Here is a 177,235-nt window from a genome sequence, read left to right as displayed (position 1 = left end):
CCCCCGACATCTTCCCCGTGGCGCGCGATCACAACGCCGACAATTGACCGCAGATCCTGAATTCAGCAGCCTTCAATACCCCCAGCCATGGGAATGAATCGGGCGCAACTGTCCGTTGCTGAAAACACGTTTTCAACGATGATCTCTATTTTCAAATTAGGCTTCGTTATGGCAATCACAGCCACCAGCCGAGCCTCCTTAGTAAGCGCCTCTGTGTGAGTCGATCAAGGGCGGCGCTGTAAAAAAAATGAAATATATCGATTGACAGCGACAAGCCGTGGATTTTGCTAAATATCTTTTTAAGCTGCTGAAATGTAAGCAATATATGCTGTGGATAATGATGTATAACTCGCGAATCGCGGAGTCAGCTAGGGTTCTGGTTAATGGGGAAATGATCATAGAAAATCGGCATAGAAAACCTGCCTCAGCGCATCTTGTCAGCAAAGGGACGCAAATAGGCTTGCCAAAGGCGCTGCGATTTGGCAATGGCGCTCGCCTGACCTCGACGATGCCGATATGCATCTTGTCATGGGGGCGATTAGCTCAGTTGGTAGAGCGCTTCGTTTACACCGAAGATGTCGGCGGTTCGAGCCCGTCATCGCCCACCACCACCCCGACATCGGATCGGGGATGGTTCGCTAGGGCGAATCGCTTCAGCCGAAATTCAATAACGCGATAACGCAGGCCAGTGACAAGACAGCTGCGCCTGTCATTGGAAAGAATCGCATTCGATTTTCGGGCAGCGTTGTGGCGGCAAAGTCATCGCGGGACCGGTGACCCGTGATCATCGGTCCGACGAGATTCGCCTTCAGGAGAAAATGATAGACAGCGATCGCCGTGATATGGAGTCCGATCAGCGCCGCCAGCAGGTTGAAGTTGAATTCGTGGACCTCGGCCAACTGTCTGCCGGTATCGAAGGAAACCAGCACGGCAAGTGGCCCTGATTCGAGGCCATCGACATCCACGGAAAATAATCCGGTCCCAATCTGGGTGACAAGCGCCAGCAGCAAGGCGAAGACGCCGAACACGGCCAAAGGGCTGTGGCCAAAGCTTGCGCTATATTCCCGGTTGCGCAATTTTCGGACATAGGATTTTAGAAAGCCGATTCGTCGCACCATGGGGGCAAAGCGTGCCGTCCATGTCCCGATCAATCCCCATATCAGCCGAAAAAGGACCAGACCGAACATGGTCAGGCCGAGGGTTCTGTGCCAGTCCATATAGCCCTCTTCTGCGGTCCACCAGAGGAGGGGGACAAGAACCACCATCAGCCAGTGAACCAGCCGGACGGCCCAGTCCCAGACCAAGATAGGCGCCGGATCGGTATTCATGGCGCGCTAGTCGTCCAGACGATATTTGTCATGACAGGATTTGCACGTGCCGCCCGTGGTCTTGAACGCAGTCGCGATTGCTGCGACATCGCCGCCCTGAGCAGTAGCGTCGAGATCTGCGGCGGCCTCCTGCATCGCAGCGACCTTCTCGTTAAAATCCTCTGTTTCTTCCCAAATAATCGGCAGGGCTTCAGTTTCTACGCCTGATTCGGGGCCGGTGCCCGCAGGAAACCAGTCGACCATGCCAGCGGCCTCTTTCGGTACAACCGCAGTAGCGGCCTGAATTTTGGCAACATCAGGGCTGTCGGCTTTCAACTGGTCACTAATCGCCTTGAATGCCTTGCCGATATTCTTGAGTTGCGCCTGTCGTGCTTCGATCTGTGCTTTGACGGTCATTCCATTGGCCAGCACGACATTGGCTGTTTCCGAAGCAGCGTCTGTTTCGCCAGTGTCTCCGCAGGCGGAAAGCAGGGTCAGTCCGGCAAGAACCGGTACTATCAATTGAATTTTTCTGCGTTTCATCACATTCTCCATCAAGCCAAAGATGCTTCAGACTAACGGAACTGGACATAAACGCAATCGGCGGCGTCTCTCGAAAGTAACGATTTTCCCGAAAGCCGTTGTCGGCTCGTAGTCTGATCGAAGGCGCAATCAATCTTCGGCCAGCGTTTCTTCCAGCAATGCAGCGGCCTTCGCACCATCCCAATCCATGGCTCCTATAACCCGCCACACTTCCTTGCCCTGCGCGTCGTAGAGGACGGTGGTCGGCATAACGCCAGATCCGAAACCGAAACTCAGGCCATTTTCGGGGTCGACATAGGGTTCCAGTTCTTCAAATTCGCTTCGCTCGAAAAACGGGATCACTTTTTCCGCGCCCTGAATGTCCTGCGAGACAACCAGAACCTTAAGCCGGCTTTTCTCGTGCGCAGCCAGATTATCCAGCATCGGCATTTCTACGATGCACGGTCCGCACCAGGTCGCCCAAATGTTGACGAGTAGCGGCTTGCCGATAAAATCGCTCAATTGCACGGTGCTTCCATCGGGTGCTTGGAAAGACGTGCCCACCATGGCTGTCCCTCGCTGGGAAATGTCGAGCTTGCCGACCATGGCCTTGCCGCTCTCGATGACCTTTCCCGCTTCTTCGGCATTGGTGCCAGCAAATTCTTGCCCCGCTTCGCTCGAGTCTCTATCGCAAGCCGTTAGGTTCAACCCCAAGATCATGAACAGGACGGTTCGCATCACAAAAGGCACAAAAAATTCCAATATCATGTGGGGCGGCAGGTTTGCCGATGGCCCTTCTTCAATCATGCGGGAGATAAACGCGTCAATCCCGTTCGACAAGAAATTATGGCGACATGATATTCGCGCCAGTCTGGCGCATGTTGCCATGTTGGCGGAACAGGACATCGTCGAAGCGGCGGACGCGACGCAAATCATAAACGGCCTGAACCAGATTGCCCAGGAATATGAAACAGACGGCGTGACCGAAGATCTCGACCTCGAAGATATTCATATGCACGTCGAGGCCCGGCTCTCCGAAATCATCGGTCCGGTAGCGGGCCGTCTGCATACTGCCCGTTCGCGGAACGACCAGGTCGCGACCGATTTCCGGCTTTGGGTGCGCGATGCGATGGACATGGTCGATGACGCCTTGGGGAGTTTGCAGACGGCTCTGGTAGTTCGCGCTGAAGAACATGCCGATACGATCATGCCGGGTTTTACCCATTTGCAATCGGCTCAGCCAGTGAGCCTTGGCCATCATATGATGGCCTATTACGAGATGATCCGGCGGGACCGCTCGCGTTTCGCCGATGCGCGCAAGCGGATGAACGAATCCCCGCTCGGCGCTGCCGCGCTGGCCGGAACCGGCTTTCCAATTAATCGTGAGAAAACGGCGTCGATGCTGGGCTTTGATGGCCCTACCGGGAATAGTCTCGATTCGGTCTCCGACCGGGATTTCGCGCTCGACTATCTGATGGCGGCGACCCAGTGCAGCTTGCATCTCTCGCGACTGGCAGAAGAGTTCGTGATCTGGGCGAGCCAGCCTTTCGGTTTCATCAAACTGCCGGACAGTTTTTCAACCGGTTCATCAATCATGCCGCAGAAGCGCAATCCCGATGCCGCGGAACTGGTGCGCGGCCATTGCGGGCGAATTGCCGGTGCGATGAACGCGCTGGTGATCACGATGAAGGGCCTGCCACTCGCCTATTCGAAAGACATGCAGGACGACAAACCGCCGGTGTTCGAAGCCCATGACCTGCTCGGCCTGTCGATCGCCGCGATGACCGGCATGATTGCCGAAGTGGAATTCAGCGGCAGCCGGATGCGTGCTCTGGCCGAATCGGGTTTTTCGACTGCGACCGATTTCGCCGACTGGCTGGTACGGGAAGCCAAGCTGCCGTTCCGCGAAGCGCATCACGTCACCGGAGCGGTGGTATCTCTCGCTGAAGAGCAGGGCTGTGGTTTGGCCGATCTGACGCTCGAACAGTTTCAGGCCATTGATGGTCGGATCAATGCCGATGTGTTCAGCGTGTTAAGCGTCGATGCTTCTGTGGCCAGCCGATCCAGCTATGGCGGGACTGCGCCTGATCAAGTACGGGTTCAGGTTGCAAAGGCCAAAAAAGCATTGGGGCCGGAGAGCTAAAATGAACAAAATCCATTCGATCCTGTTGCTGACCGGCGCGACCATGATACTGGCCGCGTGCGGCAACCGTGGCGCATTACAGCCAGCGAAAGGTGAGGCTCTGCCGCCTCCTGTCTATGGTGAAATGACAACACCCAGCGGAGAAGACCTGCTGGTCCCGTCGAGCCAGGCCATGCCGGAGCGTAGCGATGAACTGCTCCGCCGGTCGGAAAAACGGCAGGATGACGAATTCGATCTGCCACCTCCCGGTTAACTCCCATTCCACACGTTTGAAAGTATAAGATATTGGACCATTTCCAGCTCAAAAATGGTAAATTGCACGCGGAAGATATTCCGTTGTCACAAATTGCGGAAGAGGTCGGGACACCGGTCTATGTCTATTCGCGCGCGACGCTTGAACGCCATGCGCGGGTATTTCGCGAAGGGCTCAAAGATGCCGGTAAAATCCATCTTGCCTTTGCGGTAAAAGCAAATCCCAATCTGGCGGTTCTCCGGATATTGGCAAATCAGGGCTATGGCGCGGACGTCGTTTCCGGTGGCGAATTGCAACGTGCTCTGGCGGCCGGCATGAAAGCGGAGGACATTGTCTTCTCCGGAGTTGGCAAAAGCCGAGAAGAGCTGACCCTTGGTCTCGAAAAAGGCATCGGCCAGTTTAATTTGGAATCGGAAGAGGAAGGCCAGATGCTGGCGGAAATCGCGGCGGCCCGCGGCGAGAAAGCTTCCGCAACACTGCGCGTGAATCCGGATGTCGATGCTGGCACCCATGCCAAGATTTCGACTGGCAAGAAAGAAAATAAATTCGGGGTCGGTATAGATGTCGCGCCTGATATTTACGCGCGGCTGACCAAACTCGACGGATTGAACCTGCGCGGAGTCGCCGTGCACATTGGCAGCCAGTTGCAGAGCCTCGATCCGCTGGAAAAATGCTATGCGAGAATGGGCGAACTGGTCGCACAATTGCGGAGTGCCGGTCACGTCATCACCAATGTCGATCTGGGCGGCGGTCTGGGTGTGCCTTATAAGCCCGAAGACAATCCGCCGAGCCCGGCTGAATATGGCGCCATGGTCGCGCGAGTGACCAAGGGCTGGGATGTTACGCTGATGTTTGAACCCGGCCGTGTGATCGCCGGAAATAGCGGCGTCATGATCACCAAGGTAATCCGGATCAAGCCGGGCGTGAATAGTGACTTTGTCATTGTCGACGCGGCGATGAATGATCTTATGCGGCCTGCCATCTATGACGCCTGGCATGATTTTGAAGCGGTAGAACCAAGTGGTGAGACGATGGTTGCTTCGATTGTTGGTCCGATCTGCGAAAGCAGCGACATTTTTGCCAAGGAACGGACCGTCGATCGGGTCGAAACTGATGATCTGGGGATTTTCCGGACGGCGGGGGCCTATGGCGCGACTATGGCCAATACTTATAACAGCCGGCCTTTAGTGCCGGAAGTGCTGGTCGATGGTGATCGCTATGCTGTGGTTGCCGAGCGAATCGAACCGGCGACGATCATGGCGGCGGAGCATGTACCCGACTGGCTGAAATAATGCGTCACGCCCGCGCCCGCCGGGGGTGACCAACTATATTAGGTGAATGCTATGAACCAGTTGCCTATTTTCGTTAATTTGCAGGGTCGCAAGATTCTTCTCTTGGGACGTGGCGAAATGGCGGACGCCAAAAGGCGGCTCTATGAGCGTGCCGGAGCGGTAATCACCGATGATGAAAATGCCGATGGCCTGACGCTGGCTGTGGTCGCGCTGGAAAATGACGATGAGGCGATCGCGGCGGTCGCGCGTCTGAAAGCCAGAGGTCTGCTGGTCAACGCCGTCGACCGGTCGGCGCTGTGCGACTATACCACTCCCGCCATCATCCACCGCGATCCGGTGCTGCTTGCCATTGGTACGGGCGGAGCCTCGGCAGGGCTGGCAAAGGCGCTGCGGCAGCGGCTGGAGCAATTGCTGCCAGCTAGCCTTGGGACACTGGCAACCGCCTTGCACGATGCGCGAGAACGGATACAGCAGACGTGGCCGGATGGCGCAGTACGCCGAAAAGCCATTGATGCAGTGCTTGACCCTGGCGGCCCGCTGGACGTGCTGGTCGATCATGAATTGGAAGATTTGGAGGCATGGCTGGACCAGCCGCATGGCGAGTCCCGTTCGCAAGTCATCGATCTGGAACTGGCGAGCGCGGATCCCGATGACCTAACCTTGCGTCAGGCGCGCTGGCTGGGGCAGGCGGACCAGATTTTTGCAAGTGACGATGTGCCGGAAGCAGTGCTCTCTCGAGCGCGTGCCGATGCACAGCGTTTCGTTCTGACATTATGGGACGAGCGACCTACGGATGGTTTGACCTTGCGGATACGGATGAAAGCATGAACGGATTTTCCCAAATTGCCGGTGCCGATATCGTCACGGTGCTGCAAACGGCCCTGGCTCCCGCATTTCTGCTGGTCGGCATCGGAGCCATGCTCAATCTGTTCGCTGGCCGTCTGGCGAGGATCATAGACCGGTCACGCGACCTGCAGGAGCTTTTCAAGTCCACCAGCGGAAAGGACCATGAGCTTGTCGTTGCGGAACTGGGAGACCTTCAGGTGCGTCTTAAGGTGGTCAATAGCGCCATATTCCTGAGCGTTATCAGTGCTATAACCGCCTGTGGGCTGATCGGCATATTGTTCATCATGGAATTGACCGGCCTCGATCTTTCCGTGGCCATCGGGAGCGCATTCGTTGTTGCGATAAGCCTGCTTTCGATCGCTCTGATCCAGTTCTTGCGGGAAGTACGGATCGGCGTTCGCGATTTCATGATCCGTGAAGAATATCTTGAAAAATCGGATAGCGCGCAATGAAAAGAGGCTGCCGATCCATCTGGACCAACAGCCTCTGAACATGGGTCAGCGGTAGGAAGTGCCGCTGCCGGGTTGCCTGATCGCTAGATCAGATTTGCCCCCCGAACGGAATTTTCCGACCCCTGTGCTGAACCATGAGACATCGGACCACCTCCTTTCGCTTGTAAATGTAATACGAACTGTTGCATTGAAACTTCTCCGCTGTTCGACGCTGTGAATGTGAATCAACGCCTGTTTCCGAACAAGTCTTGAATTTTTTTATTTTGCTGTCACAATTGCGCGTTCCGGCCTGACATCCTGCTGATCAGCTCCGGCAATCTTCCACCACACGACTGAACTCGGGCCAAACCGGAATTGCGAGTGATTGCAGTCCGCTGGTTTCGACAGCAAAACGGCCGCGACTATAGGCTATGCGATCCATCATGACATCGCCGGGCGATATTGAAATTGCCGTATAAGACGGCTTTCCACCGCTATTGCTTGCCGGGTAGGATTGCGTGCCGGCGCTGGCGCGCAGGACCATTTTGGCGCCTTCACCGACCTTGCCGGAGCGCGACAGGAATAACTGCCGGCGCGATTGATCGCAGCGGATGATGAAAATTGCGTCTTTGTCAGCCTGACCGAATAGCGCCAGCGAGCCGCGGCCATCCTTTCGATAGACCCAGTCGCCTGCGGTGATCGGCCAGTCAATCCATTCGCCTTGCGGCTGGGCCGGCGCCGGGGACGGCGTTGCGATCGGCTTGGCGGGTTGCGGGGCAGGCGCCGGCTCGGGTGGCGCGGTCGAGCAGGCCGCAAGCGCTAGCGCGACCAGAGGAAAGACGAATGGGGAATATATGTTTCTCATGGCAAAGGAATATGGCCAAAAGCGCGGCGCTAGGCTAGTCCTGATTTTCCATGACCCAGTCCGAACCCAAAGCCGCCAAACAGCGCATTGACCAGATATTGGCGGATCGCGGCCTCGCCGACAGCCGGGCCAAGGCGCAAGCCTATATAATGGCTGGTCTGGTGACCGTGGCGGGCAAGAAGGTCGATAAGCCCGGGCACAAGATAGCGAGCGATGCAGCGATCGAGCTGAAGGGCAAAGACCATCCGTGGGTCTCCCGCGGCGGCATCAAGCTTGATCATGCATTGCGATATTTTGACATTGATGTCACCGGAATGACCGCCATGGATGTAGGCAGCAGCACCGGCGGCTTTACCGATGTGCTGCTGACCGGAGGAGCCGAAAAAGTTTACGCTGTGGATAGCGGCACCAACCAGCTTGCCTGGAAATTGCGGCAGGATGACCGGGTGGTGGTGCACGAGCAGACCAGTGCCCGGATTCTTACCGATCAGCATGTACCGGAGAAAGTCGATATCATCGTTTGTGATGCCAGTTTTATTTCTTTGGTTAAAGTACTCGAACGTCCGATAGAGTTTGCCAAGGATCAGGCTATATTGGTCGCGCTGGTGAAACCGCAATTTGAAGCCGAGCGTTGTGACGTTGGCAAAGGAGGCGTGGTTCGCGACGAGGCGGTGCGCCGTGCGGCTTGTGAAAAAGTGCAAGATTGGCTGGTGGGTTGCGGCTGGGAAATTTCGGGAATAACCGAAAGTCCGATTACCGGACCGAAAGGAAATGTGGAGTTTCTTGTTGGGGCTAAAAAGCCCTGAAAACGCCTCGCTTGCGAGTGCGTGTTTCATCCCATGGCTTGTTATTTTTACCACATCTCCCTAGCTGAAGTTCTATGACCAAAACAACACCAACCCCCAGTGTAACAACTATGCCGGATATCGGCGAGACCATCCAGCGTGTGATTGTGGACGGATCAAGCTGGCTGACCAATCATTATGTTGAAATGATTTTCGCGCTGATAATCGGCGCCGGAATATTTTTTCTGCTCGGAGCGATAAAGCGTCTTGCCGTGCGCTATGTGCGCCACAACCATGGGTTAACCGGTTATCGAACGATTATCGGAACGGCAATTTCCCGAACCAGCAAGTTTTTCATGTTGATGGTATCGGCCGAACTGGTTGTGAATTTTTCCAGCACGCCTTCCAGCATCGACCGGGTGGTGCATGTATTATTCACGATCTCTGCCGTTCTGCAAGTTGCTATCTGGCTCCGAGAGATCATTCTCGGTTTGATCATTCGCAAGACCTCACAGGACCCAGACCAGCATGAGACGCTGGAAAATGCGATGACCTTGATCCGTTTGCTGGTAACCTTTGTTCTCTTTGCAATCGCGGCGATCATGATCCTCGACAATCTGGGTGTGGATGTAACCGGTCTCATTGCCGGCCTCGGCGTCGGTGGCATCGCTATCGGTCTCGCTGCTCAGGGCATTTTCTCCGATCTGTTCGCGGCTCTGTCGATTATTTTCGACAAGCCGTTTCGCCGGGGTGAAACAATCACCTATGACAATACCATCGGAACAATCGAGAAGATTGGACTGAAAAGCACGCGGCTACGAGCGGTCACCGGGGAAGAGATCATCATCTCCAACACCAATTTGCTGGACAAGGAAATCGTCAACATGACCCGCCTGGCGAGGCGTCGGACGCGCTTTGGCATCGGTGTGATTTACCAGACCAAACCGGATGAGGCGCGACGGATTCCAGGCCTGTTGAAAAAAATTGTGGAGGATAATGACGCGGTTTTCATTCGCTCCGGCTTTGTCGGTTTTGGCGATAGCTCGATTAATTTCGAGCTCGATTTCGATATCATGAGCAGCGAATATGACGTGGTTTATGAAGGCCGCCACACAATCGGTCTGGCCATATTGCAGACATTCAACGAACAGGGGCTGGAATTTGCATATCCGACGCAAACAACCTTCACCGCTGCGCCGGATGGCGAAATGATCCTGCCCTATCCGGAGGGAGGCTATCCTGTCCCGCTTAGCAACGACTAGGGTTCCGTAACGGCAGAGCGCCGCAGAAAAAATCCCTTGTTAATTGACCGATTAACGAGGACAATAGGCTCAAAATCCGACTCCGGTTTTTAACTATAAAGGAATTGCACAATGCGTGACGCAGTCATCGTTTCAACCGCCCGTACCCCCATCGGGCGCGCCTATAAGGGCGCTTTCAACACCACAACCGGTGCCACCCTTGGTCATTATTCCGCAAAAGCGGCTGTCGAAAGAGCCGGCATCGACCCGGGCACGATCGACGATGTTGTATGGGGTAGCGCTTTGCAGCAGGGATCCCAGGGCGGCAATCTTGCCCGTCAGGTTGCACTGCGCGCAGGCTTCCCGATCGAAGTGCCCGGTATGACTATCGATCGTCAATGTTCCTCCGGTCTGATGGCGATTGCAACGGCATCCAAACAGGTCACGCTGGACATGATGGATGTGGTTGTTGGCGGCGGACAGGATTCGATCTCTACCGTCCAGACCCCGGAAATGCGGGTTCAGCCGGATCGCGAGCTGATGAAGATGCATGAAGATATCTACATGCCGATGCTGCAGACCGCTGAAGTGGTTGGCAAACGCTATAATATCAGCCGGGACGCTTGCGACGAATATGCTTATCAGTCGCAAATGCGCACCGCAGCAGCTCAGGAAGCTGGCCGTTTTGACGCTGAAATCGTCGAAGTGACCACCACCATGGGTGTGCAGGACAAGGAAACCAAAGAAATTTCCCATGTCGAAGTCACGATCAACAAGGACGAAGGCAACCGGCCCTCGACGACGCTTGAAGGTCTTCAAGGTCTGAAGCCGGTTCTCGGCCCCGGCAATATTGTCACTGCCGGTAACGCATCGCAGCTTTCCGACGGTTCTTCTGCCAGCGTGATTATGGAAGCAAAAGCGGCCGAGAAAGCCGGGCTCAACCCGCTGGGCCGCTATGTCGGTATGGCTGTTGCCGGTACCAAGCCTGATGAAATGGGCATTGGTCCGGTTTTCGCGATCCCCAAGTTGCTTGAACGCTTTAACGTCAAGATGGATGACATCGGCCTTTGGGAGCTCAATGAAGCTTTCGCTGTGCAGGTGCTCTATTGCCAGCAGAAGCTGGGTATTCCTGACGAGCTTCTGAACGTCAACGGCGGCTCGATCTCGATTGGTCACCCCTATGGTATGACCGGCGCACGTTGCACCGGCCATGCGCTGATCGAAGGCAAACGTCGCGGCGCGAAATATGCCGTGGTCACCATGTGCATCGGTGGCGGACAGGGTGCAGCCGGACTGTTCGAAATTTTCTAGAAATCAAAATTCAGTGGGCCGGCGGGAAATCGCCGGCCCTTTTTCTATCAGGGAGAGAATATCATGACAGCAGTAGGCGTCATCGCAACATTGACCGTGGCCGAAGGCAAGAATGCCGATTTTGAAGCCGCTTTTTCCGAGTTGATGGCTGCAGTTCGTGCAAACGAACCGGGCAATGAATTTTATTCGGTCTTCCAGAGCAAGGAAAACCCCCAAGAATATAAAGTTCTCGAGCGCTATGTCGATCAGGCGGCTCTGGATGCGCATGGAAAATCCGATCATTTCCGCGCCAGTGGCCCCAAGCTGGCACCATGTATGGCGGCTGCTCCCGTAATCGAACGTCTCGACGGTATCTAGTCCGTTTAGTGGGCGGGAAATATTTTCCCGCCTTTAAACCGGAAACCATCGATCCGGTCTTCCGCCAGCAATAGTGGCCCATCGAGATCGACCCAATGCGCAAGCTGTGCGAGCGCGAATGCTGGCCTTATACCCAATGATGTCGAGAGCATGCAGCCGACCATGATTTTCATGTCTGTGGCTTGCGCTGCATGGGCGATCGCCATTGCTTCGGTCAATCCGCCAGCCTTGTCGAGTTTGATATTCACCGCATCATAATAAGATGCAATCCTCTCGACGTCGGCGCTGGTATGGCAGCTTTCGTCGGCGCAAAGCGGAATAGGTGATTTCACCCCGCTGAGCAGATGATCGTGTCCGGCGCTGACCGGTTGTTCGATCAATTCGACCGAATATTGCGCCAGCCGCTCGGCTTCGGCGGCAATGTCGAGATTGTTCCAGCTTTCGTTGGCATCGACAATCAGCCGGGCACCGGGCGCGCCTCGGTGGACGGCGGCGACACGCTCGCTGTCGTCCTGACCCGATAGCTTGAGTTTCAGCAGGCCATGCCCGATAGCTGCGGCCCGACGGGCGTGCGCTTCCATGATCTCCGGCTGACCAAGCGATATCGTAAAAGCTGTGGTCAGCGGGGCAGGTTCGGGCAATCCGGCCACTTGCCACAGGGCTTTATTGCTTTTCCGGCATTCCAGATTCCAGAGCGCGCAATCGAGGGCGTTGCGGGCGGCGCCACGCGCCATGTTCTGGAGCAGCACAGAGCGATCAAGATCCGGATGCCGGGCGGCGAATCGCGTGATTTCTTCGACACATTGCTCGGCGCTTTCGCCTTCGTAATAGATCGGAGTTGCCTCCGCTGCGCCGCTATGGGTGCCATCGGAAATTTCGCACAGCACCACATCGACATGATTTTTCGCTCCCCGGCTGATGATGAATTCACCCGCGACAGGCCATCTTTCGACGGTGGCAGAAACAGTGAGCGTCATGCGCCGATCCTACAGCCCGGGCGCGCAGCCGTCACTCAATTAGTGAAGGGGCGCCGCGGTTGCGACAAGGTCTTTGGTTTTGCCGCACCGGTCACTTGCCTGGCGAGCGGCAGCTGCTGGGCCTCTGCCGATCGACGTGCCATATAGGTGTCGAGCCCGATTTGCAGAGCAACCAGCATATAGACAAAAGGCTGGTAAGCGATGCCCACAAACAAGGCTCCAACGAGGAAAATTATATGGCCGTGCTGCAAGGCAGTGGCGAGGGGAGCCACCCATTGCTCGCTTTCCTTCTTCGATTTGGTATATTTTCGTCGCAGCATCTCCATCCGCCACAGGCCGCCGACATGGATGATCAGCCACAATATCAGCCCGGGATAGCCCTGTTCGCCGAGCATCTCGAAATAGCTGCTATGAAACGCACGCGACTCGTCTTCGATAAGTCTGGCGTCGACATCGTCCGGATCAATGTCCCACTGCTCATATTGCTCGATGTCCACTTCCGAAAGTTCATAGGTCAGCTTGTTGATCCGGTAGACGTCAAAGCCTCCGCCGAACGGGTGCTGTTTCACATAATCCAATGTCCATCGCCAGACCGCGAGCCGGGTCGATGCCGACTGGTCGGCTTCGTAATTCTCGATCGTGGCCATTCTTTCGGTGAAACTTTGCGGCAGAAACGGAATCGCCATGACACCGAGCGCCAGAGCAAGACCTCCGTAGAGCAGCCGGTAACGGGCGAAACGCAGTTGCAGCACTGCCAATACCCCGATGCACACCAGACCTGTTCGGGCCTGTGTGCCGATGGGAATGAGTAGAGCGGCAAAGATCAGGCAATAGGAGAAGATTTTTACGCGCCAGTCGGGTGGGAAAATCGTGCCGTAATGCGCCAGCCAGAGAATCAGCGGAATGATACAGATCGCGACCGTCGAGATGATCGACCCTTCGTACAGGCCGCTATTATTGTCGACCAGCAGCACCAGCACGCCATAGCCGCCGCCAGAGGCCAATGTCTTGATTCCGCCGGTAATGATCAATGTACCGGCGCACAACACCATGAACAGCGCCAGTGCTTCCAGTCGCAATTTGGTCCGGAGGGTGAGCGGCAGGAATATCGCGAAGACCAGCGCCTTCCATACCCAGTCCCATTTTTCCAGTGCCGCGTCCGGCACTTCCGCCTGCAACGTGGTATATCCACAATAAGCCAGCAACAGGATCATCATCGCTTGCCGGAAAGAGAAGCGGCTGTCCTGCTTATTGTCGGCAAACATATAGCCGAACAAGGCCAGGGCGAAGACGATCAGTGACAATGGCACAGAGTTGAGCATGAAATAGCTCAGCCGCTGCGGGGCAACGATGTCGATATAGGCATAGATCAGGGTGAACAGAAAGGGCCGTTTGAAGGCGAGAAACAGCAGCGCCACCAGATATCCGACAAAGACGAGATCACGCATCGGGCCGTGATCCATTGTCACTGGATTGCTTCGAAAAACCACCCGGTGCTTCGTCGGGTTCCGGCGGTGCTTCGACATCGAGATCGTCACGATGCACCAGACGCCAAGCGGCGATGAGCAACAGTCCATGCGTCAAAGCGATAGAAAAATTGTCTATCATCTACCCAATATATCCCGGCACGAGCGGCGAAAACACGCTCTTCTGTCATTGCGCGATACAGCTATTGGGTTGACGGGACGTTAATCCTTTTTTGGCAGAGCTTTTCGCCATGACGCGGATATTGCACATATTGGATCACAGCCTGCCGCTGCACAGTGGCTATTGCTTTCGCACACGGGCGATCATGAAAGCGCAAATTGCCAGTGGTCTGACCGTAGCCGGTGTCACCGGTGTCCGGCAGAACCAGCATGGCTATGTAGCGGAGCAGCCGCTGGAAGAATTTGATGATCTGCAGTTCTTCCGAACATTGGCCGAGGTTCAGGGACCATCTCCGATACGCGAATGGCGCGAAGTTGCGGTCCTGGCGGAGCGGATCGAACAGGTCGTCCACGAGTGGCAGCCGGATGTCCTGCATGCCCATTCTCCCGCGCTCAACGGACTGGCCGCTTTGCGTGTCGCCGAGAAAACGGGTCTGCCGCTGGTCTATGAAATCCGGGCTTTCTGGGAAGATGCAGCGGTCGGCAATGGGACCGGCAAGGAACACAGCCCGCGCTACTGGCTGACGCGGCAACTGGAGAACCATGTTGTCAACGGCGCCGATGCCGTTGCAGTGATCTGCGAAGGCTTGCGGTCCGATCTGATCGGACGCGGCGTGAAGCCCGAAAAAATAACCGTGTCGCCCAATGGCGTCGATCTGGAGCTGTTCGGGGAGCCACCGGCGCGCGATGATTCGCTTCTCGCCGAACTGGGTTTGACCGGCAAACCGGTGCTGGGCTTCATCGGCAGTTTTTACGATTATGAGGGGATCGACGATCTGATCGACGCCTTGCCGATTCTTCAGGCCTTCCATCCGGATGTGCATCTGCTGCTCGTCGGCGGTGGTCCGATGGAAGAGGTTCTGAAGAAACAGGTCGAGCGGCTGGGAATCGGGTCTGCAGTGACCTTCACCGGCCGAGTTCCGCATGAGCAAGTAGAGCGTTTCTATGGCCTGATGGATATCATGGTCTACCCGCGCAAGGCGATGCGGCTTACCGAACTGGTCACGCCGCTCAAGCCGCTGGAAGCGATGGCGCAAGGCCGACTCGTGGCGGCGTCGGATGTCGGTGGGCATCAGGAACTGATTGAAGACGGCATCACGGGGACACTTTTCCCGGCGGGTGATCCGGAAAAAATAGCGAAAAAACTGGGCGCCTTGCTCGATAATAGCGCATCATGGCCGCAAGTCATTGAGGCGGCACGGAAATTTGTTGAGGCGGATCGTAACTGGTCGTCAAACATTTTGCGTTACACCCCTGTTTACCAAAGGTTGATAGAGCGCAAATCTTTCGAGCGCGCGGCCTGATGTGGTGGAGAATGATGTGGACCAGATAGAGCAGGATTTCGCTCGGTTTAAACAACCCGCAATGGCCCTCACGGGCGGTATTGCGGCAGCGCTGGTGATCGCCACCTTGCCGCATGTTTATCTTGAGAATATCGTCGGAGCGACCGGACTTTCGAAATTCATCCCCGCCGCTGCACCGCCGCTAGGGAATACTGCGCGCGGTCTGATCGCTGTCGTGGCGGGCCTGATATCCGCATCTGCTCTGTATCTCTTTTTGACCCACAAGACGAAATCATATGAAGGAGGCTCCGATATGAGCTTGGCACTACGCAAAAACCTGACGAGTGAGCCGGTGGCCGAAGAACGGGAAAGCAAATCGCGCTTTTCAGTGCCCAAGCTGAACCTGTCGGCTAAGTCGCTGACCAAATTTCTCAAGAAGCCGAAGAAATCGCCGGGACAGGTGACCGAGCTGAAGGATCTGCCAAACGTCAGAGCGGCTGACCGTCATCCGGATGCACCGGTTCGTCAGCCGATTTTTGCATCTTCCGATCTGGGTGCGCCGCTTGCCGAATCAATCAAGCGGTTTGACCAGTCCGGGGCCGGGAAAGAAGTCGCAGAGCCGGTAAAACAATCTGTGTCGCCGATCGCAAAACCCGATCCGTTTGCAGCTGAAAAAGTTCTGAATCCGGTGGTCGAAGAGACGCCTGAGCCGAATCAGACCGAAAATCACGCTCAGCCAAAAGCATCGAGCGCACCCCGCGAGGATTTGTCCACACTGTCATTGGCGCAGCTGGCGGACCGTCTGGAAGCCGGTCTCCGTCGTCTCGACATATTGGAAATGCGCGAGCGGATTGTTCCGCCGCAAGGGTCTTCCCAAACTGCACCGAAGCCCGAGAATACGGATTCATCAGCAGAGGTTTCCGAAGAGCCGGCTCCGGTCGCCATTCCACCGCTGCGGTCGGTCGAATCTGTCGCAATCGATGCTCAGGCCGGCCGACAAGCGGATATGGATGCGGCATTGAAGGCTGCACTGGGCACTTTGGAGAAGATGACGGCCCATCGCTGAATGCGATTAGTCCCGAGCGTTCTCGGCGGGATCGATGATCGACAGGGCATCGACCAGCAATCGCGTCTCCGATTGATCCATAACCACCATATCTGCGACAAAATGGCCCGGGATTGAAAATTCATGGTCCGGCAGGGCCTCGGCCAGTTTTTGTATCTCGTCCGGGTCGACGGCCCCCTCCCAGTCAATTGCGAAGCTGTGCCGCGTGCCGGCGAAGGTGATGCTTGCCCAAGGGCGTTCCCGTTTTAACATGACGCGAGCGTGACCGTCCGCCAGCGTCTCTATCTGACGGGTAAGCGACGAGCCCGGGTCGCGAGGACAGGCTTTCAGGCGCACTGGCTTAACCGGCATGTTCGGCCCGCCACAAATGCATGAAATTTTCTGCCCGCTCCGAAATGGTTCTGCCGGGCTGGCGTCCGTTGCGCAGATCCTGAACAAAGCGCGGATCGCGAACCGACAATCGCCCGAATTTTGTCCAGGACATGTCAGTTTCACGTAAAAATATTTCGATTTTTCGCAATAATGGCACCGGTAATCTCCTTCTCGCTCTTGGCCGCTCGATCCGGCGACTCGTTGAATAGGGAAATTCCTATTTGAAATGTGATTTCCTACATGTCTAGGAAAAATCCTATTGCCAATTTCGGCCAGCGCCTATATGGTGTTGCGATCATGTCCGAAGATCCACGCGCCAATCTCGAAGAGCTGATCCATAACAACGGCTATGATTTCGCTGCTATCTCGAAGATGCTCGGCAAAAATCCCGCCTATATCCAGCAATATCTCCGCCGCGGATCGCCGAAAAAGCTGGATGAGGAAGACCGGCGCAGATTGGCGGAGTTTTTCGGCGTGGAAGAACGGTTGCTTGGAGCTCCTGCTGTGCGCGAATCCCGCCGGGCCGGTTGGGTCACGCCGGATGGACTGCTTCGAATCAGACAATTGCAGGTGGGCGCATCGGCAGGCCCCGGATCTTTGGCGGATGATGAATATGCTGAATCGATGGGCTTCGGGCCCAAATGGCTCCGGCGACTGGGCATAGATCCCGCTCATCTATCGCTGATCGCCGTTGATGGCGATTCGATGGACCCGACCCTGGGCGATGGCGATGACATCATGGTTGACCATAGCGCTGCCTCCCGGCCCTTGCGCGATGGCATATATGTGCTGCGCATGGATGATGTGCTTCTGGTCAAGCGTGTCGCCATGGGACCTTCGGGAAAACTGTCGATCCGCAGCGACAATCCGCAATATCCGGATTGGGAAGATGTCAGCGCGGAAAGCGTCAATATCATTGGCAAAGTTGTCTGGACCGGACGGCGGCTATAGCGACTCTCCATTTTGGGGCCTTGCAACTTGCGCATCGCGCCGCCAAATAGCCTCTCATGACAGATGCACCCCTCAAGGCCGTGATTATTCCGGTCACTCCGCTCCAGCAGAATTGCACACTCCTCTGGTGTACCAAGACCAACAAGGCCGCATTGAGCGACCCTGGCGGCGATTTGAACAGGCTGAAAGCGGCAGTCGAGGAGCATGGCGTTGATCTTGAAAAGATCATCCTGACTCACGGCCATCTCGACCATTGCGGTCAGGCAGGCATGCTCGCCGAAGAACTGGGCATACCGATTGAAGGCCCGCACGAAGACGACCGGTTCTGGATCGATCAACTGGAAGGCGATGGCGCGAAATACGGGATGCAGGCAAAAAGCTTCGAGCCGGATCGCTGGCTGAAGGACGGCGACCAGGTTACCGTCGGTGATCTGGTGCTTGATGTCATCCATTGCCCCGGCCACACGCCGGGTCATGTGATTTTCTACCATCAGCCTTCAAAGCTGGCGGTGGTGGGCGATGTGCTGTTTCAGGGCTCGATCGGTCGTACCGATTTTCCGCGCGGCAACCATCAGGACCTGATCGATGCGATCACGCAAAAGCTTTGGCCTTTAGGCGACGATGTCACCTTCATTCCAGGCCATGGGCCAACCAGCCAGTTTGGCTATGAGCGCAAAACCAATGCGTTTGTTGCCGATGATGTGCTTGCGGCGCGTTAAGGGTTCAAGACCGCTTCACTCGCTATAACGGGGTTTAATCCGAGTCATCCGAGAAGCGCGAAATGGTAAACTTGACTGCTGACAGATTTAGCAAGGCCGTAGTTTCGTAACCGACTGCATAGCCCTCCAGCAGATCCAGATATCCGTCTTTCATGAACAGCACAAACCCCAGCCCATATGCTAGCCCTTCTACGTCTGCATATATTTCGGGACCAAATGTGCGAGGACATGATAGTGGCTGAGACGCCGTGGCGACGGAAATCCTGGTGAAAAATCCGCCGCCGGTATTCTCTCTTTCTGCAACAGAAGCGCCCGCAAGCTGCGCCACTAGTCCCTCTTCATATTGAGACGTCTCAATAAAGATAGAACGTAAGGCGGCGAGCTCTAGCTTGGTGAAATCTGGCATGATGTTTTGCTATACATTATTGGCCGGCATTCCTTCTCGGGCATAGTTGCCGGCCGGGTTTGCGCTATCCTCCCCAATAAGGGATGGTGATGGCGTAGATTCCCAGTCCCAGGAGTGTCAGCATGGTCACAAGCGTGCCAACCATCCGGCCTTTGCCGAATTTGCCATCATCCATGCCGATGCCATGCGCGACGCGTCCGAGCAGATAGAGACCGCTTACGATCCACAGCCATGTGGGTGAGGTTGCGCTGGCAAGCTCGATGGCCGCTACCAGAAGCATAACGAAGGGAGCGCTTTCTATATAGTTGCTGTGCGCGCGCATGCGGCGGAGGACTTTCTCGTTGCCGCCGTCACCAACGCTGACTTTCTCGCTGGTTCTGACTTGCCCGACGCGGATCATAAGCCAGATATTTATCAGCGCTGCTGCGCCCGCCACGGTCAATGTTATCGGTAAAATCATCTTGTCCCCCAAATATGTGAAAATTATAGGCCGTCTATAGAAGCAGAATGCTTGCAACGCACAGGAATTTCATTATACGCGCCAATTCGCGTGCAATCTGCTGAACCTCAACCAGGTGATTCTCCAAAAATACGGAGACTGGATTGTTTGGCTTGGATGCAGGCATTTGATTTTAAATTTAGAGAACAGGCTTAGCAATGGCTGTACCAAAAAGAAAAACTACACCGTCGAAGCGCGGTATGCGCCGGTCTCATGATGCTTTGAAAGTCGAAGCCTATCAGGAATGCCCGAACTGCGGTGAATTGAAGCGTCCGCACCACATGTGCGGAAGCTGCGGCCATTATAATGGTCGTGAAGTCTTGGCCGCTGATCTTTAATCAGCTAGTCTGTCGACTTCTGACGCGCAATCAAGGGGAATAACTGGTGGGAATGAGGCCGCGAATCGCGATTGATGCGATGGGCGGAGATGAAGGCCCACGCATCATGGTTGCAGGTGCCGCGCTCGCGCGTCACCGCCATGCAGGCTTTCAGTTCCTTTTCGTCGGCGATGAAGCGCAGATTCGCGAAGCGCTCAAGGACCATCCGAACCTCAGTGCAGCATCCGATATTTTGCATGCACCTGACGTCGTGTCCGGTGACGACAAGCCATCGCAGGCGCTGCGCGGTTCCAAAACAACATCGATGGGCATGGCTGTCAATGCCGTGAAAACCGGAGAAGTCAGTGCTGCTGTCAGTGCTGGCAATACGGGCGCCCTGATGGCGATCGCCAAACTGGCGTTACGCACCATGCCGGGTATTGACCGGCCAGCATTGTCGGCGCTGCTTCCGACGATGAAAGAAACCGACGTTGTGATGCTCGATCTGGGCGCCAATACAGAGTGCAATAGTCGCAACCTCGTACAATTTGCCGTGATGGGTGCAGCATATAGCCGCATCATGCACGGGTTTGATCGTCCCAAGGTGAAGCTGCTGAACATCGGTACCGAAGAGGCCAAAGGTACCGGCACGATTCAGGAAGCTGCTGCGACGCTGAAAGGCGCCGCGGGCCTGCATATGAATTTTCTCGGATTTACCGAGGCGGACAAGATATCCACTGGGGAGGTCGATGTGATTGTGACCGACGGATTTTCCGGCAATGTGGCTCTCAAGGCGCTGGAAGGAACCGCGCGGTTTGTCACCGACCTGCTGAAGCAAAGCTTCCTGAGCAGTCTGCGTTCCAAAATCGGGTTTCTGATTTCCCGGCCGGCGACTGAAATGCTGCGCGACCAACTGGACCCCAATAATCATAACGGCGCTGTGTTTCTGGGTCTGAATGGTGTTGTGGTAAAAAGTCACGGCAGCGCAGATGCCAAAGGCGTCGCCAACGCCGTCGAAGTGGCTGCCCGGCTGGTCGAGGACAGTATTCTCGAACGGATCAGTGAAGACCTGACAAAAATTAGCGAAGCCGCTCCAGTGGCTGAGGTGGCGAAATGAGTGCTGCTACAAGACGTTCTGTGATTAAGGGAACCGGTTCGGCTTTGCCGCGCACCCGCGTTTCGAATGCCGAACTCGCCCAGCGCGTGGATACAACCGACGAGTGGATCGTCGAGCGTACCGGCATAAAATTCCGTCATATTGCCGAGGATGACGAGACCACATCCAGTCTTGCCATAGAGGCGGCAGGCAAAGCGATGAAAGCCGCTGGACTCAGCGGCTCGGATATTGACCTGATCATCGTTGCAACGGCAACGCCCGACCAGACATTTCCGGCAACCGCCACCATCGTTCAGGACGCACTGGACTGTAATGGCTGCGTTGCTTTCGACGTCGCTGCGGTCTGCTCGGGCTTTCTATATGCGCTTTCGGTAGCGGACAGCATGATCCGGGTCGGCAGTGCGCAAAATGCACTGGTTATCGGTGCCGAAACATTCAGCCGCATACTCGACTGGGAAGATCGCGGGACCTGTGTTCTCTTTGGCGACGGAGCAGGAGCGATTGTGCTGGCAGCCGAGCAGGGTGAAAAAGGTGTCCTCGCCACCCGTCTGCACGCCGATGGCGCGCATAATCAGCTATTATATGTCGATGGCGGTGCCGGTACCACGGGGACGGTCGGCAAGCTGCGCATGAAGGGCCGTGAGGTTTTTCGCCACGCTGTCGTCAATCTCGCCTCGGTTTTGAAAGAGGTATTGGAAGAAGCAGGCGAATCGATCGACAATGTTGATTGGGTCGTCCCGCACCAGGCCAATGCCCGCATATTGGATGCTACCGCTAAAAAGCTCAACCTTGCTCCCGAGAAGGTGATCAAGACCGTTGATATTCACGCCAATACTTCAGCGGCATCGGTCCCGCTGGCTCTGGATACCGCTGTGCGAGATGGTCGAATCAAGCCCGGAGACCTGCTGGTTCTGGAAGCCATGGGCGGCGGATTTACCTGGGGCGCGTCGGTCATTCGATACTGAACACGCTGCTTTTGTTCGCGAATTAATTATAATTTACATTTTCGTCGCTAAATTTACATCCTTGTCGAAAGCCAGTTGAGCGGAATGCATTTCCGCTCCTAGCTTGGGACCATGGAATATCCGGCATCCACAAGTTTGAAGATCGCGGCTCCGTTTCTTTATCGTGCCTATCTCAGCTGTCATGCTCTTCAGGCCCGCAAGCCACAGCTTTTGAGCGCACTGCAATGTTCCGAATCGGAATTACGGGATCCCGGCTATCAACTGGGTGACGAATCGGTCGCCAGTCTCTGTGCCGCGGCTCAGGAAGAACTCAACTGTACGGACATTCACTCGGAGATCGGCAACAAGATGGTGCCACGGGGCTTTTCCGATCTTGGCTTTTCCGCATTTTTTCAGCCCAGCTTTGGTGAGGCGTTGCTCGATCTTGTTGCAGAACAACGGTTGGGCGGCGACAAGCCTGTCGTAAAACTCTTGCCGCTCTCTTCCGGTGACCGGTTGGTGTGGAATGAGGACAAGGTGGTTTCGCCCGATCTGGTTCACATCATATTTGCACTGGTCCATCAATGCGGAGAGTTGCTGGCCGATGGGCGCTTCAAAACCGTGAAGGCCGCACATTTTTCCCACCGCCGACCCGACGGGTTCAGGGGCTTCCCCGCCGAAAATTCAAGCAGCGCGCCGATTCCCTGCCATTTCAACCGACCATCCACCTATCTTGAATATCATCACATGGCGATGACCATGCCGATACAGCGTCACAATCCCGCGATTGTCTCCGCTGTCAGGCGGCAGGAGGCGTTTTTCGCGCGGGCCAGATTCGAGCGGCAGAATCTCGCGAAACTGACCTATGAATATCTTTTATATCTGCTCGACAAATCCGGTCTGAGCCTCGACGCGGCTGCCATAACATTCGGCATGGCGGAGCGGACCTTACGACGTAAACTGGTCGCCGAAGGCATGTCCTATCGTCAGCTACTGGAGCAGGTCCGGAGGGACACCTGCCATCTCTACTTTCTCGAAGGCACGCGCAATCTCTCCGAAATAGCCGCGAAGCTCGGCTATAGCGAATTGAGCGCGTTCACTCGCGCCTATACGAGCTGGTATGGCCATCCACCGAGCCAGGACACCGGCAGCGCGATCGCTCTCGCTGCCTGAATATCAAATTGTCTGAAAAATGGTGGGCGTAGAGAGAGTTGAACTCCCGACCCCTTCGATGTCAACGAAGTGCTCTACCACTGAGCTATACGCCCACGCTGGAGGCCGTCTAGCCAGCCGCTTCGGCTGGCGCAAGGCTTAATTCAAGTCGCTCATACTGTCTGGCTCAAACAACCGGTCAACCTCCAGAACCAGATCGCGCAAATGAAAGGGCTTGGACAATATTTTGGCCTTCGGAACAGACTGTCCGGCGCGCAATGTTACGCCGGAAAAGCCGGTGATAAACATCACCTGGGTCTCGGGGCAGACAGCGGCGCAATGCTGGGCCAGTTCAATTCCGTCCATTTCCGGCATGACAATATCCGTCAAAAGCAGATCGAATTTCTGCTTGTCGAGCAGCGGTACTGCAGCAGTTCCGCGGTCTACAGCGACAACTTCATAGTTGGCTTTCTCCAGTGCCCGTGTAAGATGCTCACGCATCGCCTGTTCATCTTCCGCGAGGAGAATCCGAATCATTTTGTCACGCCTTCCTGAATATGCCTGAATACAGGCCCGCCTATATGCCGAGGCCGGTATATAAGTGCAAATCGGTTAATTTTTTTCCGAAGATGGCGATTATTTCGGCGATGGAAGCCGATTTTTTCGGGGGTAAATATGGCTAATTCGATTCCCGGCAAAACATTATCCCCGGTACCGGCTTATTCGCTCTCCAATGTCACTACGCTTGGCTTCCCGGTTCTGGTCAGCGTGCCTCACTCCGGTCGGGAATATCCGCCCGAACTTCTCGACAATCTGAATGTCCCGGCTTCTCATTTGCTGCGGCTGGAAGATCGCTATTCGGACCGGCTGGCGGCATCAGCCATTGGCTCGGGATTTCCCTCGATCATCGCCCGAAAACCGAGAGCATGGGTCGATCTCAATCGCAATCGCACGGAAATCGACCCGGACATGGTGATCGGGATGGATCCGTCGCAGACAGCCCAGAAGAGCAAGAAGGTGAGAGGGGGCCTGGGCTTGTTGCCGCGCAGACTGCACGGTGCGGGGAATTTGTGGCGAAATAAATGGCCGTATCAGGATGTGATTGACCGGATCGAACAGGATCACGAGCCCTATCACGCGATGGTGGCGAATCTTCTCGACCAGATACGGTCCGTTTTTGGATGTGCGCTCCTCCTGGACTTGCACAGCATGCCATCGATATTCGACGAGAATCAGAACAAAGTAGGGTTTGTTCTAGGGGACCGCTTCGGGCGGAGCTGCGAATCGCGCTATGTCGAACTGGCGGCAGGCCATTTCCGGATGCACGGTCATCTTGTTCAGACGAACCATCCCTATTCGGGCAGCTATATTCTGGAGCGGCACGGCAGCCCCTCGCGCAATATCCATGCATTTCAGCTTGAAGTGGATCGATCGCTATATCTTGATCAGAATATGCGCGAGCCGACAGCGGCCGCCCGGTCGATCGCGGAATTGATCCGTAACTGCTGCGTAATGCTCGCCGAGCAATTGTCAGGCCACCATCGGATCGAAGCAGCAGAATGAGGGATTTTCAATAAAAAACCACCTCGCCGGTTCGGCGAGGTGGCCAAGGTTCAGGGAGGTGGCATTCCGAAGGAATGCCTGTACCGATCCGATCGGGGGATGCGAACCGATACACCGTTAATGTGGGCCTTGTTGTATTGAGTTGCAAGACCCCAGAAGCGGAAAATTACCGACAGCATTTACCTGCTTCGACCAAATCGGGCGAAGCAGGCTAGCTTGAATGGTTAAACCTTTACGGAAGGTGCTTCGGTCACTTGTGGCATTTTGCCGGCTTCAACCTGTTTGGCGAACACTTCGCGCATGATCTGCAGCGAGAAGAGATGTGCGTAGATCAACGGCAATATTCCGTTTTGGTTGATCTTGCGCAATTCATCGCCGCGCAGATCGCGCAGTTTGGCTTCGTCGACCATCTTGAATCCGCGATAGATAAAAGGCTTTTCAACGCCGGTTTGTTGAATGGAAACTTCACCATCCATCAACAATCCCATCTTTTCCAGTTCCTGGACGAACTGACCGGTCCGTTGGCCAGCTTGTTCGAACTGTTCGCAGAAATTGAGAATATTCTTGGTGGTTTCGCTTGGCTGATCGTCGTCGAACAGCGAGTCGCCTTCTTTAAAGTCGCCAACCGCATTGGCAGTCGGATCAAAGCATAGCGAGAGCTCTTCAGCTTCTGGACGCAATTTCGCGAGCATGAAGGGATAGCGGCGGACATAGGCAGGAACATAAGCAGGTTCACGAAATTGACCTTCGTCATTCATGAACGTGTTCACGCCCTCGTTCAGACCCATGAGAATCAGTGGCACGCTATTGTCGCCGACCGAAAATACAATCGGATAGTTGCGCGCTGCATTGATGAATTCATCGGTGGTAATCGGAATGGCGTGCTGCGACTGCATGAAGGATGCGTTGTCGAGCCCCTTGATTTTCCATTTGGCGTGCTCGTTGGAATTGAGCGGAACCAGATCATTATAGAACATTGGTAGGGCTTGTGCTTGCGGCGTGCTCGCCATAGTCATATTCTCCGAAAATTACTGTTGAAACCGAATAGTTGTCTTGCGCTTTAAGAGCCTGACTGATCGGACGCAAGGGGAACGAGTTTGCCCGGGTTCATAATGTTCTTGGGATCGATCGCTGTTTTTATCGCGCGCAGCATGGAGAGGCGCGCATCGGAGGACAGTCGCTCCAGTTCCGCGCGCTTATTCTGCCCGATTCCATGCTCTGCCGAAATCGAACCTCCCGCAGCGATGACGAGGTCATGGACCAATGGCGTTATCTGCGTCGCATAGTCCCGCATCCATTCTTGTGGCTGCACACCCGCTGGTGCTTTGACGTGGAAGTGGACGTTGCCGTCTCCCATATGGCCGAATGCAGCGACTTTCGTGCCGGGAAATCTCGCCTCGATGACCGGTGATGCCTCGCTGATGAACCGGGCCATGCCTGGCACCGGTACGCTGATGTCGTGTTGCAGAGCCGGGCCGTTGGCGCGCTCGGCTTCGGAAATCGAATCACGGATTTTCCAGAAATCCTCAGCCTGCTGTTCGCTGGCCGCGAGCGTTGCATCCTCAATCAAGTCCCGTTCTATTGCTTCTGCCAGCAGCTTCTCGGTAACGGATCTGGGATCCTGCGCATCCGGTTGATCGCGCACGATTTCGATCAGTACATGCCAACGATGGTTGCTCTCCAGTGGCGAGCGGGTGCCGGGAATGTGGCGCAATACCGAATTCAGGCATGTCTCCGGAATGATCTCAAAGCCTTCCAGTGATTGCGGTGTCCGTTTGTTGAGAAACCGGAATAGCTGATAGGCGGCGTCGGTGCTGTCGACCGCGGCCCAGGATACGCAGCGATCCACCAGAGCGGGGACCGTTTTCAAGGTCGCCGCGGTGACAACGCCCAGGGTGCCTTCCCCGCCCACGAATAACTGCTTCAGATCATAACCGCGATTGTCTTTTTTCAGTGCCGCAAGCCCTTCGAAAATACTGCCGTCGGGCAAGATGGCTTCGATTCCAGCGACCAGCGAGCGCATGGTTCCGTGGCGCAGCACCTGGGTGCCGCCGGCATTCGTCGAAACAAGGCCTCCGACTGTGGCGGAGCCTTTGCCGCCCAGGGTTAGCGGGAATCTCTGCTCGTCGGCCGCGAGCGCTTCGTGCAGATTCTGGAGAATCACACCGGCTTCGCAGACCACCAGTTGGTCGTCCGGCGCTGTTCTGCGAATCCGGTTCATGCGGCGTAACGACAGGAGGATCGACTGACCCCCGATATCAGGGGTCGCCCCTCCGACCATGCCGCTGTTGCCACCTTGCGGCACGATAGCCACACTGTGTTCGTTCGCGATTCTCAGTATTTCTGCGGTCTCTTGCGTGGTCGCCGGGGAGACCATGGCTTGTGCCGCACCGGTATATCGGCCGCGCCAGTCGGTGAGCCAGGGCGCCATCTCATCACCCGCGCGGGTAAATCCTTTAGCGCCGACGGCGGCCTGCATCTGTTCCAGCCATTCTGCCCTTTTTGGCATATTCATGTTCCTCTGCGGTCGTGCCATCTGTCCGCCATCAGGGTGCAGCCTTAACAGGGGGATTGCACGAGGATGATGATAGATGGCAAATTCTCAGTTCATGCAATATTCAATCACTGCTGATATAGGCAAGGCAAGGGTTAGTTAAGGGATTATGGTGAGCCTGTCACTTACAGCGATATTGCTGCTCTCTGTGCCAGATGTGCGCGAGATGCAGCCGATAGACATTCCGTCGGCAGACGCAGCTATGGTCCATGTGGCGGAGCGGCCGCTGCTCTTTGCGCAGGTCCGAATCGAAAAGCGGGTGATCATCCGCGTTCCTCGCCGTCGACCCACGCCCCTGGCGCCCACGGCGGATTTTTCACGCGAGACCGTGGAAAAGACCTATCGCGAAAAGAAAATGGGTAAATGCCTGCCGATGAACAATATTCTCGGCGTGCAGATGTTTGCGGATCGCTACCTCGACCTGATCACCAAAGACCGAAAGAGAATCAGGGCCCAGCTCGAGGATAAATGCCAGGCGCGCAGTTTCTATTCGGGTTTCTATGTCGAGAAAACGGAGGACGGCAAAATATGCGCGGGTCGCGATATCCTCCACTCGCGAACCGGAGCCAAATGCGAGATTGATCGGTTCCGCGAACTGGTCCCGGCCCCCTAGACCAAGCGAGAAAGCTTGACAAATCCCGGATATGCGATCATTGCCCGGCACAGCCCGAGAGGCTAAGACAGGGTGCAAGGTTGCATCCTATATTTTTCCGGAACCACTATGAAATTTGCCGATATCGGCCTGTCTGAAGAACTGCTGAAATCCGTAGCCGAAGCTGGCTATGACGAACCGACGCCGATTCAGGCGCAAGCCATCCCTTCCGTCCTGATGATGAAAGATATCATCGGCATTGCCCAGACGGGCACTGGTAAAACGGCGAGCTTCGTGCTGCCGATGATCGACATCCTGGCCCATGGCCGCTCGCGTGCGCGTATGCCGCGGTCTTTGATCCTCGAGCCGACCCGCGAACTGGCGGCGCAGGTCGCCGAGAATTTCGAGAAATACGGCAAGAACCATAATCTCAGCATGGCGCTGCTAATCGGCGGTGTGTCGATGGGTGACCAGATCAAGGCGCTGGAAAAAGGCGTTGATGTTTTGATCGCGACGCCCGGACGCTTGATGGACCTGTTCGATCGCGGACGGATATTGATGTCGGGCTGCGAATTGCTGGTCATCGATGAAGCGGACCGGATGCTCGACATGGGCTTCATTCCTGATATCGAATCGATCTGCTCGAAACTGCCGGCGACCCGTCAGACGATGCTGTTTTCGGCGACAATGCCGCCGCCGATCAAGAGATTGTCCGACCAGTTTCTCAACAATCCGAAATATATCGAGGTTTCGCGCCCGGCAACGGCCAATACTTCGATTGATCAATCGCTGATAGAAGTTGCTCCGAAAGCCAAGCGCAAGTTGATCGTTGATCTGCTGGACAATGAAGGCGTCGAAACCGCTATCATCTTCTGCAATCGCAAGACCGAAGTTCGCGACCTTTGCCAGAGCCTGCGCAAGGACGGCTTTGATGCCGGACAGATCCACGGCGATATGGACCAGAGTTCGCGTCTGGCGGAGCTGGACCGGTTCAAGTCGGGTGAAATCAACATTTTATGCGCGTCCGATGTGGCCGCGCGTGGTCTGGACATCAAGGGTGTCAGCCATGTCATCAATTATGATATTCCTTGGCATCCCGATGACTATATTCACCGAATTGGCCGTACCGGCCGCGCTGGCGCAACCGGCGTTGCGATAACCTTCATCACCCGCAGCGATGCCGAGCATGTCGAAAGCATCGAAAAACTGACCGGCATGAAAATTCCGGTTCGCAAAGAGCGCAAGGCCAAATCTGGCGGAAAACCGGCCGAGAAGGTCGCCGAGAAACCGGATCGGGCAGAACCGGCAAAGGCGAAAGCGCCGCGACGGGACGACGCGCCGAAGAAGGCGCGGCAGGATGATCGGCCGAAGAAGCCGCGGCAAAACGATGCTCCGAAAAAACCGGCGCCTGCTGCTAAAGTCCAGGAGAAAAAGCCACCTGTGGTGCAGGACAGCAATGAAGCCGATGACGGCTGGAATGGCCCGATGCCCAGCTTTCTGGATGCCAAGCTCAACCGCTAGGCTGTCGTCAAATCAGCGTTAATAATTAGCGCTATTGCAGCGTCAAGCTATCCAATATTGCCGAGGCCAGCGGGTCTGTCGACTTGGCCTGATCCGCGGCATAGGTGATTTCGGCCTGGACCATCGTGCCGTCGGGCTTGCGGAGCAGCCGCTGGCTGGATTTCAGGCCGTTGGTCAAGATGCCGGAAGCGCGATATTCATTCTTGCCTACGGCGCCGCCTTCCATGGTCTCGTTACCATCCTCGACGGCTTCAACAGCCTTGCTCCAGGCCGCGTCTTCGCGATTTTCAACCCAGCTAACTGCCAGTTTTGTGCCGCTCGTCGTTTCGGTGAACACACGGCCATTGTCGTCGCTGGCTGCCGTATCAACGGTCCAGCCGGCAGGCACCATGATCGTGAAGCCGCGCAAGGCGTTGGCGTAGCTTTCCATGCTGGCGAGGTCGACTGCCGCTTTCGCGCCATCGCCTTCTGCAGCAGCCGCCTCGTCGCGGATCGCCTGGCTTGCGGCATCCGCTTGCTGCGCCAGTTCTTCGCTCGACGGAACATCACCGACCGCTTCCTGTTTTCCGCAGGCCGAAAGGAGCAGTGCTAGCGTCAGAGCGGCACCGCATGGAAGAATTGGAAGCATGTTTTTCATATCAGCCAGACTTAAGACCAGCGAGGGCAAACATCAATGGCGATGTTGGATTCCGGTCGAATTTCGCGCCGGACTCGCCGCTGTTGGAAATGGCCGAAAATGTCAAATTCCAACAGGATGCGGCGAAATTATGCTGCGTTATCAATGCCCAAATCAGCCAGCTTGCGATAGAGAGTCGAGCGGCCGATGCCCAGACGCCGCGCGACTTCGGTCATCCTGCCGCGATAATGGCCGATGGCGAGGCGGATTACATCGGCCTCGATTTCTTCCAGCGGCCGCAAATTGCCGTCTTCGCAATAGAGTGTGATGCCAATGCCTTCCGGACTGTTCATCAGATGCGGTTCGGCATCGCCGGATTCGGCGACAAACGAGGCGATCTGCGGAAATTCCTCGCAGCTCAGCGCATTATGGTCGCACATGACTGCGGCGCGAAAGAGTACGCTCTGCAGCTGGCGAACGTTGCCGGGCCAGCGATAGCTGCGCAGCAGATTGAGCGCTTCGTCGGTAATGCCAAGGCTGCGCAGGCCGGGCTGGAGCGCGAGGCGGGCCAGGAAATGCCGCGCCAGTGCAGGAATATCGCCGGTCCGGTCGCGGAGCGGCGGAATGGTCAACTGGACGACGTTCATCTGATAATAGAGATCTTCGCGGAAATTGTCTTTTTCTACTTCCCGTTCCAGTTTGCGATTGGTCGCGGCGATAACCCTGACGTCGAGCTGGAAACTGTTCGGGCTGCCGAGCGGCTGGATATCCGAATGTTTCAGGAAGCGGAGCAGGCGGACCTGCGTTTCCGGCGGAATACGGTCGACTTCATCGAGGAAGATCGTGCCGCCTTCGGCCTGCTGGAGCAGACCGATCTTGCGGTCAAAAGCACCGGTAAAAGCGCCCTTTTCATGACCAAAAAGGATCGAATCGAGCAGATTTCCGGTGATTGCGCCGCAATTCAGCTTCAACATCGGCAATTTTGAACGCGGACTGGCGGCGTGAATGGCATCGGCAATGACTTCCTTGCCAACCCCGCCTTCGCCTTCGATCAGCACCGGCACCCGGGCGCGGGCGGCCTTGGCGGCAATCGCCAGCGCGGCGCGGAAGGCAGGGGCCGCCCCGACAATTTCTTCAAACTCGAGCGGCACCGAGATTTTCTCGGTGAGCGGGCGCAATTCACCGGCACCCTTGGATGATTCGACCGCAGCATCGAGCGCCTGCAGCATCAGTTCGGGGGCAACCGGCTTGATCAGATAATCGGTGGCACCAGCGCGCACGGCGTCGACGGCTTCCGCAATCGACCCGACGGCGGTCAGCATCAGGATTGGCAGGGCAGGGCGGCGGGCTTTCAGTTCGATAATCAGTTCCGTGGCTTCGGAACCGGGTACCCAATGGTCGAGGATGATAGCGTCCAGCATCATCCCGTCCTGCGTGCCGAGCGTGGCAATCGCCGTTTCCGCGTCGCGCGCATAGATCGTGCGAAATCCAGCCCGCGAGGCCAATGCCGAAATCAACCGGCATTGCGCCGGCTCATCGTCGATAAGCAGCAGTAACTTTGTGCCGTTTTGTGCCATTTTTTTCCCGATTGTCCCACAATGAAGCATTTTCATAGCGGCAACCGGTAAAGAGCCGATTAAAGGATGGATAAATATTCTATCCAAAATGACGGTGGGTAGGACTTGAGCCCTTGCCCATATAGGGTTACACCTCGCGCCAGTTTGGAACGAAAATATTGGGGAAATCATGACATCGAATAATAATCTGGGCGCAGCCGAACAAACATATAGCGGCTTTTTGTCACTGCTGAAGATCGGAACGATCGCTTCCATCGTGGTGGTCACTCTGGTCGTTGTACTTATATCCTAACTGATTGGAATCTTCTGTGAAAATCGCGGTTTTAAAGGAACTCGCCGATGGCGAGAAGCGCGTTAGCGCGTCGCCAGAAACGGTCAAAAAGTTTATCGCTCTCGGCGCTTCCCTAACCGTCGAAAAGGGAGCGGGCGTGTCTGCGTCAGTTTCCGATCAGGATTATAAGGATATGGGGGCGACGATCGGAACGCGCGCCGCCGTGCTGAAAGATGCCGACATTGTTTTGGCAGTGCAGGGGCCAGCCCCTGAAAGCCTGAAGGGTATCAAGAAGGGCGCGTGGCTGGTTGCCAGCCTCAATCCTTTTGGCGAGCGCGAGCGGGTTGATGCTTATGCGAAGCTGGGCATTGATGCGCTGGCGATGGAATTCATGCCGCGGATCACCCGTGCACAATCGATGGATATCCTGTCGTCGCAATCGAACCTGTCCGGATATAAGTCCGTGCTGCTGGCCGCGAACGAATATGGCCGCGTCTTCCCGATGATGATGACCGCAGCTGGCACGGTTTCCGCCGCGCGCTGTTTTGTCATGGGCGTCGGCGTTGCCGGATTGCAGGCAATTGCCACCGCCCGGCGTCTCGGCGCGCAGGTCAGCGCAACCGACGTGCGCAGCGCCACCAAGGAGCAGATCCAGTCGCTCGGCGCGAAGCCGATTTTTGTCGAATCCGTCGAAGGCATCGAGGGCGAAGGCTCGGGCGGCTATGCCACCGAAATGAGCGAGGAATATCAGAAGGCCCAGGCCGAACTGGTGTCTTCCCATATTGCCAAGCAGGATATCGTCATCACCACCGCGCTGATTCCCGGTCGCGCCGCGCCGCGCCTGATTTCGGACGCGCAGATTGCGACGATGCGGACCGGTAGCGTGATTGTCGATCTTGCCGCCGAGCAAGGCGGCAATGTCGAAGGCGCTGTCGCTGGCAAAGTTGTCGAGAAACATGGCGTCAAGATTATCGGCGCAAGCAATATTCCGGCGATGATGGCGGCCGACAGCTCGGCGCTCTTCTCGCGCAATCTTTATAATTTCCTCAGCGCTTATTGGGACGAAGAGGCCAAGCGGCCGGTGCTGCCCGATGACGACGAGGTAACAATTGGCATACGGCTTACCAAAGATGGCAAGGTTGTGAACGAGCGCCTTCTGGCGAACTAGGGGGTTAGCAATGGATTTTATTTCAATTCTTTCAATTTTCGTGATGGCCTGTTTTGTCGGCTATTATGTCGTCTGGTCGGTGACACCGGCCTTGCACACGCCGCTGATGGCGGTAACCAACGCGATCTCCTCGGTGATCATTGTCGGGGCGCTGATTGCGGCGGCGGCAGGATCGCAGGCGGATGGCGGCCAGACTGCCAAATGGCTGGGTCTGGTCGGCGTGGTGCTGGCGAGCGTGAATATTTTTGGCGGCTTTGCCGTGACCGAGCGCATGCTCGCGATGTACAAGAAAAAGGAGCGCAAATAATGCGATACGCATTGATTGGCGCCTCCGCGCTTCTCTTCTCGACCCCGGCGCTGGCCTCTTCCGGTGAACCGGTAAACCCTTGGGTTGCAGCCGCTTACCTGATTGCCGGTGTGCTTTTCATTCTCGCTCTGCGTGGCCTGTCGTCGCCCGAATCGAGCCGTACGGGCAACCGTTTCGGCATGGCCGGGATGCTGATTGCCGTGGTCACGACCTTGTGGACACACAGCATTGCCAGCCTGCCGGAAATCGCCGGTGCCATCGCCATTGGTGGCGCGATCGGTTTCTTTACCGCGCGCCGTATCGCCATGACCGATATGCCGCAGCTGGTTGCCGCTTTCCACAGCCTCGTCGGTCTGGCCGCCGTGCTTGTGGGTATCGCCGCCTATCTCAATCCCGGTGCCTTTGGCATATTGGATGCGACGGGTGAAATATTGACGGTCAGCCGCGTCGAGCTGGGCCTTGGCGTTGCCATTGGTGCGATCACCTTCTCCGGTTCGGTTATCGCTTTCCTGAAACTCAACGGCAATATGTCGGGCGCGCCGATCATGCTGCCGCTGCGTCATGTCATCAATCTCGGCGTATTGGGCGCGATCATCGGACTGACCGCCTATTTCGCGATTGCGCCGACCGTTGGCACGGGCGCGATATTCTGGACCATCGTGGGCTTGAGCTTCCTGATCGGCTTCCTGCTGATCATTCCGATCGGCGGCGCGGATATGCCGGTCGTCGTGTCGATGCTGAACAGCTATTCCGGCTGGGCGGCAGCGGCGATGGGCTTTACCCTCGGCAACACCGCGATGATCATTACCGGCGCGCTGGTCGGTTCGTCCGGTGCGATCCTGTCCTACATCATGTGCAAGGCGATGAACCGCAGCTTCATCAGCGTGATTGCCGGCGGCTTTGGCGCAGAGGCCGTGAGCAGCGACGGCGCAGCGAAAATCGACCGCCCGTGGAAACGCGGTTCGGCCGAGGATGCCGCCTATATGATGAAACAGGCCGAGAGCGTGATCATCATTCCAGGGTACGGCATGGCCGTGGCGCAGGCCCAGCACGCCTTGCGTGAAATGGGCGATATGCTGAAAGAACAGGGCGTCAGCGTCAAATATGCGATCCACCCCGTTGCGGGCCGTATGCCCGGCCATATGAACGTGTTGCTGGCTGAAGCCAACGTGCCTTATGACGAGGTATTCGAGCTGGAAGATATCAACAGCGAATTTGCCCAGGCCGATGTGGCCTTCATTATCGGCGCGAATGACGTGGTCAATCCGGCGGCGAAAACCGACAAGGGATCGCCGATTTACGGCATGCCGGTGTTCGATGTCGAGAAAGCCAAGACGATATTCTTCGTCAAACGTTCGATGGGCGGTGTCGGCTATGCCGGGGTCGATAACGAGGTCTTTTATATGGACCAGACCATGATGTTACTTTCCGATGCGAAGAAAATGTGCGAAGAAATTGTAAAGGCGCTCTAGACGCCGACTTCGGATTTTTCAGGGAATGTAATTTCAATGCGTAAAATTGGCCTGATTGGCGGGATGAGCTGGGTATCAACCGCCAGCTACTACACGCGGATCAACAGGATCGTGCAAAAGCGGCTGGGCGGCTTTGCCAGCCCGCATATGCTGATCGAGAGCGTCAATTTCAGCGACTATGCCCGGCTGCAGTCGGACGATGACTGGGAAGCTGCGGCGGGTCTGATGACCCGGTCGGCCAAGCGGCTGGAAAATGCCGGGGCGACCGCGATATTGATCTGTTCCAACGCGATGCACAAAATCTATGATCAGGTGCAACCGGAAGTCGGTGTGCCGATCATTCACATTGCCGATTGCGTGGGCGACAAGATGGTTGCCGATGGCATAAAGATGGCGACTTTGATCGGTTCGCGCAATGTGATGACCGAGGGCTTTTATCGCAAACGTCTGGTTGGCAAGGGGATAGTCCTGTCCCCGCCGGACGAAGAACGGGTCGAGGAGATCGACCGGATCATCTACGAAGAACTGATGTTCAATGAGGCCAAGCGCGAGTCCGAGCGGACGATGAAAACCTATATCACCAATATCGCCAAGGGCGATGTCGAGGCGGTGGTGCTGGGCTCTACGGAACTGGACCTGATCATCGATACCAAGGCCAATATCCTGCCGATTTACGACAGCACCGAAATTCATGCCGACGCGGCGATCGAATGGATTCTCGCCGAGGGCTAGGCCCTGCCACTAGTCCGGCTTTCCCAATTTAACTGACATTCATGTCAATGCTCTTGGCATCGACCGGATTTTGCGGCATCATGTCTCGTTCTTGGAGGAGAGAGATATGATACGCAGTCTAATGGTTGCCACCGCGCTTTGCCTGAGCGCCCCGACACTCGCGAAAAACGTCACCGTCGAGCCCGGCGCAGATGCCCAGGAACGGCTTCAGGAAGCCCTGATCCTCGCCGAACCGGGCGATGTAGTCGAACTGGGCGCAGGCCGCTTTGATCTGGTCGACGGCCTGTCGCTCGATGTCGACAATGTCACCATCCGTGGCGCCGGCATGGACCAGAGCGTGCTCAACTTTGCCGGACAGCTCGGCGCGGGCGAAGGCCTGCTGGTGACATCCGACCATGTGGTGCTGCGCGATTTCGCGATCGAGGACAGCAAGGGCGACGGGATCAAGTCGAAGGGCGCGGACAATATTGTCTATTATAAAGTCCGGGTGGAATGGACCCGCGGGCCGCATAAGGAAAACGGTGCCTATGCGATCTATCCGGTCGAGAGCAGCAATGTGCTGGTCGACAGCGTGGTCACGATCGGCTCTTCCGATGCCGGGATTTACGTCGGCCAGTCGGAGAATATCATCGTCCGCAACAGCGTGGCGAAGTTCAACGTCGCCGGCATCGAGATCGAAAACAGCGTCGGCGCGGATGTTTATAACAACGTCGCGGTCAACAATACCGGCGGCATCCTGGTCTTCGATCTGCCCAATATTCCCAAGCAGGGTGGCCGGAATGTCCGGGTGTTCGACAATATCGTGGTCGATAATAACACACCGAATTTCGCGCCCGAAGGCAATATTGTCGCCGAGGTTCCCGCCGGCATGGGGGTCATGGTGATGTCGCACTATGAGGTGGAGGTGTTCGAAAACCGCTTCGCCGAGAACGGCACCGGCAATATCCTGATCGTTTCCTACAGCAAGGAGCAGAAGGACCCCAATTATAACCCCAAGCCGATCGGCGTGCGGGTGTTTGAGAATGATCATGGTCGCGCCGGCTACAATCCGGTCTTCACTGGCGGCGCGCAGTTGAAGGCCGCCTTTGGCGGCGCTATTCCGCCGATTATCGTGGATGGCACGGGGGAGAATATCCTGATCGGCGATGATGTCGCGGTCCTGACGCTGGGCCTGACCACGCCCGGCCAGTCGCTCGCCGAAGCCAAGCCTGCTCTCGTCGCGGGAGCCAGCGAGCCCTTTGACGGCCGGCAACTGAAGCCGATCACCTTGCCGCAGGCGATGGAAGACGCGATCAAATAATGCGTTTGCTGGCTTCTGCGTGCGCGATCGTGGCGCTGACATTCTCGGTAGGGGCCCGTGAACCTGCGGGAGTCGCGGACGGGGTGATCCTGTCCGACGGCTTGCCGCGGGTGCTATCGGACTATCGGTTTTTCAAGGATGCAGCCGGCTGGCAGCCCAATGACCGGGTGACGCCTTATACGCTCAACACGCCGCTGTTCACCGACTATGCGGAAAAATACCGGTTCATCTATGTGCCGGAGGGACAGCAGGCGAAGGCGGAGGGCGACGGGTTGCTCGACTTTCCGGTGGGATCGGCATTGATCAAGAGCTTCGGCTACGAGATTGATGGCGAGCACCGGCTGCTCGAGACGAGGGTGCTGCTGCACCGCGCCGACGGCTGGCTGGCGCTGTCTTATGTCTGGAATGAAGAGCAGACCGAGGCGAAGCTGAAAGTCGCGGGCGCGCGCATTCCCGTCACGTTCACCGATCCGTCGGGCCGGGAGCGTTCAACCAGCTATGCCGTTCCCAACAAGAACCAGTGCAAGGAATGTCACGCCTTGTCGGAAGCGGTTACACCGATCGGCCCCAAGGCGCGTAATTTGACCCATGACGGACAGCTGTCGGACTTCGTCAGGCTCGGCCTGATCGACCGGACGCCCAAGGTCGAATATCGCGTGCCGGTCTGGGGCGAGACCAGCGCGCCTCTGAACGACCGCGCGCGCGGCTATCTCGACGTCAATTGCGCCCATTGTCACAATATCAATGGCTCGGCGAGCAACTCCGGACTGTTCCTGACCTATGAAGAAGACATGCCGGTTCGCATCGGGATACTGAAACGGCCGGTTGCGGCGGGGCGGGGCAGCGGCACCCATGATTTTGACATCGCGCCCGGCGACCCGGACGGCAGCATCATGATCTACCGCCTGAACAGTCTGGAAGCGGGAATCTCGATGCCGGAAGTGGGCCGCTCGATCGTCCATGACGAGGGCGTGGCGCTGCTGAGCCAGTGGATCGCGGAGATGGAATAGGGACTAATAATGACCAGCAGGATCGCTGGTTGGAAGGGCGCGGTGGCGCAAAGCCGGCGAGTGATCGGGAGCCGGTAGTTCCCCGGCGAAGGCCGGGGTCCATCTCCGAATATTTCCGAATTAATCAAGAGAACTGATGATCGCTGACCGCGCCGATTGCGCGTTCTACAGCATTGCCTGTAAGCCGAAAGGGCACGAGATGGGCCCCGGCCTTCGCCGGGGAACAGGATATTGCGTCACGCACTCTTACTTCGCCCGGGTCCAGTTCTGGCCCTGACAGAAAAATGCGACACAGCCCTTCATCTTGAGACTGTTGGCCGAATTCAGGCTGACTTCCGAACGATAGGTTTTTCCCGACTTCGGATCATAGACCTTGCCCCGCCAGATATCGCCATCGGGCTTGAATCCCGTCAGTATCGCCATACCCAGCAAAGTGCGATTGCGCAGTTTCTTGTCGGGATTGTTGATGTCCTTCTGGCCGACGCCATTGGGCGGGGTGACCAGATATTTATAGATGCGGCCACAGACGCTCGTCCCGCATTTGGAGATTTTGACGATGGCATCGCGGTCCTGGGTGATCCAGTCGCCGTTGATTGAATCCGCTGCCAGCGCCGGGCTGGCAAAGGCCATGGCGGCGGGGATCAGGCTAGCCGTTAATTTTCCAGGGGTAAAAATGGACATTGTCTTATTCCCTCTGCCGATGATGGGTAGGTCAGGACCGAGGCAATAGATCCTTGGCGGTTACGCCAGTCTGAACACGCCGGAACAATTTGCCCTTTTCGGCCCAGAAGATAAACGCCAGGGATGCCACGCCGCAGACCAGAAAGCCGGTGGCGAGCGGCAATATCGTGCCGTCAAATTGCAGTCCGATCGCTGCGCCGATCATTGCCGACAGACCGGAGCGGGTAAAATTCTGGAAGGAGGAGGCAACGCCGGCGGTCTTGCCAAACGGCTGCATCGCTATGGAACTGAAATTGGCTCCGGTGAACCCGACCATTCCCATCGAGGGGACGAGCAACGCCATGAAGACCCAGAGATTGACCACACCGGCCTCGGCGAGGGCAAAATGGACGATCGATACCAGGATGAAAAAGATCAGTGCGGATTGGGAAACCCGGCGCGCGCCGAAGCGCATGACGATCCGCGAATTGGTGAAACTGGCGACAGACATTGCCCCTGCATTCAATGCAAAAATATAGACAAAAATGTCACCAGCATCGAATATATCGAAGAATATCTGCTGGGCCGATGCGATATAAGCGAAGAGAGGAGCCATCATCAGGCCGCTGGCGATGACATGGCCAAAGCTGTTGCGATTGAAGATAACGCCATACCATGCCGCGCCGATTGATCTGGCCTTGATCGGGGTCTTGTGGTCAGGATGCAGAGTCTCTGGCAGTCGGGTGCTTACCCAAAGAAATGTCCCTAGCCCGGCGGTGGACAATACCAGAAATATTGCCTTCCACGGCGCGACATGGAGAACCATCTGGCCGAGCAGGGGGGCTGTAATGGGAACAATCATGAACACCATCATGATGGTCGACATCGAGCGGGCCATTGCATCGCCTTCGTAGCGATCCCGGATGATGCTGTTCGCCAACACGCCCATGGCCGAGGCGGCGAGCCCCTGGATGAAGCGACCAATCAGAAGCAATTGGTAATCCCATGCGAGAGCGCATAAAATGCCGAAGACCGTATATATGCCAATGGTCACCAGCAGGACCGGCTTGCGGCCATAACGATCCGCGAGCGAACCGTATAAAATCGAGCCTATCGCCATGCCGTAAATATAGGAGGTGATGGTCCATTGCCGGTCATTGACATTGGGCAAGGCAAAATCGTCGGAGATCAGGCCGAGCGCAGGCAACATGATGTCGATCGCCAGAGCGTTCAGCGACATCAGGCTCGCCATCATGATGATGAGTTCTTTACGGCCTATGGGAAATGGGAGAGCTTTGCGTTGCACCGGTGGCCTATGGCAAGATCGCGTGGATGTGGCTATAGCAGAAATGATAATCCGGATGCAATTACGGGCCGGAAAGCGGAGAAAATTGCATGAAGAGCGGAACGTTCCTGCGACTGGTATTGATGGGGGTAGCGCTGGGGGGCGCGAGCGCAGCCAGCGCTGAAGCGGCAGAGCCGCGAGCAGAATCTGGTTGCCGGTCCGCCTTTGGCGATATCTGGGCCGAGGACTTTACCGATGTGCCTCACCGCGAGATCGATGGTGCGTCGATAAAGACCGTCTCGGATTTCATGCGGATGACCGGCACGCGGGAAGCGGGTCTGAGAATCATCAGCGGCGGCGATTTTTCGAGCTGGGATTTTTCTGAAATCCCGCTTGCCAATATCTGCTTTGACAGTAGCAAACTGACCAATGCGAATTTTTCCAATACGCAAGCAGGAGGCATAGGCTTCATCAAATCGGATCTGACTGGGTCGAATTTGCGCGGTGCCCAAATGCCCGGAATAATGTTTCGCAATGCAAATCTTGCCGAGGTCTCTGCGCAAGATGCGGATTTCAGCGGCGGCCATTTTGATGGCGGCTGGTTCGAGGGCAGTGTCGAGGGCTGGAATATCGACGGTGCGAATATGAGCGGTTTCGTCTTTGAATGCGGGATCACAGTGCCCGATGGCTGTCCGGTTTATCAGGGCGGGGTCAAGATGAGCGCGCAGGGAACGGATTTCTCCGGAGCCACGCTGCACAGTTTTGGTCTGTATGACGTCGACCTGACCGGTGCGGTTCTCGATCAGACGATCATCGCGCCAAGGCAATTGTCCTATTTGGCGGAGGCCGAATTCCGCGGTGCTGTTATCCTGCGCGGCGGTGGCAGCGATGTGCAGGTTGCCGCTGACGAGGCGCGGTCTCTGTTGGCTGAGACCGCCAGGCAGAAAGCTGTGGAAGGGCGGCCGTCTTTTGATTGTGCCAAGGGAAGCACCAAGGTCGAACGGGAAATTTGCGGCGAATATGCCAGTGATTTGCGCGCGGCGGACCGCGAAATCGCTAGTTTATACCGGCTAGCGAAAGAGAAAGATGGCGGCGTGAGGGCAAGCCAGCGAACATGGTTGAAACAGCGCAACCTGTGTGGCGTCGCGGAATATCCCGCGGATTGCATCCGTGAAAGCTATAGCGCGCGCAAGGGGCAGTTGCTTGCCCTATTGGGCGAGAGCCAATGGCTGGCCCGCGGTGAGGCTGCGTTGTTCATCGATGATCTGTTGCCGCTTCCTGTCGCGGTTGTCGGGTCCGAACTTTTCGCCCGAATCGCGCCCGTGTTGGTCGGTGCTTCGATGAGCGAGATCCTGGTCGAACGCGGGGATGACGGGCTTTACACGATCAGGGGCAGCGCGGTCGGGGCAAACGCCCATTTGTGCAGCATCTACGCCTCGCATCTCTATTTCGACAATGCCTCCGGCTGGTATATCCCGGTATCCGAAGGAGCGGCTATCCCGATCTTCCGGATATGGGACGGCCGGCTGGAGATATTTGCCGATGGTCGCCCGGATTATAAATTATATCCCGAGGCGGGCGATTTCATGAGCTGTGGCATGCGTGCGAGCCTGAGCGAGACGATCCGTGTCGATGTTAGCGATGAGATAATTGACGCCTATCGAAAATCGCTGAGCGAAGAAATGTAGTTGCTCCCCAAGCGGGGCAACAGGCGCTAGACTGACGCGATGTCCGACTCCGCTCCCGATCTGCTCCAGCGCAAGATCATCCATATCGATATGGATGCTTTTTTTGCGAGCGTCGAGCAGCGGGACTTTCCTGAATTGCGTGGCAAGCCGGTGGCGGTGGGCGGCTCGTCCAAGCGCGGCGTTGTCGCGGCGGCTTCTTATGAAGCGCGCGTGTTCGGCGTGCGTTCGGCTATGGCTTCGGTGACTGCCAAGCGCCGCTGTCCCGACCTGATTTTCGTCAAGCACCGGTTCGAGGTCTATCGCGAAGTGTCGCAGCAGATCCGGGCGATATTCCGCATGCACAGCGATCTCGTCGAACCGCTGTCGCTGGATGAAGCCTATATCGATGTTACCGAGGACAAGATGGGAATTGGCAATGCGACAAGGATTGCCGAGATGATCCGCGCCGAGATCAGGAAGCAGACCGGTCTCACCGCCAGCGCCGGGGTCAGCTATAATAAATTCATCGCCAAGATTGCCTCGGACCAGAACAAGCCGGATGGCATCTGCGTGATCAAGCCGCATCAGGGGGCGGATTTTGTCGCCGGGCTGCCGGTGCGGCGTTTCTATGGCGTCGGCCCGAAGACGGCGGAGCGGATGGCGAAACTGGATATCCACACCGGCGCCGATCTGCGCGCACAATCGCAGGCTTTCCTGAGCCAGCATTTCGGCAAGTCGGCGGGCTATCTGTTCCGGGCCTCGCGCGGCGTCGACCATCGCGAAGTACGGTCCAACCGGATTCGCAAATCGGTCGGCGGCGAGCGGACCTATGGCGACGATCTGGTCAGCGACAGCGATATGCACGACGCGTTCGAGCATATTATCGATATCGTCTGGAACAGTATCGAGAAATGCGAAGCACGCGGGCGGACGGTGACGCTGAAGGCGAAATATGCGGACTTCCGGCAAGTGACGCGGTCCCATTCGGTGGATCATTATGTCGCGGACAAGAATGAATTTGCGGCGATCGGCCGGGACTTGCTGGCGAGTATAATGCCGGTGGAAAATGGTGTGCGCTTGTTGGGGTTGACGCTTGCCAATCTGGAAGGAGCGGAAGCAGCGGCTGTGCCGGATGAAAGCGACGATCAGCCTGCGTTCGAATTTTAGCGGAGCGGCAACGTACCAATTTTAGCCTTGCTATAGACTATACCTTGCAATACATAGTAACAATGTTAAGCAAGGCACCATGATGGAATCGCAAAAGAATATTGAGTCCAAATGGGACGCCCAGCTGCGCAAGGGAACGCTGGAACTGGTCATATTGGCGGTATTGAAAGAGCGGCGGCTATATGGCCTTGAGCTGCTCGGCCAGCTGCAATCCCTCGAGACGACGGCGATAACAGAGGGGACTTTATATCCCCTGCTGGACCGGCTGAAACGGGATGGCCTAGTTGACGCCCATTGGCAGCAAGAGGGCGAAACAAGGCCTCGCAAATATTACCGGCTCACCATGAAGGGTGAGGAGAAGCTGGCCGATCTGACGGTCCGCTGGCGCAAATCCATCGAGGATATTGAAACCTTATTGAACAATCCCGGGCCGGGACCGATCCGCCCGAAAGGAGACTGATATGTCAGATCGCGAGATGATCCATAATTACCTGCAATCGCTGATGCGGTTTTTGTCGCGCCTCGACCAGGAAGATGCCGATGACGTGCTGCGCGAGATCGAGAGCCACATCTATGATGTGATGGAAATGCGCGAAGGGACCGGTCAGATGATCGATGCTTCGGCTATCCTGGAAGGCTTCGGCCAGCCGCGCGATCTGGCCGGACAATATGTCGACCATATCCTGAAGGGTGCTCCGCCACCCAGAGGGTTCCGGGCTATTCAGAAAGTGAAAAGGGGTGCGACCACTGGGCTCCGTTGGGCCACAGGCCTAATGGGCTACAGCCTGTCCGCCACCTTGCTGGCGATCGGCATGTATAAACTGTTCGATCCGGATGCTGTCGGTTTCTGGGCCGATGAATCGGGGATGACGGTTGTGATTGGTGCGTTGTCGGAAGTTCCTGCAGGCACGCATGAACTCATGGGCTGGTGGATGACACCGGTCGCGATTGGATTGGGCATCGCTGCTGCCTATTTGGCGACCCGGCTGCTCAGGGTCCTAAAGCTGAAAAGCTAAACTCTGCTGGCAGCCAGTGATCAGAAACTCATTTCGTCATAGATCCGGCTGACATCGCCGTTCCATTCGCCGTGATAGCGTTCGAGCAGTTGCGCCGCCGGTGACTTACCCTTGGCGACCACTTCGCGGAGCGGGTCGAGAAAGCCGCTTTCATTGTCGCCGCTGGTGTTCAGGCGGTTGCGCGCGGTGAGGCCGGCGGACGATATGTCGAGAATTTCTACTGCGAGGTCTTTCAATGTCTGGCCATTGGGGATCGGTGTGTCGAGGCCCAGCTTTGGAACGCCGTTGCGCAGCGCTTCGCGTTCTTCCATGCTCCAGCCCTTGACCCGGTCCCATGCGGCATCGAGCGCGGTCTGGTCATAGAGCAGGCCGACCCAGAATGCGGGCAGGGCGCAGATGCGATTCCATGGACCGCCGTCGGCACCGCGCATCTCTAGGAAGCTTTTCAGGCGCACTTCGGGGAAGGCCGTCGAGAGATGGTCCGTCCAGTCCGACATGGTCGGCTTTTCGCCCGGCAGGACTGACAGATTGCCCTTGAGAAAATCGCGGAAGCTGAGGCCGGCTGCGTCGATATATTTGCCGTCGCGGAAGACGAAATACATCGGCACGTCGAGCATATATTCAGCATAGCGTTCGTAGCCGAAGCCTTCCTCGAACACGAACGGCAGCATGCCGGTGCGGTGCGGATCGGTATCGGACCAGATATGGCTGCGGAAGCTTTGATAGCCGTTGGGCTTGCCCTCGGTGAAGGGCGAATTGGCAAATAGGGCGGTCGCTAGCGGTTGCAGCGCCAGGCCGACGCGGAATTTCTGTGCCATATCGGCTTCGCTGGCATAGTCGAGATTGACCTGGATCGTGCAGGTGCGCAGCATCATGTCGAGGCCGAGATTACCGACGCGCGGCATATGGTCGAGCATGATCTGGTAGCGACCCTTGGGCATGATCGGCAATTCGGCGCGGGTCTTGTCCGGCCACATGCCCATGCCGAGGAAACCGGTGCCGGTTTTCTCGCCAATCGCCTTCACCTGTTGCAGGTGCCGGCCGGTTTCGTTGCAGGTCTCGTGCAGATTTTCCAGCGGCGCGCCGGAAAGTTCGAGCTGACCGGCGGGCTCGAGGCTGATCGCGCCATCACTGCCCGACATGGCAATCACCTTGTCGCCCTCTTCGACCGGCTTCCAGCCGAATTCCTGCATGGCGAGCAGCAGGTCTTTTATGCCGCCGGGCTCGTCATAGCTGGGGGCGTGATGGTCGGTGGTGGAATAGACGAATTTCTCGTGCTCGGTACCGATCCGCCAGCGGTCCTTGGGCTTTTCGCCCTGGGCCATGGGTTCGATCAACTGGTCGATATTCTCGATCACGGGATCGTCGCTGCTGGAAACCTGTCTTGTGCTCATCTTCCGGCTTTAGGAAATCATCGGTGGCTAGGCCACAGAAAAAAATACTGTTGCGCTAAAAGCTATTGTTGCTTGTCAGAGCAACCAGCTCACGGCTGCAAAGCCGCCGACGAAGAGAATGCCGACGGCGGTGGTGGCGAGGGCAAAGTTCCTGTCGATCCAATCCTTCATCGGCGGGCCGAAATAGCGGAGCAGGGCGGCGACCAGAAAGAAGCGCGCGGAACGGGCGACAATGGCGGCACCGATGAGGATATGCAGTGGCATCGCGGTGCTGCCGGCGGCGATCGTGATCACCTTGAACGGCAGCGGGGTGAACCCGGCCAGCAGGACAACGACCCAGCCCTGTTCATTGAAATTCTGGGCAAAAACATCGAACTTTTCGAGGACGCCGTAGAATTCGAGGATTGGCATCCCGACGGTTTCAAAGACAAAATAGCCGATGGCATAGCCGAGCAGCGAGCCGAGCACGGAAGCGATGGTGCAGATCAGGGCGTACCAATAGGCACGTTTTGGTCTTGCCAGGCACATGGGTGCCAGCATGACGTCGGGCGGGATCGGAAAGAAGCTGGATTCGGCAAAGCTGATGCCCGCGAGCCATTTCGGGGCCTGTCGATGCGCGGCCTTGTCGAGCATCCATTCGTAGAGTTTTTTCAGCATTTTTTAAACCTCAAGCGCCGGGCGGGCGCATCCGCGCGCTTGGCTTTCCTCGCATAAGCTCGCGCGCGCGGTCGCGCTTGCCTCGCTTCGCGTCGGTTCGACTCTCTCACTCATGATTGGATTCTAACCGAGCGAAACGAGGCAAGGCCGCCACATAAAACGGATGGCGTCCGCCGCGCCTTATTGGCGCGATAGCCAAGGGCGCGGATGCGCCCGCCCGGCGCCTGATGTCCAAAGAAGATTCCATCTAGTGCCCCGGTGCGCCGGTAATCTCTTCCAGCAATTCCTTGGGCGTTTCGCGGCCATGGTCGGTGCCGGCGGCGCGATTGCCCTTGGCCAGAGCGAAGACGACACCGGAGAGCGCCAGCAGAGCTACGATATTGGGCAGGGTCATCACGGCATTGGAAATGTCGCCCATACGCCAGATCAGTTCCAGCGGTGCGAAAGAGCCGACGAAGATTACCAGGCACCATAAGATCCGCCATGTGAAGTGGAGCCGGTTTTCACCCTTCAGCGTCGATCCGGGGGTCAGGTCATAGAGATAGGTGATCGCTCGCTCGCCATAATAGCTCCAGGTCAGCAGAGTCGTGAAAACGAAGAGGATCAGCGCCACCGAGGCAACCAGTGTGCCGACCGGAATCCCGAAGATTGGGAAAGGGAAGGCCGCTGCATAGGCGCCGGAGGTCATGGCAAAGCCGTTCAGATCCGATTGCCAAGCGTGTTCGACCACCTGTTTGACACCATCGGCATCGGTAAAGGTGAAATTACCGGCAACCGTGAGCATCACCAATGCGGTCATCGTGCAGATCACGACGGTATCGATAAAGGTGCCCATCATCGCGAAGCGTCCCTGCGCCGCCGGGTCATTGGTTTGTGCCACAGCGTGAGCGATCGGGGTTGAACCCTGACCGGCTTCATTGGAGAACAGGCCGCGCGCGACACCGGCGCGAATGGCGATAATAATCGCTGCGCCGAGAAAACCGCCGCTCGCCGATTGCGCGTTGAAGGCGCCTCCGAAAATCCGTCCGAAGGTTTCCGGCAGGTCGGGCAGGTTGATGATGAGCGCGATCAAGGCCATCAGCAGATAGGCTCCCGCCATCCACGGAACGATGGTTTCGGCCACGCGGCCAATCGATTTGATCCCGCCGATGATGACGACAAAGACCGCAACCGCTGCGACCGCGCCGCCGACCCATTCTTCGACACCGAATAATTCATTGGCGCTGTCGCCGAGGCTGTTGGCCTGAATGCCGTTGCCCGTCACGAGGGCTGAAAAGAGCGTACCGAGGCAGAAGAGAATCGCCAGCCATGTCCATTTCGGGCCTAGGCCGATGGTGATATAAGTCATCGGTCCGCCGCGATAGGTGCCGTCTTCGGCTTGCGAGCGGAACCGCACCGCAAGCGAGCCTTCGGCAAAGGCGAGCGCCATGCCGAACAATGCGGTCACCCACATCCAGAAAATTGCGCCGGGCCCGCCAAGCGTAATCGCGGTGGCGACGCCGGCTAGATTGCCGGTACCAACCTGGCCGGACAAGGCTGTTGAAAGCGCTGCGAAAGGAGAAATCTCGCCTGCACCCTTGGTGGACGATTTTTTGAACAGTCCGGCGAGAGACGGAAACAGGCGGCGAAGCGGATAGCCGCGCAGGCCGACCATGAAATATATGCCCGCACCGAGCAGTATCACGACCATCGGCGGTATCGGGAGTATTTCTGCTCCTTCCCATGTACCAGCCCAGATAAAGTCCGAAACATTGGTTACGGGCACTATCGCCGCTTCAAATCCTGAAACCGGTGCTGCACTCACAAAAATTCTCCCCCATGGCGCGCGGACGCGCAAATTCTATGCTAGCGGGCAGGATTAGCAGGCGGACGGTTTTTGGCAAATGCTTTTGCCAAATGGGCGTGAGCCCTTATGCTGTTCCGGAACCGGAAAATCGGATGGAGTCTGAATAATGCAAAGCCTGTGGGTAAAGAAAAACGAACTCGCGCAATCGCAATGGCATGAAAGCGATATGCCGTCCCTGGCCGATGGCCAGATATTGCTGGCCGTCGAGAAATATGCCCTGACGGCCAATAACATCACCTACGCTGTGGTTGGTGACGGCTTTGGCTACTGGAATTTCTTTCCGACCGGCGATGCCGAATGGGGCATTGTTCCGGTCTGGGGCTTTGCCAAGGTCGTGGCGTCTGAAAATGCCGATATTGCGGTGGGCGAGCGGGTCTATGGCTATTTGCCGATGGCCAGCCATTTGCTGGTCACGCCGACCAATGTGCAGGATGGCGGCTTCGTCGACGGAGCCGCGCACCGGCAGGGGCTGGCGATCATCTACAATCAATATAACCGGCTCGGTACTGACCAGGCTGCACTGGAAACGGAGCGGGCCATTTTCCAGCCTTTGTTCACCACCAGCTTCCTGATCGAACATTTCATGCGCTCGAATGACTGGTTCGGCGCCGAGGCGTTGCTGATGACCAGTGCCTCCTCGAAAACCTCCCTGGGTCTGGCGATGGTTGCCAAAAGCCTGAGCCCATCGATCCGGCGCATTGGCCTGACCTCGGCGGGCAACAAGGCGTTTGTCGAGAAGTCGGGGCTTTATGACGAGGTCGTGACCTACGATAATCTGTCGGCAGCCGACGCGGCCAAGCCCACAGTCTCGGTCGACTTCGCCGGGAGCGGCCAGTTGCTGGGTGCTATCCATGATCATTGGGGCGACAATCTGAAATTCAGTTCCCTGGTCGGCGTGACCCATATTGCGGAGCGTGGCGGAGCCGACGATCTGCCTGGGCCCAAGCCGGAGCTTTTCTTTGCGCCGACAGCCGCTGAAGTCCTGATCAAGGAAATCGGCCCGGCGGCGTTCCGCGCGCGGGTCGACGAACAATTTTCCGCATTCGTGACCGGTGCCAGCGCCTATCTCAAGATCGAGGATCTGGAAGGACGCGATGCGCTGCAATCCGCTTATCTGTCGATGCTGGCAAACGAGGTAGAGCCCAGCCGCGGCCTGATGTGTCATCTGGCATAGACAGTATGACTTGATTGTCGGCCGAATTGGCAGGATAACGGATCGGTTCGGGTCGCACCGATGGGGGAAACAGCGTGGCTGAACCTACAGAACTGCCGGACCTGGGGACCCATGTTCTTTTCAGGGACGTAGCACCGGAGGCGCTGGACGCGCTGGAATCGACTTCGGTGATGAAACGAGTTGCCGGCGGCGAGGCGCTGGTTATTCAGGGAGATGACGCCGACGCGCTCTATTTTGTTGAATCCGGCCGTTTCCGGGTGGTGGTCAACAAGACCCGGATCGTCGCCCATATCGAAACCGGCGAAGCGATCGGCGAACTGGCCTTTTTTGCTGGTGGCAAGCGTACTGCCGACGTCATCGCCACCCGCGATTCCAGAGTGCTGGAAGTCTCGCGCCGGGCCTTTGACGACATTGCCCGTCAGCATCCCGAACTATATGCCGCGATGCTGAAGCTGGTTTCCGAACGACTGGCCATAGCGACGGCCCGGACGTCTTCGGTAACATCAAAAAATCCGCGGGTTATTGCCATGCTGCCCGCCGGGAACAGCCAGATGCCGGATGGATTTCTGGCGCGGATGGCAGAGGCCTTCGAAGCGGTGGTCCGGCCGGATACGCCGGTGATACCGATCGACCGGTCGACGAGCGAGGCAGCGGATGCGCACGAATATCAGTCCTGGCTGGCGGAGCAGGAAGCCAAAGGCGCTTATGTCCTGATCGACGGCAGTGGATCGGACGACTGGGGGCAGATGGTCTGTCGCAATGCCGATGCGCTGGTGATGGTCGGACGACCCGGCCAGGCGGATCCCGAATCCAATGCGATGGAAACAGCGGCGATGGGCTGGATTGCGGAACCGCAGCGCACGCTGCTGTTGCTCCGGTCAAACGCCGGCAAGACAATCAGCCACAGCGGTGACTGGATCGATCCGCGCGCTCCCAAATTGCACCACCATGTTGCGCTCGACACTGGTGCGGATTTTATCAAGGTCGCCCGTTTCCTGACCGGTCGGGCAGTGGGCGTGGTGCTGGCCGGTGGCGGCGCCTTGGGTTGTGCCCATCTCGGCGTTATCAAGGCATTGCAGCGGGCCGATATCCCGATCGACTTCATCGGCGGGGCGAGCGCTGGTGCGGCCATGGGCGGCGCGATCGCGCGCGGCATGTCGGTGGATGAAACGCTCGACCAGATGGAGGCGATGTTCATCCACGCCAAGGCGATGCGGCGGCTGACCCTGCCGATTTACTCGCTGCTCGATCCGACCGTGTTCGATAGCGAGCTCAGAACCCGTTACGGCACAAGGGATATTGCCGATCAGCCGATCAATTTTTTCGGCGTCTCGACCAACCTGTCGACCAACGGCCTGCATATCCACCGGCGCGGTCCCTTGTGGGAATGCGTCCGCGCCTCGGGATCGCTGCCGACGATATTGCCGCCATTTATTGACGGGGACGGCAATATATTGGTCGATGGCGGCGTGCTCGACAATGTGCCGGTCAAGGTGATGCACGGGCTGAAGGCCGGGCCGAATATCGTGGTGTCGCTGGGCGACCCGAACGAGGTCTGGCGCACCGATGCGCTTTATAACGATATTCGCGGACGCTGGAGCCTGCTGCGGGACGTGATCCTGCGGCGCAAGCGAGCGAGCGAGTTTCCTTCGATTGTCGAGATCATGTCGCGTTCGATGGTGGTGGCCAGCCGGATGGCGTCGAAGGAAATGCTCGGCGAGCAGGATATATTGGTGAGCCCCCCGATCATTGCCAATATGCAGATTCTGGATTGGCATCTCGGCCGGGAACTGGCGGATATGGCAGCGGATTATATTAGCGAACAGGTCATTCCGACGATCGATCTCGGAGGGTAATTTACCATATAGGTAAAAATATCTTGACATTGTCACGGCAATTATATACTTTACAAACCCGCTAGAAAATGGCATAAACTTCGCAAGGAGTTAAGCAATGTCTGTTCTATCGAAACCATATTTCCACAACGAAGCTGAAGCGTTCACCTATCTGGAACAAATCATCTGGTCGAAGGGTGTTGTTTGCCCTCATTGCGGCGTGGTCGATGGACGAATTTATGATCTGTCGGACGTTCGCGGCAAGCCAAGCAAGAAAAACCCAGAAGGCGCAATTCGTCACGGCCTGAAAAAGTGTGGCGAGTGCCGTAAGCAGTTCACCGTCAAGGTAGGCACTGTCTTTGAACATGCCCGCATCCCTCTCCACAAGATGCTACAGGCCGTCTATTTGATGACCAGCAGCAAGAAGGGCATTTCGGCTCACCATCTGCACCGTGTTCTGGAAATCACCTACAAGTCGGCATGGTTCCTTGCCCACCGTATCCGCGAAGCAATGCGCGATGGCGCTTTGGACATTATGGGCGGCAACGGCGCGGAAGTTATGGCGGACGAGACCTACATCGGTAACAAGCCTGAAATGCGCTATATGAAGCGCACTCGCGGCTCTAGCCACAAAATGCGCGTTGTCAGCCTTCTGGACAAAAGCACCGGCAAAACCCGTTCGATCTATGCGCCGGGTCTGGTCAAGGATGAAGTCGCGCAGATCGTGCGTAAAAACATCGACCGTGAAAGCCAGCTAGTGACCGACGAAAGCACCCTCTACAAAGCAGTCGGCAAAGAGTTTATCTCTCACACCAGCGTCCTGCACGGTGCTGGCCAGTATATGAAAGACGGCAAGACCACGAACAACATTGAAGGCTTTTTCAGCATCTTCAAGCGCGGTATGCGCGGTGTCTACCAGCATTGCCAAGAGAAGCATCTGCACCGCTATCTGGCTGAATTTGACTTCCGCTACAGCAACCGTGCGGCACTGGAAATTGACGATAATATGCGGTCTGTAAATGCGCTCAAGGGCATCTCTGGCAAGCGTCTGACTTATGGGGGGTCTAACGGCAAACGTGCAGCCGCGTAAGCCGCATAAAACTAAGAGAGTCCGCTCTCGGTGGAGGACAAAACCACACCGTAACAGACCTTATAAATCTTGACATTTACCAAGCAATGTGCATATTCAAATTCTCCCCCGGTACGAGCCTTCTACCTAGGGTAAAAGGAGCCGCCGACTGGCGGTGGTTGGCAACGCCAGCCTAAGTCCGGGGGACGCTATTTCCGTAATTGTCGATGCCAGATGGTGAATTTTCCACTCATCGATGTGTCCTTTGTTGGATCAACAATCCCCGCGCGGCGAAGGATGTAGCGGGCTAGCCTTACCTTTGCGGGCGAAGCGTTTTCAAGATCGATGTGTCCGTTAACATGATAAGCAATCGCGCCAGCAAATATATCAACCATTTGGAGGGCTGGTGTCGTTTTAGAGTCTCTGAAGTGACTTCGTCTAAAGGGCCATTCACGGCTATCACCAACCTTGCTGCGTCCAAAATTCAGTATTGTCCTTAGATCTTCTGGCCTCTGGCTTGTTTCGCGTTGATCCAAGTATAGGTGAAAAAGGCGGTTTTTATAAAGGCGAGCAAACTTGGATGCGAGCTGGTAGATTTCTTTGTTGAAACCCACTTCACGAGAACCGTCATTAAATGCCCGATGATTAAGGTGATGGGTATCAACAATAATCGAATGAAAATGAACCCCTGAGAATTGAGGCCGGTCGAAAAAGCCGTCAACAATGCGCTTGTAACACAACAATTTAGAGTTGGAGACTTTGTTCCATTTCATTTCCCCGTGGGGCAATTCAGGCAATCTAAGGCGGTTAATTTCAGCCAAAACTTCTGGCACTTTGTTGGTTTGGACGATCATGCCTGCCAGGAGCAGAAAGCGGTGTTTAGTTTGACTGCTTTCGTCTATATATATGTCCGATAACTCTTCAGGATTAGGAGGTTCGCGGCCTGCCCGCGCAATAATTGCCATGACAATGATAAAGCCAGATGTTGATAGTAAGAGTCAATCCGATAAATTCAAAGAAGCCGCCCGCGAACTAGAAGCGGACGAAAACGAACAACGTTGGGAAGAGCGGCTAAAAACGGTCGTTAAACCGAGCCCGAAAGACGACAAGCAGAGTTGACGGTATTATAATACCTGTGGTATATAGATACCCGTAATGAGAATTAAGATATTATCGGCTGTTGCTCGCTTGTTGGGCATCCAATTCAAGATTGGCGGCCAGCCTTATGGATCGCCCACTACCAGTTGCGTGCACTGTCATTCAGCCAGTCCGCGCAATAGTAACCAAGCGAAGCCCATTGCTTAGTGATTTTAACGACAAATATTTTGTCGTTCTCGTCACAAATCGCAATCAAATCATCTCGAATGGCGCTGGGTAAAGTTGTAGTGTCAACCAACCAAACGGACTCCATCCCTTTGCACCAAGTATAGTTTTCCTTGATGTAGTCATAGATAGCTTGGTAATTTTGGCCCGGCGTATTTAAGTCATAAGTTATCATTAGGACTGCCATTTACCCCTCCCCTCAAGCCGGGAGTCTATCAGTCAAAATTGAAAGAGTCTATTTGACCAAACCGGACTCCGCTTTCCTACACGAAACTGCCCCGTTAATTTGGCGCAATGGACCCGCCCGAACCAGAAGAGCTGTTGCTAGGCCTGATCGTGTTTCTGCTGGTCCTGCCAGCGGGGTATTGGTTCATGCGGGGTTTGTTTGCGCTGATTATGGCTTGTGTACTATATTTTTAGCCGCAAGAGACGCTCCGCCATGCAGTTCAAAGGCTACTGGTGTTTCAAATATTTTCAGATCTTGAGCATCAATGCCGCAGCCATTCGCGTATATCGCAGCAACTCCAAAATTGACGAACGCGACATTATGAATAGAGATTGGCACACTAGCCTTTGCTGGGGGTGTGCGTGTTTTTTTTCGAGGTGATTTCATCGGTGTTTTTGACATCGAAGAAGTCATCGGCGCTTGAAGTTGATTCTTCAATACTTATTTTTCCGATGTTGTCTCCTCGAATGAACGCACTTCGCGGTGTCGGTGGATTTACTGGTGTTTCCTTTTTCATCTTCTTCTCCTTCAGAAAAGATATAAAACACCACGTAAGGCCAGCTAGGCTGATGATAACGAGAACCACCCCTACCCAAAAAAACAACGCCTCATTGTTTGGGAATACGGTTGGTGCAAACGCAATCATCGCTGTACCCCCAAGACCGAGTAGGCCAAGAAATATTGCGGCGATAGTATCCTCTTTTGCCATGTTCTTTTCATATCAGTGGTTCGTTTCTCTGGATAGTGGGTTTGTAAGATATATAAACGCCCATTGTCACGCTGTTTGGGTACATATAGGGAACATCGCGAAATTGTGATTCGGGCCAGCCGCCTCTGAATGACCCCGCCGGACAGGCGGGGCCGTTCCGACCGGGAGGCCCTTTTTTATGTCCGGATGATTCACGTCGGGCCGGCACGGAGTATATTATGCCAAAATCAGAAGTCAGGGGATGTTATGACAACAGACGCAAGCTGAAGTTCCTGAAAGAGCTTGCGATAAGCTCGCACGTGGCGAACTCGGCGAAGGCCGCCGGTGTTGCGGTGTCGACTGTTTATAGCTGGCGCGAGCGCGATCCGGAGTTTTTCCGGCAATGGATGCGCTCGCTAGCCGCCGGTTACGAACTGCTCGAAATGGATTTGCTCGACCGCGCACGCAACGGTGTCGACAAGCCCGTATTCCATGAAGGTGAGCAGATCGCGACGGTCACGCAATATAATGACGGCATCGGCGTCAAATTACTGCTGGCGCACAAAGAGATCGTCGCGCTGACTCGCGCGATCGAGGATGATATCAACCCCGATCAAGTGCGTATCGATCTCGACCGCAAACTCGGAGACATGCGCATGGAGCTGCTCCGCCGCCGGGCGCTGGCCGAAGGAGAGGGAAAGCAGCCGACGTCCGATAACGATGAATGATGTCTCCGAGGCGGAGCTTTTTGCCGAATGGACGGCGCGGGAACGCAACGCGTTTTTCTCTTCGTTGAGCCCCCGTGAGCAGCAGGAATTTTTCTACCGCTGGAATTTCTGGGCGCGGCCCGGCCAAAGACCGCCCGCCGGGGACTGGTCGATCTGGCTGATCATGGCGGGGCGCGGATTTGGTAAAACCCGGGCTGGCGCCGAATGGGTGCGCAGCATCGCCGAGGGCGATGGCAGCGCCCGATTTGCTCTGGTCGGGGCCAATTACGCCGAGACCCGCACGGTGATGGTCGAAGGCGAAAGCGGTCTGTTGTCGATCGCGCCGCCGAAACAACGGCCGCTATGGGAGCCGTCGCTGAAGCGGTTGACTTGGGACAATGGCGCGCAGGCGCATCTCTATTCCGCCGCCGAACCGGAGGGCTTGCGCGGGCCGCAACATAGCCACGGCAACGGGGCAGGCGCATAAGGAATTATTTCACAACGAGGCGCTCGCCCGAATCGACTTTTTGCTTCACCCGACCGTGCAGGCGATCGAGAGCGATCCTGCCAATATTGCGCCGGTTCCCGGACAGTCATGGCTTGTCGCACCGGGCGCCACAAATGACTGGCTGGGCCATGATGATCACATCGCCGGCTGGACGGGAAATGGCTGGCTGTTCATCGCGCCGTTGGCGTTGATGCGGGTCTATATCGAATCAACCGACAATTTTGCCGTTTATCGCGATTCCTGGCAATTGGCGGAAACCATCCCAAATCCGGAAGCGGGCAGCGTCGTTGACATCGAGGCGCGCTTGGCTATCGATTCGATTTTGGCCGCTCTTGTGGCGCAAGGAATTCTGGTGTCCGGCCCGTAAAACCGACTTTCCTAACCCGCTGGCAAGCGGATTTCCGCTATCCTACCGAGTTGGCGGCCTATTTTTTGGGGTAAATGGCGAAAATGGCGACATTTTCGCAACAGTTATGCAATTTGGTTGCTTGCACTGGCAAGATCAAGCGGGTAGAAAGCGGCGTGAATTTAGAACCTAATTGAGAAGGGGAATATAAATGCGGAAGCTTGCCTTAGGAATGGCGCTTGCCTCCACAGCGCTCGCAACACCTGCTCTGGCCCGTGATGGCCAGTGGTATGTCGGTGTCGAGGGCGGTGCGATGATTGTCGAAGATGTCGATCTTGATATTGGTGGTATCTCAGATACTGCTAGCATCGATCACGACACAGGATATGATTTTGACGGAATAGTCGGTTATGATTTCGGATCATTCCGCCTCGAAGCTGAAGTCGGTTACAAGCAGGCTAGCGCCAGCGACCTTATTGGTACGACCCCGGTTCTCGGCGGCGCGTTTATTCCTGGTCTCGGAGGTTCCGGAAGTGCCGGATATTTCACGCCGACAAATGGTGATGTCAACGCGCTCAGCTTCATGCTGAACGGCATGGTTGATTTCGGCGATGATGATGGACTTCAGGGCTTTGTTGGCGGCGGCGTTGGTGTTGCTCGTACAGAACTCACCAATATCATTGCTACTCCTTGGCTTGACGATTCCGATACCGGTTTCGCTTGGCAGGCTATCGCTGGCGTTCGCGCTCCAATTAGCGACAGCTGGGATGTTGGACTGAAATATCGCTATTTCAACACAACCGGCGTCGATCTGGTTGACTCCCTCGGTCGTGACGTTTCGACCGATGTGTCGACCCACTCGATTCTGGGTAGCTTGATCTACAACTTCGGCGGCGAACCAGCGGCACCACCGCCACCGCCGCCTCCACCACCGCCACCTCCACCGCCACCACCGCCACCACCGCCACCACCGGCTGTATGTGCACCTGGCCCTTATATTGTGTTCTTTGACTGGGATCAGTCGGATATCACTCCAGAAGCAGCTTCGGTTCTCGACAATGCGGTTACCGCATATGGTGATTGTGGTTCGGCTCAGGTCATGCTGGCTGGTCACGCTGACAAATCTGGTTCCGCCAGCTACAACGTCGGTCTGTCCCAGCGTCGCAACACCGCTGTTCGTGCGTATCTTGAATCGCGCGGCATTGGCGGCGGCGCCATCTCGAGCGAAGCCTTCGGTGAATCGCGTCCTCGCGTTGAAACCGCAGACGGCGTTCGTGAGCCTCAGAACCGTCGTGTTGAAGTTATGTACGGACCTGGTTCCGGTAACTAATACCGACATTACTGCCAATTGTGAAAAGGGCTGGTCTTCGGACCGGCCCTTTTTCGTTTTCGCATCAATGATGTGACAGAGGCCGGCCTTATTGCAGGCAGCCGCGTTCCCAAGATATGGTTCGAAGCCGTCGGGATATATTTCGCATGGAGAATCTGGATTAACATGTCAGGGGCGAGGTCGAGCATCGCTTACGGTGCAGCCGGGCCTATCCGCTCACCATGCGGACGACATCGGTGCCAACCGATTGGCCAAGTCTATGTGCGATATGACTCTACTGCTGCCGCTCAGCGTCGACATCTTCACTGAATATGCGTGGTGCACTCCGAAAGCCGGAAGATATTGAGCAATTGGAGAGGTCGGGGTTGGACGCCGGTAGCGATCGGAACCAACTCGGCGTTAGCTCAGCAAGCTTTCGAATAACGCCAGTCCATCAGTACCGCCGTGCTTTTTGTCGATTGCCCGTTCCGGGTGCGGCATCATCCCCAGGACATTGCCGGCTTCATTGATGATACCGGCTATATTGCGCGAGGAACCGTTGATATCGTTATGGTAGCGGAACACGATCTGATTCTCGCTTTCCAGCCGGTCCAGCGTTTCATCATCGGCAAAGAAATTGCCGTCATGATGGGCCACGGGGATCGTGATGGGTGTATTGCTGTCATAGTCCGACGTAAAAATCGTCCCGGTATTGACGACATCAAGTTCTGCGTCCTTGCAGACAAAATGGATATTGCTGTTCCGCATCAGCGCTCCGGGCAACAGGCCGGTTTCGGTGAGGATTTGAAAGCCGTTGCACACGCCCAATATCTTGACGCCGCGATTGGCGGCTTCGATGACCGGCTTGATGATGTTCGAACGGGAAGCCATGGCGCCCGATCGCAGATAGTCGCCATAGGAAAAGCCGCCCGGTATCGCGATGACATCCAGGCCCGGGGGCAGTTCGCTGTCTCCGTGCCAGACCATATGAGGCTTTTGCCCCGAAACCGTTTCCAGTGCGACGGCCATGTCGCGGTCGCAGTTCGAGCCGGGAAAGACGATCACCGCAGATTGCATCAGGAAATAGTCCCCGGTGCCGCTTCCGGCATCTCGATATCATAATTTTCAATGACGGTGTTTGCGAGCAGCTTGTCGCACATTTTCTCGATTTCTTCGCGGCTGACGGATGCATCAATGTCGAGTTCGATCAGCTTGCCAGCGCGCACATCGTTGACCCCGGAAAAGTCGAGACTTTCCAGCGCGTGATGGATGGCCTTGCCCTGAGGGTCCAATACGCCATCTTTCAGCGTTACAAATATTCTGACTTTCATCCTGCGCCCTCGCGTTTTGCCGTCATCAATAACGCCATGCTATAGCGCCAAGATTAGCCGGGGCAAGAGTTAGAAGGAGAATTGGAAAGGGCGCGCCGCCGATTTTCGCTTTATCGATTCAGAAATAGCGGGCGAATTTAAAGTTCACGCGGTGACGGCTCATTTCATACAGGTCATAATTGCTGTCCACCCGCGAATATACATAGTCGACAGATGGTGAAAATCCGAGAAACTTGATTTTGCGGCTGCCCATATAGGCGCGGGCAAATCCGCGCCAATCCTCGCGTTTTTCCGTGGAATAGAGCAGCAAAGGCGCATCAAATGCGGAGCGGCTGACGCTGGCCGCAACACCGGCATTCAGTCCCATTGGCAATTCTCCGCCTAGGCCCAGATTGACACCATAGTTGAAGCTCGAAAAACCGTCGGCATTGAGGAGATCGCGACGGGCGAAAACACTGGCCGATGCGATCAGCGACTTGCCGACCAGATGCTCGTAAGTGGCGTTCGCGCCTAGTTGCCAGCCGCTATAGGAATTGCTGATCTGGGATTCGGTACGCCGAGCGTCCAGTTCGACGCCTAGTCTCTGTCCTTCGCTAAGCGCCTGCTGATATCCGAACCGGCCACCATATTCACGGGTGGCGAGATTGCCGCCATACCAGCGCTGCAGGCCAACCGCTTGGAGAGAGATGCTGCTGTAGCGTGCAACCCGGAGTTCCGGACCGGCGGCGACCTGGATGACGATATCATCAGCCGCTTTGCCCGTATAATTGACGATCTTGCTGTCAGCATCAAACAGCAAAGCTAGGCGGTCATTGGCCTTTACGCGAATCCCGCCGGAAAAGCCCGCCGTTTGGCCGATGCCCGAACGTTCGCGGGCATTGTCATCAAGTTGCAGGGGGAGTTTTATCGGGCCGAAGTTGATGTCGATGCTTTCGGCATCGGTAGCGCCGTTGATGTTTGTATCCGGCGCGAAGCCGAAGTCGAAACTGAATCGCCAGATCCGCTGGTCGCGCAAAATGCTGCGGGTATTGCGAATGGTTTTGGCGATCTCGTCCGGCAGATTTTCATCATTTTGCGCCAACCGGAAATGATAGTCTGCGCTCGCTTCCTTGCCAGTCAGCAAATAGGCTCTGGCCAATTCCAGCCGTACCCGTGTCTGGCCAGGATTCTCATCCAGAATCGTCCTGAATTTCTTGATCGCGCCTTTGACGTCGCCCGTTTCAATTGCGATATAGCCGGCGAGAAACCGTTGCTGCATTCGCAGTTCCGGGACCTGTCCGAGCGCGTCGACCAGAGGCAGAGCCGCCTGATAATTTTTCTCGTGAATCAGCGCTTCCGCCTTGGCCAATAGCTGCTCCGGCGTGACGCGAAGGTTGCATTGGCCGGCCGTATCGCAGGCAGGTTGCAAATCGGGGGCGATCTCGGCAGCGCCATCGGCCAATATGACCATCGGCCCCGCTGCCTGAGCTTGACCGAATCCCGCGATTGCGACGCAGGATACAGCTACAGCTTTGACGAGAGTGGCAGAATTACGCATCCCCGCCTCTAGGGCTGCTTGCCGACAAAAGTTCCCAGAATGTCGATCCGTTCGTCCGGCGTTCCGCCGACGATGCGATAACCACCCCCCACTTCTTGCGCTTTCGGACCATAAAAGGCACCGTTGATGCTGGATCCGGCGATCACAAGATCGAGCCTCGTATTATCCGGATTGACAAACCAGGCCTCGTTAAACTGGCCAAAGAATCCGCCCGCAGAGACAAGATTTATATCGCCGCCGCCGTTGGCGAAAAATTTCGCTCCCTCCAGCACGCTTTGTTGTCCGCTGGTACCGTCGAACATGGGCGCGCCAACCGAACCATCCAGCGACAGCGAAAATGTGTTGGCTCCGAAATTGACGCTCGTCGATGCGGAGCCGGCGATCCACTGCATATAGGTATCTAAATTGCCTGTGACGTCCGGTTGGTCATTGAAGACCATGGTCGCCAGCATGGTACCGTCAAATGTACCGGTTCCGCTGGTGGGCACTGCATCGTTGGACGTTATTTGACCATATGCAAAGGCGCCTCTCTCGAGCGTACTCACCTGGGTGGTCAGGGCGGTGTCGAAATCATATGATACCGCTGCGGTGTTTCTAAGGTAGCCGGCAAAGGTCACATATTGCGTGTCGGTTCCAGGCAGCTGGTAAAAGAATGTTGTCGCATCGTAGGTGCCGGCTTCGGTCTGATCAATCAGGTTAAAGAGGAACTCGTCGGGACCACCGGCCACAGGCCGCGCCTGGGCCACATTCGATAGAGAACCGGATTCAAGATATTGGACCCCCGGGATTCCCCACATATCCGATGCCAAATCTGGTGTGCCAAACTGAGGTTCAACAGCACCGCCAAAATTTGTACGATGCAGGGGATCCTGAAAACGGCTGGCGCCCGATGTTCCCGCTAGTCCATTGGTGAAGCTGACGTTGAAGATTGCATCCCGTGGATCATAGGCGATCGTCAGATTGGAATTGCGGACCGTGGTGGCATCACCCTGATATATTTGTCCGGTCTGGGTAGTTTGACGCACTGTCCGCTGCTGGCCGTTTCCGCCCGGATCATCAACGGTTGATTGGTAACTGTGCGAAGAGCCAATCGCCGTATAGGTTTTTGCCTCGGTCGGGTCAGCAAATGTGTGGACCGTATCGCTGCCGGTACCGCCGCTCGTGCCTCCGGTTCCGGTAGGAGGCGCGCTACTGCCAGCGGATTGTGGGCCGGCGCCGCCGCAGGCGGCTAGCATCGTTGTACTGGCGAGCAAAATCAAAAGGCGCATCGGAATAATTCCTCACATGGGTTCCACATGAGGTCCGTGCTATCAGTTCAATGGTTAATTTGGCGTAAACCACCACAGGTTTTCGTCGTCATCGCTGATCAATGTGCGGCTTGCCATATTGTTCGGCGAAGCAGGGCGGATCGCTACTTCCCGCGCTTCTTTCGTTCGCTATTGAGGTCAGTCACTTCGCTACCGCCTTCCGGGAACAGTCCGAGCCGCCGGGCAACTTCCTGATAAGCTTCGGCTTCCCCGCCAAGGTCGCGGCGGAACCGGTCCTTGTCGAGCTTCTCGTTGGTCTTTATGTCCCATAGTCGGCAGCCGTCCGGACTGATTTCGTCAGCGAGGATGATCCGCGAAAAATCGCCTTCGAAAATTCTGCCAAACTCGAGCTTGAAATCAACCAGTCTGATACCGATTCCGGCAAACATGCCGGCCATGAAGTCGTTGATCCGGATAGCCATGGCGGAAATGTCCTGCATTTCCTCCTGGCTGGCCCAGCCGAAACAGGCGATATGTTCTTCGGCGACGAGTGGATCGCCGAGCGCGTCATCCTTGTAGCAATATTCCAGCAAGGTGTGCGGCAATGGTGTACCCTCTTCGATGCCGAGGCGCTTGGAAAGAGATCCGGCAGCGACATTGCGGACGATCACCTCGATCGGCACAATTTCGACCTGTTTGACGAGCTGCTCGCGCATATTGAGCCGGCGGATGAAGTGGCTCGGGATGCCGATGTGGCCGAGCAATGTGAAAATATGTTCGCTGATGCGATTGTTGATCACGCCCTTGCCGTTGATCGTGCCTTTTTTCTCGGCATTGAAAGCGGTGGCATCATCCTTGAAATACTGGATGATAGTGCCTGGCTCAGGACCTTCGTAAAGAATCTTGGCCTTACCTTCATAAATCTGGCGACGACGGGACATTGCTTGGTTCCACTTCGCAAAGAGAGCGACAAAAATCATGCCCCGGAAAATCGAATCGTACGACTTCGATTGAACCGGGGCGTTGAACTTTACCTATATGCCAAACTGAATGGCTGCGCAATCAATCGTCAGATGATGCGGCTACTTCGGTCCTCCGTCCCCAGAATGTGCGGTCTGGTGCCTTGAATCTGCGACGCAGGTAAATCCCCAGCCACAAAACCAATATCCAGGGCAGGGTGACGGTCAAAACTCTCATCAGCGCGCCGATTGATGATCCCAGCATGCTCGATATATTATTCCATGCACTGCGAATGGGAGCGGTGAAGCTGCCTGCGCCGGGAGCATTTGATTCATAGTTGACGATGACCTTGCTGAACGCGATCCGCCCCCGCATTTCCGCGAGCCAGCTGCGCGCTTTGTCAATTTCCTCGTTGACTTCGGTGACGGCCCGCTCGGCCTTCACAAGCTCTTCGACACTGCCGTTGCGTGTGCGGAGCAATTCGGTCAAACGTTTCGAAAGCAATTCCCGGCTGCGCAAACGCGCTTCCGTATCGATGATTTGCTTGGACAGATCTTCGCCCTCTATTGCGGTGGAAGCTTCATATCCCCCCGCATCCTCAACGATAGCTGTCAGGCCGGTGCCAAAACTTTTTGCCTTGGGTGCTGCGACCTCGAGATGCAGCATGGCATAAGCATAATTTGCCTCGTCACCGCTGCGCCGCAAATTGATGACGCGGCAGACCGACGGGCCTTGTTTCTCGCAATAGCTCGAATGTTGTTTCTGGACTGTTGAAATCTGCCCGGCAGAAATGCGATAGCCGAATTCATAGCTATAGGCGATTTGCGGACTGGAAATGGGAATATCATTCTCGTTCGCTGCCCCGTCCATCGCTTCAGCCGGACCATCAAGGCCAGACTGAACATGATCCTTCGCGGTGTCGCGCGCAATTTCATCAGCTGAACGTGTCTCCATTGCTTCCATGAAGCCAAATTCGTTTTTCGGAGCCGCCGCACTCGCGTCCGATGCGGTATATTCGGCAGCTTCATACTCCGCTGAATATTCATCGCCGTCGCTGCACGCGCTCAGCGCGCATATGGCCGCGATGCTATATATTGAAAATCGCATTTTTCCTGCTCCTCTCCCCCGAAGGGAAGGGTTGAAGCTAATGTGATAACATTACATCGTCAACGGCAAAACGTGTGTTATGAAAGATGAGCTGATCAGCCCATTGAGTTTATGCTGACAAGAGACTCGAGCTTTCGCCAAACCTGTGTCAAACTCCGAAATAGCGGAGCAGTATAATGACCAAATATGCGACCATCGACGAACTACTGGACACGCTCTACGATTGTATCTCGGGACCGCCGGGCGGGCAGGACTGGGAACGTGATCGCGAAATCTATCATCCGCGTTGCGTGCTGGTCCGCACCCGCATCGAGGATGGAAAACCGGTCGCCTATCCGTTCAGCTATGATGAATTTGTCGCGGCGACGATCCCGCTGCTCGAAGGCAAGTCATTTTACGAGATTGAAATTGGCCGCAAGGTCGACATTTTTGGTCAGGTCGCTCATGTCTTTTCTGCATATGAAGCGCGCGAGAGTCCGGAACATCCCGAAATCCAGTTTCGTGGCGTGAATATGATCCATCTCTGGAATGATGCTATGGGAGAGGACGGGAAACCCAATGGTCGCTGGTGGATTATGGGCATGATTTGGGATAATGAACGGGAAGGTCTGGATTTGCCGGAAAAATGGCTCTCGCTATGACCAGCATCATCGGCAAGCTGGGTATTGCTTTCGCACTGACAACATTGGCCGCGGCCGCGACCATCGTCTTGCTGAACCTGATCGGGCCTGACTGGGCGATCTATCCAGCAGCGACTTGTACGGAAACCAGATGCTTTTGCGAAATCCCGCGGACCGGTGCGCTGCTGTTGCAACCGGCCAACAGTATCTCGTCTTTCGGTTTTGTCTTTGCCGGGTTTCTGATGATCTTGCTGGCCCGGTCCCGTGACTGGATGTCTGCCTTTCCGCCGCTGTCGGCGAGCGTGCTCGGGGTGGCTGCGATCATCGTCGGGATTGGCTCGGTCCTGCTTCACGCGACGCTTACATTATGGGGCCAGTTTTTCGATGTGCTCGGCATGTATCTGGTCAGCGGATTTTTTCTGGTTAGCGCGCTCGCGAAATGGCGGCGCATCCCGGACCGGCGTGCGATGATCTATTACGGGCTGCTTTGTGCAGTGCTTGTCGCGATTCTCTATGCGCTGCCGGAGGTCCGTCGCTGGCTCTTTGCCGTCGTTCTCCTCGCCGCGATCATCCTGGAACTTGTCTTCGCAAGACCGCTGCGCCCGCAGGTCCGGACCGGCTATTATGTCGCCGGCCTCGTCGCCAATATTGTCGCATTCACGATCTGGAACCTCGACCAGCGCGGCCAGCTATGCGCGCCCGAAAGCCTGCTGCAGGGCCATGCCGTCTGGCACCTGCTCGGTGCGGTCGCCTTATGGTTTGCCTTTCTCTATTATCGCAGCGAGCGGCCCGTAAGATAAAATCGTGTCACGAAGACGGGCTCCATCATCAATCGGCCACTTTCCCACTACCAAGCATGAATCCAGCCTGCTATCGCTCCTCGCATGAGTGATGTAACCGCAGCCCCGCCCGAAGAACCCGAAGATGAATTTGATGCGATAGTCGAAGCGCCCTTTGATGCGGCGCTGTCCGAACGCTATCTGATCTATGCGATGTCGACGATCACCGCGCGGTCGTTGCCCGATTTGCGCGATGGGTTGAAGCCGGTGCATCGGCGCCTGTTGTGGGCGATGCGGCTGCTCAAGCTTGATCCGTCACAGGGTTACAAGAAATGTGCCCGTGTGGTCGGTGATGTCATCGGTAAATATCACCCGCATGGTGATCAGTCGGTCTATGACGCGATGGTCCGCCTCGCCCAGACTTTCTCTCTGCGCTATCCGCTGGTCGACGGTCAGGGAAATTTCGGCAATATCGACGGCGATAATGCGGCCGCCTATCGTTATACCGAGGCCCGGCTGACGCGTACGGCGATCGAGCTGATGAGCGGACTGGACGAGAATGCCGCCGATTTGAAGCCTACCTATAATGGCGAGGATGAAGAGCCCGAGGTCATGCCCGGGCTGTTCCCGAATCTGCTGGCCAATGGCGCTAGCGGTATCGCCGTGGGTATGGCGACCAGCATCCCGTCGCATAATGTCCACGAAATTATCGACGCTGCGACGCTATTGATTGATTCGCCCAAGGCGGAGCATGCCGAGATCATGGCGATCATCAAGGGGCCGGATCTGGCGACCGGCGGCACGCTGGTCGATCCCAAATCGGTTATCGACGCCGCCTATGAGAGTGGCCGCGGTGCGATGCGGGTACGCTGCAAATGGGAGAAGGAAGACGCCGAGGGGCGCGGTGCATGGCAGATTGTCGTCACCGAAATTCCCTATCAGGTGCAGAAGGGCAAGCTGATCGAGCAGATCGCGCAGATCATTGCCGACAAGAAACTACCGATTCTCGCTGATATCCGCGATGAATCTGACGAACAGGTCCGGATTGTCCTGGAACCGAAAAGTCGCGCGGTCGATCCCGAGGATCTGATGAACGCATTGTTCCGGATGTCCGATCTCGAAAATCGTTTTTCGCTCAACATGAATGTGCTCGACAAGGACCGGGTGCCCAAGGTGATGGGCATCACCGAAGTGCTGAAACAGTGGATTATCCACCAGATCGAAGTGTTGCTCCGCCGTTCGCAGCACCGGCTCGACAAGATCGATGCCCGGCTGGAGCTGCTCGGCGGCTATATCATTGCCTATCTCAATCTCGACCGGGTGATCGAGATCATCCGCAACCATGACGAACCCAAGCCGATGCTGATGGAAGAATTCGAACTGACCGATCGTCAGGCCGAAGCGATCCTCAACATGCGTCTGCGGTCTTTGCGCAAGCTCGAAGAAATGGAACTGCGGCGCGAGCGCGACAAGCTTCTCGAGGAACGGGAAGGGCTGGAAAAGCTGATCGAAAGTCCGGCGCGGCAAAAGACAAGGCTGAAAAAAGACCTCGCGGACCTGCGCAAACTTTATGCCGAGGACACCGCGCTGGGCGCGCGGCGCACGATGTTGATCGAGGCGGCGCCTGCACGGGAAATTTCACTCGAAGCCTTTATCGAGAAAGAGCCGGTCACCGTGATCATGTCGCAGCGCGGCTGGATCAAGGCCATGAAGGGGCACGCCGACCTCTCCGCCCCGGACAGCTTCAAATTCAAGGAAGGCGATGGCCCCAAATATGCCTTCCACGCGCAGACAACCGACAAGCTACTGATGTGCTGCGACAACGGGCGCTTCTATACGCTCGGCGCGGACAAGCTTCCCGGTGCACGCGGATTTGGCGAACCGGTCGGATCAATGGTCGATCTCGAGGCCGGTGCCGAACCGATTGCGCTGATGGTTGCAGACATGAAGGCCAGGCTGTTGCTGGCTTCGACCTGGGGGCGTGGTTTCGTAGCGAATATCGCCGATGTGGTCGCGGAAACCAAGAAAGGCCGTCAGGTCGTCAACCTGAAGGGCGACGCGCGCCTGATCGTGGTCCGTCCGATTCCCCAAGAAGCCGACCATGTCGCGGCGATCGGCGAGAATCGCAAGCTGGTCGTCTTCTCCCTGGCCGAAATGCCGGAAATGGCCAAGGGACAGGGTGTGATGCTGCAACGCTACAAGGATGGCGGGCTTTCCGATGCAATCGTGTTCAGGCTGGAAGAAGGTCTGAGCTGGGCCATGGGCGGCGATAGTGGCCGGACGCGGACCGAAAATGACCTGACCATGTGGCGGGTCGCGCGCGGCGCGGCCGGCCGCTTGCCGCCAACGGGATTTCCAAAGAGCGGGAAGTTTGATTGATGCGGCTGTCCGAAAGGGATCAATTCCTGCGGATAGCGGATTACAGGAGAGGCTCGGTATCAGCTCTTAAATAGGTATATTTTACGTCAAAATATAAATATTTACATAGGATTTGAAATCTACCATTATCAAATCACCCGATAATAGTCTCGAATATGGGGCAGTTTCCGGTCGTTCATGGGAAATGGTTGACTTGACGGAGCAAAACGAGTCAAACGGTGCCGGTCTGATTTTGGTGCCATAAGAATAACAGGAAAAATTTTTTAAACCGATGAGCACTGAAACTGAGGCCTTGCGTGAATGGATCGATCAGCTCGAGCAGATTCTATCGGAACTTGACACTATTCAGGCAAGTATCGCTGCCATTCATGTCGATATAGCGATCGGAGAACTCTGCCAGATCGCGGAGATCGAACGGGTCAGTGGCGCGATAAAAGCTGCTTAGTGATTAGGGAATAGAGGCGTCAGAAATTGACGAGCTCTGGACCGATTTTCTGCAATATATCCCGGCTCAGCGCGTTGCCGGCTGCGGTTATTTTTAACGGCACCTGCGCCATATCCTCAGCATCGACATGCTTGTCGACCAGCCCTGCATCAATCATGTAATTAACATATCTTAGCATGATGGCGTCCGTCACATTGAGTGTGATCGCCAGGTCCATTGCGGTAACCGGGTTTTTTGTGTCCATTGAAACGATCAGATCCAGCAATATATGCCATGAAATATCGTCGATATGAAGTTTGCTGTCCCGTAATTGTTCCACTGCGACGGCGCGGCTTTTCAACAAGATCGCAGCGGTTCTGGCTGGATCAATATTGCGACTCTTGTCTATCTCGATATTTGAAACCGGTGCTTTAACTTGTTTGAGTGAGCGATCAGTTGGATTGCTATGGTCGGCATTCATAGAAATTATATCTTTGTACTCACGCATATTTACTCCTGTCACATACTCGACTTGCGAGCCCGTATCGACCGATCGGTTGGTAGTCAATCAGGAATAGGGGTTTATCGTTAACATTAATGTCGGATATTCTTAGAATTCATGGCAGGCATAGTGTATTTTACATAGCCTGAGGCTGCTGTTATGGGCGCGGGATGAGTACCAGAATAGCGATCATGGACACCGCCGCCGAGGCAGTTCGCAGGCGAGGATATAATGGCGTTAGTCTGGATCAGATCGCCCGTGACGTCGGGATTCAAAAGTCGAGCATTTATTATCATTTCTCGTCAAAGTCGGAACTGATAGGCGCGATATTCAGGCGTTTTTCTGGTGAGATATTCTCGTTCCTGGACCATACAGCTGGCAATGAAAGCCGCGCAGGCGATCGCTTGATGGCCTATATTATAGAAACGGGTTCCTTGATCGAGGAGGGAGAATCTATTTGTATGTCGATTGCGCTCAATATCGACCGCGAGAGCCTGCAAACAGAAATTGTCGACGATCTGATGACGTTCCATCAAGCAAATCTAGCTTGGCTAACCGATACATTCGAACTTGGCCTCAAGGATGGCAGCATAGCAGATATCGGAAATCCTGGGGAAGAAGCGAACGCGTGCCTTGCTCTCGTCGATGGGGCTCAATTGGTGGCGCGCGCCCATCGCGATTCAAAATTATACGATCAGGCGACTCTGTTGCTGCGATCCAGAATTTCTGTATCCAACCCGGATTAGAGGCCAGGCTGAATATCGGGCGTCAACCATTGCCGAAGGATCAGCGCTTCTTTGCAATTTTCACCTTGTCCAGTTTCGACCGTGTGCGGATCGATTCTTCGCTGCGGGTCAGCGCCTTGGAAATGGCTTTGAGCGTCATGCCTTTTTTCGCAAAAGCGTGAAGCTTCTGGATCTCTTCGCTGGTCCATGCCTGCTTGTGGCGTTCAAAATGTTCTTTCATGCCTTGCGGCTTAACAGATTGTCGCAATTGTGCACCCAAATAGAGCGACGGTCTCGCCGCATATGCGCTCGCGACAGATGATAGCTGCCACAATCATGAGGATCGAGGTTTGCACAGGGGCATTTGTCCGCTAGCCAGCGAGGGATATTTGTAAACGGAGACTCCCATGCAGTTTGACGAAGTTGTCCTCGGCCGCCGCAGCATACGCGGATATAAGCCAGAACCCGTGCCGAAAGAGCTGATCGAAGAGATCCTTGGGCTAGCGATGCGCGCGCCATCGTCGATGAATACGCAGCCTTATAATTTCTACGTCATTAGCGGCGAGCCGCTGGAAAAAATTCGTGCGGGCAATACCGAGCGGATGCTGGCCGGTGTCCCGCAATCGCGCGAGTTTCGTCAAGGTCAGGCTTTCGCGGGCGAACATCGCGAGCGGCAGATTGGCGTGGCGAAGCAGCTATTCTCGGCGATGGGAATCGAGCGCGACGACAAGGATGCCCGGCAGGACTGGGTGATGCGGGGCTTCCGCCAGTTCGACGCGCCTGTATGCGTGATCATCACCTACGATCGGGCAGTGGACGGCAGCGACGATACCCCATTTGACTGCGGCGCCGTGGCGACTGCGCTGGTCAACGCGGCATGGTCGCGCGGCCTCGGCACTGTCATCAACAGCCAGGGCATCATGCAATCGCCCGTGGTCCGCGAGCACGCCGGGATCGCCGATGATCAGGTGATCATGAAAAGCATAGCGCTGGGCTGGCCGGACGAGAGCTTTCCGGCAAACGCCGTGGTATCAACGCGCAAGTCGGTTGACGAAGCTGCTGTTTTTGTCGGCTTTGACGGCTAGCCGAATTCGCGTGCCCCTGCGAAGGCAGGGGCCCGTCTCCCGAATGCGCCAAGCGGAACTGTCTGGAGATGGATAGCTGCCTTCGCAGGTACACGTATTTATCTGTTCAGTCTGCCCTCGACCAGCGCATCGACCACGCTCGGATCGGCCAGCGTCGACGTGTCACCCAGCGCGCCGTGTTCATTCTCGGCGATCTTGCGCAAGATACGCCGCATGATCTTGCCGGACCTGGTTTTGGGCAGGGCGGGGGTCAGATGCAAATGATCGGGTGTGGCGATCGGCCCGATTTCCTTGCGGACGTGCAGCCGCAATTCGGCCACCAGTTCCTCGGATGAGGGCTCGCCTGCATTCAATGTGACATAGCAATAAATGCCCTGTCCCTTGATATCATGCGGATAGCCGACAACCGCTGCCTCGGCGACCTTGGGGTGAGACACCAGAGCGGATTCAACTTCTGCCGTGCCCATCCGGTGGCCCGAGACATTGATCACATCATCGACCCGCCCGGTGATCCAGTAATAGTCATCGGTATCGCGCTTGCAGCCGTCACCGGTGAAATATTTGCCGTTATAGGTGCTGAAATAGGTCTGGATGAACCGTTCATGGTCGCCATAGACGCTGCGCGCCTGTCCCGGCCAGCTCGCCGTGATGCACAGATTGCCGTCGGTCGCGCCGTCGAGAACCTGACCTTCGCCATCGACCAATTGCGGCTGGACGCCGAAAAACGGTTTGCCCGCGCTACCCGGTTTCATGCCATGCGCGCCAGGCAGAGTGGTGATCATGATGCCGCCGGTCTCGGTCTGCCACCAGGTATCGACTATCGGTGACTTGCCTTCGCCGATCACATCATAATACCAGCGCCAGGCTTCCGGATTGATCGGCTCGCCGACCGTGCCGAGGAGCCGGATCGATGACCGGTCATGGGCTTTAACGGGCTCGTCTCCTTCGCGCATCAGCGCGCGGATGGCGGTCGGCGCGGTATAGAAGATATTGACCTTGTGCTTTTCCACCACTTCCCAGAAGCGACCGAAATCGGGGTAGTTGGGTATGCCTTCGAACATGACCTCGGTCGCGCCGTTGATGAGCGGGCCATAAACGATATAGCTGTGCCCGGTGACCCAGCCGATATCGGCCGAGCACCAGAAAACCTCACCGGCTTGATAGTCGAACGTATAATGGAAAGTCGTCGCGACCCAGACCGCATAGCCGCCGGTCGTGTGCAGCACGCCTTTGGGTTTGCCGGTCGAGCCGGAGGTATAGAGAATGAATAGCGGATCTTCTGCGTTCATCGGTTCACAGGGGCAATCCGCAGCGACGTCGGCGGATATTTCATGATACCAGTGATCGCGCCCTGCGGTCATGCCGACATTGCTGTCCGTATGGTTGATCACCAGCACGGCGTCGACCGAAACCTTTTCCAGCGCGGCATCGACATTTGTCTTCAGGGGCACCGTTTTGCCGCCGCGCCGACCCGCATCCGCACAGATCACGAACTTGCTGTCGCAATCCTCTATCCGGCCGGCCAGTGCATCCGGGGAGAAGCCGCCGAATACCACACTGTGGATCGCGCCAATGCGGGCGCAGGCCAGCATGGCGATCGCGCCTTCGGGAATCATCGGCATGTAGATGGTCACCCGGTCGCCCTTTTTGACACCCAGTTTTTTCAGGCAGTTGGCCATTTTGATGACTTCTGCCAGCAGTTCGGTATAAGTGATCGTGCGGCCGGGCGACTTCGGATCATCGGGTTCGAAAATCAGCGCGGTGACATCGCCCTTGCCATCAGCAACATGGCGGTCGACTGCGTTGTGGCAGATGTTCAATACACCATCTTCATACCATTTGATCGAGACCGGATCGAAGGACCAGTCGGCAATTTTGGTTGGGGCTGTCTGCCAGTCGAGGCGCTCTGCCTGACGGGCCCAGAAGCCGTCCGGATCTCTGATACTCTCCTGATAGAGCCGGTCATAGTCTGCCGCCGTGCAATGGGTGGGCGCATCGCTGCGCGGGGAGGGCATCAACCCGACTAGGCCTTTGTTTTCCGCATTGTCCGTCATGGTTCGTCTCTCCTTATCGGCATCTATTCAAGATAGTTTTTTCTGCCGCAAATATCAATTTTGTCACCACCGGTTATTCCGGCTCATGTCAGAAGCGTTACATCCTGATCTTCTAGTAATTTACGGACCCACTGCTCATCCGGAAATCCGTTCGCAATCCACACCGCCTCGATTTTGGCCAGACTCTTTGCGACAATCGGTCCGGGCTTCAGGCCCTGTCCGATCAGGTCACCGCCGGTTAGCGGAAAGACCGGCGGCTGCCAGCCTTCGAGCTGTCCCAGCATTTCGGGCAGGGCACTATCATCCGCGAACAGGAGCGCCACATCGCGGGCTGTGTCTACGCTTGTGCGATAGGCGAAGGCGCGAATGTCCGTCAGACTTGCCGCTTGATCTTCGGTGTTTTCGTTAATTCCGGCAGAAAGTCGTTCGCCAATCGCCCTCTGCTGTTTTTTGGACAGCTTCAAGCTCTTGGCTATTTGACTGGCCCTGTCTTTATCCTTGGGAAGCAGAGCCACCAACCGCCTGATAGCGCTGGGTCCGACATGATGCAGTTGCTCGCGTTTGATGAGTCTGCCGAACAGGTTCTTCGAATCCGGGGCGACCTCCGCGATGATATGCGGAAATATTCCGGCATCCAACATCTGGCTTACCGCAAATCGTGGATCGTCAGTGCCGAGAAGTTTCAAAAGCTCGTCCGCCACTCGCTCGCGGGAAAGTGTCTCGAGCTTCGCTGCTGCGGCGATGCAGGCGTTGAATGCATCATCCTCAACCTGCTGTTGGCCGAAGCGCGCCAGAAACCGAAAGTAGCGCATGATTCTCAGATGATCTTCGGCGATCCGCTCTGCGGCCGAGCCGATGAATCGGATCCGGAGATTTTTCAGATCTTCGAGACCGTCAAAATAGTCGAAAACCTCCAGCGTCTTCGGATCGGCGGAAAGCGCATTAATCGTGAAATCCCTGCGCGCGGCGTCTTCCCGCCAGTCATCGCTGAAGGCGACTGTGGCGCGCCGCCCATCGGTGGAAACATCACGCCGCAACGTAGTGATCTCTACAGGACCGTCCGGCAGGACTGCGGTAATCGTACCGTGCGCGATGCCGGTCGGAACGACCTTGATTGATGCGGCCGTCAGTCGCTCCATCACATCTTCTGGCAGCAGCGATGTGGCGACATCGATATCCTTTGCCGCGAGACCCAATAATGTGTCGCGCACCGCTCCGCCAACAAAACGCGCCTTGCCATCCAGCGCCGAAATCAACTCCGCCAGACCGCGTCTTTCTGTCCATTCTGCCGACGGCATTTTCATGGTCACCAGTCCAGCCTTTTCCCAAGATTGTTCAAAATCCCTGCAGTAATCCCCCAGATACGATAATCCTGCCAGTAGATTTCATAATAATGGCGCTTGCGCCCGTTCCAGGTTCCTTCATGGATGGTGCGGTTTTTGGGATCGAGCAGGAATTCGAGCGGTGCTTCGAACCAGCTTTCGACTTCGCCAGGATCGGCGACAAACGGCAGGTCGGGCGGGATGACGCTCAGCACCGGCTGGATGTTATAACCGCTGCCAGACTGGAAACTGTCGGTCAGGCCGATGATATCGACATGGCTGCGTTCCAGCGCGACTTCCTCGTGCGCCTCGCGCAGCGCCGCGTCGATAGGGTCGATGTCGCCAGGATCAATCTTGCCACCGGGGAAGGCAACCTGCCCGGGATGGTTGCGCATATGCTGGGGTCGCTGGACGAATATCACCCCGGGATCGGGGCGATCGGTTACCGCGATCAGCACCGCCGCGTCGCGCAGGACCTTGAGGTCATCGATATGATCGCGTTCGTTATAGAGCAGATGATCGAGATCATTTTCATTCCCCTTCACTAACGCCTGCTCCAGCCGGTCGCGCAATGTCATGAACCGTTCGCCATCGGGAAAAACACGCCGGCCGACCAGATGCCAAGGGGATGGCTGTTCTCTTCGAGCGCCAGTTCCGCAAGTTCGTAGTAGACCGGCCGCGCCAGCACCGCTTCCAGCCCTCTACGCACCTGCAGATAAGGTTGTGGCTTGTCGGTGCCAAAGCGGAGTGGATGATCCGGCCCCGCGACCACCAGATGGTCAGTGTTGAGGCGGAAGGCGAGCGTGCGATCCGCGCTGCTGCCCTGGCTTTCCAGTTCGACGGCGACAAAGGGCGCATCCTCGACCGCGATGCTCAGCTTCTGATAGGGTGTGACCAGCGCATAGCTGTCATCCGCTTCGCGTCGCAAAATGCTGGAAAAAGCCCGCACCATCGCGGGCCGTTTGATTGGATCGCCCTGATGATACCAGGTGCCGTCCGCCGCAATACGCATCTCGCTGTCGCCGGTCTCCTGTGGATCCCATTGATCGACAGGGGGGAGTTTCTGCGCTTCGGCCAATTCCGCAATTTCGGCGATGGAGAGCGAGGCAAGTTCTGGTGGTGGCGTGTAGGGCATGCAACCGGACTATTGCCCGGCGCCATTTCTGTAAAGGCTTAGACTCGCTATCTTATCCAGGGACCTAGTGTGCCAGTCTTGGGCAATGTCTTTGGCGCGTTGGTGCGGACAAGCAACCGCGAGGGTTCCCATGGCCCCGGCAGCGTCCATCCGCTGGTGCCCTCGGCCGTGAATCCGAAGAAACGCTCATAATATTCGGGGTCGCCGATCATCACCAAAGGCAGCGGATCATTGGGCTGAATTTCCTTCAGCAGGGCCGCCATCATCGCGCGGCCAATGCCCTCGCGCTGAAAATCCGGGTAAACCGCCACCGGACCGACCATGATCATCGGGTGTTTCTTGCCGGTTTCGTCGGTCAGTGCGACGGGCCAGCATTGAATGGATCCGAGCAATTCGTGCTTTTCCTGATCCACCGCGGCAAGCGACAGGCCTTCGAGCATGTCCATGCCGTCGCGCAACTTATAGGCGGTCCGGTCATGCCGGTCCGTGCCAAAGGCGGAGTCTAGCAGGGCCTCGACAAGTTGCGGGTCGATTTCGGCGAGAGGAATGATGCTGGCCAATTCGTGGGTCTCGTCTAACAGGAAAAACGCGCGCTACTCCGCTTTGGGGTAAATGTCGAGCCGCATAGGTTGCAATTGCATGATCGCGAAGCGCCAGCTAAAAGGTTGATCTGTTAAGGGAGTTTGCGCGTGACGGACCAGAACAAGCCAACCGAACCATCGACTGGCGATACGCCACCGGCCGCTGCACCAGCCAAGCCGGTCAAACCGGGTTCGCTGCGCCGCGACCCCAAGGGCTGGCTCATACTGCTACTTGGTCTGGGCGCACCTCTGGCATTTGTCGTTGCCGCTGTTGGCGGAGGCATTGGTCTGTGGGGCTGGCAAGCTGGTCTGGCAGCGATACCATGGATTCTATTGGTAGCCTTGCTCACGCTCATTCTGGCAATTGTCTTTATCGTGCTGAACCGGCGTAAAGGCCGCAAGACGCGCTGGCCCTTATTGGGACTGGGCATGATCGCAACGCTTGGTTTCCTCGGGTTCTGGATACCTTATGTTATGGCGATTGCTACACTCCCCGCCATTCATGATATCACCACCGATCTTGCTGATCCGCCGCAGTTCACCGCTCTGACCCTGCGGGCTGATAATTGGGACAATATCCCTGGTGCGGATGACAGTGACATGCGCGGCATGAACCCGCGCCAGCGCTGGGCAACGGCGCATCAGGATGCCTATCCCGACATCCGCTCGGTCCGTATTGACCAACCGGTTGCCGTGGTGATCGAGAAAGCCAAAAGACTGGCAGAAGATCGCGGCTGGAAGGTGGTCAGCGTCGATCCGGCTGCTGGCAAACTGGAAGCAACCGACACGATCTCGTTGTTCCGGTTCAAGGATGATATCGTCATTCGTGCCCGTTCGGCGGAAAATGGCGCAGCGAGCATCATCGACATGCGCTCGGTCAGCCGCGTCGGCGTGCATGATATTGGCGCCAATGCAAAGCGCGTTCGCCAATTTCTGAGCGACTTGTCGGGAACGACCACCGCCGCCTCGCAATAGGTTTTTTGTAGCGAAGGGCTATTTGGTGGGGGTCAGCTTGAGCATCCGGCCGCCTTCGCCGTCTTCCAGCACGTAGATTGCGCCGTCGGGACCCTGTTCCACTTCGCGAATACGGGCGCCCATCAGAAAGCGCTCGGCCTCCTTGGCGCTATCGCCGTCGAAACTGACACGAATCAGCGCCTGGCTAGCCAGGCCGCCGACAAAGGCGCTGCCCTGCCATGCGGGGAACATCTTGCCTGAATAAAAGATCAATCCGCTTGGTGCGATCGTCGGTACCCAGGCTGTTTTTGGCGCCTCAAATTCGGGACGGGTGTCATGATTGGGGATTTTCTTGCCATCATAATGATCGCCTTCCGAGACGATCGGATAGCCATAATTGGCACCGCGCTGAACCAGATTCAGTTCATCGCCAGCTTTCGGACCCATTTCCTGGTTCCAGAGCCGTCCCTCTTTATCAAAAGCGAGACCCAGAATATTGCGGTGGCCCAGCGACCATATCTCGGGAAGTGCGTCTTCCTGATCGACAAAAGGATTGTCGTTGGGCACGCTGCCGTCCGGATAGAGTCTGACAATCTTGCCGAGATTGGCGGTCATGTCCTGCGCCGGATCAAATTTCTGCCGGTCGCCCGAACCGATGAACAGATATTTGCCATCGGGTGAAAATGCGATGCGGTGGGAATAATGCCCCTTGCCGGTCACTTTCGGCTTTTGAGTCCAGATAGTTTTGAGATTTTTCAACGCCGGTTTTTCGCCAGCCAGCTCCAGCCTGGCGCGACCTACTACGGCACCGCGAGTGTCGTTGTTCCCGGCCTCTACCCAGCTCAAATAGACTATATTGCTGGTAGCGAAATCGGGAGCGAGGACGATATCGCCAAAGCCGCCCTGACCGCCATATGCAACCTCGGGCACACCGCTGACATCGGTTTTCTGCCCCTTGGCATCGACCAACTGCAGCTTGCCCGCTTTTTCGCTGACCAACATCCGGCCATCGGGAAGGAAGGTCATCGCCCATGGCTCATCAAAGCTCGCAATTGCGGTTGTTTCGAAAGGCTTGCGATCTATCGGAGAAATGTCGGCCAGAGCCTGCACGTCTTCAGCCGTGCTGCCCGTTGCCTGTGCGTCATCACCGTTGGTACAAGCAGCCACCAGGATTACCACCGAGAGCGAAAGTCCGATATTCTTCATGCGATTTCCGTATTTTGCCATCAAATTATTTCTATCCACCTTTACAGGGAGATATAGAGGAAGCGCGGCGATTTTGCTAGGCTCATACTGGGATTATTTGGCTGAAATCGTCCCGTTCACCGCTTGCTTACCATTATCGGTTACAGAAGGCGCATGTTCGGACAAAAATTCAGAAGCGATGATCCGCGCCCCTCGTCAGCGGTTTCCAACGGCGTAGGCGTGGCCGGCCTGATCGGACTGGCGTGCTGGGTGCTAATAGCCCGTCAATATGGCCTGGACGGTCCCTATTCCGCACTCGCCGCCTGTCTGGCCTGTGCGATACCGATGGTGATCTGGTCTTTGTTGATGGACAAGGTCCATTTGCGACCGTCGACCGGGATGAACTGGGATAATCCGAAATCGCTGAAAGAGACATTTGACGTCAGTCTGGTGAAGCTCGCTGGCCTCTGGGCCACTTGGGGGATTATCGCGACCATTTACTGTGTCGGACGCTGGTACTGGACCGGCCAATATCAATTTTCCATGGAGATAATGGAAACAGCCGCGCCCTGGTTGTTCGTGCTATCGATCCCCTATGTCCTGTTCATGGACCGTTTTACCATCGAACCGCGCGACGGGGCCTGGCATTTTGGCCAGCTGCTAACCGGCAGGAGAAGTGAATTTGAGTGGGAACAGATCTTCCACCATCTGCGCGCCTGGGCGGTTAAGGGTTTTTTCCTCGCCTTCATGCTCTCGATCGTGCCTGGCGGTTTTGCTGATCTGGTCCGGCTTGATCTCGAGGAACTGGCGGGCAATCCGGTGGCGATCGCCCATTGGCTGATCATCGCGATGTTCGTGGTCGACGTGCAGTTTGCAACGGTTGGCTATCTGCTGACGATGAAACCGCTGGACGCGCATATCCGCACTGCAAATCCCTATATGGCGGGCTGGGTTGCCGCGCTGATCTGTTATCCGCCGTTCATTCTCATGGGCAATGACGGGCCGCTCAACTATCATATCAACACCGCCGATTGGGCCTATTGGTTCGAAGGCCAGACAACCATCCTCTGGATCTGGGGCGGAATACTGGTTTTTCTTACCTCGATTTACGCTTGGGCAACGGTCGCCTTCGGCCTGCGCTTTTCCAACCTGACCCATCGCGGAATCCTGACTCACGGTCCCTATAGCTGGACCAAACATCCCGCCTACGTCGCGAAAAATGCCTATTGGTGGCTGGCGACCATGCCGTTTCTGGTGACTTCGGGCAGTCTCACAGATTTTGTGCGCAATACGGTGCTGATAGCGGCGGTTAGCGGCGTTTATTACTGGCGTGCCAAGACCGAAGAAAAGCATCTGCTGAGCGATCCGGCCTACAGGGAATATGCGGAGTGGATGGATCGCAATGCGCCAATCCCCCGTCTGCTCAACTGGATCAAGCGCCGTATCGGCTGGTGGCCCCCTGACAAGGAGCACATGCCTGAAATTCAGCCTGCCGAATAGAATTGCCGGACGTAGTTCGTGCGGCTAACCCTGTCTCATGACAGTGATCGGGACGGACGGAAAATACCGGTGCTTCGGCGGGCAGCTGGGCAAGGAATTTTACGGCGATTATCACGACCGTGAATGGGGCGTGCCCGTTCACGATGATCGGTTGCTATTTGAAAATCTGATTCTTGAAGGCGCGCAGGCTGGCCTGAGCTGGGAGACGGTGCTGCGCAAACGGGACGGCTATCGCCGCGCCTTTTACGGTTTTGACGTTGGACGTTGCGCTGTAATGGAAGATGACGAACTGGAAGCGCTGCGGGAAGATGCGGGCATCATCCGCAACCGGCTCAAGATCTACTCGGTCCGCAAGAACGCGCTGGTGTATCGTGAAATTCAGGAGGAATTTGGTAGCTTTGATGCCTGGCTCTGGGGCCATCTGGATGACGCACCGCCGGTCAACCGACCCAAATATTTTACCGATATGGCGAGCACGTCGCCGATCAGCGATGCCATATCAAAAACGCTCAAGAAACGCGGCATGAGCTTCGTCGGCAGCACCATCATCTATGCCTATATGCAGGCGATCGGGATGACCGACGACCATCTTTCCGGATGCTGGAAAGCCTGATCAGCCGGGGTTTTTGAGATAGGCGATCACGTCCGCGCGTTTCTGCACGTCCGGCATTCCGGCAAAAATCATTCTGGTCTTCGGGATGACCCGCTGGGGCTTCTCCAGGAACTGGAATAATTTTTCTTCTGTCCAGATGATGCCGCTATTGGCATTGGCTTCGGAATATCGGAAGCCTGCGACCGAACCGGCTTCGCGGCCGACGATATTTGCCAGTGACGGACCGACGCGGTTCATGCCGGGATCGACCACATGGCAGGTGCGGCATTGCATGAAGGCGGATTTGCCAGAGGCGGGATCGCCGGTCAGGCTTGCATAAGCAACGCCGTCCAATGTTGCGACGTCATCAGTACCCGGTGGACCGCTATCGACAGACGGCGCTGCTTCAGAAGCGGCCGTTCCGGTTGTGCCTGATGCTGGGTCACCGGATTCAGAACCACCACCTGAACAGCCTGCCGTTAAAATGGACAAAGCGAGTGCCGCGGTTACCGTTTTCATGCCGACCATATTCTTTCCTGTCGTGTGATGTTTATCGCATAATCAATAGCATCGCTGCCTAATCCGGATCCATAATAAATTAAAGACCTGATCGGTCGTTTTGAATTTTGGTGATCCAGTCTATTGTCCCGGCGTTGCACGAATATGGCAAGCCGCGCTGGCAGGGGTGAGAAAAATCCGCTAACGTTCGATATGTTCAGAATGGGGCTAGGGGCACTGACGGGGAACCGGATATCGCGGGTATCCAAGCCGCACCCCTTTAGCAGATGAGAAAGAGCGGCTCATGATATTGGCGCTGAAGAAATATATGTCGCGGTTGCCGGAAAAGATCTGGTTCCGGGCGATGCTTTTCAGCGTCGGCGCGATTGCCACTGCCGCTGCCGCAGAGTGGGTGGGACCATTGATTCCCTATGAAGCGGACCTCGAGATCGCCAGCGGATCGGTTGGTGATATATTGACGATTCTGGCGTCCAGCATGCTGGCGGTCATCACCTTTTCTGTGTCGATCATGGTTTCGGCTTATGGTTCGGCGACCAGCACCGCGACCCCCAGAACCATCGCTCTCATGCTTGCCGATGATCGGTCACAAAATGCATTGTCGACCTTCCTGGGCACGTTCCTGTTCAGCATCGTGGGCATCATCGGATTGTCCTCAGGCTATTATGACGATCGGGGCCGCATCATCCTGTTTTTTGCCACGATCGCCGTAATTGTGATCATTTCCGGAACCCTGATCAACTGGATACAGCAGCTGTCCACATTCGGGCGGATGAATGATCTTATCGCGAGGGTGGAGCAGGCCACCTCGAAGGCGCTGCGCTGGCATGGCCAGCACCCGTATTTGAACGCACAGCCGCCAGTCGAGATACCGGACGGCGCTCTGCCGATCAGTTGTGACATCGCCAGCGGTGTTGTGACTTCGATTGACATGAGCCGGCTGCAGGAAGCCGCCAAGCAACAAGATGTCACCGTCTACCTGACCATTCATCCAGGCAAGCTGATATATCCGGCTCGCCCGTTGATCTATCTATCTGGTGCAGGCGCGAAGGCAGCTGATCTGCAACCTTTCCGCGATGCCATATTGGTTGAGCATGATCGCAGCTTCGACCAGGACCCCCGGTTCGGACTGGTGGTTCTTTCCGAAATAGCCTCCCGCGCCTTATCGCCTGCGGTTAACGATCCGGGCACCGCCATTTCGGTATTGGATAGCGGCCTGCGTTGCTTCGAAGTCCTGGCAGAGGCAAGCGCGGAGCCTGAAGATGCCAAATATTCAAGAGTTCACGGTCCGGAGATGGAGGTGGAAGACCTGTTCACCGATTTCTTTATCAAGATTGCGCGGGACGGCGCCGCTATGGTGGAGGTTCAGCAGCGTATTCAGCTGTGTTTACTCGCGCTTGCAAAGTCATGGCCGGATTTATTCGCTGTGGCCGCTACAGAAGCGTCCCGAGATGCTCTGGCAAGAGCGCTGGACACTATTGTCCACAAACCGGATATAAAGGATCTGAAAGCCAGGTCGCAAAAGGTTGTCGATAGCTCAGACGGGTAAATTTCCGATATCGAGGCTGCTTAATGAAAGGCCGGATAACGCGACCGACGACATACATTACTCGTCGTGATCGCGTTATCCGGCGCAAACCTTTGGGTCGAAGGTGAATTCGAACATCGCCCATCGATTACAGTATACAACGCGGAGATAATCTGTTGGTTCCACGCCGATCAATTTTGTGTGTGATGCTGTCTTGCGTGCTTGCGTGATGGTCCGATGTCTAGTCCGCTGCAAAAGCGCCAATAATATCCGGGATAGCGGTGGGACTGTCCATTTTCTGCAGGGCCGAGATCGCGTCTTTGACGACCAGATTATATTGAGCCGCAGACCCTTCAAACGCGCAAGGGGTCGCGCCGACAGACCGGATCAGTCCGTAGGCTTTTTTGTTGTCGCGCAGGATATCGATCTGCAATTGGCGCAAGCCTTCGCAATAACAGTCCAGAAAAAGCGCCGTCATCAAGACTCTTGCTACGCCTAATCCGTGATATGGGTCCAGTACCGCAATGGCGAACTCACCTGTGTCGCTGGTTTCCGTCTCTCGAAACACATGCGCCGCGGCAATGGCGGGATGACCTTCTTCGTCCATATTGATCACCCCCCATGCGAGATGGAAGATGCCATCCACGCTCGCCAATCGTTCAACGACCGATGGAGGCATGGTTTTGGAGCCTGTGAAAAAACGCAAATAGCGGCTCTGATCCGACATTTGCCCGATACCCTTCTCGATTTCGGGAAGGTCGGAATGACGCACGCGTCTCAAACAGACATTTGTTCCGTTATCGAGTTTGGTATCCACAGACTGGACCTGATTCTGAAAAGACCACGAACCAGACATCAAATCTCTCCTCGTCGCACCGCCATTATTTGCCGCAGGCTGAATTTCCCCCGGCTCCGGTTGCCCGGCTTGGACTAGCATCAATCTGCTTGCGAGGCCATGGGAACGGCCTCTTTGAAAGTATGGGTGATGTAAGGGAAGGGTATCTCTATATTCGCGTCGTCCAGAGCGCGTTTGACCAGACGGATTACCTGGTCGCGGCTTTCATGCATGTCACGCTGTGCCGAACCTGACCACCACCGCAGCTTGAAATCAACGGAGCTGGAATTGAATTCGCAGGCAAAAATGTCGACCGGTTTCTGGTCGTCGGTGGAATCCGAGGATTTGACTGCAGCGCGAAGTACATCGCGTGCCTTTTCCAGATCGGTATCATAGGAAACGCCAACGATGACTTCATGGCGCCGGCTATTGTGATCGGTCAAAATCTCGACCGGGTTTTTGAACAAAATCGAATTTGGTACGATCGTTAGCTCGTTTGACATCTTCCTGATATGCGTTTCCCGGAGCAAGATTTGCTCTACTTTACCTTCGATGCCTTCGCAGGAAATATAGTCGCCAATCCGCATCTTCTCCCGCAACATGATCAATATGCCGGCGAGAAAATTCTCGAAAATATCCTGAAAGGCGAAGCCGATGGCAACCGTGCCGACGCCGAGGCCGGCAATCAGGCTTCCGGGTGTCAGATCAGGCAACAGGATCGTTAGCGCTATCAGCAAGCCGACCGTCCAGATTGCGATTTTCACCGATGTGTCGACCAGTTCCTGCAAAGATGGTCGCATAGACGTTCTTGTCGTCAGACGGTCTGCGATTGTCGTGGCAAATCTCGCGACAATCCACGTTGAAATTATCAGGAAAATGGCGATAACTAGGTTGGGCAAGAGGCTGACAACGCCTTCCCACATTGAACGCAATTGGGTGGCTAATATCTGGAGGGTATTAAGCGACTGATCTACTTGATTATTCATGCGCTTTAAACGCGCAAGTAACAAAATGGTTGCATATAGTGACCGGCAACCGGGAACTCTATCCTGCTGAAAAGGTTGATCGCCTATGTCGAACATATTCAGGCCGCGGAAAAATTGCTGGCGCGTCGAGCATGCAGATCGCTCTGCAGTTCTCATCGATGGCGAAAACTATTTTCGTGCAGTGCGAAAGTCGCTCGCTCAGGCGAAGCAGCGCATAATGCTGCTGGGCTGGGATTTTGACGAACGGGTGGAGATGCATGACACGGCTGAACAGCCGGAAGGGCCATTGAAGATCGGGGCCTATTTCGACTGGCTGCTCAAGAATAACCGTGATCTTGATATCTACGTGCTGCGCTGGGATACCGGGGCTCTGAAATCCTTTTTTCGCGTAAACGGACTGATGACCCTGATTCGCTGGTATTTTCACCCACGGGTGCATTTCAAGCTCGATTCCCACCACCCCGTGGGGGCAGCCCATCACCAAAAGGTCATCGTTATCGATGAAGATACGGCTTTCTGTAGCGGCATTGATGTCGCGAATAATCGCTGGGATACACGCGCACATGATGACAGCCAGAGCCATCGCCTCCAGCCGGATGGCAATGATGCCGGGCCCTGGCATGATGCGGCGATGGTGGTTCAGGGAGACGTTGCCCGTGCTTTGGCAGAATATGCCGTGCAGCACTGGCGGGCTGCTGGCGGCAAGCCGACCAAAGCGGTCACCGCAACAGCGGACTGCTGGCCTGCGGATCTGGATCCGGATTTCACCGATTGCCCGATCGCCATCGCCCGCACCTTGCCGAAAATGGATGATCAGCAGGGCGTCCACGAAATCGAAAACCTGTATCTCGATCTAGTCGCTGCCGCGAAAGATTTTATCTATGCGGAAAGCCAATATTTTGCTTCTGCCCGAATCGCCGCTGCGATCGCTGCGCGGCTGTCGGAACCGGACGGGCCGGAAGTCGTGATCGTCAATCCGCAAAGCGCGGAAGGCTGGCTTGAATCAGAGATCATGGACTCCACTCGCGCGCGTCTTTTTGAAGCGATAAAAGCGAAGGATAAATATGACCGGTTCCGCATGTTCCACCCGTTCAACGCCGCGGGAACAGCAATCTATGTTCATGCCAAAATATTGATCGTTGATGACCAGTATATTCGAGTCGGGTCGTCTAATTTTAACAATCGTTCGCTCGGTTTTGACAGCGAATGTGATGTCGCTATCGATGCCTCGGAAGTTCGCGATGACAGGGTGCCCAGCCAGATAGCTAGCGTCCGGAACGACCTGCTGGCGGAGCATCTGGGTGTTGATGAAAGTGATGTCCACAGCTCGCTCGAGGAAACGGGCTCGCTAATCGCTACCATCGACACCCTCAAAAAGCCGGGCCGTGAACTCAGGCTTTATCAAACGCCCGATGTCAGCGACGTGGAAGCGTGGCTGGCGGACAATGATATCCTCGACCCGAAACGGGCCGACGATGTGTTCGCGGGTGTCGTTTAAAAGCCAGCCAAGGCTGGCTGGCTGGATCTTTCAGTTATACAGCTGTTTCGCTGGGTTTCGTTTCGCTTTTTTGCTGAATCTTCTTGATGATGATTCGAGCGGCAACCGAAATAGCTCCGGCGGCGATGGTTCTGATAATATAACGCATGTCATTTTCCCTTGTTTGCTGTTCACTCTATCTACGGACGAGCAGCAAATTGGTTGCAGTCTGACGCCAAATCAGCGGCCAAATTTCATTGTCCAAATGGCAACAATCAAAGCAACGGCACCTGACGCCATCAAGCCCGAGACGATACGCATATTGTGAGGTTTTACCGGGGTAGCCTGATGCGAATTGAGGCGGTCCTGCACCGCGCAGCCATTGCGCTGGGCTACCCAGAAAATGAAAATTCCGATGATCATGAACAATGTCGCGATGGCCTTGGGCACCCAAAGCGGTTCGAGTTTCCCGAACAGGGCGTTGAAACCGAGGCCGATCCCGACTGCCGCCAGGCCGGTGCGCATCCAGCCCGCGAAGGTTCGCTCATTGGCCATGATCGTACGATCTTCAGCCCATTCGGTGCGGTCCTCGGCTAGATCCGTTCGCTCGCTCGCTAGATCCGTGCTGGATGTTTCCGTTGCCATGATCGTCTCCTGATAGCTCGCCAGAGCAGCGCGCCTGATTATATACCAAAAGCCCCGCCATCCATCCACAGGGGATGTATGTCGGGGCTTAATGTAAATGTTTAGGGTTTTAGCGTGACTAGATCGCCCGCGCAGAACCTCTTGGGCCAACGAAGAACCACAATATCAGGCCGATAACCGGCAGGATCAATATGATCAGCGACCAGATAATCTTGGCGCCGGTCGAAGAGCCGCTGCCCCAGACGCTGAGCAGTGCCCAGATGTCCAAAGCCAAAATCAGAAGTCCAACAATTCCATATTCCATGATAAATTCCCTTGTTTAAATATTATTGAAAGTGCGTATCCAGCGCGTCTTCAGGACGTCGCGTCTTCGAGATGGTCGATCAGACGACCGTCCGCTCGCAGTTCACCCTGATAGTTGCGCAACAACGTCTTCGCCGAAACCGACAGATCATCCTGCGTGAGCGCCTTTTCCAATTTCTTGCGCAGATATTCCTCGCCCGTCTCGACAGCTTCGATTGCAGCTTCGTCATTATCCTGCACGGCAGCGCTCAAATTCATGAACACGCGATGGGCGGACGCCAGGATCGTGCCGTCGCTTTCCGGCGTACCACCGGATTTCACAATTTCCTCGCGAACAGCTGCAGCCATTGCCCGGCGAGAAGCCGCGCGGCGGGAGAAGAAATTCTTGAACGTGGTCCGGTCCGCAATTTCGGCTGCTTTTTCGTAGCCATGCGTGGAGTCGATCAGAGTTTCCAAAACGTCATTTAAAATGTCCGTGGAAGCGTTATTAGTCATATCATCCTCGTTTTGCGTTGAATATGAACAATCAACATCGAACGTGCCGGTCGGTTCCAAACTAAATTTTTCCCGTCTGCCGGAACTTTTGCTATGCGATGGCGTATGCGAATGTTGCTGATTGGAATATTATGTCCCTATATCGCTGGCTCCTGACCGCCTTATTTCTGGCAATGGCGGTTGCCGCGCCTGTAACCGGCCTTTTTCCAGATTTTGATGCCCGTGCGCAGGTGCAATTGACCGAGCCGGTTGATGATCCGGAACCTGCCATCGATCCCGCGGCAGACAGCAGCGCCGATATCGCTATTGCGGACCGGTTGCGCGGTATTTTCCGGGAAATTGAGGGACTGGACGGTGTCGCGGTTGCGGTTGATGCCGGCGTCGTTCGCCTGTCCGGACCAATAGCCGATAATGCATCAGCGGACCGGGCGAAGGCCATTGCCCAGCGCGTATCAGGTGTGGTCACGGTTGAGTCCCAATTTGAACGTGATTTGTCTGTCGGCAGGAATGTCGAGCCGGTAGTCGATAAATTCAGCGCCAGTTTGCAGAACTTCCTCTCGGCGCTTCCGCTTATCGGGGTCGCGTTTCTTGTCGCCATTTTCGTAGGCCTGTTGGGCCATTTCTTTGCCTCGCGAATGGGGTTCTGGAAACGCGTCACGCCGAATATCTTTCTGGCCGAACTGATTTCCGGCTTCGTCCGCGTCCTTTTCATCATGGTCGGGATATTTATCGGCCTGGATATTCTCAACGCGACGGCATTGCTCGGCGCAGTGCTTGGCGGTGCCGGCGTAATCGGCCTGGCAGTCGGGTTTGCTTTGCGCGATACGGTCGACAATTACATGTCGAGCATCATGCTGAGCATTCGCCAGCCGTTTCGTGCCAATGATCATGTGCGGGTTGGCGAGCAGGAGGGGCGCGTGGTACGGCTGACTTCGCGCGCCACGATTTTGATGACCCTGGATGGTAACCACCTGCGGATTCCCAATGCGACCGTGTTCAAGGCGGAGATATTGAATTTTACCCGCAATCCGCAGCGGCGGTTCAGTTTCGAGCTGGGCGTTGATGCGGATGATGACCCGGCTGCCGCCATCGAAACGGGGCTTCGGGCCATCAACGGGCAGGATTTTGTTCTGGACGATCCCGAAGCCACGGCCGAAATCAGGGAAGTCGGTGATTCGAATATCCTGATTGCTTTTCATGGCTGGATTGACCAGCGGAATAGCGATTTCAACAAAGCTAGAGGTGCAGCGATCCGGGTGACCAAAAATGCTCTGGAAGAATGCGGCTTTGCCCTGCCGGAGCCGATATATCGATTGCGGTTCGACAATGGACCACCACAAATGATGGATGCGGCCAGTAAAGTCGAGCCCGCTAAAAAGGCGAGCAGGGAAAAACCGCCGAGAGTGCTGGCTAAAGATGCTTTTGACGTATCGCCGGAGGATCATGTCGAGAAACTGGTGGAATCAGAGCGATCGGATGATGGTTCTTCCGATCTGCTAGACGATCAGCAACCGGTCGAATGAGGAATAGGTTGCCTAATCTATGTTAAGACAGCGCGAAACAAATGCGCCTAATCTATTTGGTAGCGATAGCTCGGGGTTTGAACAGCGCCGCCAATAGAAAGTCATGTGTGGCCTCCCGTCCGATTACCTCCTACATTTTTGTCAGCACCGTGACGCCCGGCATCGATCAGGGCGATTTTCTGGCGATCAAGAATGATGCTATAGAAAATAGTCGGAATTCTGCAATAACCGGGCTTCTGGCTTGTAATGGGTTAAACTTCATGCAGTGCATAGAAGGGGATCGTGCCGTTCTAAACGTTCTCATGCACCGCATTTGGCAGGACAATCGGCATAACGGAGTAACCATAGTCGATGAGCGTGAGGCGCGAACCAGACAATTTGCGCAACTGCACGTGGTTGGTCGGTTTTGGTCGGCGCAGCAGGGCTTTGAACGGGCCGATCTCTCGGAGATACTAGCTGGCGAAACTGTCTCCAGTGTGGCTCGAACGATGTTTCAGAGCTTTAACTCTCTCGGCATCAAAAAAGACGGATAACAGTTTCGGATCGAGATGAAGCGAACGCAAGGCGTCTTGTTCTGGAGGTTGCCTCTATGTTACCGGGCGGTGGCTGGCTTCAGTCAGAAGTTTTCCCTTTAGCACTGGCTTTTCGAGCTTGTTCCAGATCTTCCGCTTCATCACCCTCCAACGCACGCGCTGCTTCTTTCGCCTTGCTTTCGACGTCGCCGGTCTGTGCAAATTCGTGTTGGGCTGCCTGAAAGCGGCGTGAGCCTTCCCGGCTCCCTTCGCCTTCCATCTTCAGATTTGAATCATTGTCAGCGCTATCGGTCATCATAAGAGTCTCCGGTTGTTGTATCTGTCTTCCATAACTTTAACGCAGGCTCACAGAGATTGTTCCGCGCCAATGGACATTATCCGGAAAAATTTATATGCAACCTTTCAGAACATCGGGTGTTCTGTCTTCGAGCAAGGAAAAAACGAGGCATGATTTGACAAGCCAGGATAAAAATCACGCTGATACATCAGAGTCTTCGGAGTCTAATGGTGCAGGGCAAAAGTCAAAGGATATGCCGGTGAAAAGCAAGGAAGACATGCAAGAGAGATTAGGCCTTGGGCTCAAGGACATGTATTCGAGTGTTCTGGACGAGCCGCTACCCGACGACATGCTGGCGCTTTTGGATCAGCTGGAAGAGAACGACAATAGCGACGTGAACTCCAGCCGGCCGGACGAAAATGAATAAGCCCCAGGCGTTGCCGCCGGCGCAGTTCAAGCAGCAATTGACGGAAGCCATTCCGCATTTACGCGCTTTTGGCAGGAGTCTGTCAGGTGACCGCGATGCGGCCGATGATCTTGTGCAAGATACTCTTCTGAAAGCATGGGCTGCCCGGGACCGCTTCATTGCAGGCACTTCGATGCGTGCCTGGACATTCGTAATTTTGCGGAACACTTTTTTCTCAAGCATGCGGCGAAAGAAATTCACTGCAAATTATGACGAGTTGGTCGCGGAACGGATATTATCGGCACCGGCCCCACAGCAGGAACCGTTGCATCTCGCTGACTTGCAGCGGGGGCTGATGGAATTGTCCGATGACCAGCGAGAGGCGATCATTCTGGTCGGCGCTGGCGGCTATTCTTACGAAGAGGCTGCAGATATTTCCAACTGCGCCGTCGGTACGATGAAAAGCAGGGTTTCGCGGGCGCGCAAGGCGCTGGAAGCCATTCTGGAAGAGGGGCGTTTTACCTCTGCCTCTGATGGTCATGATAATCTCACCGCTACGGCGCTTGAAAATATCATTGGTGCGGTTGAGAAAATAGCACCCTAGCTCGACCGTCTTTTGCCGACAGTCTAACCGGCTGGCGCTCGCAAGCAAAAATTTTCAAAATTCTAATGTAGCTTGCCCGACCCTTTGATCGGGAGCGCTAGTAATTATAGCGCCTCACCGCCGGTTCAGTAGTTTGAACCGGCAGTGAGGCGCGGGGCTTCTTCAATCAAAATTATGACTAAAATCAGGCGTCCTGCTTTGCCGTTGAAAAGAACAGGGCCTGGCTAATCGCAGCGCGAATAGCATTGGGTTGGAATGGCTTGGTGATCAGAAATGTCGGTTCGGGACGTTCCCCCGTAAGCAAACGCTCGGGGAATGCGGTAATGAAGATTACCGGAACCGAAATCTGTTCCAGAATATCCTTCACAGCATCAATGCCTGAGCTTCCGTCCGCCAGCTGGATATCGGCGAGCACAAGGCTCGGCTTTGCTTTTGCAACGGCTTCCAGAGCGCCCTTGTGGGTCGTCGCGGTTCCGCAGACACGGTGTCCCAGCCCCGATACGATCTGCTGCAATTCCATTGAAATAAGAGCCTCGTCCTCGATGATCAGAACATCGGACCTGATTTCCTTGTCAATCTCGGCAATGGCATCGTCAAGCAGGTCATTGATCGAATTTTCGCCAACATCGGCAATTTTTGCGACTTCGCTGACAGAAAAACCTTCCAGCGCGGTCAGCAGCAATACTTGACGGCTGATCGGGGGAATCGCGTTCAAGCGGTTCTGCGCCGTGTTGTCGTCTGGATCGTCCGTTACCCTGACATGCGCGCTTTCCCAGATACTGGCAAAGACGCGGTATAGATGGACCCTTACATCATTATTGTCTGGCATAGGTTCCGGATCGGCAATAATCGCTTCCAGTGTTGCCTTAACAAATGCGTCGCCGCTCTTTTGGCTGCCGGTTAGAGCCCGTGCATAGCGCCGTAGATAGGGAAGATGCGGTTTCAGATTTTGAGCTAGTGACATATTTTATATCTCCGTGATGGGTTCCCAACGCATGATTGGAAATAGGGTTCCATCATAATTTCGTTAGGCAGGTGACATTTAAATTTTTGGCTTGTGGTCTTGATCCGGAACCAATCTGGACGTCGTTCGTTGACTCATCATTAGACAGAATATGGAGAAAAAGAAATGACAGGCAATTATTCGGAAGAAATGGGCGCGGTGAAATCGGATCTGCAAACATTGAAAGATGATCTGGCAACCTTGACTAAGTCCGTCAAGGCCGATGCCCAGGCAAACGCATCAGAGTTGCGCGCCAACGCGAAGACAAAGTTTGACGCCGCGCGCGCCAATGCGGTTGAAGCCGGGACAAAGGGGCGCAAAAAAGCGCAGGCAACGTTCAAGGATAACCCGATCGTCAGCATCGCTGCGGCGGCTGGCATCGGGCTTGTCGTCGGCGCGTTGATGGCCCGCCGCTAGGCTTTCTGGAAGATGGACTTTAAAAGGGCTGCGAGATTTAAATCCCGCAGCCCTTTTTGTGTGACTGTCGACAGGAGGGCGACGCCCGGGGCCAATATCCGGTAACCGGACATTCTGCATATCGTCATAGTTCCTGGTTATCGGCGTGGTGGTGCGGATATTTTCAATCGTTTCATATAATTCTTCACGAGCATCATAATTCATGCAAAAGCCTCCGCTTGGATTAATTCCATCCCTATCGGATTTCGGGGTCAGTTACCGCATGGTTTGCCGCTTTGGTTCCACGGGCATGCAACAAGATCGCAAGTTGATCGTTAGTACCGGAACGGCTTCAGGGTCAGTGACAAAAAGGGGTTAGACATGAAGGCGGGTGACCAGATGACCGAAGAGTTGGAACCGACAATGGAGGCCGAAAGGTTGGCCACACTCGGTAGCTATCAGGTAATGGATAATGCCCGGAAGAACGCTTTCGATCGTATCACGCAGCTGGTCGCCGATATTTTTTCAGCGCCGATAGCGTCAATCTCCCTGATTGATGCAGACCGGGAGTTTTTTAAATCGGCGGTAGGCCTGGCTGAAATCCAGGCGGACCGCGATATATCCTTTTGCGCACAGATGATCGATAGTCACGAGCCCGTGGTCATTGAAGATGCATCGATTGAACCGCAATTCGATCGCAACCCTCTGGTGAGCGGTGATCCCTCTATTCGATTTTACGCCGGTGCGCCGTTGATCGCCCCCAATGGCATGGTTCTGGGAGCCTTGTGGTTCGCGGATACGGTTCCGCGATTCCGGATCACAAAAAACCAACTCAATCAGCTGAAAAACATGGCCGATATCGTGATGAGTGAACTGGAGTTGAGCCGCGAGATCCGTTTGCGTGAACAGGCGCAAAAAAATGCTGCCATCGATCGGTCGAATCTCGACCTCACGCTCGCCCTCAGTGATATCGCCAGCTTTCGGCTCGACCTTGAAACGGGAATGATCGAATGGGGCGGCGCCTATATGAAGATATGGGGAGAAGATGCAGGAGAGGCGCTTACACAAGTGGAAAGCGCTATGGCCCGCATCCATCCGGAGGATCGTGATAGCGTTACCGAAGCAATGAGCGCTGCAGCGGCGCCGGGCGAAAAATATGAAGCGCGTTTTCGTATCATATTGCAGTCGGGTGAAACCCGCTGGGTCGAGGGATATGGCGATTATTTCGAAGCGAACGGCCGGCCGACGCTAACCGGGGTCAATAAAGATATTACCCATTCCGTCGATCAGCAGGAACAGCTGCGGCTTCACACACGCGAACTCCATCACCGGCTCCGCAATCTTTTTGCTACACTGCAATCGATCATGATGCTGACCAAAAATTCGGCGACGTCGATTGATGATTATATCGAACGGATCAAGAATCGCCTGAGCGCGCTGAACCGGGCCCAGCAAATCCTGCTCGATACCAATTTTGTGACAGGATCGTTTGCCGCGCTGGTGAGGGACCTCTGCAAGACCTATCCGAGAGTGCGCTGGTTTGGACCCGATATTATTCTTGAAGAAAACGCGATGGTCTCGATATCGCTCGTGCTTAACGAGCTGGCCACCAACGCAGCCAAATATGGTGCGTTGACCGCGGATACGGGCCTTGTGAAGATCAAATGGACCATCCTTCCTGACGAAGATGGGCAGGATATTGTCGAATTGCGCTGGTCGGAAAGTGGTGGCCCCAAGTCACAGCCCGCTCCGTCCGTATCCGGCTTCGGATCCTCGCTTATCGATCATAGCATCACCCGCAATTTACGCGGAGAGATTGAACGGGATTGGACGGTCGACGGCCTTATCTGCACAATCACATTCCCTGCTCCTGACGAAGCGCGATATCGCTAGTGGCGCAAAAAGCCCTGCTCCGACGCATTTCCTTTTATGCCGATCTGGACGAGACTGATCAGCAGGTCATCATGCAGATCGACGGGCGGGAACGGCATTACGATAAAAATACCGAGATCATTGATGCGGGTCAGGAATTGGATAGCGTTCTGATCGTCAAGGAGGGCTGGGCGATCCGCTACAAGACGCTGGAGGACGGTCGACGTCAGGTATTGAACATATTGTTGCCGGGAGACATGTTCGACCTTCAGGTTCTGGTGGCGGCGGAGGCGGATCATTCTGTCAAAACGGTGACGAGTTTGACCGGCCTGTCGGTCAGGCCATCTGTTTTTCGCCGCCTGTTGACCGAATCCGGGAAGCTGACACTCGCATTTTGGTGGATGCAGGTTCAGGAAGAGGCGTTCCTGCGCGAACAGATTGTCAGAAACGGCAAGCAGACCGCCCGGGAAAGAATAGGGCATTTCCTGCTCGAACTTTATCGGCGGGTGCTGATTACAGGGGCCGGTACAAGCGACGGGTTTCGCGTGCCGCTAACCCAGACCGTTATCGCCGATGCTCTGGGGTTGACACCCATCCACACCAATCGGGTACTGCGGCAATTGGAACGGGATGGTCTGCTGGAGCGGGACAATGGATGGATATTGTTCAAGGATGAGGCTCGGCTCGCCGAGATCAGCCAGTTTGATTCAAGCTATTTTCATCTTGATGCGTTCCGAATGCGACTGGGCCGCGAATAAAATTTTGTTGCCATGGAACCCTGTAAACAACTAGACGTTTAATTATCGAACCATTGAAGGGAGTTCATAATGAAAAAAATTGCAATTGCTGCTGTAATGACCGCAGGACTGGCGCTTTCCGCCTGTGAAGCCAATGTAACCGAAGAAGGCGAAATGCCGACTATGGACGTTGATGTTTCCGGCGATGCGGGCCAGCTGCCTGAGATCGACGTAGAGACTGCCGATGTTGAAGTTGGTACCGAAGAAGTCACCGTTGACGTTCCTGATGTGGACGTGAAAATGCCTTCGGAAAAATAGTTTCTTCAAAACCGATAGACAAGAGTGGCCAGGCATTATGTCCTGGCCATTTTTTTGTTCTGCGCGCGTAAGATGCTCAAGTACAGGTGGTCCCGGCAGAGCCATTTCAGTGTAAAACAATGTGTGAAAAGTGGCTGGGAAATTAGTCCGTTGGTAAACGGGGGGATACGAAGGGCCAAATTTCCCAGCCGGTTTTTGAGGAATGAAATTAACGCCGGGTCATGGGTTAACATCCATTCGATCTTAACAACGGTCGGAATGAACTTTGGTTCCCGACAAATTGCATTTTTATTCAATTGTTGGCTAATTGTCGCTGACGAGCAGCTCTCCTGCCGCTTCTGGCATCCGGGTCAGCTACGAATATTTGGCCTTGTCCTCCATCGACACATTGGTGCGCATCGCCAAGATGCAACCAAATGTCCACCTGCGCGTCTTGTCAGCAGGATATTACCGATGGAGATATTATGACCGATATTTTTACCCGTCTGAAGCAGGATCATGACAAACACCGCGAAATGCTTGACCACGTCGCCGACACAAGCGGTGATACCGAGGAGCGTCGTAAGTCTTTTGAACAGCTGCGAATTGATGTTTCCGCTCACGCCAACGCTGAAGAGCAGTCACTATACGCCGAAATGTTGGCGCGCCCTGACCTGCAAGACAAGGGCCGCCATTCCGTTGCCGAGCATAAGGAAGCGGAAGACTATTTCGAAGACCTGGTCGATATGGATTTCAGCAGCTCCGGATGGCTTACCCGGTTCAAGACTCTCAAGGAGCGGCTTGAACATCACATGGACGAAGAAGAGAATGAAATTTTCGCTGCTGCCAGGAAAGATCTGAGCGACAAGCGAGCGCAAGAGCTCGCCGAGATTTTCGACGAGCGCAAGCCAGTGGAAGAACAGGAAGTCGCCTGATAAGTTGAACTGCACCGGGGGTAATATAGATGTTGAGTGACTGGACGATCACAGGATGGGAACAGGTGGCGCTCATCGCGCTTTCCGCATTCGCGATGTATTTTACCGTGATCATTCTTACCCGACTGGCCGGAGTTCGCAGCTTTTCCAAGATGAGCGGCTTTGATTTCGCTGTCACGGTTGCGATCGGGTCGGTGCTGGGGTCTGTCATTTTGGCCGAAAATCCGCCGATTGCCCACGGTGTCGCTGCGCTCGTTTTCCTGTTCGGTCTTCAGATCGCAATGGCCATATTGAGAAGCCGCTTTCCCGGTCTGCAATTTTTGGCTGATAACCGGCCGCGCCTCATTATGATCGGTGGTGAAATCCAGCATGACCAGCTCAAAAAAGCGAAAATGACAGAGAGTGACTTGTGGGGTAAATTGCGTGAAGCCAATGCCTTTAACTTTTCGCAAGTGCTGGCCGTGATCGCCGAGACCACAGGTGACGTGTCCGTTTTGCACAGCACGGATAGTAATCGTGATATCCAGCCTGAGCTCTTAAAAGGCGTAATCGCAGGTGATCGCTACCAGCATAAAGGACCTCGCTAGCGCCGGTCCTTACTCTCGTGATCCACCAGCAATATTGCCGGTGGATCATGATTCAATATTACTTCTTCGTCCTGAGTATTTCCAGTTCGATAACTAGCGGACGGTGACGGTCACTGCGCGGCGGTTCAGGCCCCATGCCGTTTCATCCGATCCCAGAGCGTCCGGCCGTTCCTTGCCATAGCTGACAACCGATATTCTCGAGAGTTCGACGCCGAGAGTCGACAGATAGTTTTTCGCGGCATTGGCGCGGCGTTCGCCGAGCGCCAGGTTATATTCGCGGGTCCCGCGCTCGTCGCAATGGCCTTCCACACGGATGCGAATACTGGGATTGGCAACCAGCCAAGCAGCCTGGCTGCGCAATATCTGCTGGTCCTCGCTGTCGACATTGCTGCGGTCGGTTTCAAAGAAGATCCTGTCGGCGGCAATATTGGCGAGAAAATCTTCCTGACTGCCCTTGATCGGGCCGCTGGCGGTGCTGTGATAATCCATGTTGTCACCGGGTGCAGGTGGCAGGCCTTCCGGTGCCTTCTTGCTACAGGCCGAGAGGCTGAGGGCCGCAACCAGCAGCGGCATCGAGATCAAGTTCATTGAAACGCGGGATTGGGACATTTGGGAAAACCTTTTGACTGTTACAAGTGCCTTTTAGGTCGCTTTTCCAAAAGCAATTACCACGGATTTTATATGCGGACCCAGCGGTCGGAGGGGCATATAAAATCCATTGTAACAGCAGCATCATGATCGATGTAAAACCGGACCGTCCCCATTAGGGACATCATGAACCAAAAGAAGCCCTCTGTGATGGCGCGGGCACCCGCTCACCCCGACGAAGCCCGCGTCATCCAACCTTCAATGTTCGAAATCAATATCCAGTCGATAGCCAACGCCCGGTTCGGTCAGCAGATATTCCGGCTGCGATGAATCATATTCCAGCTTCTGGCGGATCAGCGCCATATAGCTGCGCAAATATTGGGTATCGACGGTGGGATCATTCCATCCTGCCAGCAGCAGCTGGCGATGGGTCACAACCTGTCCCGCATGGCGCGCCAGCGTTTCCAGCAGATCGAATTCCTTGGGCGAGAATTTGATTTCGTCGCCCATCAGGAAGACCTTCCGCTTGAGAAAGTCGATCCGCAAATGACGCGATTCAAACTCCTGGCTTTTGACCGCCTCATTCTTCCGTCGCCGAACCGCCGCCCGGATTCGCGCCAACAACTCTTCGATATTAAATGGCTTGTTGATGAAATCATCGGCGCCCTGATCCAGCGCGGCGACCTTCTCCGCCTCCTGATGACGGGCAGACAGGATCAGGATCGACAGGGCGTTGAGATCAAGCAGCTTCGCGATGATTTCCTTGCCGTCGGCATCGGGTAGTCCGAGGTCGAGCAGGATGATATCAAACACCGTCTCTTTCGCTTTTTTCAGTGCTTCTGCGGCCGTCCCGGCTGAATCGACGCCATAGCCTTGCGCGATCAATACCGGCTGCAGCGAACGGATGAGGGCGGTCTCGTCATCGACCAGCAATATTTTCACGTTCATTTGCCATTGCTTTCTGAGGGGGAGGCGGACGCCGGAAGCCTGACGGTTATTTTAGTTCCCTTGCCCATTTCCAGCGGGCTGTGCGCGGATATATCGCCCCCGAAAGCCTGGGCGAAGCCGGATGCGATGGACAGGCCAAGGCCGTGGCCTTCCTTGCGTATATTTTCCGCCGAGCGATAAAAGCGGTCGAACACCCGGTTCAGTTCGGAAGCCGGAATACCGAACCCCTGATCCGATATGGCAATCTCGACCCGTCCATCCTGCTTGTGCCCGGTGATCAGGACCGGCGCGCTTTCGGGACTATATTGGATCGCATTTTCCAGAATATTGTAGAATAGCTGTTCCAGCATCACCGGATTGGCGCGCACCGTGCAGTCATCAAAGGGCAGGCTTTTGATGATCTCTCGCCCGCTGTGATGCATTTTCACGGTATTGACCGCCGACCCCAGCATTTCCACCAGATCGAGGCTCTCCAGCTGGTCGGGCGATATGCCGGCTTGCAGCCGGCCCAGATTGAGCAGGTTGGTCGTATAGCGGTTCAGCCTCTCGCACTGATCCTGAATGATCGTCAGCATTTCCATGCGCGAAGATTCCGGCAGCGTGTCGCCATAAGAGGCAAGGCTTGATGCGGATGCGGAGATTGCCGCGAGCGGGGTGCGCATGTCGTGGGATATGGAGGACAGCAGCGCGGTCTTGAATTCCTCGGACCGGCGCATCGCCTCCGCTTCGGATTTCTGGTGGAGCAGGGCAAAGCGGTCGATCGCCATGCTCAGCAAATTGAGCACCGCGTCAAAATCGATCTTGCTCAGCCGCTTGGATTTTTGCGCATCCCGGGTACAGATCAACACACCAACGCGGCGCTGGGATGATGACAGCAGATAGGCAATTTTCTGATCCTGGATTTGCTGAGATTCACCTTGTCCGACGGCCTGCTGGGCCTCCGCCAACCATCGCTTTTTGCACTCGACTGCTATCCAGTCCTCATCGCTGATGGCGTACATCTCAAACTCTTCTGATGAATCGAATATGCCGGTCTGGACGATGGCCCGGTCAATATCCTCGAGATGCACGGCGGTTTGCAGTTGATTGCTGATATCGAGCAGCTGGTTGATTTTCTGCTGGGCAATCTCGGCGGCGCGCGCCCTGTCGTTGATCCGACCGGCCAGCGCGCCGGACAAGAGAGCACTCAGGTTGAAGGCCAGCAGCGGGATATATTCGTCGGAAGTGGTGACGCCGAAATCGAGCAAAGGTTCGCTGAAAAAGAAGTTGTAGAAGAAGGAGGCACCAATGCCGGCCAGTAGTCCGCCACGCAGGCCGTTTACCGCGCCGATAATGGTCACGGCGGACACATAGATCAGTGCGGCGCTGACCGGCCGGTCAGCGCTTTGCGCGACATAGGTGGCCAGGGTCCCGGCGACAAAGACCGCCAGCCCGACGAAGAGCGAGACATAGCTGCGCGAGCTGTCCGAAGACAGTCGTTCCAATATTGTCGACATGTTTTTCAGCATCGGCAGGTCCATTCGGGCGGCATAGCGGAAATTCCGGAAAGCGGCATGCACGGATTTTCTATGCCGGCCTCCAGCAGATTTTAGCCCGGCCAGGAAAAAGACAGGCGGTCTTCCCCGGTTACTTTGGCGGAGTCATCAAAGCGGCGCTCCAGCATCGACCCATTGCCCGCATGATCAATAGCCACAATCGTGCTGCAGCGCGTTCCGTAGACCGGGTTCTGGATGAATATCCCGGAACTGGCTGGCTCCAGCTGCATGGGCGCCTGACCTGCCGCACCGGTTGCCAGCGGATATGTTGATCTGTTGGTCAAAAGATCGAGCAACGCCGCAGGCTCCTCTGCACTGTTCTGTAGCCAGGCTTCCAAAGCCGCATTGAGATGCCTGGCCTTCGCCCAGGGATTTTCCAGGGACCCGTTGGAGAGGCCATGAATCCCGGGCTCAAGACGCCTGCTGACGGAATCTGGTCGGTTAGAATGGACCACGGCTTTATCATTCTCGACGGTGATCAGGTTGAACGGGTTGAAGTCCGAAAGCGGCACTGCCTCAAGATCGGAATAACGACCATCACCCACCAAAAAATCTTTCAACAGATCGCCTCGGGATGCGAGACTTCTGTCCGGCGCTCCATAGCCGCTGAGATTGGTGACCACGGCAAAGCGGCCCTGTTCTGATGCACCCAGCCAGGTGCCGCCGGCTTGAGCGTCTCGTCCGGCTAACAGGTGATCGTGGTTTTTCCAGCGAGCGAGCGGCTCGGCGGGGCGGTCGTGCATCTCGTCGCGGTTGCCGATCGCGACAAGTTTCCAGTGGGGATGGGCCTGCCACGCGAGGGAAATGATACACATCGGGCGGCAATAGCAAAGGCGGGCTTTTTTGCGAATATATTGTCCGGATCAGTCTCCTTTTTTCCCAAAAGATAATATTCAGGGTCACACGGGTCACACCCCCTAAAGCGGAAATAGCTTTGGCCGCAGGCAGGGGCTATTCTGGCGTCGGGTTGGCGGCCTGCCTTCGGATGGAGCAGGGCTGCAGGGGCCGGAAAGCGCGCCGCCGTCGCGCAGCCGTGCAAGATAAAGCAGGTTGCGTTGTGATCATATCATCCTTTTATCACAGTCGGGAGGCTGTAGGAAAGGGGCAGGTTCTTGGCTGAAATGAATGGGCTACCACCATCATTTGTGTACCGGACTCGCACGCCGCGGTATAATTTTTCGCAAATTTTGAATCACAGCGGCAGTTCACTTTTCGCCAGATTAGTGCACAGTCATCGCCATTGAAATCCGAACCACGGCACCAGAGGAAAGAGCGCGCAACCATGAAACTAGGCCACGACCCTGAACTGCAGTCCTTTCGCGAAAAGATCCGGACCTATTTTCAAAAGGACTATCCGCAGGACATATTGGCAAAGACGGCTTCCGGCGCGAGCCTGACCACGGCGGAGGTGCGCCGCGCAGAAATGGCCCTGGGCGAGCGGAGCTGGCTGGCAAGTGCCTGGCCAGAAGAATATGGTGGTCCCGGCTGGTCGATCGAAGAACAATATATTTTTGACGAAGAGTTGGAGAAGGCCGGAGCGCCGACGGTGACGCCGATGGGCGTCATCTATGTCGGTCCGGTGGTTTATACTTTTGGATCCGACGAACAAAAGGCGCAGTGGCTGCCCGGCCTTCGCGACGGTTCGGTGGGCTGGGCGCAGGGCTATAGCGAACCCGAAGCGGGCTCCGATCTCGCTTCGCTGCAATTTTCCGCAGTGCGGGACGGCGACGAATATATTCTCAACGGCACGAAAATCTGGACCTCGGCGGCGCAGCATGCGGACTGGATCTTCCTGCTGACCCGCACCTCGCGCGAAGCCAAAAAGCAGATGGGCATCACCTTCATCTGTTGCAAGCTGGATCAGCCCGGCGTTACCGTGAAGCCGATTATCACCATCGACGGCAAATATTATCTCAGCCAGTGCGATTTTGTCGATGTCCGGGTTCCGGTTACCAACCGCATTGGCGAGGAGGGCAAGGGCTGGTCCTATTCGCAATATCTGCTCGGCAACGAACGGACCTCTTATGCGCGCATCGGCGGCAAGCGAAAGCAGTTGGCCGATATCCGCGCTATCGCATCACAAATCTCCACTGGGGGCAATCAGCGGCTCATCGACGACAGCTTTTTCGCGGGTCGATTGTGCGAGGCGGAAACGCGGCTGGATGCGCTGGAAATCACCGTGCTCAGAGTGCTGACAGCGGTCCGGGATGGCGGGACGCCGGGCGACGAGGCCTCGATCCTGAAGATCATGGCGACCGATCTGGCGCAGGATATCACGACCCTGTTTCTGGAAGCCGCGGCCGAGCATGGCAATCGCAAATTCGAAGACAGCGTCAGCCCCGAGTGGACCGGCGATGCCGCCTTCGCTGCGCCCGGCGTCGCCAATTATTTCGGCACTCGCGCGCAAAGCATCTATGGCGGCACCAACGAAATCCAGCGGAACATTATCGCCAAACGGGTGTTGGGGCTCTAGCCGGGAAGGCCGGGTTGCGGCCTCCGCCACGCTGGTGGAAACGGTCTTGAGCGGCGGGTGGACATTGCCCTGTCTATAGGGAAGGCACCACCCAGCTCCCGCCAACGCAGAGGACATTCTCCATCGCCAGCCATTGGGGAGCGGTCGCTTCGCTAATCCCGCCGGTCGGGCAGAACAGACATTGCCCGAACGGTCCGCTCAGGGCCTTTAACGCCGCTATCCCGCCCGATGCTTCTGCCGGGAAAAATTTGAAATGGGTCAGGCCGAGGTCCAGGCCGCGCATGATGTCGCCAGCGGTGGCGATGCCGGGCAGGAACGGGATATCGGCGGCAATCGCGGCTTGGCCGAGCCGATCGGTCAGGCCCGGGGAGACAATGAACTCGGCCCCTGCGTCGATGGCAGCGGCAAGCTCATCCGGATTCGTGACGGTTCCAGCTCCGACGATGGCACCGGCGACCTTGCGCATTCCGGCGATGACGTCGAGCGCGCAATGCGTCCGCAATGTCACTTCCAGAACCGGATAGCCGCTGGCCACCAGCGCTTCGGCCAATGGCCTCGCGTGCGCAAGATCGTCGATCACCAGCACCGGAATGACCGTGGCACGGCGCATCAGCTGTTCGATCGGCTTGATCTGGTCCGTCATGCGCCATGTTCCTGTATGAAGGCGGCTGCTGCGCCGAGCAGGCCGGGTTCGGGATGGGTGATCAGTTTGACCGGCAGGCTTTCCATCAACCCGCGATAGCGGCCCTTGGAGGTGAAACGGTCGGCAAAGCCGGAAGCGGCGACATGATCCGTCAGTCTGAGACCAAGACCACCGGCCAGCACGACCGCGCTCGCGCCATGGGCCAGCGCGATATCGCCGGCGACAGAACCCAGCGCCAGAAAGAAGCGGTCGAGAGCGGCGATGGCGATACTGTCGTGACCCTCCAATGCCAGTTTCCATAGCAGCTTGTCGTCGCCGGCGGGCATCGGCCGGTTTTCCATTTCTGACAGCACTTCGAATATGGTGCGCAGTCCCGGCCCGGACACGATGCGCTCGACCGACACGCGGCCATGTTTGGCGCGCAGGGTCTGGAGGATGCGGTCTTCGACAGCATCGCGCGGGGCAAAATCGCAATGGCCGGCTTCGGTCGCCAGAACTTGAGTCTCGGCATCCTTGCAGACCAGCGCCGCCACACCCAGACCCGTGCCGGGACCGATCACACTGATTACGCCGGATTGCGCCAGCGGCACCTCCGGTCCGGCGATATGCATGAACTCGTCGGGGCCGACCAAGGCTACGGCATGGGCGACAGCAGCGAAATCATTGACCAGCGTATAGCGGTCGACGGCCAGCTTTTCCCGGATCTGGGGCGGGCGGATGATCCATGGATTGTTGGTCAGGTTGATCAGTTCGTCATTGATCGGAGCGGCGATGGCGATAGCGGCGGCTCCGGGGAGCGCACGGCCGAGAGTTTCGCCGAATATTTCCCAGGCAATCTGGAAGCTCGGATGGTCGGCGGTGGTCAAGGTTGTCGGCGGCGACAGCGATACAATCGCGCCGTTCTCGATTTCCGCGATGGCAAAGCGGGCATGCGTGCCGCCAATATCGGCTACGACAATCTCGGTCATTTTTACAGCCCCGCCTCGGCCAGCATCGCCGAGCCGCCTTTTTCGGCCGGGTCGCTGTGGTGGCGCATCATTGCGAACAGTTCACGGCCGGTTCCCATTGCTGGTGGCGGTGCCGTAGCCTGTTCGCGGGCCTCCCACTCTGCGGGATCGACCAGGGCGGTGAGTTCGCCGTTCGCCGCGCAGACGCGGACGATATCACCGTCTTTGAGTTTCCCCAATGGCCCGCCGTGAAAGGCTTCGGGTGAAATATGGATAGCAGAGGGTATCTTGCCGCTCGCCCCCGACATCCGCCCATCGGTGACAAAGGCGACTTTGAAACCCTTGTCCTGGAGCACCCCGAGCGGCGCGGTGAGCTTGTGCAGTTCCGGCATGCCGTTGGCGGCCGGTCCCTGAAAGCGGACGACGACGATGACGTCTCGGTCCAACTCCCCCGCCTTGAATGCGGTAACCACGTCATTTTGATCATGGAAGATGCGGGCTGGCGCTTCGATCGTCCAGCGTGCCGGATCAACCGCGCTGACCTTCATGGTGGCGCGCCCGAGATTGCCTTGCAGCAGCTTCATGCCGCCGTCGGGCTGAAAGGGATTGTTGACCGGGCGCAGGATGGTGTCGTCGGCGGATTGTTCCAGCGCGTCAACAAATGCCAGTTGATCATCGTTCATGACCGGCTGCTTCGCGCCGTCGGACAGCGAGAGTCCGTAAACGGTCTTAATATCATAATGGGCGAGGCCAGCATCAATCAGCTCGCGGATCACATAAGGCATGCCGCCCGCTGCGGTGAAATGATTCACATCGCCCGAGCCATTGGGATAGACGCTGGCGATTAGCGGCACGGCTGCGGACAGTTCGTCCATATCATCCCAGTCGATCAGGATTCCGGCAGAGCGGGCAATGGCGGGGAGATGGATCACATGATTGGTCGAGCCGCCAGTGGCGAGCAGGCCGACAATGGCGTTCACAATCGCCTTTTCATCGATACAATGGCCCAGAGGACGGTAATTGTCGCCAGCCCAGCCATTGTGCGTCAACTGATGTGTCGCAGCGCGGGTCAGCTCCTGACGAAGCTTGGTGCCCGGATTGACGAACGAGCTGCCCGGCATATGCAGGCCCATCATCTCCATCATCATCTGGTTGCTGTTGGCGGTGCCGAAGAAGGTGCAGGTGCCCGCGCCGTGATAACTGGCGCTCTCCGCTTCGAGCAATTCTTCCCGGCCGACCTTGCCCTGGGCAAACAGCTGGCGCACGCGAACCTTTTCCTTGTTGGCGAGACCCGATGGCATCGGGCCGGCGGGGATCAGGATGGTTGGCAGATGTCCGAAGCGCAGCGCGCCGATCAGCAGGCCGGGTACGATCTTGTCGCAAATGCCGAGTAGGAGCGCGCCTTCGAACATGCCGTGGGACAAGGCGACCGCAGTGCTCATCGCGATCACGTCGCGGCTGAACAGGGACAGTTCCATGCTGTCCTGCCCCTGCGTGACCCCGTCGCACATGGCGGGCACACCGCCGGCGACCTGTGCGGTTGCGCCAGCTTCGCGAGCGAAAATCTTGATCTGCTCGGGGTAGCGACCATAGGGCTGATGCGCCGACAGCATGTCATTATAGGCGGTGACGATGCCGATATTCATCGCCTTGCCCGACCGAATGGTGCTTTTGTCGTCGCCGCTGGCGGCAAAACCATGGGCGAGATTGCCGCAGGACATGGTGGGACGGTGCACGCCCTCGTCGCGGGCGCGGTCGATCAGGTCGAGATAGGCCTTCCGGGCGGATGCCGAACGCGCGACGATCCGCGCGGTGACTTTCTCGACGACAGGATGAAGGCTCATGTTCGGCTCCAGAAAATATTAATCGGGCAGCGGGCAGCGGCAAAAAGTCTGGCGATCGGCAGGTCATTCTCTCCGGCAATTGCTTCGTCGAGCACCCGCTTCTTGTCGCAGCCCCGCACCACGAGCATGATTTCCTTCGCCTGGGTCAGAGCCGCCAGATTAAGCGACAGACGCTCAAACGGCGCTTCGGGTGGCAGCGGGTTGGGGCGCGCACGGATGATAGCGGGTGTGCCTGCTGCATTGGGTTCCATATTGGGAAACAGCGAGGCGATATGGCCATCCGCGCCCATGCCCAGCCAGACCAGATCAAACAGAGGCAGGCACGAGCCTACTTCCAGTTTTGCTACATGGGCGGGCGTCGCATCGAATGCCGCTTCCAGCTTGCCCTGATTGCTCGCCGGGTGGTTTTGCGGAACAATCCGGTCGTCGGTCAGCATCAGCGAGACCATGCCCCAGGGCAGGGTGCGCCTGGACAATATCTCGAAAATCGGCAGCGGCGTCTTGCCGCCGGGAACCGCGAGCCAGTGATTGCCGGGTCGCTTGATGGTCGCACCGACATGGTCCGCTATCGATTCGACATCGGCTTTTGCGGCCCAGCAAATCGGGGCGACGGTATTTTGTGTCTCACTCATGCCAGCTCACCCCGTCGCGTTCGGTCAAGGCAATGGCGGCCGATGGCCCCCAGCTTCCCGCGCCATATGATTTTGGCGTCATGGCATTTTTATTCCATGTTTCGCGGATGGCGTCGACCCAGCGCCACTGCGCTTCCACCTCGTCGCGGCGGACGAACAACGTTGGATCGCCGTCGATCAGATCGAGCAGCAAGCGTTCATAGGCGATGCGCTTGCGCGTCTTCGAGAAAGCCTGCGATAGCGACAGGTCGAGCGGTACTTCGCGCAGAACAACACCGTCCCGGTCCAGACCGGGTTCCTTGGCCATAACCTGCAATCGCACATATTCCTCCGGTTGCAACCTTATGACCAGACGATTGGCATTGAGCTTGCCGCCGCGCTCTGCAAAAATATTATGCGGGACGGATTTGAACTGGATCACGATCTCGCTGCGGCGCTCGGACAGGCGTTTGCCGGTGCGCAGGTAGAATGGCACGCCCTGCCAGCGCCAGTTGTCGATATGCGCCTTGATCGCAACGAAGGTCTCGGTGTCGGATCTGCCACCAAAATCCTCGGCATAGCCGCTTACAGCCCCGCCTTTGACCGCGCCCTCGGCATATTGGCCGCGGACCATTTCTTCCGCTGTCACAGCGCGCAGGCTGCGCAGCACCTTCACTTTCTCGTCCCGAATGGATGTCGCGTCGAGATTGGCGGGCGCCTCCATTGCGGTAAGCGCCAGCAACTGCAGCATATGGTTCTGCACCATATCGCGCAGCGCTCCGGTATCGTCGTAAAAACCATGACGCCCCTCGAGACCGACCGTTTCCGAGACGGTAATCTCGACATGATCAATGCCGTTTGAGTTCCACAATGGCTCGAACAACATATTGGCAAAGCGCAACGCCATCAGATTTTGCACCGTTTCCTTGCCGAGATAATGGTCGATCCGGAAAGTCTGCTGTTCGGAAAAGGCACTGGCGACGGCATCGTTTATCGTTCCCGACGATGCAAGATCATTGCCGAGCGGCTTTTCCAGACCAATGCGGACATTTTCTCCGGTGAGTCCGGCGGCTTTGAGTCCGGCAATGGTCGCCTCGAACAGGGAGGGAGCGGTGGAAAGGAAAATGGACAACCCGCCCGCGATATCACCCAATTTATCCGCCAGCTTGTCAAATCCGGCGGTCTTCGAAGCGTCCAGCGGTTGATAGGACAGGCGCGCCAGAAAAGATTCGAGCTGACCATTGCCCTTGCGATCTTCCGGCAGATATTCTGCCAGGGCTTGGGCCGCCAGTTCCCGATATTCCTCATCCGACATGCTGCTGCGAGCCGTTCCGACTATCCGCAGGTCCGCTGCGATCAGGCCGTCCTCGTGCAGCGCGAACAGCGAAGGCAGAAGCATGCGCTTCGCCAGATCGCCGGTCGCGCCGAACAGCAGCAATCGGGATGATATTCCGTTATTTTCTGCAGCCTGGGTCACAATTTTTTCCCGGATATCAAATGTTGTCAGCGTTATGGGATTTACGGACGAAAATGCCTATTGCGAAATACGCAACTCCTGTTTCCGAGCGGCATAAAGCCCATAGGAGGCGATTACTGCGTAACACATGATGGGAACAATCAGCGCCACCGCCAAGCCGCCAAAATCAGCGACCACACCCGTCAACAGCGGTATGAAGGCGCCGCCGACAATCGCGGTGCAGAGCAGCCCCGACGCTTGCGGCGCTTCGGCATCCAGTCCCTCTGTCGCCAGGCTGAAAATCGTCGGGAACATGATCGAATTGGCCAGGCCAACCGCGATCAACGAATAAGCCGCCAATTCACCGCTCGATAATGCCGATGTCAGGTTGAGCAATATTGCCGCTGCCGCAAAAAGCGCGAGCAACAGACCCGGCTTGGTCAGCCGGAGCAGAAAACCGCCCATCAGGCGTCCGATCAAAGCGCCCAGCCAGTAATAGGACAGCATGATGCCCGCAGATCGGGGATCGAGTGAGAGCGTTCTCGCGTCTCCGAGATAGTTGATCATGATGCTGGCGATTGCGACTTCCGCGCCGACATAAAGGAAGATACAGACGACCCCGAAACGCAGTCGCGCGTTGTTGCGAAGCAGGGCGAAGCTGCCCGTCATCTTCACTTCTTCGACTTCATGGCGCTGGATGAAATTGCGGGCGAACCAGAAAAGAACGGCGATCAAGGCGAGGACGATTGCTAGGCCGATATAGCTGTGGCCGATCACTGTGGTCTCCGCGACGCGATAGGCTTTCAGGGCTTCTCCGGTCAGCGTAGAACCATCAGTCTTCGACGTCTCGCCGAGGATGATTTCGGCCCCGAAACGCACCATCAGGAACACACCGACCGAATTGAAGAACTGGGCAAAGGTCAGGCGACTATGCGCGGTATCCGGGCTGCCCAGCGAGAGGATGAGCGGATTGACCGCGACTTGCAGCAGGGTGATACCGCCGCCGAGCATGAACAAGGCGACGAGAAAGGATCCAAACAGACCGGAATAAGCGGCCGGTAGAAACAACAGGCAGGATACCGCCATGATGCCAAAGCCCAGAACGATACCGCGAAAATAGCCAAGCCGCTTCATCACCAGACCAGCGGGAATGGAGAAAATGGCGTAGCTGGTGAAAAAGGCGAACTGCACGAGCATCGCCTGCGCGTAGTTGAGCGAGAACAGGCCTTTCAGCTTTGGAATCAGGACATCGTTCAGATTGGTTATTCCGCCGAACAGGAAGAAAATTGCCACCACCAATATCAGGACGCCGCGCGTTTCCAGCTTTGAACCATCGGGTGGCCCGGCGCTTTGCGCGCTTGTTGCCTGAACTGTCATTTTCTCTCTCCTGCCTGTCTTTTATTTTTGTTGGTTATATTATTCGCAGTCCAATATCGTGTCGGCCACTGTGCCCATCGCAACCCGGGACAAGCTGAACTTGACCGAACCGGTGGTGGAAATCTGGAAGGGTGCATTCAGCTTGCTGACATCGGCCCCCGCATTGGCGAAGCATTTGAGCGATACGCCCACAGTCTGCCATTCGCCGACATTGAGCGCGTTCAGGCCGCCCGGCGCGATCTCGCCGCCGCAACCGGGGCCGCATCGCATCGAGAATTTGATCGGCGCACTCGCTTTTTCGTCATAGCGCATTGTCACCAGCAACAGCACGTCGCCATTGGTTTCACGGCTGATATCGATCGGCGCGTGAGTCACCAGCTCGATGAGGGCAGGGCCGCTGCCGTCCGATGTGAATTGCCGGGCCCCTTCCTGCGTCAGATGGTCGACTGCGCGGACCTTTACCCGTCCCTGGACGGCCTCTACCGGTGTCGTGGTGACGCGCGTCCGGTCAGACTGGCCATCAGAGACTACGAGCGACCAGGATGCGGTGGGCAGCCCCTTGTCGAAGAATAATCCGGGGCTGGTTTCCTGCGCCGCGACGCCCGAGCTTTCCGGCAAGAGCGGCAAATTGGAATCAGCATCCGTGGTCAGGCCATAGCCCAGATCGAACAGGCGTGGACCAAGAGCGTCGGCGGTCATCGGCCAGGTGAACCCCAGCTTTCCCTGAAATTCATGGGCCAGCTTGCCGTCCTTGTCGCGGAACAGCATGTCGGCGACGCCGCCACCTTCGGAGCCGGGGAGCCAAGCGGTAACAAAGGCATCGGACGCGTTAATCTCCGGGTTTGTCCACAAGGGCCGCCCGGTAACAAAGACTGCAACGACCGGAATGCCCTGGGCTTTCAATTTGCGCATTGTCGCCAGCGGGCCCTGCAATTCGGACTTGAGCTGCAGCGTTTTGAGATCCCCCTGGAATTCGGCATAAGGCGTTTCGCCAAATAGCACGATTGCCGCATCTGGCCTTTCGGTAAAACTGCCATCGGGTGCATGGCTGGCAGTGCCACCTGCTGCTGTGACTGCGTCGTTGATGCCTTGCCAGATCGACGTCGCGCCGGGGAATTTGTCATTGGTAATGCCGGTCCCTTGCCAGGTCAGCGTCCAGCCTCCAGAAGCGCGACCGATATCATCGGCGCCATCCCCCGCGACCAGAATGTGGCTCTTCGGGCTAAGCGGCAGAATCTGGTCATTATTCTTGATCAAAACCAGCGACTTGCGCACCGCTTCCCGTGCCAGCGCGCGATGATCCGCGCTGCCCAGTAACTCATAGCGTCCGGAATAGGGGCGACTCGACGGGCGTCCGGCTTCAAACAGTCCGGCGCGGATCTTGACCCGCAATATATTGGCGACAGCATCATCGAGCCGATCCATCGGCACGGTGCCGTCTTTCGCCTGCTTTACCAGGCTATGATAGAGAGGCTTCCACGTATCCGGGGCCATATACATGTCGAGCCCGGCGTTGATCGCCTGCGGGCAGCTGGCATTGGTGCATCCTTGTATCTGGCCGTGGGCGTTCCAGTCGCTGACAACGAAACCGCCAAAGCGCATGCGCTGTTTGAGGACATCGGTCAGCAGGCCTTTATGGCCGGTGATTTTCTGGCCGTTCCAGCTGGAAAAGCTGGCCATGATGGTCTGCACGCCGGCGTTGATCGCCGGAATATAAGGCGTGCCGTGGACATCCCGCAATTCTATCTCACTGATTCGCGCGTCGCCCTGGTCGCGGCCCTCAAAAGTGCCTCCGTCGGCGAGAAAATGTTTGGTGCTGGCCAATACATGGGGGCCATTCAAAATGGGCTCGTCGCTCGGCGCGCCCTGCAGGCCCTTGATAAAACGCCCGACATAGCTGGCTACCAGCGCCGGGTCCTGGGAATAGCCCTCATAGGCGCGGCCCCAGCGGCCGTCTTGCGGCACGGTGATAGTCGGCGCAAAGGTCCATTCCATTCCGGTGGACCGCAATTCCAGTGCCGTTGCCTCGGCGATTCGTTCCAATAATGCCGGATCGCGCATCGCGCCGAGGCCGACATTATGCGGGAAGAGAGTCGCTCCGACAATATTGCTGTGGCCGTGAACCGCATCCGTGCCCCAGATGATAGGGATAGCCGTACGGCCACCGCTAGAGTCGACGGAGGCGTCATAAAAGGCATCTGCTAGCGCGAGCCATTTCTCCGCCGGCGCAAATTCATCGCCGCCCGGTGCGGAATTGCCGCCATTCAGGATCGAACCGAGATGATAACGTTTCGCCTCTTCCGGCGTTACGCTGGCGATATCGGCCTGGATGACCTGGCCGACTTTTTCTTCGACCGTCATCCGCGTGATGATTGATTCGATGCGAGTCTCGATGGCGGCGTCTTTGGCATAGGGCCAATCCGCCTGCGGCCAGATTTCGGGGTGGACTGTTGCCGATGAATCATCCGGCGTTCCCGCTATATTATCTGCCGGCGGGTGCGTGCTGGCACAAGCCGCGGTTATCGTCAGGGCCAGCAACGAACTGGCGATTCTGTGGCGCGCATTCAAGGTCAATTCCATATCCTCCCACAAGGTTTGTGCTACCTTCAAGTAGTCTTCCAACCGGCCAATACATATTTTTGACAACGTTATCAATAAAATTTGACAACCTTGTCATTTTTGCGTTGACAGCGTTATCAATTTCTTGCAGATCAATATGCGAGATGGACTTATCTGAGTCCATTGGCGCAACTGGGGCGTGCACATAGCCCTTTTACGTATCTGCAAGTCGCAACGGCTGCAGATGATTTAAAATGGATGATTTCGCGGAAAAGCGTTACATTCGGGAGGATGATAGAATGATCGGTACCAGAAATATATCTCGTCGTGGTTTGATGGCTGCTGCTTCCCTATATGCATTGGGAAGCGCGGGCATGGCGATGGCTCAGGACGCTCCAGCCCGGGAAGCGGAAGCGACTGAAGCGGACGAGAATATTATCATCGTCAGCGGCTTCCGCGCTTCGCTGGAAAATGCGCTGGTCGCCAAGCGCGACTCCAATCTGATCATTGAATCGGTGACTGCCGAAGATATCGGTAAATTCCCGGACCAGAATATCGCCGAATCCCTGCAACGGCTTCCCGGTGTCCAGATCGATCGTGAAAATGGTCAGGGAACCAAGGTTCGTATCCGCGGTCTCGACCAGAATCTTACGCTTCTCAATGGCGACCTGTTCGTCAGCGGTCAGGAAACCTTCAAGGTCGGCGAGGGCAATTTTGTCCGCAATGACTCGCTGGAAGGCGTGCCATCGGAACTGATCGGCGGCGTCGAAGTGTTCAAGTCACCCAATGCCTCTCTGATCGAGGGCGGACTTGGCGGTATCGTCAATCTGAAGACGCGCAGTGCGCTGGACATGAAAGACGGTTTCACGATCGCCGGCAACGCCCGGATGAACAAGGGTACGGAAATCAGTGGGTGGGAGCCAACGGGGGCGTTGATCGCGGGCTATAATTTCAACGACGAGCTCGGCATCATTGCGTCTTTCAGCTATGACAAGACGAACGACCATCACAATGTGCTCGGCGGTGAAAATCGCGGTAACTGGGCCTTTGCAGACGGACGCCGGGATACGGCAACCACGCCGACCAACTATTATGCGCCCGAATATCGCTATATAACCGACCGCGATCAATATCGCCGCCGCTGGGGTGCCTCGCTGGGCATTAATTATCGCCCAGTCGACGAGCTGGAACTGAGCGCAACCTATATTCATTCCGATCTGAAAGTGGATACCCGCGAAGCCTCCGCCAAATTCCCGTTCGGACAGGGGGAATTGCTGCAGCTGGGCTCTGACGCTGTGATCGATTCCAACGGCGTTTTGCAAAGCGGCACCGTGCAGGCCAATTCGGCGGAGGTTATCTCGCTGGTCGATGTGACGAACATCAAGTCGGACAATCTGCAATTCGGGATTGACTGGGACAATGGCGATAATTTCCGCGTCAATATCGCGGCCAATTATTCCACCGCGGATCTCAATCGCGAAGTCGCCAATGCCGATGTTCGCTATACCCAATATGGCATTCGCGCGACCGATCCGGGCGGGGCCTTGATTGACGGTGTGCCCGGTAACCCGGCTGCACCTGCGACCTGGGATTTTACCTATGATAATGGTGATTTCCCGACCTTCGGTTTCGGTGCCGGCACGCCTGATGACCTGTTCACAAACCCGGCGAACGGCTATTTCAAATCGCACTGGGCTTTTGGCGACCGTTCGAAAGTCGAAGGCCATTCGATCAAGGCGGATTTCGCCTATGATGTCGACAATAGCGATGACAATACGATAACCCTGAGCGCCGGCTTCCGCTATGGTCAGCGCACCGTCGAATTCGGTTCCGGCCGTTATCTTGCGGACCTGTCCGGCAAGGGTGAACTGGATGCGACGGCAATTCCTGAATCCGAGCGTGAAGCCAATTTCCAGTATAACTGGACGCCTTACGGATATTTCCAGGACGGTGCGATTGGCTTCAAGATCTGCGATCTGCCAGAGTCGAACAAGCCCGCCGCATTTGCCGGGTGCAGCCGCTTTGGCAATTCGCCTGCCGTGAACACGCCGTTCCAGTCCTTCCTGTCCAATCCGGAGCGTGTTGAAATAATCAAGAATTTTGCCGGTGGCGGCAATATTCCGGGCAACAGCATTTCGGTTCAGGACCGGGCCCAGATGACCGATGCACTGGCCTGGATACAGGCGCTATATCCGGACACACCGTTCAGCTATTTTGAAGATCCCTTGCAGGCCTATCTGGTCAAGGAGGAAACAAAATCGGGCTATGTGATGGCTGATATGGGCGGGGCAGATGATCCCTATCATGTCAATGTCGGCCTGCGGATCGTGAACACCAGGTTACGGGTTGACCAGAACCAGCCAGCCAATGCTGATCCCAGCTATTGGGGTACGGATAGCTGGAACGGCGTATTGCGCGATTTCCAGACGGACAGCATCGTTCGCAGCACCACCGATTTCCTGCCGAGCATCAACGCCGTGGTTGATGTCGATGACAGCAAGAAAATCCGTTTCTCTGCGGCGCGTGTGGTCGCCCGGCAACAGCTGGATGATCTTGGTCGCGGCTTCTCGACGCAATTTACGCGGGATTCCACGGTCGGATCGCCAACCGAAAATCTGTTCCTGTTCACCAACGGATCACGCGGTAATGCCGAACTGGAACCGTTCCGCGCCTATCAGTTCGATCTGGCCTATGAAATGTACTTTGGCCGGCAAGGTCTGCTGTCCATTGGTGCATTCTGGAAAGAAGTCGACTCGTTCATCGTTACAGAGACCGTTCCGGTCTTCGTCAATGATCAGGCGGGTGGACGACTGGGACCGGTCAGCCAACCGGCTAACGGTACCGGCGGACGGGTTCGCGGCTTCGAGCTTGCGGGTCAATATGCCTTTGACTTTGGTCTGGGCTTCACCGCAAACTATACATTCTCGGACACGAAAACCGACGGTGCCAATGACTTTGATACCGACCTGCCTTTGCCGGGTGTCTCCAAACATTCGTTCAACACCCAGGTCTATTTCGAAAAAGCGGGATTTGCGGCCCGGGCTTCCTACACGTGGCGCTCGAAACAGTTTGTCGGGAACTTCGGCTTTGGTGATGGCGGCGTGACGCGCACGCTCGGTATCTACCAGCGGTCTTACGGTCAGCTTGATGGACAGATATCCTATGACATCAACGAGAATTTCGGCGTCTTCGTCGAAGGGATCAATCTGACCAAGGCAGACCAGTCCGCCTATCTGCAGTTTCCGGAATTGCCATTCCGCTATGAATCCGGATCTCGCAGAATCTATGTCGGTGGTAAATTCAAGTTCTAGTCTCCCTTGATACGGGCCGGCTTCCCCAATGATGCCGGCCCGTTTTTTTGCCTATTTGTTTGCAGGCCTGACTACTGCTAGGTGACAGTCCGGCCCTTGGGAGTGCGGAAAACTGTCATGACTGAAGCGCAGCCTATCAGGAAAATCGCTATAGTCGGCGGCGGCACAGCCGGTTGGTCGGCCGCCTGTCTGCTTGGTCGTATCTTTGCCCGCAACGGTACCGAGATCACACTGATCGAGTCGTCGGCCATCCCCACCATCGGTGTGGGCGAGGCAACAATCCCCCCGATCTTTGAATTTCTCCAGTTGCTCGAAATCGATCCCGTTGATTTTGTCAAAGAGACCCAGGCCACGTTCAAGCTGGCCATCGAATTCCGCGACTGGCTGAAGGTCGGACACAGCTATTGGCATCCGTTCGGCAATTTCGGCGTTACCATCGATCGTCGGCCCTTTCACCATTACTGGTGGAAAAACGAAGCCGAGGGCCATGATGACACGGTCGCTGATTTCTGCCCGTCGATTGCGCTGGCCGAGCAGAATAAATTCCTCTTCCCGCCCGCTGACGGCCAGTTTCCCGGCGGGGCTCTTTCCTACGCCATGCATTTTGATGCAGGACTCGTCGCCAAATATCTGCGCAAGGTTTCCGAGGGGCTTGGCGTGGTGCGGCTTGATCGCAAAGTGGCGAGCGCGACGCTCAACGATCGCGGCCATATCGACCAGCTGCTTTGCGATGACGGATCGACGGTGTCGGCCGATCTCTACATCGACTGTTCCGGCTTTCGCGGGTTGTTGATCGAACAGAGTCTGAATGCCGGCTATGAGGACTGGACCAACTGGCTGCCCTGCGACCGCGCTGTCGCCGTGCAGAGCGAAGCGGTTGCGCCACGGACGCCCTATACGGTTTCGACCGCCAGAGAGGCGGGCTGGCAATGGCGCATCCCGCTGCAAAACCGGGTCGGGAACGGCTATGTCTATTCCAGTGCTTTCATCAGCGATTCCGATGCGGAGGAACGGCTGCTCGGATCGCTGGACGGAAAGCCACTGGCGGACCCACGGGTGATCGGATTTACCGCTGGCCACCGCAAGAAATTCTGGGACGGCAATTGCGTGTCGATCGGATTATCCGCCGGGTTTCTCGAGCCGCTGGAATCGACCAGCATCCATCTGATCGTGACCGGTCTCAACCGGCTGCTGGACTATTTCCCCGACCGCAATTTTGATCCCTCGCTGCAGGCGGCCTATAATCGGGAGACGCTGACCGAGTATGAGCATATTCGCGACTTTCTGATGCTCCATTATTATCCCAATCAGCGCATCGGTGAGCCCTTCTGGGATCAGGTCCGCGATGCGCTGCTGCCGGAGAGCCTGGCGACGAAGATGGAGATGTTTCGGAAAAACGGCCGGATCATATCGCGCCGGCGCGAACTGTTTCACGATCTCAGCTGGTTTTTTGTCGCACGCGGCATGGGTATGAAGCCCGAAAATTATGACCCGTTGGTAGACATCCCGGATTTTGCGGATGTCCGGGATGTAATGGGGCAGGTGAGCTCTGCCGTGGGTCAACTTGCTACTGCTGCTCCGACGCATGATCAGTTTCTCGAGGCATTGATCACGCCGGGCGACCATCGCCGTCCCGCCTTTCACGCGCCCTCGATATCCGGTTTCGGGCGCTAGGCGGCCTGACCGCTCGCTGGCCGCTCGCTGGTTGGCCGATAGAGGAAAACAGCGACGCAGCAAATTACCGCAGCCAGGATCATTCCCGGCAACACCGCTCCGCCCTTGGCCGTCGCATCTGCGCCCCCGGTCAAGGCCAGACTTAAAGCGATAATCTGCGGCGCTAGGGCTTGGCCGAGCTTGCGGGCAACATTGGACAAGGCATAGACATGGGCCGCGCAGCCGGTTCCGTCAGGCAATGTTTCAAGATCGCGAATGGCGATCGGAACCATGGACCAGAACATGATCGACATACCGCAGGTTGCCGCAATTGCGATGGCCAGAATGACCGTGGCTACTTCCAGGCCATGCGAATAGAATATCGCCAGCATCACCAGGGCGATCAGATGCAACAGGACCGCCCATATCAGGGTGGTCACCAGCCCGATACGAGATGACAGCGCCACCCATAATGGTGCCGTTATCAGTAGCGCGGCGGATGGTAAAAGCGCGGCCCAATATCCCCATTCGGAATTGCCGAGATCGCGGTCGAACAGAAACAGGATCGACTTTGCCGTCACGGTGGTGCTCAATCCGGCAACCACGATTGTCAGTAGCAATCGGCGCAGCGCTTCGTTGCGGCCTATCAATGTGAAATAATGCGAGATTTCCTGTCCCGGAGACAGGGGTGCCGTCGGCGGCGCAGCAACCCGTTCCCTGACGCCAAGCCAGGTAATGATGAAACATGGCTGAGCCAGCACGCCCAGGATCAACGCGCCGATCAGGAACGGCGTGTCGCCTCCGGAAGTCAGTGCATAGATGGTCGCTGCGGTCAGACCGCCCAGCGCAGCTCCCTGCATTCTGAGTCCGGTCAGTTTCAATTGCTCCGATGAATCATCGGTGATCCGCGCGGTCAAAACCGCATAGGGGATGTTCCCGCAGCCATAGGCAAACCGCAATCCGACATGGGTGACGGCGGCATACAGCGCCAGACTATATCCTTCCAGCGGAGGCGATCGAAATGCCAGCCACAAGGCTACGGCAATCAGCGGGCCGCTGAGCAACACCCACAATCGCATCGGATAGCGCTCTGCTTTGCGGTCGGCGACGGCGCCGATGATGGGATCGACCAGCCAGTCGATGACTGCGCCGACGAGAAAAATACCGGCGGCAACCCCGAGCGGCAGGTGCAGAACCTGAATATAGAAAAACAGCAGATACAGCTCTATCGACTGCCAGATCAGGTTGAAGCCGACATCGCCTGCAGCATAGCTCAGACGTTCGCGGCGCTTGATCACGACCGGGCTGCAGGCGGCGCGGTCGATTGCCGGACAATCAGTTCGCAAGCATGGGTTCCCAGCATCTCGAATGGCTTGTCGTCGAGTTTGGCGATGAGTGCGTCGGTCGCATCGCGTGCCATGTCATAAACCGGTTGGTGAACAGTGGTAATGCGGGGCCACACAATCCGGGCGATCGCGCTATCGTCAAATCCGGCAATGGAGACATCATCCGGCACGCTGAGGCCCAGGTCACGCGCGGCCATGATCGCCGCAGCGGCCATGTCGTCATTTTGTGCAAAAATTGCGGTTGGGCGATCGGGGCGATCCAGCAGCTTATGTGCAGCAGCCAGACCGGATTCATAGGTAAAATAACCCTGCTCTATCAGGTCCGTTGAATGGGTAATGCCGGCAGATTTCAAGGCGTCCAGAAATCCGGCGAGCCTGGCACTACTGGAAGGGTGGGTAGGATGGCCCTTGATCACGCCGATGCGTTTATGGCCCAGCCCAAGCAAATAGGCGGTCATCTTCCGCGACGCTTCCACATCGTCGGTGGTCTGGCTGGGACCAGTTTCAAGCGACACGGTCGGGGCAACGCGAGAGAAAGGAAAATTGTGACGGCCCAGCTCGCTGAGGATTTGCGGATGATCGGAGGCGGGAGGAGCCAGGACGACACCGTCGAGCGCGGCGGCCCGCAAGATGCTCATTATCTTTCCTGCCGCTTTATCGACCGATTCTACCGGCAATACCAGCAGACGGTATTTTTCACCATGCAAGCGATCAAGCGCGCCGCGCTGCAATTCCACTACATAGTTGGGGCTGGGATTCTCGTAAATCAGGCCTAACAGGTAAGATCGCCGCCCGACCAGGCCCCGCGCCATTATATTGGGGTGATAATCAAGCTCTTCTGCGGCTTTTAAAACCTTGTCGCGCAGGACTTTCCGGACATGCGGCTCGTCATTGAAAACTCTCGAAACGGTCTTGATCGAAACATCTGCAGCCGTCGCAACATCGACAATCGTAGCCCGCTTTTTCGCATCTGACATTATCCGGATATACTCGTTTTCATGGTAAGAATTTATTCCATCATGCGGCGCTTATAGTCTATTGGTTTCTAGGCTGATTATCGCTGATTTGCAACAGTATCGGCCTTGTTTTACCCTATGAGACAGGTGGGATTGCCGGCCATTTTCAAAGCCCATGCTGGTGCAAGTCGATGAAGCCGAACTTCCCGAGCGTCGCCCGATAGAAAATTGCGGATGCTGGAAACCATAATTCCTGCAAGCAGGCTGTCCGGACCGTGCTAACAGCAAGGGCGCGGTGTGGCGAGGTGTCGCGATCGGGTGATGGAAAATATGCTGTGGAGCTGCGATGTAACGTCTGCGTTGAACAGCTCGAGCGCTGATTTCAAACCACAAACAACTAGTGGTGACCCCTACGGGATTCGAACCCGTATTTCAGCCGTGAAAGGGCCGCGTCCTAACCCTTAGACGAAGGGGCCATACCGTTTGCCGGTCGGCGAGCAACGGCCATTAGGGGTGTGCTCGGCTTTGGTCAACCCTCTTTTCGCCGGAATTTGGGGCCTATTTCCTGACGCTGTCGCAGAGCGCCTGCAGCTTGTTGCTTTCCGCGTCCGGGGCGCTGCTGATCAAGGGGGTGTCATAATAGCCCAGACGATAATGGGGATATAGTCCCGGCGCGTGCTCAACCCCCGCTCAATCGGCCCAGGCAGCATCCTCCAGATGGATTTCCGCCGCCGGCCGGCTGCCCCAGTCATCGATCTTGGCGCGGCCCGCTATCCATAATTTTCGGCCTCGCGGAGCGCTGAGCAATTGCTGGCCGAGATCACTTTCCGCTGCGCGAAAGGCTATTGTTTTGATTGATGCGCCGTCATCACCGCCAACGATCATCCGGACATGGTCGGTTCCGACAATATCGCATTTGATGATTCGCACCGGTCCGGTGGCGATCCGCGGCGCGGGCCAGCCCATGCCATAGGGGCCTGCCCCGTCCATCGCCTCGACCATGGTCGGATTGACACCTTTGGGTGAAAGAACTGCGTCGAGCAGCAAGGCCTTGCCATCCTGCGCCTTGCCGACGCTATCGGCGAGCCGGTCGTTGAGAAATTCCGAGAAGGCGTCGACCTTGTCCGCTGCGATGGTGATGCCCGCGGCCATCGCGTGGCCGCCGCCGGCGATCAGCAAGCCGCTGTCTTTGGCGGCGATGATTGCCGCGCCGAGATCGATGCCGGAAATCGAACGGCCCGATCCTTTGCCGATCCCGTCTTCGTCCAGCGCGATGATGATTGCCGGCCGGTTCAGCTTTTCCTTGATCCGGCCCGCGACAATACCGATCACGCCGGGATGCCAGCCTTTGGCGGAGAGGACCACTACGGCCTGATTCTGCTGTGAAGAACACATGGCGTCCGCTTCTTCCAGCACATGGGCCTCGATCGCGCGGCGTTCCTGATTGAGATGGTCGAGCTCGGCGGCAATGGATTGCGCTTCTTCCGGATCTTGTGTGATCAGCAATCGTACGCCGAGATCGGATTTTCCAACCCGGCCACCGGCATTGATCCGCGGACCGAGAGCAAAGCCGAGGTCCGAGCAGATTGGCGCCCGCTTGAGCCGGCTGGCGTCGATCAGGGCTGACAGGCCTATATTCTGCCGTCCTGCGAGGACCTTGATGCCCTGCGCGACAAAGGCACGGTTCAGGCCGCGCAGCTGGGCGACATCGGCAACGGTACCCAGAGCGACAATATCCAGCAGTTCGAGCAATTTGGGTTCGGGTCGATTCGAAAAATAGCCTTTCTTGCGAAGCGTCCGGACAAGCGCGGCGCCTAGCAGAAAGGCCATGCCCACTGCGGCAAGATGACCGTGTTCCGCGCCCGCATCGCTTTCGTCCAGCCGGTTGGGGTTGACCAGTGCGAGCGCCTTGGGAAGTTCCACCGCACATTTGTGATGGTCCACTACAATCACCTCGACACCGGCCTGATGGGCCATGTCGAGCGCTTCAAAGGCCATGGCCCCGCAATCGACCGTCACCACCAGATTGCTGCCCTGTTCGCCTAGCTTGACTAAGGCCTCGCCCGACGGGCCATAGCCCTCCATCAGCCGGTCGGGTATATAGTAACCCGCTTCCAGCCCGAGGTCCCTCAGCAAGCGAATCAGCAAGGCGGCGCTGGTTGCACCATCGACATCATAGTCGCCGAATATGGTGACCTTCTCCTGATTCTTGATGGCTAGGGCCAGACGATCCGCCGCCTTGTCCATATCCTGAAAAACCGAAGGGTCGGGCATGAAGCCGCGGATCGTCGGATCGCGGTTGACCTCCAGCGTTTCGCGGCTGGCCCCACGGGCGAGCAGGAGTTGGGTGACCAGATCATCGGGCTGGAACCCCGGATCGCGCGCGTCGGCGCTGGTGCTGCGCCAGCGCCAGGTCTGGCCGGACAGGGATTTTTCTACGTTCAATACTGCATTCATGGTCGGCGCTATGCGTGAAAGCTGCAGCGCTGACAATCGGTCTGTTGCTTGCTAGGGGGATGATGATGAAAAAGCTTCTGATCGTTTATTACAGCTATACCGGCGGTACCGCCCAGATGGTCGAGGCTGCCGCCAAGGCCGGGCAGGGCGAGGATGGCACGGATTTGCGCGTCATGCGGGCCGAAGACTGCCAGCCGGAAGACATGCTGTCCGCCGACGGCTATATTTTCGCAACGCCGGAAAATCTGGCAGCGATTGCCGGGGTGATGAAGGCCTTTTTCGATCGCTGTTATTATCCCCTGCTCGGCAAGATCGAGGGCCGGCCCTATGCCGCGATGATTTGCGCCGGATCGGACGGAGGCAATGCGAAGAAACAGGTGGAGCGCATCGCAACTGGCTGGCGGCTCAAGAAAGTGATGGATAGCCTGATCATCTGCACCCATGCGCAGACCGAAGAAGAAATATTGGCCCCGAAAATGATTTCCGAAACCGATCGCCAGCGATGCGCAGAGACCGGTGCCACGTTATCGGCAGGACTGGCCATGGGAGTCTTCTAGACCAGTTCGCGCACACGGTCCTGCAGCACCGGTATCACGTCCGTTTCGAACCATGGGTTGGCCTTGAACCAGCGAATATTGCGCGGGCTGGGGTGAGGCAGGGGCAAGAGATCGGGCCAGAATTCCTGCCAGCGTTTCACGGTTTCCGTGAGGGTTCCGGATTTCCGCTCCCCCAGATGCCAGTTCATGGCATATTGGCCGAGTACCAGCGTCAGCTTTATGTTCGGCAACGCCTGCAACAGCGGCTTGCGCCAGGCCGGAGCGCATTCCGGGCGCGGGGGCATATCGCCACCCTTTCCGGTGCCGGGGAAACAGAAACCCATCGGGATGATGGAAAACAGCCGCGGGTCATAAAATTGCTCTTCGCTCACGCCGAGCCATTCACGTAGCCTTTTGCCGCTGACATCATCGAAGGGACGGCCTTTTTCATGCGTCTTGCTGCCCGGTGCCTGGCTGACCAGCAAAATTTTAGCAGCGCTGTCCGCCTGCAACAGCGGCTTGGGGCCGAGCGGCAGGCCGGTGCAGATCGTGCACGCTCGAATCTCGCCGAGCAGGCTCGCCAGCGGATCGGATGGACGGCGGGTCATTCCTTGCGGCGGCAAATCGCCAGATGATCGGGTTTATCGTCTTTGGCGATCGGGGGCAGGGTGAAGACATGACCGAGATGGGTTGACTGGCGTCCCTCCGGCTTTCTTTCGCCATTGACCACCGCAGCGAAATCCCGACAGGCCGGCGCGCTCTGCAAATAGTTGCTGTGGCCGGTTCTGCCGCGGCTAACAGCGGTGGTATCGATTATGGTCAGAGCCGCCTTGTCGATGACCTCGGTATATTTTGGATGCGCCGCATAGCAGCGTTCGGGAAGATTTCTCGCCTTGAGATCCGCCGCCTTAAAGGGATCGAAACATCTGGGGTAGCCCAAGCGGGGATAGCCGTGGATCCCATCAGACAAGGACAAGGCCCGGTCTTTTATCGAGGCGTAAACCGTGATTCTTCGGTCGTTCCGGACGCGCCGGTCCGAGAGTATCTCTTCGGCAATGTCGCGTTCGAAATCCTGGGTGTCGACATCGGGCGAGACGAGAATGATGTTCGAAATGACGCTCGAATCGCCATTGGAGACGTTGCGATCGACATATTCCACCGATGGCAGAACCAGCCGCGCGCCGAGCGAATGGGAAATGAGGACGATTTCCTTCGTCGTTTCCAGCTGCGCCAATTGCATCAGGAATTTGCGAAAATTGCGTTCGTCCCAATACATATTGGTTTCATCGACCGGATATTTGAACAGGGCGCCCTGCGAGGGCCAGCTATACTGAATGGCGGGACCGGTGAAATTGGCCAGTCGTGCTATCTGGTCTGTATCTCGTGAACTGGTGAAGAATGTTTCGCGATAGCCGTGGACATAGAGCAGCACGCGCCCATCCGCCGCTTTCATGTTGCTGGCAAGATTCGTCCACCATTGTTGCGAATCGGAGAAGGCGAGGGGAATGGCGCGGACAGTCTTGCCCGGTTCCCGCTCGACGTCTCGCGGTCCGGCGAAGCGGCCATAGCGTATTTTGTCTCCGCGATGATTCAGCAGGCTGATATTCTCGGTGAGGCAGTTCGGTAGCCGGCTGGTGACGAAGAATAACGGCTTGTCGTTGCTGTCGACCTGATCGCTCGCCGCCGGATTGCATCGCTCGGGTGCGACATAGGCGGAATGCGGAATTTCTCCATATTCAACCGGTGTCACGCACCCGGCGATCAGCCACGGCAAAGCAAGAATGGTCCATCTGGCCTGTGACGCAACACGCTTTAGCGTCGGAAGGCCTGTGAGGTTCATAGTCAGCTCTGGCGATGTTCGCTCTTCACCCAGCGCACGGTGCCGGAAGAAGCGCGCATGACAACGCTTTCCGTGGTCATCTTGCCGCCGCGCAATTTCTTGACGCCTTCCAGCAGGGAGCCATGGGTAACGCCGGTTGCTGCAAAAATCACATCGCCTTTGGCCAGTTCTTTCAGATCATAGATTTTGTCGAGATCTTCAATGCCCCATTTATAGGCGCGCTGACGTTCGTCATCATTGCGGAACAACAGGCGGCCCTTGAACTGGCCCCCAACGCAGCGCAGTGCGGCTGCCGCGAGCACGCCTTCTGGAGCGCCGCCGCTGCCCATATACATATCGACGGTCGTATCTTCGTCGGTCGTTGCGATTACGCCAGCGACATCGCCGTCCGGGATCAGCATGATTCCGCAGCCGATGCCGCGCAATTCAGCGATGATCTTGTCGTGCCGCGGCCGATCAAGAACGCAGACGATAATTTCGGATGGTTCGACGCCTTTTTCCTTGGCGACAGCGGTCACATTTTCGGTGACCGATTTGTTGAGATCGATAATGTCGGGAGAATAGCCCGGCCCGACGGCCAACTTGTCCATATAGACATCGGGAGCGTTCAGCAGATTGCCCTTTTCCGCGATCGCAAGAACAGCGAGCGCATTGGCGCCTGCCTTGGCCGTGATCGTCGTGCCTTCGAGCGGATCGAGCGCGATATCAATGGCGGGCGAATCGCCCTCGCAGCCGCGTCCGACTTTCTCGCCGATAAACAGCATCGGAGCCTCGTCGCGTTCGCCTTCGCCGATAACCACGGTACCGCATATGTCCAGTTCGTTCAGCGCAGCGCGCATCGCTTCCACGGCAGCAGCGTCGGCTGCTTTCTCGTCGCCGCGGCCGATCAGATTGGCCGCTGAAATGGCTGCCGCTTCGGTAACGCGTACCATTTCCATAACCAGTACGCGGTCCAATATGTCGCTTGCTTGTGGCATATTATCGATTAGTCCTTCTATAAGGTGCAAATTTGGACTCTCGATAGGGGAGCGATATTACAATGTCGAGACAGGTTATTCTTATCCTTTTCCTGATCCCTTCTGCAGCTTACGGTCAAATTGACCTGAATCGAGACCGGACCATCCAGATGATGGAAAATGCGAGGCAAATGGTTGCGGTCGATGCTGATGGCTGCCTTCTCTACCGTTCCAGCGACGAAATTGTCGTTTGCGGCCTTCCCGAGATTGATCGCTTGCAACGGTTGCCGTTTCCCGAATTGGCCGGACCAAATCGAAATGGCGGACCGCAGCGTGGAGAAATTCCAGCGGCTGATTCCTCCCGCGTGGCTTCAGGGAGTTGCGGAGTTTCGCTACAGGATAGCAACTGTTCTATCGAACGGCTAAAATCCGTTGTTGGCAACGGGACGAGCGGCCGTATCCTGGATGGGCTACAAAAGATCGCTGGTATGGAAACGGATGAGGTCCCAACCGAAGATTATCAACAGCAATATCGTGATGGTGTCCTGACCGGAGACTGATCAGTCCTGATCGCTGAGCAAATGCATCACCACCGGAGCGGCCTGCAAACTGGTAGAGCTGGACAGTGCAGCCAGACTCTCTGAAACATTACGCTCACGACTGTCGTGGGTGACCATAGAGATCAGCACGGAACCTTCATCGGTTTTCGCGGTTTGAATCAGGCTTTCGATCGACACATTGGCGTCGCGCATCGCTGCGGTGATTTCCGCCAATACCCCGGGCTTGTCAGCAACGATGAAGCGGACGTAGCTTTTGCCGATCCGGTTGCCGCTCTCGGCGCGTTCGCAGGGTTCCATCTTGCTGGCGGGCGCGGCGAATACCGTGCCGGCATCTCCGCGGGCGATATCGATCAAGTCAGCGACGACTGCAGACGCCGTTGGCCCTTCACCGGCGCCAGCGCCCTGGAACATCAGGCGACCGGAAAAATTGCCTTCGGCGACCACCGCATTGGTGGAGCCTTCGATATGGGCCAGCGGGTGGCTTTCGGGCACCAGATAGGGATTAACCCGCTGGAATAATTTCCCGTCATCGATTCTCGCCATGCCGAGCAGGCGGATGCGATAGCCCAATGCCTTGGCCTGACCGATGTCCGCTGCCATGATGTGGCGAATGCCGTCTATCTCCACGCCGTCGAAGTCGAGCGCTTTGCCGAATGACAGAGCCGCCAATATGGCGAGCTTGTGGGCGGCATCGACACCGTCAATGTCAAAGCTGGGATCAGCCTCGGCATAGCCGATTTCCTGTGCTTCCTTCAGCACATCGTCAAAGGCGTGGCCGTGTTTTTCCATCGCGGTGAGGATATAATTGCAGGTGCCATTTAGAATGCCATAGACGCGCTCGATCCGGTTGGCCGAAGCGCCGTCGCGCAGCCCCTTGATTACCGGGATCCCGCCGGCAACAGCAGCTTCATAACGCAGCGAGAGATTCGCGGTTTCTGCGGCCTTGGCCAGCTCCATGCCGTGATGGGCGATCATCGCCTTGTTGGCGGTGACGAATGACTTGCCAGACGCCAGGCTCTTGCGTGCCAGTTCCAGCGCCGTGCCGTCAGAGCCACCGATCAGTTCGACGACGCAGTCGACATCATTATGCGCCGCGAGATCTTCGGTCTTGTCGCACCATGAGTAGGAGCCCAGATCAATGCCGCGGTCACGATTGCGGTCACGGGCAGAAACGGCGGTGACGACAATAGGCCGACCAGCCCGTTGTGCGATCATCGCGCCATTTTCTTCGATAAGCCGGATAACGCCGGTCCCGACGGTGCCCAGTCCAGCGAGCGCGATGCGTAGCGGAGCAGTCATGGTGATAAGCCTCTTTGCGTTTTGGTGAGATTGTTGGCGCCTTATTAGCGCCGCCTTGGGCGAATACCAGTACTAGTTCTGCGGGTCAGGGCTGACGTGATCTGGGGCAGTTGCCGAGATCGCCCAGCACCATCTGATAATCGCTGCGCGCCTGCTGTGCATTGGCCGGTGAATCGCTGGCCAATGCGCTGGCAGGCAATTGGCGGGGCAGGAAACAGGCCAGGCGGTACCAGAGCAAACTGTTTCTGACGGGCGCGCGCGCCGCCTCGTCGACAATTTCGCCCAGCGAGACGGCCCAGAATTTTTGCTGGCCAGCCCGTTTCAGCACGGTGATCGAAATCGGCGACCCGCTATCCGTTTCCATGAATATCTGGGTTTCGCCCTCGCCAATGATGGTACCGGGCACGTGAAAAGCGCTCGCGATCCGGGAAATAGCAGGCGGTGCATCATAAGCGACCAGTTCGCGAACCAGCGAACGGACGCGCTGTTCGCGGCTTGGTGTCCAGGCGATCTGCGCGTCTTTCGCAACCAGCTGCACATTGTCGCCGCCGCCGGGCGCGCGACGGCCAAATATGATGAATGGCTTTTTCTTTATCTTCGGTGCCCGTCCGCGAGCGTCGAGGGGCAGATCTATTACATAACGAATCGTTTCGCCGACCCCTCCGTCTCCGCGAATCAGAGCGTTGGTCGATGCTATTATATAAAAACGCTGGGTGCCCGCGGGCGCATTTGGCGCGCGTTCAGGGGCAACTTTAATCGCTTTTTTAACCGTTACATGGGCTATAATCGAAGTGTCTGCGCTGAGGTCGGCTATGTCGGCATATTGTAATGTGTCGCCATCCTCGAAAACCTGAGAAAAAGCTGGAACGCCCCCGATTTGAGAGAAAAACAGCGTGAAGGCGAATATCGTTAACAAGCGCATGATTTTCCCTGACTCGGCATTAAAAGGATGGCAGTTTTTAGCCCTTATCTTAGTTCTTTAACAGCTTAATCGACCCTGAACCAACAAAGCGATTGCCTGCGCCGAACTAGCACGTTAAAACAAATTTAAGATGGCTTTCAAGCGAACGAAAAGTTGTCATGGGGAATAATAAGGGTCGCGATGGTTTCCAAGCCTCTCGCTCTTTGTCTGGAACTTCAGCAATGAAGTATACTACCTTGTGATGGGGAAAAAGGAGTTACATTTCTGAATGGCTTATGCTGACCAAGAGATGAGTTCGAACAAGATCATATCGATCGTTCTTGTCGTAATCATTCACCTGTTACTTGGCTATGCGCTGGTCACCGGGCTAGCCTATACCGCCGTCAAGAAGGTTGCATCGCAGCTGGATATGATTGATATTGATGAAGAAGTTCCACCGGAAGAGCCGGAAGAGCTACCGCCGCCACCCGAGCAGCCGATTGAACCACCTCCAGTGGTGACGCCGCCGCCGATCGTGGCGCCCGTGGTTGCTCCCCGGCCGGTGATTCAGGCAGTGCCTGTGGCTCCGCCGCGGCCAGCACCGGTTGTTGCTGCACCTCCGCCATCACCTCCTCCTCCGCCTCCACCGCAGCGTGCCAATCCCGAAGCGCGCGGTAATCCGGGGAACTGGGCCAATGCGAATGACTACCCTTCGCGGGCCCTACGTGAAGAACGTGAAGGGACGACGCGTTTCCGGTTGACGGTAAATGCTGATGGGCGAGTATCCGATTGCCAGATCACAGGTTCTAGCGGCCACAGCGATCTGGACGAGGCTGCCTGCAAAAACCTTACACGACGTGCGCGGTTCAGACCTGCTCTGGACGCAAACGGAAATCCGACGACTGGCTATTACGCCAATGCCGTTCGTTGGCAGATACCCAAGTAATGAAAATTGGGGAGGGCATCGCGAGTTGCCCTTCCCGCAACAGTTTTTTTACAATTAGTTTATCCTGAGGGGAATGTTAAAATGTTGATTGAAATTTTGGCCGCTGGTTCCGCAGCACCACAAAACGCTTTCGGTTTCTGGGAAGCAATGCAGCAGGGTGGTGTTATCGCCTGGTCTGTTCTCGCAATTCTGACGATCATGTCTGTCTCTTCTTTCTACATCCTGTTTTCGAAATTGTTCGAACAGAATAAAGTCATGAAGCAGGGCGATGCGATGCGCGCGACATTCTGGCGTGCCGGAAGCCTTAAGGAAGGCGCTGCCAAGCTCGACAAGAATTCTGCTTACCGTCAAATCGTTGACGATGCGATCAAGGCTGATTCCGATCACGCCAAATTGACCGACCCGGTCGAAGCGCATGACTGGCTGCACGGATCGATCGAACGGTCGCAAGATCTGATCAAGTCCAAGCTCGCAACCGGTCTCCCTTGGTTGGCTACGGTTGGCGCAACATCGCCGTTCATCGGCCTGTTCGGTACGGTTATCGGCATCTATCGCGCGCTGATCAAAATCGGTATCGCTGGTCAGGCATCGATCGATGCTGTTGCTGGTCCTGTTGGTGAAGCGCTGATCATGACCGCACTTGGTCTTGGTGTGGCTGTTCCCGCCGTTTTGGCTTACAACTGGCTGCAGGGACGCAACAAGCGCATCTCCGAACAGCTGGCTGCATTCTCCAACGACGTTCTGGGCTATATGGCTTCGGATGGCGGCGTTAAGCCAATCGCAAAAAATGCCGCTGCTGCTAAGCCTGCTGCGAAACCAGCTGCACCAGTCGCAAAGAAATAAGCCGGAGGCCGGGTTGTCTGCCGCGTCTGGCGCAGCAACCCGGCCAACGCACGACGAGGAGGCCTTCGCTTCCTTCAGATGTTTAGTTTTGAGAGGATAAAATCCTATGGCGATGAATGTTGGGGGCGGTAGCGGCGAGGAAACTCCTCTATCCGACATTAATACTACCCCACTCGTGGACGTTATGCTGGTGCTGCTGATCATTTTTCTGATCGCGGTTCCGGTGGTTATCCAGAGCGTAGAACTCGAACTCCCGGTACTTCCCTTTGAAGTGACTACGACAAAGAAGGAAAATGTGCTGCTGTCGATCACGACAACGGATGCCGCAGGACGTGACCCGGGTGAAGAAGGATATTCAGGAGCCACTCCAGGCGGCAACTGCCGCGTGTATTGGAACACTACCCCGGTGGATTCTACCGAACTTGTCACCAGAGCGGTGAAACAACTGGAGGATCAGATTGAATCCTTTGGTGGAGTCGAGAACATGACGCCGGAAGATATGCCGGAAGTCCATATTCGCGGTGACATCAATACACCATATAAGTGCATCGGCGGCGCAATTTACACCATGCAACGCGCCGGTTTTGCAAAAGTGGGCTTTATTTCCACACCGATCGTTGTCGAATAGTTCGACCGGCAACTAGAATTATTGAAGGTTAAGGAGACGCACGAATGGCTATGAGTGGCGGAAGCGATGATGGCGAACCAATGATGGAGATGAACACGACGCCGCTCATCGACGTCTTGCTGGTTCTTCTCATCATGTTCATCATCACAATTCCTGTGCAAACGCACGCGGTAAAAATCGACCTGCCGGTCTCGGATGACAGTCAGCAAGATCAACCCCTGGTAGATCCGATCAAAAACCGTCTGGGAATTACGGCAACAAACGAGGTCATCTGGAATGATACCCCGGTTACGCTGAACCAGGTTAAGCAATATCTGGCACAGACGAAATCGATGGTTCCGGAGCCAGAGCTGCAGTTCCAGCCCGATCCGTTGAGCGCCTATCTGACCACCGACCGTACATTGGCGGTCATCAAGGACAGCGGCGTGACCAAATTCGGCTTTGTTGGTAACGAACAATATGGCAGCTTCGGCAAGGCAAGTCGTCTACCGAACTAGGTTCTACAGCCAGAAACAGATATGGGGCCGCGATATTTTGTCGCGGCCCTTTTTTTGTGCCTGAGGCGTGGGGATGACAGGGACGGGTTCTTCTGGACATATGCCCATCGCTTGCAGCGATACCAGGTGGTGGCGCGTCGAAGGGAAGAGCGCTCTGCTGGCGTCCAGGACGGCGCTCAGGGGCAAGTCGGCTGTTTGCATGGGGACAGCAAGGCAGCGGCCCCTCCAGGACGGGAGATATGCGCTCTCTTGGCGCCGATCATTGCCGAAGTGATGTCGAGGCCCCGGGCCTGTAACAGGCCCTGGTTCTAGGCAGTCATCTTAGACGAGCCGGTTTCGGCGCTGCTGAACTGCAAATCGGCCAGCCGGGCGTAGAGCCCGTTCTTGGCGATCAGGCTGTCATGGTCCCCCTGTTCCACGATCCTGCCCTCGTCCATCACGATGATGCGGTCGGCCGATCTTACAGTGGCCAGACGATGGGCGATGACGATCGTTGTCCGGTCCTGCATCAAATGATCAAGGGCATCCTGCACCAGCTTTTCACTTTCTGCATCGAGCGCCGATGTGGCTTCGTCGAGCAGCAGAATCGGCGTGTTGCGGAGCAGCGCACGCGCGATCGAGATGCGCTGGCGCTGGCCGCCGGACAGCCGCGTTCCCGCTTCACCCATGAAGCTGTCCAGTCCGTCGGGCAGGGCGCGGAGGAACTTTTCGGCATTGGCAACGCGGGCCGCTTCCCATATCTCCTCGTCGGTCGCTTCCCATTTGCCGTAGCGCAAATTGTCGCGCGCGGAAGCGGCAAATAATACCGTTTCCTGAGGCACAAGCGCCATCCGCTGTCTGATCTCCGATGGATCGGCCGATGGCAGGGCGACGCCATCGATGCGCACCGACCCGCTCTGTGGATCGTAAAAACGCTGGGCCAGCTGAAACAAAGTCGATTTGCCGGCTCCGGACGGTCCGACCACGGCGACTGTCTCGCCAGGCGATACGGTCAGCGAAAAATTGGCCAGGGCCTCGGTATCGGGGCGGGTTGGATAGGAAAATGTCACATTGTCGAACGCGATCTGTCCGCGCGATGGCTCGGGCAGGGCAATCGGATTTTCGGGAGCTGCAATGCCCGGCTTCTCGGACAGCAATTCTGCCAGCCTGCCGGCTGCTCCGGCGCCGCGCAACAGATCGCCATAGACTTCGGTAAGTGCGCCAAAGGCACCCGCTACCAGGCCGCCGGTGATCACAAAAGCGGCGATGGTACCGCCGGAAATGCTGCCTTCTGACACGCCGATCGCGCCGCGCCACATAAGCATGGTAATGCCGGTGAATATCAGGCCAATAACAATCGCGGTCATCGCCGCGCGCAGCCGGATCCGGCGTTTGGCGGTATCGAAAGTGGATTCGACCGCGCCGCTGAACCGTTCATGTTCGCGCTTTTCCTGACCAAAGGCCTGAACAATTTTCATCGCGCCCAACACTTCGGAAATCATTGCGCCGACGTCGGCCACCCGGTCTTGGCTGGATCGCGATACATTGGTCAGCTTCCGGCCGATAAACACGATCGGTAATATGATAACCGGGATGGCAAGCAGCAGGCCGGCGGTCAGCGTAGGGGCAAGCGTGAACAGATAGATGATCCCGCCGATGCCGATCACAATATTGCGCAAGGCGACCGACACGGTGGTTCCGACCACCTGTTCGATGATCGCGGTGTCGGAGGTCATCCGCGAGGCGATTTCCGATGGCCGGTTCTCTTCAAAAAATCCGGGGGCCAGACGCAGCAGGTTGGCCTGTACGGCGAGCCGCAGATCGGCAACGACCCGTTCGCCGAGCCAACTGACAAAATAGAAACGGAAGGCGGTCGCGACAGCCAGAACCGCGACAATGCCCAACAGGCCCTGAAAATAGGGGGCGATATCACCGTTGCCGGCCATAAAGCCTTTGTCGATAATGGTTTTGAAGCCAGCGGGTATCGCCAGCGTGGCCATCGCGGAAACGAACAAAGCCAGCAACGCAAAGGCAATTTGCTTCGGATATGCGACGGCGCGATCGAACACCATCCGCAAATTTCCAATTTTTTTGAGCGGTGCGGGAGGGGTATCTTTTTCGACGGAATTGGTTTTATCGTTCATGAGAAAGCGCCTAGCAGCCCGTCCTATTTCTAACAATCAATGGTTTGCTCCGTTTTCATCCGGATCTTGCCGTCCAGCCAACATGGCGATGATGGTCGATAATACCAAGGGCGGGGCCAGTAGATAGGCGGATTTGCAGCCCCGGGGGTTCGGCGGCATAACGCTAGCCAAATGTCAGGAAATTGTTAGAACAAAGCAGCTTCGGGCGGAAAGCGGCTCGGACGATTCGTGAAATTTTCGATCAAGGATGATGCGCGCATGAATCAGATTGCTTCAAAAGGCCAGTTACGAATGTCCTTGCTGCGCTGGATATTGTTTGTCGTGCCGATCACCGTACTCCTGGGTTTTGCCTTTAGCCAGTTCGCGAATTCCGGCGAGGAAAATCGCTGGTTTCAGGCCTTGACCAAGCCAGACGCGCAACCGCCCGGACCGGTATTCGGTGCTGCCTGGGCCTTGCTCTATGTGATGATGGGAACCGCTTTCGCGATGGTGTTGCATGCCCGCGGCGCGCCTTTGCGGGGACCGGCTATCATCCTGTATCTCGTACAATATGCGCTCAACCTGTTCTGGCCGGTGCTGTTTTTCGGCATGCATCAGGTCGGTGCGGCCTTCTGGCTGCTGGTCATCATTTTCCTGCTGGCCTTGGGTACAACCCTGGTCTTTGGCCGTGTCCGCAAGGCCGGAGCGTGGCTGATGGTGCCTTATCTTGCATGGCTATGTTTTGCCGCTGTCCTCAACAAGCAGATTGAATGGTTGAATCCCGGTGCGGAAACCCTTGTGGTTCCGGCTGCGAGAACCCAGATATAGCGTGATATTTTTTTCGGGCTCCAAGGGGCCATGACGGAGTGTAATGAAATGCAAAGCCAGAACCGTTTTTTCGATGATATTTCCAAAGTCCTGAACGGGCTTGCCGGGACCGTGGCCGGCGTCGGCCGCGAAGCTGAATCCAGCGCCAGAGAGCGCGCCAAGGAATGGTTCGGCGGCATGGACTTTGTATCGCGCGACGAGTTTGAAGCGGTCAAGGAAATGGCGGCCAAGGCACGAGCCGAAGCTGATGCGTTGAAGAAGCGTCTTGATGCGCTGGAAAAGGGCACCGCCGCTCCGGTCAAAAAACCGGCGGCGAAACGTGCGGCCACCGTCAAACCCGCTGCACGCAAGCCAGCAGCGCCAAAAGCGGCTGCACCCAAGGCCGCGGCCCCTAAAACCGACGGCTGATCGCCACCCTGATCAGCGATCTATCGCCGTTCATTATCCACAGCGTTCCCACAAACAATGTGAAGGCCGATGTCTGCTTGCCTTGCCCTGATCCGGCGAGTGGGCCACTAGGCTTTTATCTGCAAAGGATCTGGAACCGCGATGCTTGACGACCAATGGGAAGAGCTTGATCAGGATGAAGCGCCGCCCGTCGACATGCTGGCGGCCTTTTTCGAGGCGCGCGGCTGGTCGGTAGATCATGTCGGTGACGACGAACTGTCGGTCGAGATAAAGGGCAACTGGACCAGTTACCAGATGCGCGCAATCTGGCGGAACGAGGACCACGTCCTGCAAATCCTGTTGCTACCGGAAATCCGGGTTCCGGACGAAAAGACCACCGTCATTTACGAAACGCTGGGACTGATCAACGAGCAGCTCTGGCTCGGGCATTTCGATCTTTGGTCGAACAATAATATCCTGCTGTTCCGCCATGCTACTTTGCTCGGCGGCAGCGGCATGTTGGGCCTTGATCAGGCGCAGACGATTGTCGATCTGGCGATTGAAGAGTGGGAACGTTTTTACCCGGTCTTCCAGTTTGTCTTGTGGAGCGACAAAAGCCCGCAGGATGCGATCAAACATGCGATGGTCGATACGATCGGCGAAGCCTGAGGCCGGAAGCGGGAATCTGATCAGGATTTTGTGAATTCAATGACGGGTATCGGTTGCGCTGCCCGCGATGCTTGGCCGGGGCTCAGCCGTTATCGCCGCGCAGATCGAACACCATTTTTCGGTCGCTATCCGGCACCAGGCCTTCCAGAACATGCCAGAAACCGGTCACCGATTCCTGTCCGGCCGAAACATAGGCGGAAGAAAGTTTCTCGCGCAGCTGGCGAAAAAGCTCTGCCTCCAGTGTGGCACCCTTTTCGGTCAGGCGCAGCAATTTCTGGCGACGGTCGACGATGCCGGGGGATGTTAGTATGAAGCCCCGGTCCTGCAATTCCTTCAGCACCCGGCCGAGCGACTGTTTGGTGATCGCCAGCAATTTGAGCAGCTCGCCGACGGTCAGATCGGGTTGCCGCGCAATGAAATATAAGGCCCGGTGATGCGCCCGGCCCAGCCCCTGTTGTCCCAGCTCCTGATCAATCGAGTTGGTCAGTCGCGTATAGCCAAAATAGAGCAGCTCTACGCCACGCCGGACTTCGTCCTCGCGCAGAAAAAGCGGCGAGGCTCCGGGGGAAATGGCGGGGCGAGATACGTCAGTCATGTTGACGTATCTTGACAGGCTGATTAGGGGATTGCAAGGCAATTGAAACATGCTTCCAATTCTTCCAATGGTGACATGAATAACAGCGAAAGCGGCAAAAAATGGCAGACATAAACAGCCTGGAATTCAACCTCGAGCCAAGCGCAACGCCGGTGCATGCCAGCGAGCGCACGAGACTGCTGGAGAACCCGGGTTTCGGAACCTTGTTCACCGACCATATGGCGATGGTCCGCTACACGGAAACCGAAGGCTGGCATGATGCCAAAATCACCAAGCGCGAGCCGATCCTGATGGATCCGGCATCCTCGGTACTGCATTATGCCCAGGAAATATTTGAAGGCATGAAAGCCTATCGTCTCGCCGACGGCGCAACGGCGCTATTCCGTCCCGAAGAAAATGCCAGACGCTTCCAGGCGTCGGCGCGGCGGATGGCGATGCCGGAATTGCCGGAAAAGCTGTTCCTCGATTCGGTCGAGGCGCTGGTCGATATCGACCGCGAATGGTTCCCCTCGGTCGAGGGCGGTTCGCTCTATCTGCGTCCCTTCATGTTCGCGAGCGAAGTGTTTCTCGGCGTTCGTCCGGCCAAGGAATATCTCTATCTCGTGATAGCCTCTCCCGCCGGCGGCTATTTCAAGAGCGGCGCGTCGGCGATCAGCATCTGGGTGTCCGAACAATATAGCCGCGCGGCACCGGGCGGCACCGGCGCGGCCAAATGCGGTGGCAACTACGCTGCCAGCCTGGTGGCCCAGGCCGAAGCGATCGAGAAGCAATGCGATCAGGTCGTCTTTCTCGACGCAGCCGAGCATAAGTGGGTCGAAGAACTGGGTGGCATGAATCTTTTCTTCGTGATGGACGATGGCAGGCTGATCACGCCGCCGCTTGGCGGAACGATCCTGCCCGGCATTACCCGCGATTCGATCATCACCCTCGCCCGAGAAGAGGGGCTGACGGTGGTGGAAGAGCCTTATGCCATCGATCAATGGGAAGCCGATGCAGCCAGCGGCAAGCTGATCGAAACCTTCGCCTGCGGTACCGCAGCGGTTGTCACCGCAGTCGGCACCGTCAAGTCCACCGAGGGTCAATTCACCATTGGCGGCGGTGGGCCCGGCCAGTTGACCGAAAAATTGCGACGGCGTCTGGTCGATATCCAGCGCGGCGTTGCGCCGGATGATCATGGCTGGGTCAAACAACTGTTCGAAGCTTAGTTACAACTGCCTCTTGCCCCCTGCGGGCAAACTGGATAATAGGCCCGTTCACCAGCGCGGCCCGGTAATAAACGGGCCGGCAATATTGGGGTGTCGCCAAGTGGTAAGGCAGCGGCTTTTGATGCCGCCATGCGCAGGTTCGAATCCTGCCACCCCAACCAAATCTTCTTTGACAGTTAAGCGCCTGAAAAACCTTTGGTTTCTCTGCGAGTCAAAACCCCGTGGCACCCTGTCGTGGCACCCTGTCGTGGTTTCGATTTTAGCACCATGACTCGCGCTCTGATTCGGTTCAAGCCGCTAAGTGCGATTTGGCAGGTTTTCCACTGATCCACCCACATAATTCGTGAGAGATATTGCGGAGGCGGGTCTCATCTAGCGCTTGTCCCCATGGGGGTTAGAACTGAATTTTATGGCCGTCGATGATGGCACTGAAGAGCCGCACGATGGTCTGGTGCTAGAAAAATGCTCCAAATATATGGCTCGACACTCCCGCTGCTCTTCAAGATCCGATTGATCTTGACGATTCAGCGCGGCTTTTGTTTGCCATCGGGCTTTGCCGATCCATAACCTGTCTTGGTTCAGATGTAGTGCTGTTGCGCGTGGACGGCGTTTGCTAGGAGAAGCTCAGTATAGGAGTGGTCAATGATCTTGGACGAGCCCCACAAACCTGAATTCGCAGCATGGAATAGTTACTTTCAGTTCTCTCAGCGAGTTCGGCAGAGAAGCCGATATGTGTGGGGGGAAAAAGTAGACGCATTCCTCGACACCGTTTTGGCAACTATCCGCAATCGCGGTGGAAATTTGAATGAGGGAACAGTCTTCTACCGTGCCCAATTAGGAGTAAATTGGCAGAACCTGATCGATGATGAAGATAACTGGATTGGAGAAGATGTGTGGGCACACGGCTCATCGCGCATGAAACCGTTGGCTGACCGAGCCAAAGAGGGGAGAGCCAATGCTGTCGGCATTCCAGTTTTATACATGGGTAGTTGTGCAGAAACTGCTGTTTCCGAAATCAGGCCATGGATTGGGGAGGAGGTATCACTCAGTCAGTGTAAGCTGTTGCGCCCACTGAAGACGCTGGACCTCACGTTGGGGCATGGAAAATCGTCATCATCGTTTGCGTTTTTGGGCGATAAACCATTGTCTGCGGAAGAAAAGGAAAAGGCAGTCTGGATCGACATCGACAACGCGTTTTCGCGCCCGGTCAGGCTAACGGATGACCAAGCTGACTATGCCCCAACGCAGATATTAGCCGAACTCTTTCGAAGTCACGGCTATGACGCTATTGGTTACAAGAGCCAGTTCGGCGATGACGGGGACAAAAAGGGTTATAATATCGCCGTCTTTAACCCCGATGATGTCGAGATCGTTACTGGTGCCCCGTGCGAAGTGACTTCGATAAAGGTGGGATTCCAGCAAAACGGAAATGAGTGGTTTAGAAAATAGCGGCAAACATTCCTTTGATGCCGTTCACTGCATTATTCTCATCCCCCTGCTTGGCTAAGCAGACGATGGAAACGTATCAATTGAACGACGGTCTTGTGCATGGGATAGCGCAATGCCGCGGGATTATAGAGATATAATTGGTCGAGAATGTATCGCGCTTTTGCTCTGGCACTTTCGAAGAAATGATTCGGAACAGGTATTTTTCTCAGTTTGAAGAAAACATCGATAAGTTTTGTATTCGATACAGTGCTTAGTAGACTAGCAACTGAATACAAGAAGAGGCGGCGGTATGAATTTAGAAAGGCTTTTGAGTGATCACCAATCCCCAGTAGCATTGGTAATAGGAAACGGCATTCATCGACATCGAGCCGCTCAAAGTGGCAATGATTGGAACCAGATGATGCAAAACCTGGCCGTCAAGTATGGACTCGACGTTGCGCACTATGAGGCTGGGCTGGCTCTGACGGAACTTTATGACCTAATCGATCTTAAAACCCCTACTGGTCAAAAAGCTTCACAACTTCAGTCTGAATTCTGTGACCGGATGGATGAGTGGGAGGCGCTAGACCATCATCGAGAAATTGCCGGCTGGGCGATGCGTCGGGAAGCCCCGGTCCTTACCACAAATTTTGATCATGTCTTGGCCAACTCGGTCGATGCAAAACTATTTTCGATGTTCAGGCCCCGAGCGGACGTAAAGGGACCAACAGATTATTATCCTTGGGAAAAATACTTTGCCTACCGTGCATTGACTGGACCCTGCGACTCTTTTGGTATCTGGCATATCAATGGGATGATTGAGCATATCAGAAGTATACGATTAGGTTTGAGCCACTACATGGGTTCAGTTTCGCGAGTGCGCCCTTGGATACACGGCGAAAAAGAAACCCGTTTGTTTTCTCGAAAGAATTTGAGCAATTGGCGGGGAAGAGAAACTTGGCTTCACATCATTTTCAATATGCCATTGCTCATCATCGGCTTGGGGCTGGAAACTCAAGAAGTCTTTCTGCGCTGGCTCTTGATCGAGCGTAAGAAGTATTTTCGTCTTTTCCCAGATCGCGAACGCCGCGCGTGGTATGTTTGCATAAAAGGCGAGAGCGCTTCCAAATTATTCTTTTTAAGATCACTAGGCGTCGAGCCCATTCAAGTTGCACAATACCCTGACATCTATGAAAACAGAGGATGGGAGAGCTAGCAAATGGCCGAGATTGAATTCATGGCAGCTCAACAACAGTGGCTTGGCCGTTGCATTATTACAATCGTCTCAGTTGGAGATAGCCCGCGTTCTCATAAAACCAAGCGGACGATCCGCAGCCCGTCATGGATAACGTGGCTCGCAGATGTCCGGTGGGTTATTAAGTGGTCAATGCCCTTATTAAACTACAGAAGTTCAGGAGCTTAGTATAACCATGTAGGTATTCATTCCAATAGCGATGATAATGGTCTGATTGATTTGCCACAGTGTTCTGAGCGAAACACTTTCCGAAAGACATCATGCGCAAAGCACCCCATAGCGCGGGGAAAAGGGAATTAAATGACTGATCTGAAGCTATTCCAAACCCACAGCGGCGCGTTGTGCGAGCTAGAACACTCGTCTGCACCCCTTGAAAAGGGGCTGCAAACGCAGTTCGAGAATAATCTCGATACGCTGCTCGGGGTGCGTTTTCTCGCATCCGAATATTCTACCACCCATGGTGGGAGAATGGATACGTTAGGGGTGGATGAGAACGGTTATCCGGTGATCATTGAGTATAAGCGTGACCGCTCCGAGAATGTGATCAACCAAGGGTTATTCTACCTGGACTGGCTCATGGACCATCGCGGCGATTTTGAACTGCTGGTGCGTAACCGCTATGGCAAAGAAGCCGCCGACAAGATCGAATGGGGTGCCCCGCGCTTGATCTGCATCGCTGCTGACTTCACAAAATATGACGAACATGCCGTGAAGCAAATGGGCCGCAACATTGAATTGATCCGCTACCGCAAGTTCGGCGACGATTTGCTCCTGCTTGAACTTTTGACCGCGGTTTCGGCGACCACGGGAGGGAACGCAATCCTAACGCCAGCAAACGGTGCGAAGTCGCGCAAGGATAAAACGGTATCAGAATATTTGGCGGACATGGGGCCAGAATTGGCTGAGCTGTTCGCCGACGCGGAAACCTATCTGCTCGGTCGCGGTGACGATGTCACCAAGAAGGTCACCCAGTTTTATCTTGCTTACCGCCGCATCAAAAACTTTGGCTGCCTTGAAGTGCGTCCGACATTGAACCAGTTGAAAATGTTTCTGAAGCTCGATCCGGGCACTGTCGAACTGGTCGAAGGCTTCTCCCGCGACGTGCGCAAGATCGGCCATTACGGCACTGGTGATCTGGAGTTGACCATCGGCTCTCATAAAGATCTCGAGCGCGCCAAGCCGCTGATCCTGCGCTCCTATGAGGAAAGTTGATTTTAAAAGTTGCTCTTTTGCCGTAAGGTTTCGGGGCGTTAAGTAGCGCGTGCAGGAGTGTGTAAATTTCCATACTCTGCGGCACTGGTTTAGTGATACTTCTAATGTTGCTGATTATGGGATGACATTTTGGGCACGTGTTTTACCATCGAGCCTCAGCATTGCGTTCAATCGGACGAAGAGGGCAGTTGACCCAGGAAAGCAAGCGTTAAATTTTATTAGTGTTAAAAAACAATAAGATAAAAAATATCACAACTTACTATATTGACTTATAGTAAGCCTTATCATAGACATCCTCTCGAAGTTAGAACGAGGAATATATGACAAAACATTTGAACCAAAGAATGAGCCAGCGCGGTATTTCCGCTGACATGGTAACACTAGCTAGTGAATACGGAGAGATCGATCAGGACAAGTTTATTCTTGGCCGAAAGGCTTTGGATCGTTTGCTTGGGGAGCTGGACCGCTTGAAAAGGATCGCACTGAAGGCGCGTGATAAGGGTGGTATCGTGGTCGTGGAAAATGGTGGTGCGCAGATTACAACGTATAATCGTGATAGTCTCAAATGGAGGCGTCACTAATGGATTTCCCATTGGTGCGTTCAATCATCGAAAGATGCCGCTCGTCAGGCATGTCTCTGAGTGACGCTGTAATATGGGCTTCTGCGTGCGCTGCACGGATCAAAGTCTCAGATGAGCCTATCCCAGACCGTAATGGAGATATGCGGGCAATATTTCGTCCTTTAGAACTTCTGCTGACGTCGGATCGACAGGCTCACGACGCGCTGGACTACGCGATAGGATGGATATTTGAGCAGAGAATTTCTCAAGCCAAATATGACGGAATTTGGGAATGCTGTCGGCAACTTTTCGATGAAAATCGATATTCAAAGATAAGTTTCCAAGATTATGCTGCTGAACTGCTTCAGATCGCAGCAAGCGATTCCCGGAGTAGTATATTTGGCCTAATGCCCGCACCGCAATCGGCGATCCTTTCAGATTTAAAATATAGCTCTGATGACAAAATAGCTTGTTTTTTCCCATCAGCCGCTCCGATAGCACTCGCTCTTTCCAAAGAGCATGATGTCACGCTATTTGCCGGTGAAGGCGAAACCGCGCTCGTAATGACCATGTTGTCTATCTCCAATGGAAATCGTTTGAACGTGGATCGTCGAGATCCAGTATCGGGTAATTATGGATTCAATTCACATATTTCAGACCGCAGCAGTCCAATAGATTCGACTTTCGATCATATCTTTTCAATTCCACCCTTTGGTGTGAAGCTGAGATTTGAAAATCGCGACCAGCGAACTTTGATTTCGACGATAGATCAATATCAGTTTGAGCGGTTCTCAAAAAACTTTACCAAGAGCTTTATATCGATCGTTCCAGAGGGGCTTCTATTTCGGACATCGAACTCCGACATTGAATTTAAACGTTGTATGTTTGAAGACGGTCTCGCTGGCGTTACGAGCCTTCCGGCGGGGATTTTCGGTCAGCGGACAGGTATATTGACTTCCTTAGTCGCTTTGGAAAAGCCAGCCCCCTTAAAAGTCCGATTTACCGATAGCCGGACGATTGATGACAAATCACGTTCAAGGCCGACATCTTCTGATCTTGCCAAACACTTTGAACTAGCCCAAAATTCTTGGATAAATCAGCCGGATCGCTCAGTTTTAGTGGAGAGAGAAGAGCTTGAAAATAATGAATTCAACCTATCGGTTGACCGATATGTTAATTCCGGCAGATTGAAACAGCTGAGCGAAGCCATTTCTGATCAACAGAGGGTTCGCCTTGGAGATATTGCGGAAATTATTCGCCCTTATGCGGCAAAGCCGGCCAGGGATGAAGACGCAACTAACACATTCACTGCCCGAGAAATAACCACTGGCGATGTCGTTGACAATATCGTGCGCTGTCCAAGCCGACATACCCAATATTTCAATTCTGACCGGGAAAAGGTCGACAGAGCGAAAGTCGAACGCGGGGACATTATAATCAGCATGAAGGGCAAGATAGGCGTCGTTGGTCTGGTCGATGGTTTCGATGCTTTTTTTGATCAAATGCTGTTGGATGAGCCTTGGGTTATCTCTCAGAGTTTTGCGATCATTAGATTAGGGGCCAACAGTCCATTCATGCAACCTGGAATTCTGGCAACGTTGCTTTCAGCACCTTGGGCGGTCGAGAAATTTCATGCGCTGGCAGGTGGTTCAACGATCCAGATGATTGGCATGAAAGACTTGAAAGCGTTTGAAGTGGTGATTCCGGATTTTTCGGCGATAAATCATTCAATGGAAAAATTGCAAAAAATGGATGATCGCCGAAAGGCAATAATGGAACTGCAAGGACAGAACGCAATCGATAAGCGAGAGTTGTGGTCACAATTGTGGAATGTCTATTTGGACGAAGGAAATAGCGAAGATGCTTAACGGCAAAATCAGAAGTCAAATTGACAAAAAACGCAATGATCTTTGGTCCGGCGGCGTTTCCAACCCGCTAACCGGCGTTGAGAAAATTAACAATTTGCTCCTTATGAGGCGGCTTGACTATATCCAGTCCTGCCGTGAAGCGGAATACGGTCAGTCGAGGTCGGTTTACGGCTGTTGTTCTAGCGCAGTGTCCGAAGGCCCTTTATGTTGAATCGATCAATTTGTCAGCATCTCTTGATAATCCGCCTTTCAAGAGCGCAGCGCAAACCTTGGCGCGCGGTCCATCAAAACCATCAGAATAAAACAGCGCGTTTTGGTAAATGCGATTTTCCTCCTAAAACATAATTTAAATGCACCCCCAATTATTCATCGGGAATCAGATATATGACAAGTGAAGTAAAAGCCCAGAGCAGCACGCTCGCCAGTTTTATCTGGAAAAATGCCGACGACCTTTGGGGGGACTTCAAACATACTGATTTCGGCAAGATTGTCTTGCCCTTTACGCTTCTACGCCGATTGGAGTGCGTATTGGAGCCTACCCGCGAACAAGTTCAATCAATCTATCAATCTATGGCTGATCAAGGGATAGATAAGGATTTGGTGTTGCGCCAGATTACTGGATACCCCTTTTATAACACATCAAACTATTCTCTCGAAACCTTAGGGGGAAGCCGAACCCGGCAGAACCTTGAGGATTACATTGCCCATTTCAGCGATAATGCCCGGGCAATCTTCGAGCAGTTTGATTTTATCAACACTATTGCCCGCATGGATAAGCAAGGCGTTCTGTATAAAATTTGCCAGAATTTTGCAGCGACGGATCTTCATCCTGACAATGTTCCCGAACGCGTGATGAGTAACATTTACGAGCATTTGATCCGTCGTTTTGGCGCCGAAGTCAATGAAGCTGCCGAGGATTTTATGACGCCGCGCGATGTCGTGCATTTGGCTACCGAGCTGCTTCTTGATCCCGATGATGAGCTCTTTATCAAGAATCCGGGACTAATCCGGACTTTATATGATCCAACCTGTGGAACCGGCGGCTTTCTATCCGATGGCATGGAGCATGTTGATAACCTTCGCGACCGTTACAGTATCGCACCTGTCATTGTGCCTTACGGTCAAGAGCTTGAGCCGGAAACACATGCTGTTTGTCTTACCAGCATGCTGCTGAAGACGCTTGAATCGGATCCTGGCCGTGACCTTTCCAAAAACATCAAACTCGGCAGCACACTGTCAAACGATCAGTTGGCAGGAGAGAAATTCCATTATTGTGTATCCAATCCGCCGTTCGGAAAGAAATGGGAAAAAGATCAGGTTGCGGTGGTCACGGAACACGAAGAAAAGAAATTTGAAGGTCGCTTCGGGCCGAAGCTACCCCGTGTAAGCGACGGCTCTATGCTTTTCCTTCTCCATCTAACTGATAAGCTGGAAGATCCAGATAAAGGTGGCGGGCGCGGTGCTATTGTCCTGTCAGGCTCTCCATTGTTCAACGGTAATGCCGGTCAGGGTGAGTCCGAGATCCGCCGGCATTTACTTGAAAACGATTATGTCGAGGCGATCATCGCGTTACCGACCGAAATCTTCTTTCGAACAGGGATTGGAACTTACATCTGGCTCCTTTCAAACAAGAAGCCAGATGAGCGCAGAGGCAAGGTTCAATTGATAGACGCCTCAGAGCATTATACGCCAATGCGTAAGAGCGAAGGCAATAAACGTCGCGCAATAAGTCCCGATCAGATTAGCGAAATCGTGAGCATGTATTCGGCCTTTGAGTCAAGCAAGCAGAGCCTAGTTTTTGATTATCAGGAATTTGGATATCGCCGGATCAAAGTGCTTCGTCCCCTGAGAATGAAAATGGTGGTAACGGAAGCTGGTATAGAAAGGCTGGCTCAAGAGAAAATCTGGCTAAAGCTGACTGAAAGCGAGCAAGAAGCGTGGACTGATCTATTGACCGATCACGCAGGAGAAACGCACGACTATGATTGGATGGAAAGTTTTGCAAAACTAGAGGCCAAACAAGACGCGTCGTTGGGCAAGGTTGGCAAGCCTTTTGTAAAGGCTCTTATCAACGCATTTGGCGTTAGAGATCCCGATATTGAGCCGGTTATCGACAAAGAGGGCAATGTCGTTCCTGATGATGATCTAACCGACTTTGAAAATGTCCCGCTGACGATGGAGATACAGGAATATCTTGCTACTGAAGTTCTGCCGCATGCCGAAGATGCTTTTATCGATAAAGGCTTCAAGGATGAGCAAGACGGAAAAGTTGGCGTCGTTGGTTATGAAATCAACTTCAATCGGTATTTTTATGAATATCAGCCGCCGCGTGAGCTGACGGAGATTGATGCCGAGTTAAAAGCTATCGAAGCCGAAATCGCTGCTATTCTGGCGGAGGTCATAGAATGACCGGCCATAAGGGATATGCAGATTATATAAATGCCAAGGCTCCATGGATTGACAAGATCCCTTCAACTTGGTCCGACAAGCCCCTTTTTTCCGTTGCTGCAGAACGCAACACGAAAAATATCGGAATGATAGAAAAAAACCTTCTATCTCTAAGTTATGGGCGTGTAATTAAAAAGAACATTGATACTACTACAGGGTTGCTTCCAGCTTCTTTTGAAACTTATCAAATCGTTGAACAAAATGACGTTATATTCAGATTAACAGACTTGCAGAATGACAAACGCAGTTTACGTTCCGCGATATGTCGAGAGCGGGGCATAATTACTTCAGCTTACATAGCTGTAAATCCCAAAAGTGTGAATCCGAAGTTCTTTGACTATCTCATGAGGTCTTACGACATCCAAAAAGTGTTTTATTCCATGGGTGGCGGTATGAGGCAATCTCTAACGTTTTCAGATATTCGACGAATGCAACTTGCCTGCCCTTCTTCTGAAGATCAGCAGACAATTGCCAATTTCCTTGATCGCGAAACATGTCGTATTGATACATTGATTGAAAAGAAAACGCGTTTTATCAAGCTTTTGAAAGAAAAGCGTGCTGCAATGATAACTCATGCCGTGACAATGGGTATTCAGGCAGACGTAAAAACCGGCCATATTAAGAAAAGTTGGATTGATAGAATTCCACCTGATTGGCAAGTTACACGGCTTCGATATATTGCGAGTGTTTTAAATAGCAATGTCGACAAAAAATCATATGCTGATCAGCTAAATGTTGGTTTGTGTAATTACACCGATGTATATTACAATGATTTCATTACGTCATCTATACCGTTCATGAAGGCAACTGCGACAAAAGCGGAAATCGCTAGCTTTCAGCTTCAAAAAGGTGACGTTATAATTACCAAGGACTCAGAGAGTCCTTCCGACATTGGTATTCCCGCCTTTGTAGAAGAGTCTATCCCCGGTATTGTGTGCGGCTATCATTTGTCGGTCATTCGTTCGAGGAGCGAAAGCTTATCCGCTTTTATATTCTACACAATACAATCTCATCAAAACAAGGCTCATTTCTATGTCGAGACGCCGGGAATTACGCGTTATGGCTTGAATCAGAACAGCATAAAAAATATCAAAATTTGCCTCCCTCCACAGGACGAAATGCAGTCGATCGTCAAATTTCTTTTTAAAGAAACAAGTAAAGCCGATCTTCTTCTGTCTAAAATTCAAGTCAGTATCTCACTGCTGAAAGAACGCCGGTCCGCACTAATCACCGCCGCTGTCACAGGCAAAATTGATGTCAGGAACGAAGTATGAGCTCTCTCCACCACGAAAAGCACCTAGAAGCTTATATTGTTCAAAGGCTCGAGAAGCAGGGCTGGCTGATCGGTTCGTCGAGTGCTTATAATAAGGATTATGCGGTCTACCCTGAAGATCTGATTGGGTGGCTAAAAGACACCCAGAGCGTGAAATGGGAAAAGCTTGTCTCTATGAATTCTATGAATGGAGACAAGGCTGCAGATGTGTTGATGAAGCGCCTTGAGCAGGCGCTCGACAAAAACGGAATGATACAGGTCTTGCGCCGGGGTTTTGATATTGCAGGCTGCGGGCATATCGACGTCAGCGAAGCTGCCCCGGAAGATAAGCGCAATGAGGCCATCATGCATCGTTATGCTTCGAATAGGCTGCGCGTCGTGCCCCAGCTGCGCTATAACGCCTCTCGGGACTTTGAAATCGATTTGGTCCTGTTTCTAAATGGCCTGCCCGTTGCGACAGTCGAATTGAAAACGGATTTCACACAATCGGTCGAGGCGGCAAAAGAACAATATCGCACGGACCGTCTGCCGGTTGATCCTATCACCAAACGCAAAGAGCCGCTTTTGACTTTTAAGCGCGGCGCTGTCGTGCATTTTGCTATGTCTGATAGTGAAATTTGGATGGCGACAAAGCTTGCTGGCGATAATACTTTCTTCCTACCATTCAACAAAGGTCGAGATGGCCACGCTGGCAACCCGGACAGAACGGACGGCGAATATCCGGTTGCATATTTCTGGGAAGAAATTTGTCAGCCGGATGCTTGGCTGCGAATTTTCCATAGCTTTGTTTATGTTGAGAAAAAGAAGGTCGTTGATCTCAAGGGCAACTGGACCAATAAGGAAACATTGATTTTTCCTCGTTTCCATCAGTGGTCTGCAGTCAACGCGATGATCACAGACGCGGCTACTAATGGTCCGGGCCAAGCCTATTTATGTGAACACAGTGCCGGCTCGGGTAAAACATCGACAATTGCTTGGACAGCGCATGACCTTATAAAATTGCGTAAGGACGATGGAACGTCTCTATTCAACACCGCCGTAATCGTAACCGACCGAAATGTGCTCGATAGCCAGCTTCAGGACGCTGTGCAGCAGATCGATCATCAAGTGGGGTTAATTGCTGCGATTGACCGTGAAAAATCTTCAAAATCGAAAAGTCAGCAGCTTTCAGAGGCAATGCTCAAAGGCGTTCCAATCATTGTTGTGACTATTCAAACTTTCCCGCATGCGATGGAAGCAATTTTGACAGAGCAGTCGCTCAAGGATCGAAATTTTGCTGTCATTATTGATGAAGCGCATAATTCGCAGACTGGCACCACAGCATCAAAGCTTCAGGCTACTCTTGCCATGAAATCAAAAGCCTCGATGGACAAGATGTCTGTTGAGGATCTCCTTGCGGAGATTCAAGCTTCTCGCGTTCGGCCGGCCAATATGTCGCAATTTGCTTTCACTGCCACCCCGAAGCACTCGACCATGATGTTGTTTGGCAGACCCGCCGATCAAAGTCGGCCAGCCGGAGACGATAACTTACCACAGGCGTTCCATAAATACCCGATGCGTCAAGCGATCGAAGAGAAGTTTATTCTCGACGTCCTAAAGGGCTATATCCCTTACAAGACGGCTTATAATCTCGGTAAGGAGATGGTCGACAAAAAGCGCGTCGATGGCAAAGCTGCAAAACGCGCTTTGGCAAAATGGATGACGTTGCATCCGACCAATGTGATGCAAAAGGTTCAGTTCATCATGGAGCATTTCTCCAAGAACGTAGAGCACCTGCTCGATGGCAAGGCGAAGGCGATGGTGGTTACAAGCTCTCGCGCCTCTGCGGTGCGTTACAAGAAGGCTTTTGATGCGTTTATAGGCACTCACCCGCAATACCGGGATATCCACGCTCTGGTGGCCTTTTCAGGCCAGCTAACCGGCAAAGAGGTTATGCACTTCGAAGACGAACAGCTTGCTGACGACACATTCGTCACCAATGAAGAGGATATCTTCACCGAAGACAATATGAACCCAGCCGTTAAGGGGCAAGATTTGCGCCTTGCTTTCGATCGTCCAGAATATCGCGTCATGCTTGTTGCCAACAAATTCCAGACGGGATTTGATCAGCCAAAACTGGTGGCGATGTATTTAGACAAAAAAATCGCCAATGATGTAGAAATCGTCCAGACTCTTTCGCGCTTGAACCGAATGTTTCCAGGAAAAGACGATACATTCGTTATCGACTTTGTGAATGACCCTGAGGTCGTGCGCAAAGCATTTGAGCGCTATGATTCCGGCGCTCAAATTGAAAATGTTCAGGATCTGAATGTCATTTATGAATTGAAGGAACGCCTAGATCAGGCTGGCGTCTATGATTTTACGCATCTTGAAAACTTCAAGACCGCCAGATTTAAAACTGCGCAAGTTATCGCTGGCGCCGGAGTTCCTCAGCATAAAGAGCTATTCACTGCCACGCAGGAGCCGACAAGTCTGTATAACGGCAGGCTCGCCGCTCAACGAAAAGAAGTTGTTGCCGCGGAAGCCGAATATCAAAACGCTAAGCTTGTCGGAAACGAAGATGCCATGAAGGCTGCCGATTATAAGCGCGGTCAGGCCGCAAATGAGATTGGGATTCTAACGGAGTTCAAATCTGGCTTGGAAACTTTTACCCGCATTTACGCTTATATTGCCCAGTTGATCGATTTGGCTGATCCTGAACTTGAAAATTACGCGACTTTTGCAAAGCTGCTGGCAAAGCGTCTTGATGGCGTCGCGCCTGATGATGTTGATCTGAAGGGATTGACGCTGACTGGCTTTGAAATCAAATCTGATGATAATGGCGCAGGCGGTGGTGGCGGAGACGAAAAGGAAGATGATCTTATCCTCAAGCCAGTTGTCGCTGGTAGCCTGCAATTGCCCGGCGGGATGCCAGTCTATCTTAAAGAGCTGATTGAACGATTGAATAGCCTGTTCGGCAATGCTGCGCCGCTCAAAGACCAGGCGCATTTCGTCAACCAGATCGCCGAAATAGCTCAGGAAAACAAGGTCGTTATGGCTCAGGTGGAGCAGAGCGAAAAAGAACTCGCCATGAAGGGAAACCTCCCTGGCTCTGTTCAGGGTGCTGTTGTCCGTGCAATGACATCCAATAACGCCTTGGCGACGCTTATCCTTAAAGAAGATAAGCAGGCAATGGGAATACTGACCAATATTATCTACGACATCCTGAAATCTGGCGATAAGCTCGATTTAGATGCGTTGACGGTGGATTGAGTATCAACGAGTAACTTGCGATATTTGCTGCTCGTTCCTCAGCACGACGATGGTGATGTGATCGCTAGTTTTTCTGACGCCCCACAAGCTGTCTTCATTCAGGCACGACACCATCCTGGCTCCCGCAACCAAGTAAAGCCGTAGGTTCGTTCGAGCCATCGCAAGCACAAAAATAAGAAAATTCAAAATATTTTGAAAAACTTTTCCCAAACGCTTGGGTCTACTTACCGCACCATCCTATAACCTAAAAGATTTGGGGTTTTCCCAAGTCATTACATAGGAGTGCGTGATGGTTCATGTTTCAGTATTAAATGACGAAGGCGGAGAAGTCAAAACATCTGTCGCTGAATATAAAAGTATGTCGGTAGAGGAGCTTTATGCGCTGACGTCAGCCGACGTTAGCAAGAAACGGGCGTTCACCGCTCGCGATATTATTCTCGACAACAAGGATAAGGTCCATGGCTGCATAGCGAAGGGATACTCAAAAACGGAAACGGCTGCGATTATCTCTCAGGATCCCAGGAATACAGCAAAAGTTTCCGCGATATTGCGAGAAATGAACAAGGCTTTGGGGCCTTGGCGCGATCTTCAAAAGCTTAACGAAGAACAAGTCGCCCCTTCTAATCCGGCAATTTCTCGACAACATGACATCGCCGTTCCCGGTCCCAACGCCCCCCGGCGCGCGTTTATGGATAACTCGTTCGATAAAGGAGATATGATGTGAACGATACACGAAATACTGTGAGCGATACACAGATACTACAAGCCATAATATGGATTGTTATTTCGTCTGGCGGCGTCGGAAAGACATATTTGGCACAGACGATACAAGCGATTGCGCAGATCCTGGGCGTGGATATACATCTCGCAAGCCAAGACCGCGGCAACCAAGCAATAAAACACGCAATGACTACAGCGAGCATCATCGACCCAAAAGCAACTGCTGAGGATGCTCGTCGTATAGTCAGCAAAGTTCAGTATCGGGAACTTTTCTGTATTGATGTTGGTGCTAATGCAGCCACCGAGGAGAGCGATCCACTTGCATTTGGAAAAGCCTTGAATCTTGAGGCTGCCTCGCGAGGTGCGAAATTCATTGCAGTCGTGCCTACCGCTCCGCTTAAAATCAATGGTGGGCCTACCGCTACAAATACGGCGGAAGACCTTCTGAACGAAGGTATCTCTGTTCACCTGGTCAAAAACCACCAAAATCTATCTCAAGAATTTGGAGAGATGAAAGCGATCGACAACGTTGATATATCTGAGCTTCCATATATGCCGACAGGATTGTTAGCAATAATACGAGACCGAAATGGCTCTTTCGCCGATCCATATCTTGATCCGAAACCTGGCTTCGCCTTAGCCGGGAACATGATCGGCAATTGGCTTGCAGAAGCTGCAAAAATGCCGCTGATGTCTGAAATCTTTGGCGACAAAATCACAGAAATGGTTCTGCCTATAGATCTCAAACCTCCGCAACTGGCTTATACCCTTGAACGTTTAAGCCATGTGACGGACGTTGCCATCGCCGCCAATGAGCGGCTCTCGCTAGCAGAAAAACAAATGTTATCAGCTCCTGACGACGATGTAGCTTTGGCGGCTTCTTGTCGAAAATGGCGCCATGCCTATGCGGAATATAAGGACGCAACCAGAGATTAACCCGGTCGAAAAACATGTGGTTATTTCTCGGTAATATTGCGTCATTTGCGAACGAACTTTTGTTGGCGGACGCAATCCCTGTTTCGCCCGCGTGCGCCCCTAGATCGATCCGGAGGGAACCCCTAACAATTCCCTCCGGCGATCCGTCATCGTTCTTTTGGCTTTCCCCATTCGCCCCGCTGAAAATCCCAAAAATAGTCCTACCAGCATCCTCAATCGGCCACCAGGCCGCCGTTTGGTCCCCTAATTTTACACAGGATGGAGAGCCCCTAAGGCTCTCGGTTCCTTGCTCTGCGCCTATCGGCTGGTCGCAAGGATGAGATAAGGTTTTGTCTACATGATCATCAAAAATATTAAAACCAAAGGCCGCAAGAAGAAACGCAAATTTGCGCTCCGCTATGGGACTGCCCTCTTCAATTATTTTATACGTGCCGACGCTGCTTCACAAAGCGCGCTAGAATCATTCGAGAGCGAAGGCGCTCATCAGCGCGCACATGATATCGGAACCTATATGACCGAGCGTGAAACTGAAGCCGTTCTCGCGACAAGGTCGATCAACATACCGGGAAGCACTTCGTCGGAGCAACTGTCGTTCATACAAAGCGCGATCGAGAATTCTGGGCACGATGAAGTCGCAGTGCAGCATCTTGTCGTAAGCAGGCGTCAAGATGAGAAAGGCCAAGACGAAGACTTCTCCAGCACTATGGAGACAGTCGTTTCTGGACTTGGTGCTGAGCGATGCCTGATATTCTGGGCAGTCCATTCAGATACCGGCTACCGGCATGCGCATTTGTTATTAGTTTGGCTTGACCATAAAACAGGAGCTAAAGTCTCACGGAAACAATGGGACGTGAAAGCTGCCCATGCAGCCATCGCCGTTTCCCAAAAGCAGCTTGGCTGGGAACCCGAAGCGAATGCCGTTTATAGCGTGGTCGGCAACAATATATTCGATCGAAATGGACAACATGCTGGCGATGTAGACAGCCCCGCGACTTGGGCCGCATTAAAATCGGGATCAACCGTTGGTCAACCGTATATATTCCGACCTGATAAGCATCAACAGGATTACGAAGCTGCAACTGGTCTTATGTGTCGGACCAGGGTGGTGCACGAGATTATAGCGCCTATCCTCGACGATGCGAAAGCAAGGCACCTTTCCATCGACAATGTCATTTCAATACTAGCCCAGCGCGGCGTGGGACTGCGTCGAGAACGCAAAGGCGTAAAATTTGAAATTGATGGAAAGCTTGTCAACGCATCAACCGTTAGGCGTTGGTCATGTGCAAAAATCGAATCTAGCTTCGGCCGGATTGCGCCCGGCCTCGAGTCGAAACCTGTTGAGCCGTGTCCAGAATTCGAATTGCATGATCGAAGTGATCCTAAAAATGAATTTTTTCGGCAGAAGCGCAGCTATGATGAAAAAGCTAAAGCCGTTCGTAAAACATATATGCACCCACAATTGCGACCATTCAGGAAATCAGTTGGCGCGCGTTTCAAATCAGCCGAAGCAAGTTGTCAGTTTCCCGCTTTTGAAAGCTGGATCGATGGAAGCGCCGTCAGTATTGATGATCCCACCGATACATATAGCGAGCAAATGCAAGTCCGATGGTTCCGTGCTGATCGAGAAATAGCTTGGCAGGCTTGGCGGCCAAAGCGATCAGCGCAATTTAGTGTTGATAACTTCCAGTCGCATTCGGTAGGTTTTGGTGGAAATTCGGGCACGCAACATGTTCTTACCGATTTCGGTCACTCAATGGTCATTGAACAGTGCGGCGGTGAAGACGTAATCTTAAATGCTCTGATTATTCTCCAACTGCGGGGCGCTGATCACATCAGCTGTGAGGGTTTCAGTCGAAAAGAACGAAAATTTATAAAGCAGCATTCGGCCGAAATCGGAATTATCGCACATTTCGAAAAGCCAAATCCAGTGTCGATCGGGCCAACATCGCATAAAAATTCGCCGCTGCAATCTGTGATGTCAAACGAAGAGAACAAACCAATTCAGGATACTGGCGAGAGAAAGACGCCAGGTTACGGTTCTCATCAACCATTGGTGGATGACGCTGTTCAGCGCGGCGATGCCGATGAAAAAGCAAAACAAGAAGAAGCGGATAAGATTGTTCCGGAGAGCCAACTAGACCGGCAAACCCCACCACCAATTCCCGCGATCACACCAACAGCACCGGTTCCGGTTGAATTTGAGCACCACCCCAATGCTAGCGAGCTTGGAGGTGCTTCCATACCCGATCGGGACGCGGCGGAATTTGATCAACAGGACCGAGAATTACGCCAGCATCGTAGGCAAATATCTTCGTTCCTTGATGAGTCGATACACCGCATTGCCGATCTCCAGAAAGACAGCGCGGGAATAATCTGGCCGTATAACCGTCGTGCTACCGATGTGCTCGATGTCGATTTTAAGCTCGCTGATGAAAACCAGCGCAAAGAACTCACCGAACGCTACGCAAAACAGGAAGACGAGATGAATCTCCTCCATAGAGCTCTGTTCGAAACATTCGACAAGGACAGATATACCAAGGGCAAAAAAGCGGTGATCGAAATATTGCCTGCTAAAATCCAGAAAATGGCTGAAGACCGTTTGTCGCGACAAATGGGTGAGGAATTGCTCCAACGCGTGACACAGGAAGTGCAAGAGGAAGCAAAGCGCAAGATTGCGCAGTGGCGAAATGCGAAGTTGGGTTCTTTGCAAAAAAAGAAACTGGCACAGGAAACGCTGAAAATCGCTTGGCGAGCCGGTGTAACTATCGAGGATACCGAGCGCCGACGTATGATTGACGCTGCAAATACAAAAGGCGGCATTCGTGCATTTGGCAATGGCCGAGATGGACTATCCATCGGATAATCGACATCCATTAACTTGGATTCCATGTTGGTCCAGTGGATGGGCGACAATTAACAATTGCAGTCAGAGACGAGGATCGAGGAAGGGACCGCAATCGGGCCAGACATAAAATGGAGGACAGCACAGCATTGGGATAGGTAATTCAGAAGAGAGTAATTCTTTCAGAAAAGCAGAAAATTTGAATCATGAAGTTGAAAGGAAAAATTCCAGCTTCGTGGTTCGAAACCACTCAGCGCGGCAAAGCCGCAAAGGAAAGAATCTTATGAACTATACCATTCCAGTTAACCCATCCGACTACCAATGCAGCGTAAATGATATCTTGCTCGCAGTTGAAAACGAATTCTGTGCCTCGATTGCTACGCCATGCCCGGGATTGAATACACTGATTATGGGAGGCAGCAGACTGACCCAAGAAGCGGAATTCGACATTGCTGAATACTCTTTTGAACAGGACTGGAACATAATCTATGTTGCTCTAGATAAATCAAAATATGATTCCAAGCATCGGCTGGACGACATGAAAATCAGCTTTTTCGACGCGAGCGGATGGGGCGAAGCCATAGTGTATGATAACTGCAGAATTTGGAAAGAAGGAGCCTTGGCCCGTCTCGTGCTTCAAACAAGCGAACCACTTGAGATGAATGTAAGAATAAACGGGGATATCGAAATACGCGATGGCGAATGTTCCTACCACGAGCACGGGTTCGACCTCGCCCGCATGGATCTGGGAAAGCGACTGACGCAGAAGCAGTTATCGGTCCCGGTCATCGGCACTATCGGAGACGCCAGTGTAATCTTTGATATACAGACCTTGCCTAAAGCCTTGGTCCCCGATTGATTGGTTAAAGCCGAAGCGGTCATCCCAAAAGTTCGTCAGAAGCGAACACCTACAAATCAATACCCGAGTAATGAAAGGGTTATTGAATTAGGGGGTAGAGGGGAAAAGCGGAGGCCGAGCCCGGCCCCGTGGCTTCGCCATAACTGGGAGACAATTAAGAAACCGTAAAGAGCGTGCAAGATAATTGCTGACAAGCTGCTCAGCAGCCACTGGGGGACGCAGAAAAAGGTCTGCGTCCCCCAGAGCGCCTGAGAGGCGCCTTCGTCCGCTTACGGCGGACGTGCCCGAAGTTCTATATATCGGGATTTTCCATTCTCCTCTTCAAATTCATCTATTGTCTTAGGCATCGTGATCGACTGAGAGTCGTTTATAATTTTCACTATTTTCATTTTTAGGGACTCCATATGCCGCGTGTGCGGCTATATTCTTTTTTCCCTTCAACCCGGGAATTTCAAATTTCCCGTTCTTCAAACAGTTCTTTTTGAAACTTCCGGTATTGCGGCGCAGAAACGGATCCTAAATGTTTGGTGCTCAAGTTATCGGCACGGTAACGGGCAGACAGCAAAACTGCCATGCCGATAGCGGCCCATCTGTTCTCGGTCCGAAATGCGCCCCAATTGTCGTCATTCCCAAGGCTGACGCTGTTCCTGGAAGCTGCCATTGTCTGAACTCTATGCAGACGCACCATAATGGCAACAACGGGGTGGTTACCCGCGAGTCCATTTTATACAATTCAACCAGATACCTGCGCGCTAGTATCAACGTTGGAACGACATTTGCGACCCGCCGTTCCAACGCCCCGTCGACCTCCCCGGTCGTCGGGGTTTTTTCTATAATGGAAATATCCGCTTTTGGGGTGGGAAGCGGCCAATCGGCTTCCCGCTAAGGTATTTCTTTAACGGACTAGGATCGACACGAGAAAGGTATTAAAGTCACTTCCCATTCGAAGGGTGAGTGCGTCGTGATATTTTCAAATCACAAGTATCTTCTCGCATTAGCATGCTGTGCGTCCATCGCGGGTTGTGATATACCAAACAAGGAGGAGAACACTGCCGCTAATTCAGCGAAAGGTGAAACCGAATTAGTCAGTTCATTAAAAGACATAAAAGGGTTTTGGCTCATCGAGCGGTTTGAGGAGTTCGAACCTTCATGGGAAAACGGCGCACCGTGGCGCAATGCCTTTGTTCAGATCGACGACGACTACCTAACCTACAAGGTAGGTTGCAACCAGTCAGGCAATCCAGTTCTCCTCGGATCGGACGGTATCCTGCGGGATACTGGCGATGGATCGCGCATGCAGACATTGGAGGGCTGTGAGCCATCTAGCGCAGCACGTGATGGGCGCTTTTTCGGATTTTTCAGCGATAATCCCCAAGTGCGTAGATTGGAACCGGATCGTGTATTTCTCAAAAGCGACACACAAGAGTTGGTTCTTGTTAGCCCAGTCCGTTGGTATCAAACTCACAAGCCAAAGTTTTTGGAGATCAAAGGTCGCTGGATACCGCAAATGTCCACAACCTACGATGGATGGGAGTCAAGCGGTTTCGGGATTGGCGAGAACCGAGGAATTGTAACTATAGGACGCAGTCACATGGTGTGGTCGCAGTGTTCCGACCTACCAATTTCGATACGCTGGACCCGCGAAGCGCGGCTCGCTGCAAAAGAGGCTATCGATTTGGACGATTGCCGCGCTGTCAAACGCGCGACGACCAATGGACCGAGGGCGATCATGACGATGCTGACCGCCAATCCGATGGTGATACGCACTGGGCCTGACAGTATTGTGTTGGTCGATGGGATCGGTGAAAAAGGCCGCCGGATTGATCTTCAGTCGGAGGAGAGCGTCCTTAACCCTCACGAACCCCCACCCATACCTAAAGAATATCCTACACCACCACTGCCGCCCTCATTCTCGTTGAAAATCAACGATTAAACGGCAAAAGACGCGATTGTCGCTGTGAGTTTTTTAACAAGTAGGGTAGCATTTACTGATTTAGCGAATGTCGGCTCTAAATGTCTTCGCTTTTGTCCCAATATGTCCGTGTTTGGGGCGCCTTGCCGACCAGCCGCTTTTGTTTTCCACCTAATCAGCCCGAATGGCAACAAGTGGGTGGGAAGCTGACATTCGCGGGATCGCATGATCGAGGTCCGCTAGGTTTAGAAGCAGACCCGTGCCTGACGGATCAGGCAGGAAAATGAATTCCGCACAGTTTGTTGCCGTCGGGATCACGAAAATAGGCCAGTTCGATGGTGCCCATGGAGGCAGTTTCGCGCGGTCCTGGCGGAGCTTCGATCGAGGTTCCGCCAGCGGCAACGGCGGTATCGTGAAGCTGCTTCACCTGCTCGAGCGAGTCGCAGGAAAAGGCGACTGTGCTGCCGTTGGCGACGCTTGCCGGTTCGTCGTTGATCGGCTGGCTGACGATGAAGTTGGTTCCGTTGCCGTTATTGTAGATCAGACGGGTATGGCCGCTGTCGGCGATGTTCCGCGTCCCTTCCCCTGCACCCAAGGTGCCGAGCACCGTGTCGTAGAAGCGCTTGGATCGTTCAATGTCGTTCGATCCGACCATGGTGTGAAAAAGCATGCATACTCTCCTTAAGGCTGATCGACTTCCGATCACCATTAGCGGTCTCACCTAACAGGCACGTAACCCGCAGTCACCCCCGACCCTCGGAATGTCCGCTATTGGGGCGATTGTGTTGAAAAACTGGCTCGATTTTCCGTTTGACATAGCTTCCGGCGACGAGACGAGCGGAGCCTGATCTCTTATCAGACCGGCATTGGGATTGTTTTTGCGAGTTTACGCAGGTTTTGTGCTGTGGCGGCGAGGAGGAACTCGTCTTTTGCGCCATTTGGTCCCCGGAGGCGCAACCGGTCGAGCTTTAATATTCGTTTGAGATGCGCGAACAGCATTTCCACCTTCTTGCGCTGCCTTCGCGAGGTAACATAGGCATCGCTGGTGGCAATATTGCGTGCCACATCGCGCGCGCTTTCATGGATGGAACGCATGATCTTGCGAACCGGGGCATTGGGACAGCATTGCGGTTTGAGCGCGCAGGCATCACAATCTGCCTTGCGGGCGCGATAGCGGATGAAGTCGTCCTTGTCGGCATCTTTTCGCGGTATGGCAAAGTTGCGGTTGCGCCGTCTCAGTTCCTTGCCGCCCGGACAGGTATATCGGTCTTCTTCATGATCGAAGGTGAAGTCAGCACGTTCAAAGCTTCCATCCCTCCGCGCAGATTTATCGAACACCGGGATATGCGGCTCAATGCCTTTATCCTCGACCAGCCAGGCGAGATTGGGCGCATCGCCATAACCGGCATCGGCCACAAGCCGGTCAGGCCACAGGCCAAAGCGTTTTTGCGTCCGCTCGATCATAGTTCGCTGTGCGGTTACCTCGGCCTGACGGATCGAGGTCGTCGCCTCTACATCCATAATGACGGCATGATCCAGATCGATCAGATAGTTGGTCGAGTAAGCGAAGAAGGCCCGTTCGCGGCTAGCTGCGGTCCATCGCGCCGCTGGGTCTGTGGGGGCCAGCTGCTTGGGCACAACCGGCGTCGCGCCGCCGAAGGCCGCATCGTCGAGCACGGCGAGATACTCGGTGACGGCGCGTCCCGCAGCTTCGGGCGGAAGTCCCTCGCTACCGGGAACCGCACGCTGCCGGTCAACATCGGCTCGGATCAGGCTGGCATCAATGGCGAAGCCTTCGCCGCCAACCAGACCTTCCTCAATGCACCACCGCACGGTCGCCTCGAACAACTCGCGCAGCAGATTACTATCGCGGAAACGGCCATGCCGATTTTTTGAGAAAGTGGAATGAGCCGGCACCGCGCCATCGAGACCCAGCCTGCAGAACCAGCGATAAGCCAGGTTGAGATGCACCTCTTCGCATAAGCGCCGTTCGGAACGGATGCCCATGCAATAACCGATGATCAACATCCGGATCATCAGCTCAGGATCGATTGAGGGTCTTCCCGTTGAACTATAGAACGGCTTTAAATGATCGCGGATGCTCGACAGATCAACGAACCTATCAATCGACCGCAGCAAGTGATCGCCCGGCACATGATCTTCCAGACTGAACCCGTAAAACAGCGCCTCCTGCATAACCGTCCGCTCGCCCATCATCGCAGTATCTCCCGCTTCCACAGAAATACTGAATCACATCTCTATAACGCTGGCAAGGGTGAGTTTTTCAACACAATCGGGGCGTAAGCGGAAGTTCCTGAAACGCGAACCATAACGTCTGCTTTGTCGGCAAGGCATCGACCCATCCGTTCTTGCACCGCTGGTCGATAAACAGCTTTCCCGGTTGCCTTCGCATGAATCCACATTGGGAAAAGCGGCAGATCTATCTTCCGCGTCAAAAGTAGAATAGCATCCGGCTGAAGCCTCAATTTTGAGGTTGGAAATGAGATGGGAAAAGGTTTCCGTCGGCCAACCTCCTACAAAGAGGTATATCATGAATATTAAGACCACCACTGGACACTCGCCAACGGGTCACCCGCCCGGAACCGAACAAGATAAAGTTCGAGTTTTACATCGGGTCACGCCATTCCAAGATTGGCCAGAAGTTGCAGATCCAGTCGAACCGCTGATGCGCGTCGCAATCCTTGATACTGAATCGACTGGTCTTGATCCCCAACGCGATGTCGTGATCGAAATTGCCATTGCATTTGTCGTCGTTGACGCAATGGGACGAATTGTCAGGATCAAAAGTGCCGGGAAGTCTTTGCAGGACCCTGGCGTTCCCTTGTCACCAAAGATCGTCCAGCTCACCGGATTGACCGACGAAATGTTGGCCGGCCAGACTATAAATCCTGATCGTATCGCAGCACGCCTGAATGAGATGGATGCCATCTGCGCCCATAACAGCTTTCATGATCGGCGATTTGTCGAGAAGCTACTTCCAGACCTCGATGCAAAACCATGGATCTGCTCCATGCGCGATTGCGATTGGGTTGGCTGGGGTTTCGACGGAGCCAAGGCTGATCACCTGCTAATGCAGGCAAGGATGTTTAATCCGGTCAAGCACCGCGCAATGGATGACGTGATCAGTCTCACCAATTTGCTGACCTTTGTCACGCCATCCGGCAAAACAGCCTTGGGCGAAGCAATTGACAACGCCCGCCGCGACACATGGCTATTTGAAGCGCGCGGACTGCCATATGATTATCGCCAGATCGTGAAAGATCGCGGTTGGAGATGGAATGGCAAGGTCTGGTGGACAGAGGTTCCGCATGATCAGCGCGAGGCAGAAGAGGCTTGGTATGCGCGGGCTTTAAAGCCGTTTTCGGGCACGCCGCATATCGAGCCAATAACATGGCTGGAGCGATACCGCTGAATCCTGAAGATTAAGGAACGGGCAGCCAAAAAGCTGCCCGGAGAACAATGAAATTGAAAGTGAATTTGAGCTTCCGAAGTGAATGGAAAAGCTCCGTCCAGAAAGGACGTCACTAAGAAAAGGAATATAGAATGACGAAGAATACAACCAGCGCGGGCTGTCCGTGCAAGGCGATGACGCATGCCTTGCGCTATGAGATGGGTTTGCAGGCAGAGCGGACTGGAACCTGCGCCATAACCTTTGGAGCTATCATCTTTCCATCCGAAGCAGTGTTCAACGCCGCTGCAGATGCTGCCATCGATAACAGGCATGACATGATAGTCAGCGTCTGGGCCGATAACAGCTGCGAAAAACCATCTGGCTATGCGCTGATCCTGCGTTCCATTGGCGGCGCTGAAGTTTTGGAAGTCGAGCCAGCGCAGCTCGATAAGAGCCGGCCATTGGTTATGGTCTCACTCGACCGAAAGCGGATGTTCTTTTTGAACGAGAGAGCCATTGTCGTGGAAGCGAAATGCGACCGTGGAGGAAAGGTCGAACGGGCAATCCGCCGGGGCAAATCCATATTGGACAAAGCTGCCGCTGATGGTTCTGAGCGGACTGTCCGATGGGAACATACCCGCGTCACCGTTGAAGGAAATATTGTCAAAACCCAGAACAACTAGATCTTCGCAGCGCATTTTTATTCACCAGCCAAACGGGCGGCATCTTCGGATGACCGCCCGTTTGGCATTTCAGGACAATTTTTATGAAACCTCCCATATATTCGGAGAGGATCGTCACCTTCTCCGTCATCTACCATCCCTACCGCCGCAACACCGAACGGTTCATTCGTGCCTTTGGTGCCTTCGAGGTCAACCTCCAGCCTGGCGATGACGTGTTGTTCACGCGCCATCATCATACATATCCAGATAAGGAACGAACCGCTCCTTTACTGGAAATGACAAAGCTGCTGGATCAACAAACCGACTGCGTTTGCGCTATTCTGGAAGCGCCGGGCGGGTCTCACCGGCCAAAACACAAAGCCGACTATGCTGATGACGTTCTTCAAGCTCTTCCGATTTTCAATCTGGGTCTCCACCGCAAGATCCATGTTCACCGGACAGAAGACCAATATGTCAGGGTCAGTGCCGAACTGTTCGGCATTCCTTTGGCTTCTGAAATGGCCGGGCCATCGGAAAAATCCCGGCGAGCAGCAGACCACGCTCAGGCGCTGTGGCTGTCCTGGGTTTTCAATTGTCTCGCCGAAGATCCGGATCAGGCCAGCTTGGTAGCTGCCTTCCAGGCTTGGCGCCGCGTTGACGACCTACGTCCCATCACTTTTTAATAACAAGAACCTGCTGAAGATCAGTAGGAGAAAGAAAAACCATGCAAAAATATACAATTCTCGACACAGAAATGGTCTTCGACCGTTACCTTACCGAAGCCTATCAGGAAATTAATCCGAAATGTGAGAAGACGCGCATCGCCGCGCGCAAACTCAATATGATCGCATTGCTCGATATCAGCATTGATGATCTTGGCCGAATATCGGTCGGCAAATTGCGTAGCTGGACAACAGAACATCAGGACGAAGGAGCGATGCTGTCCGCTGCCTTCGATGATTTGCGCGCCTCTGCCGATCGGACGTTGGTCACTTATGGAGGTTCAGCGATGGACGCCAAAGTTATCGAACTGGCCGCTATGTCGCATGATCTCGCCCTGCCTCCGCAGCTTGTTCAAGCTTTCGGACCCCGCATAGTGCGCCCGGCCCATCTGGATATAAATGCGGCCATGAAAGGCTTTGGGAAGACTTGGCATCATTTATCGGAGGTGCTCGTGAGGATCGGAATCCCAGTGGCGCTTATCCGCGACAAGGCCAATCCTGATCTGCCGTTTGAGACGGGGAACTGGGATCTCGCACGCCAGCATTGCGAACTGGACACCTTGCTGACGGCGATTGCGCTTGTTGCGTGGCGGCGAATTCAAGGTGATCCGTGCCTCCGGATTTCACAGGGAACCTTTGCATTGATTGAAGGCTACCTCCGCCAGAGGCCAAATGGCATTGTCGCGCCGATTTTGCGCAATGAACAGAGGAACCTGCTCGCAAGCATCTCGTCACGGTTCGCCGAGGCAGCATAATAAAGTTGAACGGGGCGGTCTGGAAACATTTTTCCAGACCGCCCAGTCAAAACGAATGTTCAAACCTACTGCCGGTAAAAACGAACGATCCCGCGCAACGAGGTGCGCAGCGGCGCCTAAATTGCCTTCAAGCTCTCCATAAGCCCAGTCGCCAAAGGCATATTATGCAGTTTTGGCATCAAATATTATTTCGCTCGCGCTTTTCTTGGCTCACGAAGTTTTGCAGGAAGCAATGAAACAGGGAAAGGGTCCAGGTGCTTTGTTACTTCCGGTATCGATGCTACGGCATTGCGCAACAGAGCCATATGCGCCTTCGAGTAACGTCCTTCTGTTTCCCCTTTGAGAGCATGGCCAGCAAAATCTGCTCTGATTTCAGATGGGATTCCAGCACCCTTCATTGAATCTATCGCGGTGTGACGAAATGCGTGCATTGCTTGGCCGCCTTTAAGAAATGCTAGTTCCTTGGCTATCTTGGTCCAAATACGTTTATAATAGGCATCGCCCATCTGGCCCAAGCCGCTCTCAGCTACTAGCTCCGGAAATAGGGTCTTCTCTCCCGCTTCGCGTAGCGCCGTCACATAATCAATCAAGCCCAATCGCTGCAATTCCTTCGCCACCGGCACTTTGCGTGCCGAACTAATGGTCTTCACCCGGCGCACGTCATTGGCGCGAACGTTGAAGAACCAAAAACCATCTTCCGTTTCCACATCATTGACGTCCAGGCCGCAAATTTCATCGCGGCGCATCCCTGAATACCACGCGATCAGGGGCACGAAATACCACGCATCGTGAACGAGCAAATCGCCTGGCTGCATACGCCGCGCATGTGATTTTGAACCTGTCCATGGCGGGAGATTGAAAATCTCCCTGCCTTGCTCCACGGTATAGACCGATTGTAGTTCACGTTGGTTACGAGTGTCGTTCATAATGAATGCTCCATAGTCAAGTCGTCCCAATGGGTGGTGTTTGTTAAACCAGCCAGTGAGCTGGCGCAGGAAGCCCCAATGCCGGTTGGTCGTAACAACGCCCAACCCAAGTTCTTTTCGAGAAAGGTGCTCGGCCGGCTTAATTTTTGTATCTGTAACTCGCCCTTTCCGCTTCGCTTCATTTTTTATCGCTTCTTCACCAGCAACGACTTTGGCTTCGGTTTCGTCGATGATTTGCCAGATCGTCATATCGCGATGCTTGGGGGATTTACGAAAGGAGGGGCCGTGCAGCTTTTCGAAACACTGGTCTAGTTTGACGAGATCGTCATGCGTGACGGTCGCCAGCGCTCGCCCGTCCATGACCTGCTCGAGAAGCATTGCAGGAAGTTCGAACTGGTTGCGCGTTTTCAGGGTCCAAGGTTCGCCTTTTTTTCGCGAATTGCCGTCCTTGCCGCCTGTGCGCGGATTATGCTCAAAAAATCTGAGCACTGCTTCGCTTGGTGTCATGGTGACCCACTCGTTAGCTACAGGCTGGTGAGAAGTTACGGTAGGTGAAGAATTTTGAGGGTTTATTGGTTCATAACCCGCCACTTGGACCGGAGCATAAGCCGTGCTTGGATCGGCGAGAACGCGGCGGAATTCCCGGACTGCCTCAATGCGCGCCTGATTGACCACTTTGCGCGCCATGGCTTCACGCAATACAGTTTCTTCCACGCCGATTTCGGCCAGTCTTGTGACGGCTGCCTCCTCAGCGCCATCCTGCTGAATTGATTCGGCAAGGTCCGACCAAGCCATGATGACAATGGGTTCATCGTCGTCGTCGGGATCTATCCGGGCGATCAGGAAATCATCGATTTTGCCTTTTACGACGCCGTCACTTGCTGCTGATTCGCTAGCGCCCAGACGCAGCGAGAGCGCTTTGTCTATATCGTCGTGATCTTCTGGAGGAATAATGTGGAGGTTTGCGTGCATGACTTCGAGTCGATCGCGCTCAATCAGCATTTGGCGGCGATAGATTTCCGCCCGCTGAGCGCTGGTCAGTCCGTCGCTCCTAATATTCGTCATCATGTTCATCGCGACCCTCTCGCAAATCAAAGTCAGCGCTGGAGCGAGTAACGCTGCATGCCTTCGATTCGTAGTCTTGAGGGACATCCTTAACCGAAAAGGCTTATCAAGCCCTAAACGTATGAGGCGGCGATAATAATAGGTGCCGTGCTTGCGAGTGACGTTTTGTATTCCGCACATGGGTGGTGGTATCCTTCCGTGGCACCCTGTCGTGGCGAACCACGACGGGGTAAGAGAAAGAAACCAAATATTTCAAGAGCTTATGTCATTGTTGGCTGGGGCTCCTGCCACCCCAACCAAATTTCATCACAGAGCGATGGCGGGCGGATTTATCCGCTGCATTTGCGACCAGTTTTACACTAACTTGCCAAATATCGAAATTTTTCGACGACTTAATTTGTGGGGCTGAGGCCGTACATTAGATGGCCGGGCGAGAATTGCTCCGGCATCGGGCGTGGTTTTTTCGATCGATCGGGCGATGTCGGATTTGAAACCTATCTAATTGCGGAACATGAAGGCGAAAAGATCGACCTTATTGCCAATTTGATCATATCCGGTGAGCCGGGCGACTGGTCGGAACTTTCGACCAGCTATGTCGGGCGGGTCGATCATGTGGTTGGTTTCAATTTCTCATGGGGCGTGGAGAGCGGCGGCGAACTTTCTGGCGAGGCGAAGGGCCGGCACTGGCTGGGACCGGTTTTCAGTGTCTCTTCGGAAGAGGGCGGCCTTGTTCCGTCCTTCGAATTGTCGGCCTTTGCTCCGTTGACCCGCAAAACACCCGATGTGCAATTCAGACTGGAGCTGGATTGGGAATTCTAGTTTCCAGATCCCGTTGCAAGAAAGCTGCACTATGACTTTTCGGATATTTGAATACGGGAGTTTTCAGTCGGTGGCTTCTGTGACGATCGCTTCGCGGAAGGGGCTGACGCCTTGGTCGTGATCGGTCAGGAACACTTCAACCCGATCATAACCCGGCAGCAATAGGGGCGAAAATCCCGGACATAGTGGATTTTATGCTGCAGCAACTGTGTCCGGTCTGCGGAGGATGCGGATTTGGTCCACCGGTTATCACCTCAGAAATGGCAGTACCTCCCCATCACCGGGTCCAGTATCAAGATTCGGTCAAGAAGCGAATATGTAAACGGTTGTAAATAGGCACCCAAACTTCTGGTAAACCTCCTGTAAATGATAGTAAAACCCAAATCATAAAGCGATGATTAAAAGCAATGTTACCGTATCAAGGTCAGTTGGCCGCTGGGAGAATTAAAAATGCGTATAGCGATAGCGGACGATGATTCCGAAATTATCGAGTTTCTGGGAAAAATCGTTGAAGGGCAGGGCTATGTCTATGCTGGTTATCCTGATGGGACAGCACTTTCTAACGCCCTGTTGCGCGACACGTTTGACCTGGTGATCCTCGACTGGAACATGCCCGGCAAAAATGGCCTGGAAATATTGCAGTGGATGGAAGGTGCGGTTGAAGACCGTCCGCCCGTAATCATGATGACCAGCCGCACGGCGAAGCAGGATATCAGCGATGCCCTTAATGCCGGTGCCGATGATTATATTACCAAACCCGAAGACAAGAATGTTATCGCGGCCCGGATCAACGCCCTGTTGCGCAGAAATAGCGGCGCGTCGGCAATGGAGACCACGGCTGAATATGGTGATTATCTGCTCAATCGTATCGAACAGACGGTCAGGCATGGCGACAAGGAAATCGCGCTGACCGCAAAAGAGTTCGAGCTTACCGATCTGATGTTCCGCAACCGTGACCGCACATTGTCGCGGCGATATATAATGGAGACCGTCTGGCGCACCAACGCGCATCTCGCGACCCGCACTCTCGACATGCATGTTTCGCGGATTCGATCCAAGCTTTCACTGAAACCGGAAAACGGGTTTCGGATTTTCACCGTTTTCGGCTATGGCTACAGACTGGAGACGTTCAGCAACGGAGGGTAATTGTGTTTGAAGAATTCCGGGACTGGATTCCTTCATCGGGCCTTCGCCTTTTGGTCGCGCTGTTCATTTGCGCTTTAGCCTTTGCGCCCAATGAAGCCGCCGCTCAGAAAAAATCCGATGCCGAGCAAATCACTTATGTCTTCAAGCGCGGTGACACGCTATTTGGCTTGGCGAATAATTATCTGCGAAAATGGTCTGACTATGTCGCCGTTCAGCGGCTCAATCGTATCGCCGATCCCCGCCAGATGCCGGTCGGTACATCCTTGCGCATTCCTGTCTCTTTGCTGAAATATCGCCCGAGCGAGGCCAAGTTGAGCGCGTTTCGAGGAAGTGTTTCCATTGCTTCCAGTGGCCGGAATCTGACACCGGTCCGCGGACTGAATATTGGCGAGGGCAGTGATATAAAGACGGCAGCGCGGAGTTTCATGACGCTGCAACTGGAAGATGGGTCGCAAGTTTCCCTGCCATCCAACAGCCATGTCCGGATTACCCGTCTGCGCCATATACTGCTGACCGACAGCATCGATTATGAAATAGCCGTCGCCAAGGGTCGTATCCGCTCGAAAGTCGCGCCTCTGGGCAAGAAGGCCGACCGTTATCGTGTTCGCACCCCGGTCGCTGTCTCTGCCGTGCGCGGCACCGACTATCGCACCAGAGTGGATGAAGTTTCCGGCACGGCCTTTTCCGAAACGGTTGAGGGCGAAGTGGTCGTTGCAGCGGGCGAAAGCCTGAATGCTGCGAAGTTGGTTTCAATACCCGCCGGTACCGGCGCAGCCGCGACGGTGAGCGGAGCGCTTGCGAAAGCGAAATTGCTGCCACCACCGGAACTATTGGATCCCGCAAAAGTGCAGTCGGAGACGACATTGCTTTTCGCCGTCGAACCGCGCGAATCAGCCATCGGTCATCGCATCATCATCGCATCCGATGCCGGTTTTGTGGATGTCGTCGCGGAAGCACAGGTGCCGGGCGGAGTACTGGAACTGCCGACGATCCCCAACGGACGCTATTTCGCCAAGGTAACTGCACTGGCTGCGGACGGTTTCGAGGGCATGCCGGAAACCTATAGCTTCAAGCGCCAGCTGAGCACTCTGGGCGGCAGCGCCGACGCTGGCGATTTCGGTTATCGCTTCAAATGGTTTGGCGAAGGCGAGGGTGAAAGATTCTATCGGCTCCAGATCCTGAAAGATAGCAAGACATCTGTGCCGATTATCGATGAAGCCGGGCTGTCGACCGATATTGTCACTCTGTCGGATCTGGCGGACGGGGAATATTACTGGCGCGTCGGTGTGATCCAGTTTTCCAGCGATCCCGACGATCCGGAAGCGATCGAGAAATGGACCGATTTCGAAAAAATGACCGTGGCTAACTAGCTGTCTGGGTCCGGCTCTTGACCGACTTTCCGCCAAGGCAAGTTCGCCGATGAGATTGCGCCAGCGACTCGGTGTGGAATGGCTGGCGGTGGCATTGCTGGCATCCTGCATGGTGGTGGCTCTGGGCTATTGGGACAGTCTGTCGCGCTTCGACAATCTGGTTTACGACCAGCTGTCCGGCCTTGATCGGCCGGCACCGTCACCGGATATAATGATTGTCGAGATTGATGAAGACAGTCTTGCCGCTTTCGGGAAATGGCCGTGGCCGCGGCAACGGCATGCCGAGCTGTTCGAGCAGCTGGCGGTTGGCAAACCGAAGGCGATCGGTTTCGACATTTTGTTCAGTGAACCCGGCGAATCCGAAGGAGATGAAGCGCTGGCACAGGCCATGGCCGGGCTTACCAACCTGTTCCTGCCGCTGCATTTTGTTTTTCCCGGCAGCAACGGTGCAGCATATGACGTGAGACAGCCGATTGTACCATTCACAGACGCTGCAGCTGGACTGGGGCATGTAAACCTGGTGTTCGACTCCGACGGGGTCGTTCGCCGCGCTAATCTGTGCTTTGGTGACAAGCCGTCGGGGACAGACTGGCCCCATTTGATGGAAAAAATCTATGAGGCGGTCGAAGTCGGTTCCTCTCCCGCTTATGACCGGCTGGACAATTGTGATCAAAAGCTGCTGATGCCCTTTGCCGAGCGCGGCGCATATAAATCCATATCCTTTGCCGCATTGGCCAACGGACAGGTTCCGGCGGCATTCGTGCAAGACAAGATCATATTGATCGGTGCGACGGCAAACGGCATGGGCGATCAATATCCGGTTCCGCTTGGAGACGGCGGCACCCTTGCCGGTGTCGAAATCATGGCCAATCTTTATGGCGCGATTGTGCGCGATGATTTCATCCTGCCAATCTCATTTGCACTGCAATTGGCACTATCGCTTTTGCCGGTCTGGATATTGCTACTCGGGTTCTGGCGATGGCGTCCGCGAACCACGATCATTGTCTCGTTTGCCCTGATACTGACGATATTGCTGACCAGCGCGTTGCTTATGCAATTCGCGCTCTGGTTTGCGCCCGGAACCGCTCTTTTGGGCGTATTGATCGTTTACCCTGTCTGGGGCTGGCGCCGGTTGCAGGCGACGAGCGATTTCATGGATAGCGAATTGAAGCATTTCGGTCGCTCAAGTGTCGATATACCGATCATGCGGACGGAACTTGGACCTGTTGATATTATCACCGGTCAGGCGGAACAACTGACCCATGCGATTTCCCATGTCCGTGATTTGCGGCGGTTCATTAGCGATGCGCTCAGGAACCTTCCCGATCCGATGTTCATCACCGATCTCAGGGGCAAGGTGACATTTGTTAACCGGCTGGCGCAGGCCGGTATGGCAGACGGCGCACAGGATCTTGCGCTGGATGACATGCTCGATCGTTTTGTCTCCGCCGATGATCTTCAGGAGGTTAAGGATTATCTCGATCAGAAGAGCAGGCCGACAAAACAGGATTATGTCGAATTCACGTCGAGCGACGGGCAAATTTTCGCCATGCGCCGCGCTCCCGTGGCGTCGGACGAGGGATTGCTAAGGGGGTATATCCATTATCTCGCCGATATCACGGAAGTGGCCAATGCCGCGCAGCAGCGGGAAGAAGTGTTGCAGTTGCTTTCTCACGATATGCGCACCCCCCAGGCGGCTATTCTGGCTCTTCTCGATGGCAGGGAGTCTGATGAAACCAACAGCCGAATCGAAGGGCACGCGCGCCGCACCCTGGCGCTCGCAGACAATTTCGTCGGTCTGGCGCTGATAGAATCCAGCGAATTCTCCGGCGAGGATATATTGCTCGCCGAACTGGTCGAGGAGGCCAATGACAGTCTTTGGCCCCTCGGACATGCGCGGAGCATCCGATGCGAAGTTGATGACCAGTCGGATGGCGCCTTTGTCCATGTTGAGCCCTCCAGCCTCTACCGCTCTTTCGTCAACCTGATCGACAATGCGATAAAATATAGCCCCGATGGCGGCATCGTGACCATAAAGATCCGGGTGACCGAACTGGATGGGGAACCCTTTGTATCGGTCGCCATTGCCGATCAGGGGGAGGGAATATCCGAGGCGATCCTGGGCCAGTTGTTCGAACGTTTTGCCAGCGATGACCGATTGGCAAACTCATCGATAAAAGGAGCGGGGCTGGGGCTGAATTTTGTTGCCAAGGTGATCGCAAGGCATGGCGGTCACGTCAGAGGGGAAAACCGCCGCGATGGCGGTGCCTGCTTTACCGTGCTTTTACCCTTGGCGCCCGATCTCGAGGATCAGGCCTTCTGAATCATTCAATGCCCTGGCGGGTGCGGATTGTGCTGCGCGGGCTATCGGTCGGTTCCTGGTCCAGTCCGGACAGGGCGGAATCGATCAGAAAAGGCAAGGACTGCGCTATCGTAGCGTTGCAATGATATTCTGCGGCGCTGCCCGAATAGAGCTTCTTCCCACGGGCTTGATCGAACAGGTTGACCGTCAGTCGATATTCGTGATCCTTGCACGACTGGAAGCGTTTCTGGCTTTTTGCTGCAGCGATCGATTGTTCGGCATCTTTGGCGCCAGCATCGACCGCAATATCGGCTGGACGGTCGGAAAGCGCTACATGCACCAGGATTGATGCATCCGGAGAAGATTCATAGCCTCTCTCGTTTAGCGATTTTGCAACCAGATCACGGGCAAGCGACAGCTCGCGATTGACAACTGCATCGATTGGAGACGTGGTGAATTTTTTCTGTGCCGGTGCGGCAATCACCTGATGCGTCTGGACGCGGGTTTGTATCGGTCCGGCACAGCCAGAAACCGTCATTGCGCCCGCCAATATCCATGAGAGTGATCGGATCATCACCTTCTCCGCTGATTTCATTCAAGACGATTTGATAGTCTGTCGGGCCGGAAAAGTCACGCGAATAGGCTTTGCGCTAATGGGCCTATCGGGTCAGCGCGTAGTAGATCACATAGAACCAGGAGAAAAATCCGTGGATGATCGCCCACAGGATCGACTTGTGCGTGGTAAAGCTGATGGCAATCGCCAGAGCGCTGCCAAAGCCGACGCCTTTGCTGACGATCTCCTTGCGGACGTAGGTGACTCCTCGACGCATCGGCGATTCTCCTGGCGCATAATCTTCCGGACGCATTCGTTCGGGCTTTGTTTTTCCCACCATGATCAGGCGGCTTCCCGTGCGCGGTCGGACAGTTCCTGATTGAGCATTTCGGCTAGCAGGAAGGCCAGCTCCAGCGATTGCGCGGCGTTGAGGCGCGGATCACAATGTGTATGATAACGATCGCCGAGCGATGCATCGGTGATGGCAACGCCGCCGCCGGTGCATTCGGTCACATTCTGACCGGTCATCTCGCAATGGATGCCGCCGGCGAATGTACCTTCTGCCCGGTGCACGGCAAAAAAGCCGCGCACTTCGCTGAGGATCCGGTCGAACGGCCGGGTCTTGTAGCCGCTCTCAGCCTTGATGACATTGCCATGCATCGGATCGCAGGACCAGATGACCGGATGGCCGGACTTTTTCACCGCACGGACCAGAGGAGGCAGGCCGCTTTCGATCTTGTCATGGCCGAAGCGCGTGATCAGAGTGATCCGTCCCGGTTCGCGCGCGGGATTCAGCGTGTCGAGCATTTTCAACAGCGCGTCCGGTGTCAGCGATGGGCCGCATTTCAGTCCGATCGGATTGCCGATGCCGCGGAGAAACTCGACATGGGCAGAACCCTCGAAACGGGTGCGGTCGCCGATCCACAGGAAATGGGCGCTGGTATCATACCAGTCGCCGGTCAAGCTATCCTGCCGGGTCAGGCATTGCTCATATGGGAGCAGCAACGCTTCGTGACTGGTGTAGAAGGACGTGGCTTTCAACTGCGGCACGGTGTCCGGGTTGATGCCGCACGCTTCCATGAAGGACAGCGCTTCGCCGATCCGGTCGGCCATTTCCTCGAATTTTTTCGCCCAGGGGCTGCGCGCCATGAAATCATGGGTCCAGCCGTGAACCTGTTTGAGATTGGCATAGCCGCCCGTCGAGAATGCGCGGAGCAGATTGAGCGTCGCTGCTGCCTGGTTATAGGCACGGACCATCCGCTCGGGATCCGGATCGCGCTGGCTGCTGTCAAATTCGATGCCATTGATAATATCGCCGCGATAGCTGGGCAGTTCGACGCCGTCCTGGACCTCGACATTGGAGGAGCGCGGCTTGGCAAATTGACCGGCCATGCGACCGACTTTGACGATCGGCAGCTTTGACGCATATGTCAGCACCACCGCCATCTGAAGAATGACGCGGAATGTGTCGCGGATGTTGTTCGGATGAAACTCGGCAAAGCTTTCGGCGCAATCGCCGCCCTGCAGCAAAAATGCCTTGCCTGCGGCGACTTCCGCCAGATCCTGTTTCAGGCTACGAGCTTCGCCGGCAAAAACCAGCGGCGGATAGCTGCCAAGCAGTTCTTCCGTTTCCGCGAGTTTTGTGGCGTCTGGATATTCAGGCATGTGCAGCCCTTCAAAATCCCGCCAGCTATTTGCCGTCCAATTCGTCGCCATCAGAGCGCTCCGCTTCATTTTCAATAAAATCGAGTGCCTTTAGGCGGGAGTCAATGGCGATGGCAAGGGAAACCCATTGTTGGTTGCCTGCGAAACTATCGGCAAATAGCCGCGTCAATTTAGCCGCCGGGCTTTTTCTTCCAGCTACCGCTATTGCGAAATTCCGGCTTGATCTGGCTGGCATCGGGCAAGTCCTGTCCGGCGAAGGCTTTGTCGCCCCCTCTGGCCTTCGCTTCGCTGCTATAGTTGGGGGCCTGATAAGAGCGGGCTGCGGTTGCATCCAGCGCCGGAGCAGGCCGGTCATGCCTGCGGGCATTGTCGGCCAGTTGCGCTGCGGCTTTTTCCGACTGGGCGGCTTCAGCTGCGGCTTTGCGCCGTCCCGATTCATAGGCTTTTTCCAGCGCAATCGGGTCAAGCGAACCGGCAGGTGTGGTGTCGCGTACGGCAGCCTGACTACGTGGTTTCGGCACCGGCAAAGGTTCTCCGCCGCTATATCTTTGGCTGAACGCACTGGCTTTTCCGGCATTGCCTTTCCAGCTGTAGAAACGATGCGCTCCGATTGTCCCCAGGAATCGCAGGCTGGGCGCCCAATAAGGATAGACATAGCTGGCGTGATAATGGGTTGCGGTGCCGACTGTCGTGTAGCTTTTTCCGGCAAGTGCTTCGGCAGCTACCTTCTCGGCGCGGTTCCAGTGAAAGCTCGCCGCTTTGCGGCGCAACGAACCGTCGCATGTATAGGTAAACTGGCAACCGGTTGCCCGCTCGCTGCCTTGATAGATCACGCCGCACACCGTTCCCGGATAACTGGGATGACGGACACGATTTAAAATGACCTGAGCGACGGCGCGCTGGCCGGCATCTGGTTCCATTCCGGCTTCATAATAAATCGCCTGTGCCAGGCAGTATTGCGCCCGGCTATCATCTATCGTCGAGCCGTGAAAAGCGGTTTGCCGGATAAGATGTGCGGACGATGCCTGATCCGGATTATTGCCGGATATGTCCGGTAAACCGTCAATCGTTCCGGCTCCGGGTTCCGCGAGCGGATCAACGCCGAAACCGCCGTAATTTTGCGGGATCGCATAATCGGGGTCGATGAAATAAAAGGCGGAACCGGCAAAATTTTCTTCTGCGCGCTCGACCGACTGCAATCGGGGATCGCTGGGACTGAACTGCTGCGCATCGACGCTCGATTGCGGCATGGTTGTCGGGATCAGGACCAGACTGATCAGGAAAAACGCGGTCAATATTTGCTCGCGGATCGACAGCTTTGCTAAGAATCTGCGCTGTTTTAGTGGTGATGGAAGCTGGGCACCTATTGCCTCCTCATCGGTTTTTGCGTCCGCGGGAATCGTTTCCGCCATGGCTAGCGGTGCCGGAATCGGGCCACCCCGCCCATAATCAGGGATATTGCTGCTCAAATGTGGAACATAGGGTGGAGGTACGCGCACGAGTTGTTAATGCCTGATTTGGCCCAAACGGGCAGGTAGAGCGGGATATAGCAGATTGTTGCGGGCTCTGCGCGGAACATGAATATGCTGTTCCATGATGGGACGCAGCTGCCCGCGATGTTAACGGGTTAACGCAGTCCGCCGAGCCTGCGTAGTCACCAGATATTGCGCCACCATATAACCGGCGATGCCGAAAATTATCCCGCCAATCGCGGGCGCAACGACGATTCCGTCGAGCCCGTAATATTCGCGACCGAGCCAGAGAAAGGGGACAAGCCCCAGCGTATTGCGCAGCCAGTTCATCAGTGTGGACCAGCTGGGATGACCGAGATTGTTGCAGGCGGCATTGCTGATGAACAACATGCCGTTGAAGAAGAACAGGGGCGTCAGGAAGACGGCGAACAGCCAGAATACATGCCGCCCTTCGCCGACCAGGTAGAATGCATCGCTGATAGGTCCGCTGAGCAGATACAGGATTGGCCAGATCAGCAGAGTGTAAGCGATCGCGAACAGGGTCGCCTGCTGGATCGTTGTGCGGACCCGGTCAAATTTCAGTGCGCCGAAATTCTGGCCGATGATCGGTCCCACAGCGCCGGACAACGAGAACATCAGGCAAAAAGCAACCGGCACGACCCGGCCGACGACAGCAAAGCCGGCGATCACGTCATTGGAATAGTCGGCGATGAAACGATAGGAGATGAAACCTCCGATCGGCGTGGCGACATTGGTCAGGATAGCCGGGATCAGGATCGCCATGATCGGCCGGATATCCGTGCGAAATTGGGGCAGTGTAAAACGGTAAAAGCCGCCATAACTCTTGATGATCGGCCAAATCGCGAAGATCGCCGAAACAATGGCGGCACAGGCGCTGGCGACTGCGGCGCCATTGATTCCCCAGCCGAAGCCGAAGATGAAGATCGGGTCGAGAATGGCATTGGTGATGCCCATGCTCAGGGTCACGTTCATCGCTCGCCGCGCAGCACCATGAGCGCGCAGGAAACCGGAGCAGACCATTGCTGCGACGCTGAACGGCATGAATGGGGCGATGATCCTGATATAACCGGTCGCAGCCTGGTTGGCCGCCCGATCCGCTCCGGCCAGTTCCAGAATATCGGGGGCGAAAACGAAAAACAGTATCGCCAGTGGCACAATCAATATCGTGCTGAGAACCAATATATTGGTCAGGTATCGATGGGCCTGCTCCGGATTGCCCTGACCGATATGGCGAGCGGCAAGCGCGCTCGTGGCAATCATCAGGCCGATATAGAAAGCGGTGCCGAAGAACAGGATCGTGGCGGCAAATCCCATGGCTGCCGTCAGAGCGCTGTCTTCCAGTTGCGCGATGTAGAATAGATCGGCAAAGTCGACGATGAACATAGTCAGCAGACCGATGCTGGCGGTCAGCGCCATGGTCGTAATATGCCGTAAGGGGCTGCCGGTCAGGAATATTGCGGGTTGTGTCGTGATATTATCTGTTCCACTGAAAATCGCCTGGCCGGAACTGGCAATGGCGGAAAAGATATTTTGCCCTATAGTCTTTTGCCAAGGGGTCAATTCATCTCTATTGGAAATTGATCTTTGGAGAGCATGGGATGATCTATCGAAAAGCACTGATCGCGCTGATGATCGCGGCATTGGCGGGTTGTTCCTCAGCTGAGAAAGAACAGGCATCGTCGCCGGATGAACGCGGCGTTTTCGAGCGTCGCAATACAGCGCCCGACCCGGCCGATAATAGTCTGACGCCCCGCAGCGCCGAACAGGCTTATGCGCGGACCGCGCTCAATTGCATCAACCAGCAATATCCCAACAAGATCAGCCATGTTTTGAATAGCGCCGCCGATGTCGCGGAGCCGGCAAAGCTGACTCCCGTCTTTTACGGCTGTTTCGACTGGCATAGCGCGGTCCACGGGCACTGGTTGTTGGCCCGCCTGTGGGGGCAGGACCTGGTTCCGGACATGGATGACGAGATCGCCGCAGCGCTGGCAGCGAATTTTACGGCAGAAAAAATTGCCGGCGAACTGGCCTATTTTCAAGGTGCCGACCGGACGGCGTTCGAGCGGCCCTATGGCATCGCGTGGTTTTTGCAATTGACCGCCGAATTGCGCGAGATTGCGGATGGTGAAGGCGACAAGGCAGCTCAGGCGAAGACATGGCTTGCCCGACTGCAGCCGCTGGAGGCTTTGATCGTCGGTAATATCAAGGACTGGTTGCCGAAACTGGCTTATCCGATCCGGCTGGGCACCCACAACCAGTCCGCCTTTGCCTTTGGCCTGTTTCTCGATTGGGCTGCGCGCAGCGGTGATGCTGAAATGGCCAATCTGGTGCGTAACAAAGCCTTGAGTTTCCACCGCAAGGACCGCAACTGTCCGATGGCTTATGAACCTTCCGGCGAGGATTTCCTGTCATCCTGCCTGATGGTTGCCGATCTGATGCGGCGGGTGATGGACGGGGGCGAATATGCCAACTGGCTGTCGGCCTTCCTGCCGGATATTCCCGAAGATGGCAGCGACGACTGGCTGGCCGTCGGCATTGTCAACGACCCGACCGACGGAAAGCTGGTGCATCTGGACGGCCTCAATCTGTCACGGGCGTGGGCGCTGGAAGGCATGGCTTCGGCGCTTCCGGTCAATGACCGGCGGCGCGGTTCGCTGCTCGCATCGGCCAACCTGCATGGCAATTCGGGAGAGCTATCCGTGCGGACGCCGCATTATTCCGGCAGCCACTGGCTCGCCAGTTTTGCGACTTATTGGCGCACCGCGCGGGGAATCGAAAAAAATAGCAGCAATCCGGATTCGTGAAGCCGGACTCTTCCATTCGACCGGCGCAAAATGCCGAGGCCCCGAGGCCTTCTCTTTTTAACCGGTTGTTTCCCGTCAATCGCGATCTTGCGATAAAGTCGATTTTCGGCGTCTGGAGCGCCTATTTTCTGTTCGCAACCAGCCGCGTTCTATATGTGACGCAGACCCATGCAGATGCTCTGTTCGTCCAGCGCATCCTGATGACCAGCATCTGCATCACCTTCACCTGGCTGCTCTATCGCCTGCTGATTGCCGTGCGTCGCAATGGTATGGGGGCTGCGATATTCATGCTTACCTTCCCGACCATGATCCTCGCCAATTATATCGCTATTCTCGACCAGATAGTCTTCGACCATGACGCCGCGCTGTTCGACTTTTCCTATCTGCTCAATCCGGTCGATTTCGCTTCCTTCGACTGGGCCTATGTTCTGGACGAGGCGTTTACCCGCTATTTCATTCTGGCCAGCTGGGGCGCCTTATATCTGGCCCTGTCGCACAGCAAGGATGTACAGCGGATGATGGTTCACAGTCGGCAGCTGGAACGGGTCAATCGGGCGAGTGAATTGCGGGCGCTGCGTTACCAGCTAAATCCCCATTTCGTTTTCAACGCACTCAACTCGGTCAGCAGCCTGATTATCGATCGGCAGAATGAGCAGGCGGAGAAACTTGTCGATGACCTGGCCGACTATATGCGGGCGGTGTTGACCGGTGGCGCGCAGGATATGATCACGGTGGAGCAGGAAATTGCCCAACAGGTTCGCTATCTCGAAATAGAACGCATGCGTTTTCCCGAGCGCCTGCATTATTTTGTCGATATCGAACCCGCTGCGAATGACTGGAGCATACCGGCCTTGATCATCCAGCCGCTGATCGAAAATGCCGTCAAATTCGGTGTGTCAGGTGCGGATCAGCCGCTCAATATCATTATCTCCGTACAGATTGAGGGCGATCGCTTGCGGATTAGCGTCGCCAATGACGGCCGGGTCGAAATCCTGCCCGCACAACCCCATGATCGCGTTGTCGGTACCGGCACAGGCCTCACCAATATCCAGAGTCGACTGAGAGCATTATATGGTCAAAATGCGTCGCTGCTTCTGGCGAACAGCAAGAACGGAATGGCTATTGCAACCATCGTTCTACCCCATCCGTCCTTGATTTTCGAGGATATATGAGAATGGCCACAGAGTCGCCATCAGTCCTGATTGTAGATGATGAACCGCTTGCCCGCTCCCGGCTTAAGGCACTGTGCGAACGGACCCGACTGTTCGGCGAGATAGAACTGGCCAGCGGCGGACGTCAGGCTGTGGAGAAAATCAGGCTGAGACAGCCCGACATTTTGTTGCTCGATGTCGACATGCCGGAATTTTCGGGACTCAAAGTTGCGGAGTTCTGCCAGACTCTTGTTCAGATACCGGAGATTATCTTTACGACGGCGCACAGCACTTATGCAGTTCAGGCGTTTCGAGTGGAAGCAACCGACTATCTGTTGAAGCCGGTCAAGGAGTCGCTGCTGCGCGAGGCGGTGCAGCGCGCCATCGCCAATCGGGCGCTCAATGATAACAACCGCGAACCGGATGTCGTTCAGCGTCTGTGGGTGCAGGATGGAAGCGGGGCGCTGCAGCTGATTGTTTCGGATATTGAATGGGTCGAAGCGGAACGCGACTATATGCGGCTATATTTGCTGGGCCGGAGCTTTCTGGTGCACCAATCGATGCGGTCGCTGGAAAGTCTGTTGCCGGACGGCCTGTTTGTCCGCGTTCACCGGTCAACCATCGTTCGGCGGGACTGTATCGCCGAGGTTCGCCGCAAAGGGCGCAAGCGCTATGTAATTTTGCAGGACGGCAAACAGCTGCCGATTGGGCCCCGTTATGCAGACAGGATCGCCGGAACGGCTCAAGCCGGACGTTTGGGCGGATCCGATACCGTAACCGAATAGCGCGGCGCCGGTGCCGGCTGCTTCAATCCACCGACGTCGACAAAGGTCTGCCTTTCGACATTATGCGGATGTTCCTTGGCTTCCGCCAGTGACAGCACGGGAGCAAAGCAAATGTCTGTTCCCTCCATCAGGTCGCACCATTGGGTGCGAGTCTTGGTCTTGAACAGAGCGGTGAGCTTTTCCTTCAACATAGGCCATTGCTTTGGATTCATTTGTGCGTCGAAATCCTTATCATCCGCGAGACCCGCCACTTGCCGAAGTTCTGCGTAAAATTGTGGTTCGATTGACCCGATCGAGATAAATTTGCCGTCGGACGTCTCGTAAGTGTCGTAGAAATGCGCCCCGGTATCGAGCAGATTTACGCCCCGCTCATCTTGCCACTGGCCGATATTGTGAAAGTCGAAAATCATTGCCATCAATGCTGCAGAACCGTCGGTCATCGCGCAGTCTACCACCTGACCGGTACCACCGGTCTTGGCATGGAGAAGGGCGGAAACCATACCCAGCGCAAGCATCATTCCGCCGCCGCCAAAATCGCCAACCATATTGATCGGCGGAGTCGGTTTTTCGCAAGCACGCCCGAAAGCATGCAAGGCGCCGGAAATGGAGATATAGTTGATATCATGGCCCGCCGCAGAGGCGAGCGGCCCATATTGCCCCCAACCGGTCATCCGGCCAAAAACAAGTTTGGGATTGTCCGCGAGCAATATGTCCGGTCCCAGACCGAGTCGTTCCATAACGCCGGGGCGAAAGCCTTCGATCAGGCCATCTGCGTTTTTCACCAGATCACGGGCAGTCTTGATGCCTTCATCCGATTTCAGGTCAATTTCGACGAGGTTACGGGAGCGGGAAAGGGCAAGGCGCGGATCCGGGGCGCGGCCGGGACGATGGAGAACGGTGACAGTCGCGCCCTGATCGGCAAGCATCATGCCGCAAAAGGGGCCGGGACCGATTCCGGCAAACTCAATGATATTGATGCCTGTTAGTGGTCCCGCCATGTCCTGCTCCCGTTTAATCGACTGATTAAATCGTCCTATGCAGGGAAGTTATTCTAATCAAGCTTAATGTTGAAGTTTGATCCGCAGGCTAGCGGGAACGCTGACCGTTGCGCAAAGGGAGGGTTTTTTTAGCAGGTTGACGCAGATAGCGCGGCACGTCCGACTTCTTCTGGCCGACGGGCTGTCTTGCCAGCTTTGGATCAATCGGAT

General features: G+C 55.3%; 175 protein-coding genes, 4 tRNA genes and 1 pseudogene (1 of these 180 only partly in view). 99 read left to right on the top strand and 81 right to left on the bottom strand.

Going from position 1 to position 177,235, the window contains the following annotated elements:
- Positions 1-532 precede the first annotated feature (532 nt).
- Positions 533-608 (top strand) — tRNA-Val (locus tag ACWFTY_RS16990).
- A 45-nt stretch (positions 609-653) separates the two neighbouring features.
- Here the strand turns inward: ACWFTY_RS16990 and ACWFTY_RS16985 are convergent.
- From ACWFTY_RS16985 to ACWFTY_RS16975, 3 genes are all read right to left on the bottom strand, one after another.
- The gene (locus ACWFTY_RS16985; RefSeq protein ID WP_447525354.1) at positions 654-1,328 is read right to left on the bottom strand and encodes a cytochrome b/b6 domain-containing protein; all 675 of its coding nucleotides are present in this window, start codon (positions 1,326-1,328) and stop codon (positions 654-656) included.
- Between the two features lie 6 nt (positions 1,329-1,334).
- Positions 1,335-1,850, bottom strand: coding sequence for a c-type cytochrome (locus ACWFTY_RS16980; RefSeq protein WP_447525353.1), 516 nt, complete (start codon positions 1,848-1,850; stop codon positions 1,335-1,337).
- 129 nt (positions 1,851-1,979) lie between these two features.
- Entirely contained in the window at positions 1,980-2,597 is a 618-nt protein-coding gene (locus ACWFTY_RS16975) for a TlpA family protein disulfide reductase (protein WP_447525352.1), read from the bottom strand.
- Between ACWFTY_RS16975 and argH the strand changes: the two genes are divergently transcribed.
- Genes argH through ACWFTY_RS16950 form a run of 5 tightly spaced genes read left to right on the top strand, consistent with a single transcriptional unit; the run spans position 2,596 to position 6,815 of the window.
- The gene (gene argH / locus ACWFTY_RS16970) at positions 2,596-3,972 is read left to right on the top strand and encodes an argininosuccinate lyase (RefSeq protein WP_447525351.1); all 1,377 of its coding nucleotides are present in this window, start codon (positions 2,596-2,598) and stop codon (positions 3,970-3,972) included. The genes ACWFTY_RS16975 and argH overlap by 2 nt on opposite strands.
- A 1-nt stretch (position 3,973) precedes the next feature.
- Positions 3,974-4,225 carry an LPS translocon maturation chaperone LptM gene (gene lptM / locus ACWFTY_RS16965; protein WP_447525350.1) on the top strand — a complete coding sequence of 84 codons (252 nt, stop codon included), beginning with the start codon at positions 3,974-3,976 and terminating at the stop codon, positions 4,223-4,225.
- Positions 4,226-4,257: 32 nt separating this feature from the next.
- A complete protein-coding gene (lysA, locus tag ACWFTY_RS16960; RefSeq protein WP_447525349.1) occupies positions 4,258-5,517 on the top strand; it encodes a diaminopimelate decarboxylase in 1,260 nt (419 codons plus the stop codon).
- A gap of 51 nt (positions 5,518-5,568) precedes the next feature.
- Positions 5,569-6,345 (top strand): siroheme synthase, encoded by a 777-nt coding sequence (locus ACWFTY_RS16955; protein ID WP_447525348.1) that lies wholly within the window; start codon positions 5,569-5,571, stop codon positions 6,343-6,345.
- Positions 6,342-6,815, top strand: coding sequence for a DUF2721 domain-containing protein (locus ACWFTY_RS16950; protein ID WP_447525347.1), 474 nt, complete (start codon positions 6,342-6,344; stop codon positions 6,813-6,815). Before ACWFTY_RS16955 ends, ACWFTY_RS16950 begins: the two co-directional genes overlap by 4 nt.
- A 304-nt stretch (positions 6,816-7,119) precedes the next feature.
- Here the strand turns inward: ACWFTY_RS16950 and ACWFTY_RS16945 are convergent, their stop codons facing one another.
- Positions 7,120-7,659 (bottom strand): hypothetical protein, encoded by a 540-nt coding sequence (locus ACWFTY_RS16945; RefSeq protein ID WP_447525346.1) that lies wholly within the window; start codon positions 7,657-7,659, stop codon positions 7,120-7,122.
- A 50-nt stretch (positions 7,660-7,709) separates the two neighbouring features.
- Here ACWFTY_RS16945 and ACWFTY_RS16940 point away from each other — a divergent pair, with 50 nt between their 5' ends.
- The 4 genes from ACWFTY_RS16940 (at position 7,710) to ACWFTY_RS16925 (ending at position 11,353) form a co-directional block, all read left to right on the top strand.
- Positions 7,710-8,465 carry a TlyA family RNA methyltransferase gene (locus ACWFTY_RS16940; protein ID WP_447525345.1) on the top strand — a complete coding sequence of 252 codons (756 nt, stop codon included), beginning with the start codon at positions 7,710-7,712 and terminating at the stop codon, positions 8,463-8,465.
- A 74-nt stretch (positions 8,466-8,539) separates the two neighbouring features.
- Positions 8,540-9,706 carry a mechanosensitive ion channel family protein gene (locus ACWFTY_RS16935; protein ID WP_447525344.1) on the top strand — a complete coding sequence of 389 codons (1,167 nt, stop codon included), beginning with the start codon at positions 8,540-8,542 and terminating at the stop codon, positions 9,704-9,706.
- 111 nt (positions 9,707-9,817) lie between these two features.
- Positions 9,818-10,996: an acetyl-CoA C-acyltransferase gene (locus ACWFTY_RS16930; protein WP_447525343.1), complete on the top strand. Its 1,179-nt coding sequence runs from the start codon at positions 9,818-9,820 to the stop codon at positions 10,994-10,996.
- 63 nt (positions 10,997-11,059) lie between these two features.
- On the top strand, positions 11,060-11,353 hold the full coding sequence (locus ACWFTY_RS16925; protein ID WP_447525342.1) for a putative quinol monooxygenase: 294 nt from the start codon (positions 11,060-11,062) through the stop codon (positions 11,351-11,353).
- A gap of 5 nt (positions 11,354-11,358) precedes the next feature.
- Here the strand turns inward: ACWFTY_RS16925 and dgcA are convergent, their stop codons facing one another.
- From dgcA to ACWFTY_RS16910, 3 genes are read right to left on the bottom strand one after another with little or no spacing between them, the layout of a single operon-like run.
- Positions 11,359-12,330, bottom strand: a complete 972-nt coding sequence (gene dgcA / locus ACWFTY_RS16920; protein ID WP_447525341.1) for an N-acetyl-D-Glu racemase DgcA — start codon at positions 12,328-12,330, stop codon at positions 11,359-11,361.
- A gap of 35 nt (positions 12,331-12,365) precedes the next feature.
- Positions 12,366-13,778, bottom strand: a complete 1,413-nt coding sequence (locus tag ACWFTY_RS16915; protein WP_447526922.1) for a putative O-glycosylation ligase, exosortase A system-associated — start codon at positions 13,776-13,778, stop codon at positions 12,366-12,368.
- Positions 13,771-13,938, bottom strand: coding sequence for a hypothetical protein (locus tag ACWFTY_RS16910; protein WP_447525340.1), 168 nt, complete (start codon positions 13,936-13,938; stop codon positions 13,771-13,773). Before ACWFTY_RS16910 ends, ACWFTY_RS16915 begins: the two co-directional genes overlap by 8 nt.
- A gap of 109 nt (positions 13,939-14,047) precedes the next feature.
- Here ACWFTY_RS16910 and ACWFTY_RS16905 point away from each other — a divergent pair, with 109 nt between their 5' ends.
- Both ACWFTY_RS16905 and ACWFTY_RS16900 read left to right on the top strand, forming a co-directional pair.
- Complete coding sequence (locus tag ACWFTY_RS16905) at positions 14,048-15,280, top strand: TIGR04063 family PEP-CTERM/XrtA system glycosyltransferase (protein ID WP_447525339.1); 1,233 nt, start codon at positions 14,048-14,050, stop codon at positions 15,278-15,280.
- Positions 15,281-15,296: 16 nt separating this feature from the next.
- A complete protein-coding gene (locus ACWFTY_RS16900) occupies positions 15,297-16,325 on the top strand; it encodes a hypothetical protein (protein WP_447525338.1) in 1,029 nt (342 codons plus the stop codon).
- A 6-nt stretch (positions 16,326-16,331) separates the two neighbouring features.
- Here ACWFTY_RS16900 and ACWFTY_RS16895 read toward each other — a convergent pair whose 3' ends face one another.
- Both ACWFTY_RS16895 and ACWFTY_RS16890 read right to left on the bottom strand, forming a co-directional pair.
- Positions 16,332-16,676: a hypothetical protein gene (locus ACWFTY_RS16895; protein ID WP_447525337.1), complete on the bottom strand. Its 345-nt coding sequence runs from the start codon at positions 16,674-16,676 to the stop codon at positions 16,332-16,334.
- Entirely contained in the window at positions 16,666-16,809 is a 144-nt protein-coding gene (locus ACWFTY_RS16890; RefSeq protein ID WP_447525336.1) for a hypothetical protein, read from the bottom strand. Before ACWFTY_RS16890 ends, ACWFTY_RS16895 begins: the two co-directional genes overlap by 11 nt.
- A 185-nt stretch (positions 16,810-16,994) precedes the next feature.
- Between ACWFTY_RS16890 and ACWFTY_RS16885 the strand changes: the two genes are divergently transcribed.
- Both ACWFTY_RS16885 and ACWFTY_RS16880 read left to right on the top strand, forming a co-directional pair.
- Positions 16,995-17,648, top strand: coding sequence for a S24 family peptidase (locus tag ACWFTY_RS16885; RefSeq protein ID WP_447526921.1), 654 nt, complete (start codon positions 16,995-16,997; stop codon positions 17,646-17,648).
- Positions 17,649-17,704: 56 nt separating this feature from the next.
- Entirely contained in the window at positions 17,705-18,367 is a 663-nt protein-coding gene (locus ACWFTY_RS16880) for an MBL fold metallo-hydrolase (protein ID WP_447525335.1), read from the top strand.
- A gap of 34 nt (positions 18,368-18,401) precedes the next feature.
- Here ACWFTY_RS16880 and ACWFTY_RS16875 read toward each other — a convergent pair whose 3' ends face one another.
- Positions 18,402-18,773, bottom strand: a complete 372-nt coding sequence (locus tag ACWFTY_RS16875) for a hypothetical protein (RefSeq protein WP_447525334.1) — start codon at positions 18,771-18,773, stop codon at positions 18,402-18,404.
- A gap of 64 nt (positions 18,774-18,837) precedes the next feature.
- Positions 18,838-19,233, bottom strand: a complete 396-nt coding sequence (locus ACWFTY_RS16870) for an MAPEG family protein (RefSeq protein ID WP_447525333.1) — start codon at positions 19,231-19,233, stop codon at positions 18,838-18,840.
- A 197-nt stretch (positions 19,234-19,430) separates the two neighbouring features.
- Between ACWFTY_RS16870 and rpmF the strand changes: the two genes are divergently transcribed.
- The 4 genes from rpmF (at position 19,431) to ACWFTY_RS16850 (ending at position 22,823) form a co-directional block, all read left to right on the top strand.
- Positions 19,431-19,610, top strand: coding sequence for a 50S ribosomal protein L32 (gene rpmF / locus ACWFTY_RS16865; RefSeq protein WP_100093644.1), 180 nt, complete (start codon positions 19,431-19,433; stop codon positions 19,608-19,610).
- 52 nt (positions 19,611-19,662) lie between these two features.
- Positions 19,663-20,706: a phosphate acyltransferase PlsX gene (gene plsX, locus ACWFTY_RS16860; RefSeq protein ID WP_447525332.1), complete on the top strand. Its 1,044-nt coding sequence runs from the start codon at positions 19,663-19,665 to the stop codon at positions 20,704-20,706.
- Positions 20,703-21,671: a beta-ketoacyl-ACP synthase III gene (locus tag ACWFTY_RS16855; RefSeq protein WP_447525331.1), complete on the top strand. Its 969-nt coding sequence runs from the start codon at positions 20,703-20,705 to the stop codon at positions 21,669-21,671. Before plsX ends, ACWFTY_RS16855 begins: the two co-directional genes overlap by 4 nt.
- A 111-nt stretch (positions 21,672-21,782) precedes the next feature.
- Positions 21,783-22,823 carry a helix-turn-helix transcriptional regulator gene (locus tag ACWFTY_RS16850; protein ID WP_447525330.1) on the top strand — a complete coding sequence of 347 codons (1,041 nt, stop codon included), beginning with the start codon at positions 21,783-21,785 and terminating at the stop codon, positions 22,821-22,823.
- Positions 22,824-22,843: 20 nt separating this feature from the next.
- On the opposite strand, the gene ACWFTY_RS16845 is transcribed toward ACWFTY_RS16850, so the two are convergent.
- Positions 22,844-22,918, bottom strand: a tRNA-Val gene (locus ACWFTY_RS16845).
- A 43-nt stretch (positions 22,919-22,961) separates the two neighbouring features.
- Positions 22,962-23,339, bottom strand: a complete 378-nt coding sequence (gene cpdR, locus ACWFTY_RS16840) for a cell cycle two-component system response regulator CpdR (RefSeq protein WP_447525329.1) — start codon at positions 23,337-23,339, stop codon at positions 22,962-22,964.
- A 138-nt stretch (positions 23,340-23,477) separates the two neighbouring features.
- On the opposite strand from cpdR, the gene ACWFTY_RS16835 reads away from it, so the two are divergent.
- Positions 23,478-24,365, top strand: a complete 888-nt coding sequence (locus ACWFTY_RS16835; RefSeq protein ID WP_447525328.1) for an N-formylglutamate amidohydrolase — start codon at positions 23,478-23,480, stop codon at positions 24,363-24,365.
- A 224-nt stretch (positions 24,366-24,589) separates the two neighbouring features.
- Here ACWFTY_RS16835 and ACWFTY_RS16830 read toward each other — a convergent pair whose 3' ends face one another.
- Positions 24,590-25,375, bottom strand: coding sequence for a SapC family protein (locus ACWFTY_RS16830; RefSeq protein ID WP_447526920.1), 786 nt, complete (start codon positions 25,373-25,375; stop codon positions 24,590-24,592).
- A gap of 50 nt (positions 25,376-25,425) precedes the next feature.
- Positions 25,426-26,874 carry an FAD-binding oxidoreductase gene (locus ACWFTY_RS16825; RefSeq protein WP_447525327.1) on the bottom strand — a complete coding sequence of 483 codons (1,449 nt, stop codon included), beginning with the start codon at positions 26,872-26,874 and terminating at the stop codon, positions 25,426-25,428.
- 154 nt (positions 26,875-27,028) lie between these two features.
- On the opposite strand from ACWFTY_RS16825, the gene ACWFTY_RS16820 reads away from it, so the two are divergent.
- Complete coding sequence (locus ACWFTY_RS16820) at positions 27,029-27,532, top strand: hypothetical protein (RefSeq protein ID WP_447525326.1); 504 nt, start codon at positions 27,029-27,031, stop codon at positions 27,530-27,532.
- 108 nt (positions 27,533-27,640) lie between these two features.
- Entirely contained in the window at positions 27,641-29,032 is a 1,392-nt protein-coding gene (locus tag ACWFTY_RS16815; protein ID WP_447525325.1) for a DEAD/DEAH box helicase, read from the top strand.
- 31 nt (positions 29,033-29,063) lie between these two features.
- Here ACWFTY_RS16815 and ACWFTY_RS16810 read toward each other — a convergent pair whose 3' ends face one another.
- The gene (locus tag ACWFTY_RS16810; protein ID WP_447525324.1) at positions 29,064-29,660 is read right to left on the bottom strand and encodes a hypothetical protein; all 597 of its coding nucleotides are present in this window, start codon (positions 29,658-29,660) and stop codon (positions 29,064-29,066) included.
- A 137-nt stretch (positions 29,661-29,797) separates the two neighbouring features.
- Positions 29,798-31,225, bottom strand: a complete 1,428-nt coding sequence (locus ACWFTY_RS16805; protein ID WP_447525323.1) for a sigma-54-dependent transcriptional regulator — start codon at positions 31,223-31,225, stop codon at positions 29,798-29,800.
- Positions 31,226-31,394: 169 nt separating this feature from the next.
- Between ACWFTY_RS16805 and ACWFTY_RS16800 the strand changes: the two genes are divergently transcribed.
- The 7 genes from ACWFTY_RS16800 (at position 31,395) to ACWFTY_RS16770 (ending at position 37,485) form a co-directional block, all read left to right on the top strand.
- The gene (locus ACWFTY_RS16800; RefSeq protein ID WP_447525322.1) at positions 31,395-31,517 is read left to right on the top strand and encodes an aa3-type cytochrome c oxidase subunit IV; all 123 of its coding nucleotides are present in this window, start codon (positions 31,395-31,397) and stop codon (positions 31,515-31,517) included.
- 16 nt (positions 31,518-31,533) lie between these two features.
- Positions 31,534-32,664, top strand: a complete 1,131-nt coding sequence (locus ACWFTY_RS16795) for a Re/Si-specific NAD(P)(+) transhydrogenase subunit alpha (protein WP_447525321.1) — start codon at positions 31,534-31,536, stop codon at positions 32,662-32,664.
- A 10-nt stretch (positions 32,665-32,674) separates the two neighbouring features.
- On the top strand, positions 32,675-32,971 hold the full coding sequence (locus ACWFTY_RS16790) for an NAD(P) transhydrogenase subunit alpha (RefSeq protein ID WP_066743604.1): 297 nt from the start codon (positions 32,675-32,677) through the stop codon (positions 32,969-32,971).
- A complete protein-coding gene (locus ACWFTY_RS16785; protein ID WP_447525320.1) occupies positions 32,971-34,443 on the top strand; it encodes an NAD(P)(+) transhydrogenase (Re/Si-specific) subunit beta in 1,473 nt (490 codons plus the stop codon). Before ACWFTY_RS16790 ends, ACWFTY_RS16785 begins: the two co-directional genes overlap by 1 nt.
- A gap of 36 nt (positions 34,444-34,479) precedes the next feature.
- Positions 34,480-35,175, top strand: coding sequence for an aspartate/glutamate racemase family protein (locus tag ACWFTY_RS16780; RefSeq protein ID WP_447525319.1), 696 nt, complete (start codon positions 34,480-34,482; stop codon positions 35,173-35,175).
- A 106-nt stretch (positions 35,176-35,281) separates the two neighbouring features.
- Positions 35,282-36,475 (top strand): parallel beta-helix domain-containing protein, encoded by a 1,194-nt coding sequence (locus ACWFTY_RS16775; protein WP_447525318.1) that lies wholly within the window; start codon positions 35,282-35,284, stop codon positions 36,473-36,475.
- Positions 36,475-37,485, top strand: a complete 1,011-nt coding sequence (locus tag ACWFTY_RS16770) for an SO2930 family diheme c-type cytochrome (protein WP_447525317.1) — start codon at positions 36,475-36,477, stop codon at positions 37,483-37,485. The genes ACWFTY_RS16775 and ACWFTY_RS16770 overlap by 1 nt, the downstream gene beginning before the upstream one ends.
- Positions 37,486-37,731: 246 nt before the next feature.
- Here ACWFTY_RS16770 and ACWFTY_RS16765 read toward each other — a convergent pair whose 3' ends face one another.
- Both ACWFTY_RS16765 and ACWFTY_RS16760 read right to left on the bottom strand, forming a co-directional pair.
- The gene (locus tag ACWFTY_RS16765) at positions 37,732-38,166 is read right to left on the bottom strand and encodes a DUF2147 domain-containing protein (protein ID WP_447525316.1); all 435 of its coding nucleotides are present in this window, start codon (positions 38,164-38,166) and stop codon (positions 37,732-37,734) included.
- 31 nt (positions 38,167-38,197) lie between these two features.
- Positions 38,198-39,451 (bottom strand): multidrug effflux MFS transporter, encoded by a 1,254-nt coding sequence (locus ACWFTY_RS16760; RefSeq protein ID WP_447525315.1) that lies wholly within the window; start codon positions 39,449-39,451, stop codon positions 38,198-38,200.
- A gap of 89 nt (positions 39,452-39,540) precedes the next feature.
- On the opposite strand from ACWFTY_RS16760, the gene ACWFTY_RS16755 reads away from it, so the two are divergent.
- From ACWFTY_RS16755 to ACWFTY_RS16740, 4 genes are all read left to right on the top strand, one after another.
- A complete protein-coding gene (locus tag ACWFTY_RS16755) occupies positions 39,541-41,118 on the top strand; it encodes a pentapeptide repeat-containing protein (protein WP_447525314.1) in 1,578 nt (525 codons plus the stop codon).
- A 39-nt stretch (positions 41,119-41,157) separates the two neighbouring features.
- On the top strand, positions 41,158-42,264 hold the full coding sequence (dinB, locus tag ACWFTY_RS16750) for a DNA polymerase IV (protein WP_447525313.1): 1,107 nt from the start codon (positions 41,158-41,160) through the stop codon (positions 42,262-42,264).
- A 79-nt stretch (positions 42,265-42,343) separates the two neighbouring features.
- Entirely contained in the window at positions 42,344-42,724 is a 381-nt protein-coding gene (locus ACWFTY_RS16745) for a PadR family transcriptional regulator (protein WP_447525312.1), read from the top strand.
- A 1-nt stretch (position 42,725) separates the two neighbouring features.
- A complete protein-coding gene (locus ACWFTY_RS16740) occupies positions 42,726-43,280 on the top strand; it encodes an HAAS signaling domain-containing protein (protein WP_447525311.1) in 555 nt (184 codons plus the stop codon).
- 20 nt (positions 43,281-43,300) lie between these two features.
- Here the strand turns inward: ACWFTY_RS16740 and ACWFTY_RS16735 are convergent, their stop codons facing one another.
- The 3 genes from ACWFTY_RS16735 to ACWFTY_RS16725 all read right to left on the bottom strand — a co-directional run bounded on the left by ACWFTY_RS16735 (position 43,301) and on the right by ACWFTY_RS16725 (position 47,135).
- Complete coding sequence (locus tag ACWFTY_RS16735) at positions 43,301-44,674, bottom strand: glutamate--cysteine ligase (protein ID WP_447525310.1); 1,374 nt, start codon at positions 44,672-44,674, stop codon at positions 43,301-43,303.
- A gap of 75 nt (positions 44,675-44,749) precedes the next feature.
- A complete protein-coding gene (locus ACWFTY_RS16730) occupies positions 44,750-45,331 on the bottom strand; it encodes a YqaA family protein (protein ID WP_447525309.1) in 582 nt (193 codons plus the stop codon).
- A gap of 247 nt (positions 45,332-45,578) precedes the next feature.
- Positions 45,579-47,135, bottom strand: a complete 1,557-nt coding sequence (locus ACWFTY_RS16725; RefSeq protein ID WP_447525308.1) for an alanine/glycine:cation symporter family protein — start codon at positions 47,133-47,135, stop codon at positions 45,579-45,581.
- Positions 47,136-47,283: 148 nt separating this feature from the next.
- On the opposite strand from ACWFTY_RS16725, the gene ACWFTY_RS16720 reads away from it, so the two are divergent.
- The 3 genes from ACWFTY_RS16720 (at position 47,284) to ACWFTY_RS16710 (ending at position 51,276) form a co-directional block, all read left to right on the top strand.
- The gene (locus ACWFTY_RS16720; RefSeq protein ID WP_447525307.1) at positions 47,284-48,351 is read left to right on the top strand and encodes a DUF2855 family protein; all 1,068 of its coding nucleotides are present in this window, start codon (positions 47,284-47,286) and stop codon (positions 48,349-48,351) included.
- 74 nt (positions 48,352-48,425) lie between these two features.
- On the top strand, positions 48,426-50,207 hold the full coding sequence (locus ACWFTY_RS16715) for a patatin-like phospholipase family protein (RefSeq protein ID WP_447525306.1): 1,782 nt from the start codon (positions 48,426-48,428) through the stop codon (positions 50,205-50,207).
- A 97-nt stretch (positions 50,208-50,304) separates the two neighbouring features.
- A complete protein-coding gene (locus tag ACWFTY_RS16710; RefSeq protein WP_447525305.1) occupies positions 50,305-51,276 on the top strand; it encodes an IS1595 family transposase in 972 nt (323 codons plus the stop codon).
- A 188-nt stretch (positions 51,277-51,464) separates the two neighbouring features.
- On the opposite strand, the gene ACWFTY_RS16705 is transcribed toward ACWFTY_RS16710, so the two are convergent.
- Positions 51,465-52,220 carry a DUF3800 domain-containing protein gene (locus ACWFTY_RS16705; protein ID WP_447525304.1) on the bottom strand — a complete coding sequence of 252 codons (756 nt, stop codon included), beginning with the start codon at positions 52,218-52,220 and terminating at the stop codon, positions 51,465-51,467.
- On the opposite strand from ACWFTY_RS16705, the gene ACWFTY_RS16700 reads away from it, so the two are divergent.
- Complete coding sequence (locus ACWFTY_RS16700; RefSeq protein ID WP_447525303.1) at positions 52,219-52,374, top strand: hypothetical protein; 156 nt, start codon at positions 52,219-52,221, stop codon at positions 52,372-52,374. The genes ACWFTY_RS16705 and ACWFTY_RS16700 overlap by 2 nt on opposite strands.
- Positions 52,375-52,492: 118 nt before the next feature.
- On the opposite strand, the gene ACWFTY_RS16695 is transcribed toward ACWFTY_RS16700, so the two are convergent.
- Positions 52,493-52,765: a hypothetical protein gene (locus ACWFTY_RS16695; RefSeq protein WP_447525302.1), complete on the bottom strand. Its 273-nt coding sequence runs from the start codon at positions 52,763-52,765 to the stop codon at positions 52,493-52,495.
- A gap of 379 nt (positions 52,766-53,144) precedes the next feature.
- Positions 53,145-53,513, bottom strand: a complete 369-nt coding sequence (locus ACWFTY_RS16690; protein WP_447525301.1) for a hypothetical protein — start codon at positions 53,511-53,513, stop codon at positions 53,145-53,147.
- A 218-nt stretch (positions 53,514-53,731) separates the two neighbouring features.
- Between ACWFTY_RS16690 and ACWFTY_RS16685 the strand changes: the two genes are divergently transcribed.
- From ACWFTY_RS16685 to ACWFTY_RS16670, 4 genes and pseudogenes are all read left to right on the top strand, one after another.
- Positions 53,732-54,220, top strand: a complete 489-nt coding sequence (locus tag ACWFTY_RS16685) for a hypothetical protein (RefSeq protein WP_447525300.1) — start codon at positions 53,732-53,734, stop codon at positions 54,218-54,220.
- Positions 54,213-54,665, top strand: a pseudogene (locus tag ACWFTY_RS16680) (terminase large subunit domain-containing protein); the annotation flags it as partial. The gene ACWFTY_RS16685 and the pseudogene ACWFTY_RS16680, both read left to right, overlap by 8 nt.
- Entirely contained in the window at positions 54,598-55,074 is a 477-nt protein-coding gene (locus ACWFTY_RS16675) for a DUF2793 domain-containing protein (RefSeq protein WP_447525299.1), read from the top strand. The pseudogene ACWFTY_RS16680 and the gene ACWFTY_RS16675, both read left to right, overlap by 68 nt.
- 190 nt (positions 55,075-55,264) lie before the next feature.
- Entirely contained in the window at positions 55,265-56,383 is a 1,119-nt protein-coding gene (locus ACWFTY_RS16670) for an OmpA family protein (protein ID WP_447525298.1), read from the top strand.
- Between the two features lie 399 nt (positions 56,384-56,782).
- Here ACWFTY_RS16670 and purQ read toward each other — a convergent pair whose 3' ends face one another.
- The 6 genes from purQ to ACWFTY_RS16640 all read right to left on the bottom strand — a co-directional run bounded on the left by purQ (position 56,783) and on the right by ACWFTY_RS16640 (position 62,544).
- Positions 56,783-57,439, bottom strand: a complete 657-nt coding sequence (purQ, locus tag ACWFTY_RS16665; RefSeq protein WP_447525297.1) for a phosphoribosylformylglycinamidine synthase subunit PurQ — start codon at positions 57,437-57,439, stop codon at positions 56,783-56,785.
- On the bottom strand, positions 57,439-57,693 hold the full coding sequence (purS, locus tag ACWFTY_RS16660; RefSeq protein ID WP_447525296.1) for a phosphoribosylformylglycinamidine synthase subunit PurS: 255 nt from the start codon (positions 57,691-57,693) through the stop codon (positions 57,439-57,441). The genes purQ and purS overlap by 1 nt, the downstream gene beginning before the upstream one ends.
- Before the next feature lie 118 nt (positions 57,694-57,811).
- A complete protein-coding gene (locus ACWFTY_RS16655; protein ID WP_447525295.1) occupies positions 57,812-59,230 on the bottom strand; it encodes a surface lipoprotein assembly modifier in 1,419 nt (472 codons plus the stop codon).
- Between the two features lie 8 nt (positions 59,231-59,238).
- Positions 59,239-60,498 (bottom strand): transferrin-binding protein-like solute binding protein, encoded by a 1,260-nt coding sequence (locus ACWFTY_RS16650; protein ID WP_447525294.1) that lies wholly within the window; start codon positions 60,496-60,498, stop codon positions 59,239-59,241.
- 143 nt (positions 60,499-60,641) lie between these two features.
- Positions 60,642-61,418 (bottom strand): phosphoribosylaminoimidazolesuccinocarboxamide synthase, encoded by a 777-nt coding sequence (purC, locus tag ACWFTY_RS16645; protein WP_447525293.1) that lies wholly within the window; start codon positions 61,416-61,418, stop codon positions 60,642-60,644.
- Positions 61,419-61,539: 121 nt separating this feature from the next.
- Positions 61,540-62,544, bottom strand: coding sequence for a DUF4349 domain-containing protein (locus ACWFTY_RS16640; RefSeq protein WP_447525292.1), 1,005 nt, complete (start codon positions 62,542-62,544; stop codon positions 61,540-61,542).
- A 176-nt stretch (positions 62,545-62,720) separates the two neighbouring features.
- On the opposite strand from ACWFTY_RS16640, the gene ACWFTY_RS16635 reads away from it, so the two are divergent.
- The 4 genes from ACWFTY_RS16635 (at position 62,721) to ACWFTY_RS16620 (ending at position 66,767) form a co-directional block, all read left to right on the top strand.
- A complete protein-coding gene (locus ACWFTY_RS16635; RefSeq protein ID WP_447525291.1) occupies positions 62,721-63,185 on the top strand; it encodes a hypothetical protein in 465 nt (154 codons plus the stop codon).
- Complete coding sequence (locus ACWFTY_RS16630) at positions 63,182-63,964, top strand: ceramidase domain-containing protein (RefSeq protein WP_447525290.1); 783 nt, start codon at positions 63,182-63,184, stop codon at positions 63,962-63,964. The genes ACWFTY_RS16635 and ACWFTY_RS16630 overlap by 4 nt, the downstream gene beginning before the upstream one ends.
- 84 nt (positions 63,965-64,048) lie before the next feature.
- Positions 64,049-66,322, top strand: a complete 2,274-nt coding sequence (gene parC, locus ACWFTY_RS16625; protein ID WP_447525289.1) for a DNA topoisomerase IV subunit A — start codon at positions 64,049-64,051, stop codon at positions 66,320-66,322.
- Between the two features lie 271 nt (positions 66,323-66,593).
- A complete protein-coding gene (locus ACWFTY_RS16620) occupies positions 66,594-66,767 on the top strand; it encodes a hypothetical protein (protein ID WP_447525288.1) in 174 nt (57 codons plus the stop codon).
- 19 nt (positions 66,768-66,786) lie between these two features.
- Here ACWFTY_RS16620 and ACWFTY_RS16615 read toward each other — a convergent pair whose 3' ends face one another.
- Positions 66,787-67,269, bottom strand: coding sequence for a hypothetical protein (locus ACWFTY_RS16615; RefSeq protein ID WP_447525287.1), 483 nt, complete (start codon positions 67,267-67,269; stop codon positions 66,787-66,789).
- 170 nt (positions 67,270-67,439) lie between these two features.
- Here ACWFTY_RS16615 and ACWFTY_RS16610 point away from each other — a divergent pair, with 170 nt between their 5' ends.
- Complete coding sequence (locus ACWFTY_RS16610) at positions 67,440-67,994, top strand: TetR/AcrR family transcriptional regulator (RefSeq protein WP_447525286.1); 555 nt, start codon at positions 67,440-67,442, stop codon at positions 67,992-67,994.
- A 40-nt stretch (positions 67,995-68,034) separates the two neighbouring features.
- Here ACWFTY_RS16610 and ACWFTY_RS16605 read toward each other — a convergent pair whose 3' ends face one another.
- The gene (locus ACWFTY_RS16605) at positions 68,035-68,214 is read right to left on the bottom strand and encodes a hypothetical protein (protein WP_339693314.1); all 180 of its coding nucleotides are present in this window, start codon (positions 68,212-68,214) and stop codon (positions 68,035-68,037) included.
- Between the two features lie 166 nt (positions 68,215-68,380).
- Here ACWFTY_RS16605 and ACWFTY_RS16600 point away from each other — a divergent pair, with 166 nt between their 5' ends.
- Positions 68,381-69,058, top strand: a complete 678-nt coding sequence (locus tag ACWFTY_RS16600; RefSeq protein WP_447525285.1) for a nitroreductase — start codon at positions 68,381-68,383, stop codon at positions 69,056-69,058.
- 98 nt (positions 69,059-69,156) lie between these two features.
- Here ACWFTY_RS16600 and acs read toward each other — a convergent pair whose 3' ends face one another.
- The 5 genes from acs to ACWFTY_RS16575 form a co-directional block, all read right to left on the bottom strand.
- A complete protein-coding gene (gene acs, locus ACWFTY_RS16595) occupies positions 69,157-71,112 on the bottom strand; it encodes an acetate--CoA ligase (RefSeq protein ID WP_447525284.1) in 1,956 nt (651 codons plus the stop codon).
- Positions 71,113-71,195: 83 nt separating this feature from the next.
- On the bottom strand, positions 71,196-72,416 hold the full coding sequence (locus tag ACWFTY_RS16590; protein ID WP_447526919.1) for a CCA tRNA nucleotidyltransferase: 1,221 nt from the start codon (positions 72,414-72,416) through the stop codon (positions 71,196-71,198).
- 2 nt (positions 72,417-72,418) lie between these two features.
- Positions 72,419-73,012, bottom strand: coding sequence for a CoA pyrophosphatase (locus tag ACWFTY_RS16585; RefSeq protein WP_447525283.1), 594 nt, complete (start codon positions 73,010-73,012; stop codon positions 72,419-72,421).
- Positions 73,009-73,569, bottom strand: coding sequence for a DUF1285 domain-containing protein (locus tag ACWFTY_RS16580; RefSeq protein WP_447525282.1), 561 nt, complete (start codon positions 73,567-73,569; stop codon positions 73,009-73,011). Before ACWFTY_RS16580 ends, ACWFTY_RS16585 begins: the two co-directional genes overlap by 4 nt.
- Positions 73,570-73,616: 47 nt before the next feature.
- On the bottom strand, positions 73,617-74,129 hold the full coding sequence (locus tag ACWFTY_RS16575) for a GNAT family N-acetyltransferase (RefSeq protein WP_447525281.1): 513 nt from the start codon (positions 74,127-74,129) through the stop codon (positions 73,617-73,619).
- A 129-nt stretch (positions 74,130-74,258) separates the two neighbouring features.
- On the opposite strand from ACWFTY_RS16575, the gene ACWFTY_RS16570 reads away from it, so the two are divergent.
- Entirely contained in the window at positions 74,259-75,125 is an 867-nt protein-coding gene (locus ACWFTY_RS16570) for a DUF1499 domain-containing protein (protein ID WP_447525280.1), read from the top strand.
- Positions 75,126-75,143: 18 nt separating this feature from the next.
- Here ACWFTY_RS16570 and ACWFTY_RS16565 read toward each other — a convergent pair whose 3' ends face one another.
- A complete protein-coding gene (locus ACWFTY_RS16565; RefSeq protein WP_447525279.1) occupies positions 75,144-76,331 on the bottom strand; it encodes a PQQ-dependent sugar dehydrogenase in 1,188 nt (395 codons plus the stop codon).
- 132 nt (positions 76,332-76,463) lie between these two features.
- Between ACWFTY_RS16565 and ACWFTY_RS16560 the strand changes: the two genes are divergently transcribed.
- Both ACWFTY_RS16560 and ACWFTY_RS16555 read left to right on the top strand, forming a co-directional pair.
- The gene (locus ACWFTY_RS16560; protein ID WP_447525278.1) at positions 76,464-77,789 is read left to right on the top strand and encodes a methyltransferase family protein; all 1,326 of its coding nucleotides are present in this window, start codon (positions 76,464-76,466) and stop codon (positions 77,787-77,789) included.
- Positions 77,790-77,826: 37 nt separating this feature from the next.
- Entirely contained in the window at positions 77,827-78,402 is a 576-nt protein-coding gene (locus tag ACWFTY_RS16555; RefSeq protein WP_447525277.1) for a DNA-3-methyladenine glycosylase I, read from the top strand.
- Here ACWFTY_RS16555 and ACWFTY_RS16550 read toward each other — a convergent pair whose 3' ends face one another.
- Complete coding sequence (locus ACWFTY_RS16550) at positions 78,403-78,909, bottom strand: c-type cytochrome (RefSeq protein WP_447525276.1); 507 nt, start codon at positions 78,907-78,909, stop codon at positions 78,403-78,405. It lies immediately after the preceding gene.
- A gap of 274 nt (positions 78,910-79,183) precedes the next feature.
- On the opposite strand from ACWFTY_RS16550, the gene ACWFTY_RS16545 reads away from it, so the two are divergent.
- Complete coding sequence (locus tag ACWFTY_RS16545; protein WP_447525275.1) at positions 79,184-80,446, top strand: DUF2254 domain-containing protein; 1,263 nt, start codon at positions 79,184-79,186, stop codon at positions 80,444-80,446.
- Between the two features lie 220 nt (positions 80,447-80,666).
- On the opposite strand, the gene ACWFTY_RS16540 is transcribed toward ACWFTY_RS16545, so the two are convergent.
- Both ACWFTY_RS16540 and ACWFTY_RS16535 read right to left on the bottom strand, forming a co-directional pair.
- Positions 80,667-81,197, bottom strand: a complete 531-nt coding sequence (locus ACWFTY_RS16540; RefSeq protein WP_447525274.1) for an N-acetyltransferase family protein — start codon at positions 81,195-81,197, stop codon at positions 80,667-80,669.
- A gap of 164 nt (positions 81,198-81,361) precedes the next feature.
- The gene (locus tag ACWFTY_RS16535; RefSeq protein ID WP_447526918.1) at positions 81,362-82,183 is read right to left on the bottom strand and encodes a mechanosensitive ion channel family protein; all 822 of its coding nucleotides are present in this window, start codon (positions 82,181-82,183) and stop codon (positions 81,362-81,364) included.
- 280 nt (positions 82,184-82,463) lie between these two features.
- Here ACWFTY_RS16535 and ACWFTY_RS16530 point away from each other — a divergent pair, with 280 nt between their 5' ends.
- Positions 82,464-83,744, top strand: coding sequence for a phospholipase D-like domain-containing protein (locus ACWFTY_RS16530; RefSeq protein ID WP_447525273.1), 1,281 nt, complete (start codon positions 82,464-82,466; stop codon positions 83,742-83,744).
- A gap of 219 nt (positions 83,745-83,963) precedes the next feature.
- On the opposite strand, the gene ACWFTY_RS16525 is transcribed toward ACWFTY_RS16530, so the two are convergent.
- The 3 genes from ACWFTY_RS16525 to ACWFTY_RS16515 all read right to left on the bottom strand — a co-directional run bounded on the left by ACWFTY_RS16525 (position 83,964) and on the right by ACWFTY_RS16515 (position 85,166).
- On the bottom strand, positions 83,964-84,368 hold the full coding sequence (locus ACWFTY_RS16525; RefSeq protein WP_447525272.1) for a YidH family protein: 405 nt from the start codon (positions 84,366-84,368) through the stop codon (positions 83,964-83,966).
- Between the two features lie 118 nt (positions 84,369-84,486).
- Positions 84,487-84,672 carry a PLDc N-terminal domain-containing protein gene (locus ACWFTY_RS16520; protein ID WP_100093716.1) on the bottom strand — a complete coding sequence of 62 codons (186 nt, stop codon included), beginning with the start codon at positions 84,670-84,672 and terminating at the stop codon, positions 84,487-84,489.
- A gap of 50 nt (positions 84,673-84,722) precedes the next feature.
- A complete protein-coding gene (locus ACWFTY_RS16515) occupies positions 84,723-85,166 on the bottom strand; it encodes a PA2169 family four-helix-bundle protein (protein ID WP_447525271.1) in 444 nt (147 codons plus the stop codon).
- 131 nt (positions 85,167-85,297) lie between these two features.
- Between ACWFTY_RS16515 and ACWFTY_RS16510 the strand changes: the two genes are divergently transcribed.
- Positions 85,298-86,689: a mechanosensitive ion channel family protein gene (locus tag ACWFTY_RS16510; protein ID WP_447525270.1), complete on the top strand. Its 1,392-nt coding sequence runs from the start codon at positions 85,298-85,300 to the stop codon at positions 86,687-86,689.
- 77 nt (positions 86,690-86,766) lie between these two features.
- Positions 86,767-87,222 carry a BLUF domain-containing protein gene (locus ACWFTY_RS16505; RefSeq protein WP_447525269.1) on the top strand — a complete coding sequence of 152 codons (456 nt, stop codon included), beginning with the start codon at positions 86,767-86,769 and terminating at the stop codon, positions 87,220-87,222.
- A gap of 79 nt (positions 87,223-87,301) precedes the next feature.
- Here ACWFTY_RS16505 and ACWFTY_RS16500 read toward each other — a convergent pair whose 3' ends face one another.
- The gene (locus ACWFTY_RS16500; protein WP_447525268.1) at positions 87,302-87,520 is read right to left on the bottom strand and encodes a hypothetical protein; all 219 of its coding nucleotides are present in this window, start codon (positions 87,518-87,520) and stop codon (positions 87,302-87,304) included.
- A 94-nt stretch (positions 87,521-87,614) separates the two neighbouring features.
- On the opposite strand from ACWFTY_RS16500, the gene ACWFTY_RS16495 reads away from it, so the two are divergent.
- Both ACWFTY_RS16495 and ACWFTY_RS16490 read left to right on the top strand, forming a co-directional pair.
- A complete protein-coding gene (locus ACWFTY_RS16495) occupies positions 87,615-87,926 on the top strand; it encodes a NepR family anti-sigma factor (RefSeq protein ID WP_447525267.1) in 312 nt (103 codons plus the stop codon).
- On the top strand, positions 87,919-88,509 hold the full coding sequence (locus ACWFTY_RS16490; RefSeq protein WP_447525266.1) for a sigma-70 family RNA polymerase sigma factor: 591 nt from the start codon (positions 87,919-87,921) through the stop codon (positions 88,507-88,509). Before ACWFTY_RS16495 ends, ACWFTY_RS16490 begins: the two co-directional genes overlap by 8 nt.
- 184 nt (positions 88,510-88,693) lie before the next feature.
- On the opposite strand, the gene ACWFTY_RS16485 is transcribed toward ACWFTY_RS16490, so the two are convergent.
- The gene (locus ACWFTY_RS16485) at positions 88,694-89,473 is read right to left on the bottom strand and encodes a response regulator (RefSeq protein ID WP_447525265.1); all 780 of its coding nucleotides are present in this window, start codon (positions 89,471-89,473) and stop codon (positions 88,694-88,696) included.
- 165 nt (positions 89,474-89,638) lie between these two features.
- Between ACWFTY_RS16485 and ACWFTY_RS16480 the strand changes: the two genes are divergently transcribed.
- The 6 genes from ACWFTY_RS16480 to ACWFTY_RS16455 all read left to right on the top strand — a co-directional run bounded on the left by ACWFTY_RS16480 (position 89,639) and on the right by ACWFTY_RS16455 (position 94,336).
- Positions 89,639-89,929 carry a DUF883 family protein gene (locus ACWFTY_RS16480; RefSeq protein WP_447525264.1) on the top strand — a complete coding sequence of 97 codons (291 nt, stop codon included), beginning with the start codon at positions 89,639-89,641 and terminating at the stop codon, positions 89,927-89,929.
- A gap of 360 nt (positions 89,930-90,289) precedes the next feature.
- Positions 90,290-91,801, top strand: coding sequence for a sensor histidine kinase (locus tag ACWFTY_RS16475; RefSeq protein ID WP_447525263.1), 1,512 nt, complete (start codon positions 90,290-90,292; stop codon positions 91,799-91,801).
- On the top strand, positions 91,801-92,538 hold the full coding sequence (locus ACWFTY_RS16470) for a Crp/Fnr family transcriptional regulator (RefSeq protein WP_447525262.1): 738 nt from the start codon (positions 91,801-91,803) through the stop codon (positions 92,536-92,538). The genes ACWFTY_RS16475 and ACWFTY_RS16470 overlap by 1 nt, the downstream gene beginning before the upstream one ends.
- A 69-nt stretch (positions 92,539-92,607) precedes the next feature.
- A complete protein-coding gene (locus ACWFTY_RS16465; RefSeq protein WP_447525261.1) occupies positions 92,608-92,835 on the top strand; it encodes a hypothetical protein in 228 nt (75 codons plus the stop codon).
- Positions 92,836-93,299: 464 nt separating this feature from the next.
- Positions 93,300-93,749 carry a hemerythrin domain-containing protein gene (locus tag ACWFTY_RS16460; protein WP_447525260.1) on the top strand — a complete coding sequence of 150 codons (450 nt, stop codon included), beginning with the start codon at positions 93,300-93,302 and terminating at the stop codon, positions 93,747-93,749.
- 65 nt (positions 93,750-93,814) lie between these two features.
- Complete coding sequence (locus ACWFTY_RS16455; RefSeq protein WP_447525259.1) at positions 93,815-94,336, top strand: DUF421 domain-containing protein; 522 nt, start codon at positions 93,815-93,817, stop codon at positions 94,334-94,336.
- 93 nt (positions 94,337-94,429) lie between these two features.
- Here the strand turns inward: ACWFTY_RS16455 and pal are convergent, their stop codons facing one another.
- From pal to ACWFTY_RS16435, 4 genes are all read right to left on the bottom strand, one after another.
- Positions 94,430-94,924 carry a peptidoglycan-associated lipoprotein Pal gene (pal, locus tag ACWFTY_RS16450; RefSeq protein ID WP_447525258.1) on the bottom strand — a complete coding sequence of 165 codons (495 nt, stop codon included), beginning with the start codon at positions 94,922-94,924 and terminating at the stop codon, positions 94,430-94,432.
- Between the two features lie 258 nt (positions 94,925-95,182).
- Positions 95,183-95,872, bottom strand: coding sequence for a response regulator transcription factor (locus ACWFTY_RS16445; RefSeq protein WP_447525257.1), 690 nt, complete (start codon positions 95,870-95,872; stop codon positions 95,183-95,185).
- Positions 95,869-97,380 carry a sensor histidine kinase gene (locus ACWFTY_RS16440; RefSeq protein WP_447525256.1) on the bottom strand — a complete coding sequence of 504 codons (1,512 nt, stop codon included), beginning with the start codon at positions 97,378-97,380 and terminating at the stop codon, positions 95,869-95,871. The genes ACWFTY_RS16445 and ACWFTY_RS16440 overlap by 4 nt, the downstream gene beginning before the upstream one ends.
- A gap of 80 nt (positions 97,381-97,460) precedes the next feature.
- Positions 97,461-98,222: an NRDE family protein gene (locus tag ACWFTY_RS16435; RefSeq protein ID WP_447525255.1), complete on the bottom strand. Its 762-nt coding sequence runs from the start codon at positions 98,220-98,222 to the stop codon at positions 97,461-97,463.
- Between the two features lie 467 nt (positions 98,223-98,689).
- Between ACWFTY_RS16435 and ACWFTY_RS16430 the strand changes: the two genes are divergently transcribed.
- Entirely contained in the window at positions 98,690-99,880 is a 1,191-nt protein-coding gene (locus ACWFTY_RS16430; RefSeq protein ID WP_447525254.1) for an acyl-CoA dehydrogenase family protein, read from the top strand.
- Between the two features lie 73 nt (positions 99,881-99,953).
- Here ACWFTY_RS16430 and eda read toward each other — a convergent pair whose 3' ends face one another.
- The 7 genes from eda to ACWFTY_RS16395 are packed head-to-tail and all read right to left on the bottom strand — an operon-like array spanning position 99,954 to position 109,368.
- Entirely contained in the window at positions 99,954-100,523 is a 570-nt protein-coding gene (gene eda, locus ACWFTY_RS16425; protein WP_447525253.1) for a bifunctional 4-hydroxy-2-oxoglutarate aldolase/2-dehydro-3-deoxy-phosphogluconate aldolase, read from the bottom strand.
- The gene (gene glk / locus ACWFTY_RS16420) at positions 100,520-101,491 is read right to left on the bottom strand and encodes a glucokinase (protein WP_447525252.1); all 972 of its coding nucleotides are present in this window, start codon (positions 101,489-101,491) and stop codon (positions 100,520-100,522) included. Before glk ends, eda begins: the two co-directional genes overlap by 4 nt.
- 2 nt (positions 101,492-101,493) lie before the next feature.
- Entirely contained in the window at positions 101,494-103,314 is a 1,821-nt protein-coding gene (edd, locus tag ACWFTY_RS16415; RefSeq protein ID WP_447525251.1) for a phosphogluconate dehydratase, read from the bottom strand.
- A complete protein-coding gene (locus ACWFTY_RS16410; RefSeq protein WP_447525250.1) occupies positions 103,311-103,946 on the bottom strand; it encodes a 6-phosphogluconolactonase in 636 nt (211 codons plus the stop codon). Before ACWFTY_RS16410 ends, edd begins: the two co-directional genes overlap by 4 nt.
- A complete protein-coding gene (zwf, locus tag ACWFTY_RS16405; RefSeq protein WP_447525249.1) occupies positions 103,939-105,402 on the bottom strand; it encodes a glucose-6-phosphate dehydrogenase in 1,464 nt (487 codons plus the stop codon). The genes ACWFTY_RS16410 and zwf overlap by 8 nt, the downstream gene beginning before the upstream one ends.
- 57 nt (positions 105,403-105,459) lie before the next feature.
- Positions 105,460-106,758 (bottom strand): sugar MFS transporter, encoded by a 1,299-nt coding sequence (locus ACWFTY_RS16400; RefSeq protein ID WP_447525248.1) that lies wholly within the window; start codon positions 106,756-106,758, stop codon positions 105,460-105,462.
- Positions 106,759-106,797: 39 nt separating this feature from the next.
- Complete coding sequence (locus tag ACWFTY_RS16395; protein ID WP_447525247.1) at positions 106,798-109,368, bottom strand: glycoside hydrolase family 3 protein; 2,571 nt, start codon at positions 109,366-109,368, stop codon at positions 106,798-106,800.
- Positions 109,369-109,616: 248 nt separating this feature from the next.
- On the opposite strand from ACWFTY_RS16395, the gene ACWFTY_RS16390 reads away from it, so the two are divergent.
- A complete protein-coding gene (locus ACWFTY_RS16390; RefSeq protein WP_447525246.1) occupies positions 109,617-112,628 on the top strand; it encodes a TonB-dependent receptor in 3,012 nt (1,003 codons plus the stop codon).
- A gap of 117 nt (positions 112,629-112,745) precedes the next feature.
- Positions 112,746-114,302 carry a tryptophan halogenase family protein gene (locus ACWFTY_RS16385; protein WP_447525245.1) on the top strand — a complete coding sequence of 519 codons (1,557 nt, stop codon included), beginning with the start codon at positions 112,746-112,748 and terminating at the stop codon, positions 114,300-114,302.
- Here ACWFTY_RS16385 and ACWFTY_RS16380 read toward each other — a convergent pair.
- The 4 genes from ACWFTY_RS16380 to recJ form a co-directional block, all read right to left on the bottom strand.
- The gene (locus ACWFTY_RS16380; RefSeq protein WP_447525244.1) at positions 114,299-115,627 is read right to left on the bottom strand and encodes an MFS transporter; all 1,329 of its coding nucleotides are present in this window, start codon (positions 115,625-115,627) and stop codon (positions 114,299-114,301) included. The two genes, ACWFTY_RS16385 and ACWFTY_RS16380, sit on opposite strands and share 4 nt — an antisense overlap.
- Positions 115,576-116,604 (bottom strand): LacI family DNA-binding transcriptional regulator, encoded by a 1,029-nt coding sequence (locus tag ACWFTY_RS16375; protein ID WP_447525243.1) that lies wholly within the window; start codon positions 116,602-116,604, stop codon positions 115,576-115,578. Before ACWFTY_RS16375 ends, ACWFTY_RS16380 begins: the two co-directional genes overlap by 52 nt.
- Positions 116,605-116,984: 380 nt before the next feature.
- Positions 116,985-117,059: transfer RNA gene (locus ACWFTY_RS16370), tRNA-Glu, on the bottom strand.
- Positions 117,060-117,273: 214 nt separating this feature from the next.
- A complete protein-coding gene (gene recJ / locus ACWFTY_RS16365) occupies positions 117,274-119,040 on the bottom strand; it encodes a single-stranded-DNA-specific exonuclease RecJ (protein WP_447525242.1) in 1,767 nt (588 codons plus the stop codon).
- A 59-nt stretch (positions 119,041-119,099) separates the two neighbouring features.
- On the opposite strand from recJ, the gene ACWFTY_RS16360 reads away from it, so the two are divergent.
- Entirely contained in the window at positions 119,100-119,597 is a 498-nt protein-coding gene (locus ACWFTY_RS16360; RefSeq protein WP_447525241.1) for a flavodoxin family protein, read from the top strand.
- On the opposite strand, the gene ACWFTY_RS16355 is transcribed toward ACWFTY_RS16360, so the two are convergent.
- The 3 genes from ACWFTY_RS16355 to glpX are packed head-to-tail and all read right to left on the bottom strand — an operon-like array spanning position 119,594 to position 122,393.
- Positions 119,594-120,184 carry a uracil-DNA glycosylase family protein gene (locus ACWFTY_RS16355; protein WP_447525240.1) on the bottom strand — a complete coding sequence of 197 codons (591 nt, stop codon included), beginning with the start codon at positions 120,182-120,184 and terminating at the stop codon, positions 119,594-119,596. The genes ACWFTY_RS16360 and ACWFTY_RS16355 overlap by 4 nt on opposite strands.
- Positions 120,181-121,416, bottom strand: coding sequence for an alpha/beta hydrolase (locus tag ACWFTY_RS16350; protein ID WP_447525239.1), 1,236 nt, complete (start codon positions 121,414-121,416; stop codon positions 120,181-120,183). The genes ACWFTY_RS16355 and ACWFTY_RS16350 overlap by 4 nt, the downstream gene beginning before the upstream one ends.
- 2 nt (positions 121,417-121,418) lie before the next feature.
- On the bottom strand, positions 121,419-122,393 hold the full coding sequence (gene glpX / locus ACWFTY_RS16345) for a class II fructose-bisphosphatase (protein ID WP_447525238.1): 975 nt from the start codon (positions 122,391-122,393) through the stop codon (positions 121,419-121,421).
- Positions 122,394-122,455: 62 nt separating this feature from the next.
- Here glpX and ACWFTY_RS16340 point away from each other — a divergent pair, with 62 nt between their 5' ends.
- Entirely contained in the window at positions 122,456-122,932 is a 477-nt protein-coding gene (locus ACWFTY_RS16340) for a hypothetical protein (protein WP_447525237.1), read from the top strand.
- Here the strand turns inward: ACWFTY_RS16340 and ACWFTY_RS16335 are convergent, their stop codons facing one another.
- Positions 122,933-124,231, bottom strand: coding sequence for a homoserine dehydrogenase (locus tag ACWFTY_RS16335; protein ID WP_447525236.1), 1,299 nt, complete (start codon positions 124,229-124,231; stop codon positions 122,933-122,935).
- An 85-nt stretch (positions 124,232-124,316) separates the two neighbouring features.
- Entirely contained in the window at positions 124,317-125,153 is an 837-nt protein-coding gene (locus ACWFTY_RS16330; RefSeq protein ID WP_447525235.1) for a hypothetical protein, read from the bottom strand.
- A gap of 268 nt (positions 125,154-125,421) precedes the next feature.
- Here ACWFTY_RS16330 and ACWFTY_RS16325 point away from each other — a divergent pair, with 268 nt between their 5' ends.
- The 4 genes from ACWFTY_RS16325 to ACWFTY_RS16310 all read left to right on the top strand — a co-directional run bounded on the left by ACWFTY_RS16325 (position 125,422) and on the right by ACWFTY_RS16310 (position 128,046).
- Positions 125,422-126,078 carry an energy transducer TonB gene (locus tag ACWFTY_RS16325; protein ID WP_447525234.1) on the top strand — a complete coding sequence of 219 codons (657 nt, stop codon included), beginning with the start codon at positions 125,422-125,424 and terminating at the stop codon, positions 126,076-126,078.
- An 81-nt stretch (positions 126,079-126,159) separates the two neighbouring features.
- On the top strand, positions 126,160-126,921 hold the full coding sequence (locus ACWFTY_RS16320; protein WP_447525233.1) for a MotA/TolQ/ExbB proton channel family protein: 762 nt from the start codon (positions 126,160-126,162) through the stop codon (positions 126,919-126,921).
- A 106-nt stretch (positions 126,922-127,027) separates the two neighbouring features.
- The gene (locus ACWFTY_RS16315; protein ID WP_447525232.1) at positions 127,028-127,549 is read left to right on the top strand and encodes an ExbD/TolR family protein; all 522 of its coding nucleotides are present in this window, start codon (positions 127,028-127,030) and stop codon (positions 127,547-127,549) included.
- 44 nt (positions 127,550-127,593) lie between these two features.
- Positions 127,594-128,046 carry an ExbD/TolR family protein gene (locus ACWFTY_RS16310; RefSeq protein ID WP_447525231.1) on the top strand — a complete coding sequence of 151 codons (453 nt, stop codon included), beginning with the start codon at positions 127,594-127,596 and terminating at the stop codon, positions 128,044-128,046.
- A 308-nt stretch (positions 128,047-128,354) separates the two neighbouring features.
- Here ACWFTY_RS16310 and ACWFTY_RS16305 read toward each other — a convergent pair whose 3' ends face one another.
- The gene (locus tag ACWFTY_RS16305) at positions 128,355-130,169 is read right to left on the bottom strand and encodes an ABC transporter transmembrane domain-containing protein (protein WP_447525230.1); all 1,815 of its coding nucleotides are present in this window, start codon (positions 130,167-130,169) and stop codon (positions 128,355-128,357) included.
- Between the two features lie 258 nt (positions 130,170-130,427).
- Here ACWFTY_RS16305 and ACWFTY_RS16300 point away from each other — a divergent pair, with 258 nt between their 5' ends.
- From ACWFTY_RS16300 to ACWFTY_RS16290, 3 genes are all read left to right on the top strand, one after another.
- Positions 130,428-130,976 (top strand): TspO/MBR family protein, encoded by a 549-nt coding sequence (locus ACWFTY_RS16300; protein WP_447525229.1) that lies wholly within the window; start codon positions 130,428-130,430, stop codon positions 130,974-130,976.
- 48 nt (positions 130,977-131,024) lie between these two features.
- A complete protein-coding gene (locus ACWFTY_RS16295; RefSeq protein WP_447525228.1) occupies positions 131,025-131,384 on the top strand; it encodes an accessory factor UbiK family protein in 360 nt (119 codons plus the stop codon).
- 141 nt (positions 131,385-131,525) lie between these two features.
- Positions 131,526-132,032 carry a YbjN domain-containing protein gene (locus ACWFTY_RS16290; RefSeq protein ID WP_447525227.1) on the top strand — a complete coding sequence of 169 codons (507 nt, stop codon included), beginning with the start codon at positions 131,526-131,528 and terminating at the stop codon, positions 132,030-132,032.
- An 82-nt stretch (positions 132,033-132,114) separates the two neighbouring features.
- Here the strand turns inward: ACWFTY_RS16290 and ACWFTY_RS16285 are convergent, their stop codons facing one another.
- Positions 132,115-132,627: a MarR family winged helix-turn-helix transcriptional regulator gene (locus tag ACWFTY_RS16285; protein WP_447525226.1), complete on the bottom strand. Its 513-nt coding sequence runs from the start codon at positions 132,625-132,627 to the stop codon at positions 132,115-132,117.
- A gap of 101 nt (positions 132,628-132,728) precedes the next feature.
- On the opposite strand from ACWFTY_RS16285, the gene ACWFTY_RS16280 reads away from it, so the two are divergent.
- The 14 genes from ACWFTY_RS16280 to ACWFTY_RS16215 all read left to right on the top strand — a co-directional run bounded on the left by ACWFTY_RS16280 (position 132,729) and on the right by ACWFTY_RS16215 (position 152,485).
- Complete coding sequence (locus ACWFTY_RS16280) at positions 132,729-133,832, top strand: branched-chain amino acid aminotransferase (RefSeq protein ID WP_447525225.1); 1,104 nt, start codon at positions 132,729-132,731, stop codon at positions 133,830-133,832.
- Between the two features lie 86 nt (positions 133,833-133,918).
- Positions 133,919-133,993 (top strand) — tRNA-Gln (locus tag ACWFTY_RS16275).
- A gap of 481 nt (positions 133,994-134,474) precedes the next feature.
- The gene (locus ACWFTY_RS16270) at positions 134,475-135,281 is read left to right on the top strand and encodes an RES family NAD+ phosphorylase (RefSeq protein WP_447525224.1); all 807 of its coding nucleotides are present in this window, start codon (positions 134,475-134,477) and stop codon (positions 135,279-135,281) included.
- Between the two features lie 289 nt (positions 135,282-135,570).
- Entirely contained in the window at positions 135,571-136,476 is a 906-nt protein-coding gene (locus tag ACWFTY_RS16265) for a hypothetical protein (protein WP_447525223.1), read from the top strand.
- Positions 136,477-136,815: 339 nt separating this feature from the next.
- Complete coding sequence (locus ACWFTY_RS16260; protein ID WP_447525222.1) at positions 136,816-137,727, top strand: DUF91 domain-containing protein; 912 nt, start codon at positions 136,816-136,818, stop codon at positions 137,725-137,727.
- A gap of 320 nt (positions 137,728-138,047) precedes the next feature.
- On the top strand, positions 138,048-138,308 hold the full coding sequence (locus tag ACWFTY_RS16255) for a hypothetical protein (RefSeq protein WP_447525221.1): 261 nt from the start codon (positions 138,048-138,050) through the stop codon (positions 138,306-138,308).
- Positions 138,308-140,155, top strand: coding sequence for an N-6 DNA methylase (locus ACWFTY_RS16250; protein ID WP_447525220.1), 1,848 nt, complete (start codon positions 138,308-138,310; stop codon positions 140,153-140,155). The genes ACWFTY_RS16255 and ACWFTY_RS16250 overlap by 1 nt, the downstream gene beginning before the upstream one ends.
- 384 nt (positions 140,156-140,539) lie before the next feature.
- Entirely contained in the window at positions 140,540-142,564 is a 2,025-nt protein-coding gene (locus ACWFTY_RS16245; RefSeq protein ID WP_447525219.1) for an N-6 DNA methylase, read from the top strand.
- Positions 142,561-143,877, top strand: coding sequence for a restriction endonuclease subunit S (locus tag ACWFTY_RS16240; protein WP_447525218.1), 1,317 nt, complete (start codon positions 142,561-142,563; stop codon positions 143,875-143,877). Before ACWFTY_RS16245 ends, ACWFTY_RS16240 begins: the two co-directional genes overlap by 4 nt.
- Positions 143,874-147,128 carry a type I restriction endonuclease subunit R gene (locus ACWFTY_RS16235; RefSeq protein ID WP_447525217.1) on the top strand — a complete coding sequence of 1,085 codons (3,255 nt, stop codon included), beginning with the start codon at positions 143,874-143,876 and terminating at the stop codon, positions 147,126-147,128. The genes ACWFTY_RS16240 and ACWFTY_RS16235 overlap by 4 nt, the downstream gene beginning before the upstream one ends.
- 289 nt (positions 147,129-147,417) lie before the next feature.
- Entirely contained in the window at positions 147,418-147,852 is a 435-nt protein-coding gene (locus ACWFTY_RS16230; protein ID WP_447525216.1) for a hypothetical protein, read from the top strand.
- The gene (locus ACWFTY_RS16225) at positions 147,849-148,784 is read left to right on the top strand and encodes a hypothetical protein (RefSeq protein WP_447525215.1); all 936 of its coding nucleotides are present in this window, start codon (positions 147,849-147,851) and stop codon (positions 148,782-148,784) included. Before ACWFTY_RS16230 ends, ACWFTY_RS16225 begins: the two co-directional genes overlap by 4 nt.
- 337 nt (positions 148,785-149,121) lie before the next feature.
- Positions 149,122-151,647 (top strand): relaxase/mobilization nuclease domain-containing protein, encoded by a 2,526-nt coding sequence (locus ACWFTY_RS16220; protein WP_447525214.1) that lies wholly within the window; start codon positions 149,122-149,124, stop codon positions 151,645-151,647.
- 262 nt (positions 151,648-151,909) lie between these two features.
- The gene (locus tag ACWFTY_RS16215; RefSeq protein ID WP_447525213.1) at positions 151,910-152,485 is read left to right on the top strand and encodes a hypothetical protein; all 576 of its coding nucleotides are present in this window, start codon (positions 151,910-151,912) and stop codon (positions 152,483-152,485) included.
- Between the two features lie 451 nt (positions 152,486-152,936).
- Here the strand turns inward: ACWFTY_RS16215 and ACWFTY_RS16210 are convergent, their stop codons facing one another.
- Positions 152,937-153,059, bottom strand: coding sequence for a hypothetical protein (locus ACWFTY_RS16210; RefSeq protein ID WP_447525212.1), 123 nt, complete (start codon positions 153,057-153,059; stop codon positions 152,937-152,939).
- 387 nt (positions 153,060-153,446) lie between these two features.
- On the opposite strand from ACWFTY_RS16210, the gene ACWFTY_RS16205 reads away from it, so the two are divergent.
- A complete protein-coding gene (locus ACWFTY_RS16205; RefSeq protein ID WP_447525211.1) occupies positions 153,447-154,418 on the top strand; it encodes a hypothetical protein in 972 nt (323 codons plus the stop codon).
- 250 nt (positions 154,419-154,668) lie between these two features.
- On the opposite strand, the gene ACWFTY_RS16200 is transcribed toward ACWFTY_RS16205, so the two are convergent.
- Complete coding sequence (locus ACWFTY_RS16200) at positions 154,669-155,067, bottom strand: VOC family protein (RefSeq protein WP_447525210.1); 399 nt, start codon at positions 155,065-155,067, stop codon at positions 154,669-154,671.
- 185 nt (positions 155,068-155,252) lie between these two features.
- The gene (locus ACWFTY_RS16195; protein ID WP_447525171.1) at positions 155,253-156,614 is read right to left on the bottom strand and encodes a transposase; all 1,362 of its coding nucleotides are present in this window, start codon (positions 156,612-156,614) and stop codon (positions 155,253-155,255) included.
- Positions 156,615-156,897: 283 nt separating this feature from the next.
- Here ACWFTY_RS16195 and ACWFTY_RS16190 point away from each other — a divergent pair, with 283 nt between their 5' ends.
- The 4 genes from ACWFTY_RS16190 to ACWFTY_RS16175 all read left to right on the top strand — a co-directional run bounded on the left by ACWFTY_RS16190 (position 156,898) and on the right by ACWFTY_RS16175 (position 159,948).
- On the top strand, positions 156,898-157,830 hold the full coding sequence (locus tag ACWFTY_RS16190; protein ID WP_447525209.1) for a 3'-5' exonuclease: 933 nt from the start codon (positions 156,898-156,900) through the stop codon (positions 157,828-157,830).
- A gap of 131 nt (positions 157,831-157,961) precedes the next feature.
- Complete coding sequence (locus ACWFTY_RS16185; protein WP_447525208.1) at positions 157,962-158,492, top strand: hypothetical protein; 531 nt, start codon at positions 157,962-157,964, stop codon at positions 158,490-158,492.
- Between the two features lie 83 nt (positions 158,493-158,575).
- Entirely contained in the window at positions 158,576-159,154 is a 579-nt protein-coding gene (locus ACWFTY_RS16180; RefSeq protein WP_447525207.1) for a hypothetical protein, read from the top strand.
- Positions 159,155-159,195: 41 nt separating this feature from the next.
- Positions 159,196-159,948, top strand: a complete 753-nt coding sequence (locus ACWFTY_RS16175) for a hypothetical protein (RefSeq protein WP_447525206.1) — start codon at positions 159,196-159,198, stop codon at positions 159,946-159,948.
- A 185-nt stretch (positions 159,949-160,133) separates the two neighbouring features.
- Here ACWFTY_RS16175 and ACWFTY_RS16170 read toward each other — a convergent pair whose 3' ends face one another.
- Positions 160,134-161,948: a site-specific integrase gene (locus tag ACWFTY_RS16170; protein ID WP_447525205.1), complete on the bottom strand. Its 1,815-nt coding sequence runs from the start codon at positions 161,946-161,948 to the stop codon at positions 160,134-160,136.
- Positions 161,949-162,338: 390 nt separating this feature from the next.
- Here ACWFTY_RS16170 and ACWFTY_RS16165 point away from each other — a divergent pair, with 390 nt between their 5' ends.
- The 4 genes from ACWFTY_RS16165 (at position 162,339) to ACWFTY_RS16150 (ending at position 167,597) form a co-directional block, all read left to right on the top strand.
- The gene (locus ACWFTY_RS16165; RefSeq protein ID WP_447525204.1) at positions 162,339-162,758 is read left to right on the top strand and encodes a hypothetical protein; all 420 of its coding nucleotides are present in this window, start codon (positions 162,339-162,341) and stop codon (positions 162,756-162,758) included.
- A gap of 450 nt (positions 162,759-163,208) precedes the next feature.
- Complete coding sequence (locus tag ACWFTY_RS16160; protein ID WP_447525203.1) at positions 163,209-163,904, top strand: response regulator transcription factor; 696 nt, start codon at positions 163,209-163,211, stop codon at positions 163,902-163,904.
- Positions 163,905-163,906: 2 nt separating this feature from the next.
- The gene (locus tag ACWFTY_RS16155) at positions 163,907-165,274 is read left to right on the top strand and encodes a FecR family protein (protein ID WP_447525202.1); all 1,368 of its coding nucleotides are present in this window, start codon (positions 163,907-163,909) and stop codon (positions 165,272-165,274) included.
- A gap of 49 nt (positions 165,275-165,323) precedes the next feature.
- Positions 165,324-167,597, top strand: coding sequence for a CHASE2 domain-containing protein (locus tag ACWFTY_RS16150; RefSeq protein ID WP_447525201.1), 2,274 nt, complete (start codon positions 165,324-165,326; stop codon positions 167,595-167,597).
- 1 nt (position 167,598) lies between these two features.
- On the opposite strand, the gene ACWFTY_RS16145 is transcribed toward ACWFTY_RS16150, so the two are convergent.
- From ACWFTY_RS16145 to ACWFTY_RS16120, 6 genes are all read right to left on the bottom strand, one after another.
- Complete coding sequence (locus ACWFTY_RS16145; RefSeq protein WP_447525200.1) at positions 167,599-168,150, bottom strand: hypothetical protein; 552 nt, start codon at positions 168,148-168,150, stop codon at positions 167,599-167,601.
- 85 nt (positions 168,151-168,235) lie between these two features.
- Positions 168,236-168,406 carry a hypothetical protein gene (locus ACWFTY_RS16140; RefSeq protein ID WP_447525199.1) on the bottom strand — a complete coding sequence of 57 codons (171 nt, stop codon included), beginning with the start codon at positions 168,404-168,406 and terminating at the stop codon, positions 168,236-168,238.
- Positions 168,407-168,471: 65 nt separating this feature from the next.
- Positions 168,472-169,845, bottom strand: a complete 1,374-nt coding sequence (locus ACWFTY_RS16135) for a class II 3-deoxy-7-phosphoheptulonate synthase (RefSeq protein ID WP_447525198.1) — start codon at positions 169,843-169,845, stop codon at positions 168,472-168,474.
- Positions 169,820-169,963, bottom strand: a complete 144-nt coding sequence (locus tag ACWFTY_RS16130) for a hypothetical protein (RefSeq protein WP_447525197.1) — start codon at positions 169,961-169,963, stop codon at positions 169,820-169,822. The genes ACWFTY_RS16135 and ACWFTY_RS16130 overlap by 26 nt, the downstream gene beginning before the upstream one ends.
- A gap of 1 nt (position 169,964) precedes the next feature.
- The gene (locus ACWFTY_RS16125) at positions 169,965-171,263 is read right to left on the bottom strand and encodes a cell wall hydrolase (RefSeq protein WP_447525196.1); all 1,299 of its coding nucleotides are present in this window, start codon (positions 171,261-171,263) and stop codon (positions 169,965-169,967) included.
- A 150-nt stretch (positions 171,264-171,413) separates the two neighbouring features.
- Positions 171,414-172,847 (bottom strand): MATE family efflux transporter, encoded by a 1,434-nt coding sequence (locus ACWFTY_RS16120; RefSeq protein WP_447525195.1) that lies wholly within the window; start codon positions 172,845-172,847, stop codon positions 171,414-171,416.
- A gap of 38 nt (positions 172,848-172,885) precedes the next feature.
- On the opposite strand from ACWFTY_RS16120, the gene ACWFTY_RS16115 reads away from it, so the two are divergent.
- Genes ACWFTY_RS16115 through ACWFTY_RS16105 form a run of 3 tightly spaced genes read left to right on the top strand, consistent with a single transcriptional unit; the run spans position 172,886 to position 176,027 of the window.
- Entirely contained in the window at positions 172,886-174,091 is a 1,206-nt protein-coding gene (locus ACWFTY_RS16115) for a DUF2891 domain-containing protein (protein WP_447525194.1), read from the top strand.
- Positions 174,088-175,263, top strand: a complete 1,176-nt coding sequence (locus ACWFTY_RS16110) for a sensor histidine kinase (RefSeq protein WP_447525193.1) — start codon at positions 174,088-174,090, stop codon at positions 175,261-175,263. Before ACWFTY_RS16115 ends, ACWFTY_RS16110 begins: the two co-directional genes overlap by 4 nt.
- 2 nt (positions 175,264-175,265) lie before the next feature.
- The gene (locus tag ACWFTY_RS16105; protein ID WP_447525192.1) at positions 175,266-176,027 is read left to right on the top strand and encodes a LytR/AlgR family response regulator transcription factor; all 762 of its coding nucleotides are present in this window, start codon (positions 175,266-175,268) and stop codon (positions 176,025-176,027) included.
- Here the strand turns inward: ACWFTY_RS16105 and ACWFTY_RS16100 are convergent.
- Both ACWFTY_RS16100 and ACWFTY_RS16095 read right to left on the bottom strand, forming a co-directional pair.
- Positions 175,985-177,025, bottom strand: a complete 1,041-nt coding sequence (locus ACWFTY_RS16100) for a CaiB/BaiF CoA transferase family protein (protein WP_447525191.1) — start codon at positions 177,023-177,025, stop codon at positions 175,985-175,987. The two genes, ACWFTY_RS16105 and ACWFTY_RS16100, sit on opposite strands and share 43 nt — an antisense overlap.
- An 88-nt stretch (positions 177,026-177,113) precedes the next feature.
- A protein-coding gene (locus ACWFTY_RS16095) for a PilZ domain-containing protein (protein ID WP_447525190.1) crosses the window boundary here: on the bottom strand, positions 177,114-177,235 show its final stretch. Its footprint extends 289 nt past the window's final position; 122 of the gene's 411 nt are visible here — the last part of the coding sequence; the start codon falls outside the window, past its right edge — the gene reads right to left on this strand; its stop codon occupies positions 177,114-177,116.

It is taken from the genome of Parasphingorhabdus sp. NYA22, assembly GCF_976973735.1.
This window is presented reverse-complemented; position numbering and strand designations above follow the sequence as displayed.

Coding starts and splice junctions, on each gene's coding strand:
- ACWFTY_RS16485 (WP_447525265.1), bottom strand. CDS start 89,473: ATGTCACTAGCTCAAAATCTGAAACCGCATCTTCCCTATCTACGGCGC.
- ACWFTY_RS16150 (WP_447525201.1), top strand. CDS start 165,324: ATGAGATTGCGCCAGCGACTCGGTGTGGAATGGCTGGCGGTGGCATTG.
- ACWFTY_RS16535 (WP_447526918.1), bottom strand. CDS start 82,183: ATGTGGGAAGGCGTTGTCAGCCTCTTGCCCAACCTAGTTATCGCCATT.
- ACWFTY_RS16670 (WP_447525298.1), top strand. CDS start 55,265: ATGCGGAAGCTTGCCTTAGGAATGGCGCTTGCCTCCACAGCGCTCGCA.
- ACWFTY_RS16350 (WP_447525239.1), bottom strand. CDS start 121,416: ATGAACCTCACAGGCCTTCCGACGCTAAAGCGTGTTGCGTCACAGGCC.
- ACWFTY_RS16185 (WP_447525208.1), top strand. CDS start 157,962: ATGACGAAGAATACAACCAGCGCGGGCTGTCCGTGCAAGGCGATGACG.
- ACWFTY_RS16210 (WP_447525212.1), bottom strand. CDS start 153,059: ATGGCAGTTTTGCTGTCTGCCCGTTACCGTGCCGATAACTTGAGCACC.
- ACWFTY_RS16325 (WP_447525234.1), top strand. CDS start 125,422: ATGGCTTATGCTGACCAAGAGATGAGTTCGAACAAGATCATATCGATC.
- ACWFTY_RS16260 (WP_447525222.1), top strand. CDS start 136,816: ATGACTGATCTGAAGCTATTCCAAACCCACAGCGGCGCGTTGTGCGAG.
- ACWFTY_RS16805 (WP_447525323.1), bottom strand. CDS start 31,225: ATGGCACAAAACGGCACAAAGTTACTGCTGCTTATCGACGATGAGCCG.
- ACWFTY_RS16435 (WP_447525255.1), bottom strand. CDS start 98,222: ATGTGTATCATTTCCCTCGCGTGGCAGGCCCATCCCCACTGGAAACTT.
- ACWFTY_RS16265 (WP_447525223.1), top strand. CDS start 135,571: ATGAATTTAGAAAGGCTTTTGAGTGATCACCAATCCCCAGTAGCATTG.
- ACWFTY_RS16560 (WP_447525278.1), top strand. CDS start 76,464: ATGTTCGGACAAAAATTCAGAAGCGATGATCCGCGCCCCTCGTCAGCG.
- ACWFTY_RS16980 (WP_447525353.1), bottom strand. CDS start 1,850: ATGAAACGCAGAAAAATTCAATTGATAGTACCGGTTCTTGCCGGACTG.
- ACWFTY_RS16785 (WP_447525320.1), top strand. CDS start 32,971: ATGCGATACGCATTGATTGGCGCCTCCGCGCTTCTCTTCTCGACCCCG.
- ACWFTY_RS16780 (WP_447525319.1), top strand. CDS start 34,480: ATGCGTAAAATTGGCCTGATTGGCGGGATGAGCTGGGTATCAACCGCC.
- ACWFTY_RS16610 (WP_447525286.1), top strand. CDS start 67,440: ATGGACACCGCCGCCGAGGCAGTTCGCAGGCGAGGATATAATGGCGTT.
- ACWFTY_RS16770 (WP_447525317.1), top strand. CDS start 36,475: ATGCGTTTGCTGGCTTCTGCGTGCGCGATCGTGGCGCTGACATTCTCG.
- ACWFTY_RS16885 (WP_447526921.1), top strand. CDS start 16,995: ATGTCCGAAGATCCACGCGCCAATCTCGAAGAGCTGATCCATAACAAC.
- purS (WP_447525296.1), bottom strand. CDS start 57,693: ATGAAAGTCAGAATATTTGTAACGCTGAAAGATGGCGTATTGGACCCT.
- ACWFTY_RS16950 (WP_447525347.1), top strand. CDS start 6,342: ATGAACGGATTTTCCCAAATTGCCGGTGCCGATATCGTCACGGTGCTG.
- ACWFTY_RS16170 (WP_447525205.1), bottom strand. CDS start 161,948: ATGAACATGATGACGAATATTAGGAGCGACGGACTGACCAGCGCTCAG.
- ACWFTY_RS16250 (WP_447525220.1), top strand. CDS start 138,308: ATGGATTTCCCATTGGTGCGTTCAATCATCGAAAGATGCCGCTCGTCA.
- ACWFTY_RS16600 (WP_447525285.1), top strand. CDS start 68,381: ATGCAGTTTGACGAAGTTGTCCTCGGCCGCCGCAGCATACGCGGATAT.
- dgcA (WP_447525341.1), bottom strand. CDS start 12,330: ATGACGCTCACTGTTTCTGCCACCGTCGAAAGATGGCCTGTCGCGGGT.
- ACWFTY_RS16135 (WP_447525198.1), bottom strand. CDS start 169,845: ATGGCGACGAATTGGACGGCAAATAGCTGGCGGGATTTTGAAGGGCTG.
- ACWFTY_RS16630 (WP_447525290.1), top strand. CDS start 63,182: ATGACCAGCATCATCGGCAAGCTGGGTATTGCTTTCGCACTGACAACA.
- acs (WP_447525284.1), bottom strand. CDS start 71,112: ATGACGGACAATGCGGAAAACAAAGGCCTAGTCGGGTTGATGCCCTCC.
- ACWFTY_RS16700 (WP_447525303.1), top strand. CDS start 52,219: ATGACAATGATAAAGCCAGATGTTGATAGTAAGAGTCAATCCGATAAA.
- ACWFTY_RS16100 (WP_447525191.1), bottom strand. CDS start 177,025: ATGGCGGGACCACTAACAGGCATCAATATCATTGAGTTTGCCGGAATC.
- ACWFTY_RS16335 (WP_447525236.1), bottom strand. CDS start 124,231: ATGACTGCTCCGCTACGCATCGCGCTCGCTGGACTGGGCACCGTCGGG.
- ACWFTY_RS16285 (WP_447525226.1), bottom strand. CDS start 132,627: ATGACTGACGTATCTCGCCCCGCCATTTCCCCCGGAGCCTCGCCGCTT.
- ACWFTY_RS16515 (WP_447525271.1), bottom strand. CDS start 85,166: ATGACTAATAACGCTTCCACGGACATTTTAAATGACGTTTTGGAAACT.
- ACWFTY_RS16390 (WP_447525246.1), top strand. CDS start 109,617: ATGATCGGTACCAGAAATATATCTCGTCGTGGTTTGATGGCTGCTGCT.
- ACWFTY_RS16955 (WP_447525348.1), top strand. CDS start 5,569: ATGAACCAGTTGCCTATTTTCGTTAATTTGCAGGGTCGCAAGATTCTT.
- ACWFTY_RS16465 (WP_447525261.1), top strand. CDS start 92,608: ATGAAAAAAATTGCAATTGCTGCTGTAATGACCGCAGGACTGGCGCTT.
- ACWFTY_RS16945 (WP_447525346.1), bottom strand. CDS start 7,659: ATGAGAAACATATATTCCCCATTCGTCTTTCCTCTGGTCGCGCTAGCG.
- ACWFTY_RS16565 (WP_447525279.1), bottom strand. CDS start 76,331: ATGGCAAAATACGGAAATCGCATGAAGAATATCGGACTTTCGCTCTCG.
- ACWFTY_RS16925 (WP_447525342.1), top strand. CDS start 11,060: ATGACAGCAGTAGGCGTCATCGCAACATTGACCGTGGCCGAAGGCAAG.
- ACWFTY_RS16895 (WP_447525337.1), bottom strand. CDS start 16,676: ATGCCGGTTAAGCCAGTGCGCCTGAAAGCCTGTCCTCGCGACCCGGGC.
- ACWFTY_RS16440 (WP_447525256.1), bottom strand. CDS start 97,380: ATGCTGAAAAACATGTCGACAATATTGGAACGACTGTCTTCGGACAGC.
- ACWFTY_RS16620 (WP_447525288.1), top strand. CDS start 66,594: ATGAGCACTGAAACTGAGGCCTTGCGTGAATGGATCGATCAGCTCGAG.
- ACWFTY_RS16480 (WP_447525264.1), top strand. CDS start 89,639: ATGACAGGCAATTATTCGGAAGAAATGGGCGCGGTGAAATCGGATCTG.
- rpmF (WP_100093644.1), top strand. CDS start 19,431: ATGGCTGTACCAAAAAGAAAAACTACACCGTCGAAGCGCGGTATGCGC.
- ACWFTY_RS16340 (WP_447525237.1), top strand. CDS start 122,456: ATGTCGAGACAGGTTATTCTTATCCTTTTCCTGATCCCTTCTGCAGCT.
- ACWFTY_RS16160 (WP_447525203.1), top strand. CDS start 163,209: ATGCGTATAGCGATAGCGGACGATGATTCCGAAATTATCGAGTTTCTG.
- ACWFTY_RS16550 (WP_447525276.1), bottom strand. CDS start 78,909: ATGGTCGGCATGAAAACGGTAACCGCGGCACTCGCTTTGTCCATTTTA.
- ACWFTY_RS16355 (WP_447525240.1), bottom strand. CDS start 120,184: ATGACCCGCCGTCCATCCGATCCGCTGGCGAGCCTGCTCGGCGAGATT.
- ACWFTY_RS16310 (WP_447525231.1), top strand. CDS start 127,594: ATGGCTATGAGTGGCGGAAGCGATGATGGCGAACCAATGATGGAGATG.
- ACWFTY_RS16635 (WP_447525291.1), top strand. CDS start 62,721: ATGACCAAATATGCGACCATCGACGAACTACTGGACACGCTCTACGAT.
- ACWFTY_RS16270 (WP_447525224.1), top strand. CDS start 134,475: ATGATCTTGGACGAGCCCCACAAACCTGAATTCGCAGCATGGAATAGT.
- ACWFTY_RS16880 (WP_447525335.1), top strand. CDS start 17,705: ATGACAGATGCACCCCTCAAGGCCGTGATTATTCCGGTCACTCCGCTC.
- ACWFTY_RS16915 (WP_447526922.1), bottom strand. CDS start 13,778: ATGCGTGATCTCGTCTTTGTCGGATATCTGGTGGCGCTGCTGTTTCTC.
- ACWFTY_RS16765 (WP_447525316.1), bottom strand. CDS start 38,166: ATGTCCATTTTTACCCCTGGAAAATTAACGGCTAGCCTGATCCCCGCC.
- purC (WP_447525293.1), bottom strand. CDS start 61,418: ATGTCCCGTCGTCGCCAGATTTATGAAGGTAAGGCCAAGATTCTTTAC.
- ACWFTY_RS16690 (WP_447525301.1), bottom strand. CDS start 53,513: ATGGCAAAAGAGGATACTATCGCCGCAATATTTCTTGGCCTACTCGGT.
- ACWFTY_RS16685 (WP_447525300.1), top strand. CDS start 53,732: ATGCCAAAATCAGAAGTCAGGGGATGTTATGACAACAGACGCAAGCTG.
- ACWFTY_RS16585 (WP_447525283.1), bottom strand. CDS start 73,012: ATGACATTGCGCGACCGGCTGGAGCAGGCGTTAGTGAAGGGGAATGAA.
- ACWFTY_RS16430 (WP_447525254.1), top strand. CDS start 98,690: ATGAAACTAGGCCACGACCCTGAACTGCAGTCCTTTCGCGAAAAGATC.
- ACWFTY_RS16240 (WP_447525218.1), top strand. CDS start 142,561: ATGACCGGCCATAAGGGATATGCAGATTATATAAATGCCAAGGCTCCA.
- ACWFTY_RS16910 (WP_447525340.1), bottom strand. CDS start 13,938: ATGATAGACAATTTTTCTATCGCTTTGACGCATGGACTGTTGCTCATC.
- ACWFTY_RS16820 (WP_447525326.1), top strand. CDS start 27,029: ATGGTGAGCCTGTCACTTACAGCGATATTGCTGCTCTCTGTGCCAGAT.
- recJ (WP_447525242.1), bottom strand. CDS start 119,040: ATGAATGCAGTATTGAACGTAGAAAAATCCCTGTCCGGCCAGACCTGG.
- ACWFTY_RS16300 (WP_447525229.1), top strand. CDS start 130,428: ATGAATCAGATTGCTTCAAAAGGCCAGTTACGAATGTCCTTGCTGCGC.
- ACWFTY_RS16975 (WP_447525352.1), bottom strand. CDS start 2,597: ATGATATTGGAATTTTTTGTGCCTTTTGTGATGCGAACCGTCCTGTTC.
- ACWFTY_RS16930 (WP_447525343.1), top strand. CDS start 9,818: ATGCGTGACGCAGTCATCGTTTCAACCGCCCGTACCCCCATCGGGCGC.
- ACWFTY_RS16510 (WP_447525270.1), top strand. CDS start 85,298: ATGTCCCTATATCGCTGGCTCCTGACCGCCTTATTTCTGGCAATGGCG.
- ACWFTY_RS16410 (WP_447525250.1), bottom strand. CDS start 103,946: ATGAGTGAGACACAAAATACCGTCGCCCCGATTTGCTGGGCCGCAAAA.
- ACWFTY_RS16675 (WP_447525299.1), top strand. CDS start 54,598: ATGGCGCGCAGGCGCATCTCTATTCCGCCGCCGAACCGGAGGGCTTGC.
- ACWFTY_RS16720 (WP_447525307.1), top strand. CDS start 47,284: ATGCAAAGCCTGTGGGTAAAGAAAAACGAACTCGCGCAATCGCAATGG.
- ACWFTY_RS16825 (WP_447525327.1), bottom strand. CDS start 26,874: ATGCCAAAAAGGGCAGAATGGCTGGAACAGATGCAGGCCGCCGTCGGC.
- ACWFTY_RS16580 (WP_447525282.1), bottom strand. CDS start 73,569: ATGCCCTACACGCCACCACCAGAACTTGCCTCGCTCTCCATCGCCGAA.
- ACWFTY_RS16890 (WP_447525336.1), bottom strand. CDS start 16,809: ATGTCCTGGACAAAATTCGGGCGATTGTCGGTTCGCGATCCGCGCTTT.
- ACWFTY_RS16490 (WP_447525266.1), top strand. CDS start 87,919: ATGAATAAGCCCCAGGCGTTGCCGCCGGCGCAGTTCAAGCAGCAATTG.
- eda (WP_447525253.1), bottom strand. CDS start 100,523: ATGACGGACCAGATCAAGCCGATCGAACAGCTGATGCGCCGTGCCACG.
- ACWFTY_RS16940 (WP_447525345.1), top strand. CDS start 7,710: ATGACCCAGTCCGAACCCAAAGCCGCCAAACAGCGCATTGACCAGATA.
- ACWFTY_RS16790 (WP_066743604.1), top strand. CDS start 32,675: ATGGATTTTATTTCAATTCTTTCAATTTTCGTGATGGCCTGTTTTGTC.
- ACWFTY_RS16140 (WP_447525199.1), bottom strand. CDS start 168,406: ATGCGTCGAGGAGTCACCTACGTCCGCAAGGAGATCGTCAGCAAAGGC.
- ACWFTY_RS16195 (WP_447525171.1), bottom strand. CDS start 156,614: ATGATGGGCGAGCGGACGGTTATGCAGGAGGCGCTGTTTTACGGGTTC.
- ACWFTY_RS16500 (WP_447525268.1), bottom strand. CDS start 87,520: ATGATGACCGATAGCGCTGACAATGATTCAAATCTGAAGATGGAAGGC.
- ACWFTY_RS16180 (WP_447525207.1), top strand. CDS start 158,576: ATGAAACCTCCCATATATTCGGAGAGGATCGTCACCTTCTCCGTCATC.
- cpdR (WP_447525329.1), bottom strand. CDS start 23,339: ATGATTCGGATTCTCCTCGCGGAAGATGAACAGGCGATGCGTGAGCAT.
- ACWFTY_RS16905 (WP_447525339.1), top strand. CDS start 14,048: ATGACGCGGATATTGCACATATTGGATCACAGCCTGCCGCTGCACAGT.
- plsX (WP_447525332.1), top strand. CDS start 19,663: ATGAGGCCGCGAATCGCGATTGATGCGATGGGCGGAGATGAAGGCCCA.
- ACWFTY_RS16220 (WP_447525214.1), top strand. CDS start 149,122: ATGATCATCAAAAATATTAAAACCAAAGGCCGCAAGAAGAAACGCAAA.
- ACWFTY_RS16745 (WP_447525312.1), top strand. CDS start 42,344: ATGATGGAATCGCAAAAGAATATTGAGTCCAAATGGGACGCCCAGCTG.
- ACWFTY_RS16375 (WP_447525243.1), bottom strand. CDS start 116,604: ATGTCAGATGCGAAAAAGCGGGCTACGATTGTCGATGTTGCGACGGCT.
- ACWFTY_RS16525 (WP_447525272.1), bottom strand. CDS start 84,368: ATGGCAACGGAAACATCCAGCACGGATCTAGCGAGCGAGCGAACGGAT.
- ACWFTY_RS16590 (WP_447526919.1), bottom strand. CDS start 72,416: ATGAAAATGCCGTCGGCAGAATGGACAGAAAGACGCGGTCTGGCGGAG.
- ACWFTY_RS16710 (WP_447525305.1), top strand. CDS start 50,305: ATGTCTGTTCTATCGAAACCATATTTCCACAACGAAGCTGAAGCGTTC.
- purQ (WP_447525297.1), bottom strand. CDS start 57,439: ATGCAATCTGCGGTGATCGTCTTTCCCGGCTCGAACTGCGACCGCGAC.
- ACWFTY_RS16705 (WP_447525304.1), bottom strand. CDS start 52,220: ATGGCAATTATTGCGCGGGCAGGCCGCGAACCTCCTAATCCTGAAGAG.
- edd (WP_447525251.1), bottom strand. CDS start 103,314: ATGAGCCTTCATCCTGTCGTCGAGAAAGTCACCGCGCGGATCGTCGCG.
- ACWFTY_RS16360 (WP_447525241.1), top strand. CDS start 119,100: ATGATGATGAAAAAGCTTCTGATCGTTTATTACAGCTATACCGGCGGT.
- ACWFTY_RS16280 (WP_447525225.1), top strand. CDS start 132,729: ATGGCAGACATAAACAGCCTGGAATTCAACCTCGAGCCAAGCGCAACG.
- ACWFTY_RS16695 (WP_447525302.1), bottom strand. CDS start 52,765: ATGGCAGTCCTAATGATAACTTATGACTTAAATACGCCGGGCCAAAAT.
- ACWFTY_RS16235 (WP_447525217.1), top strand. CDS start 143,874: ATGAGCTCTCTCCACCACGAAAAGCACCTAGAAGCTTATATTGTTCAA.
- ACWFTY_RS16460 (WP_447525260.1), top strand. CDS start 93,300: ATGACCGATATTTTTACCCGTCTGAAGCAGGATCATGACAAACACCGC.
- argH (WP_447525351.1), top strand. CDS start 2,596: ATGTGGGGCGGCAGGTTTGCCGATGGCCCTTCTTCAATCATGCGGGAG.
- ACWFTY_RS16330 (WP_447525235.1), bottom strand. CDS start 125,153: ATGCGCTTGTTAACGATATTCGCCTTCACGCTGTTTTTCTCTCAAATC.
- ACWFTY_RS16200 (WP_447525210.1), bottom strand. CDS start 155,067: ATGCTTTTTCACACCATGGTCGGATCGAACGACATTGAACGATCCAAG.
- ACWFTY_RS16735 (WP_447525310.1), bottom strand. CDS start 44,674: ATGAGCACAAGACAGGTTTCCAGCAGCGACGATCCCGTGATCGAGAAT.
- ACWFTY_RS16835 (WP_447525328.1), top strand. CDS start 23,478: ATGGCTAATTCGATTCCCGGCAAAACATTATCCCCGGTACCGGCTTAT.
- ACWFTY_RS16800 (WP_447525322.1), top strand. CDS start 31,395: ATGACATCGAATAATAATCTGGGCGCAGCCGAACAAACATATAGCGGC.
- ACWFTY_RS16815 (WP_447525325.1), top strand. CDS start 27,641: ATGAAATTTGCCGATATCGGCCTGTCTGAAGAACTGCTGAAATCCGTA.
- ACWFTY_RS16935 (WP_447525344.1), top strand. CDS start 8,540: ATGACCAAAACAACACCAACCCCCAGTGTAACAACTATGCCGGATATC.
- ACWFTY_RS16530 (WP_447525273.1), top strand. CDS start 82,464: ATGCTGCTGGGCTGGGATTTTGACGAACGGGTGGAGATGCATGACACG.
- parC (WP_447525289.1), top strand. CDS start 64,049: ATGAGTGATGTAACCGCAGCCCCGCCCGAAGAACCCGAAGATGAATTT.
- ACWFTY_RS16290 (WP_447525227.1), top strand. CDS start 131,526: ATGCTTGACGACCAATGGGAAGAGCTTGATCAGGATGAAGCGCCGCCC.
- ACWFTY_RS16740 (WP_447525311.1), top strand. CDS start 42,726: ATGTCAGATCGCGAGATGATCCATAATTACCTGCAATCGCTGATGCGG.
- lptM (WP_447525350.1), top strand. CDS start 3,974: ATGAACAAAATCCATTCGATCCTGTTGCTGACCGGCGCGACCATGATA.
- ACWFTY_RS16850 (WP_447525330.1), top strand. CDS start 21,783: ATGGAATATCCGGCATCCACAAGTTTGAAGATCGCGGCTCCGTTTCTT.
- glpX (WP_447525238.1), bottom strand. CDS start 122,393: ATGCCACAAGCAAGCGACATATTGGACCGCGTACTGGTTATGGAAATG.
- ACWFTY_RS16495 (WP_447525267.1), top strand. CDS start 87,615: ATGCAACCTTTCAGAACATCGGGTGTTCTGTCTTCGAGCAAGGAAAAA.
- ACWFTY_RS16985 (WP_447525354.1), bottom strand. CDS start 1,328: ATGAATACCGATCCGGCGCCTATCTTGGTCTGGGACTGGGCCGTCCGG.
- ACWFTY_RS16605 (WP_339693314.1), bottom strand. CDS start 68,214: ATGAAAGAACATTTTGAACGCCACAAGCAGGCATGGACCAGCGAAGAG.
- ACWFTY_RS16755 (WP_447525314.1), top strand. CDS start 39,541: ATGAAGAGCGGAACGTTCCTGCGACTGGTATTGATGGGGGTAGCGCTG.
- ACWFTY_RS16830 (WP_447526920.1), bottom strand. CDS start 25,375: ATGGCGAGCACGCCGCAAGCACAAGCCCTACCAATGTTCTATAATGAT.
- ACWFTY_RS16230 (WP_447525216.1), top strand. CDS start 147,418: ATGGTTCATGTTTCAGTATTAAATGACGAAGGCGGAGAAGTCAAAACA.
- ACWFTY_RS16190 (WP_447525209.1), top strand. CDS start 156,898: ATGAGATGGGAAAAGGTTTCCGTCGGCCAACCTCCTACAAAGAGGTAT.
- ACWFTY_RS16855 (WP_447525331.1), top strand. CDS start 20,703: ATGAGTGCTGCTACAAGACGTTCTGTGATTAAGGGAACCGGTTCGGCT.
- ACWFTY_RS16775 (WP_447525318.1), top strand. CDS start 35,282: ATGATACGCAGTCTAATGGTTGCCACCGCGCTTTGCCTGAGCGCCCCG.
- ACWFTY_RS16545 (WP_447525275.1), top strand. CDS start 79,184: ATGATATTGGCGCTGAAGAAATATATGTCGCGGTTGCCGGAAAAGATC.
- ACWFTY_RS16105 (WP_447525192.1), top strand. CDS start 175,266: ATGGCCACAGAGTCGCCATCAGTCCTGATTGTAGATGATGAACCGCTT.
- ACWFTY_RS16875 (WP_447525334.1), bottom strand. CDS start 18,773: ATGCCAGATTTCACCAAGCTAGAGCTCGCCGCCTTACGTTCTATCTTT.
- glk (WP_447525252.1), bottom strand. CDS start 101,491: ATGACCGAGATTGTCGTAGCCGATATTGGCGGCACGCATGCCCGCTTT.
- pal (WP_447525258.1), bottom strand. CDS start 94,924: ATGAACTTGATCTCGATGCCGCTGCTGGTTGCGGCCCTCAGCCTCTCG.
- ACWFTY_RS16315 (WP_447525232.1), top strand. CDS start 127,028: ATGGCGATGAATGTTGGGGGCGGTAGCGGCGAGGAAACTCCTCTATCC.
- ACWFTY_RS16145 (WP_447525200.1), bottom strand. CDS start 168,150: ATGATCCGATCACTCTCATGGATATTGGCGGGCGCAATGACGGTTTCT.
- ACWFTY_RS16385 (WP_447525245.1), top strand. CDS start 112,746: ATGACTGAAGCGCAGCCTATCAGGAAAATCGCTATAGTCGGCGGCGGC.
- ACWFTY_RS16255 (WP_447525221.1), top strand. CDS start 138,048: ATGACAAAACATTTGAACCAAAGAATGAGCCAGCGCGGTATTTCCGCT.
- ACWFTY_RS16475 (WP_447525263.1), top strand. CDS start 90,290: ATGAAGGCGGGTGACCAGATGACCGAAGAGTTGGAACCGACAATGGAG.
- ACWFTY_RS16175 (WP_447525206.1), top strand. CDS start 159,196: ATGCAAAAATATACAATTCTCGACACAGAAATGGTCTTCGACCGTTAC.
- ACWFTY_RS16245 (WP_447525219.1), top strand. CDS start 140,540: ATGACAAGTGAAGTAAAAGCCCAGAGCAGCACGCTCGCCAGTTTTATC.
- ACWFTY_RS16215 (WP_447525213.1), top strand. CDS start 151,910: ATGAACTATACCATTCCAGTTAACCCATCCGACTACCAATGCAGCGTA.
- ACWFTY_RS16650 (WP_447525294.1), bottom strand. CDS start 60,498: ATGCGCCTTTTGATTTTGCTCGCCAGTACAACGATGCTAGCCGCCTGC.
- ACWFTY_RS16295 (WP_447525228.1), top strand. CDS start 131,025: ATGCAAAGCCAGAACCGTTTTTTCGATGATATTTCCAAAGTCCTGAAC.
- ACWFTY_RS16870 (WP_447525333.1), bottom strand. CDS start 19,233: ATGATTTTACCGATAACATTGACCGTGGCGGGCGCAGCAGCGCTGATA.
- ACWFTY_RS16305 (WP_447525230.1), bottom strand. CDS start 130,169: ATGAACGATAAAACCAATTCCGTCGAAAAAGATACCCCTCCCGCACCG.
- ACWFTY_RS16400 (WP_447525248.1), bottom strand. CDS start 106,758: ATGACAGTTCAGGCAACAAGCGCGCAAAGCGCCGGGCCACCCGATGGT.
- ACWFTY_RS16810 (WP_447525324.1), bottom strand. CDS start 29,660: ATGCTTCCAATTCTTCCATGCGGTGCCGCTCTGACGCTAGCACTGCTC.
- ACWFTY_RS16555 (WP_447525277.1), top strand. CDS start 77,827: ATGACAGTGATCGGGACGGACGGAAAATACCGGTGCTTCGGCGGGCAG.
- ACWFTY_RS16655 (WP_447525295.1), bottom strand. CDS start 59,230: ATGCGTAATTCTGCCACTCTCGTCAAAGCTGTAGCTGTATCCTGCGTC.
- ACWFTY_RS16320 (WP_447525233.1), top strand. CDS start 126,160: ATGTTGATTGAAATTTTGGCCGCTGGTTCCGCAGCACCACAAAACGCT.
- ACWFTY_RS16115 (WP_447525194.1), top strand. CDS start 172,886: ATGATCTATCGAAAAGCACTGATCGCGCTGATGATCGCGGCATTGGCG.
- ACWFTY_RS16640 (WP_447525292.1), bottom strand. CDS start 62,544: ATGCGATTTTCAATATATAGCATCGCGGCCATATGCGCGCTGAGCGCG.
- ACWFTY_RS16730 (WP_447525309.1), bottom strand. CDS start 45,331: ATGCTGAAAAAACTCTACGAATGGATGCTCGACAAGGCCGCGCATCGA.
- ACWFTY_RS16445 (WP_447525257.1), bottom strand. CDS start 95,872: ATGAACGTGAAAATATTGCTGGTCGATGACGAGACCGCCCTCATCCGT.
- dinB (WP_447525313.1), top strand. CDS start 41,158: ATGTCCGACTCCGCTCCCGATCTGCTCCAGCGCAAGATCATCCATATC.
- ACWFTY_RS16520 (WP_100093716.1), bottom strand. CDS start 84,672: ATGGAATATGGAATTGTTGGACTTCTGATTTTGGCTTTGGACATCTGG.